General features: G+C 72.2%; 201 protein-coding genes and 1 riboswitch (2 of these 202 running past the window's edge). Of the genes, 112 read left to right on the top strand and 89 right to left on the bottom strand.

Annotated elements, in window-relative coordinates:
* A protein-coding gene (locus ACQPZP_RS38790; protein WP_433474629.1) for a TetR/AcrR family transcriptional regulator crosses the window boundary here: on the bottom strand, window positions 1-512 show its 5' portion. The gene continues 181 nt to the left of window position 1, outside the view; 512 of the gene's 693 nt are visible here — the first part of the coding sequence; it begins with the start codon at window positions 510-512; the stop codon falls past the left edge of the window.
* Between the two features lie 287 nt (window positions 513-799).
* Between ACQPZP_RS38790 and ACQPZP_RS38785 the strand changes: the two genes are divergently transcribed.
* From ACQPZP_RS38785 to ACQPZP_RS38775, 3 genes are read left to right on the top strand one after another with little or no spacing between them, the layout of a single operon-like run.
* Window positions 800-2,380 (top strand): succinic semialdehyde dehydrogenase, encoded by a 1,581-nt coding sequence (locus ACQPZP_RS38785; RefSeq protein WP_433474628.1) that lies wholly within the window; start codon window positions 800-802, stop codon window positions 2,378-2,380.
* A 9-nt stretch (window positions 2,381-2,389) separates the two neighbouring features.
* Window positions 2,390-4,141 (top strand): FAD-dependent oxidoreductase, encoded by a 1,752-nt coding sequence (locus ACQPZP_RS38780; RefSeq protein ID WP_433474627.1) that lies wholly within the window; start codon window positions 2,390-2,392, stop codon window positions 4,139-4,141.
* Window positions 4,142-4,157: 16 nt separating this feature from the next.
* Window positions 4,158-4,571, top strand: a complete 414-nt coding sequence (locus ACQPZP_RS38775; protein ID WP_433474626.1) for a hypothetical protein — start codon at window positions 4,158-4,160, stop codon at window positions 4,569-4,571.
* Between the two features lie 60 nt (window positions 4,572-4,631).
* Here ACQPZP_RS38775 and ACQPZP_RS38770 read toward each other — a convergent pair whose 3' ends face one another.
* Window positions 4,632-5,525 carry a zinc metalloprotease gene (locus ACQPZP_RS38770; RefSeq protein WP_433474625.1) on the bottom strand — a complete coding sequence of 298 codons (894 nt, stop codon included), beginning with the start codon at window positions 5,523-5,525 and terminating at the stop codon, window positions 4,632-4,634.
* A 170-nt stretch (window positions 5,526-5,695) separates the two neighbouring features.
* Here ACQPZP_RS38770 and ACQPZP_RS38765 point away from each other — a divergent pair, with 170 nt between their 5' ends.
* Complete coding sequence (locus tag ACQPZP_RS38765) at window positions 5,696-6,415, top strand: DNA alkylation repair protein (protein ID WP_433474624.1); 720 nt, start codon at window positions 5,696-5,698, stop codon at window positions 6,413-6,415.
* Here the strand turns inward: ACQPZP_RS38765 and ACQPZP_RS38760 are convergent.
* Window positions 6,412-7,350 carry a zinc metalloprotease gene (locus ACQPZP_RS38760; protein ID WP_433474623.1) on the bottom strand — a complete coding sequence of 313 codons (939 nt, stop codon included), beginning with the start codon at window positions 7,348-7,350 and terminating at the stop codon, window positions 6,412-6,414. The two genes, ACQPZP_RS38765 and ACQPZP_RS38760, sit on opposite strands and share 4 nt — an antisense overlap.
* Before the next feature lie 224 nt (window positions 7,351-7,574).
* Here ACQPZP_RS38760 and guaA point away from each other — a divergent pair, with 224 nt between their 5' ends.
* Complete coding sequence (gene guaA, locus ACQPZP_RS38755; protein ID WP_433474622.1) at window positions 7,575-9,167, top strand: glutamine-hydrolyzing GMP synthase; 1,593 nt, start codon at window positions 7,575-7,577, stop codon at window positions 9,165-9,167.
* A gap of 12 nt (window positions 9,168-9,179) precedes the next feature.
* Here guaA and ACQPZP_RS38750 read toward each other — a convergent pair whose 3' ends face one another.
* Window positions 9,180-10,340 carry an MFS transporter gene (locus tag ACQPZP_RS38750; protein WP_433474621.1) on the bottom strand — a complete coding sequence of 387 codons (1,161 nt, stop codon included), beginning with the start codon at window positions 10,338-10,340 and terminating at the stop codon, window positions 9,180-9,182.
* A 195-nt stretch (window positions 10,341-10,535) separates the two neighbouring features.
* Between ACQPZP_RS38750 and ACQPZP_RS38745 the strand changes: the two genes are divergently transcribed.
* Both ACQPZP_RS38745 and ACQPZP_RS38740 read left to right on the top strand, forming a co-directional pair.
* Entirely contained in the window at window positions 10,536-13,979 is a 3,444-nt protein-coding gene (locus ACQPZP_RS38745) for a bifunctional glycosyltransferase/CDP-glycerol:glycerophosphate glycerophosphotransferase (protein ID WP_433474620.1), read from the top strand.
* A gap of 28 nt (window positions 13,980-14,007) precedes the next feature.
* Window positions 14,008-17,526 carry a bifunctional glycosyltransferase/CDP-glycerol:glycerophosphate glycerophosphotransferase gene (locus ACQPZP_RS38740; RefSeq protein ID WP_433474619.1) on the top strand — a complete coding sequence of 1,173 codons (3,519 nt, stop codon included), beginning with the start codon at window positions 14,008-14,010 and terminating at the stop codon, window positions 17,524-17,526.
* 10 nt (window positions 17,527-17,536) lie between these two features.
* Here ACQPZP_RS38740 and ACQPZP_RS38735 read toward each other — a convergent pair whose 3' ends face one another.
* The 8 genes from ACQPZP_RS38735 to ACQPZP_RS38700 all read right to left on the bottom strand — a co-directional run bounded on the left by ACQPZP_RS38735 (window position 17,537) and on the right by ACQPZP_RS38700 (window position 25,899).
* The gene (locus tag ACQPZP_RS38735; protein WP_433474618.1) at window positions 17,537-18,238 is read right to left on the bottom strand and encodes a class I SAM-dependent methyltransferase; all 702 of its coding nucleotides are present in this window, start codon (window positions 18,236-18,238) and stop codon (window positions 17,537-17,539) included.
* Window positions 18,239-18,330: 92 nt separating this feature from the next.
* Complete coding sequence (locus ACQPZP_RS38730) at window positions 18,331-19,089, bottom strand: SRPBCC family protein (protein ID WP_433474617.1); 759 nt, start codon at window positions 19,087-19,089, stop codon at window positions 18,331-18,333.
* A 181-nt stretch (window positions 19,090-19,270) separates the two neighbouring features.
* Complete coding sequence (locus ACQPZP_RS38725; RefSeq protein WP_433474616.1) at window positions 19,271-20,125, bottom strand: FAD binding domain-containing protein; 855 nt, start codon at window positions 20,123-20,125, stop codon at window positions 19,271-19,273.
* Window positions 20,122-22,521, bottom strand: a complete 2,400-nt coding sequence (locus tag ACQPZP_RS38720; protein ID WP_433474615.1) for a xanthine dehydrogenase family protein molybdopterin-binding subunit — start codon at window positions 22,519-22,521, stop codon at window positions 20,122-20,124. Before ACQPZP_RS38720 ends, ACQPZP_RS38725 begins: the two co-directional genes overlap by 4 nt.
* Entirely contained in the window at window positions 22,518-23,009 is a 492-nt protein-coding gene (locus ACQPZP_RS38715; protein WP_433474614.1) for a (2Fe-2S)-binding protein, read from the bottom strand. Before ACQPZP_RS38715 ends, ACQPZP_RS38720 begins: the two co-directional genes overlap by 4 nt.
* A 185-nt stretch (window positions 23,010-23,194) precedes the next feature.
* Window positions 23,195-23,902, bottom strand: a complete 708-nt coding sequence (locus tag ACQPZP_RS38710) for a peptidoglycan-binding protein (RefSeq protein WP_433474613.1) — start codon at window positions 23,900-23,902, stop codon at window positions 23,195-23,197.
* A complete protein-coding gene (locus tag ACQPZP_RS38705; protein ID WP_433474612.1) occupies window positions 23,899-24,024 on the bottom strand; it encodes a hypothetical protein in 126 nt (41 codons plus the stop codon). Before ACQPZP_RS38705 ends, ACQPZP_RS38710 begins: the two co-directional genes overlap by 4 nt.
* A 348-nt stretch (window positions 24,025-24,372) precedes the next feature.
* Entirely contained in the window at window positions 24,373-25,899 is a 1,527-nt protein-coding gene (locus tag ACQPZP_RS38700) for an alkaline phosphatase D family protein (RefSeq protein WP_433474611.1), read from the bottom strand.
* 244 nt (window positions 25,900-26,143) lie between these two features.
* Between ACQPZP_RS38700 and ACQPZP_RS38695 the strand changes: the two genes are divergently transcribed.
* Window positions 26,144-26,578 carry a cysteine dioxygenase gene (locus ACQPZP_RS38695; RefSeq protein WP_433474610.1) on the top strand — a complete coding sequence of 145 codons (435 nt, stop codon included), beginning with the start codon at window positions 26,144-26,146 and terminating at the stop codon, window positions 26,576-26,578.
* On the opposite strand, the gene ACQPZP_RS38690 is transcribed toward ACQPZP_RS38695, so the two are convergent.
* From ACQPZP_RS38690 to ACQPZP_RS38670, 5 genes are all read right to left on the bottom strand, one after another.
* A complete protein-coding gene (locus ACQPZP_RS38690) occupies window positions 26,529-26,939 on the bottom strand; it encodes a hypothetical protein (RefSeq protein ID WP_433474609.1) in 411 nt (136 codons plus the stop codon). The two genes, ACQPZP_RS38695 and ACQPZP_RS38690, sit on opposite strands and share 50 nt — an antisense overlap.
* Before the next feature lie 66 nt (window positions 26,940-27,005).
* Window positions 27,006-28,883 carry a Vgb family protein gene (locus ACQPZP_RS38685; RefSeq protein WP_433474608.1) on the bottom strand — a complete coding sequence of 626 codons (1,878 nt, stop codon included), beginning with the start codon at window positions 28,881-28,883 and terminating at the stop codon, window positions 27,006-27,008.
* A gap of 187 nt (window positions 28,884-29,070) precedes the next feature.
* Window positions 29,071-29,775: a TetR/AcrR family transcriptional regulator gene (locus ACQPZP_RS38680; RefSeq protein WP_433474607.1), complete on the bottom strand. Its 705-nt coding sequence runs from the start codon at window positions 29,773-29,775 to the stop codon at window positions 29,071-29,073.
* Window positions 29,776-29,873: 98 nt separating this feature from the next.
* A complete protein-coding gene (locus ACQPZP_RS38675; RefSeq protein ID WP_433474606.1) occupies window positions 29,874-30,095 on the bottom strand; it encodes a hypothetical protein in 222 nt (73 codons plus the stop codon).
* Complete coding sequence (locus tag ACQPZP_RS38670) at window positions 30,088-31,353, bottom strand: PspC domain-containing protein (protein ID WP_433474605.1); 1,266 nt, start codon at window positions 31,351-31,353, stop codon at window positions 30,088-30,090. The genes ACQPZP_RS38675 and ACQPZP_RS38670 overlap by 8 nt, the downstream gene beginning before the upstream one ends.
* 150 nt (window positions 31,354-31,503) lie before the next feature.
* Here ACQPZP_RS38670 and ACQPZP_RS38665 point away from each other — a divergent pair, with 150 nt between their 5' ends.
* From ACQPZP_RS38665 to ACQPZP_RS38655, 3 genes are all read left to right on the top strand, one after another.
* A complete protein-coding gene (locus tag ACQPZP_RS38665) occupies window positions 31,504-32,697 on the top strand; it encodes an ATP-binding protein (RefSeq protein WP_433474604.1) in 1,194 nt (397 codons plus the stop codon).
* Between the two features lie 8 nt (window positions 32,698-32,705).
* Entirely contained in the window at window positions 32,706-33,347 is a 642-nt protein-coding gene (locus ACQPZP_RS38660) for a LuxR C-terminal-related transcriptional regulator (protein WP_433470144.1), read from the top strand.
* Between the two features lie 190 nt (window positions 33,348-33,537).
* On the top strand, window positions 33,538-34,224 hold the full coding sequence (locus ACQPZP_RS38655; RefSeq protein ID WP_433474603.1) for a DUF4190 domain-containing protein: 687 nt from the start codon (window positions 33,538-33,540) through the stop codon (window positions 34,222-34,224).
* 49 nt (window positions 34,225-34,273) lie between these two features.
* On the opposite strand, the gene ACQPZP_RS38650 is transcribed toward ACQPZP_RS38655, so the two are convergent.
* The 4 genes from ACQPZP_RS38650 to ACQPZP_RS38635 all read right to left on the bottom strand — a co-directional run bounded on the left by ACQPZP_RS38650 (window position 34,274) and on the right by ACQPZP_RS38635 (window position 37,498).
* The gene (locus ACQPZP_RS38650; protein ID WP_433474602.1) at window positions 34,274-35,176 is read right to left on the bottom strand and encodes a serine hydrolase; all 903 of its coding nucleotides are present in this window, start codon (window positions 35,174-35,176) and stop codon (window positions 34,274-34,276) included.
* Window positions 35,177-35,216: 40 nt separating this feature from the next.
* On the bottom strand, window positions 35,217-35,672 hold the full coding sequence (locus ACQPZP_RS38645; protein WP_433474601.1) for an SRPBCC family protein: 456 nt from the start codon (window positions 35,670-35,672) through the stop codon (window positions 35,217-35,219).
* Between the two features lie 102 nt (window positions 35,673-35,774).
* Window positions 35,775-36,518: a PIG-L deacetylase family protein gene (locus ACQPZP_RS38640; RefSeq protein ID WP_433474600.1), complete on the bottom strand. Its 744-nt coding sequence runs from the start codon at window positions 36,516-36,518 to the stop codon at window positions 35,775-35,777.
* A 14-nt stretch (window positions 36,519-36,532) separates the two neighbouring features.
* Window positions 36,533-37,498 (bottom strand): nucleoside hydrolase, encoded by a 966-nt coding sequence (locus ACQPZP_RS38635; protein ID WP_433474599.1) that lies wholly within the window; start codon window positions 37,496-37,498, stop codon window positions 36,533-36,535.
* Window positions 37,499-37,569: 71 nt separating this feature from the next.
* Between ACQPZP_RS38635 and dhaK the strand changes: the two genes are divergently transcribed.
* The 3 genes from dhaK to ACQPZP_RS38620 are packed head-to-tail and all read left to right on the top strand — an operon-like array spanning window position 37,570 to window position 39,570.
* Window positions 37,570-38,565, top strand: a complete 996-nt coding sequence (dhaK, locus tag ACQPZP_RS38630) for a dihydroxyacetone kinase subunit DhaK (RefSeq protein WP_433474598.1) — start codon at window positions 37,570-37,572, stop codon at window positions 38,563-38,565.
* A complete protein-coding gene (gene dhaL, locus ACQPZP_RS38625; protein ID WP_433474597.1) occupies window positions 38,562-39,185 on the top strand; it encodes a dihydroxyacetone kinase subunit DhaL in 624 nt (207 codons plus the stop codon). Before dhaK ends, dhaL begins: the two co-directional genes overlap by 4 nt.
* A gap of 1 nt (window position 39,186) precedes the next feature.
* Window positions 39,187-39,570: a PTS-dependent dihydroxyacetone kinase phosphotransferase subunit DhaM gene (locus tag ACQPZP_RS38620; protein WP_433474596.1), complete on the top strand. Its 384-nt coding sequence runs from the start codon at window positions 39,187-39,189 to the stop codon at window positions 39,568-39,570.
* Between the two features lie 75 nt (window positions 39,571-39,645).
* Here the strand turns inward: ACQPZP_RS38620 and ACQPZP_RS38615 are convergent, their stop codons facing one another.
* Together ACQPZP_RS38615 and ACQPZP_RS38610 are read right to left on the bottom strand one after the other, a co-directional pair.
* Entirely contained in the window at window positions 39,646-39,948 is a 303-nt protein-coding gene (locus ACQPZP_RS38615) for a protealysin inhibitor emfourin (RefSeq protein ID WP_433474595.1), read from the bottom strand.
* Between the two features lie 28 nt (window positions 39,949-39,976).
* Window positions 39,977-41,443: a hypothetical protein gene (locus tag ACQPZP_RS38610; protein ID WP_433474594.1), complete on the bottom strand. Its 1,467-nt coding sequence runs from the start codon at window positions 41,441-41,443 to the stop codon at window positions 39,977-39,979.
* Between the two features lie 348 nt (window positions 41,444-41,791).
* Here ACQPZP_RS38610 and pcrA point away from each other — a divergent pair, with 348 nt between their 5' ends.
* Window positions 41,792-44,071 (top strand): DNA helicase PcrA, encoded by a 2,280-nt coding sequence (gene pcrA, locus ACQPZP_RS38605; protein WP_433474593.1) that lies wholly within the window; start codon window positions 41,792-41,794, stop codon window positions 44,069-44,071.
* Between the two features lie 7 nt (window positions 44,072-44,078).
* On the opposite strand, the gene ACQPZP_RS38600 is transcribed toward pcrA, so the two are convergent.
* Window positions 44,079-45,056, bottom strand: coding sequence for an Lrp/AsnC family transcriptional regulator (locus ACQPZP_RS38600; RefSeq protein WP_433474592.1), 978 nt, complete (start codon window positions 45,054-45,056; stop codon window positions 44,079-44,081).
* A gap of 116 nt (window positions 45,057-45,172) precedes the next feature.
* Here ACQPZP_RS38600 and ACQPZP_RS38595 point away from each other — a divergent pair, with 116 nt between their 5' ends.
* Entirely contained in the window at window positions 45,173-46,567 is a 1,395-nt protein-coding gene (locus ACQPZP_RS38595; protein WP_433474591.1) for an MFS transporter, read from the top strand.
* Here ACQPZP_RS38595 and ACQPZP_RS38590 read toward each other — a convergent pair.
* Window positions 46,559-47,305, bottom strand: a complete 747-nt coding sequence (locus ACQPZP_RS38590) for an AraC family transcriptional regulator (protein WP_433474590.1) — start codon at window positions 47,303-47,305, stop codon at window positions 46,559-46,561. The genes ACQPZP_RS38595 and ACQPZP_RS38590 overlap by 9 nt on opposite strands.
* 55 nt (window positions 47,306-47,360) lie before the next feature.
* Between ACQPZP_RS38590 and ACQPZP_RS38585 the strand changes: the two genes are divergently transcribed.
* Complete coding sequence (locus ACQPZP_RS38585) at window positions 47,361-48,548, top strand: MFS transporter (protein ID WP_433474589.1); 1,188 nt, start codon at window positions 47,361-47,363, stop codon at window positions 48,546-48,548.
* A 6-nt stretch (window positions 48,549-48,554) separates the two neighbouring features.
* Here the strand turns inward: ACQPZP_RS38585 and ACQPZP_RS38580 are convergent, their stop codons facing one another.
* From ACQPZP_RS38580 to ACQPZP_RS38570, 3 genes are read right to left on the bottom strand one after another with little or no spacing between them, the layout of a single operon-like run.
* Window positions 48,555-49,049, bottom strand: coding sequence for a MaoC family dehydratase (locus ACQPZP_RS38580; RefSeq protein ID WP_433474588.1), 495 nt, complete (start codon window positions 49,047-49,049; stop codon window positions 48,555-48,557).
* 44 nt (window positions 49,050-49,093) lie between these two features.
* Complete coding sequence (locus ACQPZP_RS38575; protein WP_433474587.1) at window positions 49,094-49,576, bottom strand: PH domain-containing protein; 483 nt, start codon at window positions 49,574-49,576, stop codon at window positions 49,094-49,096.
* A 54-nt stretch (window positions 49,577-49,630) separates the two neighbouring features.
* Window positions 49,631-50,257, bottom strand: a complete 627-nt coding sequence (locus ACQPZP_RS38570; protein WP_433474586.1) for a TetR/AcrR family transcriptional regulator — start codon at window positions 50,255-50,257, stop codon at window positions 49,631-49,633.
* A gap of 51 nt (window positions 50,258-50,308) precedes the next feature.
* Here ACQPZP_RS38570 and ACQPZP_RS38565 point away from each other — a divergent pair, with 51 nt between their 5' ends.
* Together ACQPZP_RS38565 and ACQPZP_RS38560 are read left to right on the top strand one after the other, a co-directional pair.
* Window positions 50,309-50,854 carry a GNAT family N-acetyltransferase gene (locus ACQPZP_RS38565; protein WP_433474585.1) on the top strand — a complete coding sequence of 182 codons (546 nt, stop codon included), beginning with the start codon at window positions 50,309-50,311 and terminating at the stop codon, window positions 50,852-50,854.
* A gap of 83 nt (window positions 50,855-50,937) precedes the next feature.
* Complete coding sequence (locus tag ACQPZP_RS38560; protein ID WP_433479745.1) at window positions 50,938-51,684, top strand: sulfite exporter TauE/SafE family protein; 747 nt, start codon at window positions 50,938-50,940, stop codon at window positions 51,682-51,684.
* Here ACQPZP_RS38560 and ACQPZP_RS38555 read toward each other — a convergent pair.
* The gene (locus tag ACQPZP_RS38555) at window positions 51,681-53,171 is read right to left on the bottom strand and encodes a glycoside hydrolase family 15 protein (RefSeq protein ID WP_433474584.1); all 1,491 of its coding nucleotides are present in this window, start codon (window positions 53,169-53,171) and stop codon (window positions 51,681-51,683) included. The two genes, ACQPZP_RS38560 and ACQPZP_RS38555, sit on opposite strands and share 4 nt — an antisense overlap.
* Window positions 53,172-53,484: 313 nt before the next feature.
* Here ACQPZP_RS38555 and sucC point away from each other — a divergent pair, with 313 nt between their 5' ends.
* The 3 genes from sucC to ACQPZP_RS38540 all read left to right on the top strand — a co-directional run bounded on the left by sucC (window position 53,485) and on the right by ACQPZP_RS38540 (window position 57,475).
* Window positions 53,485-54,663 (top strand): ADP-forming succinate--CoA ligase subunit beta, encoded by a 1,179-nt coding sequence (gene sucC / locus ACQPZP_RS38550; protein WP_433474583.1) that lies wholly within the window; start codon window positions 53,485-53,487, stop codon window positions 54,661-54,663.
* Window positions 54,664-54,665: 2 nt separating this feature from the next.
* Window positions 54,666-55,553: a succinate--CoA ligase subunit alpha gene (gene sucD, locus ACQPZP_RS38545; protein WP_433474582.1), complete on the top strand. Its 888-nt coding sequence runs from the start codon at window positions 54,666-54,668 to the stop codon at window positions 55,551-55,553.
* Window positions 55,554-55,705: 152 nt separating this feature from the next.
* On the top strand, window positions 55,706-57,475 hold the full coding sequence (locus tag ACQPZP_RS38540) for a cell division protein PerM (protein ID WP_433474581.1): 1,770 nt from the start codon (window positions 55,706-55,708) through the stop codon (window positions 57,473-57,475).
* Between the two features lie 10 nt (window positions 57,476-57,485).
* Here ACQPZP_RS38540 and ACQPZP_RS38535 read toward each other — a convergent pair whose 3' ends face one another.
* Entirely contained in the window at window positions 57,486-57,956 is a 471-nt protein-coding gene (locus ACQPZP_RS38535; RefSeq protein ID WP_433474580.1) for a hypothetical protein, read from the bottom strand.
* A gap of 102 nt (window positions 57,957-58,058) precedes the next feature.
* Here ACQPZP_RS38535 and purN point away from each other — a divergent pair, with 102 nt between their 5' ends.
* From purN to ACQPZP_RS38520, 3 genes are all read left to right on the top strand, one after another.
* The gene (purN, locus tag ACQPZP_RS38530; protein ID WP_433474579.1) at window positions 58,059-58,730 is read left to right on the top strand and encodes a phosphoribosylglycinamide formyltransferase; all 672 of its coding nucleotides are present in this window, start codon (window positions 58,059-58,061) and stop codon (window positions 58,728-58,730) included.
* Window positions 58,711-60,276 (top strand): bifunctional phosphoribosylaminoimidazolecarboxamide formyltransferase/IMP cyclohydrolase, encoded by a 1,566-nt coding sequence (gene purH, locus ACQPZP_RS38525; RefSeq protein ID WP_433474578.1) that lies wholly within the window; start codon window positions 58,711-58,713, stop codon window positions 60,274-60,276. Before purN ends, purH begins: the two co-directional genes overlap by 20 nt.
* Window positions 60,277-60,422: 146 nt before the next feature.
* Entirely contained in the window at window positions 60,423-60,599 is a 177-nt protein-coding gene (locus tag ACQPZP_RS38520) for a hypothetical protein (RefSeq protein WP_433464592.1), read from the top strand.
* Window positions 60,600-60,604: 5 nt separating this feature from the next.
* On the opposite strand, the gene ACQPZP_RS38515 is transcribed toward ACQPZP_RS38520, so the two are convergent.
* Complete coding sequence (locus tag ACQPZP_RS38515) at window positions 60,605-61,198, bottom strand: GNAT family N-acetyltransferase (protein ID WP_433474577.1); 594 nt, start codon at window positions 61,196-61,198, stop codon at window positions 60,605-60,607.
* A 94-nt stretch (window positions 61,199-61,292) separates the two neighbouring features.
* A riboswitch (ZMP/ZTP riboswitch) is annotated at window positions 61,293-61,378 on the top strand.
* Between the two features lie 56 nt (window positions 61,379-61,434).
* On the opposite strand from ACQPZP_RS38515, the gene ACQPZP_RS38510 reads away from it, so the two are divergent.
* A complete protein-coding gene (locus ACQPZP_RS38510) occupies window positions 61,435-62,283 on the top strand; it encodes a bifunctional methylenetetrahydrofolate dehydrogenase/methenyltetrahydrofolate cyclohydrolase (protein ID WP_433474576.1) in 849 nt (282 codons plus the stop codon).
* A 149-nt stretch (window positions 62,284-62,432) separates the two neighbouring features.
* On the opposite strand, the gene ACQPZP_RS38505 is transcribed toward ACQPZP_RS38510, so the two are convergent.
* On the bottom strand, window positions 62,433-63,161 hold the full coding sequence (locus tag ACQPZP_RS38505; RefSeq protein WP_433464589.1) for an FHA domain-containing protein: 729 nt from the start codon (window positions 63,159-63,161) through the stop codon (window positions 62,433-62,435).
* 239 nt (window positions 63,162-63,400) lie between these two features.
* Between ACQPZP_RS38505 and ACQPZP_RS38500 the strand changes: the two genes are divergently transcribed.
* From ACQPZP_RS38500 to ACQPZP_RS38490, 3 genes are all read left to right on the top strand, one after another.
* Window positions 63,401-63,841 (top strand): DUF3017 domain-containing protein, encoded by a 441-nt coding sequence (locus ACQPZP_RS38500; protein ID WP_433474575.1) that lies wholly within the window; start codon window positions 63,401-63,403, stop codon window positions 63,839-63,841.
* Window positions 63,842-63,979: 138 nt separating this feature from the next.
* Window positions 63,980-65,197 (top strand): NADP-dependent isocitrate dehydrogenase, encoded by a 1,218-nt coding sequence (locus ACQPZP_RS38495; protein ID WP_433474574.1) that lies wholly within the window; start codon window positions 63,980-63,982, stop codon window positions 65,195-65,197.
* A 234-nt stretch (window positions 65,198-65,431) separates the two neighbouring features.
* Window positions 65,432-66,421 (top strand): malate dehydrogenase, encoded by a 990-nt coding sequence (locus ACQPZP_RS38490; protein ID WP_433474573.1) that lies wholly within the window; start codon window positions 65,432-65,434, stop codon window positions 66,419-66,421.
* A gap of 59 nt (window positions 66,422-66,480) precedes the next feature.
* On the opposite strand, the gene ACQPZP_RS38485 is transcribed toward ACQPZP_RS38490, so the two are convergent.
* A complete protein-coding gene (locus ACQPZP_RS38485) occupies window positions 66,481-67,545 on the bottom strand; it encodes a class I SAM-dependent methyltransferase (protein ID WP_433474572.1) in 1,065 nt (354 codons plus the stop codon).
* Window positions 67,546-67,816: 271 nt separating this feature from the next.
* On the opposite strand from ACQPZP_RS38485, the gene ACQPZP_RS38480 reads away from it, so the two are divergent.
* Entirely contained in the window at window positions 67,817-69,592 is a 1,776-nt protein-coding gene (locus ACQPZP_RS38480; RefSeq protein ID WP_433474571.1) for an HSP90 family protein, read from the top strand.
* Window positions 69,579-72,230 (top strand): hypothetical protein, encoded by a 2,652-nt coding sequence (locus tag ACQPZP_RS38475; RefSeq protein WP_433474570.1) that lies wholly within the window; start codon window positions 69,579-69,581, stop codon window positions 72,228-72,230. The genes ACQPZP_RS38480 and ACQPZP_RS38475 overlap by 14 nt, the downstream gene beginning before the upstream one ends.
* Here ACQPZP_RS38475 and galK read toward each other — a convergent pair.
* Entirely contained in the window at window positions 72,223-73,359 is a 1,137-nt protein-coding gene (gene galK / locus ACQPZP_RS38470) for a galactokinase (RefSeq protein WP_433479744.1), read from the bottom strand. The genes ACQPZP_RS38475 and galK overlap by 8 nt on opposite strands.
* Complete coding sequence (galE, locus tag ACQPZP_RS38465; protein WP_433474569.1) at window positions 73,356-74,309, bottom strand: UDP-glucose 4-epimerase GalE; 954 nt, start codon at window positions 74,307-74,309, stop codon at window positions 73,356-73,358. The genes galK and galE overlap by 4 nt, the downstream gene beginning before the upstream one ends.
* 81 nt (window positions 74,310-74,390) lie before the next feature.
* Here galE and ACQPZP_RS38460 point away from each other — a divergent pair, with 81 nt between their 5' ends.
* The 4 genes from ACQPZP_RS38460 to ACQPZP_RS38445 all read left to right on the top strand — a co-directional run bounded on the left by ACQPZP_RS38460 (window position 74,391) and on the right by ACQPZP_RS38445 (window position 78,258).
* Window positions 74,391-75,416, top strand: coding sequence for a hemolysin family protein (locus ACQPZP_RS38460; protein WP_433474568.1), 1,026 nt, complete (start codon window positions 74,391-74,393; stop codon window positions 75,414-75,416).
* Between the two features lie 18 nt (window positions 75,417-75,434).
* Entirely contained in the window at window positions 75,435-76,511 is a 1,077-nt protein-coding gene (gene trpS, locus ACQPZP_RS38455) for a tryptophan--tRNA ligase (protein ID WP_433479743.1), read from the top strand.
* A gap of 49 nt (window positions 76,512-76,560) precedes the next feature.
* On the top strand, window positions 76,561-77,133 hold the full coding sequence (locus ACQPZP_RS38450; protein WP_433474567.1) for a 2'-5' RNA ligase family protein: 573 nt from the start codon (window positions 76,561-76,563) through the stop codon (window positions 77,131-77,133).
* Window positions 77,134-77,202: 69 nt separating this feature from the next.
* The gene (locus ACQPZP_RS38445; protein ID WP_433474566.1) at window positions 77,203-78,258 is read left to right on the top strand and encodes a YihY/virulence factor BrkB family protein; all 1,056 of its coding nucleotides are present in this window, start codon (window positions 77,203-77,205) and stop codon (window positions 78,256-78,258) included.
* Here the strand turns inward: ACQPZP_RS38445 and ACQPZP_RS38440 are convergent.
* On the bottom strand, window positions 78,228-78,656 hold the full coding sequence (locus ACQPZP_RS38440; RefSeq protein WP_433474565.1) for a nuclear transport factor 2 family protein: 429 nt from the start codon (window positions 78,654-78,656) through the stop codon (window positions 78,228-78,230). The two genes, ACQPZP_RS38445 and ACQPZP_RS38440, sit on opposite strands and share 31 nt — an antisense overlap.
* Window positions 78,657-78,812: 156 nt before the next feature.
* Complete coding sequence (locus ACQPZP_RS38435; protein WP_433474564.1) at window positions 78,813-80,036, bottom strand: D-alanyl-D-alanine carboxypeptidase family protein; 1,224 nt, start codon at window positions 80,034-80,036, stop codon at window positions 78,813-78,815.
* 483 nt (window positions 80,037-80,519) lie between these two features.
* On the opposite strand from ACQPZP_RS38435, the gene ACQPZP_RS38430 reads away from it, so the two are divergent.
* The 9 genes from ACQPZP_RS38430 (at window position 80,520) to ACQPZP_RS38390 (ending at window position 91,562) form a co-directional block, all read left to right on the top strand.
* Complete coding sequence (locus ACQPZP_RS38430; RefSeq protein WP_433474563.1) at window positions 80,520-81,686, top strand: glutamate--cysteine ligase; 1,167 nt, start codon at window positions 80,520-80,522, stop codon at window positions 81,684-81,686.
* A gap of 454 nt (window positions 81,687-82,140) precedes the next feature.
* Window positions 82,141-83,385, top strand: a complete 1,245-nt coding sequence (locus ACQPZP_RS38425) for a M20 family metallopeptidase (RefSeq protein ID WP_433470140.1) — start codon at window positions 82,141-82,143, stop codon at window positions 83,383-83,385.
* 313 nt (window positions 83,386-83,698) lie between these two features.
* Complete coding sequence (locus ACQPZP_RS38420; RefSeq protein WP_433474562.1) at window positions 83,699-84,757, top strand: BMP family lipoprotein; 1,059 nt, start codon at window positions 83,699-83,701, stop codon at window positions 84,755-84,757.
* A 152-nt stretch (window positions 84,758-84,909) separates the two neighbouring features.
* Window positions 84,910-86,493, top strand: a complete 1,584-nt coding sequence (locus ACQPZP_RS38415; RefSeq protein WP_433474561.1) for an ABC transporter ATP-binding protein — start codon at window positions 84,910-84,912, stop codon at window positions 86,491-86,493.
* A complete protein-coding gene (locus ACQPZP_RS38410) occupies window positions 86,490-87,833 on the top strand; it encodes an ABC transporter permease (protein ID WP_433474560.1) in 1,344 nt (447 codons plus the stop codon). Before ACQPZP_RS38415 ends, ACQPZP_RS38410 begins: the two co-directional genes overlap by 4 nt.
* Window positions 87,830-89,188, top strand: a complete 1,359-nt coding sequence (locus tag ACQPZP_RS38405) for an ABC transporter permease (RefSeq protein WP_433474559.1) — start codon at window positions 87,830-87,832, stop codon at window positions 89,186-89,188. The genes ACQPZP_RS38410 and ACQPZP_RS38405 overlap by 4 nt, the downstream gene beginning before the upstream one ends.
* 5 nt (window positions 89,189-89,193) lie before the next feature.
* Window positions 89,194-89,598 (top strand): cytidine deaminase, encoded by a 405-nt coding sequence (locus tag ACQPZP_RS38400; RefSeq protein WP_433474558.1) that lies wholly within the window; start codon window positions 89,194-89,196, stop codon window positions 89,596-89,598.
* 2 nt (window positions 89,599-89,600) lie between these two features.
* The gene (locus ACQPZP_RS38395) at window positions 89,601-90,875 is read left to right on the top strand and encodes a thymidine phosphorylase (RefSeq protein WP_433474557.1); all 1,275 of its coding nucleotides are present in this window, start codon (window positions 89,601-89,603) and stop codon (window positions 90,873-90,875) included.
* Window positions 90,876-91,151: 276 nt separating this feature from the next.
* A complete protein-coding gene (locus ACQPZP_RS38390; protein ID WP_433474556.1) occupies window positions 91,152-91,562 on the top strand; it encodes a hypothetical protein in 411 nt (136 codons plus the stop codon).
* Between the two features lie 519 nt (window positions 91,563-92,081).
* Here the strand turns inward: ACQPZP_RS38390 and ACQPZP_RS38385 are convergent.
* On the bottom strand, window positions 92,082-92,519 hold the full coding sequence (locus ACQPZP_RS38385) for a VOC family protein (RefSeq protein ID WP_433474555.1): 438 nt from the start codon (window positions 92,517-92,519) through the stop codon (window positions 92,082-92,084).
* 62 nt (window positions 92,520-92,581) lie between these two features.
* Here ACQPZP_RS38385 and ACQPZP_RS38380 point away from each other — a divergent pair, with 62 nt between their 5' ends.
* Window positions 92,582-93,541 (top strand): helix-turn-helix transcriptional regulator, encoded by a 960-nt coding sequence (locus ACQPZP_RS38380; RefSeq protein ID WP_433474554.1) that lies wholly within the window; start codon window positions 92,582-92,584, stop codon window positions 93,539-93,541.
* Window positions 93,542-93,802: 261 nt separating this feature from the next.
* Here ACQPZP_RS38380 and ACQPZP_RS38375 read toward each other — a convergent pair whose 3' ends face one another.
* Genes ACQPZP_RS38375 through ACQPZP_RS38365 form a run of 3 tightly spaced genes read right to left on the bottom strand, consistent with a single transcriptional unit; the run spans window position 93,803 to window position 95,977 of the window.
* Complete coding sequence (locus ACQPZP_RS38375; RefSeq protein WP_433474553.1) at window positions 93,803-94,156, bottom strand: DUF742 domain-containing protein; 354 nt, start codon at window positions 94,154-94,156, stop codon at window positions 93,803-93,805.
* Between the two features lie 8 nt (window positions 94,157-94,164).
* Window positions 94,165-94,599 carry a roadblock/LC7 domain-containing protein gene (locus ACQPZP_RS38370; RefSeq protein WP_433474552.1) on the bottom strand — a complete coding sequence of 145 codons (435 nt, stop codon included), beginning with the start codon at window positions 94,597-94,599 and terminating at the stop codon, window positions 94,165-94,167.
* A gap of 10 nt (window positions 94,600-94,609) precedes the next feature.
* Window positions 94,610-95,977, bottom strand: a complete 1,368-nt coding sequence (locus ACQPZP_RS38365; RefSeq protein WP_433474551.1) for a sensor histidine kinase — start codon at window positions 95,975-95,977, stop codon at window positions 94,610-94,612.
* Between the two features lie 414 nt (window positions 95,978-96,391).
* Here ACQPZP_RS38365 and ACQPZP_RS38360 point away from each other — a divergent pair, with 414 nt between their 5' ends.
* Window positions 96,392-97,414, top strand: coding sequence for a metallophosphoesterase family protein (locus ACQPZP_RS38360; RefSeq protein WP_433474550.1), 1,023 nt, complete (start codon window positions 96,392-96,394; stop codon window positions 97,412-97,414).
* Between the two features lie 77 nt (window positions 97,415-97,491).
* Complete coding sequence (locus ACQPZP_RS38355; protein ID WP_433464560.1) at window positions 97,492-97,854, top strand: cupin domain-containing protein; 363 nt, start codon at window positions 97,492-97,494, stop codon at window positions 97,852-97,854.
* An 84-nt stretch (window positions 97,855-97,938) separates the two neighbouring features.
* Here the strand turns inward: ACQPZP_RS38355 and ACQPZP_RS38350 are convergent, their stop codons facing one another.
* Window positions 97,939-98,505, bottom strand: coding sequence for a CGNR zinc finger domain-containing protein (locus tag ACQPZP_RS38350; RefSeq protein WP_433474549.1), 567 nt, complete (start codon window positions 98,503-98,505; stop codon window positions 97,939-97,941).
* 84 nt (window positions 98,506-98,589) lie between these two features.
* Between ACQPZP_RS38350 and ACQPZP_RS38345 the strand changes: the two genes are divergently transcribed.
* The 3 genes from ACQPZP_RS38345 to ACQPZP_RS38335 are packed head-to-tail and all read left to right on the top strand — an operon-like array spanning window position 98,590 to window position 101,214.
* On the top strand, window positions 98,590-99,480 hold the full coding sequence (locus ACQPZP_RS38345; RefSeq protein WP_433474548.1) for an alpha/beta fold hydrolase: 891 nt from the start codon (window positions 98,590-98,592) through the stop codon (window positions 99,478-99,480).
* Entirely contained in the window at window positions 99,477-100,568 is a 1,092-nt protein-coding gene (locus ACQPZP_RS38340; protein WP_433474547.1) for an adenosine deaminase, read from the top strand. The genes ACQPZP_RS38345 and ACQPZP_RS38340 overlap by 4 nt, the downstream gene beginning before the upstream one ends.
* A 7-nt stretch (window positions 100,569-100,575) precedes the next feature.
* Window positions 100,576-101,214 carry a PH domain-containing protein gene (locus ACQPZP_RS38335; RefSeq protein WP_433474546.1) on the top strand — a complete coding sequence of 213 codons (639 nt, stop codon included), beginning with the start codon at window positions 100,576-100,578 and terminating at the stop codon, window positions 101,212-101,214.
* Here ACQPZP_RS38335 and ACQPZP_RS38330 read toward each other — a convergent pair.
* Genes ACQPZP_RS38330 through ACQPZP_RS38320 form a run of 3 tightly spaced genes read right to left on the bottom strand, consistent with a single transcriptional unit; the run spans window position 101,207 to window position 104,137 of the window.
* Entirely contained in the window at window positions 101,207-102,835 is a 1,629-nt protein-coding gene (locus ACQPZP_RS38330) for a phospho-sugar mutase (RefSeq protein ID WP_433474545.1), read from the bottom strand. The two genes, ACQPZP_RS38335 and ACQPZP_RS38330, sit on opposite strands and share 8 nt — an antisense overlap.
* On the bottom strand, window positions 102,832-103,632 hold the full coding sequence (locus tag ACQPZP_RS38325) for a purine-nucleoside phosphorylase (protein ID WP_433464553.1): 801 nt from the start codon (window positions 103,630-103,632) through the stop codon (window positions 102,832-102,834). Before ACQPZP_RS38325 ends, ACQPZP_RS38330 begins: the two co-directional genes overlap by 4 nt.
* Before the next feature lie 52 nt (window positions 103,633-103,684).
* Entirely contained in the window at window positions 103,685-104,137 is a 453-nt protein-coding gene (locus ACQPZP_RS38320) for a gamma-glutamylcyclotransferase (protein ID WP_433474544.1), read from the bottom strand.
* Between the two features lie 236 nt (window positions 104,138-104,373).
* On the opposite strand from ACQPZP_RS38320, the gene ACQPZP_RS38315 reads away from it, so the two are divergent.
* The 3 genes from ACQPZP_RS38315 to ACQPZP_RS38305 all read left to right on the top strand — a co-directional run bounded on the left by ACQPZP_RS38315 (window position 104,374) and on the right by ACQPZP_RS38305 (window position 107,938).
* The gene (locus tag ACQPZP_RS38315; RefSeq protein WP_433474543.1) at window positions 104,374-105,585 is read left to right on the top strand and encodes an RNA-guided endonuclease InsQ/TnpB family protein; all 1,212 of its coding nucleotides are present in this window, start codon (window positions 104,374-104,376) and stop codon (window positions 105,583-105,585) included.
* Between the two features lie 92 nt (window positions 105,586-105,677).
* Window positions 105,678-107,063 (top strand): NAD(P)H-quinone dehydrogenase, encoded by a 1,386-nt coding sequence (locus tag ACQPZP_RS38310; RefSeq protein ID WP_433464550.1) that lies wholly within the window; start codon window positions 105,678-105,680, stop codon window positions 107,061-107,063.
* Window positions 107,064-107,425: 362 nt separating this feature from the next.
* Complete coding sequence (locus tag ACQPZP_RS38305) at window positions 107,426-107,938, top strand: hypothetical protein (RefSeq protein WP_433474542.1); 513 nt, start codon at window positions 107,426-107,428, stop codon at window positions 107,936-107,938.
* A 180-nt stretch (window positions 107,939-108,118) separates the two neighbouring features.
* Here ACQPZP_RS38305 and ACQPZP_RS38300 read toward each other — a convergent pair whose 3' ends face one another.
* The 3 genes from ACQPZP_RS38300 to ACQPZP_RS38290 all read right to left on the bottom strand — a co-directional run bounded on the left by ACQPZP_RS38300 (window position 108,119) and on the right by ACQPZP_RS38290 (window position 111,757).
* Complete coding sequence (locus tag ACQPZP_RS38300) at window positions 108,119-108,436, bottom strand: DUF5313 family protein (protein ID WP_433474541.1); 318 nt, start codon at window positions 108,434-108,436, stop codon at window positions 108,119-108,121.
* Window positions 108,437-108,447: 11 nt separating this feature from the next.
* Window positions 108,448-109,833 carry a hypothetical protein gene (locus tag ACQPZP_RS38295; protein WP_433474540.1) on the bottom strand — a complete coding sequence of 462 codons (1,386 nt, stop codon included), beginning with the start codon at window positions 109,831-109,833 and terminating at the stop codon, window positions 108,448-108,450.
* Window positions 109,834-109,975: 142 nt separating this feature from the next.
* Window positions 109,976-111,757 (bottom strand): acetyl/propionyl/methylcrotonyl-CoA carboxylase subunit alpha, encoded by a 1,782-nt coding sequence (locus ACQPZP_RS38290; protein ID WP_433474539.1) that lies wholly within the window; start codon window positions 111,755-111,757, stop codon window positions 109,976-109,978.
* 206 nt (window positions 111,758-111,963) lie between these two features.
* Here ACQPZP_RS38290 and ACQPZP_RS38285 point away from each other — a divergent pair, with 206 nt between their 5' ends.
* The gene (locus ACQPZP_RS38285) at window positions 111,964-112,506 is read left to right on the top strand and encodes a hypothetical protein (protein ID WP_433474538.1); all 543 of its coding nucleotides are present in this window, start codon (window positions 111,964-111,966) and stop codon (window positions 112,504-112,506) included.
* Between the two features lie 382 nt (window positions 112,507-112,888).
* Here ACQPZP_RS38285 and ACQPZP_RS38280 read toward each other — a convergent pair whose 3' ends face one another.
* Window positions 112,889-117,193: an FtsK/SpoIIIE domain-containing protein gene (locus ACQPZP_RS38280; RefSeq protein ID WP_433474537.1), complete on the bottom strand. Its 4,305-nt coding sequence runs from the start codon at window positions 117,191-117,193 to the stop codon at window positions 112,889-112,891.
* A gap of 9 nt (window positions 117,194-117,202) precedes the next feature.
* Window positions 117,203-118,144 (bottom strand): NAD-dependent epimerase/dehydratase family protein, encoded by a 942-nt coding sequence (locus ACQPZP_RS38275; RefSeq protein WP_433474536.1) that lies wholly within the window; start codon window positions 118,142-118,144, stop codon window positions 117,203-117,205.
* Between the two features lie 127 nt (window positions 118,145-118,271).
* On the opposite strand from ACQPZP_RS38275, the gene ACQPZP_RS38270 reads away from it, so the two are divergent.
* The 11 genes from ACQPZP_RS38270 (at window position 118,272) to ACQPZP_RS38220 (ending at window position 129,062) form a co-directional block, all read left to right on the top strand.
* Window positions 118,272-118,967: a TetR/AcrR family transcriptional regulator gene (locus tag ACQPZP_RS38270; RefSeq protein WP_433474535.1), complete on the top strand. Its 696-nt coding sequence runs from the start codon at window positions 118,272-118,274 to the stop codon at window positions 118,965-118,967.
* Between the two features lie 233 nt (window positions 118,968-119,200).
* Window positions 119,201-120,079, top strand: a complete 879-nt coding sequence (locus tag ACQPZP_RS38265) for a hypothetical protein (protein ID WP_433474534.1) — start codon at window positions 119,201-119,203, stop codon at window positions 120,077-120,079.
* A 2-nt stretch (window positions 120,080-120,081) separates the two neighbouring features.
* A complete protein-coding gene (locus ACQPZP_RS38260; protein ID WP_433474533.1) occupies window positions 120,082-121,041 on the top strand; it encodes a hypothetical protein in 960 nt (319 codons plus the stop codon).
* Window positions 121,042-122,343, top strand: coding sequence for a CpaF family protein (locus ACQPZP_RS38255; protein WP_433474532.1), 1,302 nt, complete (start codon window positions 121,042-121,044; stop codon window positions 122,341-122,343).
* 13 nt (window positions 122,344-122,356) lie between these two features.
* Window positions 122,357-123,358 (top strand): type II secretion system F family protein, encoded by a 1,002-nt coding sequence (locus tag ACQPZP_RS38250; RefSeq protein ID WP_433474531.1) that lies wholly within the window; start codon window positions 122,357-122,359, stop codon window positions 123,356-123,358.
* The gene (locus tag ACQPZP_RS38245; protein ID WP_433464538.1) at window positions 123,355-124,272 is read left to right on the top strand and encodes a type II secretion system F family protein; all 918 of its coding nucleotides are present in this window, start codon (window positions 123,355-123,357) and stop codon (window positions 124,270-124,272) included. The genes ACQPZP_RS38250 and ACQPZP_RS38245 overlap by 4 nt, the downstream gene beginning before the upstream one ends.
* Before the next feature lie 40 nt (window positions 124,273-124,312).
* Window positions 124,313-124,534 (top strand): Flp family type IVb pilin, encoded by a 222-nt coding sequence (locus ACQPZP_RS38240; RefSeq protein ID WP_433464537.1) that lies wholly within the window; start codon window positions 124,313-124,315, stop codon window positions 124,532-124,534.
* Window positions 124,535-124,539: 5 nt separating this feature from the next.
* A complete protein-coding gene (locus ACQPZP_RS38235; RefSeq protein ID WP_433474530.1) occupies window positions 124,540-125,001 on the top strand; it encodes a TadE/TadG family type IV pilus assembly protein in 462 nt (153 codons plus the stop codon).
* Window positions 124,998-125,453 carry a TadE family protein gene (locus ACQPZP_RS38230; RefSeq protein WP_433474529.1) on the top strand — a complete coding sequence of 152 codons (456 nt, stop codon included), beginning with the start codon at window positions 124,998-125,000 and terminating at the stop codon, window positions 125,451-125,453. The genes ACQPZP_RS38235 and ACQPZP_RS38230 overlap by 4 nt, the downstream gene beginning before the upstream one ends.
* Window positions 125,450-125,905: a pilus assembly protein TadG-related protein gene (locus ACQPZP_RS38225; protein ID WP_433474528.1), complete on the top strand. Its 456-nt coding sequence runs from the start codon at window positions 125,450-125,452 to the stop codon at window positions 125,903-125,905. The genes ACQPZP_RS38230 and ACQPZP_RS38225 overlap by 4 nt, the downstream gene beginning before the upstream one ends.
* A 64-nt stretch (window positions 125,906-125,969) precedes the next feature.
* Window positions 125,970-129,062, top strand: a complete 3,093-nt coding sequence (locus tag ACQPZP_RS38220; protein WP_433474527.1) for a hypothetical protein — start codon at window positions 125,970-125,972, stop codon at window positions 129,060-129,062.
* Window positions 129,063-129,077: 15 nt separating this feature from the next.
* Here the strand turns inward: ACQPZP_RS38220 and ACQPZP_RS38215 are convergent, their stop codons facing one another.
* The 4 genes from ACQPZP_RS38215 to ACQPZP_RS38200 all read right to left on the bottom strand — a co-directional run bounded on the left by ACQPZP_RS38215 (window position 129,078) and on the right by ACQPZP_RS38200 (window position 133,501).
* Entirely contained in the window at window positions 129,078-130,310 is a 1,233-nt protein-coding gene (locus ACQPZP_RS38215; protein ID WP_433474526.1) for a YncE family protein, read from the bottom strand.
* 92 nt (window positions 130,311-130,402) lie between these two features.
* Window positions 130,403-131,449 carry an NYN domain-containing protein gene (locus ACQPZP_RS38210; protein ID WP_433464531.1) on the bottom strand — a complete coding sequence of 349 codons (1,047 nt, stop codon included), beginning with the start codon at window positions 131,447-131,449 and terminating at the stop codon, window positions 130,403-130,405.
* Between the two features lie 188 nt (window positions 131,450-131,637).
* Window positions 131,638-131,889, bottom strand: coding sequence for an acyl-CoA carboxylase subunit epsilon (locus tag ACQPZP_RS38205; protein ID WP_433474525.1), 252 nt, complete (start codon window positions 131,887-131,889; stop codon window positions 131,638-131,640).
* Window positions 131,890-131,908: 19 nt separating this feature from the next.
* Complete coding sequence (locus ACQPZP_RS38200) at window positions 131,909-133,501, bottom strand: acyl-CoA carboxylase subunit beta (RefSeq protein WP_433474524.1); 1,593 nt, start codon at window positions 133,499-133,501, stop codon at window positions 131,909-131,911.
* Window positions 133,502-133,633: 132 nt separating this feature from the next.
* On the opposite strand from ACQPZP_RS38200, the gene ACQPZP_RS38195 reads away from it, so the two are divergent.
* The 5 genes from ACQPZP_RS38195 (at window position 133,634) to ACQPZP_RS38175 (ending at window position 139,099) form a co-directional block, all read left to right on the top strand.
* Window positions 133,634-136,222, top strand: a complete 2,589-nt coding sequence (locus ACQPZP_RS38195) for a phosphoenolpyruvate carboxylase (protein WP_433479742.1) — start codon at window positions 133,634-133,636, stop codon at window positions 136,220-136,222.
* A gap of 2 nt (window positions 136,223-136,224) precedes the next feature.
* The gene (locus tag ACQPZP_RS38190; protein ID WP_433474523.1) at window positions 136,225-136,662 is read left to right on the top strand and encodes a GNAT family N-acetyltransferase; all 438 of its coding nucleotides are present in this window, start codon (window positions 136,225-136,227) and stop codon (window positions 136,660-136,662) included.
* A 42-nt stretch (window positions 136,663-136,704) separates the two neighbouring features.
* The gene (locus ACQPZP_RS38185) at window positions 136,705-137,040 is read left to right on the top strand and encodes a YciI family protein (protein ID WP_433474522.1); all 336 of its coding nucleotides are present in this window, start codon (window positions 136,705-136,707) and stop codon (window positions 137,038-137,040) included.
* Complete coding sequence (locus tag ACQPZP_RS38180; protein WP_433474521.1) at window positions 137,037-138,251, top strand: RNA polymerase sigma factor; 1,215 nt, start codon at window positions 137,037-137,039, stop codon at window positions 138,249-138,251. Before ACQPZP_RS38185 ends, ACQPZP_RS38180 begins: the two co-directional genes overlap by 4 nt.
* Window positions 138,252-138,358: 107 nt before the next feature.
* On the top strand, window positions 138,359-139,099 hold the full coding sequence (locus ACQPZP_RS38175) for a DUF899 family protein (protein ID WP_433474520.1): 741 nt from the start codon (window positions 138,359-138,361) through the stop codon (window positions 139,097-139,099).
* Between the two features lie 20 nt (window positions 139,100-139,119).
* Here the strand turns inward: ACQPZP_RS38175 and ACQPZP_RS38170 are convergent, their stop codons facing one another.
* Window positions 139,120-140,109 (bottom strand): LacI family DNA-binding transcriptional regulator, encoded by a 990-nt coding sequence (locus ACQPZP_RS38170; protein ID WP_433474519.1) that lies wholly within the window; start codon window positions 140,107-140,109, stop codon window positions 139,120-139,122.
* A gap of 184 nt (window positions 140,110-140,293) precedes the next feature.
* Between ACQPZP_RS38170 and ACQPZP_RS38165 the strand changes: the two genes are divergently transcribed.
* From ACQPZP_RS38165 to ACQPZP_RS38110, 12 genes are all read left to right on the top strand, one after another.
* On the top strand, window positions 140,294-142,219 hold the full coding sequence (locus ACQPZP_RS38165) for a primary-amine oxidase (protein WP_433474518.1): 1,926 nt from the start codon (window positions 140,294-140,296) through the stop codon (window positions 142,217-142,219).
* A gap of 28 nt (window positions 142,220-142,247) precedes the next feature.
* Window positions 142,248-143,867 (top strand): ABC transporter substrate-binding protein, encoded by a 1,620-nt coding sequence (locus tag ACQPZP_RS38160; protein WP_433474517.1) that lies wholly within the window; start codon window positions 142,248-142,250, stop codon window positions 143,865-143,867.
* Between the two features lie 4 nt (window positions 143,868-143,871).
* The gene (locus tag ACQPZP_RS38155; protein ID WP_433474516.1) at window positions 143,872-144,837 is read left to right on the top strand and encodes an ABC transporter permease; all 966 of its coding nucleotides are present in this window, start codon (window positions 143,872-143,874) and stop codon (window positions 144,835-144,837) included.
* On the top strand, window positions 144,834-145,661 hold the full coding sequence (locus ACQPZP_RS38150; RefSeq protein WP_433474515.1) for an ABC transporter permease: 828 nt from the start codon (window positions 144,834-144,836) through the stop codon (window positions 145,659-145,661). The genes ACQPZP_RS38155 and ACQPZP_RS38150 overlap by 4 nt, the downstream gene beginning before the upstream one ends.
* The gene (locus ACQPZP_RS38145; protein WP_433474514.1) at window positions 145,658-146,662 is read left to right on the top strand and encodes an ABC transporter ATP-binding protein; all 1,005 of its coding nucleotides are present in this window, start codon (window positions 145,658-145,660) and stop codon (window positions 146,660-146,662) included. Before ACQPZP_RS38150 ends, ACQPZP_RS38145 begins: the two co-directional genes overlap by 4 nt.
* Window positions 146,659-147,435, top strand: coding sequence for an ABC transporter ATP-binding protein (locus ACQPZP_RS38140; RefSeq protein WP_433474513.1), 777 nt, complete (start codon window positions 146,659-146,661; stop codon window positions 147,433-147,435). Before ACQPZP_RS38145 ends, ACQPZP_RS38140 begins: the two co-directional genes overlap by 4 nt.
* On the top strand, window positions 147,432-148,421 hold the full coding sequence (locus ACQPZP_RS38135; RefSeq protein ID WP_433474512.1) for a P1 family peptidase: 990 nt from the start codon (window positions 147,432-147,434) through the stop codon (window positions 148,419-148,421). Before ACQPZP_RS38140 ends, ACQPZP_RS38135 begins: the two co-directional genes overlap by 4 nt.
* Before the next feature lie 2 nt (window positions 148,422-148,423).
* Window positions 148,424-149,068: an FMN-binding negative transcriptional regulator gene (locus ACQPZP_RS38130; RefSeq protein ID WP_433474511.1), complete on the top strand. Its 645-nt coding sequence runs from the start codon at window positions 148,424-148,426 to the stop codon at window positions 149,066-149,068.
* Complete coding sequence (locus tag ACQPZP_RS38125) at window positions 149,065-150,141, top strand: C45 family autoproteolytic acyltransferase/hydolase (protein ID WP_433474510.1); 1,077 nt, start codon at window positions 149,065-149,067, stop codon at window positions 150,139-150,141. Before ACQPZP_RS38130 ends, ACQPZP_RS38125 begins: the two co-directional genes overlap by 4 nt.
* A gap of 93 nt (window positions 150,142-150,234) precedes the next feature.
* Entirely contained in the window at window positions 150,235-151,677 is a 1,443-nt protein-coding gene (locus ACQPZP_RS38120; protein WP_433474509.1) for an aldehyde dehydrogenase family protein, read from the top strand.
* Window positions 151,674-152,813, top strand: coding sequence for a CaiB/BaiF CoA transferase family protein (locus tag ACQPZP_RS38115; protein ID WP_433474508.1), 1,140 nt, complete (start codon window positions 151,674-151,676; stop codon window positions 152,811-152,813). Before ACQPZP_RS38120 ends, ACQPZP_RS38115 begins: the two co-directional genes overlap by 4 nt.
* The gene (locus tag ACQPZP_RS38110) at window positions 152,810-153,466 is read left to right on the top strand and encodes a GntR family transcriptional regulator (protein WP_433474507.1); all 657 of its coding nucleotides are present in this window, start codon (window positions 152,810-152,812) and stop codon (window positions 153,464-153,466) included. Before ACQPZP_RS38115 ends, ACQPZP_RS38110 begins: the two co-directional genes overlap by 4 nt.
* On the opposite strand, the gene ACQPZP_RS38105 is transcribed toward ACQPZP_RS38110, so the two are convergent.
* On the bottom strand, window positions 153,463-154,236 hold the full coding sequence (locus tag ACQPZP_RS38105) for an enoyl-CoA hydratase/isomerase family protein (protein ID WP_433474506.1): 774 nt from the start codon (window positions 154,234-154,236) through the stop codon (window positions 153,463-153,465). The two genes, ACQPZP_RS38110 and ACQPZP_RS38105, sit on opposite strands and share 4 nt — an antisense overlap.
* Before the next feature lie 80 nt (window positions 154,237-154,316).
* On the opposite strand from ACQPZP_RS38105, the gene ACQPZP_RS38100 reads away from it, so the two are divergent.
* Both ACQPZP_RS38100 and ACQPZP_RS38095 read left to right on the top strand, forming a co-directional pair.
* The gene (locus tag ACQPZP_RS38100; protein WP_433474505.1) at window positions 154,317-155,177 is read left to right on the top strand and encodes a biotin--[acetyl-CoA-carboxylase] ligase; all 861 of its coding nucleotides are present in this window, start codon (window positions 154,317-154,319) and stop codon (window positions 155,175-155,177) included.
* Window positions 155,178-155,300: 123 nt separating this feature from the next.
* A complete protein-coding gene (locus ACQPZP_RS38095; protein WP_433474504.1) occupies window positions 155,301-156,308 on the top strand; it encodes an adenylate/guanylate cyclase domain-containing protein in 1,008 nt (335 codons plus the stop codon).
* Window positions 156,309-156,310: 2 nt separating this feature from the next.
* On the opposite strand, the gene bfr is transcribed toward ACQPZP_RS38095, so the two are convergent.
* A complete protein-coding gene (bfr, locus tag ACQPZP_RS38090) occupies window positions 156,311-156,808 on the bottom strand; it encodes a bacterioferritin (protein ID WP_433464508.1) in 498 nt (165 codons plus the stop codon).
* An 83-nt stretch (window positions 156,809-156,891) separates the two neighbouring features.
* On the bottom strand, window positions 156,892-157,185 hold the full coding sequence (locus tag ACQPZP_RS38085; protein ID WP_433474503.1) for a (2Fe-2S)-binding protein: 294 nt from the start codon (window positions 157,183-157,185) through the stop codon (window positions 156,892-156,894).
* A gap of 232 nt (window positions 157,186-157,417) precedes the next feature.
* On the opposite strand from ACQPZP_RS38085, the gene glgX reads away from it, so the two are divergent.
* From glgX to ACQPZP_RS38060, 5 genes are all read left to right on the top strand, one after another.
* A complete protein-coding gene (glgX, locus tag ACQPZP_RS38080; protein ID WP_433474502.1) occupies window positions 157,418-159,580 on the top strand; it encodes a glycogen debranching protein GlgX in 2,163 nt (720 codons plus the stop codon).
* An 18-nt stretch (window positions 159,581-159,598) separates the two neighbouring features.
* Window positions 159,599-161,977 (top strand): malto-oligosyltrehalose synthase, encoded by a 2,379-nt coding sequence (gene treY / locus ACQPZP_RS38075; protein ID WP_433474501.1) that lies wholly within the window; start codon window positions 159,599-159,601, stop codon window positions 161,975-161,977.
* On the top strand, window positions 161,974-163,776 hold the full coding sequence (gene treZ / locus ACQPZP_RS38070; protein ID WP_433474500.1) for a malto-oligosyltrehalose trehalohydrolase: 1,803 nt from the start codon (window positions 161,974-161,976) through the stop codon (window positions 163,774-163,776). The genes treY and treZ overlap by 4 nt, the downstream gene beginning before the upstream one ends.
* Window positions 163,777-163,899: 123 nt before the next feature.
* A complete protein-coding gene (locus tag ACQPZP_RS38065; RefSeq protein ID WP_026402549.1) occupies window positions 163,900-164,571 on the top strand; it encodes a response regulator transcription factor in 672 nt (223 codons plus the stop codon).
* 100 nt (window positions 164,572-164,671) lie between these two features.
* On the top strand, window positions 164,672-165,943 hold the full coding sequence (locus ACQPZP_RS38060; protein WP_433474499.1) for an ATP-binding protein: 1,272 nt from the start codon (window positions 164,672-164,674) through the stop codon (window positions 165,941-165,943).
* Window positions 165,944-165,978: 35 nt separating this feature from the next.
* Here the strand turns inward: ACQPZP_RS38060 and ACQPZP_RS38055 are convergent, their stop codons facing one another.
* Window positions 165,979-166,581, bottom strand: a complete 603-nt coding sequence (locus ACQPZP_RS38055) for a GtrA family protein (protein ID WP_433474498.1) — start codon at window positions 166,579-166,581, stop codon at window positions 165,979-165,981.
* Between the two features lie 288 nt (window positions 166,582-166,869).
* Between ACQPZP_RS38055 and ACQPZP_RS38050 the strand changes: the two genes are divergently transcribed.
* Window positions 166,870-168,033, top strand: coding sequence for a 5-(carboxyamino)imidazole ribonucleotide synthase (locus tag ACQPZP_RS38050; protein WP_433474497.1), 1,164 nt, complete (start codon window positions 166,870-166,872; stop codon window positions 168,031-168,033).
* A 23-nt stretch (window positions 168,034-168,056) separates the two neighbouring features.
* Entirely contained in the window at window positions 168,057-168,524 is a 468-nt protein-coding gene (gene purE / locus ACQPZP_RS38045) for a 5-(carboxyamino)imidazole ribonucleotide mutase (protein WP_433470136.1), read from the top strand.
* 7 nt (window positions 168,525-168,531) lie between these two features.
* Here the strand turns inward: purE and ACQPZP_RS38040 are convergent, their stop codons facing one another.
* Together ACQPZP_RS38040 and ACQPZP_RS38035 are read right to left on the bottom strand one after the other, a co-directional pair.
* Window positions 168,532-168,951, bottom strand: a complete 420-nt coding sequence (locus tag ACQPZP_RS38040; protein WP_433474496.1) for a CoA-binding protein — start codon at window positions 168,949-168,951, stop codon at window positions 168,532-168,534.
* 39 nt (window positions 168,952-168,990) lie between these two features.
* Window positions 168,991-170,325, bottom strand: a complete 1,335-nt coding sequence (locus ACQPZP_RS38035) for a UDP-glucose dehydrogenase family protein (protein WP_433474495.1) — start codon at window positions 170,323-170,325, stop codon at window positions 168,991-168,993.
* Window positions 170,326-170,439: 114 nt separating this feature from the next.
* Between ACQPZP_RS38035 and ACQPZP_RS38030 the strand changes: the two genes are divergently transcribed.
* Window positions 170,440-171,609 (top strand): acyl-CoA dehydrogenase, encoded by a 1,170-nt coding sequence (locus ACQPZP_RS38030; RefSeq protein WP_433474494.1) that lies wholly within the window; start codon window positions 170,440-170,442, stop codon window positions 171,607-171,609.
* A 124-nt stretch (window positions 171,610-171,733) separates the two neighbouring features.
* On the opposite strand, the gene ACQPZP_RS38025 is transcribed toward ACQPZP_RS38030, so the two are convergent.
* From ACQPZP_RS38025 to ACQPZP_RS38015, 3 genes are all read right to left on the bottom strand, one after another.
* Window positions 171,734-172,378, bottom strand: coding sequence for a hypothetical protein (locus tag ACQPZP_RS38025; protein WP_433474493.1), 645 nt, complete (start codon window positions 172,376-172,378; stop codon window positions 171,734-171,736).
* Window positions 172,379-172,478: 100 nt separating this feature from the next.
* Window positions 172,479-173,285: a thioesterase family protein gene (locus tag ACQPZP_RS38020; protein ID WP_433474492.1), complete on the bottom strand. Its 807-nt coding sequence runs from the start codon at window positions 173,283-173,285 to the stop codon at window positions 172,479-172,481.
* A gap of 26 nt (window positions 173,286-173,311) precedes the next feature.
* Entirely contained in the window at window positions 173,312-174,967 is a 1,656-nt protein-coding gene (locus ACQPZP_RS38015; protein WP_433474491.1) for an LCP family protein, read from the bottom strand.
* A gap of 268 nt (window positions 174,968-175,235) precedes the next feature.
* On the opposite strand from ACQPZP_RS38015, the gene ACQPZP_RS38010 reads away from it, so the two are divergent.
* Together ACQPZP_RS38010 and ACQPZP_RS38005 are read left to right on the top strand one after the other, a co-directional pair.
* Window positions 175,236-176,288, top strand: coding sequence for a glycosyltransferase family 2 protein (locus ACQPZP_RS38010; protein ID WP_433474490.1), 1,053 nt, complete (start codon window positions 175,236-175,238; stop codon window positions 176,286-176,288).
* 99 nt (window positions 176,289-176,387) lie between these two features.
* Window positions 176,388-177,107, top strand: a complete 720-nt coding sequence (locus ACQPZP_RS38005) for a hypothetical protein (RefSeq protein ID WP_433474489.1) — start codon at window positions 176,388-176,390, stop codon at window positions 177,105-177,107.
* Here the strand turns inward: ACQPZP_RS38005 and ACQPZP_RS38000 are convergent.
* Window positions 177,104-177,853: a glycerophosphodiester phosphodiesterase gene (locus ACQPZP_RS38000; protein ID WP_433474488.1), complete on the bottom strand. Its 750-nt coding sequence runs from the start codon at window positions 177,851-177,853 to the stop codon at window positions 177,104-177,106. The two genes, ACQPZP_RS38005 and ACQPZP_RS38000, sit on opposite strands and share 4 nt — an antisense overlap.
* A complete protein-coding gene (gene ispD, locus ACQPZP_RS37995) occupies window positions 177,850-178,551 on the bottom strand; it encodes a 2-C-methyl-D-erythritol 4-phosphate cytidylyltransferase (protein WP_433474487.1) in 702 nt (233 codons plus the stop codon). Before ispD ends, ACQPZP_RS38000 begins: the two co-directional genes overlap by 4 nt.
* A gap of 85 nt (window positions 178,552-178,636) precedes the next feature.
* Between ispD and ACQPZP_RS37990 the strand changes: the two genes are divergently transcribed.
* Genes ACQPZP_RS37990 through ACQPZP_RS37965 form a run of 6 tightly spaced genes read left to right on the top strand, consistent with a single transcriptional unit; the run spans window position 178,637 to window position 183,608 of the window.
* On the top strand, window positions 178,637-179,440 hold the full coding sequence (locus ACQPZP_RS37990; protein WP_433474486.1) for a hypothetical protein: 804 nt from the start codon (window positions 178,637-178,639) through the stop codon (window positions 179,438-179,440).
* Window positions 179,437-180,045 carry a DUF5941 domain-containing protein gene (locus tag ACQPZP_RS37985; RefSeq protein ID WP_433474485.1) on the top strand — a complete coding sequence of 203 codons (609 nt, stop codon included), beginning with the start codon at window positions 179,437-179,439 and terminating at the stop codon, window positions 180,043-180,045. The genes ACQPZP_RS37990 and ACQPZP_RS37985 overlap by 4 nt, the downstream gene beginning before the upstream one ends.
* A complete protein-coding gene (locus ACQPZP_RS37980) occupies window positions 180,042-180,773 on the top strand; it encodes a sugar phosphate nucleotidyltransferase (protein ID WP_433474484.1) in 732 nt (243 codons plus the stop codon). The genes ACQPZP_RS37985 and ACQPZP_RS37980 overlap by 4 nt, the downstream gene beginning before the upstream one ends.
* 30 nt (window positions 180,774-180,803) lie before the next feature.
* Window positions 180,804-181,877 carry an iron-containing alcohol dehydrogenase family protein gene (locus tag ACQPZP_RS37975; protein WP_433474483.1) on the top strand — a complete coding sequence of 358 codons (1,074 nt, stop codon included), beginning with the start codon at window positions 180,804-180,806 and terminating at the stop codon, window positions 181,875-181,877.
* On the top strand, window positions 181,867-182,730 hold the full coding sequence (locus ACQPZP_RS37970; RefSeq protein ID WP_433464487.1) for a CDP-alcohol phosphatidyltransferase family protein: 864 nt from the start codon (window positions 181,867-181,869) through the stop codon (window positions 182,728-182,730). Before ACQPZP_RS37975 ends, ACQPZP_RS37970 begins: the two co-directional genes overlap by 11 nt.
* Window positions 182,727-183,608, top strand: a complete 882-nt coding sequence (locus tag ACQPZP_RS37965; RefSeq protein ID WP_433474482.1) for a glycosyltransferase family 2 protein — start codon at window positions 182,727-182,729, stop codon at window positions 183,606-183,608. The genes ACQPZP_RS37970 and ACQPZP_RS37965 overlap by 4 nt, the downstream gene beginning before the upstream one ends.
* A gap of 77 nt (window positions 183,609-183,685) precedes the next feature.
* Here the strand turns inward: ACQPZP_RS37965 and ACQPZP_RS37960 are convergent, their stop codons facing one another.
* The 6 genes from ACQPZP_RS37960 to ACQPZP_RS37935 form a co-directional block, all read right to left on the bottom strand.
* Window positions 183,686-184,324, bottom strand: coding sequence for a TetR/AcrR family transcriptional regulator (locus ACQPZP_RS37960; RefSeq protein ID WP_433474481.1), 639 nt, complete (start codon window positions 184,322-184,324; stop codon window positions 183,686-183,688).
* Between the two features lie 68 nt (window positions 184,325-184,392).
* Window positions 184,393-186,882 (bottom strand): HelD family protein, encoded by a 2,490-nt coding sequence (locus ACQPZP_RS37955; RefSeq protein ID WP_433474480.1) that lies wholly within the window; start codon window positions 186,880-186,882, stop codon window positions 184,393-184,395.
* A 90-nt stretch (window positions 186,883-186,972) separates the two neighbouring features.
* On the bottom strand, window positions 186,973-187,599 hold the full coding sequence (locus ACQPZP_RS37950) for an SDR family NAD(P)-dependent oxidoreductase (RefSeq protein ID WP_433474479.1): 627 nt from the start codon (window positions 187,597-187,599) through the stop codon (window positions 186,973-186,975).
* Complete coding sequence (locus ACQPZP_RS37945; RefSeq protein WP_433474478.1) at window positions 187,596-188,333, bottom strand: acetoacetate decarboxylase family protein; 738 nt, start codon at window positions 188,331-188,333, stop codon at window positions 187,596-187,598. The genes ACQPZP_RS37950 and ACQPZP_RS37945 overlap by 4 nt, the downstream gene beginning before the upstream one ends.
* Window positions 188,334-188,406: 73 nt before the next feature.
* Window positions 188,407-188,904, bottom strand: a complete 498-nt coding sequence (locus ACQPZP_RS37940) for an SRPBCC family protein (RefSeq protein ID WP_433474477.1) — start codon at window positions 188,902-188,904, stop codon at window positions 188,407-188,409.
* Window positions 188,905-188,935: 31 nt separating this feature from the next.
* Window positions 188,936-189,532, bottom strand: a complete 597-nt coding sequence (locus tag ACQPZP_RS37935) for an HD domain-containing protein (protein WP_433474476.1) — start codon at window positions 189,530-189,532, stop codon at window positions 188,936-188,938.
* A gap of 105 nt (window positions 189,533-189,637) precedes the next feature.
* On the opposite strand from ACQPZP_RS37935, the gene ACQPZP_RS37930 reads away from it, so the two are divergent.
* A complete protein-coding gene (locus ACQPZP_RS37930; protein ID WP_433474475.1) occupies window positions 189,638-191,575 on the top strand; it encodes a PQQ-binding-like beta-propeller repeat protein in 1,938 nt (645 codons plus the stop codon).
* Window positions 191,576-191,579: 4 nt separating this feature from the next.
* Here ACQPZP_RS37930 and ACQPZP_RS37925 read toward each other — a convergent pair whose 3' ends face one another.
* The 3 genes from ACQPZP_RS37925 to ACQPZP_RS37915 form a co-directional block, all read right to left on the bottom strand.
* Window positions 191,580-192,713: a glycosyltransferase family 4 protein gene (locus ACQPZP_RS37925; protein ID WP_433474474.1), complete on the bottom strand. Its 1,134-nt coding sequence runs from the start codon at window positions 192,711-192,713 to the stop codon at window positions 191,580-191,582.
* Between the two features lie 121 nt (window positions 192,714-192,834).
* Window positions 192,835-194,097 carry a nucleotide sugar dehydrogenase gene (locus tag ACQPZP_RS37920; RefSeq protein ID WP_433474473.1) on the bottom strand — a complete coding sequence of 421 codons (1,263 nt, stop codon included), beginning with the start codon at window positions 194,095-194,097 and terminating at the stop codon, window positions 192,835-192,837.
* A 19-nt stretch (window positions 194,098-194,116) separates the two neighbouring features.
* On the bottom strand, window positions 194,117-195,574 hold the full coding sequence (locus ACQPZP_RS37915) for a glycosyltransferase family 4 protein (protein ID WP_433474472.1): 1,458 nt from the start codon (window positions 195,572-195,574) through the stop codon (window positions 194,117-194,119).
* Between the two features lie 24 nt (window positions 195,575-195,598).
* Here ACQPZP_RS37915 and wecB point away from each other — a divergent pair, with 24 nt between their 5' ends.
* From wecB to ACQPZP_RS37900, 3 genes are read left to right on the top strand one after another with little or no spacing between them, the layout of a single operon-like run.
* Window positions 195,599-196,699: a non-hydrolyzing UDP-N-acetylglucosamine 2-epimerase gene (gene wecB / locus ACQPZP_RS37910; RefSeq protein ID WP_433464475.1), complete on the top strand. Its 1,101-nt coding sequence runs from the start codon at window positions 195,599-195,601 to the stop codon at window positions 196,697-196,699.
* Window positions 196,692-197,372: a hypothetical protein gene (locus ACQPZP_RS37905; RefSeq protein WP_433474471.1), complete on the top strand. Its 681-nt coding sequence runs from the start codon at window positions 196,692-196,694 to the stop codon at window positions 197,370-197,372. The genes wecB and ACQPZP_RS37905 overlap by 8 nt, the downstream gene beginning before the upstream one ends.
* A gap of 53 nt (window positions 197,373-197,425) precedes the next feature.
* A complete protein-coding gene (locus ACQPZP_RS37900; protein WP_433479741.1) occupies window positions 197,426-199,543 on the top strand; it encodes a glycosyltransferase family 1 protein in 2,118 nt (705 codons plus the stop codon).
* 44 nt (window positions 199,544-199,587) lie between these two features.
* Here the strand turns inward: ACQPZP_RS37900 and ACQPZP_RS37895 are convergent, their stop codons facing one another.
* Complete coding sequence (locus ACQPZP_RS37895; RefSeq protein ID WP_433464473.1) at window positions 199,588-200,595, bottom strand: CDP-alcohol phosphatidyltransferase family protein; 1,008 nt, start codon at window positions 200,593-200,595, stop codon at window positions 199,588-199,590.
* A 177-nt stretch (window positions 200,596-200,772) separates the two neighbouring features.
* Here ACQPZP_RS37895 and ACQPZP_RS37890 point away from each other — a divergent pair, with 177 nt between their 5' ends.
* Window positions 200,773-202,206, top strand: coding sequence for a hypothetical protein (locus ACQPZP_RS37890; RefSeq protein ID WP_433474470.1), 1,434 nt, complete (start codon window positions 200,773-200,775; stop codon window positions 202,204-202,206).
* Here ACQPZP_RS37890 and ACQPZP_RS37885 read toward each other — a convergent pair.
* From ACQPZP_RS37885 to ACQPZP_RS37850, 8 genes are all read right to left on the bottom strand, one after another.
* On the bottom strand, window positions 202,203-203,384 hold the full coding sequence (locus ACQPZP_RS37885) for a glycosyltransferase family 4 protein (RefSeq protein WP_433474469.1): 1,182 nt from the start codon (window positions 203,382-203,384) through the stop codon (window positions 202,203-202,205). The two genes, ACQPZP_RS37890 and ACQPZP_RS37885, sit on opposite strands and share 4 nt — an antisense overlap.
* Window positions 203,381-204,148, bottom strand: coding sequence for a hypothetical protein (locus ACQPZP_RS37880; RefSeq protein ID WP_433474468.1), 768 nt, complete (start codon window positions 204,146-204,148; stop codon window positions 203,381-203,383). The genes ACQPZP_RS37885 and ACQPZP_RS37880 overlap by 4 nt, the downstream gene beginning before the upstream one ends.
* An 87-nt stretch (window positions 204,149-204,235) precedes the next feature.
* Window positions 204,236-207,631, bottom strand: a complete 3,396-nt coding sequence (locus ACQPZP_RS37875; protein ID WP_433474467.1) for a CDP-glycerol glycerophosphotransferase family protein — start codon at window positions 207,629-207,631, stop codon at window positions 204,236-204,238.
* 132 nt (window positions 207,632-207,763) lie between these two features.
* Entirely contained in the window at window positions 207,764-209,941 is a 2,178-nt protein-coding gene (locus tag ACQPZP_RS37870) for a bifunctional glycosyltransferase/CDP-glycerol:glycerophosphate glycerophosphotransferase (protein WP_433479740.1), read from the bottom strand.
* 95 nt (window positions 209,942-210,036) lie between these two features.
* Window positions 210,037-211,206, bottom strand: coding sequence for an acyltransferase family protein (locus ACQPZP_RS37865; protein ID WP_433474466.1), 1,170 nt, complete (start codon window positions 211,204-211,206; stop codon window positions 210,037-210,039).
* A gap of 19 nt (window positions 211,207-211,225) precedes the next feature.
* Entirely contained in the window at window positions 211,226-212,341 is a 1,116-nt protein-coding gene (locus tag ACQPZP_RS37860) for an acyltransferase family protein (protein WP_433474465.1), read from the bottom strand.
* Between the two features lie 90 nt (window positions 212,342-212,431).
* Window positions 212,432-213,853 carry an LCP family protein gene (locus ACQPZP_RS37855; protein ID WP_433474464.1) on the bottom strand — a complete coding sequence of 474 codons (1,422 nt, stop codon included), beginning with the start codon at window positions 213,851-213,853 and terminating at the stop codon, window positions 212,432-212,434.
* A gap of 111 nt (window positions 213,854-213,964) precedes the next feature.
* On the bottom strand, window positions 213,965-214,816 hold the full coding sequence (locus ACQPZP_RS37850) for a TIGR03089 family protein (RefSeq protein ID WP_433474463.1): 852 nt from the start codon (window positions 214,814-214,816) through the stop codon (window positions 213,965-213,967).
* Window positions 214,817-214,942: 126 nt separating this feature from the next.
* Between ACQPZP_RS37850 and ACQPZP_RS37845 the strand changes: the two genes are divergently transcribed.
* The 3 genes from ACQPZP_RS37845 (at window position 214,943) to ACQPZP_RS37835 (ending at window position 219,114) form a co-directional block, all read left to right on the top strand.
* A complete protein-coding gene (locus tag ACQPZP_RS37845) occupies window positions 214,943-217,003 on the top strand; it encodes a hypothetical protein (RefSeq protein ID WP_433474462.1) in 2,061 nt (686 codons plus the stop codon).
* 85 nt (window positions 217,004-217,088) lie between these two features.
* On the top strand, window positions 217,089-218,006 hold the full coding sequence (locus ACQPZP_RS37840) for a glycosyltransferase family 2 protein (protein WP_433479739.1): 918 nt from the start codon (window positions 217,089-217,091) through the stop codon (window positions 218,004-218,006).
* Window positions 218,007-218,010: 4 nt separating this feature from the next.
* Entirely contained in the window at window positions 218,011-219,114 is a 1,104-nt protein-coding gene (locus ACQPZP_RS37835) for a glycosyltransferase family 4 protein (RefSeq protein ID WP_433474461.1), read from the top strand.
* Here the strand turns inward: ACQPZP_RS37835 and trxA are convergent.
* Window positions 219,089-219,412, bottom strand: a complete 324-nt coding sequence (gene trxA, locus ACQPZP_RS37830; RefSeq protein WP_433464462.1) for a thioredoxin — start codon at window positions 219,410-219,412, stop codon at window positions 219,089-219,091. The two genes, ACQPZP_RS37835 and trxA, sit on opposite strands and share 26 nt — an antisense overlap.
* Window positions 219,409-220,377, bottom strand: a complete 969-nt coding sequence (locus tag ACQPZP_RS37825) for a lysylphosphatidylglycerol synthase transmembrane domain-containing protein (protein ID WP_433479738.1) — start codon at window positions 220,375-220,377, stop codon at window positions 219,409-219,411. The genes trxA and ACQPZP_RS37825 overlap by 4 nt, the downstream gene beginning before the upstream one ends.
* A 66-nt stretch (window positions 220,378-220,443) precedes the next feature.
* On the opposite strand from ACQPZP_RS37825, the gene ACQPZP_RS37820 reads away from it, so the two are divergent.
* The 4 genes from ACQPZP_RS37820 (at window position 220,444) to ACQPZP_RS37805 (ending at window position 224,569) form a co-directional block, all read left to right on the top strand.
* Window positions 220,444-221,148, top strand: coding sequence for a class I SAM-dependent methyltransferase (locus ACQPZP_RS37820; protein ID WP_433474460.1), 705 nt, complete (start codon window positions 220,444-220,446; stop codon window positions 221,146-221,148).
* Between the two features lie 125 nt (window positions 221,149-221,273).
* A complete protein-coding gene (locus tag ACQPZP_RS37815) occupies window positions 221,274-222,422 on the top strand; it encodes a glycosyltransferase family 4 protein (protein ID WP_433474459.1) in 1,149 nt (382 codons plus the stop codon).
* Between the two features lie 183 nt (window positions 222,423-222,605).
* Window positions 222,606-223,334 (top strand): DNA-3-methyladenine glycosylase family protein, encoded by a 729-nt coding sequence (locus tag ACQPZP_RS37810; protein ID WP_433474458.1) that lies wholly within the window; start codon window positions 222,606-222,608, stop codon window positions 223,332-223,334.
* 290 nt (window positions 223,335-223,624) lie between these two features.
* Window positions 223,625-224,569, top strand: a complete 945-nt coding sequence (locus ACQPZP_RS37805) for a LysR family transcriptional regulator (RefSeq protein ID WP_433474457.1) — start codon at window positions 223,625-223,627, stop codon at window positions 224,567-224,569.
* Here ACQPZP_RS37805 and ACQPZP_RS37800 read toward each other — a convergent pair whose 3' ends face one another.
* The 3 genes from ACQPZP_RS37800 to cofD all read right to left on the bottom strand — a co-directional run.
* Complete coding sequence (locus ACQPZP_RS37800) at window positions 224,570-227,131, bottom strand: bifunctional FO biosynthesis protein CofGH (RefSeq protein ID WP_433474456.1); 2,562 nt, start codon at window positions 227,129-227,131, stop codon at window positions 224,570-224,572. It abuts the gene before it with no gap.
* Between the two features lie 140 nt (window positions 227,132-227,271).
* On the bottom strand, window positions 227,272-228,558 hold the full coding sequence (locus ACQPZP_RS37795; protein WP_433474455.1) for a coenzyme F420-0:L-glutamate ligase: 1,287 nt from the start codon (window positions 228,556-228,558) through the stop codon (window positions 227,272-227,274).
* Window positions 228,555-228,777, bottom strand: the final stretch of a protein-coding gene (gene cofD, locus ACQPZP_RS37790; RefSeq protein WP_433474454.1) for a 2-phospho-L-lactate transferase. 731 nt of this gene lie beyond the right edge of the window; the window shows 223 of its 954 coding nt (coding positions 732-954); its start codon lies beyond the right edge, outside the window; its stop codon occupies window positions 228,555-228,557. Before cofD ends, ACQPZP_RS37795 begins: the two co-directional genes overlap by 4 nt.

The following is a 228,777-nucleotide window of genomic DNA, read 5'->3' as shown; positions in this document are numbered from 1 at the left end:
GGTTCGAGTTCGCCGGCGAGCTGGGCGCGGCGCTCGGCGTACCAGTCGGCGATGCGCCAGCCCGCGGCGTAGTCGCGCATGCCGTAGAGCCAGAACTCGACGAGGAGGAGGGTGAGCCGGCGGGGGCCGTCGTCGGCGTCGTGGCGTGCGGACGAGCGGCCGGCCGGATCGGCGTCCTGCGCGGCGGCGTGGAGTTCCTCGCAGACGTCGGTCCGGGTGAGGTCGCCGGTGATGCGTTCCATCAGGGCGAGCAGCAGATCGGTTTTGCCGGCGAAGTTGGAGTAGACCGCGCCCTTGGTGAGGCCGGCGGCCGCGGCGATGTCGTCGAGTGAGGCGCCGTGGATGCCGCGGTCGGCCCAGAGGCGCGCGGCGGCGGTGAGCAGGGCGGTGCGGGTCTGCTCGCGCCTGTCCCGGCGCGGCCGGGGGCTGCCGTCTGGCGGCCGCGGGGGACGAAGGCCGCTCGTCCCGTCCGGGCCGCCCTCGGTCCGCTCGCCGCCGTGGGCGTCCGTCATGTGGTGTTCCCCTCCGTGTGCGGCGGCGCGCGGCCCCGGCTCCGGGCGCGCGGCAGCGGACGCCCGGGCGGCGGTCGCGCGCCGAGATTCTCTCTCTGCTCTTCGGGATACACCGCCCGGACATGGTCATTCCGCGAGTTGCGCAACTCCGCCTGGCTTGGAACGGTCCCTTCGGGATGCGTCGTCAATGCGGGCCGGAGATTACGGATCCAGGTGGGGCATATCACTGCAAGTAGCGCGTTACTTGCGGGTAGCCAAGGGTGGGCGGGTGGTCATACCCTGCCTGCATGGCATCCCCGACCGTCCCTGCCAAAGGCGCGGCAGAGCAGAAGCTCCCCCAGACCCTGATCGACCGGCTGGTCTCCCATGTCGCCTCGGACGGCGCCGAGACCGCGACGATCCCCGGCCCGTTCACCGGTGAGCCCCTCGCGACCGTCCCGCTCGCCGGCGCGGACGATGTCCGCGCCGCCTACGAGCGTGCCCGGAGGGCGCAGCGGGCCTGGGCGGCGCTGCCCGCGGGCGAGCGGGTCAAGCCGTTCCTGCGGCTGCCGGACGCCCTGGTCGACCGGCGCGAGGAGATCCTCGACATCATCCAGCTGGAGACGGGCAAGGCGCGCCGCCACGCGATGGAGGAGTTCCTCGACGTGGCGCTGTGCTCGCTCCACTACGCGCGGCGGGCCCCGAAGCTGCTGAAGCCGCGGCGCCGCCAGGGGATGATGCCGGGCCTGACACGCGTCCAGGAGCTGCGGCACCCGAAGGGCGTCGTCGCGCTGATCGCACCGTGGAACTATCCGTTCGCGCTCGGCGCCAGCGACATCGCGCCGGCGCTGATGGCGGGCAACGCGGTGATCCACAAGCCGGACACCCAGACGTGCCTGTCCAGCCTGTGGATCCTGGATCTGCTGATCTCTCTCGGGCTGCCGCGCGACCTGTGGCAGATCGTCGTCGGCGAGCCGTCCGAGATCGGCGACCCGCTGGTCGATGACGCCGACTACGTCTCGTTCACCGGGTCGACGCGCGGCGGGCGGGCCATCGCCGAGAGGGTCGCGCCGCGGCTGGTCGCCTACTCGCTGGAGCTGGGCGGCAAGAACCCGATGATCGTCATGCCGGACGCCGACGTCGAGCGCACCGCGCGCGGCGCCGTCCGCGCGTGCTTCACCAATGCCGGGCAGCTGTGCATCTCGATCGAGCGGCTGTACGTGCACGAGGACATCTACGACAGGTTCGTCCCGCGGTTCGCCGAGCTGGTCGAGGGCATGAAGCTCGGCGCCGGCCTCGACTTCGGCGCCGACATGGGCTCGCTGACCTTCGAACGCCAGCTGGACGCGGTGACACGGCACGTCGACCAGGCGGTCGAGAAGGGCGCGACCGTCCTCGCCGGAGGCAAGGCCCGTCCCGACATCGGCCCGCTGTTCTACGAGCCGACCATCCTCGCCGACGTCAACGGTGACATGGACCTGTGCGCGAACGAGACGTTCGGCCCCGTCGTCGCGGTCTACAAGTACCGGGACGAGGACGAGGTCGTCGCCCGCGCCAACGACACGTCCTACGGGCTGAACGCGTCGGTGTGGACGAAGAACCCCGCGCGGGGCCGCCGTCTCGCCGCCCGCATCCAGGCGGGGACGGTGAACGTCAACGACGGGTACGGCGCGGCGTACGCCTCGTACGACGCCCCGATGGGCGGGATGAAGCAGTCCGGTGTGGGACGCCGTCACGGGTCCGAGGGCCTGCTGAAGTTCACCGAGGCGCAGACGGTCGCGAGTCAGCACTTCATGGACCTGGAGCCCCCGGGTGCCATCGGCTACGACAAGTTCGCCGACTACATGGCGACCGGCGTGAAGCTCATGAAGAAGCTGCGGATCAAGTAGGGAACGCCTGTGAAGCATGACTTCGACGTGCTCGTCGTCGGGTCGGGGTTCGGCGGCAGCGTCTCGGCGCTCCGGCTGACCGAGAAGGGGTACAGGGTCGGGGTGATCGAGGCGGGCCGCCGCTTCGACACGAACCCGTCCGGTGCGCCGGGGTCTCGGTATCCGGAGCTGCCGAAGACGAACTGGCGCATCGCGCGCTACCTCTGGGCGCCGGCACTGGGTCTGACCGGCATCCAGCGGATGCATCTCATCCGCGGCGCGAAGTCGAGCCGTGTGATGGTGCTGGCGGGCGCGGGGGTCGGCGGCGGTTCGCTCAACTACGCCAACACCCTGTACGTCCCGCCGGAGCCGTTCTTCAAGGACCGGCAGTGGGCGCACATCACCGACTGGCAGGACGAGCTGGCGCCCCACTACGAGCAGGCGAAACGCATGCTGGGCGTCGTGCGGAACCCCACGACGACCGCGGCCGACGAGGTCATGAAGAAGGTCGCCGGCCGGATGGGCAAGGGCGACACGTACGTCCGGACACCCGTCGGCGTCTACTTCGGGCGCGGCGCCGGGATAGAGAGCGCCGACCCCTACTTCGGCGGGGCGGGCCCCCGCCGGCGCGGCTGCCTGGAGTGCGGCGAGTGCATGGTGGGCTGCCGCCACGGCGCGAAGAACATGCTCACGGAGAACTACCTGTACCTGGCCGAGAAGGCGGGCGCCCGGGTGATGCCGCTCAGCCGTGTCACCTCGGTGCGGCCCCTGCCCGGCGGCGGGTACGAGGTCGCGATCGTGCGGACCGGCTCGTTCGGCCGGAACCGCAGGACGTTCACGGCCGGGCAGGTGGTCTTCGCCGCCGGCACCTACGGCACGCAGAAGCTCCTGCACAAGCTCAGGTCGACCGGCCTGCTGCCGCGGCTGTCCGACCGGCTCGGCGCCCTGACCCGCACCAACTCCGAGGCGATCCTCGGCGGCGGCCGGCGAGGCGGCAGGCCGGGGCCGGACTTCTCCGCGGGCGTCGCGATCACCTCCTCGTTCCATCCGGCGCCGGACACGCACGTCGAACCCGTCCGGTACGGCCGGGGCTCGAACCTGCTCGCCGGCCTGCAGACCCTCCTGGTGGACGGCGACCGCCCCGGCGAGCCGCACACGCCCCGCATCCTGAAGTTCGCCCGCGCGGCGGTGCGCCGCCCGCGCGATCTCCTTCAGCTCCTCGATGTCCGGCACTGGTCGGAGCGGACGGTCATCGCGCTGGTCATGCAGACCCGCGACAACTCGATCACGCTGCGCCCGAAGCGGGGCCCGTTCGGCTGGGACGTCCGCGCGTCCGCCGGGCACGGCGAGCCGAACCCGACCTGGATCCCCGAGGGGCACGAGGCGACGCGGCTGATCGCCGAGGAGATCGGCGGCATTCCCGGCGGCGCCTGGGGCGACCTGTTCGACGTCCCGATGACCGCGCACTTCCTCGGCGGCTGCGCCATCGGCGACTCCGCCGAGTCGGGGGTGATCGACGCCTACCACCGCGTCTACGGGCACCCCGGCCTGCACATCGTGGACGGCTCGGCGGTCTCCGCCAACCTCGGCGTCAACCCGTCCCTCACCATCACCGCCCAGGCGGAACGCGCGATGTCGTTCTGGCCGAACCGCGCGGAGGACGACCCGCGCCCCGCTCTGGGCGATCCCTACCGCCGCCTCGCGCCCGTCCCGCCGAAGAACCCGATCGTCCCGGCCGACGCGCCCGCCGCCCTGCGTTTGCCCATCGTCGACATCACGTAACGCTTAGTGTTCGTCCATGCGCAAACCGATCCCCCTGATCGTGGCGTTGAGCGTGCCTCTGGCCCTCGCGCTGCCCGCACAGTCCGCAAAGGCCGACGAGCGTCCGCAGGTGCTTCCGATGAGTGCGAAGCTGCGAGACCGGCTGGCCCGGCTCTACGAGCGTGAACACAATCCCGGGCACTATCGGCGGCTCGTCGTGGAGGCGCGGGGCGCGCACTACGGACGGGTCGGACGGCACTACTACGCCGTGCTCGCCCTCTGGTACCGGGACAGCCCGGCCAAGAACACCGACGCCGGAACCGCGTTCACGAAGCACGCCCCCAAAGGCCGCTGGAAGGTCTCCATGGCGGACGGCGCGTACGACCCCTGCGCGCGTCCTGCGCCGAAGGCGCTGATGCGGGCCTGGCACATGAAGGTGGCCGACTGCTGATCCCCGTAGCGCCCGGCGCCGGGACGGTTCATTCCGCTCCGGCGCCGGGCGTGCGACTTGTCAGGCGCGGTAGGCGGCCCATTGGGACTGCATGCGCTGGGCCTGGCCCGGCGTGAACTCGTACATGCACGAGTCGTAGCTGTAGTCCATGAAGTTGTGGATCGGGTCGGCTCCCGGCGCGGAGCAGGTGTCACGGCCGGTCGGGCAGCCCGAGGCCGGGCTCTGCTCGGCCGGCGTGTCCGAGACCCTGTCGCCCTGGCCGCTGCAGCCGCCCTGGAAGGTGTGGTACAGGCCCATCCAGTGGCCCACTTCGTGGGTTCCGGTGTCGCCCTCGTTGTAGTTGCCGAGTGAGCCGCCCGGCAGGCTCTGGTAGTGGATGACGACGCCGTCCATCGCCGGCTGGGAGCGGTAGTCGCTCGGGAACGTGGCCCAGCCGAGGAGGCTGCTGCCGAGGTCGGCCGTGTAGAAGTTGAGGTCCTGCGCGTTCCCGGCGTGCAGGGCGGTCTTCATCTGGCGCTCGTTGCCCTCCGGGTCGGAGAACCATGCCGCGTTCTGTGTCCGCTTGATCTCAGCGAGCGTGAACGTGACGCCGCTGTCCGCGTAGGCGTCGTTGAGGACGTCGAGTTGCTTGTTCAAGGTCGCGTCGGACACGTTGCCCGCACTGCCGTAGACGACCTGGAAGTGCACGCGGACGGTCATGGCCGCCGCGGGCTTCACCTTCTTGAGCTTGCCCAGGCGGTCGTGGAAGTCCTTCTCCATCGCGGCGACCTTGGCCGCCCCGGGCTGGTTCCGTTCGGTGGCGTGGGCTCCGGCACGGACGCGGGCCTGCGCGGGCTGGTCGGCGCACTTGGTGGACGGGGCGGCGGGGGCGGCGAGGGTGGCGGGGGCGGCGGGCGCGTACGCCGTGAGGGCGGCGGCCAGGCCGAGCGCAGCGGCGATTCCGGCGCGTTTCATGGAACTCCTCGGGGGTGCGGCGCGAGCGGGGGAGCGCGCGCTGGGGGAGCGGAGTCATCGCTGGAACCAGGGTGGATGCGAACAAACGTCACGTCTTTGGCAAACCTGGACGAACAAGGGCATGCAACGCTGAATACGGCGCCGTAGCGCGACCGCGTAGCGTGTCCCGCATGGACGTGGAGGGTGAGGCCGCGCGGGTCCTGGCGGAGCTCCGGGCGCAGGCGGATCCGGTGCGCGCGGAGTACGAGAAGCGCTACCTGAAGAGCGATTTCGTCCACATTGGCGTGACCGTCCCAGCGTTGCGCAAGGTCGCGCTGTCGACGGTCAAGGCCAAACCCGCAAGGGACGAACTGCTCGCCCTCGCCGAGACGTTCTGGGGAGTGACCGACGAAGGCCGTCCCGTACACGAGGCTCGTATGGCGGCGATAGAGGTCCTCGCGAAGCGAGTCGCATTGCTGGAGCCGCGCGACATGGGGCTTGCCGAGCGATTCATACGCGACTCGGCAAGCTGGGTGTACGTCGACCATCTTGCGGAGAAGTCCGTCGGCGCACTGGTCGTCCGGTACCCGGACCTGGCGACGACCCTCGACGCATGGGTCGCCGACCCCTACATGTGGATACGGCGTGCGGCGGTTCTCGCGCTGCTGCCGGGCGTCCGGACGGGAAACCCGGATCTCGGCAGGATCGACCGTTACGGGGACGCGCTCATAGCCGAACGCGAGTTCTTCATCCGCAAGGCTCTCGGATGGGTCCTTCGTGAGCTGTCCAAGAAAGACCCCGCGTGGGTGGCCGCATGGGTCGAACCCCGTGTCGGCACCATCTCGGGCGTGACGCTACGCGAAGCCGTGCGTCACCTGCCGCCCGCCGAGGTGGCGCGGATCAGAGCCTAGGCTCGGTACGCCCTCCACACCGTGTGGATACGGGCGCCCTGCCCGGCGGTGAACGACGTCATGCATGTGTCGTAGCTGTAGTCCATGTAGTTGTGCACCGGGTCGTACCCAGGAGAGGTGCACGTGTCCTTGCCGGACGGGCACCCGTTCGTGGGGTCGCGCTCGGCCGGAGTGTCCGAGACCCGGTCGCCCTGGGCGCTGCAGCCGTCCTGGAACGTGTGGTACAGCCCGAGCCAGTGCCCAACCTCGTGCGTCGCGCTGAACCCCTTGTTGAAATGATCGATGGAACCGCCCGGCATGCTGGCGTAGTGGATGGTCACACCGTCCATCTTGGGGTCGGACCTGTACTTCCAGGGGAACGTCGACCAGCCGAGCAGATCCCCGCCGATGTAGGCGCTGTAGAGGTTCAGTGTGCCCTTCCCGCCCACGTGCAGCCTCGGCTTGAACGTCCCCTCGTAGCGTTCCGGGTCGCTGAACCAGGCCGCGTTGTTGGAACGGCTCACAGCCTTGAGCCTGAAGGAGACACCCGTGTTCGCCCCGCCGTTCCGGCCGCCATAGGACGCGTTCAACGTGCTGATCTGGCGCAGGACCTCCCCGGTGGACACGTTGCCCCTCGCGCCGTCGTGAATCACATGGAAGTAGACCGGAATGCTGATCTGAGTCGCCCTGCGCAGGCCGGCGCCGTTCTTCGAGCCGTCCGCCCTGTAGGTCGTGCCCAGGTCCAGACCGGCCAAGATTCGGTTGAGGCGCTGCTCCACGGAGGCGGCCTGCGCCGGGGTCAGATCGTTGCGTTCCCGGCCGTGAGCGCCCGTCCTCAACCGCGCCTCAGGGTGCGCGCAGTCGTCCAGGCGTCCATTCCGGGCGCCCAAGGACGGCCCGGACGGCGCGGCGGGAACGAGGGCGGCGAGCAGGGCGGCGGCGGCGAGCAGCTTCACGGCACTCCTAGGGAGGTCGCTTGCGGACGGGAAGCGGGCGAATACAGGGCGTCATCCACAGGTATCAGAGCGAAGACCTGCCGCGAGTGTGATCAAGGTAAATGGATGCCGACCGTTATAGGGCGATCGCGCCATGTGATGCGCATGGCCGGGGCCGCGCGTATCGGCGCAGGCAGCGGCCCTTAGACTGGGAGGCCCTTCCGGCCGTGCGAAAGGCGTAGTTGGTGGCCGCAGACCAGTCCTTTGACACCGTCCTCGTCGTCGACTTCGGCGCGCAGTACGCGCAGCTGATAGCGCGGCGGGTCCGCGAATGCCATGTGTTCAGCGAGATCGTGCCGTCCACCATGCCGGCGGCGGAGATGCTCGCCAGGCGGCCGAAGGCGATCATCCTGTCGGGCGGCCCCGCGTCGGTGTACGAGAAGGGCGCCCCCGCCGCGCCAGAGGGGCTGTTCGACATCGGCGTCCCCACCCTGGGGATCTGCTACGGCCACCAGGTGATGGCCCAGGCCCTCGGCGGGACGGTCGAGAACTCCGATGTCGCCGAGTACGGCGGCGCGACCGTGGCCGTCACGTCGCCAGGGATGCTGTTCGCGGGGCTCCCGCACGAGCAGGCCGTGTGGATGTCCCACCGCGACTTCGTCAGCAGCGCCCCTGCCGGGTTCACGGTGACGGCGAGCACGGACGTCACGCCGGTCGCCGGCATGGAGGACCTGGAGCGCGGCTTCTTCGGCGTCCAGTTCCACCCCGAGGTGCTGCACACCGAGAACGGCATGGAGATCCTGAGGCGGTTCCTGTACGAGGGTGCCGGCTGCCGTCCGAGCTGGACGATGGTGAACATCGCGGACGAGTCGATCGAGGCCGTCCGGCAGCAGGTGGGGGAGAAGCGGGCGATCTGCGCCCTCTCCGGCGGCGTGGACTCGGCGGTCGCCGCCGCGCTCGTCCAGCGGGCCATCGGGGACCAGCTGACCTGCGTGTTCGTCGACCACGGCCTGCTGCGCAAGGGCGAGCCCGAGCAGGTCGAGAAGGACTTCGTCGCCGTCACCGGCGTGAACCTGCACGTCGTGAACGCCCAGGAGCGCTTCCTCGCCGCCCTCGACGGCGTCACCGACCCCGAGGAGAAGCGCAAGATCATCGGCCGCGAGTTCATCCGGGTGTTCGAGGAGGCGGCCCGCGAGATCGTCAAGGGCGGAGCGCGCCAGGACGGCCGGGCGGACGCGGCGGAACCGGTCGAGTTCCTCGTCCAGGGAACGCTCTACCCGGACGTCGTCGAATCGGGCGGCGGTACCGGCGCGGCCAACATCAAGTCGCACCACAACGTCGGCGGCCTCCCCGAAGACCTCCAGTTCAAGCTGGTCGAGCCGCTGCGGACCCTGTTCAAGGACGAGGTCCGCGCGCTCGGCGAGCAGCTCGGCCTGCCACCCGAGATCGTCTGGCGCCAGCCCTTCCCGGGCCCGGGCCTCGGCATCCGCATCATCGGCGCCGTCACGCGCGACCGCCTGGACGTCCTCAGGGACGCCGACGCCATCGCCCGCGAGGAACTGACCCGCGCCGGCCTCGACCGCGACATCTGGCAGTTCCCGGTGGTGCTGCTCGCCGACGTCCGGTCCGTTGGCGTCCAGGGCGACAGCCGGACGTACGGGCACCCGATCGTCCTGCGCCCGGTGACCAGCGAGGACGCGATGACGGCCGACTGGGCGAAGCTCCCGTACGACGTCCTGCAGCGGATCTCCACCCGCATCACCAACGAGGTCCGCGAGATCAACCGGGTCACGGTCGACATCACGTCCAAGCCCCCGGGCACCATCGAGTGGGAGTGACCCCACGGGGGTTCAGGCGCGCCGGGCGGTGATGAGCGGCACGGTGAGGCACGCGGCGGCCAGGAGCATGGCGGACGCGATCGTGAGGGCGGCGGTGTAGCCGTGTACGGCGACCGCGGCGTCCGACGCCCGCGGATGGGACGCCAGATAGGTCGCGCCGGCCGCGAGGGTGTTGAGCAGCGCCGTGCCGAGGGCGGCGCCCAACTGCTGGGCGGCGTTGTAGGCGGCCGAGGCGGCCCCGATGTCGTGCCCGCGCATCCCCTCGGTGGCCGAGGCGGCGGTCGGCGGCATCACGCAGCCGAGACCGAGCCCGGTCAGCACCAGCGCGGGAAGCAGGTGGCGGACGAAGACGTCCGCGCCGTCGGCGGTGAGCCGGGTGAGGATCAGCATCCCGGCGGCCGCCGCCAGCAGCCCCGGCACGACCAGAACCACGGACGGGACGCGGCCATGCGCCTTCCCCGCGATGAGCATGGCCCCGCACAGCGCCGCCAGTGCGTTCACGATCAGGGCCAGGCCCGCCTGGACGGGCGAGTACCCCAGCACGGTCTGCAGGTAGTAGCTCATGAACAGGTAGAAGCCGAACATCGCCACGAACATCAGCGTGATGGCGAGGAACGCCCCCGCACGGACGCGATGCATCAGCACCCGCGCCGGCAGCAGCGGATCGGGCGCGCGGACCTCGACGACGGCGAACGCGGCCAGTAGCAGCACTCTGCCGGTCAGCAGCGCCGCCACTTCGGCCGAGCCCCACCCGAGCGGCTCGGCCCGATTGAACCCGTACACCAGGGCGGCGAATCCCGAGAGGCTGAGCAGCGCACCGGCGACGTCGAACCGTCCGCGGCGCCGCATGGGCCGGTCGCGAGGCACCGCCCCTGCGCCGAGAACGGCGAGCAGCGCGACGGGCACGTTGATGTAGAGGCACCATCGCCAGCCGGCGTACTCGGTCAGCAGGCCACCGGCGATCAGCCCGGCCGCCGAGCCCGCGGCGCAGACAGCCGCGAACACGCCGAACGCCCGGCCGCGTTCGCGGGGCTCCGTGAACGTGGTCGCCAGCAGCGACAGGCCGGCGGGGGCCAGCACGGCGGCGAACGCCCCCTGCACGGCCCGCGCCCCGAACAGCGTTTCCGCGTTGACCGCCGCCCCGCCCAGCGCGGACGAGGCGGCGAACCCCACCAGTCGTCCTGGACGAAGCAGCCGCTGCCCCTCAAACGGCGGTCGAACCCCGCAGCCGAGGGGGCGACCTTAACGTGCTGGTCAATGGCGGCCAGGTGAGGTCAAGTCTGCGTCAGGGCACGGCCTTGCAATCGCGATGCGTGTTCGTACGGTGGCGCAACGTCACCATGCTCTGTGGGGCGAGGAGGAGGCCCCATGTCCCCGAAGCTCAGCGTCGTCGTGCCGTTCCACAACACCGAGGAGTACTTCCGGGAGTGCCTGGAGTCGCTGGCCGATCAGACACTGCGCGACCTTGAGGTGATCCTGGTGGACGACGGGTCCACCGACAACGGTGCCGTCATCGCCAAGGACATGTGCGCCCGCGACCCCCGGTTCCGCCTGGTCACGCGTGAGAACGAGGGCCCAGGGCCCGCCCGCAACGCCGGTGTGCTGCAGGCGAAGGGCGAGTTCCTGGCGTTCGCGGACGCCGACGACGTGGTGGAGCGCGAAGCCTATGCGCGGATGGTCCGGTCCCTTGAACGGACCGGGTCCGACATCGCGTCCGGGAACGTGCAGCGGATGGACGAAGACCGGACCTGGCAGTCGCACCTGCACGACGGTGTCTTCACGGAGTCCTGTGCGAGGACGCATGTGTCGTCCAAACCGATGCTCATGCGCGACCGGACACCGTGGAACAAGGTGTACCGGCGTGAGTTCTGGGACCGGATCGGCCTGGAGTTCCCCGCGGGCTTCTACGAGGACCCTCCGGTCACGGCGCGCGCGCACGCGCTGGCCCGTTCCGTGGACGTCCTGAGTGAGACCGTCTACTTCTGGCGCAAGCGGCCGGGGTCCATCACAGAGGACCGCTACGACTGGGACAACATCCGCCAGCGGATGCGGTCGGCGCGGGTCGTCCGGGACGGCCTGGCCGACTACGGCCCGCAACTCCTCAACGCGTACGACGAGCACGTCCTCGTCCCGATCGAACTCCGTGTCCTGTTCGCGGCCCTCCCCAGGACGGAGGACGAGAACCGCGAGGAACTCGTCGCCATGGGCGCGGTACTGGCCCGGCACATCAGCCCGCGCGTCCTGAAGCGCCAGCCCGCGATGACGCGCCTGCAACTGCACCTGCTGTGCAGGCGGATGGTGCCGGAACTGCTGGAGGTGCTGCGGTTCGTCCAGCTCCGCAAGGTGGCCGACGCGCCGAGGGTGCGGCGCGGGCTGCGGCATCGCTGGTACGCGGAGTTCCCGTTCTTCGAGGACGAGGAGCGGGCCGTCCCGTCGCACGTGTACGACGTGACCGACGAACTGAAGCCGGTGGCGGCGATCGACCGGGCCGGCTGGGTGGACGGGCGGCTCCGCATCGAGGGCCACGCCTACATCCGGCATCTGGACTCCTCCACCGAGGACGGCTCCCGCATCCGGCTCTGGCTGGTCGCGGCGAACAAGCGGGGCCTCATGCGCGTCCCGGTCACGCGGGTCCGCAGGCCGGACGTGACCGCCCGGTCGCGGCAGTCGACGGTCTCCTATGACTGGTCGGGGTTCGTCGCGGAGATCGACCCGTCCACGCTGAGGATGTTCGGACGCTGGCGGGACGTCGACTGGGTCCCGTGCGTGGAGATCGTCAACCGGGGGCTGCGGCGGCGCTCGACGTTCGCGAACCCGCGGCTCACCGGGCGGCAGTGGCCGGACGACCGCGAGTGCGCCCCGGGCGTGCTCGTCCAGGGCGTCGCGGGCAAACACCGGTTCGTGGTGCAGGTGCGGCGCACGCCGGCGGCGGTCACCGGCTGTCACCTGGAGGGCGGCGAGCTGTGGCTGGACGGCTGGAGCCTCGCCCCGCTCGGGGACGAGCCGCGCGTCACCGCAACCCCGAAGGTGGGGCGGGCCACGGTGGTCGGCCCCGTCGAACTCACCGGCGGCGACGGCTTCAGGGCGCGGCTGCCGGTCGCCGGGCTGGCCAGGAGGCAGGGCGACTGGGAGATCAGCCTGCCGGGCGGGATCCGCCCGTACTTGGACGAGGACCCGGCGGGCACTGCCTTCCCGATACCGGGCGGGGAACTGGAACTCGCCAGGACACGGCGCAGCACGCTCCGGATCGTCGCCCGTGGCCGCGTTCTCGCCGTCGACGAGGTGTCGTGGTCGTCCGAAGGGGCCCTCCGCCTGGCAGGTACGTGCACCGACCGGGTCGGACGGCCGGATTCGCTGATGCTCAGGCGGCGGCGGTCGTCCGAGGAGCACATCGTCACGCTCCATTGGGAAGGTGAGCGCTTCACTGCGAAGTTCTCACCCGCGCGTATGCCGGTCCTCGGTCTGTCCCGTCCTCTTGTCGCCGGCCGTTGGGACGTCCTCGCCTCCGTTGGCGGACAGGAACAACCGGTCGTCATCAGGCGCCACACTCTCCGCGACATGCCCGAGCCATTCGAAGCGGGCTTGCACAGGATCACCGTCCGCGCGCACAAGACCGACCTGTTGCAGCTTCGGATAGAGACGGCCCTGGACGACGACGAGCGCGGGGCCTATGCGCAGAGCCGGATACGGTCCGGGCACTACCGGCGCCACCTCAACCTGCCCGTCCGCGAACTGGCGCTCTTCGACGCGTACCGGGGACGCCAGTACTCGTGCAACCCGCGCGGCATATACGACGAGCTTCGACGGCGCGAAACCGACCTGGAATGTGTGTGGGTCACCGAGAACGGCCAGTTCGGCAGGCCGGCGGGTGCGCGGACCGTCCTGTCCGGCACGCGGGAGCACTACGAGGCACTCGCCCGCGCGCGCTACATCTTCGGCAACTGGTCGCAGCAGGAATGGTTCTGCAAGCGCGAGGACCAGACCTACGTCCAGTGCTGGCACGGGACGCCGTTGAAGAAGCTCGGATACGACGTCAAGCAGATGCCCTTCAAGCGGACCGAGGGCGTGGACTGGATGCAGTACGACGTCCCCCAGTGGGACCTCCTGCTCGCCCAGAACACCTTCTCCGTCCCGCTGTTCCGGCGTGCGTTCGGCTACGCGGGGGACGTCCTGGAGAGCGGCTATCCCCGCAACGACGTTCTGAGCAGCCCGCACAGGGAGGAGATCGCCGGGGCCGTGCGGCGGCGGCTCGGCATACCGGACGGCAAGCGGGTCGTGCTGTACGCGCCGACGTGGCGGGACGATTTCCACCACGCGATCGGCAAGCGCGCGTTCCGCCTCGAATTCGAGCTGGACCGTTTCAGGGCGGCGCTGGGCCGCGACCACGTCCTGCTTCTGCGGACGCACTACCTCGTCACGGACCGGCCGCGGCTGCGCCCGGGCGACTGCGTCATGGACGTGTCCGTCTACCCCGACATCTCCGAACTGTTCCTCATCAGCGACGTGCTCGTCACGGACTACTCGTCGTCCATGTTCGACTTCGCAGTCACCGGCCGGCCGATGGTGTTCTTCACCTACGACCTGGAGCGCTACCGCGACCACGTGCGCGGTTTCTACTTCGACTTCGACGCGGAGGCCCCTGGGCCGCTGCTGGGCACCACGCAGGAGGTCGTCGAGGCCCTGCGCGAGCCGGACGCGCTGGACGCCGGGTTCCGGGACGCCCGCGCCGCCTTCGCCGCCCGGTACTGCCCGCACGACGACGGCCACGCCGCCTCCCGCGTGCTCGACCGGGTCCTCGACCAGGCCCGTTAACACCCCGAACCCCATCACGGAGCTGCTCGTGTCCCCGCTGATAAGCATCGTCGTCCCTTTCCGCAACACCGCCGGCCGGCTGCCGGAGTGCCTGGAGTCGCTCGCCGGGCAGACCCTGCGCGACATCGAAGTGCTCATGGTGGACGACGCGTCGGACGACGGCGGAACGGTCGTCGCCAAGGACTTCGCGGGGCGGGACGACCGCTTCACGCTCGTGCAACCCGGTCCCGGCGCGGCCGCCGCCGACGTGGGCGTCGAGCAGGCGGCGGGCCGCTATCTCGCCTTCGCCGACGGTGAGGACGCACTGCCGCCCTACGCCTGCGAACTGATGGTCGGCACGCTGGATTCGACGGGATCGGACCTCGCCGGCGGAAACGTCATGTGCCTGGACGGCGAACGGGTATGGCAGTCGCCGCTCCACAGCGACCCCTACGCGGAGACCATGAAGGCGACGCACGTGACCCGCCACCCGGCCCTCCTGCAAGACAGGACGGTGTGGAACAAGGTCTACCGGCGCTCGTTCTGGGACGCGCACCGCTTCGAGCTTGGGGTCGGCCAAGACGCGCTCATCGCCGTGCAGACCCAGATACTGGCCTCCGCCGTCGACGTGCTGGACGCGACCGTCTACTTCTGGCGGGACCGTCCGGGGACGGCCACGCGCACACGTCCCGAACCGGCCGACATCACCGAACGGTTCGCGACCCTGGCGAACGTGCGGGGCTTCATCCGTGAGCATGTGCCGGACCTCCTGGAGGTCTACGACATGCACGCGCTGGACCTCGACGTGCGCGAGCTCATGCTCGCCTTGCCCGGAGCCACCTGGGAGGAGCGTGAACGTCTGGTCGAACTCGGCGCGGAGGTCGCCGCCGACGCCGGACGTCCGGCCTTCGCCGGCCTTGAGGCGATCAGGCGGCTGGAAACGTACCTGCTCGGTGAGCGCATGCTCTCGGAACTGCTGGAGGTGCTCCGTTTCGAGGAGGACGGGCTGCAGGACGTCGCTCTCGTTCCCCGGGGCCGTCTCCGCCAGCGCTGGTACGCCCGCTACCCCTACTTCGACGACGCGGCCCGGGACATTCCCGAGGACATGTACGACGTCACCGACGAGCTCGCCCTGTGGGCGGACGTCGACAGTGTCCACTGGGACGTCGACACCCTCATCGTCGAAGGGCACGCCCACTTCGACCGGTTGGACGTGTCGTCGGCGACGGACTCGCGGATCCGGGTCTGGATGAGCGACGTGCGGACCGGCAAGGAGATCCGGCTGCCGGTGGAGCGGACGTGCGTTCCGGAGGTCACCGCCCGGTCCGGCCAGGCGAACGTCTCCTACGACTGGTCGGGTTTCACCGTCCGCGTGGAGCCCGAGTACCTGCTGGACGGCGACGAATGGCGGACGGCCACCTACGAGGTGTTCGCCGAGGTCACGACGGCCGGGCGCAAGGCGGTCCAGCGGTTGACCGCGATGTCTCCGGCCGTGCGGTGGACGGCGGCGCGGCAGGTGGACGAGCACGTGGCCGTCCAGCCGGCGGCCGGCGACGACGACGTCTTCGTCGTCCACGTCAAGCGGGCCAAGGCCGTCCTCACCAGGATCCGCCGTGACGGGGACACGCTGGTGCTGGACGGATGGACGCGACGCGCACTCGGGGCGGGGGCCGCCATGGTCGCGGCACGCCGGCATGGGGGAGTCGAGGTCAGGGGCGAGGTGACAGTGCGCCAGTCCGCCGTTCTGCGGATGGCGGAGGGCACCGGGTTCGACTTCACGGCGAAGCTGCCGCTGGAGTACCTCATCTCCGTCCCGGAGGGCGGAACCTACGGCACGCATCTGCGGGACGCCGTCGACTGGGACATCCGGCTCACGGGCGAGGGCGGCCCGCTGAGGCTCACGGTCGCGAGCAATGTGAAGGCCGCCCGGCACGCCCTCCCGACCACGGGCGGACGCGGCCGGGAGTTCGCCCTCACGCGCACCGCGTTCGGGAACCTGCGCGCCGTCGAGCGGGGTTTCCGCCCGGTCGTCACGGGCGCCGAGTGGGGCGCGAACGGGCTCCTGACGCTCAGCGGGGACTTCGCCGCGCCGGAAGACCGTCCCGACCGCTTCGTTCTACGGCGGCGCCGGTCGGGCGACGAGCACCACATCCCCGTCACCTGGGAGGAACACCGCTTCACCGCCACGTTCACGCCCGCGACGATGGCCGTCTTCGGGACGGACCTGCCGCTGAGCAGCGGAACCTGGGACCTGCTGGCGCGCGCGCGTGACGGAGAGGTGGCGGTCGTCGTTGAACGTGAGGCAGTCCCCAGCCTCCCCGGCCGGCAGCGTGTCGGAACGCACGAATTCGAGATCGGCGTTCACCAGATCGACGCGCTGACACTGCACAGCCGCCCCGCCCTGGAGGACGACGAGCGCGGTGGGCACGCACAGGTGCTTCTCCAACGGCGGGACTACCCCGTCTACCTGCGGAGCCCTCTCGCGGACATCGCCGTGTTCTCCAGCCACAACGGATCCCAGTACAGCTGCAGCCCCAGGGCGATCTACGAGGAACTCACCCGTCGCGGAACCGATCTGGAATGCGTCTGGGTGTCCCAGGACGGCCAGTTCGCGGTCGATGGGAAGGCTCAGACCGTCCTGGCCGGAAGCCGCGAACACTATCGCCACCTCGCGCGCGCCCGGTACGTCGTCACCAACCACGGGCTGCCGCCCTGGTACATCAAGCGGGAGGAGCAGACCTACGTCCAGACCTGGCACGGAACCCCGCTGAAGCGTCTCGGCCACGACCTGAGGGACATGCCGTACCGGCACACCGAGCGGCTCGACTGGATGGAACGGGAAGTGGCCCGATGGGACCTCCTGCTTTCCTCCAGCCCGTACGCCACGCAGGTCATGAAGCGGGCGTTCCGGTACGACGGTGAGGTCCTGGAGACGGGGTATCCGCGCAACGACGTCCTCAGCACGCCCGAGTGGGAGCGCATCGGGACCCGCATCCGCAAGGGCCTGGGAATCCCGCACGGCAAGAAGGTCGTCCTCTATGCGCCGACATGGCGGGACGACCGGCACCATGCTGAAGGCAGGCGCGGGTTCTCCCTGGAACTGGACATGGAGATCATGCGCCAGGCCCTAGGCGATGACCACGTCCTGCTACTGCGGACCCATCACCTCATCACCGATCGCGATCCTCTCGTCACGGACGGAGGCTTCGTCATCGACGTTTCCCGGTACCCGGACATCGCCGACCTCTACATGGCGTCCGACGTGCTCGTCACCGACTACTCGTCCGCCATGTTCGACTACGCGATCCTGGGTCGGCCCATCGTCCTCTACACCTATGACCTGGACTGGTACCGCGACCACCTGCGCGGCTTCTATTTCGACCTGGAGGCGGAAGCGCCCGGGCCGCTCGTGAAGACGTCCGCGGAGGTCGCCGACGCGGTCAAGGCCGCCCCAGGCAGCGAACAGGGTTTCGCCGACGCCTACGACCGGTTCTTCGTGAAGTACTGCCCGCATGACGACGGCCAGGCGGCGTCCAGGGTCGTCGACCGCGTCTTCGGCGAGGCGTGAGTCCCGCCGCTCAACCCGGGCGGCGGGCCCGTGCGAACAGCCACACGCCCGGCCACGAGCAGACCGGCAGGCGCCGCTCCAGCACGGCGGACAGCCGCAGGGCCTCGTTGACGAGCGGATGCAGCGGAGCCAGATCCTCGCGCCGCGCCGTCCGGTTCCTGAGAAGCCGCAAGAGCGGACGGTGCAGGACGCCCCGGCTCCACACGCGCTCCAGCACGAGCTCCGCGCCCTCCAGCAGATCGACCAGCGCACGGTGGGTATAGCGGCGGACCCGTCCGAGCGCCACATCGTGCGCCGACCACAGGGCCATGTCGCACGGCACGGACACCAGCGCCGTCCCACCCGGCCGCAGGACGCGCGCGATCTCGGCGACCGCCCGCGCGTCGTCCTCCACATGCGCCAGGACGTCCAGCGCCAGCGCCAGGTCGTACTCGCCGGGCGGAAGCGGCAGGTACCGCGCGTCACCCTCGTACGCCTCCACGCCGTGGGCGCGGGCCAGGGCCACGGCGGCCGGGCTCAGGTCGATCGCGGTGGCGCGCCAGCCGTGCTCGGCCAGCACGCGGCAGCCGGCACCCGACGCGGCGCCGATGTCGACGGCCGTCCCGGGCACGCTGAACCGCAGCAGCTCGGCGGACAGGATCTCGCGGCGTTCGCGGTACCACCAGTTGTCGTTCTCGATCCGGGCGATCCGCCGGAGCTCGATGGTGTCCACGGGACAAGCCGACGGCATCGGCGGTGGCGCGTTCCATCACCGCCGCCGCCCGCGCACGGATCGTTGACCCCGGTTTGACCCCGGGGCGGCCGTCAGCGCCTCTTGCGGCGGCGCACCAGGAAGCGGACGGCCATCAGGAGGGCGACCAGGCCGCCGACCGCGGGGACCGCGCGCTTGGCGATCGACGGCCCCGCGACCTCCAGCAGGTCGATCGCGTCGTCCTCCTTCGCCACGTGCAGCGGCGGCCGGGCCGGCTCCGCCTTCACCGGTCCGGGCTTGTCAGCGGGCTCCTCGGGCGTCGCCGCCGCCACCCCGGTCTCGGCCTCCCCTTCCGGCTTCGCGGCCTCAGCCGGGCTCTCAGGCGCCGCGGCGGGGGCCTGCGCGGGCGCGGCGGGCGCCGCCTCGCCGGGCGACTCCAGCTCGGCGGCCAGCGCCTTGGCGAACCTCTCGATGATCTTGGAGCCGACCTCGGACAGGATGTTGCGGCCGAACTGCGCCGGACGCCCCGTCACGTTCAGCTTGGTGTGGACGGTCACGCGCGTCGTGCCGTCCTCCGGGTGCAGCGTCGCCTGGACGGTGGCCGCCGCCGTCCCCGACCCGCGGGCCTCCTTGCCGGACGCCTCCATCGTCACGACGCGGGACGACTCGTCCGCCGAGACGATCCGCGCGGTGCCGCGATAGGTGATGGTCATCGCGCCGACCTTCACCTTCATCCGGCCGGAGTACTCCTCGCCCTCGACCCCGTCGAGCGTCGCGCCCGGCATGCACGCCGCGACGCGCTCCACGTCGAGCAGCACCGACCATGCCTGATCCACCGGTACGGGGACGGTGAAATCGTGGTCGAGTTCCATGATCAATGTCCTTATCGTCCGGAGACCTTGCCGCGACCCTACGGCGGCCGCACGCCGCGTCGCCAGTGGGACCCGACAGGCATCCAGGTACCCGGCGGCGCGGTGAACATGCCCCCTGGTGAACCTGCGGCGCGGCGGCCGGGCCCCGGGGTGCGGGGCGGGGCCCGGCCGCCTGGAGCCGTCAGCCCGCGGCGGCCGCCAGCGCGCGCGCCGTCAGCACCGTCGCCAGATGGGTCCGGTACTCCGACGACCCGTGCAGGTCGGTCGGCGGTTCGGTGCCGGCCGGCGCCTGTGCGGCCGCCGTCCGGAACGTCTCCTCCGACGCCGGCCGCCCCTGGACGGCGATCTCCACCGCGTTGGCCCTGACGGGAACCGGCCCCATGCAGGTCAGTGCGACCCGTGCCTCCTCGATGCCGTCACCGTTGCGGCGGACGGCACAGGCGATTCCGACGATCGCCCATGCCTGCGCCGTCCGATGGAACTTCTCGTAGTGCACGCCCCAGCCCGCATCCAGTTTCGGTACGCGCACGCCCACGAGCAGCTCGTCCGGCTCCATCGCCGACGTCATCCAGTCGACGAAGAACTCCGACGCGGGGATCTCCCTCTCACCGCGCACGGACCGGACAAGGCACACCGCGTCCAATGCCAGCGCGACCGCGGGAAGGTCCCCCGCCGGGTCGGCGTGGGCCAGCGACCCGCCGAACGTGCCGCGATGCCGGACGGCCGGGTCCGCGACCGTCTCCGTCGCCTGCGCGATCAGCGGGGCGTGCTCGCGCACCAGCGGATCATGGATCACCTGGTGATGCGTCGCCATGGCGCCGATGACCAGGGAGTCGCCCGCGTCCCGGATCTCCCGGAGCCCGTCGACCCGGTCGAGGTCGATCAGCGCGTCGGGGTAGGCGAGCCGGAGCCGCAGCAGCGGCATCAGGCTCTGCCCGCCGGCCAGCACCTTCGCGTCCTCGCCGGCGTCGGACAGCGCCCGGCAGGCGTCCTCCACCGAGGCGGGACGCGCGTAGTCGAACGTCGCGGGGATCACTGTGCACCTCCGGCCGAGCCGAGTCCGCCGCCCGGGCCGGGTTCGGCCGCGGCGGGTTTCTCCTCCGCGCGCAGGGCGCGCCACACGCGTTCGGGCGAGCACGGCATCGGCACGTCCGTGACGCCGTGCGGGCGCAGCGCGTCCACGATCGCGTTGACGACCGCGGGCGTCGACGCGATCGTCCCCGCCTCGCCGACCCCCTTCACGCCCATCGGGTTGGACGTCGCGGGCGTCTCGGTGCGGTCGGTCGTGAACGACGGCAGGTCCTTGGCGGACGGGACCAGGTAGTCGGCCATGGTGGTCGTCGTGAGGTTGCCGTCCGCGTCGTACACGGCCTCCTCATAGAGGGCCTGGGCGATGCCCTGCGCGAGGCCTCCGTGGACCTGCCCCTCCACGATGAGCGGGTTGACGACCTTGCCGATGTCGTCCACCGCCACGTACTTGCGGAGCTTCACCATCCCGGTCTCTGTGTCGACCTCGGCGGCGCACAGGTGCGTGCCGTGCGGGAAGGAGAAGTTGTCCGGGTCGAACGTGGCGTCGGAGTCCAGCGACGGCTCGATGCCGTCCGGCAGGTCGTGCGCGGCGAACGCGGCCAGCGCGACCTCCTGCAGCGTCTTGCCCTCCTCCTGGACACCTCGGACGCTGAATCGTCCGCCGGCGAACTCCAGGTCCTGTTCGGACGCCTCCAGCAGATGGGCGGCGACCTTGCGGGCCTTGTCGACCACCTTCTCGCAGGCCGAGAACAGCGCGACGCCGCCGACGGTCAGGGAACGCGAGCCGTAGGTGTCCATTCCCTTGGGAGAGATGGCCGTGTCACCGTGCAGGACCTTCACGTCCTCGAACGGGACGCCGAGCCGGTCCGCGGTGATCTGCGCCCAGGCCGTCTCGTGGCCCTGCCCATGCGCGGACGAACCGGTGACCACTTCGACCTTCCCAGACGGCAGGACGCGCACCGACGCGTGTTCCCAGCCGCCCGCGCCGTACGACAGCGACCCCAGCACGCGGGACGGGGCCAGGCCGCACATCTCCGTGAACGTGGACACCCCGATGCCCAGCTGCACCGGATCCTGGCGTTCACGCCTGTCCGACTGCTCCGCGCGCAGCTTGTCGTACTCGAACAGCTCCAGCGCCTTGTCCGTCGCCGCCTCGTAGTTACCGGAGTCGTACGTGAGGCCCGCGATCGTCTCGTACGGGAACTCCTCATGCTTGATCCAGTTGCGGCGCCGTACCTCGATGGGGTCGACGCCCAGTTCGGCGGCCAGCTCGTCCATGATGCGCTCGATGGCGTACGTGGCCTCCGGGCGGCCAGCGCCCCTGTAGGCGTCCGTGGGCGTCTTCGTCGTGAAGACACCCGTGCAGGTGAACGACAACGCGTCCATCTTGTAGATGCCGTTGTACATGAACGCGCCCAGCAGCGGGATGCCGGGAGTGACCAGCATGAGGTACGCCCCCATGTCGGCCAGCAGATCCACCTTCAGGCCGCGGATCCGTCCGTCCCGCTCCGCCGCGAGGGTGATCTTCTGTATCTGGTCGCGCCCGTGGTGGACGGTCATGTTGCCCTCGCTGCGCGTCTCCGTCCACTTCACGGGACGGCCGAGCCTGCGGGCCAGCAGCAGCGCGAGGACCTCCTCCCCGTACACCTGCAGCTTGGAGCCGAAGCCGCCGCCGACGTCCGGTGCGACGACCCGGATCCGGTGCTCGGGGATCCCGGTGACCGTGGCCAGCATCAGCCGCAGGATGTGCGGGATCTGCGTGGCCGAGTACAGCGTGAACTCGTCCCCCTCGGGGACGCACAGGACCGACCGCGGCTCCATCGCCGTCGGGATCAGCCTCTGCTGGACGTAGCGGCGCTCCAGGACGACCGGTGCGTCCCTCATCGCGGCGTCGAGATCCCCGTTCTCGAACACCCACGTGTAGGACTTGTTCGTCCCCAGGTCGTCGTGGACCAGATCGGCGCCGTCCGCTACGGCCGCCTCCATGTCCACCACCGCGGGCAGCGGCTCGTAGTCGACGTCGATCTCTTCCAGGGCGTCCACGGCCGCGGCCTTGTCGCGCGCCACGACGCACGCGACGGGCTCCCCGACGTAGCGGACCTCGTCCACCGCCATGGGCGCATGGTCCGGATGCTTCATGTCATCGGTCACGACCCAGGCGCACGGAAGCGAACCCTGTTCCGCGGCGAGATCCTGGCCGCTGAACACGCCGACCACTCCGGGACGCCCCTTCGCGGCCGCGGTGTCGACGCCGGTGATCCTGGCGTGCGCGTACGGGCTGCGCAGGAACGCCACGTGCAGCGTCCCCGCCGGCGTCATGTTGTCGGTCCACCGGGTCCGGCCGGTGATGAGCCGGGCGTCCTCCGACCGCTTGCGCGGGCTGCCGACCTCCTGGACGGTCACGGCGTCACCTCCTGCCGGCCGGGCTCACGCATCTCGCTCGCCGCGCGCCGGACCGCCTTGACGATGTTCTGGTAGCCGGTGCACCGGCACAGGTTGCCTTCGAGCCCCTCCCGGACCTCGTCCTCCGACGGGTCGGGGTTCTCCCGCAGCAGATCGAGCGACGCCATGATCATGCCGGGCGTGCAGTAGCCGCACTGGAGCGCGTGCTCCTCGTGGAAGGCCCGCTGCATGGGGTGCGTGGTGCCGTCGACGCCGAGGCCCTCGACGGTCGTCACGTCGCGGCCGTCGGCCTGGACGGCGAAGACGGAGCAGCTCTTCACGCTCAGCCCGTCCATCAGGACGGTGCAGGCTCCGCAGTTGCTGGTGTCGCACCCGACCGGGGTCCCGACCTTTCCCAGCCGTTCGCGCAGATAGTGGACGAGAAGGAGGCGCGGTTCGACGTCGTCTTCGTACGTCGCGCCGTCGACCTCCACACGGATACGTGGCATGCGTTTCTCCCAGGGACGTCTCGGGGTGGACTTCGAGAGAGACGCCCCTGGGCGGGGCACGCTGTTCCGGCCACGTCATCGGGGCCACCTCCGTGGAAGGCGACCCTCCGAAACTAATCCGCGGTTGAATGCCGTACTAGTCCCCTGCGTCGCTTATTTACCGACGTCTGGGGGACTGATGGCCGCTAGTGCACGCGGAGGAGAACCGGCCAGGTGTCGGAGCCGACGATCCCGTCGTCGTCGACGCCGCCCCACCGCTGCACGGCCTTGACGGCCTCCTCGGTCGCGTCGTCGAACGTCCCGGTCATGGACACCTCGGGGTGGCTGCGCGCCTGCAGCAGCCCCTGCACGCTCTCCACGTGCTCCCCGGTGTCGCCCTTGCTCAGTTCCGGGAGCTTCTTCACCATGTCCTCCGTCCAGTTTCCTCCGCCGTAGGCGGGGCGTCCATAACCGGCGATGACACCGGAGTCGCGCACGCGGCGCTTCACCGCGTCGCTCGTATTGGCCTCGATGGTCTGGAGCCGCCCACCGCCGAGGACCTTCTCGACCACGCCGACATGGTCGATCGCGCCCACGTTGTTGGTGGCGCCCCAGTCGAAGAACACGATGTCGCCGGGCTTGGCCTCGTTGACACTCGCGGTCGTCCCGCTGTGCCACCGTCCGGCCTTCTGGAAGTCCTGTGCGTGCCACACGGTGTAGGCGCGGTCCCCGCCCGGCAGGACGGCCGCGGCGTTCCCGCTGTGCCGTGCCCAGTAGGTGATGCCCATGTCGCACCATGAGGCCCTCAGGAACTCGTCCCCGTGCCTGGACGCGTACTCCCTGGTGATGGTGTTCGGCCGGCCCGACATTCCGAGCGACTTCCGGGCCTCGGCGATCATTGCCGCGGCGCTCATCCGGAACCCTCCCCGCGGAAGATCCCGTCGGTATCGGGCTCGCCGTACAGCGCTCCGAGGATCTGCTCCTCGTCCGGTTCGGTGGCCCGGTGGACGTCCGGATTCACGTCCACTTCATCCATATGGGCTGCTTCGTTCGCATCTGTGCTGTTTTGGGGGGTCATGTGCTCCTCCAGGAGCGTCGGCCTCCGCCGCGCCGTTCCGTGGGCGACTTTCGACCGACCGTAATGGGCCGACCCCATACTTCTCCGGTTTTCGCCCTAAAACTCACTCAACTGCCCGAGAAACGCTGCTACCAGGTAAGACACCCGGCAACACATCGGTGTGGCCGGCGTTTCGCGGGCGATATCGACCGGTTCCGGGGTAGGGGCCGCCTATGTTGTTCTTTTCGTCCCGGCTGGGATGCCTGGGGTCGGTGGTCGTGACCCTCGTGCTCACCTGGGTCGTGTTCCTCCTGCTCAGCCGGTGAGTCAGCGGCGGGGAGCGAGGGTTTCGGTGTGGAGCGGCCTCCCGTCCAGATCCCGTAGGTGGACGGTCAGGGTCTCGCTTCGTCCGTCGATCTGGACCTCACCGAAGAACTGGTAGCCCTCGGCCGGGGACGTGTTCGCGTGCGGCGGCGCCTGGACGAACTTGAGTTGCGGGCCGAACGTGCCGTCGAGTTTGTTGGGGCCGAAGGCGCCGGCATTGAGGGGGCCCGAGACGAATTCCCAGAAGGGGTCGAAATCGGTGAAGGCGGCCTTCGCGGGGTCGTAATAGTGCGCCGCCGTGTAGTGGACGTCGGCCGTGAGCCAGACCATGTTCCGGACGCGGTGCCGCCGCGCGTACGACAGCAGGTCGGCGATCTCGCGCTCGCGGCCCAGCGGGGCGCCGTCGTCGCCCTGGGCGGCGGACTCCTGCGCGGTGCCGTCGGGGACGATCAGCCCGAGGGGCAGGTCGGCCGCGATGACCTTCCAGGTGGCCTTGGAGTCGCGCAGTTCCCGCTTGAGCCACGCGGACTGCTCGGCGCCGAGGAGGCCGTCCCGCTGGGTCGGGGACGTGCCCGCGTCGTTCGGGGACTTGTACGTCCGCATGTCGAGCATGAAGACGTCCAGGAGCGGGCCGTAGGAGATCCGCCGGTAGAGGCGGCCCGAACGGGCGGTGCGGACCGGCGTGTACTCGAACATCGCCTGGCGGGAGCGTTGCGCCAGGACGTCCACGCGCTTCTCGGTGTATTGGGGGAGGTCGAGGATCTCACCCGGGTACCAGTTGTTCAGCGTCTCGTGGTCGTCCCACTGGTAGAGCATCGGGACCTGGGCGTTGAAGGCCCTGAAGTTCGCGTCCTGGAGGTTGTAGCGGAACTGGCCGCGGTATTCGGCGAGGGTTTGGGCGACGGCCGATTTCTCCGGAGTGACGATGTTGCGCCACGTGCGGCCGTCCGGGAGCGGCACCGTCGCGCTGAGGGGGCCGTCGGAGTAGACGAGGTCGCCGCTGCACAGGAAGAAGTCGGGGTCGGCGGCGCCCATCGCCTTGAAGATCCGGTAGCCGCCGAGGTCGGGGTCGATGCCCCAGCCCTGGCCGGCGAGGTCGCCCGACCAGACGAAGCGGATGTCCCGCCGGCCGCGGGGAGCGGTGCGCAGCCGCCCGGCCAGCGGCTCGGACGCCGGTCCCTGGTCCAGGCCGTCGAGCCGGACCCGGTAGTGCAGTTCCTCGCCGGGCGGCAGGCCGCGCAGGAGCGTCTTGCCGGTGAGGTCGGTGCCGGGCGTCAGTACGGGCCCGCGCACGGTCCGGGCGTTCCGGAAGTCGGGACGGCGGCTCACCTCGACGAGCATCCGGGCGGGACGGTCGGAGCGCGCCCACACCACGGCCTCGTGCGCGGTCACGTCGCCGCTCTGCACGCCGTGGGTCAGGCGCGGGCGGTCAATGCGCAGCAGCGCGGACGCGGGCCCGCCGCCGAGCAGGGTGAACGCCGCCCCGCCGGTGGTGACGAGGCCGCCGCGCAGCACGGTCCGACGGTCCATGGGTGCTCCGTTCCCTTGATCCATTCCCCGCGCATGCTCTCCACGCGGGGCGGATTCCGGGTGGACTCTCGGTGATCGGCTTGACAACCTTCGGTTACCGAGTGTCTCCTTGTACCCGTGACCAAGCGCCTGCCGACCGACAGCCCCGTGGCCCTGTGCCGCGTGGCCGGCGCGCTGTGTCCTTCGTGTTGTCGCTGACCTCTGTTCTCACCGGCCGACACACCTGCACGAAGGACTTTCTCCCGTGGACCTTTCCGTGGTTCCCGATCTCACCATGCACGGCCAGGACGACCCGCACGGCCGCGCGACCGCCGTCCGTCCGCCGACCGTCGGGCAGCTCGCCGCCCGCGTCCGCGAGCTCGCCGGACGCCCCGGCGAGTGGTGGCGGCTCGTCCGGTTCGACCTCGGCGAGCCGGTGCACGTCCCGCTCGACGACGAGACGTGGCTGATCACCTGGCCGCCGGGGTCCGGCGCGACGGTTCCGGGCCAGGTCAGCACCTTGATCGCCGGCGAGCTGGCGGAGCTGGCGATGACCGGGCGGGGCGTCACCGAGCGGCCGTTGCGGGCCAACCGCGTCCGCGTGCACGGCGGGGCGCAGACGATGACGAACCCGGGGCCGGCGTTCGCGGTCAGCCTGCACGCCGGTGCAGCACGTCCTTCGGACCGCCCGTCCAGCTGACGACGAGCTTCCCCGACCGCAGGACGGCCCGGCCGGCGACCCGGTCGCGGGAACCGTTCGCGCAGCTCAGCTTGATCCCGCCCGACGCGTCGACGGTGCCGGTGCAGAAACCCGGCGAGTTCAGGGCGGCGGCGCCGCGGTAGAGGTAGAGCGCCACGCGCCCCTTGCCCGAGCCCGCCGTCCAGTTGCCGTCCAGCGGCGACTTCTTCTCGGCGCCGGGCCGCACGCCGTTCAGCACCGGCGGGGTCGGACGGAACGTCGCCGCCGAGGGGGCGGGCCCGGCCGGCGGCGGTTCCGAACCGCTGCAGCCGGCCAGCGGGACGGTGAGCAGCAGGGAGAGCGCGAGCACGGCCGGCCGCATGAGGTCCTCCAGGGATGAGGCGCGCGGCGGGCCCGGGGGGAAGGGCCCGCCGCGCGTGCACGGGGGTCAGCGCGGGGTGACCCGGACGGTCTTCTTCTTCGGGGCGGCCGGGAGGACGCGGGGCTTCCGCACGGTGCGGGCGTCCTTCAGCAGCTTGGCGGCCTCGGCGGGCGCGGCCGCCTGCGGCGTGTTGCTCGGGTTGATCCCGGACGCGAGGCTGAGGACCCCGGTCAGGTTCATCGTGTTCTCGGACGCGGGGGACGGCAGGCCCATCATCTGGTTGATGACGCCGTCCAGGATCCCGAACGGGCCGCAGCCCTTCGCGGCCGGCACGGCGACCGGCGCGCTGATCGCGATCTGCCCGGACAGCCACGACAGCAGCGGGTCGAACGCGAGGTCACCGGTCCGGAACGCCGGGGCGAGGTTCGCCTCGATCGGCCCGATGACGCAGGTGGCGCCGAGCAGCTGGTTGTTGAGGTGGACGTTCAGGGACGCCTTGGCGCCGAGCCCGCCGCCCGAGAGCGACACGTGGATCGGCCCGGCGAGCGACTGCGTGACGGTGAGCCGGTTGACGTCCCACATGGCCGCGGGGGTCTTGCCGAGGATGGGCCCGATGAGCGGCAGCTGCCCGATCAGCCCGCCCGGCACCTCGACCGGCGTGGACACGAGCTGCCGCCCGGCGACCGGCGGCTTCAGCACGAGGTCACCGGTCTCGTCCGGCTCGCCCAGGTAGCCGGTGATGCGGATGGCGCCGGCGGGCAGCTCCTGCTGGAACGAGCCGATCTCGACCGAGCCGCCGGTGGTGACCTGCGTCTGGCAGAGCTGCTCGCGCGGGCACTGGTTCATGAACTGGGCGGCGCCGTTGGGGGCGGCGCCGGGCAGGAGGGCCGGGACGGCCGGGTGGCGGGTGCCGGCGGGCGGCGCGGCCGGGTCGAGGTGCCCGATCAGCCCGCGGCCCGGCTCGCTGAACCACAGGTGGCCGCCGGGGCCGTTGACGATGCGCTGCGGCGCGGACAGCGTCGCCGGCAGCGGGTACTCGCTGATCGCGCCGGACACCGGGTCGACGCTCGCGATGTTGCTGGCCGCGGTCTCGGTGATCCAGAGCTTGCGGTCCGGGCCGGTGACGATGCCGGTGGGCATCGAGTCGGGGACGGGGGTGGAGTACTCGTCGACCGCGTGCGTGGCCGGGTCGATCCGGCCGACCCTGCCGGCGCCGGGCTCGGTGAACCACAGCTTGCCGTCCGGGCCGATGACGATCCCGCCCATCGCGGGGGTCCCCTTGCCCGCGGACGGCGTCGGGAAGGTGGTGACCGCGCCGGTGGCGGGGTCGAGCCTGCCGAGGACGCCCTGGCCGGTGGTGAACCAGATCGCCTTGTCCGGGCCGGTCGTGAGCGCGTAGGGGAAGAGCCGGGTGGCGTAGGCGGTCACGGTGCCGGACGCGTCGATGCGGCCGATGGAGCCGGAGACGCCGCCGGTGAACCACAGGGCGCCGTCCGGCCCGGGGGTGATGTCGGAGACCTGAGCGTTCGCGAAGTTCACGGTGCCGGTGGTGGGCAGCTCGTACAGGGTGGACTTGCCGGTCGCCGGGTCCACGCGCCCGACCCGCGGGGCGGCCGTGGACACGTCGGTGAACCACAGCGAGCCGTCCGGCGCGGAGGTCATCGCGTCCGGGGCGCCGAGAAGCTTCTTGGAGTTCTCGGCGACCGGGTACTCGGTGACCTTGCCGGCGGCGTCCACGCGGCCGATGCCGCCCGCGTTGGCGGCGTACCAGACGGATCCGTCCGAGCCGGCGGCCAGGCCGAGCGGCAGGACGTCGGGGACGGGCAGGGCGATCTCGCGCACCGGGCTCGCGGCGGCCGCGGCGCCTGGGACGGCCGTCAGGGCGCCCGCTCCCAGCGCCAGCGCGGCGGCCAGCGAGAGCGCTCTGCTACGTCGATGGCGCATCGCCATCGCCTCCTTGGAAAGTGGGGATCCCCCGACCCGAGACAAGATCCACACCAATAGAAACCCGTAGGTTTTTCACGTCAACCCGGTCGTTGATCTCCGTCCGCTTCCGGTCAGCGGGTCAACCGGAGGGCCGCGAAAGGGGTCCCGAGCTGGCCGGAAAGCCGAACGTGCCAGTATTCGCCGGTCAGGTGGGGTCGCCGTTCAGATAGGGCGACGCGGCCTCGCGGCCGATGAGGGGGAGCAGCGCGAAGTAGGTCAGGGACGGCAGCAGCGACGGCAGTTCCTCCGCCTCGCCCGTCTCCATCTGGACGTGGATCGCGCTGTAGATACCGCCGACGATCGCGTCCACCACGGCGACCGGGACGGGCGCCAGCGACGGGTCGGTGAAGAACGCGCGGAAGCGGACGAGGTTGTCGATGCGCGCCTGCCGGACCTGCGGGCCCGCCGCGTTGACCTCCACCAGCGACGCCCGCGCGAACCGGGGCTCCCGGGCCAGGGCGGCGAGCAGCGTGCGGAGCCCCGCATGGATCCCGTCCGGCCAGGACGGCGCGGCCTCGTACGCCTCCCGCATGAGGCGGAGCAGGATGTCCATGCCGCGCTGGTAGGCGGCCAGAAAGCAGTCGTCCAGGTCGGTGAAGTGCGCGTAGAACGTCTTCTTCGTGACGCCCGCGCCCTCGGTCACGCGGCTGATCGTGGTGTGCGCGAACCCGCGTTCCGACACGACCTGGACGAACGCGTCGATCAGGCGCTCCCGCTGGATGCCGGCCACCGTCTCGGGGGACAGCCCGTGCCGGCCGGGCTTGATGGCGCGGCCCGGGTCCAGCGCCGACCGCGACCCGGGCAGCACGTCCGCGCACCCCGCCTCCGGCGTCCCCGCCTGCCCCGACATCGAACCTCGTTCCGTCACCAGCCGTTGGGATCAGGTTACTTCCCGTTCCCGGCGCTGGGGAAAGGCCCGGCGCGTGCGGCGCGGGTCACAGAAGGGTGTCAGCGCAGGTTGCGGCGGCGGGAGCGGGTCAGCACCCGGACCGTCCCGACGAGCCCGAGGCCGATCAGCACCACCGGGACCAGTACCGTCGCGGGAACACCATCGGTCTCCGACAGGCCGTCCGAGAGGAAGAGCCCGGCGAGGACGAGGAAGAACAGCCCGGTGACGGGCCCTGCCGGATCGAACCTGTACTTCTTCTTCGCACGCTCCCGGTCAGCCACGGTGCACGTCCACGTCTCCGACCTTCCCGCGGATCCGCAGGACGATCACCGGCGGCTCGCCGGCCGCTTCGACCTCGGGTTCGAGGGTCCGCACGACCTTGGCGTTCGGCCCGCTCGTCGTCCGGTGCTCGACGCGCAGGTCGCCGAGCGCGACCTTCGCGTCCACCATGACCCGGGCGCCCGGCGGCAGCGTGACCTCCAGCCCGCCGAGCGCGACCTCCGCGTTGATCTCGACGCGCTGCCCGGCCGCGACCGGCAGGGCGGTGAGGTCGAGGCCGCCCTGGCCGACGCCCACCTTGTAGACCTGGTTCGCCTGCCCGAGGTCGGTGGGGCGCCAGTCGATCTCCCCGTACTCGGCGTTGCGCGGGACGTCGCCCACGACCGAGGTGGTGAGCATCGCGAGGGTCAGCACGGTCCCGGCCGCGGCGAGACCGCGGGTCCGGTACCAGCCGCCGACGAACAGCCCGAGTCCCATGACGGCGAGCGCGGGCGCCATGACGATCAGCCAGGAGTCCGGGGCGGGATAGGACCGCGCGACCGGGATCATCGCCGCGCCCGCCGCCATGGCGGCCAGCAGCGTGATCGTGGCCGCCGGCGAGCTCACGCCGCCGCGGTCGCGCGGCGCCGGCGGCGCGTCCGCGACGGTCTCGGCCGCGCCCGTCCGCGTGGCCGAGTAGGCGGCGAGGTCGATCATGCCCTCGGGCAGGCCCCCGCCGCCGCCCGGTGCCCGGGACGGCACGTCCTTGCCGAGGGAGACGCCGCCGACGACGACGGACTCCGACCGCGTCCACTCGGCGGACGGCTCCGGCGGATGCCCGGTGAGCCGTTCGGGGACCGACCGCGCCATGGTCACGAGGTCCACGCCGCGCGAGTGCGCGACGAGCAGCACCAGCCCGAATACCACCAGCACCGCGATCGCGTCGGTCGGCGAGCCGCCGAACAGGCTGAACACGACGCCGACGCACAGCAGCGCGCCGAGGATCGACAGCACGGCCTGCCCGTCGAACCACCGCTTGAGGAGCTGCTCGGCGAGCGACGACTCGCCCGGGCTCGACGGCATCAGCAGCGCCGCCGCGATGTAGAGGAAGATCCCCTGCCCGTGCGCCAGGACCAGGATCGCGAATCCCACGCGGAACACGACGGGGTCGATTCCGGTGTAGCGGCCGAGCCCGGTGCACACGCCGGCCAGCACCCGCCGGTCGGCGTCGCGCGCCAGCCGCCGGTAGTTCGGTTCCTGGACCTGCTTCTCCTCGCCCATGCCAGCCATGGTCGCGTGTCCCGCCCCGCGCGCGGTATCGGGGAGGTCCCTGATTCCGACCCTGAGGCGGGCCCGGGGTAGGTCCCTGATGCGGTTCGCGTCCCGGCGTGTGACGATCGACGACGTGGGAGAACCTTCGGAGGGGCGGCGGTGAGCCGGGAGACGGCGGAGCGGCCCGGGGCGACGCCGGTCGCGCCGGACCGGCTGGAACGCGCCGCCGAGGGCCGGCTCGTCGCCGGGGTGTGCCGCGGCCTGGCCGTGCACCTCGGCGTGGACGTGTTCCTCGTCCGGGCCGCGTTCGTCCTGCTCACGATGGCGAGCGGGCTCGGCCTCGCCGCGTACGCGGCGTTCTGGATCCTCGTGCCCGCCGCCGAGAGGTCCGAGCGGCCGGCCGGCCGGCGGCGCGGCCGCGACTGGGGCCAGCTGCTCGCCTACGCGGCCGTCACCCTGGGCCTCGCGGCCCTGCCGTGGGGCGCGGCCGGGGTCGTCCAGTGGGCGCTGTGGCCGTTCGTCGTCGGCGGGGTCGGCGCCGCGATCCTCTGGCAGCAGGCCGACCGGGACCAGCGGCAGCGCTGGACGCTTCCGCTCCGCCAGCGGTGGCTGCGCAGCCTGCTCGGCCTGCTCCTCGTGGTCGGCGGCATCGGCGGGGTCGTCGCGCAGAACGTGGAGGCCGACCAGGCGCGCTCGGTCGTCATCGCCATGCTGATCATCCTCACGGGGGTCGCGGTGATCGTGACGCCGTGGGTGGTGCGGCTCTGGCAGGACCTGGACGCCGAGCGGCACGAGCGCATCCGGTCCCAGGAGCGCGCCGAACTGGCCGCGCACATCCACGACTCGGTGCTGCACACGCTGACCCTCATCCAGCGGAACGCGCACGACACCCGGGAGGTGCAGCGGCTCGCCCGGTCCCAGGAGCGGACGCTGCGGACGTGGCTCTACCAGCCGCGCGCCGATCCCGACCAGACGTTCGCCGCCGCGATCCGCGAGGCGGCCGGCGAGGTCGAGGACGACCACAACGTGCCGATCGAGGTCGTCTGCGTGGGGGACACGGCGCTTGACGAGCGCATCGGCGCGACGCTCCAGGCCGCGCGGGAGGCGATGGTGAACGCCGCCAAGTACGCCGAGGCGCCGTCGGTGTCCGTCTACGCCGAGGTGGAGGGCGCCGAGATCGCCATCTTCGTCCGCGACCGCGGCAAGGGTTTCGACCTCGACCAGGTCCCGGCGGACCGGATGGGCGTCCGGGGGTCCATCATCGGACGTATGGAACGCAACGGCGGCAAGGCCACCGTCCGCACCGCGCCGGGCGAGGGCACCGAGGTGCGTTTGGAGATCAGGAAATCGTGAGCGGAGCGATGGGCGAGGCGTTGAAGAGGGTCGTGCTGGTCGACGACCACCAGATGTTCCGGACCGGGGTGAAGGCCGAGCTCGGCGGCGGCGTCGAGATCGTCGGGGAGGCGGGCGACGTCGACGAGGCGGTCTCGGTGATCCGCGGGACGCAGCCGGACGTCGTGCTGCTGGACGTCCACCTGCCCGGCGGCGGGGGGATCGAGGTGCTGCGCCGGCTGCACGGCTCGGTCCCGTCCAAGTTCCTCGCGCTGTCGGTGTCGGACGCGGCGGAGGACGTGATCGGCGTCGTCCGGGGCGGGGCGCGCGGCTACGTCACCAAGACGATCTCCGGCCCCGAGCTGACGGACGCGATCGGCCGGGTCGCCGAGGGGGACGCCGTGTTCTCGCCCCGGCTCGCCGGGTTCGTCCTGGACGCGTTCGCGGCCACGGACGTCCCGGCCGTCGATCCCGAACTGGACCAGATCACCCAGCGGGAGCGGGACGTCCTGCGGCTGATCGCGCGCGGCTACGCCTACAAGGAGATCGCGAAGGAGCTGTTCATCTCCGTCAAGACGGTGGAGACGCACGTCAGCAGCGTCCTGCGGAAGCTGCAGCTGTCGAACCGGCATGAGCTGTCCCGCTGGGCCGCCGCCCGCCGCCTCGTCTGACGGCGCATGTTCCTGCCCTCTGGAGTCCCCGCAGTAAACGTTTTCCCCGCGACTGTGAGCAAATTGTAATATCCGATTTGCCGGACTCGTGATCATCGCATCGTCCGGTATGGGACAGTCGCTCTCCATGACCTATCCTCCTCCCGGGCCCGGGCAGCCGGGCTCCCAGCCGCCTTATCCGACCCCTCCCATGCCGTCGGATTCCGGTTACGGCCCCGGCCACGGCTCCAGATCCGACAAGACCAACGGCCTGGCGATCGCCGCCTTCGTCACCGGCCTGCTCGGCTGCCTCGGCATCCTCGGGGCGATCCTCGGCGCCATCGCCCTCAACCAGATCGGGAAGAAGGGCGGGAAGGGGCGGGGCCTCGCGATCGCCGGCATCGTGCTGTCGTGCCTGTGGATCGTCGTGGGCATCGCCGCCTTCGTGCTGCAGGGCGGCGACTCCTCGGACGACGGCGGAGCCACGCCCAAGGTGACGCAGACCAAGCCCGAGAAGGTCGACGCCCAGGAGATGAAGGTCGGCCACTGCATCAACGACAACTCGGGCGCCACGAGCAGCACCGCGACCGACGCGCCGGTCGAGGTCGAGAGCGTCAAGATCGTCCCGTGTACGCAACCGCACGACGGCGAGGTGATGGCCGTCTTCAAGCTGCGGCAGGCCGTCATGCCGCCCGAGGCGCAGCTCCAGCAGCTCGCGTCGACCGGATGCAAGGCGCGCACCCAGGCGAGGATCAACCGCGACCCCGCCGCCCGGGGCATCGCGAACTCCTACTACTACCCGACGGCCGACTCCTGGAAGTCCGGGGACCGGGTCGTCACCTGCGTGGCCGTGGCCGCCACCGAGGGCAAGAAGCTCAGCCGGCCGCTGCACCGCTGACGTCGCCGGTGTTCCGCTGGGCGGCCGGCCCGCCGCCCCGGAACCCGCTCTAGGCCCGCGCGGCCCGCAGGGCGTCCACGACCATGCCCGCGACGTGTTCGACCGTGGAGACACCGGTCTCCATCGTCGGGTTCTCGCCGGTGCACACCGCGACGAGGAAGTCGTGGCCGGGGCCGGTGATGCGGCCGACGCTGTTGATCGTCCAGCCGTGCCCCTGGTGGCGGACCGGCGTCCAGCCGTTCTTCAACGCCACCTCCTCACCCGGGCGCGCCGCCGCGCTGACCCCCCACGCCTGCTCGTCGAGCACGGAGCCCATCAGGCCGAGGATGTAACGGCGGCCGGACGCGTTCAGCGGGCTGCCGTCCGACGCCAGGTTCGTGAGCAGCCGCACCTGGTCGGCCGGGCTCGTCCAGGACGAACCCCATGAAGGGGAGAACGGCGTCGTGTTCTGCAAACCGAAGCTCTTGTTGGCCTTCCTGACACCGGCGCCGTAGCCGGCGTGGGAGTACAGGGCGTCCGCCGCCGAGTTGTCGCTCTCCCTGATCATCTGGCCGGCCAGTTCGCGCTCGCCGCCGGACAGCCACCGGCGGTCGCGCTGCCGCTGCAGGGCGAGGCTCGCCAGGATGTCGACCTTCATGATGCTGGCGCTGACGAACCGGCCCTTCTCGTTCTCGCCGAAGGTCAGGCCGGTCCGCAGGTCCGTCGCCATCACCCCCGCCCTGCCCGGACGCGCCCGGATGTAGGCGCGGACGGACTGGCGCAGCGCCGCCTGGTCCAACGGGGGAAGCGCCGAGTCCGCCGCGGCCACCTCCGCTCCGGCCTTGGGGGGCCCGGTGGCGTTCACGACGACACCGCTCTTGCGATGCGGCTTGTCCGCGATGAACCAGTGGGCGGTGACCCCCGCCCCCGTGGCGCCCGCCGCGAGAGCGAGCACGATGAGATGACGCCGCATCGATTCCCCCGAATGTCGTGCGACCCGTTGCCAGCCGTTGTCAGATGGCGCCCGGAAGGCGGGCCGGGCAGCCCGGCTCGCAGCGCTCGGAGTGCCATGCCACGCGGCGCGCGTACGCGCCGAGGCGGCGGCGCAGGGCCGCGCGGGCGACCGGTCCGATGCCCGGGAAGCCGTCGATCTCGCCGCGCCAGCGGATCAGCGTGCCCTTGACGTGCGGCTCCAGCGTGACGTCGGCGCGCAGGCGGCGCCGCGGCGGCCCGGCCTGCGCGATGTAGCCGTAGTGCCGCGGCGGATCCCAGGCCACGACCTCCGCACGCCAGGACCGGACGTGCCGGACGGCCCCGATCCCGTTCGGATGCTCCGCGCCGGCGGCCTCGCGCCGCGCGCGGGTCCAGAAGCCGCCCCATTCGCCCCACGCCTCCGGCACGCACAGATGCTTGAAGATCACATCCGCCGCGGCGGAGGAGGTGGCGGTGACCTCGATCCCGTATGGCATGACGACCCCCCGTGTTCTGTCACATGGGGTACATGCCCGATCAGGAGCCGATTACGGCTTGTAAGGGAATGTATTTATCGCGTGACCGATTCTCGGGCAGGCTCAGGCGGTGTCGATGACCTGGAACGACTCGGCGAGACGTCCCTCGGGAAGCCCTGCGGCGGTGGCGTTGTGGCCCAGCCAGCCACGCAGCATCTCCGGCAGCCCGTCGCCCATGTGCCCGGTCTGGCTGGCGTGCGCCCGCAGCGCGTTCACCTTCCGGTCGAACCGGTCGGTGATGTCGACGTAGTGGTTCACGACGGGCCCGCCGCTCATCCACACCTCCCGCACCGTCCACGCGTCCAGGCCCTCGCCGGCGAGCAGCTCCGGAAACGCGTACGGGTTGCGGGCGTCGGGGTAGACGGCGTCGAGCGCGGCCGAGCCGACCGCCCGGTGGTCCGGGTGGCTCGGATAGATCCGCTGGTAGTTGCGCTCGGGACTCGGCATCAGCACGCGGTCCGGCCGCACCTGCCGGATCACCCGGGCGATGTCGCGGCGAAGGTCCAGCGTGGCCTCGACCCGACCGTCCGGGTAGCCGAGGAACCGGACGTCGCTCACCCCGGCGCACTTGGCCGCCGCCCGCTGCTCCTCGCGGCGCAGGGCGGCCATCTCCTCACGGGTGACGCCGTCGTCGAAGCCGCCCGCGTCGCCGTCGGTGACCATGAGGTACACGACCTCGATGCCGCGGTCCGTCCAGCCCGCCACCGTCCCGGCCGCGCCGAAGTCGACGTCGTCGGGATGCGCCATCACGGCGAGGATGCACCGCAATTCACTGTCGTCCAGAACGTTGGTCACGGATTCAACCATAAGGTCGATTTTGATCAGAACGACATCAGGGACGCCAGGAGCCGTTCCTGGAACGCCTTCACGTCGCTGCCGACGGCGACCTTGACCGGGCGGCGGGCGTCCTCGGCGGGCAGCGAGCGGGCGTCCCACACGGTCGTGCCGCGCGTCAGCTCGCCCCGCAGCTCCACCCGCACCGGACGGGTCGCGTACTCGCCGAGCTCCGGCTCCACGACCAGCATCGCGGCGAGCGCGTCGTGGATGACGGCGCCCCGTCGCCTGAGCGTGGGCGTGTAGGCGTCGGCGTAGAACTCCAGGATGCTCGCGGCGAACCGCGCGACCGGGGTGTCGTGGGCGGCCAGCCGGTCGAGCCAGTCGTCGTGGACGGCCGTCGGGTGCGTCGCGTCCAGCGGCACCAGGACCACCGGCCAGTCCGCCGCGAACACGAGGTCGGCCGCCTCGGGGTCGTGCCAGATGTTCGCCTCGGCGTGCGTGGTGATGTTGCCGGGGTGGTCGAACGCCCCGCCCATGACGACCACCTCCTTGATCAGCGACGGCAGCTCGTCGTCCAGCAGCAGCGCCGCGCCGAGGTTCGTCAGCGGGCCGGTCGCCAGCAGCGTCAGCTCGCCCGGCGCCTCCCGCGCCAGCCGGACGATCTGCGCGGCGGCGGGCTCGGCCACCGGACGCCCCGCCGGCTCGGGAAGGCGGGTGTCGCCGAGGCCGTCCGTGCCGTGCCAGTCCAGCGCGTAGTGGACGTCCTGCGCCATCGGGCGGGGCGCGCCGACCGCGACCGGCACCCCCTGCTCGCCCGCCTTGATCTCCGCCGCCTCCAGCACGCGCAGCGTGTTCAGCGCGCCGGTCAGCGGGTCGGTGTTGCCGTGCACCGTCCCGACGCCCGCGAGCTCCGCCTTCCCCGCCCGGACCAGCGAGGCCAGGTAGAGGAGTGTCAACGCGTCGTCGATGCCGGTGTCGCAGTCGTACAGGATGGTGGGTGCTTTGGTCACGGATGCAACCTATATCGCATGATCGGCGATTGGGTCTGGGAGGCGGCGCCGCACCGGGGTAGAGCAGAGACATGCGCAAACTCATCAACGCCCCGGCGAACGTGGTCTCCGACGCGCTGCGCGGCCTGGCCGCCGCGCATCCGGAGCTGACGGTCGATCCGGGCAACGGAACCGTCATACGTGCGGACGCGCCGCGCACCGGGAAGGTCGCCCTGGTGTCGGGCGGCGGATCCGGGCACGAACCGCTGCACGCCGGGTTCGTCGGACACGGGATGCTGGACGCCGCGTGCTGCGGCGAGGTGTTCACCTCCCCGGTGCCCGACCAGATCATCGCCGCGACGATGGCCGTGAACGGCGGCGCCGGCGTGCTGCACCTCGTGAAGAACTACACCGGCGACGTCATGAACTTCCAGATGGCCGCGGAACTGGCCGAGGACGAGGACATCCAGGTCACGTCCGTCGTCGTCGACGACGACGTCGCCGTGGAGGACAGCACGTTCACCGCCGGGCGGCGCGGCACCGGCGCCACGCTGTTCGCCGAGAAGATCGCCGGCGCGCTCGCCGAGGAGGGCGCGCCGCTGGACGCCGTCGCCGCGGCGGCACGGGAGGTCAACGAGCGCAGCCGGTCGTTCGGCGTCGCGCTGTCCTCGTGCACGGTCCCGGCCGCCGGATCGCCCACGTTCGAGCTGGGCGAGGACGAGATGGAGCTCGGCATCGGCATCCACGGCGAGCCGGGCCGGGAACGCGCCAGGATCGGCAGTGCGGCGGAGATCGTGGACGCGTCGCTCAGCGCGATCGACGCGGACATGCCGCTGTCCGGGGCCGAGGTCCTCGTGCTGGTGAACGGGATGGGCGGCACCCCGCTGATCGAGCAGTACGTCGCCTACGCGGCCGCCGCCGAGTGGCTGGACGGGCACGGCGCCACCGTCGTCCGCCGCCTGGTCGGGTCGTACGTGACCAGCCTGGAGATGGCCGGCTGCATGATCAGCGTGTGCCGGGTGACGCCCGAGCTGACCCGCCTCTGGGACGCCCCCGTCGAGACCCCCGGGCTGCGGTGGGGCCGATGAACGCGGACGATCTCGCCTCCTGGATCCGGCACACGGCGGAACTGGTGTCCGCCGACGCCGACCGGCTGACCCGGCTGGACGCGGCCATCGGCGACGGAGACCACGGCCTCAACCTGGACCGCGGCTTCCGGGCCGCGGTGGAGGCGCTCCCCGCGGACGTCCCGCCGGGCAAGGTGCTGATCACGGCGGGACGGGCGATCGTGTCGAAGACCGGCGGCGCGTCCGGGCCCCTCTACGGGACGGCGCTGCGCCGCGCGGGCAAGGCGATGGGCGACGAAGGCGAGGTGGACGCCGCCGGGCTCGGCGCCGCGCTCCGGGCGGGGCTGGAGGGCGTCGTGGAGCTCGGCAAGGCCGCCGAGGGCGACAAGACGATGATCGACGCGCTCGCCCCCGCCGTCGCGGCCTACGAGGCGGCACTCGCCGAGGGCTCCGGCCTCGCCGGGTGCGTGCGCGCCGCCGCCGAGGCCGCCGCGAAGGGCGCGGACGGCACCGTCCCGATGCGGGCCCGCAAGGGCCGGGCCAGCTATCTGGGCGCGCGGAGCGAAGGACACATGGATCCCGGCGCGTCGTCCACCGCCCTGGTGCTCCAGGCCCTGGCGGACGTCGCAGGGGAGGGATGACATGGTCGGGATCGTCATCATCGCCCACAGCCGGACGCTCGCCGAAGGCACCGCCGAGGTGGCCCGCGCGATGGGCATCGGCAAGGCCGTCGTCGAACCCGCCGGCGGTGACGTCGACGGCGGGCTCGGGACCAGCATCGACCTCGTCGAGCACGCGGTCGCCGCGGCGGACCAGGGCGACGGCGTCGTGCTGCTCGCCGATCTCGGCAGCTCCGTGCTGACCGCCAAGACGCTCATCGAGGACGCCGGCGGCGATGTGCTGCTCGCGGACGCCCCGCTGGTCGAAGGCGCGGTCGCGGCGGCGTCCATGGCCGCGGCCGGGGCCGACCTTCCCACCGTCCTCGCCGCCGCCGAGTCCGCCCGCGACCACCGCAAGACCGGCTGAACACCGCCGGCCGAACACGGCAGGACCGGCTGAACCCGGCCGTGGCGGGCTCGCGTCGGCCCGCCACGGCCAGGCTCAGGCCCAGTCGGGGCCTTCCAGGAGCGTCCCGAGAGGGGACGCCCTGCCCGCCGTCGGGTCGCCCCGCACCTCGTACACGCGCGATTCGCCGCCGCCGTCCTCCCCGGAGACCGTGATCCGGTAGGCGGGGAGGTCGGCGCCGATCTCCCCGGCCTCGCCGCGGGCTTGCGCGGCCGCGAGGGCGTGCACCGCCTCCCGGATGCGCCCGGCGTCCCCGGCGGGGAGGTCGGCGGTGTCGTACGACGCGACGACGGTCTCCCGGCCGGTGAACCCGCCGGTGCTCTCGACCTTCACGCGCATGCCGCTGCTCCCTCCCCGCCGGATCGCCCTACTTGCTGAAGGCCCGGCGCAACTCGTCCAGTTCCTCGTGGAGGATGTCAGCGTCCTCCAGAGTGCCGCGCTTGGCCAGCTTGTCGGCCGCGACGACCTGGTACTCCGGCATCTGCATGGTGCCGCAGCAGCGCGACCGGTCCTGGCCGGCCCGCAGGCTCGCCGAGTGCTCGTCGTGCGCCTCGACCTTGGTGACGTCCTTCCCGTTCCCGGTGTACCCGGCCTCGGTCATCGCCATCTGCCCGCTCATCAGGTCACGCAGCGGGGTCGCCGCCGTCGTGATCTCCCGGACGGCGAACCGGTTGCGGATGAACGTCCGGTAGATCGCCGGGTCGCCGCGGCTCGCCGAGATCTGCAGCATCTTGTTCGCCACGTCCACGAACAGGGCCCCGGTCGCGGGGGACGCGACGATCGCGTCGAACACGAGCTTGCACAGCGCGGCCGCCGTCTCGATCAGCACGATCGCCGGGTCCTTGGTGCGCGCCTGCCGGCTCATCTCGAAGGTGTAGATGTCGGCGAGCACGTCGTAGATCGCGCCGGTGAACACCTGCGAGATCGCGTGCACCTCGTTGCCGACCTCGCTGAGCTTGAGGTCGTTGTCGGCGTTCCGCAGCCCGGACGGCATGCCGAGCGCCTTGCCGAACTCCTCGGCGAGCTCGGGCAGGAACGACTTGTCGTGCAGGTTCGCCTTCGTGAGCGCGACGAGCGCGTCGGCCTGGTCCGGCTCCGCCAGCGCCAGGAAGATCGCCGTGATGTCGCCGAACGACTCGTGCAGGCCGCCCGTCTGCGGCGGGTTGTCCGCCGACAGCCAGCCCGGCTTGAGCCCGTCCAGGATCGCGTGGCCCGTCTCGTGCGCGACGATGTCGAGCGACCGGCACGTGTTGACGACGGTGGACGGCGGCTGTCCCTCAGGCGTGAAGAACAGGAACTTCAGCGCCTTGGCCGTCCTGGAGTAGAACGCGTTGGCGCCCTCGCCGGCGTGCGGGAACACGGTGATGCGGTCGGTGTTGCCGCCGACGTTCCATGCGAACGGGATCGGATTGCCCCCGTTGTGCCGCTCGTACATCGCCATGGTCCGCCGGACGACGGCGAACGTGTGCGCGCAGTCGAACTGCGGGGTGCCCGGCGTGAACACGAAGTCGCCGTTGATGTTGCGCGCGACCGGGGTGACGCCCGGCAGCTCGGTCTGGACGCGGGCGTCCGCCGGGCCGATCAGCACCACGGTCGGGATGAACGCCAGCCGGGCGCCCAGCTCGGTGACCGACGGGTCCTGTTTGTACATGAGGAACCGGTGGCCGGGCTGCGCCGGCACCGGGATCGGCACGGGCCGCGGTACCGACCGCGGTACGGGCGGTGCCGCCCCCTGGACGATCTGCGAGGCCCGTCCGGGCCACTGCGCGGGAACCTCGACGTCTCTTGCCTCGGCGTCCCGCTGCGTCTGGAACTCCTGCTGGTGGATCTTCACGCAACCACCTCCCCTGACGGTGCGCGAGTCCCTGCTGACTCTGCGCTTCCATGGGCGGACATGCGGGGATGCCACACAGGCCTTGCACCCCCGGTGCGGGCCGGTCTCCTGTGGGGGACGATCCCCCACACCCCCGGGACGAGCCGACCGGGCCGGCGGGGTGTGTCCGCTCCGTACTGTGCCAACGTCCGTCGGTCAGGAGATCGAGTCAACCTGCGCAGTCCAAAAGGCATCCCATCTGTCCACATGCTGCCGCGGGCCTGTCCACATGCGGGCGCGGGCACGGGACGGCGGCGGGCTCGGCGGACGCGCCGAAAACGTCCGCCCGGCGCCGTAGACTCGCACCTGATGTCGAAGACCGAAGCTCACCCCTTGCTCGATGGCCTCAATCCGCAGCAGCGCGACGCCGTCGTGCACTCCGGCGGCCCCCTGCTGATCGTCGCGGGCGCCGGCTCGGGCAAGACCCGGGTGCTCACCCACCGCATCGCGCACCTGCTCGGCGAGCGGAACGTGCACCCCGGCCAGATCCTCGCGATCACCTTCACCAACAAGGCCGCCGCGGAGATGAAGGAGCGGGTGGACGCCCTGGTCGGGCCCCGGTCCCGCGCCATGTGGGTGATGACGTTCCACTCCGCGTGCGTCCGGATCCTGCGCCGCGAGGCCAAGCGCCTCGGCTTCCCCACGAGCTTCTCGATCTACGACCAGGCCGACGCGAACCGGCTGATGGCGCTCGTCTGCCGCGAGCTCGACCTCGACCCGAAGCGCTACCCCCCGAAGTCGTTCAGCGCGCAGGTGTCCAACCTGAAGAACGAGCTGATCGACTACGAGACGTTCAAAGCACGGGCGTCCACGCACATGGAGCAGACGCTCGGCGAGGCGTACGAGATGTACCAGGCGCGGCTCCAGCAGGCCGGCGCCATGGACTTCGACGACCTGATCATGATGACGGTCAACCTGCTGCAGGTGTTCCCGGAGGCCGCCGAGCACTACCGGCGCCGGTTCCGGCACGTCCTCGTGGACGAGTACCAGGACACGAACCACGCGCAGTACGAGCTCGTGCGGGAACTGACCGCCCCCATCGCGGTCGCCGGGGCAGAGGACCACGAGCAGCTCGGGGCGGCCGAGCTGTGCGTCGTCGGCGACGCCGACCAGTCGATCTACGCGTTCCGCGGCGCGACGATCCGCAACATCCTGGAGTTCGAGCGCGACTACCCGGACGCCACCACGATCCTGCTGGAGCAGAACTACCGCTCCACCCAGACGATCCTGTCGGCCGCGAACGCCGTCATCGAGCGCAACGCCGACCGCAAGCCGAAGAAGCTCTGGTCCGACCAGGGCGAGGGCCACAAGATCACCGGATATGTGGCCGACAACGAGCACGACGAGGCCGCGTTCGTCGCCCGCGAGGTCGACCGGCTCACCGACGAGGGCGACGCCCATCCCGGTGACGTCGCCGTCTTCTACCGCACCAACGCGCAGTCCCGTGTCTTCGAAGAGGTGTTCATCCGCGTCGGGCTGCCGTACAAGGTCGTCGGCGGGGTCAGGTTCTACGAGCGCAAGGAGATCCGGGACGCGCTCGCCTACCTGCGCTGCCTCGCCAACCCCGAGGACACCGTCTCCCTGCGCCGCATCCTGAACGTCCCGAAGCGGGGCATCGGCGACCGGGCCGAGGCGTGCGTCGAGGCGTACGCGTCCCGGGAGCGGGTCTCGTTCTGGCAGGCGCTGCGCGTGCCCGAGGACGTCCCCGGCATGGCGACCCGCTCGATCAACGCCGTCCGCGACTTCGTCGCCCTGCTGGACGAGCTGCGTGCCGCCGCCGAGTCGCTCGCCCCCGCCGACCTGGTCGCCGAGGTGCTGAAGGCCAGCGGCTATCTCGCCGAGCTGGAGGCGTCCAAGGACCCCCAGGACGAGACCCGCGTCGAGAACCTCCAGGAGCTGGAGGCCGTCGCCCGCGAGTTCGAAGAACGCCTGGACGGCGAATCCGCCGAAGGCCGCCTCCCCGAGTTCCTCGAACAGGTCGCGCTGGTCGCCGACGCCGACTCCATCCCCGGCGGCGCGAAGGGCGGGCCCGTCCCGCCGGGCGAGCAGCCGGAGGAGACCGAGCACGGCGTCGTCACCCTGATGACCCTGCACACCGCGAAGGGCCTCGAATTCCCCGTCGTCTTCCTCACCGGCATGGAGGACGGCGTGTTCCCGCACCTGCGCGCCATGAGCAACCCCAAGGAGCTCGAAGAGGAACGCCGCCTCGCCTACGTCGGCATCACCCGCGCCCGGCAGCGGCTCTACGTCTCCCGGGCCGCGATGCGCAGCTCGTGGGGGGCGCCGCAGGTCAACCCGCCCTCCCGGTTCCTCGGCGAGGTCCCGAGGACGCTCGTCGACTGGGAGCGCGAGGCGTCGTCCGCGTCCGGTTCGGCCATGTCCCGCATGGCCGGACGGCCCGGCACCCGCTCCCCGGGAAACCGCCCCGTCCCGTCCCTCTCCCCGGGCGACAAGGTCACGCACGACGCCTTCGGCCTCGGCACCGTGGTGTCCGTGTACGACAAGGGCGAGAAGGCCAGCGTCGACTTCGGCGGCGAATACGGCGTCCGGACGCTGGTGCTCCGCTACGCCACCATCGAGAAGCTCTGACGGCACCTCACCGGCGTGTGCGCGGCGCGCCGGTCGCGGGCCCGAGGGTGCCGAGGCGCTTCAAGGTCTCCAGGACCGGGGCCGTTTCGAGGGTCTGGACGCCTTCCAGGACGCCCAGCCGCTGCGTCAGGTAGCGGTGCAGATCGGCAGGACCGGTGCAGAGGGCCTGGGCGAGAAGGTTCGTCGGGCCGGTGGTGGCCGCGACCACGGCCATCTCGTGGTGACCGGCGATCGTCTCCGCGACATGGTCGAGGCGGCCGGGAGAGACGGACATCCAGAGCAGGGCCTGTGTCGTCGCCCCGAGGAGCGTCGAGTCGATCTCGATGTCGAAGAAGACCGTCCCGTGGGCGCGCAGGCTCGCGAGTCGCCGCGCCACGGTCGCCTGTGACCAGCCGGTCGCCGCGGCGAGGTCCGCGTAGCCGGCGCGGCCGTCCTGGCGCAGCGCGTTCAGCAGGGCATGGTCGGCGCCGGCCAGGGGGCGCGCGTCACCGGGTTCCGGGGCCGGCGGCCGAAGGCGGGCCCGCTGGCCGGGCGTGAGGGCCTGCGTGATGCCCCGCCACGCGGTCGGCCCGCCGAGGTAGGTGTGAAGCAGGCAGTGGGCGGACACCGCGGTGATGCCCGCCCGGCGGGGAGCGTCGTGCAGCAGCATCGGGTGCCCGCCGTCCGGGACGTCCACGATGGCGAAGATCTCCGTGCCGCCGGACGTGAGCTTGACCCAGGACGTGTCGGGGCGGCGGGCGAGCGAGCGGGCGAGACTCTGTGCGGCGGGCGGGGTGCAGGTCAGCCGCACCATCCACCGCGTCGCCTCGTGCATGTCGTGGGTCATGGCCCCGACGACGCGCAGCCCCGCCTCCGCGCGCAGCCGCCGGTACCGGCGGGTGACGGTCTGCGTGGACACGCCGAGGACGTCCGCGATCCGGCTGAACGGGGCGCGGCCGTCGACGTGCAGCGCGTGGATGACGGCGCGATCGAGATCGTCCAGCATCGAAATTCCTCACTCGGCCGCATGCAGCTGGAAGAAAACAGCGAAAAATCAGCTGTGGTTGGAAGCCTATGCGGCCTCCGGCCCAGGCTAAGGCACGAACCGAAAGGAGCGTGCCCATGGTGGTGCAGAGTGAAGTTCGGAACGTCGCCTACCGATGGCGGTGGGTCGCGCTGGCCGCGCTGCTCGTGGCCGAGGCGATGAACCTGCTGGACGCGACCATCGTGCAGGTCGCGGCACCGGCCGTCCACGCGGACCTGGGCGGCGCCACGGCGGGGATCCAGTGGTTCAGCGCCGCCTACACGCTGCCGTTCGCCGCGCTCCTGGTCGCGGGCGGGCGGCTGGGAGACCGGCTCGGGCGCAAGCGCGTCTTCACGGCGGGTGTGGCGTGCTTCGCCCTGGCCTCCCTGCTCTGCGCGGCGTCACCGGACGCCGGTGTGCTGATCGGCGCCCGGACCGTCCAGGGCGCCGCCGCCGCGCTGATCATCCCGCAGACCATCGGCCTGATCCGGGCGATGTTCGACGGTGCCGAGATGGCGAAGGCGCTCGGCTGGATCGGGCCGGTCATGGGCCTCTCGGCGATCTGCGGACCGGTGCTCGGCTCCGTCCTCACGCACGCCTGGACCTGGCGCGCGGCCTTCCTGGTGAACGTGCCCCTGGCCGCCGCCGTGCTCGGGATGGCGCCGGCGATGCGAGAGGACAGGGCGCCACGACCGCCGCGCCTCGACCTGCTCGGAACCGCACTGGCCGCAGCCGGATCCGCACTCGTGGTCTACCCGCTGATCGAGGGGGACGCGGCAGGACGGCCGCTCTGGACGTGGTCGGCCCTGGCGGCGGGTGCACTCCTGCTGGTGCTGTTCGGTTTCCACCAGCGGCGGACGGCGGACCCGCTCGTCGAGCCCACCCTGCTCCGCGGCCGCCGATTCCCGGCGGCGCTGGCCACGTCGACCCTCTTCTTCGCCGCCATGAACGGGCTGATGGTCGTGATCGTCCTCCAGGTCCAGCTGGGACTCGGAAAGGACGTGCTGACCGCCGGGCTCACCCTGTTGCCCTGGTCGTGCTCGCTGGCCGTCTCGTCGTGGCTCGCCGGAACGTACCTGGTACCGCGGGCCGGCACCCGGCTGCTCTTCTGCGGTCTGGCGTTGATGCTGACCGGCGTCCTCACGACCGTCGCCGTCTACCACGCCGCCGTGTCGTGGCCTCTTCTCGGTGCGCTGGCACTGGTGGGGACGGGCAATGGGCTGTTCACGGTCCCGTTCTTCACTGCGGCCCTGGCGCCCGTCCGCCCGCAGGAGACGGGATCGGCCGCCGGGCTCCTCAACGCCGTCCAGCAGTTCGGCGGGACGCTGGGCATCGCCGTCCTCGGCACCCTCTTTCTCCACGAAGCGCCGGGGACCGGCGGGACGGAGGCCCTCCGCCCCGCCTTGTGGGCGGCCGCCGCCCTCCTGACCGCCACCGCCGCCACGGCCGCCCTCATGTTCGGGAACCGGTCGCGCCCGGCGCGTTCACGCTGACTGGTAGGTGCCGGGTGTGTGGCCGAACGCGCGATGGAAGACATCGATGAAGGCGCTCGCGGACGACCAGCCGCACTGATGGGCCACGGCGGTCACCGGAGTGTTCTCGGCCAGGAGGACCAGGGCGTGGGAGAGGCGCAGCTGGGTGCGCCACTGCGGGAACGTCATCCCGAGATCGGTCCTGAAGAGCCGGGACAGGGTCCGGTCGCTCGCGCCCACCGCTCTGCCCAGCGCGGCCAGTGTGCGGGTGTCGGCGGGGTCGGCGTGCAGGAGTTCGCACACCGCCTTGAGGTGGGGGACGGTCGGAGCGGGCAGATGCAGAGGCCGCTGAGGTGAGGCGCGCAGCTGGTCGAGCAGAACCGCCCGCAGGCGAGCGCGTTCGGGGCTGTCGTCGTCCTGCGGGGTCCGCGTGTAGGCGAGGATCAGCTCCCGCAGCAGAGGGCTGACGCTGAGCACCGTCGGCTCGTCAAGGCCGAGGGGGTTGTCGGCCGCGGGCAGGCCGATCAGGTGCAGCCGGAGTTCGCCATGCGCCTGGTGGGCGTGGACGGACCCGGCCGGTATCCAGATGGCGCGGTTGGCGGGCGCCACCCATGAACCGGCGTCGGTGGTGACGGCCACCACGCCCCGTCCGGCGTAGGCGATCTGGTGGTCGTCGTGCCGGTGGGCGTCGATGGCCGTCCCCGGCGCCAGGCGGCGTGTCCGGGTCGGCGCGGTCGGCTGATGGCGGCTTTCCTGCATTGGATGGCAGATTATCGGAAGCCCGACACGCCGCTCCAGCGCGAGCATGAGGGACGTGTCAACGAGAAAGCCGGTCCTGCTCCTGTCGGCCGGGCACGCGTGCGTGGACGTCTACCAGGGGTCCGTGACCGCGCTCGTCCCCTTCTTCGTCGCCGAGCGCCACTACACCTACGCCGCCGCCTCGGGCATCGTGCTCGCCGCGTCCTTGCTGTCCTCGGTGGCGCAGCCGCTGTTCGGCGCGCTCACCGACAAGTGGGCGATGCCGTGGCTGCTGCCCCTGAGCACGCTCCTCGGCGGCGTGGGCATCGCCCTGAGCGGACTCAGCGGGAACTACGCGCTCACGCTGGCGTTCGTCGCCGTCTCCGGGGTCGGGGTCGCGGCCTACCATCCCGAGTCCGCCCGGGTCGCACGGAGGGCCAGCGGGGGGAGCCACACCGCGATGAGCTGGTTCTCGGTCGGCGGCAACGTCGGGTTCGCGCTGGCGCCGCTCCTGGTCGCCGCCGTGGTCGCCGGCAACGGGCTGCGGTACACGCCCTTTCTCGTGGTCCCGGCCCTCGCGGGCAGCGTGCTGTGCCTGCCCGTGCTGCGCGTCCTTGAGCGGACGGCGATCAGCGGGCCCGGCGGTGCCGCGAACACCGCCCCGGACGACACCGCCTCCTTCCTGAAGCTGTCACTTGCCGTGATCTGCCGGTCCGTCGTGTTCATGGGGATGAGCACGTTCATCTCCTTCTACGCCCGGCAGCGCACGGGAGGAGGCATGGCGGCGGGCACCGCGGCGCTGTTCGTGCTGTACCTCGGCGGCGCGGTGGGCACCGTGCTGGGCGGTTCACTGGCCGCCCGATGGGACCGGGTCACCGCGGCGCGCAGGTCGTACCTGATGGCCGTCGTCGCCGTCGCGGGCATCGTGTTCGTGCCCGGCCCGGCCATCTACCTGTTCGTGGCGCTGACCTCCGCCGGGCTCTACATCCCGTTCTCCCTGCAGGTCACCCTCGGCCAGGACTACCTGCCCTCGCGGGTCGGAACCGCAAGCGGCGTCACCCTCGGCCTGACCGTCAGCGTCGGCGGCCTCGCCAGCCCCGTTCTGGGCGGCATCGCGGACGCGACGTCCCTGCAGACGGCGTTGACCCCGCTGATCGCGATGCCCGCCCTGGCCTGGCTGGTGTTCCGGACGCTGCCCGAACCCGCCGTCCCGAAGCACGCCGCACCGGTTCCGCAGGTCGTCGACGACGTGGCGCCCGGTTGACGTGAGCTACGCCCCGCGGCGGCTCAGGAGGTTCATCGGAAGGGTGTGCAGCACGACCTGGTCGTCCTGGTTGAGCAGCTCGGCGCGGGTGCGGACGATGCCGCGGTCCGGCTTGGAACGGGACGGGCGGGCCTCCAGGATGGTCACGCGGAGCCGCAGCGAGTCGCCCGGACGGACGGGAGCGGGCCAGCGCAGCTCGTCCACGCCGGGGGAGGCGAGGCTGGCGGCACGCGAGAGGACGTGGTCGGCGAACAGCCGCATCATGATCGAGCCGGTGTGCCAGCCGCTCGCGATGATCCCCTTGAACGGCCCGGACGCCGCGAAGTCCGCGTCGACGTGGATCGGCTGCGGGTCGAACCGGCGGGCGAACTCCAGGATCTCGGCCTCGGACACGGTGACGTGGCCGTACTCGTAGGTCGCTCCTTCGGTGTAGTCCTCGAAGTAGCGGTCGTCGATGGGGGCTGTGAAATCGTCACCGAGGGCGCGGGTGCTGATCGTCATGGCACCAGGATGGCTCAGTGGCCGCTCGTCCATCGCGGCGGCCGCTATGCGGGGGCCGAGACCCGGCTCTGCCATTCCTCCCAGAGCTCGGCGTGCAGCTTGTAGAGGCCGTACGGGGTGTCGGCGGACGGCTCCTGAAGGTGGGTGCCCTGGTCCACCTTCATCGACGCCAGCCTGACGGGGAAGAAGACCGCCTGGTGCTCGCGGTCCTCGGACCGCACCTGGAGCAGGAAGTAGCTGTGGTAGGCGTCCGCGCTGATCTCGACGATCTCCGCCCAGTCGAAGTGGCTGCGGCGGTAGCCGGAGACGAGGGTGAGGCCCGCGTCGTCCATGATCATGCGTGTGCGCAGCTTGGGGAGGGCGGCGAGCGCGAGGAGGAACAGCACGATTCCAGCGGCGAGCGCCGGGGCGCCCGCGCCGTCGAGGGCCTTGTCGGTCGCCACCACGCCGAAGAGCGCGGCGATGGCGGCACCGGCGAGGATCAGGCCGAGGTGGCGGGGGCAACGCAGCGTGCGCGGCTTGGTCATCGCGGCATTATCGGGCAATCCATGCGCAGCCGTCGAGCAGCCCCAAATCGGCGGTCAGCCGGAGAGGACATCCCCGCCGGGCGCCGTATGGCCGGAACCCGTGGCGAGTGAGGCGAGGAAGGCGTCCAGCATCGCGGTCTGGCGGTCGGGCGGGTACGCGTCCGGATCGAACAGTGCGTGGACGACGAGGCCGTGCGCGAAGGCCGCCGCGGCGGCGACGACGTCGTCCATCTCGGACGCGGCGGGCAGCTCGCCCTGGGCGACGGCGGTCGCCACGTGGGGGCGCAGCCGGGCCCGCCAGTTCTCGTAGCGGCGCCGCTGGCGTTCGCCGAGGTCGGGGTCGGCGAGCGCGACGTCCCATGAGCCGACCCAGATCCGGTTCATGCCGGTCGCGGCCGGGGTCAGGGGCAGGACGTCCAGGAGCGCGGCGCGCAGGGCGGCGAGGCCGGGCGGAGCCTCCCGCAGCGGACGGTTCGCGGTGCGCTCGTCGGCGAGCTCCAAGGCGTGCGCGACGAGGGCCTTCTTGCTCGGGAAGTAGTGCGTGAGCAGGCCGGTGGACGCGCCCATCTCCGCGGCGACCGCGCGCAGCGTCAGGCCGCCGAAGCCCTGGGCGGCGAGGACGCGCCAGACGGCCTCGGACACGTCCCTGCGCCGGGCCTCGTGGTCACCTTTGGCGGGCATCCCCGTACGATACATAACAAACGTTGGGTACGTACCCCTCTGGAGGCCCCCATGTTCGCTCGCACGCTCGCCGACGGTGCCGAGCTCCGTCCGTTCGAGCCCTGGCAGGCGGCCGAGTTCGCCGCGCACGCGGACAGGGTCCGCGCGGACATCCGCGAGTACATTCCCTGGGCCGGGACGGTGGTGGACGAGAAGACGGCCCGCGAGCTGCTGCAGTCCTACGCCGACAGGCAGGCCAGGGACGAGGGCCGCATGTACGGCATCTGGGTGGACGGCGTCCTCCAGGGCGGGACGGTCTTCCGGACGTTCGACGCCGGGCAGGGCGTCTGCGAGGCGGGCGTCTGGCTGGCGGCGGAGGCGCGGGGGCGCGGCCTGGTCACCGAGGCCGTCCGCGTCATGATCGATTGGGCGATCGGAACGCGCGGCATGCACCGGGTCGAGTGGCTGTGCGACCCGCGCAACACCGCCAGCGCGGCGGTGGCCGAGCGGCTCGGGATGACCTGCGAGGGCGTCCTGCGGCAGGCGTTCGTGCTGAACGGCGAGCGGCGGGACGTCCAGGTCTGGGCGGTCCTCGCGGAGGAGTGGGCGGCGGCCTGACCCGCGGGGCCCGGTAGGGTAATCGGTGATCTAGTCTTACCCCTTACCCTCTGGGAGCCCCCGTGCATGCCGAGCAGGTGCTCATGCTGCTGGCCGCCGCCGTCGCGGCGGGCTGGGTCGACGCCGTGGTCGGCGGGGGCGGGCTGATCCAGCTGCCCGCGCTGCTGCTGCTCAACCCGGGGCAGCCGGTCGCGACCGCGCTCGCCACCAACAAGCTGGGCTCGATCGCGGGCACCGCCTCGGCCGCCGTCGCCTACGCGCGCAAGGCCAAGCCGGACGTCCGCGTCGCCGTCCCGGCGGGTGTCCTGGCGGTGTGCTGCGCCGCCGCCGGCGCCCTCTGCGCGTCGGCGATCTCCTCGGACGTGCTGAAGCCGGTCATCATGGTCGTGCTGCTGACCGTGGCCGCGATCGTGGTGCTCAAGCCGGATCTCGGCCGGGCCCCGCGGCTGGTGCTGCGGACCCGCCGCCGGGTCGCCGCCGCCGTCCTCGTCCCGGGTGTCGCGATCGCCTTCTACGACGGGCTCGTCGGGCCGGGCACCGGGACGTTCCTGGTCGTCGCGTTCACCGCGCTGCTCGGCCTGGACTTCGTCGACGCCTCCGCCACCTCGAAGATCATCAACGCGTGCACCAACCTCGGCGGGCTGATCGTGTTCGCGGCGCAGGGCCATGTCCTGTGGGCCGTCGGGCTGGCCATGGCACTCTGCAACGCCGGCGGCGCGCAACTCGGCGCCCGCATGGCGATCAGGCGCGGCGCCGGTTTCGTTCGGGTCGTACTGCTCTGCGTGGTCTCAGCGCTCGTGCTGAAGCTCGCCTACGAGCAGTTCGGCTAGGGGATCGGAAGGGGCCGCTCCAGCGCGGAGAGGCTGAGCAGGACGAGCGACGCCGTCCAGCCGAGCGGCGCCGGACCGGCGGGCATGCCGGTCGGGCCGACCTTCTCCGGCAGGACGCCCAGCGAGGTGCGGTGCGCCGAGAGCCAGCCCAGCCGGCTCATCGCCTCGTCCGTCCGGCCCGACGCCGCCGCGTTCAGCCCGAACAGCGCGGTCTCCGGCGTCCAGGCGACGTCCGGGGTGCCGGACCAGCGCTCGCCCGGCAGGACGCCGCCGTTCGGCAGCGCCTGATTGCGCTCGGCGTCCCCGATGGCGACCGTCACACCCGCGTCCGCGGGGGCGAACGGCGGCGCGAGGAAGGTCACCGACGTGTCCATCAGCCCGCCTCGCAGGGGCGACCGCGGGTAGCCGTAGGGCGCGAACTGCCTGGCCACCGCGTCCGACACGCGCTGCGCCGCGTGCCGCCACTCCGCCGCCTTGCCGCCTTCACCGCGCATTCGCGCGAGGTCGGCGGCCGAACGCAGCCCCGCCAGCACGGGCCCGACGACGCCGAGCGTCGGCCGCCGCGGGTCCTCCTCGCGCCGGTGGTCGCGTTCCCAGTAGTCGGACGAGGCGGGCGGCAGCCCCTCCGCGTCCAGCGAGCGCGCCAGGTGGTCGGCGGCGCGCTGCACCATCGGCCACAGCGCGGGCAGCTCCTCCGCCGCCCCCGCCCGGACGCGGTAGAACCACGCCGCCCACAGCACCCAGCCGAGCGAGTCGAGCTGCGGCGCCCGGCCGTCCGCGACCGCCGTCCCGTCCGGGTTGTAACGCGCGGCCCACATGCCGTTCTCGTTCTGGGCGCGGGCGAGGAAGCGCAGGACGCGGCGCGCCTCCGACGGATGCCCGGTCACGGTGAACGCGGCGACGGTGAACGCGGAGTCGCGCGGCCAGCAGTACCGCCATTTCGAGTACCAGGACGCCAGGGACGCCCCGTTCGGGCGGGTGAGCAGGCGCAGGTCGAGCAGCGCGCGCGCCGCCATGTCGCGATGGCCGCCGCTCGCCGGGACCGTGCCCTGGGCCAGCCACGTCCGGTCGGACCGGACCGCCCGGTCCACGCGCGGGTCGGACGCGTCGACGGTGATCGGCGTGTCGCCGCCGGACGGGACGAGCCGGATCCGCCCGTCCGCGAGCCTGACCACCGAGCTGTCCGGCAGGTAGGACGCCCCTTCGGCCTGGTCCGGGGCGAGCGGCACGCCCGCGAACGGCCATCCGCCGCCGCCGACGAGACCGGGGCTCGCCCAGCCCGAGTCGGGCGGCTCGGGGACGGTGGCGCCGCCGGTCGCGACGAGCGCGGCGACGAGGAGCAGGGCCGTGGTGCGCCGGACCTTGCTGACGCCCGACCGCCTGCGCGGCGCCGGTCGCCGGCGCCCCCGCGGCGGCGGGACGACCGGGGTGGGCGCGGCGGGGGCCGGGGCCGCGACGGACGTGTCCCGTTCCTCCGCCATCGCCATGCGTTCGCCCCCTATACCGCGCCCGGCCACCCGACCGTCAGGCCGAATTAAGTACATCAAACTACGTCAATTGGTTCATCCTCCTCACGAGCCACTCGTGCCCGCCCTTGAGGATGAGCACACCCGCCGTCCCGGAACACTCGCCCGCGGAGGGAACTCCCGGTGACATATGGCCCCGGCGGCATCACCACGAAGCAGGGTTGACTAGGCTGCATCGACGGAGCGGACCGCAGAGTGCCGGCCGCACGGACACCCGTGTAACCCCCACTCGTGTGGTCGCACATTCGGCTGTCGATCCGTAAAAGGACGCCTCGTGGACCTGTTCGAACATCAGGCGAAGGAACTCTTCGCCGAGTACGGGGTACCGGTGCCCACCGGCAAGGTCGCCCATACTCCCCAGGAAGCCCGGGCCATCGCGGCGGAGCTGTTCGCCGCGGGAAGCTCGAAGGTCGTCGTCAAGGCCCAGGTGAAGACCGGGGGCCGCGGCAAGGCCGGCGGCGTGAAGCTGGCCGACTCCGCCGACGAGGCCCAGGAGCTCGCCACCCAGATCCTCGGCATGGACATCAAGGGCCACACGGTCCACAAGGTCCTGGTCGAGGAGGGCAGCGCGATCGCGCAGGAGTACTACTTCTCGTTCCTGCTCGACCGCGCCAACCGCACCTTCCTGTCCATCTGCTCCGTCGAGGGCGGCGTGGAGATCGAGGAGGTGCCGCACGACCGGCTGGCGATGGTGCCGATCTCCCCGCTGCACGGCGTTGACCGGGCCATGGCCCGCGAGATCGCCGAGCAGGGCCGCCTCCCGCAGGAGGCCCTGGAGGGCGCCGCCGAGCTCATCGAGCGGCTGTGGGCCGTGTTCACCGACGAGGACGCCTCCCTCGTCGAGGTGAACCCGATGATCCTCACCGCCGACGGCCAGGTGAAGGCCCTCGACGGCAAGGTGTCCCTGGACGAGAACGCCGCGTTCCGCCAGGACCACGAGAAGCTTGAGGACAAGGCCGCGGCCGACCCGCTGGAGGCCGCCGCCAAGGCCAAGGACCTCAACTACGTCAAGCTGGACGGCAGCGTCGGCATCATCGGCAACGGCGCGGGCCTGGTCATGTCCACCCTGGACGTCGTTGCGTACGCGGGTGAGCAGTTCGGCGGGCAGAAGCCGGCGAACTTCCTCGACATCGGCGGCGGCGCGTCCGCCGAGGTGATGGCGAACGGGCTGGAGATCGTCCTGTCCGACACCGACGTGAAGTCCGTCTTCGTCAACGTCTTCGGCGGCATCACCGCGTGCGACGCCGTCGCCAACGGCATCGTCTCGGCCTACAAGCTGCTGGCCGACCGCGGCGAGGCCGTCAACCGCCCGCTCGTCGTCCGGCTGGACGGCAACAACGCCGAGCTCGGGCGCACGATCCTCAACGACGCGGCGCTGCCCGGCGTCCAGCAGGTCGACACCATGGACGAAGCGGCGGGGCGCGCCGCCGAACTCGCAGCGGCAGGTGCATGACAATGGCCATCTGGCTCACCGAGAACAGCAAGATCATCGTGCAGGGCATCACCGGCTCCGAGGGCACCAAGCACGGCCGCCGGATGCTCGCGTCCGGCGCCCAGGTCGTCGGCGGCGTCAACGCCCGCAAGGCCGGCCAGACCGTCGAGTTCGACGGCATCACCCTCCCGGTGTTCGGCACCGTCAAGGAGGCCATGGCCCAGACCGGCGCGGACGTCTCCGTCGTGTTCGTCCCGCCGAAGTTCACCAAGGACGCCGTCGTCGAGGCGATCGACGCCGAGATCCCGCTCTGCGTCGTCATCACCGAGGGCATCCCGGTGCACGACACCGCCTACTTCTGGGCGTACGCCGAGTCCAAGGGCGGCAAGACCCGCATCATCGGGCCGAACTGCCCCGGCATCGCGTCCCCCGGCAAGTCGAACGCGGGCATCATCCCGGCCGACATCACCACGCCCGGCCGCATCGGGCTCGTGTCCAAGTCGGGCACGCTGACCTACCAGATGATGTACGAGCTGCGCGACATCGGCTTCTCCACCTGCGTCGGCATCGGCGGCGACCCCGTCATCGGCACGACCCACATCGATGCCCTCCAGGCGTTCCAGGACGACCCGGACACCGACGCCATCGTCATGATCGGTGAGATCGGGGGCGACGCCGAGGAGCGCGCCGCCGCCTACATCGAGCAGCATGTGACCAAGCCGGTCGTCGGCTACGTCGCCGGGTTCACCGCCCCCGAGGGCAAGACCATGGGCCACGCCGGCGCCATCGTGTCCGGCTCCGCCGGCACCGCGCAGGCGAAGAAGGAGGCCCTGGAGAAGGTCGGCGTGCGGGTCGGCAAGACCCCGAGCGAGACCGCCGTCCTCATGCGGGAGATCATGAAGAACCGCTGATCCCCCGGATCACCGAAAGACGCCCGAGCGGCCCCGGTCTCCTGCGGGGCGGCCCGGGCGTCTTTCATTCCCGCCCGGACGGCCGGCGCACAAGGGCGACACGCCGGGCGGGCGGGGCGTCCTGGAGCCGGCGTGGTGCCAGCATGGACCGGGTGAGCGACAAGACCCCCGGGCAGCGTGCGAGGCGCGAGCCGGCGAAGGCCGGACAGCCGAAGAGCGGAGCGGGACGGGCCGCCGGGCCGCCGCGCGCGGACGCCGGGCGCGGACGTCCCGCGGCCGCCGCCGCGTCCAGGCCGCTGTACGTGACAGGGCTCGTGGCCGCGCTGTGGTGCATCGGCATCGGGCTCGCCGTGCTCACCACCATCACCCTGATCGGATGGATCGCGGCCCCCAAGAGCGCGTTCGGCCACGGCATGGCCGGCGTGTTCCGCACGGCCGTGAACTTCTGGCTCGTCTCCCACCACGCGGGCTTCTCCTACGGGCACGGACGGTTCGGGCTGCTGCCGCTGGGCGTGCTCGTCCTGCCCGGGGTGCTGCTGTACCGGGGCGGCGGCTGGATGATCCGGGTGGCCGGGCTGCCGCACCGGCAGCGGATCGCGGTCGTCCACGTGGCGGTCGCGCTGGCCGCGCCGTACGCGGGGCTGGCCGGGCTGCTCGCGCTCGCGGCGTCGTCCGCGGAGGTCCGGCCGTCGGCGTGGCAGGCGCTCGTCGGGTGCTTCCTCGTCGCCGTCATCGCGGGCGGGCTGGGCGCGGCACGCGCGGTCGTGGCGGCGGAGGCGCGCGGACGGCGGGTCCGGTCCGGGCTGGGCGCGCTGCTGCGGCTGCTGCCCGAGCGCCCGCGGTCGCTGGTGATCGGCGTGGCGGGGTCGCTGAGCGTGCTGCTCGCGTCGGGCGCACTGCTCGTGGCCGGGTCCCTCGCCATGCACATGGCGGACGCCGGCGACCTCTACGGCATGCTCGCCCCCGGCGTCGTCGGCGGCGTCCTGCTGCTGCTGGTCGAGCTCGCGTTCCTGCCGAACGCGGCGATCTGGGGGATGGCGTACGCGGTCGGGCCGGGGTTCTCGGTCGGCGCCGGGACGAGCGTCTCCCCGACCGGGGTGTTCCTGGACGCGGTCCCCGCGTTCCCGCCGCTCGCCGCCCTGCCCCAGCCGGGCCCGGCGCCCGCGATCTCGCTGCTCGCGCTGGCGGCCCCGTTCGTCGCGGGCGCGGTGGGCGGCGTCCTCACGATCCGGTCGCTGCCGAGCCCGGTGTCGGAGGGCGCGCCGCTGTGGGGTTTCGTGTCCGGCGCGCTGACCGGGGCGGTCGCCGCGCTGCTGAGCGCGCTGGCCGGCGGGCCGCTCGGCGGCGGGCGGATGGCGACCGTGGGCCCGTCCGCCTGGCAGGTCGGCCTGCTGGCCGCCCTCGAAGTCGGCATCTCGGCGGCGATCGCGGCGTGGGTGGCGAACTGGATGGTGCTGCGCCGTCCGGCAGATGAGAAGCCGAAGAAGCGGAAGTCCGGGAAATCCGCCGCGAAGAAGCCGGCGGCGAAGCCGAAGAAGCCCGTGCGCGCGGTGCCGGAGCCGGCCGTTCCGCTGTCGGCGCCCGTTCCCGGCGACTACGACCTCCGCCCGGAGAAGGCGGCCGAACCGGCGCCGAAGGCTCCGCACGCGCCCGATCCGCTGGAGTTCGAGGAGGCCGAGCCCGTGCTCGCGCCCCGGCGCCCCCGGCGCCGGTCCGACCCGGTGCCCGCCCCTCCGGAGGAACGCCCCGAACCGCCGCCGGGCGACGGCACGGTCGTCGTGGAGGGCCATCTCGTGGACGAACAGGCCGACGAGCCCGAGCCCGGGCGTCCCGTCCCGCCTCCGCGCGAGGATCCGGAACGCACCGAGAACCGCGGCGGCGCGATCTACGTCCTGCGCGAGGAGCCCGACCAGGAGGGCTAGGGCGGGACGGTTAGAGAAGGTCGCCGTACTTGTCCATGCTGCCGGCGGGCAGGTCGAGCTTCTTCTCGATCTTCGGGTAGAACTCCTCGCGGCACGCCTGCTTGTCGGTGGCCGTGTTGGACGCGCTGACGCAGTTCTGGTAGCCGCTCAGCTCCGCCCACAGGAACACCGTGAGCGACACCGACAGCAGCGAGAACACCAGCCCGATCGAGCCCAGCACGATGCCGGGGACGGCGCCGGGAGCGGCGTCGCGGGCGCGCCGCGCGTTCCGGCGGGCCCTGATGCCGACGACGAGCGCGGCGATGCCGAGCACGAGCCCGAGCGGGTAGAAGAAGAACGCGGTCAGCAGCGCGATGCCGCCGAGCCACAGGGCCCGCCAGCCGGTGCGCTGACCCTGCCCCGGTCGCGCGGGCGGCTCTCCCGCCGGCCGCCCGTCCGGGCGGTCTTCGGGCTGGGCCGGACGGCCCTGCTGCTCGCTCACGTTCTCTTCCTCCTGGCCCGTGTGATGGGTGGCTGGGGTTCAAGCGGCACCGAGCAGGCCCGATAGGCTTCGTGGTGTCCCAGCAACGTCCACCGGGGAGTCATGGTGTCCGCCCGGCTCGTCGTCCTCGTCTCCGGCGCGGGGACCAACCTACAAGCGCTGCTCGACGCGTGCGCGGATCCAGCCTACGGGGCGAAAGTGGTGGCCGTGGGGGCGGACCGCCCCGATATCGGGGGAACCGAGCGCGCGGAACGTGTGGGTTTGCCCACTTTTACGGTCCGAATTCCTGATTTTTCCTCCCGGGACGACTGGGACGCGGCGCTGACCGAGGCCGTCGCGAAGCACGAGCCCGACCTCGTCGTCTCCGCCGGCTTCATGAAGATCCTCGGCCCCCGGTTCCTGGCGCGGTTCGGCGGCCGGACGGTCAACACCCATCCGGCGCTGCTCCCGTCGTTCCCCGGCGCCCACGCCGTACGGGACGCCCTGGCGTACGGCGTGAAGGTCACGGGCTGTACGGTTCACTTCGTCGACGAAGGCGTGGACACCGGACCCGTCATCGCCCAGGAGACCGTCCCCGTGGGCTGGCATGACGACGAAGACTCCCTGCACGAGCGGATCAAGCGGGTGGAGCGCCGGCTCCTCGTCGACGTCGTCGGACGGCTGGCCCGCGACGGCTGGACCGCGCGCGGCAGGCGGGTCTCGATGAAGTGCAGGACCTGTGGTGATTCGTCCGATCAAGAGGGGAGCTCGGCCGGTGAGTCGGGTGGCGATTAAGCGCGCACTGATCAGCGTGTACGACAAGACCGGGCTGGAGGAGCTGGCCCGGGGCCTGCACGAGGCGGGGGTGGAGCTCGTCTCGACCGGATCGACGGCGGCGCGGATCTCCGCCGCCGGCGTCCCGGTGATGAAGGTGGAGAAGCTCACCGGCTTCCCCGAGTGCCTGGACGGGCGGGTCAAGACCCTGCACCCCCGGGTGCACGCGGGCCTGCTCGCCGACCGCCGCAAGGACGACCACCTCCAGCAGCTGGAGGACCTCGGCGTCGAGCCGTTCGACCTGGTGGTCGCCAACCTCTACCCGTTCGCCGACACCGTCGACTCGGGCGCGGGGCCGGACGAGTGCGTCGAGCAGATCGACATCGGCGGCCCCACGATGGTCCGCGCCGCCGCGAAGAACCACGCGAGCGTCTCCGTCGTCGTGGACCCGTCCGCCTACGCGACGGTCCTGGACGCCGTGCGGGCGGGCGGTTTCACCCTCGACGAGCGCCGCCGCCTCGCCGCGCGGGCGTTCGCGCACACCGCGTCCTACGACGTGGCCGTGGCCTCGTGGTTCGCGAGCGCCTACGCCCCCGACGAGACCGCGGCCGAGACGCAGTGGCCCGACTTCCTCGGCGCCACCTGGGAACGCTCGAACACCCTCCGGTACGGCGAGAACCCGCACCAGCGCGCCGCCCTGTACCGCTCGCCGGGCGAGAAGGGGCTCGCCGGGGCCGAGCAGCTGTACGGCAAGGAGATGTCGTACAACAACTACGTCGACACGGACGCCGCGCGCCGCGCCGCCTACGACTTCACCGAGCCGTGCGTCGCGATCATCAAGCACGCCAACCCGTGCGGGATCGCGGTCGCCGCGGACATCGCCGAGGCGCACCGCAAGGCGCACGCCTGCGACCCGGTGTCGGCCTACGGCGGCGTCATCGCGGCGAACCGCCCGGTCACCGCCGCCCTGGCCCGGCAGGTCACCGAGAGCTTCGCCGAGGTGCTGGTCGCACCGTCGTTCGAGGACGAGGCCGTCAACGTCCTCAAGGACCGGTTCAAGAACATCCGGCTGCTGGTCTGCCCGGACGCCCCGGCGGGCGCGGCCGAGTACCGGCGCATCGACGGCGGCGTCCTGCTCCAGGGCGTCGACCGCGTGGACGCGTCCGGCGACGACCCGGCCGCGTGGGAACTGAAGACCGGCCCGGCGGCGGACGAGGCCACCCTCCGCGACCTGGCGTTCGCGTGGCGGGCGATCCGCTCGGTGAAGTCCAACGCGATCCTGCTGGCCGCCGACGGCGCCACCGTCGGTGTCGGCATGGGCCAGGTCAACCGGGTCGACTCCGCCAAGCTCGCGGTGGCGCGGGCCGGCGAGGGGCGGGCCTCCTCCGCCGTGGGCGCGTCCGACGCGTTCTTCCCGTTCCCGGACGGCCTGGAGGTGCTGACCCGGGCGGGCGTCCGCGCGATCGTCGAGCCCGGCGGCTCCGTCAACGACGACAAGGTGATCGCCGCCGCGGAGAAGGCCGGCATCACCCTCTATTTCACGGGTGTCAGGCACTTCTTCCACTGACCGAGGGCGAGGCCCGGTGTGGCGAACAACACCGCCACACCGGGTTTGCCCCGTACCTTCCGCTTTCGGGGTGCGGGTAGCCTCGGGCTGCCGCGCCTCCCGACCCTCTCTGCCCCATGGCGTGGCCGTTCCGTGTTGGAGGCCCGATGGACGTGCTGATGTCCTTCATGCTCGGCGTCGTGTACCAGGCCGACTCCCTGCTCATGGAGTCCCGGCAGGTGATCGGGCTGGTCGCCGCGTTCCTGGCCGCGATGCTGGCCGCGCAGCTCGGCTGGCACGGCACCGACCGTGTGATCGCCTGGCGGCAGCGCTCCGAGGACTGACGGACCTAGCGCAGCCTCGCCCGGAGGGCCGCGGCGGCGGCCGGCCAGTCGTCGTCCGTCATCCCGTAGGTCGCGGTGTCGCGGATCGACCCGTCCGCCCGGACCCGGTGCTTGCGGTGGACGCCCTCGAACGACGCGCCGAGCCGCTCGATCGCCGCACGCGACCGCTCGTTCCGGACGTGCGTGTGCCAGCCCACCCGGATCGCGCCGAGATCGTCGAACGCGCGTCCCATCAGCAGCAGCTTCGCCTCGGTGTTGATCCCCGTCCGGTGCCAGCGCGCCCCGATCCAGGTGTGGCCGATGCACAGGCCCCGGTTGGCCGGTGAGATCTCGTAGTACGACGTCGTTCCCGCGACCTCGCCGGTCGCCGCGTCGATCTGGACCCACGGGAGGCGCAGGCGTCTCTCGCAGTCCGCCAGGGCCCTGTCCACGAGCGTTCCCATCTCCGCGGCGGTCGCGGGCTGCCGCTCGCTCATCCACGTCCAGACGCCCGGGTCCTTGGACGCCTCGAACAGGCCCCCGGCGTGGCCGGCGGACAGCGGCTCCAGCCGCACATACCGCCCGGTCAGGACGGGCCGCTCGAACCAGTCATCGTTCATGCGGATCACGCTAGGAGCCCCCGGGTGGCATCCGGCAGAGCCACTTGACGCCGATTTCCACATGCCACTTGGCCGGCGCCCCGCCGGTTAGCATGGGTGCCTACGCGACTGGCGCGGTCAAGGTGGATCACCACCGGGGAGCGAACGACAGTCCGGACACCGCGCGCCTGGGTGGACGGGACCCATCGCCGGCCGGGCCCGGCCCGGTCCCTGGTGAGATCCACGCGGAGGAACGCATGACGGCACAGATTCTGGACGGCAAGGCCACGGCCGCCGAGATCCGCTCGAACCTCAAGGTACGTGTCGAGGCGCTCCGCGACCGCGGCGTCTCCGTGGGGCTCGGCACGGTCCTGGCCGGCGACGACCCGGGCAGCCACTCCTACGTGAACATGAAGCACCGCGACTGCGCCGAGGTCGGCATCGAGAGCATCCGCCGCGACCTGCCCGCCACCGCCGCCCAGGACGACGTCGAACGCGCCGTCGCCGAACTGAACGCCGACCCGGCCTGCACCGGCTACATCGTCCAGCTGCCGCTGCCGAAGGGCCTGGACGAGCAGCGCGTGCTGGAGCGCATCGACCCGGCGAAGGACGCCGACGGCCTGCACCCCACGAACCTCGGACGCCTCGTCCTGATGCAGCCGGGCCCGCTGCCCTGCACGCCCAAGGGCATCATCGAGCTGCTCCGCCGCTTCGACGTCCCGATCAAGGGCGCCGAGGTCACCGTCGTCGGCCGCGGCATCACCGTCGGACGCTCTCTCGGCCTGCTCCTGACGCGGCGCACCGAGAACGCGACCGTGACCCTCTGCCACACCGCCACCCGCGACCTGGCCGCCCATACCCGTAGCGCCGACATCGTCGTGGCGGCCGCCGGGGTCCCCGGCCTGATCACCGCCGGCATGGTCAAGCCCGGCGCCGCCGTCCTGGACGTGGGCGTCTCCCGGGTGGACGGCAAGCTCGCCGGCGATGTCGCCGCCGACGTGCGCGACGTCGCCGGATGGGTCGCGCCCAACCCCGGGGGCGTCGGCCCGATGACCCGCGCGATGCTCCTCGCGAACGTCGTCGAGGCCGCCGAGAAGAACGCCTGACCGGCACACGAACGGGGCCGCCACCAGCACCGAGGTGGCGGCCCCGCTTCACGTTGCCCCAGGCCGCGCCGTCACATACGCGACCCGCGGGGGTTCAGCGATCGCCCTCGGGTTTGCGCTGCCGGGGAGGGCGACCGCAGGTCCTCACATCAGCTGGCCCTCCGTCCCGCCGTGCTGTGCGCCGGCCGCCCCGGGCCGTGCGCGTGCCCGGGCTGGCCCGGCCTGCGCGTCTCGGCCGTGTTCCGCACCCCGGAGACCCGCCCGTCCATCGGCGGACGGCCCTGCTGGGGCACGTGCACCGGCGGCAGCGGCCGGACGAGGCCCATGGCGATGACCTCGTTGGCGAGCCGCGTACGCCGGTTGGCGCCCTCGGGGATCCGGAACTTCTGGTAGAGGCGCAGCAGGTGCTGCTTGACGGCCGCCTCCGTGACGACCAGCTCGCCGGCGATGTCGCGCGCCGTGGCGGGGGCCACGAACGCCTCGTCCGACAGGGCGGGACGGCACAGCGAGGTCAGCACGTCGACCTCGCGGCGGGTGAGCTCGGGCGCGACGGCGCGCCGCAGTTCGACGTCCGGGTCGACCTCCTCACGGGGGATGCCCCCCAACCGGCAGCGCGCCGTGCCGAAGCTCACGACGTCACCGTCCTCCAGGACACGGCGGGCGATCGGCCGGCCGTTGACGCGCGTCCCGTTGCGGGACAGGCCCATGTCCACCACGTAGACGTACGGACCGCGCCGGACGATCTCTGCGTGCAACCGGGACACACTCGGGTCGTCGAGGCGGATGTCCACCCCTCTCCCTCTCCCGACCGTCGTAACGTCGGGGCGCAGCGGCATCACCAGCCCGCTGTCCTCGATCCGCATGAACGGCCCCTCCACGGCAGTCCTCCCAGCTAGTTAGCGACCCCTGTCTGCCGGGTTACCCGGGCGCCATGCCGTCACACCCTCCTACTGGCGAGTAGGTCCGATGCCGCAAGGGATTCCGGCCTCTCGGGGGGCACCCGGGCCCCACTCGTCCCACCTTGGTTCCCAGCTCCGGACGGCGAGCCGGACCGTTCCATCCCGCGTTCCGGCGGACGATGTCGTCCCGCGCCGCGATTGCCTATACCGTGAGGACCATGAGCACCCAGGTGCACCGGCGCAGGCGCAAGGCGCCGCGCCGCACGGGCGCCGCGCCGCACTGGCTCGCGCAGCTGCCGTACCTCCTCGTGCTCAGCGGCGTCGGCGCCGGGCTCACGCTGTGCGCCTTCAACTACTTCCGCAAGGGCTCCGGCCTGATGGCCGCCGCGCTCCTCGTCGGCGCGCTCGCCCGGCTGCTGCTGCCCGAGTCCCAGCTCGGGCCGCTCGCCGTCCGGAGCCGGTCCGTCGACTGCTGGACGCTCGTGATCCTCGGCGAGATGGTCGCGTTCGTGTCGCTGAGCGTCCCGCCGATGAACAAGACCGGGCTCGTCCTCGCCGGCGCGTTCGGCGTGGTGATCGCGCTCACGATGCTGGTGCGCGGTGTGAGACTTCTCATCGCCGGACGCGCCTCCGTGCCGGGGGACGGTCCGCCGGACTAGCGCGTCGTCGCAGCTGAAGGCGGATCCGGCGGGTCGCGGGCCGAGGGCAGGTCTAGACCTCATGACCGCCTCGGCTAGCCTAGCCAGTTGAGCCTTACAAGGACTGCTGGCCAGGTGTAGGAAAGGGACAGCAACAGCATGCCCAAGATCAAAGTAGCGGGCCCGGTCGTCGAACTCGACGGCGACGAAATGACGCGGATCATCTGGAAATTCATCAAGGACCAGCTGATCCTGCCCTACCTCGATGTTGACCTGAAGTACTACGACCTGGGAATCGAGCACCGTGACGCCACGGACGACCAGGTCACCGTCGACGCCGCCAACGCCATCAAGCAGTACGGCGTCGGCGTCAAGTGCGCGACCATCACCCCCGACGAGGCGCGCGTCGAGGAGTTCGGCCTGAAGAAGATGTGGCGGTCCCCGAACGGGACGATCCGCAACATCCTGGGCGGCGTCATCTTCCGCGAGCCGATCGTTGCGTCCAACATCCCCCGCCTGGTCCCCGGCTGGACGAAGCCGATCATCATCGGCCGCCACGCGCACGGCGACCAGTACAAGGCCACCGACTTCGTCGTGCCGGGCCCGGGCAAGGTGACGATCACCTACACCCCGCGGGACGGCTCCGAGCCGATGGAGCTGGAGATCGCCGACTTCCCCGGCGGCGGCGTCGCGATGGGCATGTACAACTACGACGACTCGATCCGCGACTTCGCCCGGACGAGCATGCGGTACGCGCTGAGCCGCGAGATGCCGCTGTACATGTCGACCAAGAACACGATCCTCAAGGCCTACGACGGCCGGTTCAAGGACCTCTTCCAGGAGATCTACGAGACCGAGTTCAAGGCCGACTTCGAGTCCAAGGGCCTCACCTACGAGCACCGCCTCATCGACGACATGGTCGCCGCGGCGCTCAAGTGGGAGGGCGGGTTCGTCTGGGCCGCCAAGAACTACGACGGCGACGTCCAGTCCGACACCCTCGCGCAGGGCTTCGGCTCGCTCGGCCTCATGACGTCCGTCCTCATGACCCCGGACGGCAAGACCGTCGAGGCCGAGGCCGCGCACGGCACGGTGACCCGGCACTACCGGCAGCACCAGCAGGGCAAGCCGACGTCGACCAACCCCATCGCGTCGATCTTCGCCTGGACCCGCGGCCTCGACCATCGCGGCAAGCTCGACGGCAACAAGGAGCTGATCGGCTTCGCCCGCGCCCTTGAGCAGGTCTGCGTCGAGACCGTCGAACACGGCCAGATGACCAAGGACCTGGCTCTGCTCGTCGGCCGCGAGACGCCCTGGCTGACCACGCAGGAATTCCTGGAGGCGCTCGACACCAACCTCCAGAAGAAGGTCAACGGCTGACCTGCGCCGCGCTTCGAGGGCCGTCCCGGACGTCGTCCGGGGCGGCCTTCCGCGTTCGCGGGGCGGGCGCCATGCCGGGCGGTGCACCTGGGGGGTGGCGGGGAGGGGGCGCGCGATAGCCTGAACTCCGGAACTATCTCGACGGCGAGAGAACCCGCGCGGGCGGACTCTCCGGCGGTCGGGTTCGAAGGATGGCCGCCTGAGCCCCGTCAGGTCACAGCAGGAGAAGGACGCATGACTCGCACCCCAGTCACCGTTACCGTTACCGGCGCGGCGGGCCAGATCGGCTACGCGCTGCTGTTCCGCATCGCGTCCGGGCACCTCCTCGGCGCGGACGTGCCCGTACGCCTCCGGCTGCTGGAGATTCCGCAGGCGGTGAAGGCCGCCGAGGGCACCGCGATGGAACTGGACGACTGCGCGTTCCCGCTGCTGTCCGGCACCGACATCTTCGACGACGCGGCGAAGGCGTTCGAGGGGACGAACGTGGCGCTGCTCGTCGGCGCCCGCCCGCGCACGAAGGGCATGGAGCGCGGCGACCTGCTGGAGGCCAACGGCGGCATCTTCAAGCCGCAGGGCGAGGCGATCAACGCCGGAGCGGCCGACGACGTCAAGGTCCTCGTCGTCGGGAACCCGGCGAACACGAACGCGCTGATCGCGCAGTCGCACGCGCCGGACGTCCCGGCCGACCGGTTCACCGCGATGACGCGCCTCGACCACAACCGCGCGCTGGCGCAGCTGTCGAAGAAGGCGGGCGTGTCCGTCGCCGACATCAGGAAGATGACGATCTGGGGCAACCACTCCGCCACCCAGTACCCGGACATCTTCCACGCCGAGATCGCCGGCAAGAACGCCGCCGAGACGGTGAACGACCAGACGTGGCTGGAGAACGACTTCATCCCGACCGTCGCCAAGCGCGGCGCCGCGATCATCGAGGCCCGGGGCGCGTCCTCGGCGGCGAGCGCCGCCTCGGCCGCGATCGACCACGTGCACACCTGGGTGAACGGCACCGCCGACGGCGACTGGACGTCCATGGCGGTCGTCTCGGACGGCTCCTACGGCGTCCCCGAGGGCCTGATCTCGTCCTTCCCGGTCACCACGAAGGGCGGCAAGTGGGAGATCGTCCAGGGTCTGGACATCAACGACTTCTCCCGCGCCCGCATCGACGCTTCGGTGAACGAGCTGTCCGAGGAGCGCGAGGCGGTCCGCAAGCTCGGCCTCATCTGAGCCACAGGCGGACGGGCCCCGGACCGCACAGGTCCGGGGCCCTCTCGCGTCCGGTCACATCAGGCGGGGCTGGTCGTCGCCACGTAGTAGACGTTCAGCGGGTCCCCTTCGACCGAGCGGACCTGGACGTCGGTGAAGCCGGCGTCCCCGAGCATCCGCTGGGCCGTCTGCTCCCCCCAGACCGTGCCGAGACCGGCGCCGCCGGTGCTCAGCGAGGTGGTCATGCAGTAGAAGACCGAGAAGCTGTAGAGCGCGGGCCCGAAGGGATGGTCGAGGTTCTCCTCCAGGTTGCTGGACGCGGCGATGTCGCCCATCAGGAAGATGCCGCCGTCGCGGAGGGACGCGGCGACGGCGTCCAGGGTCTCCTGCGGCCGGGCCAGGTCGTGGATGACGTCGAAGGCGGTGACCAGGTCGTACCGTCCGGTGATCTGCGTCGCGTCGCCGATCGTGTAGGAGACGTTGTCCAGGGACAGCCGGCCGGCCTCCCGGCGGCCGGCCGCGATGCCCTCCTCCGACTGGTCGAGGCCGTGGAAGCGGCTGCGTGGGAAGGCCTGGGCCAGGACGACGGGGGCGTGTCCCTGGCCGGTGCCCACGTCCAGGACGTCGATGCCGTCGCGCAGCCGTTCGGTGAGGCCAGGGACCAGCGGCACGATCGTGTCGACGAGAGCCGCGTCGTATACGCGGGCCGTCTCCTGCGCCTGGAGGGCCTGGAAGCGGGGGTACGCGGAGTAGGGGACGCCGCCGCCGTTGCGGAAGGACGCGACGACCTGCTGCTCGACCTCGCCCATCAGCGCGATGTAAGGCATGAACCCGGCGAGGTTGTCGGGCCCGGCGGCGGTGGTGAGCGAGGCGGCGTGTTCGGGGGGCAGCGTGTACGTCGCGCCGTCCGGCTCGTATTCCAGGATGCCGCCGACGACCATGCCGCCCAGCCACTCGCGCACGTAGCGCTCGTCGAGGTGCGCCGCCTTGGCGATGTCGCTGCTCGTGGAGGGCGGCAGCGTGCTCATGGTGTCGAACAGGCCGGTCTGGTGGCCGACGCTCATGAGGAGGGCCAGCGTCCCCTTGTTGAGCACGTCGACCATGAGGCCGGTGAACTCCTCCTGCCGCGTGGCGTCCGATGACACGGTCCCTCCTCGGATCAGAACGGCATCGTTCCCCTCTTCGTCCCTATCGTGGCCGGGACGGTGAGGGGGAGCCGGGCACCAAGTATTTGCCGGATCCGGGAGAAGCCATCACTCTTCATGGCCGAGGTCCGCGGCACCCGTTCCCGCCGCGCTCCACCACAGGTGGGAGGCCGAGGCCGATCGGACGGTGGCGGTCGCAAAAGATCTGAAGGCGTCGGTAGTGGTCGCTATGGTGTGATCCGCTCGCAATGTGATCGGGGGAGGCGCGCCGGTGGCGGAACAGGCATTTCAGGTGGATCTGCGCGGGGTGGTGGATCTGCTGAGCCGCCATCTCTACGCCAGCCCGCGGGTGTATCTGCGGGAGCTGCTGCAGAACGCGGTGGACGCGATCACGGCGCGGGGCGAGGGCGGCCGGGTCGAGATCGAGACCGGCGGCGGGACGCTGCGGGTCCACGACGACGGCGTGGGGCTGACCGAGGACGAGGTGCACACGCTGCTGGCGACGATCGGCCGGTCGTCCAAGCGGGACGAGCTGGGCTTCGCGCGGCACGACTTCCTCGGGCAGTTCGGGATCGGGTTGCTGTCCGCCTTCCTCGTCGCGGACGAGATCGAGGTCGTGACCCGGTCCGCCCGGGGTGGTGCCGCCGTCAGATGGACGGGCCGCTCCGAGGGCAGCTACCGGGTCGAGCCCGGCGAGCGCGACGAGCCGGGCACGACGGTGACGTTGCGGGCCCGGCCGGGGGCGGGCGAACTGCTGAGTCCGCCGGTCGTCGCCGAGCTTGCCCGCACGTACGGGTCGCTCCTCCCGGTCGAGCTGGTCGTGGACGGCACCGCCGCCACCGGGGACGGGCCGCCCTGGCGCGCGTCCCACCGCGACCCCGCCGCGCGCAGGCGGGCGCTGGAGCGGTACTGCGAGGAGCTGTACGGGTTCACGCCGTTCGACGTGGTGGATCTCGACGTGCCGGAGGCGGGGCTGACGGGGGTCGCGTTCGTTCTGCCGGAGCCGGTGTCGCCGTCCGCGCGCGCCGCCCATCGCGTCTACCTGAAGCGGATGCTCTTGGCGGAGAACGTGGAGGGTCTGCTGCCGGAGTGGGCGTTCTTCGCGCGGTGCGTCGTGGACGCGGGGGAGCTGCGGCCGACGGCGAGCCGTGAGGCGCTCTACGAGGACGAGCTGCTCGACTCGACGCGGCAGGGGCTCGGTGACGTCCTGCGGCAGTGGCTGGTGAAGCTCGCCGAGACCGACCCGGCGAAGCTGCGCTCGTTCCTGCGGCTGCACCAGCTCGGCGTGAAGGCGATGGCGCTGCACGACGACGACATGCTGCGGATCGTCGACCGGTGGCTGGAGTACGAGACGTCCGCCGGGCCGATGACGCTGCACGAGTTCCGCCGCCGGCACCCGGACGGCCGGTTCACCGCGAGCGTGGACGAGTTCCGGCGGCTGTCGGCGGTCGCGGGCGCGCAGGGGGTCGGGCTCGTCAACGGCGGCTACGTCCACGACACCGAGATCATCGAGCGGCTGCCCGACCTGGACCCCGACATCCGGCTCGCCCGGCTGGACGCGGCGGAGCTGACCACCACGTTCGGCGTCCTCGACCCCGCCACGGAGCTGGCGCTGCGGCCGTTCCTGGCGGCGGCGCAGCGGGCCGTGGAGCGGCTCGGGTGCGAGCTGGTCGTCCGCGACTTCGACCCCGCCTCCCTGCCCGCTCTCTACCTGACCAGCCGCGACGCGCAGTTCCGTCAGGAGCTCACGCGCGCGCAGGAGGAGGCCGACGAGCTGTGGGCGGACGTGCTCGGCGCGGTCAACGCCTCAGCGAGCGCCGACCGGCCCCAGCTGGTGCTGAACCATCGCAACCCGCTGGCGCGGCGCGTCACGTCCCTCGGCGATGACGGGCCGGTCGAACTGGCCGTCCAGGCCCTGTACGGGCAGGCGCTGCTGCTCGGCCACCATCCACTGCGGCCCGCCGACACGGCGGTCCTGAACCGTTCCTTCATCGGCCTGCTGGAGTGGGCCGTCCACTCGCCGGAGGCGCCGAATGAGCACGGATGACGTCTACGCGCTGATGGCGCGGTCGCAGGAGCTGCCCTACGGGGAGGCGCGCACCGTCCTGGTCGAGGACGCACTGCGCCGCGCGGAGGCGGCCGGCGACGAGGTGCTGGCGTTCCATGTGCGGGTCCGGCTGACGGACGCGTACCGGTACGGCGGCGAGCCCGCGAAGGCGTTCGCGACGTTCGGCCGGACGCTGGCCGAGCACGACCGCGACCCCGCCCGGTTCGACGAGACGCACAGCCTGCTGTGGCAGATGAAGGCGGCGGTCAGCTCCCTCACCCTCTTCCCGGAGATCCCGCTGGACCGGGCCTACGCCGTCCTGGAGGACATGGAGCGGCGCTACAAGGCGGCCGGGCACAGCCTCCAGGCGGTGTACCACTACCGCAACGTGGTGGCGCGGCACATCGGCGACGGGTCGGCGGACGAGTGGTACCTGAAGTGGCGCGCCGCCGAGCGGGACGACCTGTCCGACTGCGAGGGCTGCGACCCCACCGGCATGGCCCGCCACCTCGTCGAGGCCGGACGGTACGAGGAGGCGTTCGAGATCGCCGCGCCCGTGCTGAGCTCGCGGCTGTCCTGCAACGAGCAGCCGCAGTCCATCCAGACCGCGCTGCTGCCCGTCTACCTGCGCACCGGCCGCGGCGAGCAGGCCGCTGACGCGCACCGCCGCGCCTACCGGGTGCACCGGGCGCGTCTCGCCGACCTCAGCGACATCGCCGAGCACCTGGAGTTCTGCGCGGTCACCGGCAACGAGGCGCGCGGCCTGGAGATCCTGCAGCGGCATCTCGGCTGGCTCGACCGGGCCCCGAGCGCGCACGCCGACATGGAGTTCTCCGCCGCGGCGGCCCTCGTCCTGGACCGGGTGGCCGCGGCCGGGCACGGCGCGGCGGCGATCCGCCGCCCGGCCGCCGACGGGCGCGCGGCGGCCGATGTGCCGCTGCCGGAGCTCCACACGGAACTGGCGGAACGCGCCACGGCGCTGGCGGACCGGTTCGACGCCCGCAACGGCACGTCCCACCAGGGCGACCGGGTGCGTGCCACGCTGGCGGCCGAACCGGTCGCCGGCTTCGTCCCGCTGGCCGCCCACCACCGCCGTCCCGCGCCGGCGTCCGTACCGCCGCCCGTCCCGCAGAACGACCTGACCTCCGTGGACGACCTCGGCGAGCTCCTCGACCTCGTGGACCGGCGCCGCGCGGACAACGACCTGGACGGCATGCGGGCGGCGTGGCGGCGGTTCGACGCCGTCGCCGAGACCACCGAGCCGACGCCCCCGCAGAAGGCCCGCCGCCTGGACGGCCGGGGCGTCGAGCACGCCGTGGACGGCGACGGCCACGGCGCGGTCGCGTGCTGGGAGGAGGCGGCCCGGCTCTTCGCCGAGCTGGGCGACGAGACGCGCCGCCACCGCACGCTCGGCCGTCTCGGCGCGCTGCGCATCGACCTGGGCGACGACGGCGGGCTCGAGCAGGTGATCGCGTCGGCCGGCCACCTCGCCGCGCACCCGGGGGAGGACGGCGACGCCACGGCCGCGCTGCTCCGCCTGGCCACCGCCTATGTGCGGTTCGACCGTCCGGCGGACGCGCTCGCCGCGCTGGACGAGATCGTTCCGGACGACGCGCCCGACCGTGCCGGCGAACTGTGGTTCCTGCGGGGACAGGCGCTTCTTCAGCAGGGCGGCACCGACGAGGCCGCGGCGGCGCTGCGCCGTTCCATCGACGCGGCGCGCACGTCCGGCGAGCCGGAGACGGTCGCCTCGCCCGGCCTGCTGCTCGCCCGCATCCTGGCCAGACGGGAGGAGGGCCCGGACGAGGAGACGTTCGCCCTGCTCGACGAGGTGATCGCCGCGCTCCCCGGCCCGTCGCCGATGCGCGCCTCGGCGCACTCCGAGCGCGGCCTCGCGTTCCTCGCCGCCGACCGCCCCGCCGACGCCGTCGCCGACCTTGCGGAGGCCATCGCCGCCTGGACGGCGCAGGGCGCCCACGAGCAGGCCGTCCGGCTACGCGTGGACCTCGCAGCCGCCTACCTGTCCACGGGCCGCAATTTCGAGGCCGCCGAGGTCGCCGAGGAGGCGCTGCCGAACCTCGACGGCGACGCCGGGCAGCGCTGCCGCCTCATCCTCGCCCACGCGCAGAAGGGGATGGGTGAGGAGGACGCCGCCGCGACGTTCGCGTCCCTCGCCGAGGACGCCGCGCGGGACGGCCGCCACGACGCCGTCGCGCACTTCCTCGACGAGGCCGCCGGCGTCCTGACCGCCCTCGACAAGGACGCCCAGGCCGCCGAACGGTTCGCCGAGGCGGCCGAGTCCTACGAGAAGGCCGGCGACCCGTACGGCTTGGTCCGCACCCGTCGTCGCGCCGCGATGTGCCTGTTCTGGAGCGGCGACGCCGACAAGGCCCTCACCGCCATGGACACCGCCCGCGCGGCCCTGGCGGGCCTCCCTCCGGACAACGAGCCCGCCCGCATCTGGGAGACGGCCCTCGTCTCCTACGACCAGGCCCGCATCCTCGCCCAGGTCGGCCGCCTCCCCGAGGCCGCCTCCCACGCCTCCGCCGCGGCGGACGGCTTCACCACCCTCGACGAGACCGATGCCGCCGAAGAGGCCACCCGGCTCCACGCCGACATCAGGTCGGCCCTCAGCTGACGCGGTGGGCGCCCTGTGAGGGGGGCGCCTCCAGGAACTCGGGCGGCGTCCAGGAGCGCTTCTCGTACGCGGCCGTGATCGCGTCACGCACCTGCTGGGCGCGGGCCGTGGAGGTGAGGACGATGACGGAGCCGCCGAAGCCGCCGCCCACCATGCGCCCGCCCCGGGCGCCCGCGCGGAGGGCGGCGTCGACGGTCGCGTCGGCCTCGGGCCAGGAGATCTCGAACTGGTCGCGGAGGGAGAGGTGCGAGGCGTTCAGCATCGCGCCGAGCTCGGGCAGGGCACCGGCGCGCAGCAGGCCGACGGCGGCCTCGACGCGGTGGTTCTCGGTGACGACATGCTGGACGCGGCGGCGCAGCACGGGGTCGGGCAGCGCCCCGAGGGCGGCGGCGAGGTCCTTCACGTCGCGCAGCGCCGGGACGTCGAGCAGGGCCGCGGCCTCCTCGCACTCGGCGCGGCGGCGGCCGTAGTCGCCGCCGGTCAGGGTGTGCGAGGCGCGCGTGTTGATCACCAGGAGCGTCATGTCCGACGCGGCCGGGTCGAAGGGGACCTGCGCGGACAGTTCGCTGCGGCAGTCGAGCATCAGCGCGTGGCCGTGCGTGCAGAGCAGGGACGCCGACTGGTCCATCAGGCCGCAGGGCATGCCGACCTGCTCGTTCTCGGCCCGCTGCGCCAGCCGGGCCAGCGCCGGCCGGTCGATCTCCACGCCGTACAGGTCGCGGAGCGCGAGCGCGGTGGCGCATTCCAGGGCGGCCGACGAGGAGAGGCCCGCACCCTGGGGCAGGTCCGAGTCGACCAGGAGGGACGCGCCGCCGGTGCCGTGCTCGCGCAGGACGCGGGCGACCCCCACCGGGTACGCCGCCCACGCCCGGTCGGACGGCCAGTTCTCGGAGACGACCGTCCCGCCGTCCACCGGGGCGGTGACGGTGGCGGGGGCCTGCAGGGAGCGGACCTCCAGCACACCGTCGTCGCGACGGGCGGCGGCGACCGAGACGCCGCGGGACAGGGCGAACGGCAGGACGAAGCCGTCGTTGTAGTCGGTGTGCTCGCCGATCAGGTTGACCCGGCCCGGCGCGTGCCACACGCCTTCGGCGGGCCGCCCGAACGCCGCGCGGAACGCTTCGGTCATCGCGACCGCAGGAACGTCCACGCGTCGCCGACCATGGTGCGCAGGTCCCGCTCCGGCTTCCAGCCGAGCTCCGCCTGGATCTTCTCGGACGAGGCGACCAGCACGGCCGGGTCCCCGGCGCGGCGCGGCGCCACCTCGGCCGGGATGTCGCGGCCGGTGACCTCGCGGCAGACCTCGACGACCTCCCGGACCGAGTTGCCGGTGCCGCTGCCCAGGTTGAAGATCTGGTGCGTGCCCGGCGCGCAGGCGTCCAGCGCGAGGAGGTGGGCGCGGCCGAGGTCGGTCACGTGGATGTAGTCGCGGATGCAGGTGCCGTCCGGCGTCGGATAGTCGTCGCCGAACATGCGCACCGTGTCGCCGTCCCCCTGCGCGATCTTCAGCACGTTCGGGATCAGGTGCGTCTCGACGGTGTGCCGCTCGCCGTGCCGCCCGTGGGCGCCCGCCACGTTGAAGTACCGCAGCGAGACCCCGCCGATGCCGTGCAGGCGCGCGTACTCGGCCAGCGCCGTGTCGATCGCCAGCTTGGACGCGCCGTAGGGGTTGGTCGGGCGGGTCGGGTCGGTCTCCAGGATCGGCGTCGACTCCGGCTCGCCGTAGGTGGCGGCCGTGGAGGAGAACACGATCCGGGGGACGCCGGCGACGCGCATCGCGTCCAGCAGCGCCAGCGACTCGCCGAGGTTCTTGTCCCAGTACAGGCCGGGCTTCTCGACCGACTCGCCGACGAGGGACTTGGCCGCGAAGTGCAGCACGGCCTCGAACCCGGCGCCGCCGAGGAGCTCCGCCGCCTTGTCGCGCAGCGTGCCGCGCACCAGCTTGGCGCCCTCGGGCACCGCGTCCTCGTGCCCGGTGGACAGGTCGTCCAGGACGACGACCTCGTGCCCCGCCTCCAGGAGCAGAGCGGAGACGACACTGCCGATGTAGCCGGCGCCTCCGGTGACGAGCAGCTTCACTGACGGACCTCCACGGCGAGACTCTTTGGACGACGGGTGCGTCCAGGCTATCCGGAACGCCGAACGGGGAAGGCTGAACGCATGGACCGGAGGCCGCCGAGGCCCCCCGCGGGGCCCGCGCGCAGGCTGGCGCGCCCGCTGGTGTGGCTGCTGTCGAGCTCGACCGACCTCGTCGTGCGGCTGTCGGGCGGCGACCCGCACGCCCTGCGGGAGGAGATCACCGCGGAGCGGATGCGCGCCCTCGTGGCGGAGAACACGCAGCTCACCGCGGACGAACGGGCGTTGATCGGGGAGGTGTTCGCGGCCGGGGAGCGGCCGCTGCGGGAGGTCCTCGTCCCGCGCACCGAGGTGGTGTTCCTGGACGCGGCGCTCCCGCTGACGGCCGCCGCGAGGCTCGCCGCGAGCAGCCCGCACTCCCGGTTCCCCGTCTGCCTCGACTCCCACGACGAGGTGATCGGCTTCGTCCACATCCGCGACCTGCTGGCGCCCGGCGGCCCCGAGGGGGAGGGGCCGGTGGGAGGCCTGGTGCGGCCGGTGAAGTTCCTGCCGTCCTCGAAACGGGTGCTGCCGGCGCTGTCGGAGATGCGCCGCGAGGGCTGCCACCTGGCGATCGTCATGGACGAGTACGGCGGCGTCGCCGGGATCGTCACGCTGGAGGACCTCCTGGAGGAGCTCATCGGCGACATCCGCGACGAATATGATGTGCAGGACGCGCAGGCACGGCGCCTGCACGGCGGGGTGGTCGAGGTCGACGGCCTGCTCAACCTGGACGACTTCGCCGCCGAGACCGGCATCCGGCTGCCGGACGGCCCGTACGAGACGGTCGCCGGGCACATCATGGCGGTGCTGCGCCGCGTGCCCGCCGAGGGCGACTCGGTGGAGGCCGGCGGCCGCCGCCTCGCGGTGGCCCGGATGGACGGCCGGCGGGTCGCCCGCGTGCGCGTCATGCCGCGGGCGACGCCGCAGGCCGTACCGGTGCCGCCCGGCACGCCGTCCGCGACCCCGCGGGCGGCGACCGGCGACGCCGCCACCGGTCCCGGCGCCGGCCCCGGCAACGGGCCGGCCGTCCGGCAGGCCACCGGCGGCCGAGCCTCCGGTGACACCTGAGAGAATCGATCCGTGCAGATGCCCGAAGCGCCCAGCCCCGAAGCGTCCGACGCCGGAACCGCCGCGGCCCCGCCGCGCGTGCTGTCCGGCATCCAGCCCACCGCCGACTCGTTCCACCTCGGCAACTATCTGGGCGCGCTCCGGCAGTGGGTCTCGATGCAGGACACGCACGAAGCCTTCTACTGCGTTGTCGACCTGCACGCCATCACGATCGAGCACGACCCCGCGCTGCTGCGCCGCCGCACGAAGGTCGCCGTCGCGCAGCTCCTCGCGATGGGGCTGGACCCCGAGCGCGCCACCGTGTTCGTGCAGAGCCACGTCCCCGAGCACGCCGAGCTGGCGTGGGTGCTCAGCTGCCTCACCGGGTTCGGCGAGGCCGGGCGGATGACCCAGTTCAAGGACAAGTCGTCCAAGCACGGCACCGGCGGGACGAGCGTCGGCCTGTTCACCTACCCGATCCTGCAGGCCGCCGACATCCTGCTCTACTCGCCCGACCCCACCCGGGAGGAGCGGGCGCTGCGCGTCCCGGTCGGCGAGGACCAGCGGCAGCACCTGGAGCTGACCCGCACGCTCGCGCAGCGGTTCAACCACCGGTTCGGCGACACGTTCGTGCTGCCGGACGCGCACATCCCCGAGGGCGCCGCGAAGATCACCGACCTGCAGGAGCCGGGCGCGAAGATGAGCAAGTCGGCGTCCTCGCCGCAGGGGATCATCGACGTGCTGGAGGAGCCCGGCCCGATGCGCAAGAAGATCATGCGCGCGGTCACCGACACCGGCTCCGACGTCGTCTACGACGAGGAGAAGAAGGCGGGCGTCACCAACCTGCTGCGGATCTACTCCGCGCTGGAGGGCGCGTCCGTCGCCGACCTGGAGCGCCGCTACGAGGGCTCCGGCTACGGCCAGTTCAAGAAGGACCTCGCACAACTCGTCCTCGACACGTTCACGCCGATCAGGGAGCGCACGCTCAAGCTGCTGGACGACGAGGAGCAACTCGACCGGCTGCTCGCCGTGGGCGCCGAGCGCGCCTCCGAGGTCGCCGCCGGGACGATGGAGACGGTGCGCGAACGGGTGGGATTCGTGGGACGTGGTCGCTGACCGTCCCCCACACGACGACGCCGCGGAGGGCCCCGGCGAGGCGCCCTCCGTGAGCGGTGCCGCGTCTTCCGGCGACGGGATCCGCGCGATCGGCGTCGCCATCCCCATCCCGGACCCGCACGGAGCGTTCCTCCAGGCCAAGCGTGCCTCGTTCGGCGATCCCCTCGCCCATGCGATCCCGACGCACATCACGCTGCTGCCGCCCACCGAGGTGCGCGGGTCCGATCTGGACGCCGTCGAGGAGCATCTGCGCGGCGTCGCGGCCACCGAGCGGCCGTTCCCGATCAGGCTGCGCGGCAGCGGAACGTTCCGGCCGGTGTCCCCGGTCGTGTTCGTGGCGCTCGCCGAGGGGATCGGGGGCTGCGAGCGCGTCCAGGCGAAGGTCCTGTCGGGCCCGCTCGCCCGGCCGCTGCCGTTCCCGTACCACCCGCACGTCACCATCGCCCACCACCTGCCCGACGACGTCATGGACCAGGCGTTCAAGGAGCTCGCCGGCTACAGCGCCGACTTCGAGGCGTGGGGGTTCTCCCTTTACGAGCATGGGCTGGACGGCGTGTGGCGCCCGCAATGCGACTTCTTCTTCGGTGGCGGGGTCGTGCCCTCGCCGGGACGGGATGGGTGAAAAACGCTCTGTTGAACGGTTGATTACGGTCTGCGGCATCGAGTGGTCTCCGCTGGGTACGTTGCGTACATGCGGCAGGTGATCAACAGGGTGCAGCGGCAGAGCGAGTCTCTGTCCGGCAAAGGCAAGGACCTGCTGCGCCGCTCGCGGCGACGCTCGCGGTGGCTCGACCACCAGGCCCGCGCGTTCGAGCGGTACCGGGAGCGCCGCGGCGACCGGCTCGCCGCCGCCCTCACCTGCTACGCGTTCCTGTCCTTCTTCCCGCTGCTGGCGCTGGCGTACGCGCTGCTCGGCTACCTCGTCGGGCTCAGCGACGAGGCCCGCGACTACTTCGTCCGGGCGATCGGCTCGCAGCTGCCCGGGCTCGCCGGTCAGCTGGACGTCGAGCAGATCGCCCGGTCCAAGACGGCCGTCGGGGTCGTCGGGCTGGTCGCGCTGCTGGTCACCGGGCTCGGCTGGGTGCAGGTGCTGCGCGAGTCCCTGCGCGACATCTGGGGGAACGAGCCGGGAGGCGGCGGCAACTTCTTCCTGAAGCGGCTGTGGGACCTGGCCGTCCTGGCCTTCCTCGGCCTGATCCTGGTCTGCGGTATGGCGGTCACGACGGTCGCCACGTCCACCACCCACACCGTTCTGGGATGGCTCGGGATGCAGGACGTCCCCGGGGCCGGCACCGGGCTGCGGCTGCTGTCGCTGGCCTGCGCGATCTTCTTCGACACCGTGGTCTTCCTAGTGCTGTTCACGCGGCTGTCGGGGACGCGGGCGCCCTGGCGGCGGATCATCCGCGGCGCGGTGTTCGGCGCGGTCGGGTTCGAGGTCCTCAAGCAGATCGCGGCGATCCTGGTCGGCCGGACCACGCAGAACCCGGTCTACGGCACGTTCGCCGTGCTGGTCGGGCTGATGGTGTGGATCAACATCGCGACCCGGTTCGCGCTGTTCGTCGCCGCCTGGACGGCCACCCGCCGCGTCGTCCTCACCGCCGACGCCGCCGATCCGGAGAACGCCGCCGACCGTGCGGAGGCCGAGGCGCTCCAGGAACGCGCCGAAGAGGCCCAGGCGCCCCGGAAGAAGGCCGAGCCGTCCGGGACCGGCCCGGCTCAGGACCAGAAGGCGTCGTCGGCGTACTGATCCTCGGCCAGCGTCCGGATCTCGGTGATCTTCCCGTCCCGGAAGCGGAACAGGTCCACCCCGCGGCCGTCCAGGACCCGGCCCGGGCGTTCGGCGTAGGTCTGCACGAGGGCCGCGCCGTACTCGTCGTTGGCCATCACCGAGTACGGCTCGGCGCGGAACGTCCCGCCGGACAGCTCGAACAGCCGGACGTAGAAGCCGAGGACCTCCTCGGGTGTCCGGTACTCGCCGCAGATGGGCCCGCGCCCAGGGACGCGGTGGACGACGTCGTCGGCGAGGAGCTCGCGGATGAGGGCCATGTCGCCCTTGGCGAACGCCGTGTAGCCGTCCTTCAGCAGCGTGACGTTCGGGTGCTCAAGGACGGACCCACCGGGCACGGAGACGTACAAGTCGGACATGACGCCGTTCCTCCCGCGGCGCCGGCCCGCCGTCCCGCGGCAGCGGCGAGGTCACCGGCGCCACCGTGAGCGTAAGCCCGCCGGGCGCGCGCGTACCAGAGCCGTGGGCTCGGGGTGAGAGAAGCTTTACCGGCCGGCTTCACCGGCCGGTGCCGCCTACCGGCCGGCGCGGTTGCGGGCCGCCTCCAGGCGGCGCCGCCGCCGCAGCACCACGAACAGCACCGCGATCGCGAGCAGCGCCCCGGCCGTGCCGCCGCCGACGAGCAGCCACATGCGGGACGAGTCGTCCGAGGCGAGCGGGGCGTCCGGCAGCACGCCGGAGTCGCGCTTCTTGGTCTGCTGGGCGTCGCCGGGCGGGACCAGCGTGCCGACCGGCTGCACCTTGCCGCGGGCGGCGAAGCCCCAGTCGAGCAGCTTGGCCGCGTACGGGGACGGCGGCCGGTCCGCCCTCATCAGCGAGATCACGATCGTGTGCCCGCCGCGCCGCGCCTCGGCGACGAAGGTCTGCTGCGCGGCGAGCGTGAAGCCGTTCTTGCCGCCGAGCATCCCGGCGTACGCCTGGCCCTCGCCCGCCAGCATGTGGTTGTGCGTGTGGATCGGGTATCCGCCGACCTTCACGCCCTTCTTGCGCTGCTTCTTGGTGGGCGGCGCCGGGAACTTGAAGTCGATCGCCTGCATGTAGGCGCGGTACTCGGGGTTCTTCATGCCCTCGCGCAGGATGAGCGCGAGGTCGTAGGCGGAGGTGTGCTGCGTCCGGACGTTCAGCCCGAGGTCCTTGTCGAGCCCGTTCGGCGACGCGGCGAGGGTGTCGTGGGCGTTGATGCGCTTCGCCTCGGCGTTCATGTCGGCGAGCGTCTTCTTCACGCCCCCGTCGGCCTCGGCCAGCGTGAACGCCGCGTCGTTGGCGGACATCATCAGCATCGCGTGGAACAGGTCGTTGACCTTGTACTGCATCTTCGGCGTCAGCCCGACCTTGGTGCCCTCGACGTCGCACGCCTTCTGGGACGGCCGGACGAGCCGGTTCGGGTCCAGCTTCGGGACGAGCGTGAGCGCGGTCAGCGTCTTGATCGTGCTGGCCGGGAGGTAGTGGCCGTGCGGGTCCTTGGCGGCGAGGACCTGGCCGGTGTCGGCGTCCGCGATCATGTACGAGGAGGCCTTGATCTTCGGCGGCGCGGGAACCCCGGGGGCCTTGTTGACGACGATGCCCCGGCTCGCGAGCTGCGGGCCGCCGACCGTCTCGGCCGCCGGCGCGGCCGTGGACGCGGCTGTGGCGGGCGCTGCCACCAGGGCGGGGCCCGCCGCGAGCGAGGCGGCCGTGACCGGCACGGTGATCACCGTCAGGGCACGGCGGACGTCCGGCCCTCGTCGCTGTGGTCGCAAGCTCCCGACGCTCCTCACTCCCGTGGAAGCGCCATCGCTCCCGACGCGCATGCGCCCAACGCCCATGACTCCCCCGAAGACTAGGCGACGTATCCGACGAAGGGGTACCCGATCACGAATACGGCAAGCACGGGACGGACGCGACGCGGGGTGCACAGGTGATCTCACGGTACGTAAGGGACGCTCAGTATTGGTCACAGTCCGTCATGGACGGTATTTTGGGACCGGCTGACTAGTTCGATCTAGTGATGCCGAAGGCAAGATCGATGACCGAAAAGTAGGACCCCCGCGCGCCCACCGACGGCCCGCATGAGTCAATTGATCCGCAAAGGGCATGGACACCCGGCAGGGTGGCGCGCTCGGACGTCATCATGGAGCGAACACGTGACCTGGACCGGCGTTTGTCCAGGCTTAGGGACCCGCTGGCTGAATAGCGCCACGTGCCACGCAACGACCTGCAAGGATTGTGGACGGAGGTTGGCCGTGGCCATTGACTTCAACGCATCGAACGGGGCGACGCTCGGCGTCGAGTGGGAGATCCAGCTCGTCGATGCGGAGACCAGGCACCTGCGGCAGGACGCACGCGAGGTGCTCGCCGCCCTGCCTTCGCTCAGCGAGGACGGCGACAACCCGCCCGTCCGGCATGAGCTCATGGAGTCGACGGTCGAGGTCGTGACCGGCATCTGCGACACCGTCGGGGAGGCCAAGGCCGACCTCTCCGGGACGCTCGCCGCCCTGCGGATCGCCGCGGCCGACCGCGGTCTCGCGCTGGCCTGCACCGGCACCCACCCGATCAGCGACTGGCGGGACGCCGTGATGGCGCCCATGGGGCGCTACGCCCAGCTGGTCGAGGAGATGCAGTGGCTGGCCCGGCGCATCCAGACGTTCGGGGTTCACGTCCACGTCGGCGTCTCCGACGGCGCCAAGGTGATCCCGATCGTCAACGCTCTCTCGTCCTATCTTCCGCACTTCCTCGCGCTCACCGCCTCCAGCCCGTTCTGGAGCGGCAGCGACACCGGCCTCGCGTCGTGCCGTTCGGTCGTCTTCGGCCAGATGCCGACGGCCGGGCCGCCCCACTTGCTAGACGACTGGGCGGCCTTCGAGGATTACATGGACACCCTGATGCGTTCCGGAACCATAAGGAGCATCAAAGAGGTCTGGTGGGACATCCGCCCGCATCCCGACTTCGGCACGGTGGAGATCAGGATGTTCGACGGCATCCCGACCATGCGTGAGGTGGGCATGGCCGCCGCTCTGTGCCAGAGTCTGGTCACGCTCTTCGAGCAGCAGCTCGACCGCGGCTACACCCTGCCGCGGCCGGCCGCCTGGGTGGTGCGCGACAACAAGTGGCGCGCGACCAGGTACGGTCTCGACGCCATCATCATCACCGACGACACCGGGAACACCGCGCCGCTCCGCGACGATCTGTACGAGCTGATCAGGGAGCTGGAACCGGTGGCCGACCGGCTCGGCTGCGCCGAGGAGCTCAAGGTCGCCGGCGAGGTGCTGGAGCACGGAGCCCCGTACGAACGCCAGCGCGCGATCCGCGCCGAGGGCGGGACGCTGGAGAACATCGTCGACGCGGCGATCGCCGAGCTCGCGGAGGACAGGTTCGTCACACTGGGGGAGGTCGCACATGCCGGAGCGTGAGCAGCCGAGGCGCTCGACCGAGCCCGCGGACGCCGAGCCCGCGGACGCCGGACCCGCGAACGCCGACCCCGCAGCGCAGGGGGACGCCGGCCCGGCCGAACCGGCCGGGACGGACCCCGCGAACAGCAAGGCTCGTGAAACCGACCAGAAGACCACCGGGCGGAGCCCGTTCGGCTCCGCCCTCGCGCAGGGGGCGCACATGACTCATCCGGGACCCGGGGTGATGCCCGGCCTTGAACCACCCACCGCCCCGGGACCTGTGGGCTCCGAGGGCCTCGACACCGGCTCCGCGGCCGCCCGCGTGAACGGGACGACCGCGTCCGGCGAGCCCGCACGGCGACCCGCCCCACGGCACCCCGAGGCGCCGCGACCCGAGATACAGGGCGCGGTCTCCGAAGGTGCGGAGGAGGAGCAGGGCCGGCCGGGGCTGGCCGCCGTCGCGGGCTTCCCCGCCGTGCTCGGCGGCGCCGTGCTGCAGCCGCAGCTCGACGCGTTCCTCGCCGAGCACGAGGACGAGCTGATCGCGTTCCGGCGCGACCTGCACATGCACCCCGAGCTGGGCTACGCCGAGCACCGCACCACCCGCAGGATCGCCGAGCGGCTCCGCGCGGCGGGCCTGGACCCGGTGATCCTGCCGAAGGGCACCGGCCTGTTCTGCGACATCGGCCCCGCCGACGGCACGACGGTGGCGCTGCGGGCCGACATCGACGCGCTCCCCCTCCAGGACGAGAAGGAGGGCGTCGAGTACCGGTCGACGGTTCCGGGCGTCGCGCACGCGTGCGGCCACGACGTGCACACCACGATGGTGCTGGGCGCGGGCCTGTTCCTGGCGCAGCAGGCGGAGGCCGGGCTGCTGCCCGGCCGCGTCCGGCTCCTGTTCCAGCCCGCCGAGGAGACCCCCGGCGGCGCGCTGGACGTGATGGCGGCCGGCGGCATCGCCGGCGTGGACCGCGCGTTCGCGCTGCACTGCGACCCCCGCATCGAGGTCGGCCAGCTCGGGCTGCGCACCGGTCCGATCACCGCGGCGTGCGACAAGGTGTACGTGAAGGTCACCGGGCCCGGCGGGCACACCGCCCGGCCGCACCTGACCGCCGACCTGGTCTACGCGCTCGCCAAGATCGTCACCGAGCTGCCGTCCGCGCTGTCCCGGCGCGTCGACCCGCGCTCCAGCCTGTCGCTGGTGTGGGGACGGGTCTCGGCCGGGTCCGTCGCCAACGCCATCCCCGACGACGGGATCGCCGAGGGCACGGTCCGCTGCCTGGACGACGAGGCGTGGCACCGGGCTCCGGAGATGATGAAGGCGCTGTTGCAGTCGGTCGCCGCCGCCTACGACGTGGAGGCGTCGCTGGAGTACGTCCGGGGCGTCCCGCCGACCGTGAACGAGGCCGCCAGCGTCCAGATGTTCCGGGACGCCGCCGCGCAGGTGATGGACGAGGAGGGCGTCGTGCCCACCCCGCAGAGCCTCGGCGGCGAGGACTTCGGCTGGTACCTGGAGTCGATCCCGGGCGCGCTCGCCCGGCTCGGCGTCCGCACCCCCGGTTCTCCCGGCGAGTACGACCTGCACCGCGGCGACTTCGACGTGGACGAGCGGTGCATCGCGGTCGGCATGCGGGTGCTCAGCGCCACCGCGCTGACCGCGCTGTGGGAGGGCGGCCGTCCCGGCGACACCGAGCCGATCGAGGGCGCGGCCCTGGCCTGAACCCCTCCCCTGAGCCTCCCGCTCGAAGCTCCTGCCTGGTCCCCGGCTTGATCACCCGGTCCGATCACCGTGTGTAACCGTCCGACCAGGCCTCCCGGTCCCCCGGGCATCTCCTGACACGGTGGCCCCGCGCACCGGTCCACGGCGCCTACTGCCGCGCTGACCTGTGGCGATATGCGTACGCATTGGTAACGGACCTATTGCGAAACGGTGCAAGCGGGAAGTTTGCCCGCATTCGCGAGGTAGCGTCCGATCGATTTCGGTGACCGGACCGGTCGCCGGACCGTGGGTGGGGAACGGAAGGAGCGCTACCTTGCGCCGTGGACTCAAGATTTCGCTCGTCACCGTGACGGGTGCGGCGCTGACGCTCAGCGCTTCCGCGTGCGGTGGCAAGAAGGCGGACACCGGCGGCGGTGACGAGGGCGGCAAGAAGGCCCTCAAGATCGGTCTCGCCTTCGACATCGGCGGCCGCGGTGACCAGTCCTTCAACGACTCGGCCGCCGCGGGCCTCGACAAGGCCAAGAAGGACCTCGACGTCAAGACCGAGGAGATCTCGGCCAAGCCGGACGAGCCGGACTCCGACAAGGAGTCCCGCCTGCGGCTGCTGGCCAACAAGGGCTACAACCCGGTCATCGGCGTGGGCTTCGCCTACACCGCCTCGATCAACAAGGTCGCCAAGGACTTCCCGAACACCAAGTTCCTGGTCGTCGACGCCGACCAGTGCAAGGTCGAGGGCGCGAACGTCAGCGGCGCGTGCTTCGCCGAGGAGCAGGGCTCCTACCTGGTCGGCGCCGCCGCGGCGCTGAAGTCCAAGACCGGCACGATCGGATTCATCGGCGGCGTCAACGTGCCGCTGATCAACAAGTTCTTCGCCGGGTACCAGGCCGGCGCGAAGAAGGCCAAGCCGGGCGTCAAGGTGCTGCCGGCCAAGTACCTGACGCAGCCGCCGAACTTCAACGGCTTCAAGGACGCCGGCCTCGGCAACGAGGCGGCCAAGGGCCAGCTCGACCAGAACGCGGACGTGATCTACCACGCCGCCGGAGGCGCGGGCATCGGCGTCATCAAGACCGTCGGCGCGGCCAAGAAGTGGGCCATCGGCGTCGACTCCGACCAGTACAACCAGCCCGCGGTCGCCGGCGTGAAGGACTACATCCTGACGTCCATGGAGAAGCACGTGGACGTCGCGGTGTACGACTTCGTCGAGAGCGTCGCCAACGGCAGCTTCAAGGCCGGTACCAAGCAGTACAACCTGCAGAACAACGGCATCGGCTACGCCACGTCCGGCGGCCATGTGGACGACATCAAGGCCAAGCTGGACGAGCTGAAGGCCGACATCGTCAGCGGCAAGATCACGGTTCCGACCAAGGCCTGACGCCGCGGCCGGGGTGCGGGATCCCTCCCGCGCCGTGACCGGGCGGACCGGTTTCGTCCGGCCGTAACCGTGCACCGGGCGTCACCATCGCGGTGGCGCCCGGTGGCGGCGGTTCCAGACACAGCACGTTCGAGGCAGGAGGAGGGGCACTCGTGCCTGACCAGGTGCCGGCCGTGCGGCTGACATCGATCACCAAGCGGTTCCCCGGAGTGGTGGCCAACCGCGACATCGACCTCACCATCGAGCGCGGCGAGGTGCACGCGCTCTGCGGTGAGAACGGCGCCGGCAAGTCCACCCTGATGAAGATCCTCTACGGCATGCAGAAGCCGGACGAGGGCACCATCGAGGTCGACGGCGAGCAGGTCGCCTTCCGGACCCCGGCCGACGCGATCGCCCGCGGTATCGGCATGGTCCACCAGCACTTCAAGCTGGCCGACAACCTGACCGTCCTGGAGAACGTGGTCCTCGGCGCCGAGCCCCGCGCGAAGGGCTGGCGGCGCGGCCGCATCGACTTCGCCGCCGCGCGCGCGAAGATCAAGGAGATGTCGCAGGCGTACGGGCTGCGCATCGACCCGGACGTGCTCGTGGAGACGCTCGGCGTCGGCGAGCGGCAGCGCGTGGAGATCCTCAAGGTGCTGTACCGGGGCGCCCGCGTGCTGATCCTGGACGAGCCGACCGCCGTGCTCGTCCCGCAGGAGGTCGACGAGCTGTTCGGCAACCTGCGGGAGCTGCGCGCCGAGGGCCTCACCGTGCTGTTCATCTCGCACAAGCTGGACGAGGTGCTGGCCGTCGCCGACACCATCTCGGTGATCCGGCGCGGCACCACGGTCGCCAAATGCCTCGACCCGGCCGAGGTCACCTCCCGGCAGCTGGCCGAGCTGATGGTCGGGTCCGAGCTGCCCACCCCCGAGCTGCGCGAGTCGACCGTCACCGAGGACGTCCAGCTGGACGTCGCCGGGCTGACCGTGCTCACCCCCGAGGGCCGTCCCGCGGTGGACGACGTGTCGCTGCGCATCCGCCGCGGCGAGATCGTCGGGCTGGCCGGCGTGGAGGGCAACGGGCAGACCGAGCTCATCGAGGCGATCATGGGCATCCGGCACGCGGACGCCGGAACCATCCGGTTCCTTACGGGGGGTGTGGGGGGTCGTCCCCCCACAATGAAACGCGACGGCGGCGACGACATCACCCAGTGGCCGACCCGGCGGCGCCGGGAGGCCGGCATCGCCTACATCCCCGAGGACCGGCACCGGCACGGGCTCGTCCTGGAGGGGACGCTCTGGGAGAACCGCATGCTGGGCCACCAGACCCAGCGGCCGAACGTGCGCGGCCCGTGGATCGACCGGCGCGGCGCCCGCCGCGACACCACCCGGATCGTCCAGGCGTACGACGTGCGGACGCCGGGGATCGACGTGCCCGCGGCCGCGCTGTCGGGCGGCAACCAGCAGAAGCTCATCGTCGGGCGGGAGATGTCCGGCGACCCGCACCTGCTGATCGCCGCGCATCCGACCCGCGGCATCGACGTCGGCGCCCAGGCCGCCATCTGGGAGTACCTGCGGCAGGCCCGCGCGGACGGGCTGGCCGTGCTGCTGATCAGCGCCGATCTTGAGGAACTCATCGGTATGTCCGACACCCTGCACGTGATCCTGCGGGGACGGCTGGTCGCGGAGGTCGATCCGCGGACCGTCACCCCGGAGGAGCTCGGCTCCGCCATGACCGGTGCGGGAGCCCCCTCATGAGCGACGACGCGAAGGACCCGAAGCCGCCGGGCGACGACGTCCCGGACGGCGCGTCCGCCTCGGGCGGCGAGTCAGGGGACCCGACGCCGGAGGAGGGCGCGACGCCGGAGAGCGGGACGTCCCTGCGCAAGGAGCCCGCGGCCGGTGACGCGCCGTCGGGGCCGGCGGTCCCGGAGACGGTGCCGTCGTGGAAGGCGATGCTGCGGGCGCTGGGCCCGCGCGGGCTCGGGCTGAAGATCGGCGCGCCGGTGCTGGCGCTGCTGATCTCCCTCGGCATCACCATGATCCTGCTGCGGATCACCGGCGCCGACCCGGTCAGCTCGATCAAGAGCATGATCGACTACGGCACCACCGAGAACTCGATCGTCGACATCCTCAACCGCGCCACCCGCTACTACCTGTCGGCGGTCGCGGTCGCGATCGGGTTCCGGATGGCGCTGCTGAACATCGGCGTGGACGGCCAGTACCGGCTGGCCGCGTTCCTCGCCGCCGCGCTCGGCGGGGCCGTCACCCTGCCCGCCCCGCTCGGCCAGATGCTGGTGATCGTCGCGGCGATGGTGGTCGGCGGGCTGTGGGCCGCGATCGCGGGCGTGCTGAAGGTCACCCGCGGGGTGTCGGAGGTGCTGTCCACGATCATGCTGAACGCGATCGCGACCGGCCTGATCGCCTACCTGCTGAACGACAAGCGGCTCGCCGACGTCCGGCCGGGGAGCAACAACGTCGCGACGCCGCAGATCCCCGAGTCGGGACGGGTCGGGGGCCTGAACGGCTTCCTGTCCTCGATCGGCATCGACCTGCCCGGCGACGTGTACGGGCTGCTGCCGCTCGCGGTCGTCGTCGGGATCGTGTTCTGGGTCGTCATCAACCACACCAGGTTCGGGTTCGACCTGAAGGTGTCGGGGCTGTCGTCGTCCGCCGCGCAGGCGAGCGGCGTCAACGCCCGCCGCATGATCGTCTACACGATGGTGGCGTCCGGCGTGGTGGCGGGCCTGATCGGCATGCCGGAGCTGCTCGGCGCGTCCTACGAGTACTCGCTGAACTTCCCCGCCGGGCTCGGTTTCACCGGCATCACGGTCGCGCTGCTCGGCCGCAACCATCCGGCGGGCATCGCGCTCGCCGCGCTGCTGTTCGCGTTCCTCGACCAGACCTCCGACGTGCTCCAGGAGGTCGACGTGCCGAAGGAGATCGTGGGGGTCATGCAGGGCGTGGTCGTGCTGACCGTCGTCATCGTGTACGAGCTCGTCCGGCGCTGGGAGATCCGGCTGCAGCAGCGGGCCGTCGCCGCCGAGCTGGCCACCGGCCACGACCTGGCCCGCGAGGCCGCTGGGAGTGCCTCATGAGCGCCGTGACCGAGACGGTGTCCGTCAAGAAGGCCGCGAACGGCGCGCGCCGGCTGCGCTGGCCGCACTATCTGCTGATCGCGTCCGGGATGCTGGTGCTGCTGTCGCTGGTCCGGGTGCTCGACGACGCCGACCCGGTGACGTCCAGCGGGACGGTCAGCGCGTCGCTGCGCCTCGCGGTGCCGATCTTCCTGGCCGGGATGGGCGGGCTGTGGTCCGAGCGGTCCGGCGTGATCAACATCGGTCTCGAGGGCATGATGATCCTCGGGACCTGGACGGGCGCGTGGGCCGGCTACCAGTGGGGCCCGTGGATCGGCGTCCTCGCCGGGATCGCCGGCGGCGCGCTCGGCGGCCTCCTGCACGCCATCGCGACCGTGTCGTTCGGCGTCGACCACATCGTGTCCGGTGTCGCGATCAACATCCTCGGGCTGGGCCTCACCCAGTTCCTGGCCGGGCTGATCTTCGACAAGGGCGAGGCGAAGGCCCTCGGCGGCGGCCCCCGGCAGTCGCCCCCGGTCGACCCGATCCAGACGCTGACGCTGCCGGTGCTGTCCGGCGGCAAGATCGGCGGCTGGCAGAGCCCCGACTGGCTCGGCACGCTGGAGAAGCACCACTGGTTCCTGGTCTCCGACATCGCGGGCATACTGCGCGGGCTGACCAGCGACATGTCGCTGCTGACGCTGGTGGCGCTGCTGCTCATCCCGGCCAGCTTCCTGGTGCTGTGGCGGACGGCGTTCGGGCTGCGGATCCGGTCCTGCGGCGAGGACCCCTACGCCGCCGAGTCGCTCGGCGTGCAGGTCTACCGGATGAAGTACGCGGCCGTGATGATCTCGGGCGGGTTCGCCGGGCTGGCGGGCGCGTTCCTCGTCACCGTCGCGGCCCCGTTCTACCAGGACGGCCAGACCAACGGCCGCGGCTTCATCGGCCTCGCCGCCATGATCTTCGGCAACTGGCGTCCCGGGGGCCTCGCCGCGGGTTCGCTGCTGTTCGGCTACACCGACGCGATGAACGTGCGCGGCGGCGGCCAGTCCGTGCACGCGCTCCTGCTGTTCGTGGCGATCCTGCTGATCGGCATCGCGGTCTGGCAGACCGTCCGGGCGAACCGGCTGCGCCCGCAGGCGGCGACCGACGTGGCGCAGCGCCGGGACATGCGCAACGCCTACTTCGGCGCCGTGCTGTCGCTGGTCGCCGCCGTCGCGCTGCTCGCCTGGTTCCTGCTGAGCGACATCGTCCCGGGCGAGCTGGTCTCGTTCACGCCGCACCTGACGACGCTGCTCGTCCTGGCCCTGGCCAGCCAGCGCCTCCGCATGCCCGCCGCCAACGGCCTCCGCTACCGGCGAGGCGAGGCAAGATAACCCTCATGGAGATCGACTGGTCTGGCCTGCGCGATGCCGCGCGGGAGGCGATGACGCGTGCGTACTGCCCGTACTCCGGGTTCCCGGTCGGGGCCGCGGCGCTGGTGGACGACGGCCGGGTCATCACGGGATGCAACGTCGAGAACGCCTCGTACGGCGTCGGCCTGTGCGCGGAGTGCGCCGTGGTGTCGGCGCTGCACGGGCCCGGCAAGTCGGAGCGGCCGCGGCTGGTCGCGATGGCGGTCGTCGACCGGCACGGGAACCCGCTGATGCCGTGCGGGCGCTGCCGCCAGCTGCTGTGGGAGCACGGCGGCGCCCCGATGCTGCTGGAGACGACGCGCGGCATCCTGCCCATGTCGGACGTCCTGCCGGACGCGTTCGGCCCGGACGACCTTGTCGAGAGAGGCTGATCGTGGACGCCATCGATGTCATCCGCGCCAAGCGGGACGGCGGGACGCTGACCCCCGGGCAGATCGACTGGGCGGTGGACGCCTACACGCGGGGCGCGATCGCCGAGGAGCAGATGTCGGCGCTGGCGATGGCGATCCTGCTGAACGGCATGTCCCGGCCCGAGGTGGCGCGGTGGACGGAGGCGATGATCCGCTCCGGAGAGCGGATGGACTGGTCGGCGCTGGACCGTCCGACCACCGACAAGCACTCCACCGGCGGCGTCGGCGACAAGATCACCCTGCCGCTCGCGCCGCTGGTGGCGGCGTGCGGCGCGGCCGTCCCGCAGCTGTCGGGCCGCGGCCTCGGCCACACCGGCGGGACCCTGGACAAGCTGGAGTCGATCCCGGGGTGGCGGGCGTCGCTGTCGAACGCGGAGATGCTGGACGTCCTGCGCTCGGCGGGTGCGGTGATCTGCGCGGCGGGCGGCGGCCTGGCGCCCGCGGACCGCAAGCTCTACGCGCTCCGCGACGTGACGGGGACGGTGGAGTCGATCCCGCTGATCGCGTCGTCGATCATGTCCAAGAAGATCGCCGAGGGTACGGGCGCGCTGGTGCTGGACGTGAAGGTCGGCTCCGGCGCCTTCATGAAGACGGTGGAGAACGCCCGCGAGCTGGCCGAGACGATGGTCGCGATCGGCACCGACCACGGCCTGCGCACCGTCGCCCTGCTGACGGCCATGGACCGTCCGCTGGGCAACGCGGTCGGCAACGCGGTCGAGGTCGCCGAGTCGGTCGAGGTGCTGGCCGGGGGAGGCCCGTCCGACGTGGTCGAGCTGACCCTGACGCTGGCCCGGGAGATGCTCGCCGCCGCCGGGCTGTCCGGCCGGGACCCGGCCGACGCGCTGAAGGACGGCTCCGCCATGGACGTCTGGCGTCGCATGATCATCGCCCAGGGCGGCGACCCGGACGCGCCGCTGCCGGCCGCCCGTGAGACCCATGTGGTGACCGCCCCGTCCTCCGGGGTCCTGACCAGGCTGGACGCCTACGGGGTGGGTGTCGCGGCCTGGCGTCTCGGCGCCGGCCGGGCCCGCAAGGAGGACCCCGTGTCGTTCGGCGCGGGCGTGATCTGCCACGCGAAGCCGGGGGACACCGTCAGGGAGGGGCAGCCGCTGCTGACCCTGCACGCCGACGAGGAGTCCAGATTCGGCCGCGCGCTCGAATCCCTCGACGGGGCGTACGAGATCGCCGAGGCGGGGGCGCCGCCCCGGACCCCGTTGATCATCGACCGGATCGCGTGAGCCGGGCGCTCACCGGTCCGCGCCCACTACGGTCGGCGCCCTTTTCGTATCGGTGAGTGAGCCCCGGGTCAAGCCTTGAATCCCCGTGCCCGCATCGCCGGAACGGCGTCCCGCGCTCACGTGTTTTGCCCGTTATCTCCGCGGTGCCGCGGACGGAGATCCTCCTTGCCGAAGGGCGGGGGAGATGCGGGGTCCCCGCACGCGCCCCCGTCATTGACCGGCGAATGGGCCGGTGTTCGACTGGATTCAGTGATCGCATTCGGGGGGAGGACGACGATGGCATTGGGAGAGCAACTGGGCCAGGACTCGGGGCAGATCACGGGGACCCGCGTACTGCCGCCGTCCGAGCAGGGCGAGGCACGGGTCGAGGTCTCCTTCGAGGCCCGCGGCCGCCTTCTCGACGAGGACATGGTGGACATGGGGACGTACGTGTCGGTCCTCGGCGCGGACGGCGTCCTGCGCGGTACCGGCCAGGGCTGCACGATGTCCGGCAGCGGAGAGACCCTCACCTGGGAGGGCACCGGGGTCGGCAGGCTCCTGAAGGACGGAGCGACCTCGTTCCGGGGCGCGATCTTCTACCGGACGACGTCCGGGAAGTTCTCGCGCCTGAACACCGTGGCCGCCGTGTTCGAGTACGAGGCGGACGCGAGCGGTAAGACGGAGTCCAGAGTCTACGAGTGGAAGTAGCGACCCTGGCTTAGCAAACCCCCCCGCCCGGCGGCCCGGCTCGACCGGCGACCGCCGGGTGGGGCGATATTCGGTGTCCCTCTTATGCGCGTCCGTCGAGGATCTCGAACCCGCCGAGCACGGTGGCCCGATCGAGTTCGGCGACCGGTCCCTGGCCTTCCGGCATCCGCTCGTCCGGTGACCGTCGGGCATGGCACCTGGCGGCAGGCGCCGTCGACGCCGATGAGGAACTCGCCGCCCTGCTGACAAGGCCGCGGCCAAGGCCGAAGGCCGGGAGATCGGTTTGGCCGAGCCCTGGGGCACGCGCTCGTCCACCCCGGCGACGCCCGCCTCTGGCTGCGTTCCGCGGTGGAGACCTTCGAGACGATCCGCGCTGCACCCTGGGCGGCCCGCGCGCGGACGGAGTTGAGCGCCGCGGGCGAGCGCTTCCGCCCGCGCGACGCCGAACCCGGCGGCCTGATCACACACCCCGGCGATGGCGGACTGCCGCCGGGTGAAGGACGGACTTGGAACGCCCGGTCAGTCGAGGCAGAACTCGTTGTCCTCGGGGTCGGTCATCAGGATGTGGCCGGCGCCGAGCGGGGGAGCGGGCTCGTAGCGCTTGAGGCGGGTGGCGCCATGGGCGACGAGCCGCTCGGCCTCCGCCTCCAGGGCCGCCATGCGCGCGTCGCCCTGGAGGCCGGGCGCGGCTCGCACATCGAGGTGCAGGCGGTTCTTGACCTGCTTGCCCTCCGGCACCCGCTGGAAGAACAGCCGCGGGCCGGAGCCTTCGGGGTCGACCACAGCCGAGGCGTCATTGCGCTTCTCGGGCGGAACGCCCATCGCCTCCAGCGCCTGGTCCCACGACTCGAAGCCTCCGGGCGGGTCCTGCAGCCGGTAGCCGAGGGCCTCGGCCCAGAACGCGGCCAGGGCGGCCGGGTCGGCGCAGTCGAAGGTGATCTGAATCTCGCGTGTCATGGTTCCGAGTTTCCCGCCTATAGCGGACAGAACCGTTCCGTGATCTGTAGGACGATGGGCCGGTGACTGTCGAGGGGACGACCGAGCGGGTGCTGCGGTTGCTGGGACTGCTGCAACGAGGGCGGTCCTGGACGTCCGCCGAACTCGCCGCCGAGCTGGGGGTCACCGACCGCTCGGTGCGCCGCGACGTGGAGCGGCTGCGCACGCTCGGCTACCCGGTGCACGCGGTGGCGGGAGTCGGCGGCGGGTACCGGCTCGGCGCGGGCACCCGGCTGCCGCCGCTGCTCCTCGACGACGAGGAGGCGATCGCCACGGCGGTGTCCCTGCGGCTGGCGTCGGGGGGCACGGTCGCCGGGGCGGGCGAGGCGGCGCTACGGGCGCTCGCCAAGCTCGACCAGGTGATGCCGCCCCGGCTGCGCGCCGAGGTACGGGCGGTGCACGGCGCCACCGCGACCCTGGTCGGCCCCGGAGTCGAGATCGACGCGGAGGTGCTGGTGACGCTCGCGCGGGCCTGCCGCGACGCCGTCCGGGTGCGGTTCGGCTACGCCGGCCGGGACGGCGAGGAGCGCGAGCGCACGGTCGAGCCCGTGCGGATGGTCACCACCGGCCGCCGCTGGTATCTGATGGCCTGGGACGTCGACCGCGACGACTGGCGCACCTTCCGGCTGGACCGGATGCGCGCGGTGGCCGCGACGACCTGGCGGTTCCGGCCGCGGGAGCATCCCGACCCGGTCGCCTACGTGCAGCGGTCCGTGACCGAGGCGCCGTACCGGTACGTCGCCCGCATCCGGGTGCACGCCGAGCCCGACCGGGTGCGGGAGCTGATGCCGCCCCAGGTGGGACGCGTCGAGGACGGCCGCGACGGCTGGTGCGTGCTCGTCGTCGGCGCGGAGGACCTGGACCTGCTCGCCGTGCACGTCGTCCGGCTGGGTTTCGAGACGGAGGTGCTGGAGCCGCCGGAACTGCGGGCGGCCGCCGCCCGCCTCGCCCGCCGCCTCACCGCCATGGCCGGCACCGACTGACCTCAGCCCGCGGTGACGGGGACGAGGCGGGGGGACGCCAGCCGGACGTAGTCGTCGGTGGCCAGGGCGATCGAGCGGTCCAGGCGGGCGGCGTTGAAGAACGGTTCGGGTCGTCACCACTCACCGCTGACCACCTTGCCGGCGATGGCGGGTGTCGTGGATGCGGGCGGCTCGATCTCGCTCGCCGCGCTGACGAACGTCGTCTTCCCCACGCCGATGCCGCCCGCGATGAGGATCTCGACCTGAGTGGGGAACGCCTGATCAGGCTCGTTGCAGGCCGTCGAGCAGCTTCTCCAGGAGATCCCGGTCGGTGTGGTCCGCCGCGATGCGCGGCGCTCGTGTCGTCATCGCCCCGCAGTGCACCAGGTCGGCGAGGAGCACCTTGGCGACCACCACGGGTAGCCGCAGATGCGCCGCGACCTCGGCGACGGAGGTCGGGCCGCGGCACAGGTCGGCGGCCCTGGCGTGCTCCGGGTCCAGGCCCGCCGGACGGTGCCCGGTCGCGGTGACCAGGGACAGCAGGGTCAGCTCGACGGCCGGGCGGGTGCGGCCGTCGATCACCGCGTACGGGCGCACCAGCGGCCCGGCGGCGTCGTCGAGCCAGAACTCGCCCATGCCGGCCGTCATGCCGGCCGATACGGCCGGCCGGTGGTGACGGCCGGCCGCACCGCGGTGTCCAGGAAGGGCCGGACGGCCTTGATCAGCCGGGCCATCTCGAAACCGACCACGGCAGGGTCGGCCTCCGCCCGCGCCAGCACCGCCAGCAGGGAATTGAATCCGGCCCACGAGAGGAACAGCTGGCTGCCCTTGAGTTCCGCCACCACCTGCCGGACCTCGTTGCTGCCGTCGAACTTCGTTCCGGCGCTGCGCGCTATGGAGAAGAGACCTGACGCGAGCGCCGCGAAGTGCTCCGCGTCGGCGCGGTCGAAGCCGTCGGCGGCCTTCATCATGCCGTCGGAGGACAGCAGCACGCTGCCGCGAATGACCGGAACCTCTTCGCCCAGGCCCCGCAACAGCCAAGCGAGATCCTGAGCCTGGTTCGGGGGGACAGCGCTCAACGGACGCTCCTTATCGCTCGTGGGGTTTCGTCGGGGGACTCGTGAGCGCGGGCGCGGCGGAGGCGAGGGCCGGCGCGTTGTCCGCGGCCGCCGGGACGGCCTCGGCCCGCGCAGGCCGGGCCTGGACCTCGGCGCCCTCCGCGTCGTCACCGATCTGCCCGCTCGGGATGACGACGACGGCCTGCGTACCTCCGTAGAGATTCCCCTGGAGCCGGACGCGGACATTGTGGCGGCGCGCGAGCGCGGAGACCACGAGGAGCCCGATGCGCCCCTCCTGCAGCAGCTCGCCGGTCTGGACGTCGTCGGCGCCGGCGAGCAGGTCGTTCAGCCGCCGCCTGTTCTCCGGCGGGATGCCGAGGCCGCGGTCCTCGACCTCGATGGCCAGGCCCGCGGCGACGTCCTCGACGCGGATGAGCACCTGCGTGGGCGGCGCGGCGAACCTGGTGGCGTTCTCGACGAGTTCCGCGAGGAGGTGGACGACGTCCGCGACCGCGCTGCCCTGCAGAGTCCCGTCGACGGGTGGCACGACCTTGACCCGGTCGTAGTGCTCGACCTCGGCGATGGCGGACCGCAGCACCTCGTACACGGTCACCGGCCGGCTCCACTGGCGGCGGGACGCGGCGCCGCCGATCACGGCGAGGCTCTCGGCCTGGCGGCGCATGCGGGTGCTGAGGTGGTCGACCTTGAACAGGCCCTTGAGGAGATCAGGGTCCTCGACCTGGTTCTCCAGCTCGTCCAGGCCCTGGATGGTCCGGTGGGCCAGTGACTGCATCCGGCGGGCGAGGTTGACGACGACGTCGACCCGCTGGTCCCCGCCCCCGGCGGAGGCGTGGTTCGCGGCGTCGAGCACGGCGTTCCACGCCTCGCCCTGCGCCTTCCGCAGTTCACCCGCGAGCCGCAGGAACGGGTCGCCGGGGTCGGTGGCCGGGGAGTCGTCCGCGGCCGGCAGGACGGCTTCGCCGGCGCTGAGCCGCGCCGTCAGTTCCTGCAGGCCATGCCGGCCGCGGGTGATCAGGAGCCACAGCTCGCCGAGCCGGCGATGCACCTCCTCCTGGTCGCGGACGGACAGCCGCGCGTGCTGCCGGTGGACGCGGCGGGTCGCGAGGTCCGCCGACAACGCGGCGGCGCCCATGATGATCAGGGTTCCCGCGCCGGCCACGACCAGGACCGGCAGCGTCGTCGGGGTCACGGCGTCGCCGGTGTAGAGCACCGCCGCGACGGCGACCCCGAGGAGCGCCATCGCCGTCGCGGGAAGGACGAAGATGCCCGGGTGGAAGCCGCGCACGCCGATCGGGCTCGGCGCGCCATGGGCGGGCGACCCGCCGTATCGCCGGCCACCCCGGCGCTCGGCGGCAGAAGATTCGGGGAAGTGAGGCATCGGCGTCCTCGGTGCGTTCGACGACAGGACACATTGCTCGGTAATGCGCACTTGACGCGTACAGTCCGTATCTAGGCTGACACAGTGCTCGATCGAGGAAGTGTGGATTGCCGAAGTTTCGGAGATACCGGAGTGCAATCAAGTGCCCTGTCCCGAAATGCCCACTTCTTCCGAAACTTGCGAACCGCAGGTCCATATTAAGAATATGGAGATGCCGAAGATCGACAATCAAAGATCGAATCTTCCGGAAACGAAGATCATATTCCCTGGACCTTCGTATATGTGAACGCCGGCCGCCCGCTCCGTGTCCCGGGCGCGAGGTCCTGGCGCGCCTCGGTGCCGCGCGGTCACGCGGGCGGTCGCCGCGGCATAAATTCTTTGCGCGGTGGGCCGCCGCCCGCCTAGGTTCGTCCCGTGGGACGCACGGTCATCGTCGGCGACATCCACGGTTGCTTCGACGAGCTGCTCGAACTGCTCGAAAAGATCGGTCTCCGCCCGGACGATCTCCTGGTCAGCGTGGGTGACCTGGTCGATCGCGGGCCCTCGCCCGGGGAGGTGACCCGGCTTTTCCGCGAGCGTCCGAACTCGGTCGCGGTCATGGGCAACCACGAGCGCAAGCACGTGCGCGGGATCTTCTCCTATGCGCAGGAGATCACGCGATTGCAGTTGGGCGACCGGTACGCCGAGACCGTCGAGTGGATGCGGACGCTGCCGTACTACTTCGAGGACGAGCATGTCCGCGTGGTCCACGCCGCGATGCTGTCCGGAATCCCGTTGGCCGAGCAGAAAGAGGAGATCCTCTCCGGCACGACCAGCGGCCAGCGGGAGCTCACCGCGCTTTTCCCGGACGGCCACTGGCACGACCACTACACCGATGCCAAGCCGGTCGTGTTCGGTCATCACGTGACCGGACATGAGCCGCTGATCCGCGATGCGCGGATCTTCGGCCTGGACACGGGCGCCTGCCATGGCTGGAACCTGACCGCGCTCTGCGTGCCCGGATTCACCGTTCACTCGGTGAAGGCGCGTGCCGATCATTGGTCGAACGTCAGGCGGCAATGGCAGTTGCCCGTCCTGAAGTCCAGGTCCTGGCACGACTTCACCTGGCCGGAACTCGCCGCGGAGCTGGCCGTGGCGAACGCCAAATTCTCGTCGACGGCCGACGCCGGAGCGCGCGGCTGGCTGGACGCGGTCGAACAATGGGCGGCGGATCTGCGGTCGTCGTTCCCCGCATTGGTCGCGGCGGCGCGTCAAGCCGCCGACGGGTGCACCAACGACGAGCTGCGGCGGCATCGCGCGGCGCGGTTCCTTTTCCAGGCCCGTGACGGCCGGCTCGACGAGGCCGCTTTGGCCAGGCAGTGCTCGACGCCCGGCAAGACGGCCGACCTGGCAGCCGCGCTCGGCCTGGCGGTGCCCGAGTCTCCGGCGTCCCGGTGACCCGCCGGCCTCCGGCGCCTTGACGCAGGTTAGTGCCGGTGCGAGCGTGAGAATTGATGGTGAAAGGGGGACCCATCATGACGGAAGTCAAGAGCATCGAGAAGCCGGACGAGCGGCGCGACTTCCCCAGGGGGCATCTGGAAGTCGTCAACCTGACGGGGCTGGTCTTCGGCAAGGCGACGTTCGAGCCCGGATGGCGCTGGACGGAGTCGGTCAAGGACATCGCCGGCACCGACCTCTGCGAGGTACACCACAACGGTTATGTCGTGCAGGGCCGGATGCGCATCCAGTCCAAGGAGGGCGCCGACCAGGAGGTCGGACCGGGCGACGTGTTCGTCGTCCCGCCCGGACATGACGCCTGGGTACTCGGGGACGAGGCTTGCGTGGTGTTCGATTTCGCCGGCGGCATCGGCGAGTACGCGAAGGCCGCGGGCTCCTAGGCGCCGACGGCGCGAACAAGGGTCCGCCGCGGAGCCGGGCCGCCTCATCGCGGCCCGGCTCCGCGGCCGTAGGGGAGCGCCGGGTCAGGGAAGCCTGTGGCGCTGGTAGTGGCGGGCGACGCGCACGCGGTTGCCGCAGCGGGCGGCCGAGCACCAGCGGCGGCGGGGATGGGCGGGCAGGAACAGCATCACGCACTCGGCGGCCTCGCACTGGCGGACCTTGCGGACCGCCGGGTCGGCCAGCAGCCCGGCGGCGGCCTCGGCCAGCCAGGCGGCGACCCGCGCCCCGGGTGAGCCGGTGCGGCGGCGGGTGGCGGTGACCGCCTCGCCGCCCCAGGCCAGTTCGACGATGGCGGGCGCGGCGCGCTGCGCCTGGTTGAGGGCGTCCAGATCGTCCGCCGCGGGCGGCCGACCATGGCGGACTCGGTCGAGTGCGCGGGCGGTGTGCTCCCGGACGTCCCGGACGGCGGCCAGATCGGCACCCGTCAGATCGGCGTCGGCGAGTTCCCGCGCCTCCTCGAACCGGCCGGCCTCCAGGCCCAGCCAGGACCGCAGGTCACCGGGGGTGGACAGCAGGTCGGCGGCCGCCGGACGGGTGTTGACCAGGTCCAGGGCCGGCGGCTCCCCGATCAGCGGGATCAGATCGCTCATGGCACTAACGGTACATCCATGCGTTGACACATTAGGCTCGCGGTCGTATATCTAATGCATCATCTTCGATGAGAGGTGTTAGGGATGTTTGCGATCGCTCGTACCGTGCACCGATACATCGACGTCGACGGCGTCCGTGTCTTCTACCGCGAGTCCGTGCCGGAGCGGGACGGCGCGCCCGTGCTGCTGCTGTTGCACGGCTTCCCGTCGGCCTCACACCAGTTCCGCCGGCTCATCGACGCCCTCGGTGCCCGCTACCGGCTGATCGCTCCGGACTATCCCGGCTTCGGTCACACGCACGCGCCGGACGGGTTCACCTACTCCTTCGACCGGCTCGCCGACATCACCGAAGGCTTCGTCCAGCGGCTCGGGCCGTCCCGCTTCGTCATGTACGTGTTCGACTTCGGGGCCCCGGTCGGCTTCCGGCTGGCCGAGCGGCATCCCGAGTGGATCGCGGGCCTGGTCGTCCAGAACGGCAACGCCTACGCCGATGGCCTGTCGGACGCCGCCCGCGACTTCATCGCGCTGCGCCCCGGGACGCCCGGGGCGGAGGAGACCGTCCGCGGCCTGCTGACGCCGTCCGGCACCAGAAGCCAGTACGAGACCGGCGTCGCGGCCCCCGAGTCGCTCGCCCCGGACGGCTGGACGCTCGACCAGCATTTCCTCGACCTGCCGGGCCGCAAGGAGGCGCAGGTGGCGCTGGCCTTCGACTACCACTCCAACGTCGAGCGCTACGACCGCTGGCAGGCGTGGCTGCGCGAGCACACCCCGCCCACTCTGATCGTCTGGGGCGCCGGCGATCCGTTCTTCCCCGAGCCCGGGGCCCGCGCCTACTCGCGGGACGTCCCCGACGCCGAACTCCACCTCTTCGACACGGGGCACTTCGCCCTGGAGACCCACCTTCCCGAGATCGCCCCGCTCATCGCCACCTTCATGGACCGCACCTGGAGGGGGCCCGGTAGGTTCGAGGGATGAACGTTCGGCCGACTCTTGAGGACATTCGGCGTGCGCCGAAGGTGTTGCTGCACGACCACCTGGACGGCGGGGTGCGCCCCGCGACCATCGTGGATCTGGCGCGTGAAACCGGGTACGGGGATCTGCCGACCACCGACGCCGGCAACCTGCGGGCATGGTTCGAGGAGGCGTCCAACTCCGGATCGCTCGAACGGTACCTGGAGACGTTCTCCCACACCGTCGGGGTGATGCAGTCCGTCGAGGCGCTCACGCGGGTGGCGTACGAGTGCGCCGAGGACCTGGCGAAGGACGGCATCGTCTACGCGGAGGTCAGGTACGCGCCCGAGCAGCATCTCCGGGACGGGCTGTCGCTGGAGCAGGTCGTCGAGGCCGTCCTGGACGGGTTCGCCCGGGGCCGCGAGGACTTCGGGATCCGGGTCGGGACGCTGGTCACGGCGATGCGGCACCAGGCGCGGTCCATGGAGATCGCGGAACTGGCCGTCCGGTACCGCGACGCGGGCGTCGTCGGGTTCGACATCGCGGGCGCCGAGGCCGGGTATCCGCCCACCCGGCACCTCGACGCGTTCGAGTACCTGCAGCGGGAGAACGCGCACTTCACCATCCACGCGGGCGAGGGGTTCGGGCTGCCGTCGATCTGGCAGGCGATCCAGTGGTGCGGTGCCGACCGGCTCGGGCACGGCGTCCGGATCATCGACGACATCGAGGTGGACGGCGACGAGGCGCGGCTCGGCCGGCTCGCCGACTACGTGCGGGACAAGCGGATCCCGCTGGAGATGTGCCCGACGTCCAACATCCAGACGGGCGCGGCGAAGTCGATCGCCGCGCACCCGATCGGGCTGCTGCGGCGGCTGAGCTTCCGTGTCACGGTGAACACCGACAACCGGCTGATGAGCGGCACGACGCTGTCGGAGGAGTTCGCCAAGCTCGCCGACGCGTTCGGGTACGGATGGGACGACCTGCAGTGGTTCACGGTGAACGCGATGAAGTCGGCGTTCGCGCCGTTCAACGAGCGGCTCGAACTCATCAACGGCGTGATCAAGCCCGGTTTCGCGCAGCTCAAGTGGAGCGGCGCCCGGCCACTGGCATGATCGGGCCATGACCATCCGTTCCACTGGCGGGCGTGTCGCCGCTTACGCGTGGCTCGCGTTCGCCGTGCTCAACTTCGTGGACCTGTTCGTCGGCATCACCGGTGACCCCGACTACTCGCTGACGACGTTCGCGATCACGTTCCTGCTGCTGTTCGGCTGCGGGATCGCGTACACGGTCGGCCTGCGGCCGATGATCGCCGGCGACGACGAGGGGGTCACCGTCCGCAACCCGCTGCGGGAGGTCCGGGCGCCGTGGGGCGCCGTGCGCAAGATCGAGGGCAAGAACGCGGTGACGGTGTCCTTCGCCGGCCCGGACGGGGCGGACCTGGAGACGCGCGCCTGGGTCCTGCAGACCTCGCCCCGGGCGCAGGCCAAGGCGGAGGCGCGCGCGCAAAAGGAGGCCCGCAAGGGCGAGAGCCTCGATCTGCGTGGGCGGACTCCGACCATGTACGCCGCGCAGCAGCTCAACGAGCTCCGCGACCGGCACCGCCCGAAGGCGAGATCAGGTGCGCCGGACAAGGCCGCCGCGGCCAAGGCGGAGGAGCCGGCCACGGGCACGGTCAGATGGTCCATTCCGGCCGTGGCGGCGGTGACCGTCCCCCTGGTGGTGCTGATCGTCCTCGTGGTCGTGGGCGTCGTCAGCTGAGGGCCGCGGAAAGGTCCGCGCGCAGGGCTTCCAGGTCGGAGGCGGCGCGCGCGCGGGTCGCGGTGATGTCGTCGCCGACCGGGAGGACGACCTCCAGGTAGCACTTCAGCTTCGGCTCCGTGCCCGACGGGCGGATGACCACGCGGGAGCCCCCGGACAGCCGGAAGCGCAGACCGTCGGTGGGAGGCAGGCCCCCTTCGGGGCGGGCGAGGTCGTCCACCGACTCGACCCGGTGTCCGCCCAATGCCCGTGGGGGAGCGGCGCGCAGCCGGGTCATCGCGGCGGTGATCAGGGACAGATCGTCCACTCTGATCGAGAGCTGGGACGTGGCATGCAGCCCGTACTTGCGGGCCTGGGCGTCCAGCAGGTCGAGCAGCGTACGGCCGTCGCGTTTCGCGTCGGCGGCGAGGGCGGCGACGGCGAGGGCGGCGCCGATGCCGTCCTTGTCGTTGACGAGGACGCCGCGGTCGTCGCCGACGCTGTAGCCGAGCGCCTCTTCGTAGCCGAACACCAGCCGGTGCCCCGGGTCGCCCGCCTTCATGATCCACTTGAAGCCGGTCAGCGACTCGGCGAACCGGACCCGGTGCGCGGCGGCGATCGAGCGCAGCAGGGACGACGACACGATCGTGGTGACGACCAGGCGGTCGTCGCCTGTGGTGTGCCGCAGGACGTGCTCGGCGAGCAGGCCGCCGACCTCGTCCCCGGTCAGTGCCCGCCAGCCGTCCGGCGACGGGACGGCGACCGCGCAGCGGTCCGCGTCCGGATCGTTGGCGATCACCAGGTCGGCGTTCCGGGTCTCGGCGAGGCTCAGGGCCAGGTCGAGCGCGCCCGGTTCCTCCGGGTTCGGGAACGCGACGGTCGGGAAGTCGGGGTCGGGCTCGGCCTGCTCGGGCACGACGACCGGCGCGGGGAACCCGGCACGGCCGAACGCCGCCAGCAGGACGTCCCGTCCCACGCCGTGCATGGGCGTGTAGACGATCGAGATGCCGCGGTCGCCGCCGAGGTGCAGGGACGACACGGCGTCCAGATAGAGGCCGGCGTCGCGATGGACGGGCCAGCCCTCGCCGAGCGGCAGCCCGTCCACGCGGCCGACGGCGTCGATCGCGGCGGAGATCTCCGCGTCCGTCGGCGGGACGATCTGCGCGCCGTCCGCCCAGTACACCTTGTAGCCGTTGTCGCGCGGCGGATTGTGGCTGGCCGTGACCATGACGCCCGCCACGATGTCGTCGAACGTCCGGGTGAAGTGGGCGAGGACGGGGGTCGGGACGGGATCGGCGAACACCTCGGGACGCAGGCCCGCCCCGCTGAGCACGGCCGCCGTGTCGTCGGCGAACCGCCGCGAGCCGTGCCGCGCGTCGAACCCGATGACCACCCGGCCGCCGGCGGGCAGGCAGGCGGCGAGTCCTGCCGCGGCGCGCATGACCGTGACCCGGTTCATCCGGTTCGGGCCGGCGCCCAGCTCACCGCGCAGCCCGGCCGTGCCGAACTCCAGCCGCGTGCCGAACCGGTCGGCCAGGGCGGCGTCGTCGCCCTCGTCCAGGATCACCCGGAGTTCGGCGCGGGTGTCCGGGTCCGGGTCCTGCGCCAGCCACTCCTCGGCCCGGGCGCGCAGATCGCTCACAGCTTCGCCAGCACGGTGCCGAGCAGGGTGCCCATGCGGCCGGCGGACGCGCGCCCCGCCGCGAGGACCTCCTCGTGGTCGAGCGGCGCGTCCGACAGCCCGGCCGCGATGTTGGTGACCAGGGAGATCCCGAGCACATCGGCACCGCCCCGCCGGGCCGCGATCGTCTCCAGCACGGTCGACATGCCGATCATGTCGGCGCCTAGCGTGCGCAGCATCCGGATCTCGGCGGGCGTCTCGTAGGTCGGGCCGCGGAACGCCGCGTACACGCCCTCGGACAGCGTCGGGTCGATCTCCCGGGCCAGTGCGCGCAGCCGTCCCGAGTACGCCTCGGTCAGGTCCAGGAACGTCGCGCCGGTCAGCGGGTTCGCGCCTGACAGGTTCAGATGGTCGGAGATCAGCACCGGGTCGCCCACGCGCTGGTGCTCGGGCCGCAGCCCGCCCGCCGCGTTGGTGAGCACCATCGTCGTCACGCCGGCCGCCAGGGCCGTCCGGACGGGATGCACGACCGCGTCGACACCGCGCCCCTCGTACAGGTGCGTCCGGCCGAGGAACACCAGCGCGCGGCGCCCGCCCACCTCGACGACCCGGATCCGCCCGGCGTGGCCCTCCACGGCCGGGGGCGCGAACCCGGGCAGGTCGGTGACCGTCAGCTCGGCGACGGGCTCCCCCAGCTTGTCGGCCGCCGGAACCCAGCCGGATCCCATCACGAGGGCGACGTCGAAGGAGTCGATGGACGTGCGGGCGCGCAGCTCCGCGGCCGCGTCCTGCGCGAGTGCAAAAGCGTCGTTGCTCACATCGCCGACACTACAACCGGGTTCCCCGCGCCTCGCCGGGGCATCCGAGGCGTCAGTCGCCGAGCGACTTGCAGGGGCGGGTGCGCAGGTCCTTGACGTAGTCGTCGGGCGCGCCGGCCTTCTCGGCCGCGTCGGCGAGGATGCCGAGGTAGCGCGCGGACGGCAGCCCGCCCTCGTAGTCGTCCAGGACGTACAGCCAGCACAGCGCGTCGCCGTCGAGCGTCTGCACCCGGACCCTGATCTTGCGGTAGACGTCGAGCGCGGCGCCCTCCCAGGCGTCGAGCTCCTTCTCGTCCCACGCGGGCACGTCGTACATGACGACGAAGACCTGCTCCGAGTCGTCCTCGACGACCGTCGCGAGGGCTCCGTCCCAGCCCTTGTCCTGCCCGCCGAAGGTCAGCCGCCAGCCGGCCAGCCAGCCGGTGCCGCGCATCGGGGAATGCGGAGCCCGGCCGGCCATCTGCTCGGGATCCATGTTGGAGGCGTACGCCGCGTACAGTGCCACGTTGGCCAAGGCTACGCCACCCATGCTCAGGGGTGTGGGGGTCGTCCCCCAAAGGGGACGCGCCACGCTTGCTCAGGGGTGTGGCGGTTGCCCCCCACGGGGAACGCGCCACGCTTGTTTCGGGGTGCGGGGTTGCCTATATGCCTGGTCAGTTCCGGTAGGCGAACGCCCGTTCACCAGGCGATTTCGGTGTGTTCTCGCTCTCCTGTTCGAGGTTCGGCGGTAGGGTTCTTGATATGTCGGGGACGGGGCGGGAGAGGCGGCTGGGTGAGGCCCGGAACGCCCGGTACACCTACCGGCTTCGGTTGTCGGCCCGGGCCGAGCGCGCGTTGCTGGCCGAATGGGATCGGTGCCGGTGGGTGTGGAACCAGTGCGTCGCCGAATCCCGTGCCGCTCACAAGGTGGGGGGAAGGATCGGCCCAGCGAAGCTGGACAAGATGTTGACCGGCTGGCGCGCCGACCACGCCTGGTTGGGTAAGGGTTCGAGCGTGCCGCAGCAGCAGGCCATCCGTGACTTCGGCCGCTCCAGAGCCAAAGCGATCAAGGACATCAAGGCGCGGTTGCCGGAGCGGCAGCGCGCCGGGATGCCGCGCTTGAAGAGAAAGGACGCGGCGGACCCGACGTTGAACTACACGCGTCGCGGGTTCCGGCTTACCGGTGGCCGTCTGAACCTGGCGGGCGGCGTCGGCGTGACGGTGGTGTGGTCGCGTGACCTTCCGACCGCTCCCTCGTCAGTGCGGGTGTACCGGGACGGCCTCGGCCATTGGTATTGCTCGTTCGTCGTGGCGGCTCAGGTTGAATCGCTGCCCGCGACTGGAAAGGCGATCGGTGTGGACTGGGGCGTGAAGGAACTCGCCACCACCACCAGCGACGCGCACGATCTTCCCCATCCCGGGCACGGCCGCACGGCCGCCGACCGCCTGGCCAGGTACCAGCGGCAGATGGCGCGCCGCCGTGCCCCGAAGGGCGCGCCGGGATCCAAGGGGTACAAACGCGCCGCTCGCCGTACGGCCAAGCTGCACAAGAAGGTCCAGCGGCAACGCCGGGACACGGCCCGCAAATGGGCCAAGCGGATCATGCGCGACCATGATCGGGTCGCGGTGGAGGATTTCCGGCCCAAGTTCCTGGCCCACTCGACGATGGCACGCAAAGCCGCCGACGCGGCCATCGGGGCCGCCAAGCACGAACTGATCAACATGGGGCGGAAGCATGGACGCCAGGTCGCGCTGGTCGACCCCAGGCACACCACCACCGACTGCGCGGGCTGCGGAGCGAGAACCAAGCACGCACTGCCGTTGTCGGAGCGTACTTATACCTGCCTCGCGTGCGGGCATGCGTCTCCTCGAGACAAGAACTCCGCGCAGGTGATGCTGGTCCGGGCCGGTTTCGTCCCGGCCGGTGTTGAGGGCGCAAGACCTGGGAGTCCGCCGGGCTCCCAGGCTGCCTGAGCCGGAAATCCCCGCGAACCCCGTGAGGGGAGGAACCTCCTCCCTGCAGGGTGGGGAGGGATCAATGCCGTGAGTAGGAAAGAATGGATGATGTGACCCGAATCGTGATCATCGGAGGAGGCCCGGGCGGGTACGAGGCCGCGCTCGTCGCGGCGCAGCTCGGCGCCGACGTGACCGTCGTGGAACGGGACGGTCCGGGCGGCGCCTGCGTGCTCACCGACTGCGTGCCCTCCAAGACGCTCATCGCCACCTCGACCCGGATGGCGGTCATGTCGGAGTCGTCCGGGCTCGGGCTCCGCTTCAACGGGGGTCCGGACGGGATCGTCGGCGCCCTTGAGGCGGACATGGCCGAAGTCAACAAGCGGGTGAAGGACCTCGCACGGGCCCAGTCGTTCGACGTCGCCGAACGGCTCGCCTACGAGGAAGTCAAGATCGTCCGCGGTGAGGCGCGGCTGGTGGAGCCGCATGTCGTCGCGGTCGGCGACCGGCGCATCCGCGCCGACGTCGTGCTCATCGCCACCGGCGCGACGCCGCGGGTGCTGCCCGGCGCGGAGCCGGACGGCGAGCGCATCCTGAACTGGCGCCAGCTGTACGACCTGCCCGAGCTTCCCGAGGACCTGATCGTGGTCGGGTCCGGTGTGACGGGCGCCGAGCTCGCAGGGGCCTACCTGTCGCTCGGTTCGAACGTGACGCTGGTGTCGTCGCGGGACCGGATCCTGCCGACGGAGGACGCCGACGCCGCGGCCGTCCTCCAGGAGGTGTTCCTGCGGCGCGGGATGAAGGTCATGTCTCGGTCCAGGGCCGCGGGGGTGGAGCGGTCCGGGAACGGCGTGATCGTCACGCTGGAGGACGGGACGAAGGTCGAGGGCTCGCACTGCCTCATGACCGTCGGGATGGTGCCGAACACCACCGGCATCGGCTTGGAGGACGTCGGCGTGCGGTGCGACGCGCGCGGCTTCGTGGAGGTCGACAAGGTGTCGCGGACGTCGGTCCCGCACATCTACGCCTCCGGCGACTGCACGGGTGTGCTCATGCTCGCGTCCGTCGCCGGCATGCAGGGGCGCATCGCGATGTGGCACGCGCTCGGCGAGGCCGTCCAGCCGCTCAAGCTGGGCTGGGTCGCGTCCAACATCTTCACCGATCCCGAGGTCGCGTCCGTCGGCGTGACGCAGCACATGGTCGACTCCGGGGACGTCAACGCCCGTACGGTCATGCTGCCGCTGTTCACCAACGCGCGCGCGAAGATGCAGGGCTTCGAGGACGGCTTCGTGAAGCTGTTCTGCCGCCCCTCCACGGGGATCGTGCTCGGCGGCGTCATCGTGGCGCCGAGGGCGAGCGAGCTGATCCTGGGCGTGTCGATCGCCGTCCAGCAGCACCTCACCGTCGACCAGCTGGCGCACACCTTCGCGGTCTACCCGTCGCTGTCGGGCAGCATCACCGAGGCGTCCCGCAGGCTGATGGCCGAGCACGCCTACTAAGAAGTCCTCACGACGCAGACCACGCGGCAGACCTCGCCCAGGGAGACCCGAGGTAGACGCGTCCGCCTGCCCCGACGCTGATCCGCCGAGCGCAGACGCAAAGGCGCTCACCTCCAGGGCCTGCACCTGGGCGGGCAGCGCTGCTACCCAGCCGACCAGCGCGCAGCAGCTCGGCATGCGCGGGCGCCCTCGACCAGAACTTTGGTTACACAATGAAGTTTCTTCGCTTCATAGTGTGACTGATAGTGAGGAGGGGCAGAACCGCAACAGGAGGTCGGCGCATGACGAAAGACCAAAGAACCACGCTGGAGGGTGGCAGCCTCCTTGGGCGCGCCATCACCTCTGGTGGCGTAGGCCGAGGAGTGACCGCTCGCAAGCCGGTCATTGCGGCCATCGCGCTCGCCGCGACGGCGGCGACGCTGCTGACCGGCGCGGCGCGGGCGTCCGCCGAGCCCGCCACGGTCGGGCACACGCCGGGCTCGGCAGCGGGCAACCCGCAGATCGATTGCCGGGGCTGGCTCAGACCCCATCCGCACATCGTGACGGACGCCAAGCCGATCTACCAGCTGGCCGGTGGCTCATGGACCGGCGAAGTCCACGTCACCCTGTGGCGGGGCCTGACCAGCACCGGGCCGCACTACTGGGCCACCCTGACCGGCAAGACCCGGCCAGGTGACGCGGTGTGGATGGACGTGAACGTCAAGAACGGTGGTGGCTGGCACCAGTGCGGCCCCTTCGGGGTCGGCTCGCACGACCAGACAATCTCCTCCCCCATGGGACACGACCTGCACTTCCACGCTTTCCGCGCTTGCGGCCGCCACAACAACGACAGCGGCTGCACCAGCGACTACTACCCCGGCATCAGCAGACGCTAGGCCGACGCCGCACGGCTGGAACGTGAAGGTCCCGGGATCCCACCGTCAAGAGCGATCCCGGGACCTCCCTTTTCGTCGCGGCCCACCAGCGATGGGGCAGCCCGTCATTCCTCACTGGCGGTCTTCCATGCGGCCACGGCCACGCCGTAACAGACAGCGCCTGCTGCCGCGGGCCCACGCCTACCGCTCGGGCGGGCGCAGGCCGTGCCGGTGCAGGCGGGAGCGGCGCAGGTCGTCCGAGCTGATCGCGACGGTGAGGGTGCTGGCGGCCAGCGCCAGCAGCGGCACCGCCGCCCGCACCCACGCGGGGCCGGGCAGCAGGGCCAGCAGCAGGCAGATCGGCACCATCACGTACAGGTGGCGCAGCAGGATCCGGCCCCGCCAGCCGGCGTCGGTCAGGTCGTGCCGCACCCAGTCGAGGTTGCCGGGCGGCAGCCGGAACCCGAGCGCGTACCGGATCCGCCCGAACGGGCCTGGATCGCCTGGGAGCCGGGTCATGAGGACGCTCCTCAGAAGCCGCCGAAGTCGCCGCCCCCGCCGCCGCCCCCGAAGTCGCCGCCGCCGAAGTCCCAGCCGCCGCCGATGTCGCCGTCGCCGCCGCCGAACCCGTCGCCGTAGCCCGCGCCGCCCCAGCCGAAGCCGCCGCCCAGCGACGAACCGAGCAGAGTGCCGATCATCAGGCCGCTGAGCAGGTCCACCCCGCCGTAGCCGTAGTAGTAGCCGCCGGCGTAGGGCGCGTACGCGGGACCGGCGTTCCAGTACGGCTGCCGCCCGCCGCCGTACGGGACCATCCGGATGTCGGGGTCGCCCCCGTGCAGGACGGCCTCCGCGTCGGCCGCGCAGGCCGGGACCGAGCGGGCGACGCCGCCGGGCGGCGCCCAGGTGACGTCCTGGACGGACGGCCCGTGCTGCGGGTTGAAGAAGCAGGGCGCGCGCCGCTCGGGCACGGGCTCGCCGGCCAGCCGGGCCCGCGTCGCGGTCATGTAGTAGCGGCCGTCCTCCAGCGCGGTCGTGACCTCCTGCATGTCCTGCGGCCGGGTGGCGCGGTCGGTCGCCTCCTTGGCCTTGTCGTAGGAGTTCATGGCGCGTTCGTAGTCGCCGCGGGTGTCGGGATCGAGGTCCTTGTCCATGACGTTCAGGTCGAGGCGGGCGATGTCCTCGCCGAGGGCGGTCACGTCCTCTTCCACGCCTTCCTTGAGGTCGGCCATCTGCTGGGCCTCACGTTCCCGGCGCCGCTTCCGGACGTTGACGAGGACGACCGCGACCCCCGCGACCACCAGCACGGCCAGGCCGAGCACGACGTATCCGACCGTCGCGTTGGACTTGGAGTCGGCGTCGACCTTGTTCTCGGCGAGGTTCCCGAACTTGATCAGGCGGTTCTTCAGGGAGTCGCCCTCGGTGCGGGTGACGAACTGGTTGATCTCCGCGCGGTCCAGCTTCTTGGAGATCGCGCCCATCCTGCTGCCGTCGGCGGTGATGGCGACGTAGGTCTGGCCCTTGCCGACGCGCTCCGCTACGGCCGGCAGGAGTTGCTGGACCTCACCGCTCGTCACGTTGTCCCGCACGACGACGGCGCGGATGTCGGCGTCGTTGTCGCCGCCCAGGGACGTCTCGATCTCGTTCCGGTCGGCCTGGGACAGCACGTTGCCCGCCCCGCTCGTCACGTACAGGCGCGAGTCGATGAGGCCCTTGGCGATCTGCCCGACGGTGTCGTCGGCAGCCGCCCGCGGACCGACCGCCTGCGCCATCGTGACCTGTGCCGTGGCGGCCGTGGCCTGCACCGGTGCGGCGTTCGCGGGGGAGGCGAGGGCGAACGCCGGCAGGGCGACGGCGGCGACGACCGCCGACACGGCGCCCCGGCGTGCCGCCCGGACGGCCCGGTTCTCGGTGCTCACGCCTGTTGCCTGTGGGGGGACCGCCCCCGATGGCCCCCGCTTCGCTCCGCTCATGCCTCCAGTCTGCCCACGTGAACGGGGCGATGCGTCGTCCGCGCGGCGAATTCGCCCCGAAGCGGGATTCCCCGGAAGAGCGGACCGGTCAGGAGTCCTTGATCTCGCAGATGACGGCGCCCGCCGAGACGGTCTGGCCGACCTCGGCGGCCAGGCCGGTGAGCGTCCCGGCCTTGTGCGCGGTGAGCGGCTGCTCCATCTTCATGGCCTCCAGGACGACGATGGTGTCGCCGGCCGCCACGGTCGCGCCGTCCTCGACCACGATCTTGACGATCGTGCCCTGCATCGGGCTGACCAGGGAGTCGCCGGACGCCTGCGCGCCGCCGCCCTTCTTGCCGCCGCGCCGCCTGCCCGGCACGGCCCTGCCCGCGGCCTGGCCGCCGGCACCGGCCGACGCGGCGCCGAGCCCGGCGGGCAGGACGACCTCGATGCGCCGGCCGCCCACCTCCACGGTGACGCGCTCGCGCTCGGCGGTCTCCTCCTCGTCGCCGGCCGCGGGCGTCTCGTACGGCCCGATCCGGTTGTCGAACTCCGTCTCGATCCACCGGGTGTGGACGCCGAACGGCGTCTCGTCGTCCGCCGGGACGAACGCGGGATCGTCCAGCACCGCCCGGTGGAACGGCAGGACGGTCGGCATGCCCTCGATGACGAACTCGGCGAGGGCGCGCCGGGACCGCTCGACGGCCTGCCGCCGCGTCGCACCCGTCACGATCAGCTTGGCGATGAGCGAGTCGAACGCCTGCGGGACGGTCTGCCCGGCGCCGTAGCCCGCGTCCAGCCGGACGCCGGGGCCGGTCGGGGGCTCCCATGCGGTCAGCGTGCCGACGGCGGGCAGGAACCCGCGCCCGGCGTCCTCGGCGTTCAGCCGGAACTCGATCGAGTGGCCGCGCAGCTCCGGGTCGCCGTAGCCGAGCTCCTCGCCGTCGGCGATGCGGAACATCTCCCGGACGAGGTCGACCCCGGCGACCTCCTCGGTGACCGGGTGCTCGACCTGGAGCCGCGTGTTCACCTCAAGGAAGGAGATCGTGCCGTCCTGGCCGACGAGGAACTCGCACGTCCCGGCGCCGGTGTAGCCGGCCTCCTTCAGGATGGCCTTGGACGACCTGTACAGCAGTTCGAGCTGCTCGTCCGACAGGTACGGCGCCGGCGCCTCCTCGACGAGCTTCTGGTGCCGCCGCTGGAGGGAGCAGTCGCGGGTGGACACCACGACCACGTTGCCGTGCTTGTCGGCGAGGCACTGGGTCTCGACGTGCCGGGGCTTGTCGAGGTACCGCTCGACGAAGCACTCGCCGCGCCCGAACGCGCCCACGGCCTCGCGGACGGCGGACTCGTACAGCTCGGCGACCTCGTCCAGCGCGCGGGCGACCTTCAGGCCGCGCCCGCCGCCGCCGAACGCCGCCTTGATCGCGATGGGCAGGCCGTGCTCCTCGGCGAACGCGACGACCTCGTCCGCGCCGGAGACCGGGTCCTTGGTGCCGGCGACCAGGGGTGCGCCGACCTTCTGCGCGATGTGCCGGGCCTGCACCTTGTCGCCGAGCGCGGTGATCGCGGCGGGCGGCGGGCCGATCCAGGTCAGCCCGGCGTTCTGCACGGCCGCGGCGAAGTCGGCGTTCTCCGCGAGGAACCCGTATCCGGGGTGGACGGCGTCCGCGCCGGACTCGGCGGCGATCTTCAGCAGCTTCTCGATGTCCAGGTAGCTCTCCGCGGCCGTCCGCCCGCCCAGGGCGAACGCCTCGTCGGCGACCCGAACGTGCAGCGCCTCCAGATCGGGCTCGGCGTACACCGCCACACTGGCCAGTCCCGCGTCGCGGCAGGCACGGGCGATACGGACCGCGATCTCGCCGCGGTTGGCGATCAGGACTTTGCGCACGTGGGTCTCCTCCTCGAACCTCGCAGGCAGTCTAGATAACCGCCCTCGCAGGGTTTCGTAAGGGCCTCCTTATAGGGGGATCCGGTCCCGGGCAGCGGGACGTGTCCCGGGGCCGCGGGCCATCGCGCGGAAGCGGGTCCGCGGACACTCCGACAGGTGTACTCTCGGCTCGGATCTTGCTCGCCCACGATCAGCGGGAGCGGCCGATGGTTCGCCCGTGGCCCCGGGTCGGCCTGGCGGTCGTCCTGGCCGCCTGCCTGCTGGCGCCCTCGTCCACCGTGCGGCGGGACGACCCCGTCGTGGAGGACTACGTCACCGAGCAGCTCACCGTTGCCGCGAACACGTACCTGCAGCGCCGCTCCCAGGCTCTCGTGCAGAAGCACGACCGCGACCCGAGGGCCACCCCCACGGAGGTCCAGGGCGTGCGGATCTCACCGAGGCTCGTGCGGTCCCAGGAACGGGCCGTCCGCGAACTGGAGACCCGCAACCGCGCTCCGGTGGCGGGCGGCCCCGCCTACACCGGCGCCCGCACCCGCCTGGACGACGGGCACGCCGTCCGGAGCGGGGACCGCATCATGCTGGAGGCGGTGGAGCACACCGAGATGCGCTACGGCAGCGGCAAGGTCACCCAGTCGGTGCGGCGCCGGTTCGACTTCCGGGCGCGGGGCGAACAGCTGATCATGGTCGGCGAGCGCGTCCTGGACCCCGGCGCGCACCCGGTGAACGACCCGGTCGACGACGGCCGCTGACCGCCCGCGCTTTCCTTCGCATTGGCGGGCCGAGCCCGCTCTGATAATTCTTTGACGGCCAGTAATTATGTTGGTCACAATCCGTGCGCCACCGCCCGGATGGCCACATCCGGACAGGCCGGGATGGTCGGAATGTGGCCGTTTCGGGGGCCGGTTCGTGGTGTGCCGCTGGCCCGATGTGATCGGTAAGGCGTAAGCTGACGCCATTCCCGCGGTGGTATCCGAAAACGTCCCAGCGGGCAGCGACGAAAGGGCCGGAGCGATGGGCGGAAAGCGCGGCGCCGGCATCGAGGACGCCATCCGCTGACACCGCCCCCACGAGCCGCGGGTCCCGGCCCATCCCCCCGAGGCCGGGACCCGCATCCATGTCCGGCGGGCCCGGTCAGTCCGCGGACGCCGGCGGAAGGGCCACCTGGATCCGGGTGGTGACGCCGCCGGCGACGAAGAGGCCGCGGCCGGTGGGGCCGCCCAGCGGCGCGTCGCCGGGCAGGCGGAGGCCGAACAGCTCACCGTCGTCCGGGGAGTCGACCGACAGCAGGACGCCGGAGCGGGAGCGGCGGACGCCGGAGAGGAAACCCCGTCCACCGCGCCCCAGATCGCCGGTCGTGCCGCCGACGACGACCGCGTGCTCGCCTTCACGGGCGGTGCGGAGAACATCGAGGAGCGCGTCGTCCAGGCCGGTCCCGTCGAGGAGCTCGGCGTCGTCCACCACGACGGCGTAGCGGTGCTCGTCGCCGACGGCCCGTTCGAGGTCGCCCGCGTCGGAACCGGACGTGAGCACACCGAGGACACCCGGCCGGCCCGACAGCAGGCGCAGCGGCGAGCGGCGCGGCGTGACCAGCACGACCGGCACCAGGCCGCCGCCCACCGCCGGATCGAGCAGCGAGTGGACGATCGTCCGCAGCGTCGTGGAACGCCCGGACCGGGGCGGGCCGGCGACGGCGAACCCCGGACCCTCGTTCAGCAGGTCGACGCCGACCGGGGCGAGCATGTCCCCGCCGACGCCGACGAGGGCCCACAGGGCCGACGGGGCGAGGAAGTCGGGATCGAGCGACATCGCCTCCCGGTAGGTGACCCGGACCGGCAGCTCGTCCACCCGCAGCGGGCGCCGGCGGCGCGGCAGCCGGCCGTAGCGGGACACGCACGTCCGGGCGATCTCCTGCAGGACGGCGACCTGGGAGCCGGCGGACGGATCGTCTCCCAGCAGGGCGATCTGCGACTCGCGCGGCGGCGCGCCGGGCGCGGTGGATTCGAGCGCCCGCCCGGGCGGCATCGCGGCGGGGATCTGCGTGTCGTGGAGGCCGCCGTGGCCGTGGTCGTCCGGGCCGCCCATGCGGAGGACGAGGCGCCGGTCGAAGACGGTGGAGATCTGCCCGCCGAGGCCGGAGCGGTCGCCGGTGAACACCGCGCGGAGGCCGGCGGCGGCGCCCTGGCGCAGCAGCCGGACGGCCTGGTCGACGAGCCGGCCGTGGTCGTGGTGCTCGAACGCGCCGAGGAAGCCGTCCCAGCCGTCGAGGAGGAGCACCATCCAGGGGAGGCGGTCGGTGGCGGCGACGGCGGCGCGCTGCTCGGCGAGGGACGCGAACCCGGCCTCGGCGAGCAGCCGCCGCCGGCGTGCGACCTCGGCGGTGAGGGCGGTGAGGAGCCGCTCGCAGCGGTCGGCCTGGTCGCGGGTCACCACGGCGCCGCAGTGCGGCAGGGAGATCAGCGGGACCAGCGCGTTCGCGCCGCAGTCGATCGCGTACAGGTGCGCGTCGTAGGGGGAGCAGGCGCCCGCGAGGGACCCGGCGATGGTGCGCAGCGCGGTGGAGCGGCCCGACCGGGCGGACCCGGCGAGATACAGGTGCCCGCCGGACGCGAGGTCGAGCGTCAGCTCCTCGCGGCCCTGGACGGCGGGCAGATCGGTGACGCCGAACGGGATCGGCGGGACGTCGACGACGGAGCCCCCCGCGGCGGTACGGGGTGCCAGCGCGAGCCGCTCCGGCAGCGGGTTCAGCCAGGGCGACGGCTGCCGGGCGACGCCGGCGCGGCGGGCTGCCTCGTCGATCGCCTGGACCAGGACGCCCAGGTCGGTGGCCGGCGCCTCGTCGTCGGCGGGCTCGCGGGGGCCGGGCAGCGGGTGGCCGAGCCCCTGCCAGGGCATGGGGTGGACGGTCGGCCCGCCGGAGGCGGCGCCGGTCCCGGGCCGGCGGCCGGCGACGCGCGCGGTCTGGACGGCATGCGGTGACGACGTGCCGGAGCGGATGTGGCAGCGTCCAGGCGTCGCCTTGGAGATCCGGGCGGCCTCGGGAGAGTCCAGGACGACGGTGGATTCGTCCGGGTCGGCGACGCGCAGCGCGACGCGCAGGTCGCTGCCGGCGCGGACGCCGGCGGTCAGGTCCTCGGCGGGTCGCCGCGTGGCGAGGATCAGGTGGACGCCGAGGGACCGGCCCCGGCGGCCGATGTCGATCAGCCCCGCGACGAAGCCTGGCAGTTCGGTGACCATGGCGGCGAACTCGTCGATGACCAGCACGAGACGCGGGACGGGCGGCAACCCCGGCTCGGTGGGACGCAGGCCGTTGTAAGCGTCGATGTCCTTGGCGCCCGCGTCGAGGAGAACCTCCTCGCGGCGGCGGAGTTCGGCGGCGAGCGACTCCAAGGCGCGTTCGGTCGCGTGACCGTCCAGGTGGGTCACCATGCCGACCGTGTGGGGGATGTGCGCACACTCCTTGAACGCGGTGCCGCCCTTGTGGTCGATGAGGAGGAACGTCATCTCGTCCGGCCGGTTCGCCACGGCGAGGGACGCGATGAGCGTCCGCAGAAGCTCCGACTTGCCCGCGCCCGCGGCACCCGCGACGAGAGCGTGGGGCCCGTCCGTGCGCAGGTCGATCTCGTAGAGGCCGCCCGAATCCAGCCCGATGGGCACACGGGTGGCACGCCCGCCCGTCCGGCTCCACGACCGGAGGACGTGCTCGGCGGTGGGCTCCGGCATGTCGAGGAGGTCGAGAAGCCGCACCTCGGCGGGAATCGGGTCTGCGGCGTCCTCGCGGGACACGTCCCGGACGGGGGCCAGCGCCCGCGCCACCCGGTCGGACCAGGTCACGGACACCTGGTCGGCCAGCACAGGACCGATGGCGTCCAGCCCCTGGCCTTGAAGCCGGATCATCGAAGGTTTCCGCGCGTCCCATGTGGCGACCGCGGCGCACTCTTCGGGGAGCAGGTGCTCCTCGTCTTCGATGCAAATGGCGTAGAGGCCGTATTCGGCGCCTCGCGAAAGGAGCATCGGCATCCCCGGGATGCGACGCAATGCGCGCGCGCCGTCCAGCACGATGAGGACGTTGTAAGGGACGGACTCGGCGCTTTCCGCCGCGCGCCGCCGCTCCGTCACGCGGATCGCCAGTTCGGTGACGCGGTGCGCCGCCGATTCGGGGTCGGTGCCGACGAGCGCCACGCAGTCCTCGCCCTCGCGCGGCGCGCAGTGCGGCAGCCAGCGCACCCAGTTCCACTCGTCCCCGGCGTGCCGGTCGGCGGACAGGACGACGATGGCCAGATCGCGCGGGCTGTGCAGGGCGGCGGCCTGCGCGACCATCCAGCGGGCCAGTGCCCGGGACGCGTGCCGCGGCCCGGCCAGCCCGACGACGCCCGGCTCCGCCAGCGGCAGCGCCACCGGAACCCGCCGCGCCACCGGGACCTCGATCGGGGTGTCGCCCATCAGCTCGATTCGGGCGGGCAGGTCGGCGAGGCCGAGCCGCAGGTGCAGGACGTCCGGGTCGTCGCGGCGACGTTCCCACAGGCGGCGCCGCGGGCCGGTCGCGGTCAGCAGCACCTCGGCGGGGTCGGGATGCAGGGCGCGGCGCTCGGCCTCGTCCTCGCGCTGGAGCCGCTCCAGCTCGCCGCCGAACTCGCCGGCCTCCCGGTGGTACTCCTTCAGCGCCTTCTTGTACGACGTGCGGCCGTGCGCGCCGAACAGGCGGAGCCGCGGATTCGGTTCCGGACGTTCCGGGATGGTCAGCGTCCGCCGGCGCTCCGCCGGTCTCGGCCGGGGCGGACGGTCGAACGCCAGCCCGCCCTCCGGCAGCGGCTCGAGGTGGGTGTCGGGGGCCGAGCTCTGTGCGAGGGTCAGCACACTGGATCCGACCGAGAGCATCGCGCCCATCGGCCATGTGGTCTTCGCGCCGAGCGGTGTCCCGTCCAGTGCCGCGGCGCCCTGCATCGTCATCGCGGACGCCTCGACCTGGACGGCGTCGCGCCCGACCGTGATCCGCAGCGACCGGGCCGGGACGGATGGATCGTCCAGCACCACGTCCACGTCGCCGCCGGACCCGATCGTGCTGACGCCGAGGCCGAGCCGGTGCACCGATCCGGCCGCCGGACCCCCGGCGACGCGCACCTCGACCAGCCCGGTCGGCTCGGCGAGCACGGTGGCGGCGGCGCCGCTCCGCTCGACGGCCACGACGGCGCCGTCCCGCAGTTCCTTCACGGCGAGGGCCTGCGGGTCCAGCATCCGGCCGTCCACCCAGAGGGCCCTGTGCGCGCCGCCCCGGGAGCGCAGGGCGCTGCCGGAGTAGCGCGGCGCCGGGAGGAGGGGGCGGCCGTCCAGGATGGCGGCGAGCGACCGGGCGACCCCGTCCACGGTGACCTCGGAGTCGGCGTTCAGCACGACGTCGCGGGGACCTTCGCCGGTCAGCGCCGTGAACGAGATCCGCATCCGCTCAGCTTAGTTACCCGCGCCCTGCGCCACCCGGGATGCCGCGACGACGGTCTGGAGAGCGTCGTCCATCGGCGTCGGAGCCATCCCGAAGGTGGACTGGAAGGCGGAGGAGTCCAGGACGTACGGGCTGTCGAACTGGTACCTGGTCTCGCGCAGCGCCTTGGCCATCGGAGAGAACAGCCCCGCCGCGGTGAAGACGGCGCGGGGCACCTCGAAGATGCGCGGCGCCGGCGCCCCGGCGATCCGGCACAGCCGCTCGCCGACCTCCCGCGTGGACACGGCCGGCCCGGTCGGGACGTGCCAGGGCCGCCCCCACGCGCGCTCGTCCGTCCCGGCGATGGCGAGGGCCTCCGCGGCGTCCGGCAGGTACGTCCAGGAGTGCGGGATGGACGGGTCGCTGAAGTACGGGACGCGCTTGCCCGCCAGCAGCGGCCGCACGAACCGCGTCTCCCCGACGTACGCCTGGTCGGTGCTCCCGGGGCCGTAGTAGTCGGAGCCCCGCAGCTCGGTGGTCCTGATGCGCCCCGCCTTGTGCGCGGCGAGGGCGTCCTCCCACATCTTCGCCCGGACGCGTCCCTTGACGCCGGTCGCGGCGAGCGGCAGGTCCTCGGTCATCGGCCCGTCGACGGGACCGTACCCGTAGAGGTTGCCCAGGATCACCAGCACCGCGCCGGTCTCCTCGGCGGCGCCCAGGAAGGACGCCGCCATCGGCGGCCAGTCCTGCACCCAGCGGTGGTAGCGCGGGTTCACGCAGTTGTAGAGGGCGTCGGCGCCCTTGGTGATCTGCGTGATCCGCGCCTGGTCGGTGACGTCGGCCGCGATGCGCTCGGCGCCCTCCGGCCCCGACCCCGACCGGGTCACGACGACGACCTCGTGCCCCTGCGCGGTCAGCCGCTCGGCGAGATGCGCCCCGACCTGGCCGGCTCCGACGATCACGTGCTTGCCCATGTTTCTCTCCTCGGTCGCGATTCTCGTTGCCTCAGTGCTCTGTTTCGAGAGCAATGCTCTCCTTTGAGAGCGTCAATGTCAAGAGCAGTGCTCTCGATTCAGTGCGTCGCTCTGCTAGAATCCGGGCATGAGCGCTGGTCGTACGGCACGGGAGCGGGTCCGGGCGGAACTGACCCGGGAGATCACCGAGATCGCGAGGCGGCAGCTGGCCACCGAGGGCGCGGCGGGACTGTCGCTGCGCGCGGTCGCCCGCGAGATGGGCATGGTCTCGTCGGCGATCTACCGCTACTTCCCCAGCCGCGACGACCTCCTCACCGCGCTGATCATCGACGGCTACAACGCGGTCGGCGAAGCGGTCGAGCGCGCCGACGCCAAGGCAGGGAACGACGACCACGCCGGGAGATGGCTCGCCGTGTGCGGCGCCGTCCGCGCCTGGGCGCTCGCGCATCCGCACGAGTACGCCCTGCTGTACGGGACGCCCGTCCCCGGCTACGAGGCGCCGCAGGACACCGTCCCCGCCGCCTTGCGCGACAGGATCGTCCTCGCGCGGATCGTCGCCGAGGCGCACGCGGCCGGGGCGCTCGACCCGGCGGGACCGTGCCCGCCGACGCCGCCCTCGATCGCCGGCGACATGGCCCGCGCCCGCGCCCTGCTCCCCATGGACGCCCCGGACGACGTCATAGCGAGGGCCTTCACCGCCTGGGCCGCTTTGTACGGGACGGTCAGCTTCGAATTGTTCGGGCAATTCGACAACGTGATCGAGGAGCGGGACGCTTACTTCGACCACACCATGATCCTCCTCGGCCGCCTCGTCGGCCTGTAGCCCCGCCCGGGCGGCGTCCGGAACCGTCCACGATAGGGTCAGTGACGCATGTGACTGGTGGTAAGTAGTCATGTGGCCGATGAATTCGCAGGTCATCGTGGTGTGCCGGGATATGGGGCGGCTTCACTCCACCGAATCCATTGACGTGGCCTCACCGCCCCCGCAAGCATGGATCGCTCGGTGACGTGGAAGATCCCGCGCGGCGGGGTCCGCGGGAGGGCGGGAAGGAGCGCGTGGGCAGCGCGATGAAGTCCAACCAGTCGACCATCCCGGGGGGTGGCGCGGCGGGCTCGTCCGGCGGGACGGCGGGGCTCGGCCGGTCCGGGCTCGGCACCTCCGGGGGGCAGCGGCTCCCGGCGTCCCCCCGCGAGCGGAAGCCGGCGCTCGCCGCCCTGGCGGTGCTGCTGATCCTCGGCGGCGCCCTCGCCAGCGCCTATCTCGTGATGGCGAGCGGCGAACGGGTGTCGGCGATCCGGATCGCGCAGCCGGTCGCGGCCGGGCAGCGGATCCCGCCGGGCGCCCTCGAAGAGGTCCAGGTCGGCGACACCGGGATCCAGTACCTCAGCTGGTCGGAGCGGGAGAAGGTGACCCGGCACTTCGCGGCCGTCCCGCTGGTGAAGGGCGCGCTGCTGACCAACGGCATGATCAGCCCGCTGGACACCCCCGCGAAGGGGCGCCTCGTCGTCGGGCTGGCGCTCAAACCGGGCCAGCTGCCGGCCGGCGGGCTCAGCGGCGGCAAGCACGTCACGCTGTTCGCGGTCGGCGGCACGACGGACGGCGGGCCGCGCGCCGGAACCGTCCTCGCGCAGGACGCGATCGTGCTGAACGTCGGCACCGGGGACGCCGGCGGCCCGACCAGGCTCCGGTCCGAGCTGACCAACGTGGACGTCGCCGTCCTCCCGGCGGACGCGGCGCAGGTGACCCAGGCGGCCTCCGCCGGAACGGTCGCGCTCGCGCTCATCCCGGACGGGACGAAGGTCTCCGTGCCGGCCGCGACCCCGCAGAAGCCGGCCAAGCAGAACGGCGGCACCGGCGGCGTCGAGCCCGTCCCGAGCAGCGGCCAGGGCACGGGCGGCACCGGCACACCGGGCCCAGGTACGGGCGGTAACTGACGGTGGCACTCATCGCGCTCGCGGCCGACAAGGGGGCGCCGGGCGTCACGACCGCGGCGGTCGCGCTCGGCGCCGTGTGGCCGCGCCCCGTGCTGGTCGCGGAGTGCGACCAGGGGGGCGGCGACCTCGTGTACCGGCTGCCCGCCGCGGCCCCCGCGGACGGCGACGCGGACGGCGGGATGCTCAACCCGTCCCGCGGGCTGCTCAGCCTCGCCGCGACCGCCCGCCGCGGGCTGCGCCCCGACCAGATCGCCGAGCACTGCCAGCGGCTCGTCGGCGGCCTCGACGTGCTCGTCGGCCTCACCAACGCCGAGCAGGCGCAGGCGATGACGTGGCTGTGGGGGCCGCTCGGCCGGGCGTTCGCCGGCCTCGCCCCCGTGGACGTGATCGCCGACTGCGGGCGGCTCGGCGCGGGCAGCCCGCTGATCGAGCTGATGCGCGAGGCCGACATGGTCGTGCTGCTCACCCGCGCCACCCTGGAACAGGTCGCCCACCTGCGTGAACGCGTCGCCGCGCTGACGTCGGAGCTGCGCGGCGGCCCGCCCGTCGGGGTGCTCGTGCTCGCCGACCCGCGCGACTACCGCGGCTCGATCGCCGAGGTCGACCGGATCCTCGCGGGCGTGCGCAACCGGGCCCTGGACACCGCGCAGGGGCCCCCGCCGCCGGACGTGACCGTCCTCGGCGGGCTGGCCCTCGACCCGAAGGGCGCCGACCTGCTGTCCGGAAGCTGGGGCGGGCGGCTGGACCGCTCGCTGCTCATCCGGTCGGCGCGGGAGGTCGCGGGCGAGCTCGCCGGACGCCTTCCCGGGGTGCCCGCCGGGCAGCGGGACGTCCCGCCGCCGGCACCGCCCGCCGAGGCGCCCCCGCCGTCCGCGCCGCCGTCCACAACGGCGTCCGCACCGCCCGGTGCCCGGCCGCCGCACGTCCCGGCCGGCGGCGGAACCGAGGAGGGGAGGCGCTAGATGGACCACGGCCTCGTCAAACGCCTCCGCCAGGAGGTCGGCGACCGGCTGGCGCAGCAGCGCCGGCTCGACGCCGCGAACGGGCTGGCGCAGATGTCCGGTGAGGACGAGCGGCAGTTCGCCCGCGCGCTCATCGGCCAGGTGCTGGAGGAGTTCGCGCGCGGCGAGATCACCTCCGGGCGCCGTCCGCCGAACGCCGAAGAGGAGGAGGCGCTCGCCGCCGGGGTGCACGCGGCGCTGTTCGGCGTCGGCCGGCTCCAGCCGCTGCTCGAAGACCCCGAGATCGAGAACATCGACATCAACGGCTGCGACCGCGTGTTCATCGGCTACGCCGACGGCCGCGAGGTGATGGGCGAGCCGGTCGCCGAGAGCGACGAGGAACTGGTCGAGCTGATCCAGATCCTCGCCGCCTACAGCGGGCTGTCGTCGCGGCCGTTCGACACCGCGAACCCGCAGCTCGACCTGCGGCTCCCGGACGGCTCGCGGCTGTCGGCCGTGATGGACGTGACCGTCCGGCCCGCCCTGTCGATCCGGCGCGCCCGCCTCGGCAAGGTGTTCCTCGCCGACCTGGTCGGCAACGGCACCTTCACGCAGGAGATCGGCCACTTCTTCCGCGCCGCCGTGCTCGCCCGCAAGAACATCATGCTCGCGGGCGCGACGAACGCGGGGAAGACGACGCTGCTGCGCGCGGTCGCGAACGAGATCCCGCCGCACGAGCGGCTCATCACCGTCGAGCGGGCCCTCGAACTCGGCCTGGACGCCTTCCCCGAGCTGCACCCGAACTGCGTCGCGTTCGAGCAGCGGCTGCCGAACTCCGAGGGGCAGGGCGCGATCTCGATGGCGGAACTGGTCCGCCGGTCGCTGCGCATGAACCCGTCCCGCGTGATCGTCGGCGAGGTCCTCGGCGACGAGATCGTCACGATGCTGAACGCGATGACGCAGGGCAACGACGGCTCGCTGTCCACGATCCACGCGAACTCGTCGGTGGAGGTGTTCAACCGCGTCGCGACCTACGCGATCCAGTCGGAGGAGCGGCTGCCCGTCGAGGCGACCCACATGCTCATCGCGGGCGCGATCGACTTCGTCGTGTTCATCGAGAAGCGCAACGACTACGCCTCCGGAGGGCGGCTGCGCCGCTTCGTGTCCAGCGTCCGGGAGGTCACCGGCGTGGACGGCCGGGTCCTGTCGTCGGAGGTGTTCGCGCTCGGGCACGCCGGCTACGCGGTGCCCTCGGCGCCGATCGCGTGCGTCGCCGACCTCGCGGAGCACGGTTACGACCCGTCCGCCGGAGGTGCCTGGTGACCGGAGGGAGGGGATGATGTACACGCCGGACATGCTCCTCGCGGTCCTCATGGGCGCGGTCACGGGCGGCGGGTTCCTGCTGCTGGCCGTCGCACTGCGCGGGCTGCCGCCGCGCGCGAAGCCCGCCCGGGGCCGCAGCCGCGAGGACCTGGTCCGCACCCTCACCACCCGCACCGCCGTGGCCGTCATCGTCGGTGTTCTCGTGCTGATCGTGACGCGCTGGCCGATCGCCGCCGCCGGGACGGGCGCGCTCGTCCTCGCCTGGAACGGGCTCGCCGGCGGCGCCGCCGAGGAACGCCGGGGCATGGCGCGCCTGGAGGCCCTCGCCGGCTGGACGGAGTCGCTGCGCGACACCATCGCCGGCGCCGTCGGCCTCGAACAGGCCATCCCCGCCTCGCAGCGCGCCGCCGCGCCCGCGCTGCAGCAGCCACTGCGGGGCCTCGTCGACCGGCTGCACACCCGCGTCCCGATGCCGGAGGCGCTGCGCCGGTTCGCCGACGACATCGACGACCCGTCCGCCGACCTGGTGATCGCCGCGCTGATCCTCAACGCCAAGCTCCGCGGCCCCGGCCTGCGCGACATGCTCGGCGCGCTCGCGAACTCCGCCCGCGCCGAACTGGACATGCGGCGCCGCGTGGAGGCCGACCGGCGCGCCACCCGGCGCAGCGTCCGGATCGTCGTCGCCGTCTCCGTCGGGACGGCCCTGGCCCTCGCCGTGTTCAACCACTCCTACGTCGAGCCGTACGACGACGTCCTCGGGCAGCTCGTCCTGTGCGTCGTCGTGGCGCTCTACGGGGCCGCGTTCCTGTGGCTGCGCCGGCTCTCGCGGTACGAGCTGCCGGGACGGTTCCTCAGCGAGCCGCGCAAGGCCGTCCAGCCCGGCGTGCCCGGCGAGGTGCCGAGCACGGTCGCCGGCTGGCAGGGCAAGGGCGCCGCCGACCAGGGCAAGGGCACGCAGGAACTGCCGCTGCGCGGCCGCCGCACCATGGACGCGGGAGGGGGGAGCACGCCGTGAACGGTGCGATGATCGCGGGCGCGGTCGTCGGCCTCGGCCTGTACGTGCTCGTCCGGGCGCTGTTCCCGCCGCGTCCCGGTCTCGCCGCGCGGATGGCCGCGCTCGACGCCGCCCGCCGCCGCGACCTGGAGGAACAGCAGGCCGGGCGGATGTCCCCGACGCTGGAGCGGGTCGGCGGGATGCGCGCCCGGGTCGGGCGGGAGCTGGCGCGGTTCTACGAGTCGCGCGGCTGGCGGCTGCGGTCGGTCCGCGCCGACCTCGCGATCACCGAGCGGTCGCTGGAGGCGTTCCTCGCGACGAAGTTCCTGCTGCCCGCCGCCGCGCTGCTGTTCATCCCGCTGATCGTCGCTTACTTCACGCTGCTCGGGCTCGGCTCGTCCGTCGCCGTCCCGGCGTGGATCTGCGTGCTGTTCGCCGCGCTGTTCTTCTTCTTCCCCGACATGCAGCTCCGGCAGGAGGCGCAGTCCCGGCGGCAGGACTTCCGGCACGTCGTCGGCGCGTTCCTCGACCTCGTCTCGATGAACCTCGCCGGCGGACGCGGCGTCCCCGAGGCGCTCATGACCGCCTCGAACGTCGGCGAGGGGTGGGCCATGCACCGCATCCAGGACGCCCTGGCCAACGCGCGCATCACCGGGCAGACGCCCTGGCAGGCCCTCGGCCGGCTCGGCGAGGAGCTCGACATCGCCGAGCTGCGCGACCTCGCCGGGGCGCTCGCGCTCGTCTCCGACGACGGCGCGCAGATCCGCAAGTCGCTCGCCGCCCGCGCCGCGTCGATGCGCAGCCGCGAGCTGTCGGAGCTGGAGGGCAAGGCCGGTGAGCGCTCCCAGTCGATGCTCATCGCGCAGCTGTTCCTGTGCGCCGGCTTCCTGATCTTCCTCGCCTACCCGGCGCTCATGCGGGTGCTCGCCTCATGACGTCCCGTACCCGCCCGTTCGCCCCCCTGGAGGTCTCACGATGAATCCGCTCAATCCCCTGAACGACCCGGCGATCGTCTACCTGCGCGCCATGGTCGGCGCCCGGCTGGCACGGCTGCGGTCCGACGAGGAGCGCAGCCGGGGCGCGTCCGCGATCGAGTGGGCGATCATCACCGCGATCCTCGCGCTGATCGCGATCACGATCGGCGCGGTGATCCAGAAGAAGATCCAGGACAAGGCCAACAGCATCAACACGGGCTGACCGCCATGCGGTCCAGCGAACCCGGCATCCGGTGGGGTCGCCGGGAGGAACGCGCCGATGCCGGAGCCTCGTCGATGGAGTGGGCGCTGCTCACCCCGGTCCTCATCCTGGTGATGCTCGTCGTCGTGCAGTTCGCCATGGTGTTCCACGCCCGGCACGTCGCGCTCGCCGCGGCGCAGTCGGGCGCCCGCGTCGCGCGCACCTCCCCGGTCGGCGGCGGCTGGCAGGGCGCAGCGACCGCGAAGGCGGCCGGGAGCGTCCGCGAGATCGGGCCGGACCTGCTGAGCGGGCTCCAGGTCACGGCGGGGGAGGACGACGACGAACGCTGGGTCGAGGTCAGTGGGGAGGCGGTCCAGGTCGTCCCGTTCATGACGTTCCACGTGTCGCAGCGCTCGCAGGGGCCGATCGAGTGCTTCCGCCCCGACGTGGGGGCGGGAACGTCCTGCCAGCGGGGGGCCGGCCAATGAAGGTCCGTGGCGTCGTGCCCGTCGCCGAGCGCGGTTCGATGTCCCTGGAGATGGTGCTCGTCACGCCGATCTTCATCGCGTTCCTGCTGTTCCTCGCCGGCGCGGGACGGATGGTGGACGCCAAGAGCCAGGTGGACGGTGCCGCGCGGGACGCCGCACGGGCCGCGTCCATCGCGCGCAGCGCCGGCTCCGCGCAGAGCCTCGCCGCCGACACCGCCTCCGCCGGCCTGCGGGGGACCGACTGGTGCTCGGGCGGCCCCAGCGTGCAGACCGACGTGTCCGACTGGGGGCCGGGCGGACGCGTCGGTGTGACCATCACCTGCGACGTCGACCTCGGTGACCTCGCGTTCATCGGGCTGCCGGGCAGCAAACGGCTCCAGGGCCACGCGATCGCCCCCGTCGACACCTTCAGCTACCGCGGGACCGACGACGTGCCGGGAGACGAGCCATGACGGCCGGACGGGACCGCGCCACGGCGGGCGAGCGGGACCGCGGCACGATCGCGATGTACACGGTGCTGTTCACGCCGGTCGTCCTCCTGCTCGCCGGGCTGCTCGTGGACGGCGGCCTCGCCATCCACGCGCGGCAGCGCGCCGCGGACATGGCCGAGCAGGCGGCCCGGGCGGGGGCCGACCAGATCGACACCGACGAACTGCGCGAGACGGGCCGGCCCGTCATCGATCCGGGCCGGGCCCGTGCGGCGGCGTGCGACCTGCTCGCGTCCTACGGCGACCAGGTCACCTCGTCCCAGTGCGACGCCGACGAGCAGGAGGTCGCCGTCACCGTGCAGATCAGCGTGCGGCCGCAGCTTCTCGGGATCATCCCCGGCTTCGGCGAGTTCCATCTGACCTCCAGCGCGACCGCCCGTCCCGTCACGGGAGGCCCGGGGGGAGACAACCCGTGAGGTTCCGCGAGAACGGATCTACGATGAGGACGACGTCCGGGGACCGGCGAACGGCAGGGGCGCGATGGTGACGCGGCAGGGGCAGAGGTCGCCCGTCCGGGTGAACGGGCATCGCAGTGCGGGCGACGTGCTGGCGGGGATCGGCGCGCTCATCGCGCTCGCCGCGCTGATGGCCGGCGTCCCGTTCGCGCTGCTCACGATCTTCGGTTCACCGCTGCCGGACCATCTGCCCTCGGCGTCCGACCTCACCCACCGGGTGGGGCCCGGCTCGCTGATCGCGATCCTCGTCGCGCTGGTGTGGCTCGCCTGGCTCCAGCTCGCCGTGTGCGTGGTCGTCGAGGTGTACGCGGGGATCCGCGGCGTCGGCGTGCCCGCGCGGGTGCCGCTCGCGGGCGGGACGCAGTCGCTCGTGCACCGGCTCGTCGTGGCGGCGATGCTGCTGTTCACCGCGACCACCGCGATCATGCCGGCGTTCTCCGGCGGCGGGCTGTCGCAGCGCCCGGCGGCCGTGCAGCTGCAGCCGCAGTCGCAGGAGTTCCAGCGGCTCCCGGACGCGCCGGAGGGTCCCGCCGCCGAGCCGGTCGCCGTGGAGCTCAGCGCGAACACGGTCGAGAAGGCGGCCACCACCAAGATCTACCGGGTGCATCCGCCGGAGGGCCGGCACCACGAGAGCCTGTGGGAGATCGCCGAGAAGTGCCTGGGCGAGGGGCGCCGCTACAAGGAGATCTACTCCCTCAACAAGGGGCACATCCAGCCGGACGGGACGCGGCTCACGATCGCGAGCCTGATCCGTCCCGGCTGGATCCTGGAGATGCCGGCGGACGCCAAGGGCGCGCAGGTCGTCCCCGTGAAGGACCTCGACGAATACTTCCGGTACGGGCACGCCGTCCCGGAGAAGCCCGCCAAGCCGGAGAAGCCGCAGCGGCCCGCCCCGCCGGAGGCCCAGCCGCCCGCGTCGCAGCCCCCTGCGTCACAGGCCCCGCCCGCCACCCCCAAGCCGTCCGCGTCGCAGCCGCCTGCCTCCCAGCCGCCTGCCTCCCAGCCGCCCGCATCACAGCCTCCGGCATCGCGGCCTCCGGCGTCTCAGGCTCCGCCCGCGGCGTCCCCGGCGCCCGCACCGCGGCAGAGCGAGCCGCAGAAGTCCGAGCCGCAGAAGTCCGAGCCGCAGAAGTCCGAGCCCGCGCACCCGCCGGCGCACGGCGGGCCGTCCGGCGAGATGGGCGGCGACGCCGGCAGCGGCGGCGCCGAGGTCCCCGGCAAGGGCGCGCAGCACGAGGAGACCGGCGGCACGCTGGACATCGGCTGGCCGCACGGCCTCGCGGCCGCGTCGCTGCTCGCCGCCGGGCTGCTCGGCGTGCTCGGCCGGCGGCGCCGCGCCCAGATGTGGCGGCGCGCGTTCGGCAACATGATCGTCCGGCCGCGGGGGGAGGCCGCCGAGGCGGAGCGGGCGCTGCGGGTCGGCGCCGACGATGACGCGGTGAAGCTGCTCGACCTCGGGCTGCGGCACATGTCGAAGTCCATGGCGGCGGGCGGCCGGGCCATGCCGACCGTCTACGGTGTGCACCTCGGACGCGGCTCCCTCGACCTGTGGATCGCGCCCGCCGACCGGAACCCGCCCGCCCCCTGGCAGGCGTTCGACGACGGCCAGGTGTGGCGGCTGCACGGCGACGCGCTCCCCGGCCTGGAGGCGTCCGACCTCGGGGACGTCCTCGCCCCCTACCCGGGCCTCGTGTCGATCGGCACCAACGACAACGGCCGCATCCTCGTCGACCTGGAGGCGGCGCACGGACTGATCGAGCTGCGCGGACCCGAGGACACCCGCCGGGCCGTGCTGTCCGCGGTCGCGCTGGAGCTGGCCACCAACCGCTGGTCGGACCACATGCGGATCACGCTCGTCGGGTTCGACGGGGAGCTGGGCGAGGGCCTCGCGGAGATCGCCCCGGACCGCGTCCGGTCCGTCCCGACGCTCGCCGACGCGCTGCCCGAGCTGGAGGGACGCAGCGAGGAGGTGCGGCAGGCGCTCGCCGCGTCCGGCGTCGACTCCGTGCTCACCGGACGCTGCCGCGGCGTGTTCGGCGAGGCGTGGATGCCGCACTACCTGATCATGGCGGACCGGCCCGCCGAGGCGGAGGCGGACCGGCTCGTCGCGCTCGCCCGCACCGGCACCCGGATGGCCGCCGGCTACCTCGTCCCCGGCGACGTGCAGGGCGCCACCTGGACGTGGGACGTCGACGACGCCGCGCGCCTCCAGGCCGGGGTGCTCGGCTTCGACGTCGACGCGCAGCTCGTCCAAGACGACGACTATCGGGGCGTGTTCGAGCTGTTCCGGACGGCCGGCCGGGTCGAGTCCGTCGAACTCCCCGGCCTCACCGGCGGCGCGGAACCGCCCGGCGCGGAGGAGTCGTCGGTGGACGTCCGGCTGCTCGGCCCGATCGAGGTCGACGCGCCCGGGCCGATGGACGAGAGCCGCCGGGAACTGTGCACCGAGGTGCTGGTGTACCTCGCCGCGCATCCGGAGGGCGTCCACCCGACGGTGCTGTCCGGCGCGATCTGGCCGCGCGGGGTGAGCGCCGGGGTCCGCGACGCGTGCGTGGCCCGCGTGTCGGACTGGCTCGGCCGGGACGCGCGGGGCCGTCCCAACCTGTACTACGACGATCGCGGCCGGATCCGGCTCGGCTCCGAGGTGCGCGTCGACCTGAACGTGTTCCGCTGGCTGGTGTGGCGGTCGGCGGCCGAGCCCGGGTCCGAGACCGCCTATATGGCGTACGCGCTGGACCTCGTCCGCGGCCCGCTCCTCGCCGACCGGCCGCGCGGCCGGTACGCCTGGCTCGCCGACCACGACCTGGAGTACGAGGCGCCCGCGCGGGTCATCGACGTCGCGCACCGCCTCGTCGTGCTGCGGCTGGAGGAGGCCGACGCCCGCGGCGCGGTGAGCGCGGCCCGCGCCGGGCTGCGGCTCGCGGCCGAGGACGAGGGCCTCTGGCGCGACCTGCTCCGCGCGACCCACGCGTCCGGCGACGTCGCGCAGGTACAGGTGGTCGTGGACGAGTTGCGCGCCCGCGTCGGACGGGACCCGCTGTTCGACCGCCTCCAGCCCGAGACCGAGGCGCTGGTCGAGGAACTGCTCCCCGACTGGCACCGCGTCGGCTCGCACTAGCGGTCATCGCCGGCGTCAGCGGTACAGGCCGGTGCCGCCCAGCGAGTAGCGGCCCGGCTGCGGGTGGACGCACAGGTCCACCGGACGGCCGCCGACGTCGACCTTGTGCAGGACGCGGCCCGTGCGCGTGGAGACGGCGTAGACGAGCCCGGCGGGGTCGGCGAGCCACAGCGCCGTCCCGTCCGACGACACCCCGCCCGGCACCGGTGAGCCGCGCCCGGGCAGCGGCCAGCGGGACGCGACCCGCCGCGAGCGGAACCCGAGAGCGGTGACGGTGCCGTCGCCGACGACGAACAGCCGGTGCGCGTCCCGGCTGATGGCGAGGCCGCGGGCGCCCGGCGCGGTCGCGACGAACCCCAGCAGCGCGAACCGCCGGGCGTCCACGAACCACACCCCGCCCTTACGCGCGTCCGCCACGTAGAAGGCGCTGCCGTCGGGCGACAGCCGCAGGTCGCCGGGCCGCGCCCCCTCCGGCAGCCGGATCGTCCCGGTGACGCGGCGGTTCGCCAGGTCGACGCGGGCGAGCACACCGGCCGCGGTGCACGTCGCCACCAGCGTCGCCCCGTCGAGGGAGAAGTCCGCGTGGCCGGCCGGGCACGGCATCGGAATCGACGCCCTCGCCGCCATCGTGCGCGGGTCGCGGACGCCGATCCGGGACGGCCGTCGCGCGAGGACCAGCGCGTCCTGCCCGTCAGGCGTGAAGTACAGCCCGGCGGGCGCGGTGACCCGGACGGGGCGCCCGCGCCTCCCGCCGTGCGGGCCGACCGGGACGAGCGTCCCGTGCGCGGGGTCGGTCACCCACAGCCGCCGCAGATCCCAGGACGGCACGATCCGGGCCGCCGCCGCGCCCGGGTGGAACCGGCCGGTGACCCGGAGGGTGCCGGGGTCGACGACGTCGATGGTCCGGCCGTTCGCGACGTAGAGGCGGGCCGGCATGCCGCGCGCGTTCGGCGCGATCATGCCCGGCCCGGTGGCGGCGTAGACGGGGCCGCCCGCGGGCGCGAGGGGCACCCCGCCGCCGGGCGGCCCGGCCTCCGGGGCGGCGTCGCCGGCGGCCGTCCCGTCCGGGCGGGCCCGCAGGTAGGGCGCGGGGCCGCCGAGCCCGACCACCGGGTCGTCCGGGGAGCCTTCCCCGGGCCGGTAGAACGGGACGGGCGACTCGCACCCGGCCAGCACGCCGCCGGTCAGCGCGAGGGCCGCGGCGAGCGGAAGCGCGGCGGCCCGTGATCGTCCTCCATGAGGTCCCATGCACGGCCTCCCCCATCACGGCGGGGACGTTACCGAGTGACGACGCGCAGTGTCCGGCTAATTGCGAAACGTATTCACTGCGGCCCGCCGAATCAGTCGGATTTGCCGATGCCGATGCCGAACTCGCGGTAGACGCGCTCCCAGAAGCCGTCCCGCAGCCAGGTGCGGGCCTCCTGGTAGGGGCGCAGGGAGCCGCCGAGCTCCTTCTCCGCCTCGATCAGCAGTTCCTTGTCGATGACGGGCGGCAGGATCGGGCCGGGCAGCAGGTCGCGGATGTTGTCCCGGCCCCGCTCGAAGATCCACTTCTGGGCCACGTGCTCGCCGATCTCCAGCATGTGGTCGCGGTCGGGCCCGAGCTTGCCGTCGGACGGCGACGCGGTGGAGTTCATCGACGCGGCCACCGTGGCGGGCGTCACGGCGCCGGGCACCGGGACGGCCGTGCGGGCGGCGGCGGGCGCCGGCTTGACCGGGGGCCGCCCCGCGAAGACCTGGGACGGGGACGGGACGGGGCTCGTCCGGTGCGCGGCGGCCGCGGCGTCCCGTACCGCGGCGGCGGCGCCCGGCACCGGCAGCACCTTGGCCTTGGTGAAGTACGGGCGCAGGAACTCGGCGGGCAGCACCTCGACCGTGTCGGACTCCCACACCAGCCATTCGGCCTGGTTGGAGCCGTGCGTCGGCTCGACGCCCCACAGGTGCACGCGGACGCCGTAGCGCTGCGCGGCCTCCACGGCGGGCAGCATGTCCTCGTCGCCGGCCAGCAGCACCGCGTCGGTGATCGCGCGATGCCGGGCCAGGGCCTCCAGGTCGGCGCGGAGCTGGGCGTCCACGCCCTTCTGCTGGCCCTGCGCGTTCAGGTTCCCGAGGCGCAGCTTGACCAGCGGAAGGTTGGCGATGACGCGCTGGTCGACGGTCGGCTGCCGCTTCGGCGCCGCGTCGAACCAGTACACCCGGAGCAGCTCGCCGCGCCGCTGCTCGTCGGCGTGGTCGGTCAGCGCCTTGATCAGCTTCTCCGCGGCGACCCGGTACTCCCGGCGGGAGCCGCAGCCGAGCAGCAGGGCCCCGGAGGCCGCGTAGAGGTACCCCGCGTCGACGAAGATCGCGTATCGCGCGGGCTGTGGGACGTACTCCGAGGTGGCCATGGCCTTCCACCTTATTCGTGCGGAGCCCTCCGCTGGGCGCGAACCACGGTTACATGTCGCTTCGAGCGGCCCGGCCGACCTCGCACGACAGGGTCAGCGCGCCGAGTCAGCGCCCATCTGGGGGGCGACCCCCCAACCCCCCGGCAAGAGCCGCTGAGCCGCTCCTTCGCTGGCGCTCAGTCGTCGGGTCAGCGGGGCAGGCCGCTGGCGCGCCATGCGCCCGGGCCGCGCGGCGCGATCTCGCCCGCGAACGTGCCGCGGACGAGCCGGGACCGGTCGGCCCAGCGGGACGGCCTCGCCGGGCCGCCGCGGCCCGCGCCGTCCCGGGCCGCGGCGGCCGCGCGGGCGCGGGCGGTCAGCACGGCGACGAGCGCCGCGATCTCCTCCGGGCCCGGTTCGCCGCGGACGACCTGGAGGAACGGCGTGCTGTCGGCGGTCACGAAGCCTCCCGGAAGGCGGTCACAGCGGGATGTTCCCGTGCTTCTTCGGCGGCAGCGTCTTGCGCTTGTCCCGGAGCGCCCGGAGCGCCCGCACGACCTGCCCGCGCGTCTCGGACGGTTTGATCACGTTGTCGATGTAGCCGCGCTCCGCCGCGATGTAGGGGTTGGCGAGCGTGTCCTCGTACTCGGTGATCAGCTCGGCGCGGCGGGCGTCCGGGTCGCCGGCGGCGGCCAGCTCGCGCCGGTACAGGATGTTGACCGCGCCCTGCGCGCCCATCACCGCGATCTGCGCGGTCGGCCACGCCAGGTTGATGTCGGCGCCGAGGTGCTTGGACCCCATGACGTCGTACGCGCCGCCGTAGGCCTTCCGGGTGATGACCGTGACGAGCGGGACGGTCGCCTCGGCGTAGGCGTACAGCAGCTTCGCGCCGCGCCGGATGATCCCGTTCCACTCCTGGTCGGTGCCGGGGAGGAAGCCGGGGACGTCCACGAACGTCAGCACCGGGACGTTGAACGCGTCGCACGTCCGGACGAAGCGGGCGGCCTTCTCGGACGCGTCGATGTCGAGCGTGCCGGCGAACTGCATCGGCTGGTTCGCGACGATGCCGACCGAGTGCCCCTCGACCCGGCCGAAGCCGACGATGATGTTCGGCGCGAACTGCGCCTGGACCTCCAGGAACTCGCCGTCGTCCAGCACGTGCTCGATGGCGGTGTGCATGTCGTACGGCTGGTTCGGCGAGTCGGGGATGAGGGTGTCGAGCTCTTCGTCCGCCTCGGTCACGTCCACGGGGACGTCGAACGCGGGCGCGTCGGAGAGGTTGTTCGACGGCAGGTACGACAGCAGCGCCTTGACGTACTCGATCGCGTCGTCCTCGTCCGACCCCTGGTAGTGCGCGACGCCCGACCTGGAGTTGTGCGAGTGCGCCCCGCCCAGCTCCTCCATCGTCACCTCTTCGCCGGTGACCGTCTTGATCACGTCCGGCCCGGTGATGAACATGTGGGACGTCTGGTCGACCATGACGATGAAGTCGGTGATCGCCGGGGAGTACACGGCGCCGCCCGCGCAGGGCCCCATGACCAGCGAGATCTGCGGGATCACGCCGGAGGCGTGCACGTTCCGCTTGAAGATCTCCGCGTACAGGCCGAGCGCGACCACGCCCTCCTGGATCCGCGCGCCGCCGGAGTCGTTGATCCCGATCACCGGGCAGCCGGTCTTGACCGCGTGGTCCATGACCTTGCAGATCTTCTCGCCGAAGACCTCGCCGAGGGAGCCGCCGGAGACGGTGAAGTCCTGGCTGAAGACCGCGACCGGGCGGCCGTCCACCGTGCCGTACCCGGTGACGACGCCGTCGCCGTAGGGGCGGTTCCTCTCCATCCCGAAGTTGGTGGAGCGGTGCCGCGCCATCTCGTCGAACTCGACGAACGAGCCGGGGTCGAGCAGCGCGTCGATCCGCTCCCGGGCCGTCATCTTGCCCTTGGCGTGCTGCTTCTCCACGGCGCGCGCCGAACCGGCGTGCACCGCCTCGTACCGGCGCCGCTCCAGGTCCGCGATCTTCCCGGCCGTGGTGTGGACGTCGTAGCCGGCGGGGGGTTCAGGGGCTTCCATCGCCATGCGGGCCAGGGTAACCGGACGCTGATCCGGCGGGTGCGCGCGGGGCCCGCTGACCGGGATGAACGGCGCGAAATCCGGCTCGTTAGGCTTGTGCGGGTGGCTACGAAGACGCGTGACTCCTTTCGGCAGGACATGCCCGAACCGCTGCGCCGCGACGTGCGGCTGCTGGGCGCGATGCTCGGAGACTCCCTCGTGGAGTACGGCGGGAAAGGGCTGCTGGACGACGTCGAACGGCTCCGCCACGCGGTGATCGCGGCGCGCCGCGGCGAGGCCGGCATCGAGGAGGTCGCCGCCCTCGCCGACGGCTGGACGCTGGAACGTGCCGGCCAGGTCGCCCGCGCGTTCACCGTGTACTTCCACCTGACGAACCTCGCGGAGGAGCACCACCGCATCCGGACGCTGCGGGAACGCGACACCGGCGGCGCCGTCGCCGGGTCGGTCGCGGCGGCCGTCGAGGAGATCCGCGCGGTCGGCGACGGCAGGCTGGACGGGGTCATCGACGGCCTGGAGTTCCGGCCCGTCTTCACCGCGCACCCGACCGAGGCCCGGCGCCGCGCGGTCGTCACCGCGATCCAGCGGATCAGCGACCTGCTGACCCGGCTGAACGAGGGCCCGGGCGGGAGCGAGCGGGAGGAGATCGAGCGCAGCCTGCGCGAGGAGATCGACCTGCTGTGGCGGACGGCGCTGCGCCGGGGCACCCAGATGGACCCGCTGGACGAGGTCCGCACCGCGATGGCCGCCTTCGACGAGACGATCTTCCGGGTCGTCCCGCACATCTACCGGGCCCTGGACCGCGCCCTCGACGGCGACGGCACCGGTACCCGCCCGCCGAAGGCCCGCCCCTACCTGCGTTTCGGCAGCTGGATCGGCGGCGACCGCGACGGCAACCCCTACGTCACCGCGCAGGTCACGCGGGACGCCGTCATGATCCAGGCCGACCACGTCCTGCGTGCCCTGGAGAACGCGTGCGCCCGGATCGGCCGGGAGCTGACCGTCCACGAGTCGACCACGCCCGCGTCGAAGGACCTGCTGAACGCGCTCGCCGCCGCGCGCACCGCGCATCCGCCCCGGCTCGCCGAGATGACCAAGCGGTCACCCGGTGAGACGCACCGGCAGTTCCTGCTGTACGCGGCGCTCCGCATCGCCGCGACCCGGGAACGCGACGCCGACCTCGCCTACGCCTCCCCGGACGAACTGCTCGCCGACCTGCGCGCCGTCCAGGACTCCCTCGCCGGAGCGGGCGCCGCCCGGCAGGCGTACGGACGCGTCCAGCAGCTCGTCTGGCAGGTCGAGACGTTCGGCTTCCACCTTGCGGAGCTGGAGATCCGCCAGCACTCCGAACTGCACGAGAAGGCCCTGGCGGAGGTCGAGGCGGGCGGCCCGCTGTCGGAGATGACAGAGGAGATCCTCGAAACCCTCCGGGTCGTCGCGTGGATCCAGCGGCGGTTCGGCGTCCGGGCCTGCCACCGCTACATCGTGTCGTTCACCCGCTCCGCCGGCGACATCGCCAACGTGCACGCGCTCGCCGCGTCCCTCGGCGACGGCGCGCCGGTCCTGGACGTGATCCCGCTGTTCGAGACCGGCGAGGACCTGGAGCGCGCCCCGGCGGTGCTCGACGGGATGCTGGAGATCCCGGCCGTCCGGCGCCGGCTGGACGACACCGGCCGCCGCCTGGAGGTCATGCTCGGCTACTCCGACTCCGCCAAGCAGCTCGGCCCGGCCAGCGCGACCCTCCGCCTCTACGACACGCAGGAGGTGCTGGCCGCGTGGGCGGCCCGGCACGACATCAGGCTGACCCTGTTCCACGGCCGCGGCGGCTCCCTCGGCCGCGGCGGCGGTCCCGCCAACCGGGCGATCCTGGCCCAGGCGCCGGGTTCGGTCGCGGGCCGCTTCAAGGTCACCGAGCAGGGCGAGGTCATCTTCGCCCGCTACGGGCACACCGAGATCGCCAAGCGGCACGTCGAGCAGGTGACCAGCGCCGTCCTGCTGGCCTCGACGGACGCCGTCCAGGACCGCGCCCGCGAGGCCGCCGCCCGCTTCCGTCCCCTCGCGGACAAGATCAGCGAAGCGGCCAAGGCGGCCTTCCGGAGCCTCATCGAGACCGAGGACTTCGCGGTCTGGTTCGCCCGCGTCAGCCCGCTGGAGGAGATCTCCCAGCTGCGCATCGGCTCCCGCCCGGCCCGCCGCAAGGCCGCGCGCGGCCTGGAGGACCTGCGCGCCATCCCGTGGGTGTTCGCCTGGACGCAGACCCGCGTCAACCTCCCCGGGTGGTACGGCCTCGGCAGCGGCCTGGCCGCCGTCTCCGACGACGGCCGGGACGTCTCCGAACTCCGCGAGGCCTACGAGGCGTGGCCGCTGTTCAACACCCTCCTGGACAACGCCGAGATGAGCCTCGCCAAGTCCGACCGCGCGATCGCCGAGCGCTACCTGGCCCTCGGCGAGCGCCCCGACCTCTCCGAAACCGTTCTGGCCGAGTACGACCGCACCCGCCGCCTCGTCCTCACGGTCACCGGCCACGAGCGCCTCCTGGAGAACCGCCGCGTCCTCTCCCGGGCCGTCGAACTCCGCAACCCCTACGTCGACGCCCTCTCCCACCTCCAGCTCCGCGCCCTGAAGGCCCTGCGCGCGGGCGTGGAGAGCGAGGAGGAACGAGCCCACCTGGAGTCCCTGCTCCTCCTGTCCGTCAACGGCGTCGCCGCCGGCCTCCAGAACACGGGCTGACGATGATCAGACCCGCCACGCAAGCCGATCGTCCGCGCATCGAGACGATCGTGGAGGCTGCCTACACCCCGTGGGCCGAGCTCATCGGCGCCCGCCCCATCCCCATGGATGCCGACTACGGGGCCCAGATCGGCGCCGGTCAGGTCTTCGTGACCGGCGACGGTCCGGACGGCCTGATCGTCCTCATCCCCGAGGACGGCACGCTCCTGATCGAAAACGTGGCCGTCGCCCCCGACCGCCATGGCCAGGGCATCGGCCGCGCCCTCCTGTCCTTCGCCGAGCAACACGCCCGCACGCTCACTTTGCCCCGCATGCGCCTCTACACGAACGAGCTGATGACCACGAACATCGCCCTCTACGAGCGCCTCGGCTACCGGGAGACGTCCCGCGAGGACATAGGCGGCCGCTACGTCGTCCACATGGCGAAGGACCTCGCGTAGGACGGAGGTCTGCGAGGGATCCGGTCGGGCAGAATCGGGTGCGTGAAGTATGCGCTGCTGATCTGCGATGACGAGTCGGTTTCGCCGTCCAATGAGGAGCTCGCGGCCGATCCGGTGCATCAGGCCTGGGTGGAGGGTCTGGAGCGCCGGGGCGCCAAGCTGTTCGGCGCGCGGTTGCGGCCGGTGGTGGACGCGACCACGGTCCGGGTCCGGGACGGCGAGACCCTCGTCTCGGACGGGCCGTTCGCCGAGACGAAGGACGTCGTCGGCGGCTTCGTGATCGTCGAGTGCGGGAACCTGGACGAGGCGATCCAGATCGCCGCGGGTCACCCCTACGCGCGCTGGGGCGGCGTCGAGGTCCGTCCCCTCTGGGAATGACCGGGCCCGACGACCGCGTGCGGGCGGCGGCCGACGCGGCGTACCGGGACGAGTGGGGCCAGGTGGTCGCGACCCTGATCGGAATGACGGGGGACTGGGACCTGGCCGAGGACTGCGCTCAGGACGCGTTCACCGCCGCCCTCACGACCTGGCCGCGCGACGGTGTTCCGCGCCGTCCGGGCGCCTGGCTCACCGCGGCGGCCCGCAACCGCGCGATCGACCGGCTGCGCCGCGACGCCGCGGGCGCGGCCAAGCTGCGCCGGCTCGCCGTGCCGGACCGCGACGAGCCGCCCGAGGAGGACATCCCGGACGAGCGGCTGCGGCTGATCTTCACCTGCTGCCATCCGGCGCTGCCGTTCCCGGCCCGGGTCGCGCTCACCCTGCGCACGCTGGCCGGTCTGAGCACGGCCGAGATCGCCAGGGCCTTCCTGACCGCCGAGCCCGCCATGGCGCAGCGCCTGGTCCGGGCGAAGCGCAAGATCCAGGAGGCCGGCATCCCGTACCGGGTCCCGCCCGCCGAACTGCTCCCGTCGCGGCTCGCGGCCGTTCTCGCGGTGCTCTACCTGGTCTTCAACCAGGGCTACGACGAGGAGGACCCGGACCGGGCGCTGACGGCCGAGGCCATCCGCCTGGCCCGCGTCCTCGTCCGGCTGATGCCGGCCGAGCCCGAGCCGCGCGGACTGCTCGCGCTGATGCTCCTGCACGAGGCCCGGCGCGCCACCCGCACGGAAGGCGGTGTGCTGGTCACGCTGGAGAACCAGGACCGCTCGCGATGGGACCGGGCCCTGATCGCCGAGGGCGTGGCGGCGCTCGACCGGGCACTGGCCGCGCGGAGCGCCGGGCCCTACCAGGTGCAGGCCGCCATCGCCGCCTGCCATGCCACCGCGCCCGACGCCGCGAGCACGGACTGGCCGCAGATCGCGATCCTGTACGCCGAGCTGGGGCGGCTGGCGCCGTCCCCGGTCGTGGACCTCAACCGGGCCGTGGCGGTCGCGATGGCGGACGGAGTTCCGGCCGGCCTGGCCCTGGTCGACGAGATCGCGGCGTCCGGGCGGCTCGCCGGGTATCACCTCCTGCCCGCGACCCGGGCCGACCTGCTCCGCCGGGACGGCCGGGCCGCCGAGGCCAAGGCGGCGTACGAGGAGGCGCTGAAACTGGCGCCGACCGAGGCCGAGCGCCGATACCTGGCCGGCCGCCTCCGCGAACTCTGATCCTCCCGCGGATCGCCCGGCGCCGAAGTTTTGCCCGGCGATGTCGATCCCGGACGGATGCCCTTCGTCGGTGGGGTGAAGGTCCACCGAGAGGAAGGGAAGGTCCCATGAGCACCGATACGAAACTCCCGATGCCCGAAGTGGTCGACCGGGCCGCCTGGCAGGCCGAGCTGGACGCGCTTCGGGTGCGGGAGAAGGCGCACACCCGCGCGGGCGACGCGATCGCGGCGGCCCGCCGGCGGCTGCCGATGGTGGAGGTGGACGCCACGACGCCGCTGACCGGCCCGAACGGGCCGGTCACGCTGCTGGACGCGTTCGAGGGCCGCCGGCAGCTGATCGCCTACTACATGATGTGGTTCGACGGCCGCCCCGCCGCCGAGCAGTGCGAAGGCTGCACGTACTACAACGGGCAGGTCCGGGAGCTGTCCTACCTGCACGCCGCCGGAATCACCTACGCGACGTTCTGCCAGGGCCCGTACGAGGAGAGCGTCCGCTACCGCGACTTCATGGGCTGGGACGTCCCCTGGTACTCCGTCCAGGACTCCGCTGAAGCGCTGCTTGCCGGGCGCCGGGTCGGCATGTTCCACCTGGTGTGCTACCTGCGGGACGGCGACCGGGTGTTCGAGACCTACTGGACGAACGGCCGCGGCGTCGAGGCCATGGACATCAGCTACGCGCTGATGGACATGACCGTGTACGGACGGCAGGAGACCTGGGAGGACTCGCCGGCCGGCTGGCCGCGGGACGGGTCGGTCAACGCCGGGTTCTTCCGCACCGGCGGGCGCCCCACCTCGCAACTGTCCCGCCTGGAGGCCGGCCGTTCCGACGACCTCGGCACCGGCGGCTGAACCCCGACCGGGGCCGGGGTTCAGCCCCCGGCCCTGGCCGGCCTCGTCGAGGCGCGCAGGTTCAGCTCTATCGGGTGGATGCGCTCGGTGCCCGGGGCGGCCCGGCCGTCCAGCAGGTCGAACAGGAGGTCCGCGCACGTCGCGCCCGCCTCGCGGGGGCGCAGGTCGATCGCCGTGATGGGCGGGTCGGCCAGGCTCATCGCCGGGCTGTCGACGCAGGAGGCCAGCAGGAGCGGGGAGCCCGTACGGCGCAGGGCGGGCTGGAGTCGTGCGGCGGCGCCCGCCGGGGCGCAGACGAGGGCGTCCAGGTGCGGTTCGGCGGACAGGAGGTCCTCCACGGCAGCATGGACGTCCTCGGCCGCGGCCTCGAACGGCACCGTGCGGACCGCGGGCGGGACGCCCACGCCGACGCACCACTCCCGGTAGCCGCGCTGGAGGCTGGCGGCCCACTCGCTCTCGCTGCCGGCGGCGACCAGGGCCGGATGGGCGGCGCCGGAGGCGCGGAGGTGGCCGAGCATCTCGGTGAGCTTGTCGGAGTGCCGTGACCACACCACGCCGTCGGCGGCGGCGTCGCCCGGGAAGTGCTCGCAGGTGACGGTCGGCAGTCCGCTCGTCATGAGCTTCTCCACGACGGCGTCGCCGGCGAGCGGGTCGCCGAGGATCAGGCCGTCCACCCGGGGGACGCGGGACGGGCTGCCCGAGGTGATCAGCGTGATGTCGTAGTCACGGGCCGCCGCGTTCTCCACCACGCCGAACACGAACGGCATGTAGTACGTCGAGCGGGTGAGAACGTCCGGCACGTGCAGCCCGATCGTGCCCGTGCTGGCCCGTCGCAGGTGCCGCGCGGTCCCGTTGGGGACGTAACCCAGAGTGTCCGCCACCCGGGTGACCATCGCGCGGGTCTCGGCGGAGACCCGCCCCGATCCGCGCAGGGCGTCGGACGCCGTCGTCTTCGACACACCCGCCGCTCTGGCGACCGTCAGCAGGGTGACCGGCTCGTCCTTGCGCACGCCAGGGATCCTATCCCTCGCCCCGGAATGGGGCGGCCGGGTGTGACGGAGCGTATTGGACGGTCCGAAGGGGTTGTCGTGGCGTCCGTCACACGCTTATGGTTCGGCCAGATGCCGGAACGTTCCGGCATCATGAGTGCCGGAACGTTCCGGCGTCGGAGAGTAACGACGGCGAAGAGGACGCATGAGCGCGCAAACGTCCGGCAGGGCACTCGGGCCCGGGGAACGGCCGCATCCGCTCGACCCACTGGGCGCCGACGAGATCCGCGCGGTCGGGCGGATCCTCGCCGAGGACGGCCTCGCCGGGGCCAGGGTCGCCTACCTGGGGCTGGAGGAACCGCCCAAGCGGACGGTCCTGGAGTTCGCGCCTGGCGAGCCGGTCCACCGGCGGGCCAGGGTGCTGCTGCTCGACCCGGCCTCCGGCGAGTCCTGGACCGCCGTCGTCTCGATCACCGCGGAGCGGGTCGAGTCACGCGTCGCGATCGATCCGGTCGAGGATGGGCAGGTCCCGCTGCTGGACGGGGACCATGCGCTCGTCCGGCGCGTCCTCGCGGACGATCCGGAATGGGCGCGGGCGCTCAAGGCCCGGGGGATCGACGACATATCGACCGTCTACATGGCGGCGCTGACCGCGGGTCACTACGGCCTCGACGGCGAGCACGGGCGCCGTGTCGCCCGTGTCCTCGCGCACCTGCGGCCCACGCCCGACAGCCTGCCGTGGGCCCACCCGATCGACGGGCTGGTCGCCTACGTGGACCTGATCGACGAGTCCGTGATCGAGATCGTCGACACCGGGGCACAGCCGGTTCCCGCCGAGCCCGGCGACTACCACCTGATCACCGAGCACCGCACGACGCAGCGGCCGATCGAGATCACCCAGCCGGAAGGGCCGGGCTTCGGGCTCGACGGCCCGCTCGTCACCTGGGAGAACTGGAGCCTGCGTCTCGGCTACGACATGCGCGAGGGTCTCGTCCTGCACCAGATCGGCTTCGCCGACGGCGACCGGGTCAGGCCGATCGTGTACCGGGCGTCGGTCGCGGAGATGCTGGTCGCCTACGGCGATCCGAGCCCGGTCCGGTTCTGGCAGAACTACTTCGACACGGGCGAGTACCAGCTCGGGAAGCTCGCCAACGCGCTGGAACTCGGCTGCGACTGCCTCGGCGAGATCACCTACCTGGACGCCACCGTGGCCGGGGACGACGGGTCGCCGGTCGTGCTGCGCAACGCGATCTGCATGCACGAGGAGGACTTCGGCGTGCTGTGGAAGCACACCGATCCGGCCAACGGCTCCAAGGAGACGCGGCGGCAGCGCCGGCTCGTCATCTCCTTCTTCGTCACCGTCGGCAACTACGACTACGGCTTCTACTGGTACCTGTACCTGGACGGCACCATCGAGCTGGAGGTCAAGGCCACCGGAATCGTGTTCACCGGTGTCTACGACGAGCGGGCGGAGCCGCACGCGTCCGAGGTCGCCCCTGGCCTGGCAGCCCCCTACCACCAGCACCTGTTCGGCGCGCGCCTGGACATGATGGTGGACGGCCTGGAGAACGCCGTCGAAGAGGTGGACGTCCGGCCCCGCCCGATGGGGGAGGGGAACCCGCACGGCAACGCGTTCGGGCGGTCCGCCACGCGGCTGCGCAGGGAGAGCGACGGGCAGCGCGACGCCGACCGCGGCCTCGGCCGCACCTGGCACGTCGTCAACCCGTCCAGCCGCAACCGTCTCGGACGGCCGGTCGCCTACGCGCTGTACCCCGAGGGGGAGCCGACCCTGCTCGCCGCCCCGGGATCGTCGATCCGGCGCCGGGCGGCGTTCGCCACCCGGCACCTGTGGGTCACCAGATACGACCAGGCGGAGCGCTATCCTGCCGGCCCCCTGGTCAACCAGCATCCGGGCGGGGACGGTCTGCCGCGCTACACGGCGCACGACCGCGACATCGACGGCCAGGACATCGTGCTCTGGCACACCTTCGGGCTGACCCATTTCCCGCGGACCGAGGACTGGCCGGTCATGCCCGTCGACACCTGCGGTTTCACCCTCAAGCCCGTCGGGTTCTTCGATCGCAACCCGACCCTGGACGTTCCGCCGGGCACCGCGGGGCACTGCCACTGAACCCCGAGCTTCGGAGAGAGATGAACCCATGCGCCACACACGTCCGGCCTGCAGTGCCGCCATCGCCGCCGCCCTCCTGATCACATCGGCGTGCTCGTCGGTCGACACGAAGTCCGGCGACCCCTCCGCCAGGCCCGGTTATCTCGGTGTCGCCGACGCGTCGCTGCCCGCGGGCGGCACCCTCAAGCTCGGGACGCACGTCGACATCGGCGGGCCCACCGGCCTCGACCCGCAGATGGCCGACGTCGCCTCGACCTGGACGCTCATGTCGCCGGTCTACGAGACGCTCACGACGATCGGCCCCGACTACTCCGTCCAGCCGCTGCTGGCCGAGAGCTGGGACACCCCGTCCGACACGACGTACGTGTTCCACCTGCGCGAAGGCGTCACGTTCTCCAACGGGCGGACCATGACCGCCGACGACGTGGTCGGCAGCCTCAAGCGGCTGCTCGGCTCCGAGTCGGTGTGGCGCGGGCAGCTCGGTCCGGTCGAGTCGGTGGCGAAGCAGGACGCGCGGACCGTCAAGATCACGCTGAGCGCCCCCTACTCGCCGTTCCTCGCCGCGCTCGCCAACATCCCGGCCGCCGTCCTGCCGATGAAGGAGATCAAGGACGGTTCGCTGGATCCGGTCAAGACGATGCTCGGCACCGGCCCGTTCACCGTCGTGAACCATCGGCAGGACGTGTCGTGGACGTTCAGGCGCAACGACCGGTACTGGCAGAAGGGCAAGCCGGCGGTCGACGGCCTGGAGGTCGCGATCGTGCCCGAGGAGGCCGCCCGGGTCGCCGCGCTGCAGAACGGAAGCGAGTCCATGGCGATCCTGGGCAACGTCGACTCGCGCACCACACTGGCCGGCGCGTCCAATGTCAACGTCGCGACGCAGGCCACCACCGACTTCTACTACCTGATGCTGAACACCAGGAAGGCCGCGTCGCCGTTCGCCGACCCGCGCGTCCGCACCGCGATCAACATCGCCATGGACCGCGGGAAGATCGCGAACGCGGCGATGGGCGGGCAGGGCAAGCCGACCGCCGTCACACCGGCCGGGCTGCCGGGCGCCTGCGACCCGGCGTCCCTGCCGTCCGCCAAGGCCGGCCTGGACAAGGCCAAGAGCCTGCTCGCCGAGGCGGGCGCGCGGAACCTCTCCTTCACGCTCAGCATCTACTCCACCCAGCCCGCGCCGGTCGTGGCACAGGTGATCCAGCAGAACCTCCAGCGCATCGGCGTCGAGGTGAACATCGAGCAGATGGACGAGGCGAGCTGGTCCGGCAAGGTCTACGGGGAGGCGCCGAAACCGGCGAAGTTCGACGCGGCCCTGTCGTGGTTCGCCGGGTACGCCGATCCCGCGATGGTGATGCGGTGGTGGAACCCGGAGCAAGCGGGCTTCAACGTCGGGTTCATGAAACCCGACCCCGCGCTGAACAAGGTCATCCGGGCCGCCGGTGAGGCGCCCGCCGGCTCGGAGCGGAAGACGGCGATGAGCGGGGTCTGCGCCAAGGTCGACCAGGACGCCCAGATGATCCCGCTGGTCACCCGTCCGGCGACCGTCGCCTACCGCACCGATCTGCTCAGCCCGAGCCTGTACGCGAGCGAGGGCTACGGCAACGTGCTGCGGCTCGCCGCCGACGCGCGCGTGAAGTCGAAGTAGCCCGATGCGCGTGCTGCTTTGGTGGTCCGGCCGCCTGCTGAGCGGGGCCGCGACCCTGGCCGGCGTCTCTGTGCTGATCTTCGTGGCGGTCCGGCTGATGCCGGGCTCGTTCGCCGAGACGATCCTCGGGCCGTTCGCGACGTCCGGGCAGAAGGACGCGCTCGCCGCCCGGTACGGGCTGGACGAGCCGGTGTTCCTGCAGTACTGGCACTGGCTCACCGCCGTCGGGCAGGGCGACTTCGGATTCTCGATGATCAGCCGGCAGCCGGTGTCGGCGGAACTACGGGCACGGCTGCCGGTGACCGCGGAGATCTCCGGGCTCGCCGTCGTCGTCGCCGTGCCGGCGGGCGTGCCGCTCGGCGTGCTGACCGCCGTCCGCGCACGTCCGGGCGGCGGCGGGGCGGCCGGGCGGCTGCTCAGCGGGCTCGGCGTGAGCGTCCCGGAGTTCGTGCTGGGCAGCCTGGTCGTGTTCCTGTTCTCCCGGTACTCGCTGGGGCTGAAGACCGGCGGGTACGTACCGTTCGGGGAGGACCCGGCCGGCAACGTCCGCTCGCTGGTGCTGCCCGCGCTGGTGCTGTCGGTGTTCGCCGTCTCCGCCGTCGCCCGGACGACCAGGGACGCCGCCCTCGGCGTGCTGATCGAGCCCTACGTCACCGCCGCGGTGGCGCGCGGGGCGTCGCCGTGGTCGATCGTCCGGCACCACGTCCTGCGGAACGCCGCCCCGCCGGTCGTGACGCTGACCGCGACGATCGCCGCGTACCTGCTCGGCGGCGCGCTGATCGTCGAGTACGTGTTCAACCTGCCCGGGATCGGCTCCTACACCGTCCAGGCCATCGGCCGCCGCGACTACGCGGTCGTGCAGGCGTGCGTGCTGCTCACGGCGGCGGTGTTCATCGTCATGAACGTGCTGGTCGACCTGGCCGTCCGGCTGATCGACCCGAGGCTCGGCGGGGAGGTCGCCGCGAGATGACCATGATCAAACGGCTGGACCCGCTGTCCAGAGCCGGCCTGGCCGTCCTGCTGGTGCTCGTCCTCGCGGCGCTCGGCTCGGTGGTGCACCTCGGCGGCGACCCGGACGAGATCGTCGGGCCGCGGCTGCAGGCCCCCGGCCCGCAGTGGTGGCTCGGCACCGATAACCTCGGCCGTTCGATGCTGCCGCGCGTCCTGGAGGGCATCGCCACCACGCTGCTGCTGTCGTCCGCCGCCGTGCTGGTGACGGCCGCGGTCAGCACCGGGTTCGGCATCGTCGCCGGATACGCCGGGGGCTACGTCAACGGCCTGGTGATGCGGCTCGTCGAGGTGCTGTACGCCTTCCCGGCCATCATCCTGGCGGTGCTGGTCGCGGCGGTCCTCGGCCCGGGGCAGCTCGCCGCGCTCGCCGCCATCGTCCTCGTCACGATCCCGCTGATGACCCGGCTCGTGCGGGGCGCCGCGGCGGCCGTGGCGCAGCGCGACTACGTCACCGCGGCCATAATCGGCGGCGCGCGGATGCCGCGGGTGCTCGGCACGCACGTCCTGCCGAACGTCGCCGGGACGGTCGCGGTGCAGGGCACCTACGCGCTGTCGGTCGGCATCTCGGTGGAGGGCGGTCTCGGCTTCCTCGGGCTGGGCGTCCAGCCGCCGCAGGCGTCGCTGGGGATGCTGATCAACCAGGGCGCCGTCTACCTGGTCGCCGCGCCCTGGCTGGTCGTCGGCCCCGGTGTCGTGCTGGTCCTCGCCATCCTTTCGATCAACGTGTTCGGCGACGGCCTGCGCGATCGTCTCGAACCGAGAGAAACGAGGTCCCTCACATGACCGTCGTCGACGAGACCGGCGGGACGGGACTGCTGCGGATCGACGGGCTCGTGCTCGACTACGCGACGCGCGGGCCCGGGACGTCCTCGCGCGTCCGGGCGCTGGACGGCGCCGATCTGGCGGTCGCCGCGGGCGAGACGGTCGGCATCGTCGGGGAGAGCGGATCGGGCAAGTCCACGCTCGGATCGGCGGTCGGGCGGCTGCTGCCGCGCGCGGCCGTGCCGGTCGCCGGGACGGTCCGGATCGCGGGCGAGTCCGTGTTCGACCTGGCGCCCGGCGCGCTGCGCCGGCTCCGCCGCGAGCGGCTCGGCTTCGTCTTCCAGGACCCGGCCGGGTCGCTCGACCCCACCATGCGGATCGGCGCCCAGCTCCGGCTCGCGCTCGGCGACCGCAAGGCGGACGTGACGCCGCACTTGGAGCGGGTGCGGCTGGCGGACGTGCGGCGGGTGGCGCGGTCGTACCCGCACGAGCTGTCCGGCGGGATGGCGCAGCGGGTGGCGATCGCGATGGCGATGGCGGGCGGGCCGCGCCTGCTGGTCGCCGACGAGCCCACCGCCGCGCTGGACGCCCAGGTGCGCGCGGAGGTGTCCGACATGGTGTTCGCGCTCGCCGCCGAGACCGGGACGGGCATCCTGTGGCTGAGCCACGATCTGCCCGCCGTCGGGCGGCTGTGCGGGCGGATCGCCGTGATGTACGGCGGCCGCGTCGTCGAGGACGGCCCCGCCGGCGAGGTCCTCGGCCGTCCCGCCCACCCCTACACGGCGGCGCTGGCGGGGGCGGCGCCCGCCAGGGCAGCGTTCGGGACGAGGCTCGAACCGATCCCCGGGCGGCCGCCGCTGCTCACGGGGGCGTCCACCGGCTGCGCCTTCGCTCCACGCTGCCCGTTCAGCGTGGAGCGGTGCACGACCGAACGTCCCGAGCCCCGCGACGTGGAAGGCCGCAGCGTCCTCTGCCACCGCGCCGGGGAACTCGCCGCCACCGGCCTGGAGGCACGCGCATGAGCATGACCGAGACTCCGGCTGGGACGCCGCCGGTACTGGAACTGGAGAGGGTGACCGTCGTCTTCAAGACCGGGACGCCGCTGAACCGGGTCCCGCTGCACGCCATGCGGGAGGTGTCGCTGCGGGTCGCGCCGGGCGAGACGCTGGGGCTGGTCGGCGAGTCGGGGTCGGGCAAGACCACGACCGGCCGGGTCGCGCTCGGGCTGCGCCGGCCCGCGTCCGGGACGGTCAGGTTCGAGGGCGGGCCGTTCCCGCGCCGCCGGCGTGCGCTCGCCGGGCGGATGCAGGCCGTCCTGCAGCATCCGCAGTGGTCGCTCGACCCGCGGATGCGGGTCGGGCGGAGCGTCGCCGAGCCGCTGGTCGTGATCGGCGAGGCGGCCGGCGCGGACGAGCGCGTTCACGCGATGCTCGGCCGGGTGGGCCTGGAACCGGAGCTGGCCGGCCGCTACCCGCACGAGCTGTCGGGCGGCCAGCGCCAGCGCGTCTCCATCGCCCGCGCCCTGATCACCCGGCCCGCGTTCATCGTCTTCGACGAGCCCGTCAGTGCCCTGGACGTGTCGGTCCAGGTGCAGATCCTCAACCTGATCAAGGACCTGCGGGACGAGTACGGGTTCGGCGCCCTGTTCATCTCCCACGACCTCGGCGCCGTCCGGTACGCGGCGGACCGCATCGCCGTCATGCGGGCCGGCGAGGTGGTCGAGACCGCCGCCACCGAGGTCTTCCACACGAGCCCGTCGCACGAGTACTCGAAGCAACTGCTGGAGACGCTATGACCGAGCCGCGGCCCGCGACGCCGTCCGCGTACGCGCCGGACGTCCCGGGGAACCCCGACCTTCCGCTGACGCCGCGGCCGAGCCCGGGGAGCGGCACCGTCCCGTTCGACCTGCCCGGAGTGTTCGTCGGGACCGCGGAGTACGAGGAAGGGCCGACCGGATGCACAGTCGTCCACGTCCCGGCGGGCGCGCGGACGGCGGTGGACGCGCGCGGCGGCGCGGTCGGCCTCAGCGGCGGATACGAGTTCAACCACGCCGTCTGCCTCGCCGGCGGCTCGGTGTACGGCCTCGGCGCGGTCGCCGGAGTCAGTGCGGAACTGCTGGCCCGCAACCGCAACCTCACCAAGTGGGACCAGTTGCAGCTGGTGTCCGGCGCGGTGATCTACGACTTCTCGGTGCGCGACAACGCCGTGCACCCTGACGCGGCGCTCGGCGCCGCCGCGCTGCGCGCCGCCCGCGAGGGCGGGTTCCCGGTCGGGCGCTGCGGCGCGGGCCGCGCCGCGAGCACGGGCAAGGCCGACTTCGCGCGCGCCGAGTTCGCCGGGCAGGGCGCCGCCTTCGGGACGTTCGGAGAGGCGAAGGTGCTCGTCGCCACCGTCGTCAACGCGGTCGGCGCCGTCGTCGACCGGGACGGGACGGTCGTCCGCGGCAACTACCACGCCGCCGAAGGCGGGCGCCGTCACCCGGCCGTGGACTACGCGGAGCAGGTCGGACGCGACGAGCCCGCCGATGCGGTCCGGGGCAACACGACGTTGACCGTGATGGTGACCAACGTCCGGCTGACCGACCGGGAGCTCGACCAGGTGGCCCGGCAGGTGCACAGCTCGATGCACCGCGGCATCCAGCCGTTCCACACGCTGACCGACGGCGACGTGATGTTCGCGCTGACCACCGACGAGGTCGACCTGCCCGGCGTCCCGCCCACCGGGTTCGGTGCGCTGGCCTCCGAGGTCGCCTGGGACGCGATCCTGAAGGGCGTGGAGTAGCGATGTTCGAGTTCCCCCGCTTCGCCGTGCACGACCCGCGGCATGCGAACGAGCTCGTCCGGAGCAACCCGTTCGCGCTGGTGGTCAGCGGCCGGGACGGGGTCCCGGCCGCCACCCACGCGCCCGTCCTGCCGGAGGGGCACGTCGAGGGCTCGTTCGCCGGCACGACCCTGCTCGGGCACATGGCCCGCGTGAACCCGCACTGGCGGCAGTGGGAGGGCGACGCGACCAACGTGCTCGTTGTGTTCTCCGGGCCGCACGGCTACGTCTCGCCGAGCATGCACGGCGCGGCGGAACCGTCCGTCCCGACCTGGAACTACGGTGCCGTGCACCTGACCGGGCGGCTGGAGCTGATCCTCGGCGAGGAGGAGGTGCTCGACGTGGTCGAACGCACCGTCCAGGCGATGGAGACGCCGCGCACGCCGAAGTGGGAACCGGGCGCCGCGTCCAGGGACGTGTTCCGGAAGATCGTCGGCGGCGTGGTCGCGTTCCGGGTGCACGTCCGGGACGAGGCGAAGCTGTTCAAGGTGAGCCAGGACGCCGGCGACCGGACCCGCGGCCGCATCCGGGACGCGTTCGCCGGCCCGGAGGGCAACGCCGGGCTGGCGCGCCTCATGGACGAGGTCGACCCGAGGGGAGAGTCGTGACCGTCCCCGCATTCGTCTCGGCGCAGGCCGACGCCGTGGAGCGCGGCCGGGCGTTCGGCCTGCGCTGGGGCACCGAGATCGGTGCCGCCCACACCGGCTACGCCAGGCTGTTCGAGGTCCTCGGCGGCGACACGACGAGGGTGCGCGCGCTGAGCGAGGACGCGCTGGCCGAGACCACCGCGTGGGCGCCCGGTCTGGGCGCCGAGATCGCCGCGATCGCCACCGGCGCGGGCCTTGAGCCCTGGCAGGTGGCCGCCGTCAACGCCCGCACCGAGATCCTCGCGGCGCTGGGCGCCACCGGCGAGGGCGAGTGCTCCACCGCCGTGGTCCTGCCGGACGGTGCGCCTCCGCGCACGGTCCAGACCTGGGACTGGCACGACGTGATGCGCGACATGCCCCTGGTGTGGACCTACGAGCCGCGCCCAGGCCACCGCGTGCGGACCTTCACCGAGTTCGGCGCGCTCGGCAAGATCGGGGTGAACGGCGCCGGGCTCGGCGTGCACTTCAACATCCTGCGGCACGCCTCCGACGGGGGCTCGGTCGGCGTCCCGGTGCACATGGTCGCCCGCCGCATACTGGACGAGGCGGCGACGCTGGAGGACGCCGAGCGGATCGCCCGCTCGGCCCGCACCTCGGCGTCCACCGCGATCACCGTCGTGACCTACGACGGGCGACGCGGCCGGGCCGCCGCCCTGGAGATCTGCCCGGAAGGGGTCGGTGTCGTCCCGGCGGGCCCGGACGGGCTGCTCCTGCATACCAACCACTTCATGGACCCGGAACTCGCGGCGGGGGAGGCGCTCGGAAACGAGCGTCCCGGCACCTACGACCGCTTCGAGCACCTGAAGGCCCACGCGGACGGCCTGACCGCCGCGGCTCCGGCGGACCGCGCCAGGGCACTGCTGGGTCATGCTCCCGAAGACGCCCCGGTCTGCGCGCACCCCGTGCCCGCCGATCCTTTCCAAGACCGCTGGGAGACGCTGGCGACCATCAGCCTGGACATCGCCGCCGGACGCCTCGCCGTCCACCAGGGCGGGCCCTGCGGGTCCACCCCGTCCACGTGGCGGACCTACTGACATGCCGAGACGCCGGTGAGGGAGCCCGCCTCCTTCATCCCGCCAAGGTGATCCCTATATATTGGATCCAATATCCATACCTGGGAGGGGTGCATGGACGTCCTGAACCTGATCGGCGGCCGGTGGGCCGAAGGGGCGGGCGCGGAGTTCGCCGACGCCAACCCGGCCCGCCCGGACGAGATCGTCGCGCGCGGGCGGTTCGCCTCCGCCGCGCAGGTCGAGACCGCGGTCGAGGCGGCCCGGACGGCCGCGCCGGAATGGGCGTCCACGCCGTACCACGCCCGCGCCGAAGTGCTCGCCGGAGCGGCCGCGATCCTCGACCGCAACGCCGAGGAGTGGGGGGAGGAGCTGACCCGCGAGGAGGGCAAGACCCTCGCCGAAGGCGTCGGCGAGGTCCGGGGCGCCGCGCGGATCCTGCGGTACTACGCCTCCGAGGCCGACCGTGAGAACGGCGAGATCTTCCCCTCGCCCCGTTCCGGGGAGAACGTCCTCGTCGTCCGCCGGCCGGTGGGCACCGCCGGGATCATCACCCCGTTCAACTTCCCGATCGCGATCCCGGCCTGGAAGATCGCGCCCGCGCTGATCTACGGGAACACGGTCGTGTGGAAGCCGTCCTCGCTGGTGCCGCTGCTCGCCCAGCGCCTCGCGCGGGCGCTCGCCGACGCGGGCCTGCCCGCCGGGACGCTGAACCTCGTCTACGGCGAAGGCGAGGTGGGCGGCGCGATCGTCGGCCATCCGGGGGTCACCGCGGTGTCCTTCACCGGCTCCACCGCCGTCGGCCGGGCGATCATCGCCCGGTGCGGCGAGCTGGGCAAGCCGGTGCAGACGGAGCTGGGCGGCAAGAACGCCTCCGTGGTGCTCGCCGACGCCGACCTCGGCCACGCCGCCGAGCAGGTGTGCGCGGGCGCGTTCCGCTCGACCGGGCAGAAGTGCACCGCCACGTCCCGCCTGATCGTGGAGGAGGCGGTCGCGGACGAGCTGCTGGCACGTGTGGCCCGCCTCGCGGGCGACATCACCGTGGGCGACCCGCTCCGCCCGGACGTCCGGATGGGGCCGCTCATCAGCGAGGCCGCCCGCGAGCGGGTGACCGCCGGGGTGCGCCGCGCCGTCGAGGAAGGCGCGACCCCGCTCACGGACGCCGCCCCTTACACGGGCGACCTCGCGGCCGGCTGGTTCGTTCCGCCGACCCTGATGGAGCTGCCGGCCACCGGCGTGGAGTTCTGGCGGCGGGAGCTGTTCGGCCCGGTCGTCGGCGCGATCCGGGCGTCCGGCCCGCGGGAGGCCCTCCGGCTCGCCGACCAGAGCGACCACGGACTCTCCGCGGCGATCTTCACCCGGGACCTGGGCGTCGCGCTCTCGGCGGTCGACCATGTGCGGGTCGGCGTCCTCCACGTCAACTCCGAGTCGGCCGGGACGTTCCCGCACGTGCCGTTCGGCGGCGTCAAGCAGAGCGGATTCGGCCCGAAGGAACAGGGCCGCGCCGCGCGCGACTTCTACACCCACACCGTCACCGTCTACCTGGGAGCGCCCGCGTGACAGGGGCACTCGACGGGCTGTTCGTCGCCGACTTCAGCAGGGTCCTCGCCGGGCCCTACGCGACGATGCTGATGGCCGACCTCGGCGCCGACGTCGTCAAGGTGGAGCGACCTGGCACGGGCGACGACACCCGCTCCTGGGGCCCGCCGTACTCGGCTGACGGCGACGCGACGTACTACCTGTCCGTCAACCGGAACAAGCGGTCGATCGCCCTCGACCTGCGTGAGGACGCCGACGTGGCACGGGCCCTGATCGCCCGCGCCGACGTCGTGGTCGAGAACTTCCGCCCCGGCACCATGGACCGGCTCGGCCTCGGCTACGGGCGGGCGCGGGAACTCAATCCCGCCGTCGTCTACTGCTCGATCACCGGCTTCGGCGCGGGCGAGGGCGCCGGCCTGCCCGGATACGACCTCATCGCGCAGGCGGTGGGCGGCCTGATGAGCGTCACCGGTGAGCCCGGCCAGGGCACCAAGACGGGCGTGGCCCTCGTCGACGTCATCACCGGCCTGCACGCCTGCGTGGGCGTGCTCGCCGCGTTGCGCCACCGCGACCGGACGGGCGAGGGGCAGCGTGTGGAGGTATCGCTGCTGTCCTCGCTGCTGTCGGCCCTGACCAACCACGCGTCCGCCTACGTGGCCGCCGGAGAGGTGCCCGCCGCGATGGGCAACCGGCACCCGAGCATCGTCCCGTACGAGGTGTTCCCCACCGCCGACCGGCCGATCGTGATCGCGGCCGGCAACGACCGCCAGTTCGCGGCCCTCTGCGCCGTCCTGGACCGCGACGACCTGGCGGCCGACCCCCGCCACGCGGCCAACGCCGGGCGCGTCGAGCATCGGGAGTCCCTCGTCGCCGCCCTGTCCGCGACCCTGCGCACCCGGAGCGCCGACGACTGGTTCACCGCGCTCTCCGCCGCCGGCGTCCCGTGCGGGCCGATCAACGACCTGGCCGAGGCGTTCGACCTCGGCGCCCGCCTGGGCCTGGCCCCCGCCGTCGGGCTGGAGGACCCGCGCCGGGACCGTCCGGTGGACCAGGTGGCGAACCCGCTGCGGCTCGGCGCCACGCCGCCCGCCTACCGGCTCGCGCCCCCGCGGCTCGGCGAGGACGACGAGTGGGTCCGTGAGATATTGGGCCGATGACCCCGCAGCGGCCGCCGACGGCCCAGCAGTTCGTCCTGGACGAACTGCGCCGCGCGATCACCACGGGCCGGATCCGCCCGGGCGATCCGATCCGCCAGGACGTCCTGGCACGTGAACTCGGCGTCAGCCGCGTCCCGCTCCGCGAGGCCCTCAAGACCCTCCAGGGCGAAGGGCTGGTGAGCTACCGGGCGCACCGCGGTTACGCCGTGGAGGAACTGTCCCTGGACGATCTCCGCGAGGTCTACCGCATCCGCGAGATCCTGGAGGAGGAGGCCGTCCGCCGCGCCGCCGCCCGCCTGACCGCGGACGACCTGAAGGCGCTCGAACGGGCCGAGGACGAGGTCGAGCGCGCCGCCGGCGCCGGGGACGTCCTGCTGATGGCCGCCGCGAACCGGGCCTTCCACATGGCCCTCTACGAGTTCGCGGGCATGCCGCGGCTCGTCCGCATGATCCGTACGCTGTGGGACTCCACGGACGCCTACCGTTCGATCTACTACGGCGAGCCCGCCAACCGCGACCGCGTCATCGACGAGCACCGCGCCGCTCTGGAAGCACTCCGCGAAGAAGCGGTCGACGAGGCGGTCCGGATCCTGAGCACGCACCGCGCCCACGCCGTGGCGGCGCTGGAACGCCTCATCGCCACCTCCGCCTAGGAGGGCCAGACGGGCTTGCGCTTCTCGTTGAAGGCGGCGATGCCTTCGCGGCGGTCGGCGGAGAAGGCGACGGTGCGCCAGGCGTTCTCCTCCAGGTCGAGGCCCGCGTCCAGGCCGACGCCGCCGCCGAGGCGCATGGCGCGCTTGGCGGCGCGGACGGCGGCCGGGGAGTTGCGCGCGATGGCGGCGGCGACGCCGAGGGCCTCCTCGCGGGCCGTCCCCGCCGGGACCCGGCGGTCGGCGAGACCGTATTCGAGGGCCTCATCGATGCCGAGGCGGCGGCCGGTGAAGACCAGGTCGGCGGCCTTGCCGGGGCCGAGACGGCGCAGCGCGAGCTGGGTTCCGCCGCCGCCGGGGACGAGGCCGACGCTCACCTCGGGGAGGCCGAACACGGCCGTCTCGTCCGCGACGATCAGGTCGGCGGACAGCGCGAACTCGCAGCCGCCGCCGAGCGCGTAGCCGTGCACGGCCGCGACGACCGGCTGCGGCAGGTTCAGGACGCCGCCGAACGCGGCGCGGAAGACCGGACGCTGCGCGAGGATCTCCTCGTCGGTCATCGAGTTGCGTTCCTTGAGGTCGGCGCCCACGCAGAACGCCTTCTCACCGGCCGCGCCCAGCACCACCGCGCGCACCGACGCGTCCGCCGAGACCTCGGCGCAGACGTCCGCGAGCCGCCGCGCCATCGCCGTCGACAGGGCGTTGAGGGCCTCCGGCCGGTCCAGCACGATCTCCGCGACGTGCCCGTCGCGCCGCAGCGTCACACCATCCATGGGGGCACCCTAACGACCGGGGTCCGCGCGGCCGGACGCCGGTCCCAAGATCGAACTGGCCATGGGGTTGGATTGGTCGTGTGAGCGACTCACCTTATGGGGATCTCGACCGGCCGCCGTTGCACGAGGCGGCGCTCCAGCGGGCGCTCGTCCGCGAGGGCGGGCTGTGGCGGGAGGTCCGCGTGGTGGAGGAGACGGGGTCCACCAACGCCGATCTCGCCGCCCGGACGCGGGAGGGGGCGCCGGAGGGGACCGTGCTGGTCACCGAGGCGCAGACGGCGGGCCGCGGGCGGCTCGGACGGACCTGGACGGCGCCGCCGCGGTCCGGGCTGACCTTCTCGATGCTGCTGCGGCCGCAGGTGCCGGTCTCGCTGCTCGGCTGGGCGTCGCTGCTGACCGGCGTCGCCGTGGCCACCGCCGTCCGGCGGATGACCGCCTGGTCGCAGGCGGCGGAGGGGTTCCTCGGCGAGAGCGGCGACGTGGCCGTGGACGCGCGGCTGAAGTGGCCGAACGACGTGCTGGCCGGGGACCGGAAACTGGCCGGGATCCTCGTCGAGAAGGTCGACGACGGGCTCGTGGTCGGCGTCGGCCTCAACGTCGGGCTGCGCGAGGACGAGCTGCCCGTGCCGACCGCGACGTCCCTCGCGATCGAGGGCGCGCCGCTGAGCGACCGGGCGCCGATACTGCGCGCGGTCCTCCGCGAGTTCGCGACCTGGTACCGGGAGTGGACGGCGCTCGGCGGTGATCCGGAGAGCAGCGGGCTGCGTACCGCGTACAAGGACCTGTGCACGACCCTCGGCCGCCGGGTCAGGGTGGAGCTCCCCGCCGGCGAACGGCTGGACGGGACGGCACGGGACGTGGACGGCGCGGGGCGGCTGGTGGTCGCCGGGACGGGCGGGGACAGCGCGGTCAGTGCCGGCGACGTGGTGCACGTCCGGTGAACGGGGAACGGCGATCCGCGGTCCGGATGTTGACCCGGTTGCTGATCTGCGACGATATGGGCGGGTATCGATCCACGACGCCACCGCCACGGCCCACGGCGGCGGCGCACTGAGGGGCGGAAGATGGCGGCCGGATTGCCGGATCCGAAGGAGATCGAGGAGCTCCTCCTCGGCGGCGAGCTGCGGTACAACCGCGTCGACGCCGTCCGGCTGGCCGGGGTGTCCCGCGAGTTCGCCGGCCGGATCTGGCGGGCGTTCGGCTACCCGTCGATGCCCGACGAGACGATCGCCTACACCGAGGGCGACGTCTCCGCGCTGGACCGCCTCCGCAGGCTCGTCGACGACGGGATCCTGGACGAGGAGGGCGTGGTCCGGCTGGTCCGGGCGTTCGGCCAGACCATGACCCGGCTCGCCGAATGGCAGGTCAACCTGCTGCGGAGCATGCTGACCCACGACCTGGCCGAGACGCCGTCCGCGGAGGCCGTGGACACGGTCGTGGACATCGCCGAGAAGCACATCGGCGAGTTCGAGCCGCTGGTCGTGCACGCCTGGCGGCGGCAGCTCGCCGCCGCCGGGACCCGGGCGCTCGCGGCGGCCGCGACCCGGGACAACGGCGACCCGTCGGGCCGCCCGATGACCACCGTCGGTTTCGCGGACATGGTCTCCTTCACCCAGGTCAGCCGGGAGCTGGAGGAGATCGAGCTGGCGCGCGTGGTGGAGTGGTTCGAGGAGACCGCGGCCGACATCATCGCCACCTGCGGCGGCCGGCTGGTGAAGACGCTCGGCGACGAGGTGCTGTTCAGCGCGGCGACGCCCGAGATCGGCGCGGAGATCGCGCTGACGGTGGCCGCGGCGATCCAGGACGAGACGGAGGTCCCGGACGTGCGGGTCGGCGTCGCGTACGGGCCCGTCCTGCCGCTGATGGGCGACATGTTCGGGACGACCGTCAACCTCGCGGCCCGGCTCACCTCCCTGGCCCGGCCGGGCGCGGTCGTCATCGACGGCGAGCTGGCGGCGCGGCTGGAGGGGGCGCCGGGCTACGACGTCACCCGGATCGTGAAGCGCCCCGTCCGCGGCCTCGGCATCATCCAGCCGTACGTGCTCCGCAGAACGGACCCGCCGGCGCCGTGACGTCAGGCGGGGCTGGGCCCGCCCTCGCCGGGGGAGTCGGTGAGGCGCTGCAGGTAGTTCTGCTCGCCGAGTGCCTGGACGAGGCTGAGCTCGGTCTCCAGGTAGTCGATGTGCTGTTCCTCGTCGGCGAGGATGTCCTCGAAGATCCGGGCGGACGTGACATCGCCGCGCGAGCGCATCAGCTCGATGCCGGGCCGCAGCCGCGCCACGGCCTCCATCTCGATCGCGAGGTCGGCCTCCAGCTGCTCGACGATGTTCTGCCCGATCCGCAGGGTGCCGAGCTTCTGGTAGTTCGGCAGCCCCTCCAGGAACAGGATCCGGTCGGTGAGCCGCTCCGCGTGCCGCATCTCGTCGATGGACTCGTCGCGGGTGTGCCGGGCGATGCGGGTGAAGCCCCAGTTCTCCTGCATCTTGGAGTGCAGGAAGTACTGGTTGATCGCCGTGAGCTCCGCGGTGAGCTGGTCGTTCAGCAGCGCGATGATGTCCTTGTCGCCTTCCATGCGGCCCATGCTTCCATGCGGCCGGGGTTCAGGACAGCACTAACCCCCCGCGGACGCGTGTCCGCCGGGGCCCCGGGCGGCGTTCAGGCGGCGGTGGGCGGGGCGGCCTCGCCGCCGGCGATCTCCGGCAGGGCCGGCGCGGGGACCGCGGGCATCTCGGGAACGGGCGACAGCGACGCCGGGCCGCCGGTCAGGGCGTCCGCCAGTTCGGCGGCCGTCCGGTACTGACTGACCATGGTGTGGATGCGCTTGGTGCAGGAACCGCAGCCCGGCTTGAAGCCGCAGGCCTCCTTGACGGCCTTGGCGGTCGTGCAGCCGTTCGCCATGCAGCCGTGAACGTCGTCCTCGGTGACGGCGTTGCAGATGCAGACGTACATTCCGGTGGAAGACCTTCCGTGCGGCTCATGCTGGTCCGACGCGCCCGACCTGGGCCTGTAAGGACACCCTCATTAAGGTAAGGCTCCCCTAAGGTAGCCGACGAATGTCCGTTCTGGCCAGTGGGGTCCCGATCGGTGTGATCCACCCCTCACGGGGAAGGGCTTCCGGCGTGCGGCCCGGGCCGGTGCGTCGCCCGGCGCCCGGCGCCGCATCGGACGGGAGGGCGGGACAGTGGCTCAGGTTTGGCCGGGCGACGCCTACCCCCTCGGAGCCCGGTTCGACGGCGCGGGGACGAACTTCGCCGTCTTCTCCGAGGTGGCCGACCGTGTGGAGCTGTGCCTGTTCGACGGGCCGGTGGGCAGCGGCGAGGAGACGCGGCTCCCGCTCCCCGAGGTGGACGCCTTCGTGTGGCACGGCTACCTCCCGGGCGTCATGCCGGGGCAGCGGTACGGCTACCGCGTGCACGGCCCTCATGACCCGCGCCGCGGCAGGCGCTGCAACCCGGCGAAGCTGCTCCTCGACCCGTACGCGCAGGCCGTCGAGGGCGAGGTCGACTGGGACGAGTCGTGCTTCGGGTACGACTTCGGCGATCCGTGGTCGCGGAACGACGCCGACTCGGCCGGTCACACGATGCGGTCGGTCGTCGTCAGCCCCTACTTCGACTGGGGGGACGACCGCCCGCCCCGCACCCCGTACCACGAGACGGTGATCTACGAGGCGCACGTCAAGGGCCTCCCCGCCCGGCATCCGGACGTCCCGCCGGCGCTGCGCGGCACGTACGCGGGGCTCGGCCATCCGGTGATCACCGAGCATCTGCGCTCGATCGGGGTGACGGCGGTGGAGCTGATGCCCGTCCACCAGTTCGTCCACGACGACGCGCTGACGAGCCGCGGCCTGCGCAACTACTGGGGCTACAACACGATCGGGTTCTTCGCGCCGCACGCCGAGTACTCCTCGTCCGGGCAGCGGGGCGAGCAGGTGCAGGAGTTCAAGGCGATGGTGAAGGCGCTGCACGGGGCGGGGATCGAGGTGATCCTCGACGTCGTCTACAACCACACCGCCGAGGGCGACCACCTCGGGCCGACGCTGTCGTTCCGCGGCATCGACAACGCCTCGTACTACCGGCTCGCCGACGACGACCCCCGCTACTACACGGACACGACGGGCACCGGCAACAGCCTGCTGATGCGCAGCCCGCACGTGCTGCAACTGATCATGGATTCGCTGCGGTACTGGGTGACCGAGATGCACGTGGACGGGTTCCGGTTCGACCTCGCCGCGACGCTCGCCCGCGAACTGCACGCGGTGGACCGGCTGTCGGCGTTCTTCGACCTCGTCCAGCAGGACCCGGTCGTGTCCCAGGTGAAACTGATCGCCGAGCCGTGGGACATCGGGGAGGGCGGCTACCAGGTCGGCAACTTCCCGCCCCTCTGGACCGAGTGGAACGGCAAGTATCGCGACACCGCGCGCGACTACTGGCGCGGGCAGCCGGGCGCGATGCCCGACTTCGCGTCCAGGCTGACGGGCTCGTCCGACCTGTACGCCGACGACGGCCGCCGTCCCATCGCCTCGATCAACTTCGTGACCTGCCACGACGGGTTCACGTTGCACGACCTCGTGTCCTACGACGCCAAGCACAACGAGGCCAACGGGGAGGGCAACCGGGACGGCAGCAACGACAACCGGTCGTGGAACTGCGGTCACGAGGGCCCGACGGACGACCTGGACGTCGTGTCGCTGCGCGAACGGCAGAAACGCAACTTCCTCACCACGCTGTTCCTGTCGCAGGGCGTCCCGATGCTTCTGCACGGCGACGAGATAGGCCGGACGCAGCGCGGCAACAACAACGCCTACTGCCAGGACAACGAGCTTTCCTGGGTCGACTGGACGGGCCTGCGCGACGACACCTTCTTCGACGAGCGCGGCCCGCTGCTCGACTTCGTCCGGCGTCTGTCCGATCTGCGGACCGGGCATCCGGTGTTCCGCCGCAGGCGGTTCTTCCGCGGCGATCAGCGGACCAGGCGCGCCCGCGCCGGCACGAGCCCCGAGGACCTGCCGGACCTCGTCTGGTTCACGCCCGGCGGGACGGAGATGGCCGACAAGGACTGGTCGGCCGGCTTCAACAAGTCGCTGTACGTGTTCCTGAACGGCGAAGCGATCGGGGAGCCCGACCGGCACGGCCGGCAGGTCAGGGACGACTCCTTCCTGCTGCTGTTCAACGCGCACGACGGGGACCTGCCGTTCACGCTTCCGCCCGCGCCGTACGGGCAGATGTGGATGAAGCTGCTGGACACCGCGGATCCGCTGCTCGCCGAGGAGGAGTCGCCCGTCGTGAAGGCCGGCGAGAACGTGCCGGCCGGCGCCCGCTCCGTCCAGGTCCTGCGCCGGGTCTGAGGGCGTGGAGACGAGCAGATGAACGACGACACGAACGCCGAACCCGTTCCAGAGGAACCGCTTCCCGCCGCCGAACCCCCCGAGGAAACCGTGTCCGAGGACCACAGAGCAGAACAGGCAGACAGAGCCGCCCAAGAAGGCGGAGCCGAACGAGCAGACAGGGCCGTTCCGGAGGAGGACACGCTCGCCGTACCGCCGACCGGCACCTACCGCCTCCAGCTCCGCGGCACCCCCGAGGATCACTTCGGATTCGCCGAGGCCGCCGCGCTGGCTCCCTACCTGGCGTCCCTCGGCGTGTCGCACGTCTACCTGTCGCCGATCCTGCAGGCGGCGCCCGGGTCCACGCACGGCTACGACGTCGTCGACCACTCCCGGCTGTCGGACGAGCTGGGCGGGGCCGAGGCGTTCGGCGCCATGGCGGCCCGGTTCCGCGCGCACGGGCTGCGGGTTCTGGTCGACGTCGTCCCGAACCACATGGCGATCCCGGACCGCCGCGACCTGAACCTGCCGCTCGCGGCGGTCCTGGCGGACGGGCGGGACTCGCCGTTCGCCAAGTGGTTCGACATCGACTGGGACGCGGGCGGGGGCCGGGTCGTCCTGCCCGGCGAGGGCGAGCCCAACTACCGCCGGTTCTTCGACATCTCCGGGCTGATCGGGCTGCGGCAGGAGGACCCCGAGGTCTTCGAGCGCACGCACGCGCTGCTGCTGAGCCTGGTCGAGCAGGGCCAGGTGGACGGCCTGCGCGTCGACCACCCGGACGGTCTCGCCGACCCGCGCGGCTACCTGCGGCGGCTGGCGGAGGCGGCCCCGGACCGCCGGCTGCTCGTCGAGAAGATCACCGAGGGGGAGGAGCGGCTGCCGCCGGACTGGCCGTGCGCCGGCACCACCGGCTACGACGCGCTCGGCATGATCGGCGGGCTGTTCGTCGACCCGGCAGGGGAGAAGCCGCTCACCGACTACTACGTGTCGCTCACGGGCAACCCGGCCGACTTCGCGGAGGTCGAGCACGACGCCCGCCTGTACGCCGCCACACACGGCCTGAAGCCCGAGATCGACCGGCTCTTGCGCGTCCTCCACCGGGTCGTGGGCGAGCGTCGTCCGGGCTTGGAGCAGGCGTTGGTCGAACTGCTGGTAGGCATGCCCGTGTACCGCGCGTACGTAGTGCCAGGAGAGGACGCGCCGCAACAGGCCGTGGACATCCTGAACGAGGCCGCTCACCGTGCACGAGCGCATCTGCCAGAGGACCTGCACGACGACCTTGAGGCTGTCGTGGATCTGGCCCTCGGGCGTGGTGAACGCACCGACGCCGAGTTCATCGTGCGTTTCCAGCAGACGTCGGCTCCGCTCGCCGCCAAGGGCGTGGAAGACACGGCGTTCTACCGGTGGAACCGGATGGCCGCGCTGAACGAGGTGGGTGGCGCCCCTGGGCGGTTCACCGTCAGCCCGGAGGACTTCCACGCGTACTGCATACGGCTCGCACGCGACTGGCCGCTCACGATGACGACGCTGTCCACGCACGACACCAAGCGTGAGGAGGACGTGCGGGCATGGTTGTCCGTGCTGTCGGAACTCCCAGACGAGTGGGCCGAAGCGGTGGAGCGGTGGCGGAACTGGGGTCCGGATGAATCGCCTCTGGAACCGGACCTCGAATACCTGCTCTGGCAGACGCTCGTCGGGGCCTGGCCGCTCACCATCGGCAGGTTGGAAGAGTTCCTCATCAAGGCGATGCGCGAAGCCAAGACGCGCACCTCTTGGATCGACCAGGACCTGGGCTACGAGGAGGCCGTCCTCGCGTATGCGCGCGGCATCCTGGCCGACCCGGACCTGGTCACGGACATGACCGCGTTCGTCGCCAAGCTGGCCCCTTACGCGCGCGTGAACACGCTCGGGCAGAAGTTCGTGCAGCTGGCGATGCCGGGCGTCCCGGACGTCTACCAGGGCTGCGAGCTCACCGGCCTGGCGCTCGTCGATCCCGACAACCGGCGGCCGGTCGACTACGGGCGCCGCCGCGAACATCTGTTCCGGCTCGACACCGGCCGGCAGCCGAAGGAAGTGGACGACGAGAAGCTCCTGGTCACGTCGCGGACTCTGCGGCTCCGGAGGGCGCATCCGGAGTGGTTCGGGCCTGGGGCCCGTCACGAGCCCGTCAGCGCGCGGGGAATCGCGGCCGAGCACGTCGTCGGGTTCGCCCGGGGGGAGGCGGTCGCGCTCGCGACCCGGCTGCCCGTGGGGCTGGAGCGCCGCGGCGGCTGGGGCGGCACGCGGGTGGACGTCCGCCGCCAGGGCTGGCGGGACGTCCTGACCGGCTGCACGCACATGGGCCCGATCCTGGACGCGTCGCGCCTCTTCGAGCACCTGCCCGTCGCGTTGCTCGTCCCCCGGGAGATCGATCGGTGAGCGCCCGGTTCGAGGTGTGGGCGCCGGCCGCCGGACACGTCGAAGTCGTGGCCGGCGGCGCGCGGCATCCCATGGCGGCGCTGCCGTCAGGATGGTGGGAGGCCGAAGTCCCGGCCGCCGAACATGGGACGGACTACGGGTTCGTCTTGGACGGCGCTGCGGAAGTTCTGCCCGACCCGCGCTCGCCGTGGCAGCCCGGCGGCGTCCACGGCCAGAGCCGCGTCTACGACCACGAACGGTTCGCCTGGACCGACCAGCACTGGCATGGCCGTCCGCTCCCCGGGAGCGTCTTGTACGAGATGCACGTGGGCACGTTCACGTCCGAAGGGACGTTCGACGCGGCGACCGAGCGTCTCGACCATCTGGTGGCGCTCGGAATCGACGCCGTCGAACTCCTGCCGGTCGCGTCGTTTCCCGGCCACCACGGATGGGGTTACGACGGCGTTCACCTATGGGCGCCGCACGAGCCGTACGGCGGCCCGGACGGTTTGAAGCGTTTCGTGGACGCCGCCCATGCGCGCGGCCTGGCCGTCGTCCTGGACGTCGTCTACAACCACCTGGGCCCGGACGGGAATCGCCTAGGCGAATACGGGCCGTACTTCACGAGCGCCCATGCCACCCCCTGGGGCGACGCGGTGAACTTCGACCAGGAGGGCTCGGACGAGGTCCGCGCGTTCGTCGTCCAGAACGCGTTGATGTGGCTGCGCGACTATCACTTCGACGGCTTGCGCATCGACGCTGTCCACGCCATCACCGACCACAGCGCGATGCACATCCTGGAAGAGATGGGACGCGCTGTGGCCGCCCAATCGGCGCACCTGGGACGGGCCCTTTTCCTCATCGCGGAATCGGACCTGAACGACCCGCGCCTGGTCGCCGCCAGAGAAGCGGGCGGGTACGGCCTCGACGCCCAGTGGAGCGACGATTTCCACCACTCTCTGCACGCGGCGCTCACCGGTGAAAGGCAGGGCTATTACTGCGATTTCGGTTCGCTGGAAACGCTGAAGAAGGCCCTCACCAGGGTCTTCGTCCACGACGGGACCATGTCCACGTACCGGGGACGGCGTCACGGGCGTCCGGTGAACGTCCAGCAGACCCCTGCGCATCGCTTCCTTGGTTTTCTGCAGAACCACGACCAGGTGGGCAACCGCGCGGCAGGAGACCGTCTGGGAGCCCTTCTGCCCTCTCCCGGCCTGCTCAAGGTGGGCGCGGCGCTTCTCTTGCTCGCCCCGTTCACGCCCATGCTGTTCATGGGCGAGGAATGGGGCGCGTCCACCCCCTGGTGCTACTTCACCGACCACCAGGACCCTGGGCTCGCCCGTGCCGTCAGCGAGGGACGCCGGCGTGAGTTCTCCCGGCACGGCTGGACCGGCGAGGTTCCCGATCCACAGGCTGTGGATACTTTCCGGCGGTCGGTCCTGGACTGGTCCGAGCCGGACCGGCCGGCCAATCGCGACCTGCTGGAATGGCATCGCTCCCTGATCGCGCTGCGCCGGTCCAGGCCCGAGCTGAACGATCCCCGCCTGACCGCGACGAGCGTCGAGGCGGACGACAACGCGGCGCGCTGGCTCATGATGTGGCGCGGCGCCGTCTGCGTGGCCGCGAACCTCGGCGGCCTCCCCGTGCTCCTCCCCGCGTCCCCTCCCGGCGGGGCGCCTCCCCGGCTGCTGCTCGCATCGAACCCGGCAATTCACCTGGACGCCGACGGCATCGGCGATTCCGGAACGGCCGCGGTGGAGCTGCCGGCCGCCTCGGTCGCGGTCCTCGCCTCCTCCGGCGCGGCGGCGGCCGGGGCGTGATGCGGTCTACACCCGGATTCGGCCTGATAAGTGGTGTTCGAGGATGTACTACGAGTGGCAAACCGCAGGTCAAGAGCGCGGCGGCAGCCGGGCAATGTTCAAGAATGGTCATACGATCGGTTCATGACCTCAGTACTGCTCGCCGAGGACGACACGTCCATCTCCGAGCCTCTCGCCCGCGCGCTGCGGCGCGAGGGGTACACCGTCGAAGTCAGCCCGGACGGCCCGCAGGCGCTGGAGCGGGCGCTCGGGGGCGGTGTGGACCTGATCGTCCTTGATCTCGGCCTTCCGGAACTGGACGGCCTTGAGGTGGCCCGGAGGGTACGGGCCGAGGGGCATGGCGTGCCCATCCTGATCCTGACCGCCCGGGCCGACGAGGTCGACACCGTCGTCGGGCTGGACGCGGGCGCCGACGACTACGTGACCAAGCCGTTCCGGCTGGCCGAGCTGCTCGCCCGGGTGCGGGCGCTGCTGCGCCGCGGCAGCACCGAGACCCCGATCGTCCAGGGGGTGCGGATCGACGCCGAGTCGCGCCGCGCCTGGATGGGCGAGCAGGAGCTCCAGCTGACCACCAAGGAGTTCGACCTGCTCCGCGTCCTCGTCCGCGACGCCGGCAAGGTCGTGACCCGCGAACAGATCATGCGCGAGGTGTGGGACACCAACTGGTGGGGTTCCACGAAGACCCTCGACATGCACATTTCCTGGCTGCGCCGCAAGCTCGGCGACGACGCCGGCAGCCCCCGCTACATCACCACGGTGCGGGGCGTCGGCTTCCGGTTCGAGCGCGGCGACTAGCACCGGCCGCCGCGGTCGTGCGGGACGCCGGGGGCCTTCCCGAGAGGCCCCCGGGAACGCGTGCCGCACGGTCCGTGGCCCCACCCTCGAAGGAGCCCTGATGAGGCGCCGACTCCTTCTGTCGACGCTCGCGGTGGCGGTGGTCGCGCTCCTCTTGCTCGGCATACCCCTCGCCTACGCCGCCCAGAAGCTCGTCTACGAGGAGGCCGGCCGGTCGCTCGACCGGGAGGCGTCCTCCATCGCCGGCGGTGTCGGCTTCAGCCTGGAGTCGCACCGGCCCGTCACCGGCGCCGTCATCGCGCGGGAGTACCCGGGCCGGCACATCTCGATCACGATGCCGGACGGCCGGACGGTCACCGCCGGGCCGCCGCGGCGCGGCCGCGTCCTGTCCGCGACCGCGGCGCACGGCGCCGTCCGGGTCCGTGTGTCGCGCCCGGAGGCGCAGGTCCAGGGCGCCGCGCTGCGGCTGATCCTGCTGGTCGGGAGCCTGGCCCTGCTCGGCGTCGCCGTCACCGTCGGGCTGGCGATGATGCAGGCCCGCAAGCTGATCCTGCCGCTGGTCGACCTCGCCGAGACCGCCGACCGGCTGGGCAGCGGCAACGCCCGCCCGCGTCCCCGCCGCTACGGCATCCCGGAGGTCGACCGGGTCGCCGAGCAGCTGGACCGCAGCGCCGTCCGCATCACCCAGCTGCTCATCGCCAGCCGCGGCTTCGCGGCCGACGCCAGCCACCAGCTGCGCACCCCGCTGACCGCGCTGTCGATGCGGCTGGAGGAGATGATCGAGGCGGCCGACTATCCGGACGTCGTCCGGGAGGAGGGCGCCGCGGCGGTCGCGCAGGCCGAACGGCTCGTCGCGGTCGTCGAGCAGCTGCTCGCCCGCGCCCGGCACGACCGGGCCGGCGGTGTCGTCCCGGCCCCGATCGACGAGATCATCGCCCAGCAGGTCGAGGAGTGGCGGCCGAGCTTCCGCAAGGCGGGCCGGAACGTCCGGATCATCGGGGAGCAGGGCCTCGTCGGCATGACCAACCCCGAGGGCCTCTCCCAGATCGTCGCCACCCTCCTGGAGAACGCGCTGACGCACGGCGCCGGGATGGTGACCATCCACACCAAACCGGGCGCGAACTCGGTGGTGGTCGAGGTCGGGGACGAGGGCGACGGGATCCCGTCCGAGCTGGCGCCCCGCATCTTCGAACGCAGCATCAGCGGCGGCCGCGGCACCGGGCTCGGCCTCTACCTGGCCCAGTCCCTGGCGGTGATGGACGGCGGACGCCTGGAGCTGAAGCAGACCCGGCCCGCGGTGTTCAGCGTCTTCCTCCGCCAGCCGGCCGAGGCCCTCCTGGCCTCCCAGCCCGTGGTGATGGGCCCCACCTGACGGACGGGCGGCGCCGCCGTTCGCGGGGGCGCCGTTCAGATCTCGGCGTAGTCCTCGGCGGCGCGGGCGTCTAGGGGGTGGCCGATGTGGTGTGACGGGTGCCGTCCGTTGACCGCGCGGGTCGCGCCCGGGCCGTCGAAGACGGACTCCGCGGCGGGCGCCGAGGGCGCCTCGGGGAGGCCGGACGCGGGGTCGACCGGCTGGGCGGTCGCCGGCAGGAACACCCACTTCTTGTACGACCAGAAGCGGAACAGCGTCGCCACGCCGGTGCCGATGACCAGCGCGATGTTGAAGAACACGTTTCCGTGCAGCCCGAGGACGTAGCGGGTGAAGCCGATGAACAGCTCGGTGATCACCAGGCCGACGCCGTTCAGCGCGAAGAACAGCACGTACTCGCGGCCGAGGCCGGTGCGGTCGCGGTGCCGGAACGTCCAGTAGCGGTTCGCCAGGTAGGCGAACGTCGTCGCGGTCACCGTGGCGACGGCGAAGGACGTCAGCGGGCCCACCCCGAGGCCGCCGTGCAAGCCGTTGCTGACCGCGACCGTGATGACGAACGCGATGGCGCCGACGCTCCCGAACTGGGCGACTTCCCGCCTGAGATGCGCGAACTGCCGGTTGAGATTGGCGACCAGGCTCACGAAGGAGAACCGTCCTTCCGGACTTCGTCTGTACGCAACGGGCTGCGCGGCGGGTACTGCGGAGGCACCACGAGGATAGACGCCCGTGGCCTGTGAGACGTCGGAACATGAACGTTCCACGCTCTCCAGGCGTTCCCTGCCCATTGCCGAGATCCCCACACACGTTCGACGCCGCGGCCGCCTGATCCGTTCGCTCCGCCCGGCCGATAGCCTTTCGACGTGAAGGTTCAGCGTTCCACGAGGGGGGGCGACCCCCCACGCCCCCCGGCCCGGCTCCGCCGGGAGGATATGCCCGTCGTCGGTATGGCGGGCGGGGGCCAGCTGGCCCGGATGACCCAGCAGGCCGCGATCGCGCTCGGCGTGTCGCTGCGCGTGCTCGCCGGAGCACCGGACGACTCGGCCGCCAAGGTCGTCTCCGACACGCGGATCGGGAACGACCGGTCGCTCGACGACCTGGCGGCCTTCGCCAAGGGCTGTGACGTCGTGACGTTCGATCACGAGCACGTTCCAGGGCCGCACATCGAGGAGCTGGAGAAGTCCGGCGTCCCGTGCCGTCCCGGATCGGCGGCCCTGGCGCACGCGCAGGACAAGCTCGTCATGCGCGAGAGGCTCGCCGGCCTCGGCGTTCCGTGCCCCGCCTACGCGCACGTGCCGCCGTCCGCGCCGCTGGCGTTCCTGGAGGCGTTCGCCCGGGAGCACGGCTGGCCGCTGGTCCTCAAGGCGACGCGCGGCGGCTACGACGGCAAGGGCGTCTGGCTGGTCGAGAACCTCGACCGCGAGGCGTACGAGCTCGTCCAGCGGCTGCTGTCCGGGGGCGTCGACCTGATGGTGGAGCAGCACGTCCCGTTCGAGCGGGAGCTGGCCGCGCTCGTCGCGCGCTCCCCGTACGGGCAGGGCGCCGCGTATCCGGTCGTCGAGACCGTCCAGGAGGGCGGGATCTGCGTCGAGGTGATCTCGCCGGCGCCCGGTCTGCCCAGGGAGCTGGCCGCCGAGGCGCAGAGCCTCGCCCTCCGCGTCGCGGACGAGCTGGACGTCGTCGGCCTTCTCGCGGTCGAGCTCTTCCAGACCGGGGACGGGCTGCTGGTGAACGAGCTGGCCATGCGCCCGCACAACTCCGGCCACTGGACGATCGAGGGCGCGCGGACCTCCCAGTTCGAGCAGCACCTCCGGGCCGTCCTCGACCTGCCGCTCGGCTCCACCGAGCCGACCGCCCCGTTCACGGTCATGGCCAACGTGCTCGGCGGCGACGACCCGGACGTGTACTCCCGCTACATCCACGTGATGGCGCACGACCCGGCGGTCAAGGTGCACATGTACGGCAAGGAGTCCCGCCCGGGACGCAAGATCGGCCATGTGACGGCCCTCGGCGACGATCTCGCCGAGGTCCGCGAGCGGGCCCGGCACGCCGCCGGCTACCTGCGTTGGGGAACCGAGATCAAGGAGCACATGTGAGCGATCCGGTCGTCGGTGTGGTGATGGGCAGCGACTCGGACTGGCCCGTGATGGAGGGCGCCGCGCAGGCGCTCACCGAGTTCGGCGTCCCCTACGAGGCGGACGTCGTGTCCGCGCACCGCATGCCGCACGACATGATCGCCTACGGGGAGGACGCGGCGGCCCGCGGCCTGCGCGTGATCATCGCGGGCGCGGGCGGCGCCGCGCACCTGCCCGGCATGCTCGCGTCGGTGACGCCGCTGCCGGTGATCGGCGTGCCCGTGCCGCTGAAGTACCTGGACGGGATGGACTCGCTGCTGTCGATCGTCCAGATGCCCGCCGGGGTCCCGGTCGCGACGGTCGCGGTCGGCGCGGCGCGCAACGCCGGGCTGCTGGCCGTCCGGATCCTGGCCGCGGCCGACGAGGACCTGCAGGCCAAGATGAAGGTGTTCCAGCAGGACCTCTACGGCCAGGCCAAGGCGAAGGGCGCGCGGCTCCGCGAGCGGCGCTGAGCCGCGCTCAGCGCCGCAGCGCCCACTCGACGGCGGGGCAGCGGTCCATCACGACGTCGAGCCCGGCGTCCCGGGCACGCCGGGCCGCCGCCTCGTCGATCACCTGGAGCGGCAGCCACACCGCCTTCGCGCCCGCGGCGATCGCCTCGTCCACCGCCTGCCCGGCGTGCTCGGCGCGGCGGTACACGCCCACCACGTCCACCTCGGCGGGGTCCGGGACGTCGGCGAGGGAGGCGTACCCCTGCTCGCCGAGCACCTCCGGCGCCGCCGGATGGACGGGAATGATCCGCTTCCCGCGTTGCTGCATGAGCCGGGCCTGGTTGTAGACCTCGCGTGCGGGATTGTCGCCGAGCCCGACGAACGCCCACGTCCTGGACTCGTTCAGCAGCCGGCGGATCACGGCCTGGTCGGCGAAGTCAGCGCTCATGCCCGGCACAACACCGCCCGCCGCCCCTTGGTTCCCGGCTCACGGGCGCCCGAGGGCCCGGTAGTTCCAGCCGGCCGCGCGCCACCGCTCGGGGTCGAGCGCGTTGCGCCCGTCCACGATGTTGCGTTCCGCGACGACCTCGGCGACCTCGTACGGGTCCATGCCCCGGAACTCCGCCCACTCGGTCAGCAGCAGGACCGCATGGGCGTCCTGGACGGCATGCAGGGCCGAGTCGCCGTAGTCCAGGGTCGGGTGGGCGCGGCGCGCGTTCCGCATGGCCTGCGGGTCGTACACCGTCACCTTGGCGCCCTGGGCGCGTATCGACGCGGCCACGTCCAGCGCGGGGGAGTCGCGCACGTCGTCGGAGTTGGGCTTGAACGCGGCGCCGAGGACGCCGACCGTCCGGCCGACGAAGGAGCCGCCCAGCAGCTGCCGGGCGAGGTCCACCATGCGGATCCGCCGCCGGATGTTGATCTCGTCGACCTCGCGGAGGAAGGTGAGCGCCTGGTCGGCGCCGAGCTCGCCCGCCCGGGCCATGAACGCGCGGATGTCCTTGGGCAGGCAGCCGCCGCCGAACCCGAGCCCGGGGCCGAGGAACTTGCCGCCGATCCGGTCGTCGTACGACAGCGCCTCCGAGAGCTTCGTCACATCGGCGTGCGCCGCCTCGCAGACCTCCGCCATCGCGTTGATGAAGGAGATCTTGGTCGCGAGGAACGCGTTCGCCGACACCTTGACCAGCTCGGCCGTGGGGAAGTCCGCGGTGATGAACGGCGTGCCCTCGGAGATCATCGTCCGGTAGACCTCGCGGAGGACCTTCTCGGCGTGCTCGGCGGCGCCCTGCTCGGCGGGCAGCCCGGCCACGATCCGGTCGGGGTGCAGGGTGTCCTGGACGGCGAACCCCTCGCGCAGGAACTCCGGATTCCACGCCAGCACGGCGTCGCCGCCCGCCGGCGCCGTCCGGGCGAGCACCTCGGCCAGCCGCGCGGCCGTCCCCACCGGCACGGTCGACTTCCCGACGACCAGACAGGGCCGCTGCAGCAGGGGCGCGAGCGTCGCGACGGCGTCGTCCACGTACCTGAGGTCGGCCGCGTACTCCCCGGCCTTCTGCGGGGTGCCGACGCACAGGAAGTGGACGTCGCCGAACTCGGCGATCTCCTCGTAGGACGTGGTGAACCGCAGCCGCCCGGTCTCCAGCCCCCTGCGCAGCACGGGTTCGAGGCCGGGTTCGTAGACGGGCAGGTCACCGGCCGAGAGCCGCGCGATCTTCTCCGCGTCCACGTCGAGACCGAGCACCTCGAAGCCCAGATCGGCCATGCACGCCGCATGGGTGGCGCCGAGGTAACCGGTTCCGATGACCGTCAGCCGGTGGGACAAGACCTGCTCCTCTCGATTCGCCGCCGCCGACAAGCGGCCTTACTGCACACGTGCCCACTGCGCGCGGACACCTGCGTCGCCCGCACATACCTACTGGCGGGTAGCATCTGCGGCATGAGTTCTGACTTTCCCGCGTACGCGCCGTCGGAGGAGCATGAGCTGTTGCGGCGGACGGTGCGTGAGCTGGCCGATGCCAAGATCGCTCCTTTCGCGGCGGAGGTGGACGAGGAGTCCCGGTTCCCGCGTGAGGCCTTGGACGCTCTGGTCGCCAATGGTCTGCACGCGGTGCACGTGCCCGAATCGTACGGGGGTGCGGGGGCTGATGCGCTCGCGACGGTGATCGTGATCGAGGAGGTCGCGCGGGCGTGTGCGTCCTCGTCGTTGATTCCGGCGGTGAACAAGCTGGGCACGGTGCCGGTGCTGCTGGCGGGTTCGGAGGAGCTCAAGAAGAGGTTCCTGGCGCCGGTGGCGCGGGGGGAGGCGATGTTCTCCTATGCGTTGTCGGAGGCGGATGCGGGGTCGGATGCGGCGGGGATGAAGACCCGTGCGGTGCGTGATGGTGGGCATTGGGTGTTGAACGGCACCAAGATGTGGATCACCAATGCGGGGGTGTCGCAGTTCTACACGGTGATGGCGGTGACCGATCCGTCGGCGGGGGCGCGGGGGATTTCGGCGTTCGTGGTGGAGGCGGCCGATGCGGGGGTGTCGTTCGGGCCGAAGGAGCGCAAGCTGGGGATCAAGGGGTCGCCGACCCGGCAGGTGATCTTGGAGGATGTGCGGGTTCCGGCGGATCGGATCATCGGGGAGCCGGGGACGGGGTTCAAGACGGCGCTGGCGACGTTGGACCACACCCGGATCACGATCGCGGCGCAGGCGCTGGGGATCGCGCAGGGTGCGTTGGATTTCGCGGTGGGGTATGTGCAGGAGCGCCGTCAGTTCGGCCGGCCGGTCGCCGATTTCCAGGGTGTGCAGTTCATGCTGGCCGACATGGCGATGCGCCTGGAGGGTGCCCGGCAGTTGACCTACCACGCGGCGGTCAAGTCCGAGCGGGCGATGCGGGGGGAGCGGGTGGCGGATCTGACGTTGGTGTCCTCGGCGTGCAAGGCGCTGGCCTCGGATGTGGCGATGGATGTGACCACGGATGCGGTGCAGTTGCTGGGCGGGTATGGGTACACGCGCGAGTTCCCGGTGGAGCGGATGATGCGCGACGCCAAGATCACCCAGATCTACGAGGGCACCAACCAGATCCAGCGCATGGTCATCGCCCGCCAACTCCTCAAATAACCGGCAGCCGCACTTCTCCGTCGCGTAGGGCGTGGTGCGGGACGCAGCGCGTCGAGCTCGCCGCCGACCCTGGACCCGTCACCGACCCGGGGGACGGGTGTGGTGCCCGTCCCCCGTTCGCGGGTCAGTCGTGGGAGATGTTGAGGATCATGCTGCCGTCCTTGGCCCGGTGCGGACGGAGCGAGATGCCGTTGTAGACGGCGGTGGAGTTGGGCCAGGCCGCGTCGACCGAGGTGGTCATGTTCGAGCCGCGGCCGCGGATCACGAAGATGACCTGGCTGCCGCGCAGCTTGACGTGGATCGGGTCCAGCCCGTACTTGCGGTCGAGCGTGATCTTCTCGCCGCCCTTGATCTGGACCTGGCAGTCCGCGTCCCGGCAGGCCGAGAGGTCGGTGCCGTCCTTGGCGACCGGCTTGGCCTTGGGCGCCGCCGCCTTGGGCGCCGCCGGGTCCTGCTGCGCGGCGTTCGGGTCGGGTGCGGCGTCCTGGTCGAGCGCTCCGCTCAGGTCGGGCAGTGCGTTCGCGTCCGGCGCCGCCTTCGGGTCCGGCGCGGCGTTCGGGTCGGGCGCCGCCATCGGGTCGGGCGCCGTCTTCGAGTCGGGCGCCGTCTTCGGGTCCGGCACGGGCTTCGCGTCGGACGCGGAGTTCTCGTGCGGCGGGGACGGCGGCGGCGCCGTGAACGAGGCGTTCGCCGCGGCGGCGACGCCGCCGGTGAGCGCGGCCGAGATGGCGGCGGCCGTGGTGAGCAGGCCGAGCATCCTTGTCGACATCCTGTGACTCCTGAGAAGTGGCTTCTCTCTGTCGCGGTATTGCTACCCAGAGTAGTCGATCAAGAACGTACAGTTATGATCAAGGTTCTTGGTGGCGTGTTCAGGCGGACGCCCGCTCGTCCACCAGGAGGGTCTGCATGACCCGGCCGATCTCGCCGGAACGGTCTGCGAGGGTTGCCTGGCAGAGCGCGCTCCCGCCCGGGGCGGCGTCCAGCGACGCGGCCATGCACAGCCACTCGCCGACGGGGTCGCGGTGCAGGGCGACGGTCACGTCCGTGTTGATGATCAGCCACTTGGACAGGTCGAGCTGGCTGCCGATGCCGGACGCGCTGTCGGCGAGGGTGAGGGCGCGGACTAGGGGCGTGTCGGACTCGCCGGCGACCAGCGGGATGCGGGAGCGCGCCCAGGTGGTGCCGGGGCCGGGTTCGGCGAAGCCGCCGTCGAGAAGCCGCCATTCCATCGCGGCGAGGTAGCCGCCCGTATGGAGATCGCTCCAGTCTCCGAACGGGCGCGTCGCGTCGGGGAGGGGCGGCGGCATCGGGCCGTGGGCGACGGCTTCCAGATGGGCGGGGGCGGCCATGATCCGCCAGGCGGTGGCGTGGACGACCGGCCGGCCATCGTGGGTGATCCGGCCTTCGAGGAACGCGATCCGCCTGCCCGGGCGGACGACGCGGACGTCGACGTCGAGCTCCGCCACCGGCACCGGGCTGAGGATCTCGACCGTCACCCGCGCCACCCGGGTGCCGGGGACGGGGTCGTGCCGTTCGAAGGCACGTCCGATCAGCGCCGACACCGGGCCGCCGTGCTGGAGGCCTGGCGACCAAGGCCCTGCGGTGGCGGGGGTGCTGGCGAATCGCCCGTCCCCGAGCGGCTCGTAGAACGACTCGGCGGGCACGTCCTCGGTCATGCCTAGAATCTTATTCTAGGAGGGCGTCAGCCGCACAATTTCGAGGTGGCCGTGCCGGTCTCGATCGACGAGCCCCCGGACGGCGACGCGCTCGGGGACGCCTTCACCTCGACCTCCTTCACGCCGTCCCAGTTGGCGCCGACCATGACCTGCATGTTCGAGCCGAGCGAGGAGACCTCCTTCAGCTTGGCGTCCGGGATCGCGGCGGCGAGGGTCTTCGCCGAGTCCTCCCGCTCGGGCCCGTAGAGGATCTGCGTCGTCTGGAGCCCGCGCCGCGCGACGCCCGGCGCGACGGTCACCTTGAAGCCGAGCTTGCGAAGCTGGCCGCCCGCCTTCGTCGCGAGGCCCGGGGTGCCGATCGCGTTGAGGACGCGCACGGAGATGTCGTCCGGCGGCACCGTCAGCTCGTTCTCGGGCTTCTTGCTCGGGGAGGCGCTCGGCTTCGCGCTCTGCGTGGCGATCGGCCGGTCGCGCCGGAGGTCGGTGAACAGGTCCTGCGCCTTGCCGCGGTCCCACTGGACGGTCGACTGCGGCGACGGCGAGTTCCACAGGACGGCGTTGTAGCCCTGGTTCGACAGCGGCACCTTCGCGAACGTGAGGTCGTCGGTCGACAAGTTCTTCATCTGGTCGGCGAGCTTCGGCAGGTCGTCGGCCAGCTTCTCGTCGACGCGCAGGGATTTCAGCGACGCGTTCAGGAACTTCGTCGACTTGACCGGGTCGCCGAGCGTCTTCGTCGACAGCGCCTGCTTCAGCATCGACGCCATGAACTGCTGCTGCCGGTCGATGCGGCCGAGGTCGCTGCCGCCCGTCAGCGAGTAGCGGGCGCGGGCGAACGCGAGCGCCCTCAGGCCGTCCAGGTGCGACTTGCCGCGCGGGAGCTTCAGCCCGCTCTTCTTGTCGTCGACGGCCTGCTCGGTGCACACGTCGACACCGCCGAGCGCGTCCACCATGTGCACGAACCCGTAGAAGTTCACCTCGACGTAGTGGTCGATGGACACGCCCGTGGCCTGCTTGATGGTGCTGACGGTGAGGTCGGGGCCCCCGAACTGGTAGGCCCAGGTGAGCTTGCCCGGACGGGCCGGGACCCTCGCCCCCTTCGCGCCCTCCGAGCCGTTCGACTTGTGCGCCGGGATCGTCACGTAGGAGTCGCGGGGCAGGCTCACCACAGAGACGCTGTCATGGTCGCGGGACACGTGCACCAGCAGCATCGTGTCGGAGCGCTCGCCCTCGAAATGCCCGAGCTTGGCGGCCTTCTGCTGCTCCTTCGTCAGCCCCTCGCGGCGGTCAACGCCCGCCACCAGGATCGTCATCGCGCCCTTCGGCGTGTCCTTGCCCTTGCCGAGCCCGCCGACCGAGACCTTGTCGATCATGCCGGTGACGTAGTTCTGGAACGCCCACGCGCCGCCCGAGGTCAGCAGGACGAACGCCGACGCCGTCCCGGTGAGGGTCAGGAAGCGCTTCTGCCGCCGCGCGCTGATCGCGGCCCGCGGGCTCAGCCCGCGGCCCGGGCGGCGCGGCCCGCGCGGGCCCTCCACGGGGACGCGCGGCGCGGGCATCCCGTCGATGGTCACGCCCTCGATGTCGCCGTCGTCGTCGCCCGCCGCGTGGGCGCCCGGACGCGGCCGGAAGTAGCGCTCCAAGGGGTCGGCGTCGCCGCGACCCGAGTCGTGCCCGTCTGCCATGCCGGCCGCCGCCTCCCGAAGATCCCGTGCTGACGCGAGTCCCCACCACTCTAAAGTGGGGGACACCCGTCCGTTCGCTACCTGGACCTCGTGTCCTTGCAGTAACGTGGCGCCGTCTTGACCACACCCCGGCGGCCCGCACGCGAACCTGGGTGGCGTGGGCTGCGTCAGACAGCGAGCTAGAGAGAGGAAGGGGCGTCTCCTCCGGCCTGCCGGAAGGGTGCGCCCGCGAGCCCACATGAATTCGTCTCCCCATGCCCAGCGCGTCATGAACCAGGAAACCCAGCACGCCGTGAAGCCCCGTCCCGACTCCGGTGAACGCACCTGGCCCGCCGTCTCGGTGGTGATGCCGGTCCTCAACGAGCAGCGCCATCTGACCGACGCCGTACGCGGCATCCTGAGCCAGGACTACCCGGGCGAGCTGGAGCTCGTGCTCGCGATCGGGCCGTCCCGCGACCGCACCGAGGAGATCGCCCGCAAGCTCGCCGCCGAGGACCCGCGCGTCCTCGTCGTCGCGAACCCGACCGGGCGCACCCCGCAGGGCCTCAACATCGCGATCAAGGCGTCGCAGTACTCGATCATCGTCCGGGTGGACGGGCACTCGCTGCTGCCCGCCGACTACGTCCGCGCCGCGGTCGAGACGATGGAGGAGACCGGCGCCGACAACGTCGGCGGGATCATGGCGGCCGAGGGCGTCACCCCGTTCGAGAAGGCCGTGGCGCGCGCGATGACGTCCAAGCTCGGCGTCGGCAACGCCCGCTTTCATACCGGCGGCGAGGCGGGCGAGGTCGAGACCGTCTACCTCGGGACGTTCCGCCGCAGCGCGCTGGAGCGGGTCGGCGGCTACGACGAGACGTTCGTCCGCGCGCAGGACTGGGAGATGAACCACCGCATCCGGGAGACCGGCGGCCGGATCTTCTTCACCCCCCGGATGCGCGTCACCTACCGCCCCCGCCCCAACCTGCGGGCGCTCGCCAAGCAGTACTTCCACACCGGCCGCTGGCGGCGCGTCGTCGGGCGCGAGCACCAGGGCACGCTCAACCTGCGCTACCTCGCGCCGCCGATCGCCGTGGTCGCGATGACGGCGGGCGCGGTCGCCGGGGCGTTCGGGTTCTGGCCCGGCTGGATCCTGCCCGGCGGGTACGCGGCCGCGATGGTCGCGGGCGCCGCCGTGGAGGGACGGGGGCTGCCGTTCTCCGCCTGGCTGCGGCTGCCGCTCGTGTTCGCCACCATGCACGTGACCTGGGGCGTCGGGTTCCTCACCAGCCCGCCGCGGCTCGGCCAGCCGACTCCGATCAAACCCGGCGAATCCGTCCAGTAGCGGGCAAAAACCCATATCCACCTGCGAACCCTTGTGGCCTTCCGCCCGTCTGACCGTTAGGTTTGGCGGGATCTCGCCCGCCTGCGTTCGGAGGTGGCCATGTCCAACGGAGCACGCCACGGCCTCGGCGTGGTGATCGGTCTCGTCGTGACGCCGGTCATCGCGCTGTGCCTGACGTACGGTGCCGGCAGACTGAGCCAGGTCATAAGCCTTGGCATCGCGAGATTCGAGACCTATCACGGGAAGGAGCTGTGGATCGGCGCGGGCCTCTTCCTCGTGGCGGCCGCGGCGCTCGGCCTCGTCATGGGCAGCCGGCTGTCGCCGGTCGCCTCGCTCGTTCCCGGCGCCGCCTACACGATCACCGGCCTGGTCTGGTTCGCGTCGCCCCGCTGGGCGATCACCCATCCCCGCACGAACGACCTGCCGAGGGAACTCGACCTCGGCTATACGACGCTCGCCTCGTTGGGGATCTTCTTCCTGCTCGGAGTGATGCTCGTCACGGCATCACTGGCGCCGTCGCGGTGGAAGGCTCGTACGAATGCCGCGCCGCGTTTCGGCGGGCCGCCGCCCGCGCCGGCGGGCCCGCCGCCCATGCACGGTTCTCCGGCGCCCATGGGGGCGCACCAGCCGCCGCCCGCGCCCGGGCAGAGCCCGGCATGGCAGGGGGCGCCGCAGTACGGGCAGCCGCCCGCTCAGCCCGCCGCCTCGAACCCGCCGCCGCTGCCCCCCGCCGAGGAGAAGCCCAAGCCGTCCGGCAAGAGCGGGCCGGACGAGGACAACCCCGGCGAGTGGACGCAGATGTACGGCGGCAACCGCTAGACGGCCGCGAGCACGCCGGGGACGTCGTTGACCACCATCGCGTCGAACCCGGCGGCCGCGTAGGTCGGCGCCGCGTCGGCCGACGGGCACCATGCGATCGTCTCCAGGCCCGCCTTGTGCGCGATGTCCACGCAGTGCTCCAGCGGACGCAGCCGCGTGTCGGGATGGTCGATGCCGCACGACCCGGTGTGCACCGCGACGACGTCCATGCCGAGCCCCGCCGCGGCCGGGACGGCGTGCCACAGCGGGAACCGCAGCCACGTCAGGAGCCCCAGCGGGACGCCCGGCAGCTCCTCCCGCAGGAACATCAGCAGCGACGGGTCGAACGAGGTGACCAGCAGGCGGCGCCGCTTCGCCTCGCGCTTCAGAACCGGCAGCAGCAGCGCCCCGGTCCGGCGGGACGGCTCGTGCAGCGCGTCCTCCAGGACGGTCTTCACGTCCACGTCCACGGCGACGTCCGCCGGCAGCGCGTCGAAGACGTCGGCGAGCCGGGGCAGGCCGCTCGCCGTGGCGGGCAGGTCGACCAGGTGGTCGCCGTCCGCGGTCGTCGGGTCGTGCCGCAGGACGAGGGTGTCGTCCGCGGTCCTGGTCACGTCGATCTCGATCCAGGAAAGGCCGGCGTCCACGGCGGCGAGCATCGAGGGCAGGGTGTTCTCGGAGACGGTCGTCTCGGACCCGGCCGGGGTGAGGTCGCCCGACCCGTAACCGCGATGTCCGATGACCGTGGGGGTGTTCTCGAAGATCAAGAGGGTTCCTCGCTGGCGAGATGTTCGGCGATGACGGCGTCGAGCGGCTGGGTGACCTTGAGGTTGCGCTCGCTGCCCTCGACGACCCGGATCGGGACGCCGGGCAGATAGCGGTGCACGATCCCGCAGTCGTCGGTGGCGCGCAGCCCGGGGTCGGCCAGCGCCAGCTCGTACGCCTTGCGGATGGTGCCGAGCCGGAAGCCCTGCGGGGTCTGGAACCGGCTCATCGTCTCGCGCGGCGGCATCGAGGCGACCACGCCGTCCTCGACCACGACGATCGTGTCGGACGACGGCACGCCCACCGCGACGGCCTCGTGGGCGTCCAGGGCGTCCAGCACGCGGTCGATGACCGGGCGGTCGACGAACGGGCGGGCCGCGTCGTGGAACAGGACGCGGACGTCGTCGGGGCGCCCGTCCAGGGTCCGCAGCGCCGCGACCGTGGACGCGGTCCGGGTCGTGCCGCCCTCGATCACCGCCGCCGTCTTGCGGAACGGCGCGGCGATCGCGGCGGCCGCGCGCAGATGCCCGGCCGCCATCACGACCACGACCTCGCCGATCCCCGGATGGGCGTCGAACGCGGCGACCGCGTGCGCCAGGATCGGCCGCCCGCCGACCTCCATGAGCTGCTTCGGGCGCCCGGCGCCCATGCGCTCGCCGACCCCGCCGGCGAGCACCACCGCAACCGCTCGCGTCGCCATCTCTCCTCGGTTCCCACGACACCCGGTCATCGGGCCACTACGCTGTGCACCTGCCCATGCTTTTCCGACCGGCCCGGAGGCACCGATGGATCAGGCGCCCGCGCGTGAGCGGCCGGTCACGCTCAACGTACCGGACCGACCCGCGATCACCCGCCCGGACCGAGAGGCCGCCGAAGCCGTGGACGACGACCGGGCGCGACCGCGCCGGCGGCCCGAGGGGGCCGAGGGCCTCGTCGCCGCGTACCTGGCCGGCCCCTGCACCCCGCCCATCGCCCGGTGGGCGGCCGGCCGCGGGCTCACCGCCGGTGCCGTGTCGATGACCTCGCTGGCCTTCGCGGTGCTGGCGGCGGTGTGGTTCTCGGGCGGCGCCCGCGGCGGCCTCGTCACCGGGGCGCTGCTGCTGTACGCCTCGCTCGTCCTCGGCAAGGTGGGCGCCGGGCTCGCCCGCCGGGCGAACCCGTTCACCTCCGGGCCTGCCTCTTGTGGGGGGCGACCCCCCACACCCCCCGGGAAGTACCATCCGGCGGTCCTCGACCGGGTCAAGGAGTTCGCCGTCTACGCGGGGCTCGCGGCGGGGGCCACGGCCTCCGGCGGGAACCCGTGGTGGCCGGCGACGGGGGCGGTGGCGCTGCTGTCCGTCCGGCACACGGTCGCGGCCTCGTACGCGGCGAGCCGGACCGCCCGGAGGCCGCCGCCGTCCCGCCGCGGACTGGTCGTGCGGCGGGCCGCGAAGAGTCTCCGGCTGCCGCTCGGCGAGCGGTTCGCGCTGATCTCGCTCACCGCCGCCTTCGCCGACGCCCGGCTGACGTTCGCCGTCCTCCTCGCCTGGGGGTCGGCCGCCACCGCCTGCGCCCTGGCCGGACGGGTGACGAGGTCGATCTCACCGTGACCACCGTACGGCTGCACCGCGACGACGGCCCGGTGTCCCGCGTGCTCGGCGGGATGGCGGCGGGGCGGCTCCCGCCGCTGCCCGCCACCGTCCTCGCGGCGGCGGCCACGGGCGTCCTGCTGGCCGCCGGACCGGGCGCCCGGCCGCCCGGAGGGCCGGCGCCCGCGCTGCTCTGCGTCCCGCTCGTCGTCCTGCTGCTGGCCGGGCCCTCGTCCCGGCACCCGCACTCCGGGCGGCTGGACTGGCTCGTCCCGCCCATACTGCGCGGGATCGAGTATGGTTACCTCGCCGTGTTGGGGGACGCGCAGGGAGTGTCGGCGCCGCTCGTCTACGTGCTGATCACGGTCCTCGCGCTCCACCACTACGACACCGCCTACCGCACCCGCCAGGGGCATCGGCCGCGGGCGTGGGTCCGCCTCGCCGGGCTCGGCTGGGAGGGCCGCATGCTGTTCACGGCCCTCGCGGGCCTGTCCGGGGCCCTCCCGTTCGCGTACCCGGCGCTGGCCGCCTACCTTGGCGTGTTGTCCGGCGGCGAAAGCGCCGCCACGTGGGCGCGGAAAGGTCGCGGCAGCGGCGTTATGGTCGACTTGGAGGAGAGAGCATGATCGGCATGGTGCTGGCGGCGGGTGCGGGCCGGAGGCTTCGGCCGTACACCGACACCCTCCCCAAGGCCCTGGTCCCCGTGGACGGTGAGACCACCATCCTCGACATCGCCCTCCGCAACCTCGCCGAAGTCGGGCTGACCGACGTCGTCATCGTCGTCGGCTACTGCGCGGGCGCCGTCGAGGAGCGCAAGGCCGCCCTTGAGGAGCGGTACGGCGTGAAGATCACGCTGGTTCACAACGACAAGGCCGAGGAGTGGAACAACGCCTACTCCATGTGGCTGGCTCGGGAGCACTTCTCCAAGGGCGTCCTCATGGTCAACGGCGACACGGTCCATCCGGTGAGCGTCGAGAAGACACTATTGGCGAACCGCGGGCCGGACATCCTCCTCGCGGTGGACGACGTGAAAACTCTGGCCGACGAGGAGATGAAGGTCATCCTCGACGGCGAGGGGCACCTGAAGACCATCACCAAGCTGATGGATCCCGCCACGGCCGGCGGCGAGTACATCGGCGCCACCCTGATCGAGCCGGCCGCCGCCGAGCCGCTCGCCGACGCCCTGAAGGCCACGTGGGAGGGCGACCCCGACCTCTACTACGAGGACGGCTACCAGGAGCTCGTGAACCGGGGCGGCCGCATCGGGGTCGCGCCGATCGGCGACGTCGACTGGGTCGAGGTCGACAACCACGACGACCTGGAGAAGGCCCGCCGGATCGCCAAGGGCTACTGACCGCACGCACGGCACGACGCGAGGAGCCCCATGCCCCTGCTGACGCGGATGCTGAACGCGCCGCTCTCCATCGACGTGCGGCGCGGCGCCGTCGCCGGCCTCGGCGAACTGCTCGCCGACAAGCGGATCGCCACCGAGGGACGCGTCGCGATCGCGGTCGGCCCCGGCCAGGGCGACCAGATCGCCGAGCACGTCCGGCCGTCGCTGGCGGCCTGCGAGGTGTTCCAGGTCGCCGGCGGCACCGTGGACGCGGCCGTCAGCCTCGGCTCCAGCCTGCGCGCCGGATCCTACGAGGCCGTCGTCGGCATCGGCGGCGGCCGGACGATCGACGCCACCAAGTACGCGGCGACCCTGTCGGGCATCCCGATGGTGTCGGTCGCCACCAACCTGTCCCACGACGGGATCTGCTCGCCGGTCGCCTCCCTCGTCCACGACAAGGGCAAGGGCTCGTTCGGCGTCGTCATGCCGCTGGCGATGGTCGTCGACCTCGACTACGTGCGCGCCGCGCCCGACCGGCTCGTCCGCGCCGGGATCGGCGACGTGGTGAGCAACTTCTCCGCCGTGGAGGACTGGCTGCTCGCGGCCGAGGAGGTCGGCGAGCGGGTCGACCGGATGGCGCTCACCGTGGCCCGCACCGCCGCCGAGGCGCTGCTGCACCAGCCCGGCTCCATCGACTCGGACCGGTTCCTGACCGTCCTCGCGGAGGGCCTCGTGCTGTCCGGGATGGCGATGTCGTTCGCGGGCGACTCCCGGCCGGCGAGCGGCGGCGACCACGAGATCCTGCACGCCATCGACCACCTCTTCCCGGACACCGCCAACCACGGCGAGCTGGCCGGCATCGGCGCCGCGTTCTGCTACCACCTGCGCGCCACCCGGCTCGGCGCCGGCGCGGACCGGCTGGAGGAGATCCTCGCCTGCCTCGGCCGGCACGGCCTGCCCCGCTTCCCCGGCGACATCGGGCTGACGGTCGAGCAGTTCGCGGAGGCCGTGCGATACGCCCCGCACACCCGGCCGGGCCGCTATACGATCTTGGAATACCTCAGCCTCGACGAGGGCGAGACCCGCAAGGCGGTGGAAGAGTATGTCCAGGCCCATGGAGGCTGAGCTCCCCGGGCACGAGCACTCCCCGGAGCCCCCCGGCACCCCCGGCGACGACCACCGGCCGCACCGCAAGGGCGCCGGCGTCGCCGACATCCGCCGGTACGGCCAGCCGCCCGGCCTGAAGGACCGGCGCAACGAGGAGCACTGGGCCGGCCGCCTCTACATGCGCGACCTGTCCCCGTACTTCGCATGGATCGCGCTGCGCCTCGGGTTCAGCCCCAACCAGCTCACGTACCTGATGATGGCGAGCGGCGTCGCCGCCGGCGTCGCGGTGTCGCTGCCGGTGAACCCGCTGTGGACGGCGCTCGGCGGCGCCTTCCTCATCCAGGTCTACCTGCTGCTCGACTGCGTGGACGGCGAGGTCGCCCGCTACCTGCGGCAGACGTCGGTCGCCGGGGTGTTCCTCGACCGGATCGGGCACTACCTGTCCGAGGTGTCGCTGCTGATCGGGCTCGGGTTCATGGCGCAGGGCGGCTGGGCGAACGGCGGCTGGGCCGAGCTCGGCCTCGTCGCCGCCCTCGGCGCCGCGCTGATCAAGGCGGAGACCGACAACGTGGTCGTCGCCCGCGCCAAGTCGGGGCTGCCCGCCGACCCGTCCGGCGGCGACCGCGCGCTGCGGCCCCGCTCCACCGGCATCGCGCTGGCCCGGCAGGCGGCGTCCATGCTGCGCTTCCACCGGATCATCGGCGCGGTCGAGCTGTCGCTGCTGATCCTCGCCGCCGCCGTGATCGACACGCTCACCGGGACGGACGACCCGGTCGCGGTGCGCGTCCTGATGGTCGCGGTGGCCGCCGTCGCCGTCGTGCAGACCCTGCTGCACCTGGTCAGCATCCTGGCCTCCCGGAGGCTGAAGTGAAACTGTCCGTGGTCGTCCTCACGATGGGGAACCGGCCCGAGGAGCTGGCCCACGCCGTCCGCAGCGCCCTGGAGCAGGAGCACGTGGACGTCGAGGTCGTGCTGGTCGGCAACGGCGTCGACCCCGTCGGCGACCGCGCGGGCGCGGCGCCGTTCGACGACGAGCGCGTCAAGACCCTCAGCCTCCCGAAGAACCTCGGCATCCCGGGCGGGCGCAACCGGGGCGTGGAGGCGTCCTGCGGCGACGTGATCCTCTTCCTGGACGACGACGGCTGGTACCGCTCCACCCGCCTCGGCACCTACCTGCGCGACCGGTTCTCCGCCGAACCCGACCTCGGCGTCGTCTCGTTCCGCGTCCGCGACCCCGAGGGCGGGCGCGGCGAACGCCGGCACGTCCCCCGGCTGCGCGCCGGCGACCCGGAACGCTCGTCCGCCGTCACCACCTTCCTCGGCGGCGCCTGCGCGATCCGCCGCGCCGCGTTCGACGCCGGCGGCGGCCTCCCCGAGGACTTCTTCTACGCCCACGAGGAGACCGACCTCGCCTGGCAGATCCTCAACGCCGGGTACCGCATCGTCTACGACGCGGCCGCGGTGATGTTCCACCCGGCCGTGCTGCCGACGCGGCACGACATGTTCTACCGGTACAACGCCCGCAACCGCGTCTGGCTGGCCCGGCGCAACCTCCCGTGGCCGCTGGCCCTCACCTACCTCGCGGTGTGGATCGGCATGACCGTCCTCCGCGAGCGCAAGCCGAGCGCCCTCAAACCGTGGTTCAAGGGCTTCCTGGAAGGCTGGCGCAAGCCCGCGGGCCCCCGCCGCCCCATCTCCTACCGCACCGCCTGGCGCATGACCCGCACCGGCCGCCCCCCGATCGTGTAGCCCAGGGGGGCGCCCCCCTGGAACCCCCGTTGCGAGCCGGTCGATCCTCACGCCTGCCCGTGCCCGGCGGCCGAGCTCTAGGGGTGTGTGAAAGCCGCGATTATCAGGTGGGTGAGTTCGGCGGTGATGTCGTCCAGGGGGACGTCCTGGTCGCGGGCGGACCAGTGGTGGACGAGGTTGTTCACCGCGCCGATGATGGCGATCATCGTGAGGCGGTAGTCGCGGTCGACGGCCTCGCCGCGGTCGACCGCCTCCCGGGCCATCGCGAGCATCGTGTCCTCCCAGCGGCCCCGCCAGCCGAAGCGGTGCTGCTCCAGGCCGGCGCTGACGCCGATGACCTCGACGAACGCGATGCGGGCGCGGCGCGGGTCGCTCGCGGTGACGGTGACGAACGCGCGGACGGCACTCCGCACCCGGGTCGCGAGGTCGGCGCCGGCCGCGTCGGCGTAGGCGGCGGACACGGCCTCGGCGGCGCGTTCGTTGATGCCGCGGTGCAGCGTGGTGAGCAGCTCCTCGCGGCCGGAGAACTCCTCGTAGAAGTTGCGGGTCGACACGCTCGCCGTCGCGCACAGCCGCTCGATGGACGTCGCCGCGTAGCCGCGGGTCCCGAACAGTTCGAGCCCGGCGGCGAGCAGGCGTTCCCGCCGCTCGGCGCGGCGCTCCTCGGCCGAGCGGCCTCCGTAGCTGCGCCTCGGTGCGGGATTGCGGCCGCTCATCGATCTCCGTCCACCCGTCCGAATGGGTCGGCGTCAGCCTAACCCCGGCGCGCGGACGCCTGCCGCCGTCAGTCGTCGAGCAGCGTGCTCTTCCATTCGGGGTCGGCGGTGAGAACGGTCAGCCGCTGCGTCGCGCGCGAGACCGCCACGTACAGGACGCGCAGCCCGCGCGGCGACTGGGCGGCGACGGTCTCCGGCGCCACGATCACCGCCGCGTCGAACTCCAGCCCCTTGGCCTCCAGCACGTCCAGCACCTGGACCCGCTCCGGCAGCCCGTCCGCCAGCCGCTCAAGGTCCTCCTCCGCCCACGCGCCCCCCTGACCGGGTGGGGCTGCCGGGCCCGGCAGGGCGTCGAAGAGGGAAGGCTGGGCGCCGGACGGCGCCGGGGCGGCCGAGTCGGCCAGCGGGAGCGGGACGATGACGCCGATCGTGCCCTCGACCTGGCCGAGCAGTTCTTCGGCCGCCTCCCGGGCGGCCGAGCCGAGGTCGCGTTCCGCGACGACGCGGACGACCGGGTCGATGCCGGATGTGCGGACGGCGCGGGCCGGGGTGGCGTCCGGGAGCGCGCGGGCGAGGACGCGCGCCGACACGGCGGCGATCTCGGTGGAGTTGCGGTAGTTCGTGGTGAGCTCGTACTCATGCCGGGCGCGCGGCGTCGCCTTGCGGGCGCGGCGGCGGCCCCGGGAGGAGGGCCGCTCGCCGCCGAGCGCGGTCTCCATCGCCCGGCGGGCGGCGTCCAGGTCCTCCCAGGCGCTCTGGGCCGGGTCCTCGACGATCGTCCAGCTGGCCTGGCGGCCGCGGCGGCCGAGCATCCGCCACTGCATGGGGGAGAGGTCCTGCGCCTCGTCCACGACGATGTGGGCGTACTCGGGGCGTTCCTCGACCACGCCGTCGTCGACGCGGCGGGACCGCTCCAGCCGTTCGATGGACGTGGTCAGCTCCTGCATGTCCGGCTCCCAGGTGTCGTCCACGACCTCCTCGCCGGTGAGGATGTTGACGCCGTCGACCACGAACGGGTCGTCCTCGGACGGTGCCTTGCGGCGGCGGGACGGACGGGGCGGCGAGCCGAGCAGCGCGTCGATCTCGTCGAGCAGCGCGACGTCCTGGTAGCTGAGCGGCGCGTCCTCGCCGGCCCAGGACGCGGCGAGCGGCTCGATGTCGGCGCGGTCGACGTCGCGGCCGGCGGCACGGCGCAGCCGGGCCGGGTCGCCGAGCGAGCGCAGCAGGTCCAGCGGCCGGCGGATCGGCCACCAGGCGACGAGGAAGTCGGTGAACGCGCGCTGCTCGCGGACCCGCGCGTCGAACTGGGCGCGCTTGGGGTCGCCGTTGCCGCCCTGGCTCCCGCGCGTCGGCTCCTCGTCGAGGGACGCGAGGCCGTCGGCGGCCAGGATCGCGTTCCACAGCCCCGCCTCGGCGCCCTCCTCGGCCTCGGCCGCCTCCGGCCCGCCGACGTCGTTGAAACGGCCCCAGAGGGCGTCCAGGAGCATCTCGGCGGCCCTGCCGCGGGCCGCGTTCACGCTGCCGCGGCTGCGCCGGTGCACATCGTTCCTGATCCGGTCGAGACGGTTGCGGTCGAGCGTGACGACGACGCCCTTGAACACGACGCGGAGCTCGCCCGGGGCGCCGGGCGCGTGGTCGGCCACGGCGCGCCGGAGGACCGTCACCATCGCGTCCGCGCCCTTGACGCGGGCGAGGCGCGGCGGGTCGTGGACGGTCGCCGTGGCGCCGTCCACGAGGTCGCCGAGGGAGCGCAGCGTCGCCGAGCCCTCGCCGAGGGACGGCAGCACCCGTTCGATGTAGGCGGTGAAGCGGCGGTTCGGGCCGATCACCAGCACCCCGCGCGAGCCGAACCGGCGGCGGTGCCGGAACAGCAGGTAGGCGACGCGGTGCAGGGCGACGGCCGTCTTGCCGGTGCCGGGGGCGCCGCGCACGAGGACCGTCCCGTCGGCGGGCGCGCGGATCACCTCGTCCTGCTCGCGCTGGATCGTCGCGACGATGTCGCGCATCGCGCCCTCGCGGGTGCGGGCGAGCGAGGCGAGGAACGCGCCGTCGCCGACGACCGTCATCCCGTCGGACGCCTCCGGGTCGAGCAGGTCGTCCTCCAGGTCGACGACCGCGTGCCCGCGCGAGTGCAGGACGCGCCGGCGGACGACGCCGCGCGGGTCCTCGGGGGTGGCGCGGTAGAAGTCCTCGGCGGCGGGCGCCCGCCAGTCGATCACCAGGGAGTCGTGCTCGCTGGTCCGGACGCCGATGCGGCCGATGTAGCGGATCTCGCGGGAGGCCAGGTCGAGGCGGCCGAAGACGAGACCGTCGTCGGCGATGTCCAGGGCCTGGGCGCGAAGGGCCGCCTGGTGGACCATCGCGTCCCGGTCGACGAGCGAGCTCTTGGTGCCGGCGAGCGACTGGCGGTAGCCCTCGCGGATCATGGCCTGGGCGGCCTCGCGCATCTCCTCCAGGCGCGCGTAGGCGACGTCGACATAGCGCTGCTCGGCGGCGATCTCCTGATCCTTCACCGTGCCGCCGGGACCGGTCGGACGACCGTTGACCTGGGACGACATGCAGGCTGCTCCTCGCACGTTGACGCGCCGGGGACGTCCCCCGGCACCCCGAAGGGGCGAAAGAGACAGCTTATGCCGTCCCGCGGGCGTTCAGCGCGCGGCGGAGATCAGGGCAGGCGGCCGGCGGGTCGGCCGGACGCGCACGTGGACGTCCGCGGCGGGGCGGGCGAGCGAGCGGTCCATCGCGTCGAGGACGAGCCGGTGCGATGCGCCGGCGCCCGCGTGGACGCAGCGCAGCGTCACGCCCCGCCCGCCGTGCTCGGCCCAGAGCGCGTCGGTGTACGCCGCCACGGCAGCCGCGGCGGCGCTCGCCGGGGGGCCCGGGGCGTCCGGGCAGAGGAACACTTCGCCGGCGCCGCGCTCCAGCATCCCCGGCAGCGTCGCCCGTACGACGTGGACCATGCCGAGGACGTTGGTTCGGAGAACGTGTTCTATCTCGCTGGGCGGGAGCGTCAGCACGGGCGCGTCCGACGAGGCCGCCGCGGCGTGGACGACACGGTGCACCGGGCCTGACATCGCCAGCACCTCCAGCACGGCGTCGGGATCGGTGACGTCGCACACCCGCACGTGCATGTTCGGGGAGCGCAGGGCCGTCTTGGCCAGGCCGACCTCGTCCACGTCCACCGCGACGACGTCCCAGGCCGCCGCCGCGAGACGCCTCGCCGCCGGCGCGCCCAGGCCGCGCGCCGCACCGGTGACCAGAGCCGTCCGCCTCACGTGCGCACCTCCTCGGCGCCCTGGAAGACCATCCGCAGATGCCCGACCGTGCTGGTGGTCAGCGCTCGCGCGCGGTCGAGCCCCAGCCCGCGCAGTTCCTCCGCCACCGGGTGATCGCCGAGGACGACCTTCGCCCCGCCCGGGCGGGTCCGCACCTCCGACGGCGTGAGCGTCCACGGCGTCCGGCGCGTCACGCCGTCCAGGCAGGAGTAGGCGTCGACGCTCGGTGCCGCCGCGCCGCCCGGCATCGGCACGCCCGGCCTGACCGCCACCTCGATCGCCGTCCGGCCGCCGAACCGCACCGCGCACCGCTTGACGCGTCCGGCGAGGTCCATGGGGATGTCGGCGATCTCCTTGGGGAAGCCCCAGATCGTCCGGCCGGCCTCCAGCGTGAACTCCTGGTTGACCGGCAGCCAGTGGATGAACGCCCCGACTCCGCGCAGCCGCCCGAGCACGCCCGGGGACGGCGCCTCGCCGGGCGGGCGCACCAGGAACGCCACGGCGAACTCGTGATAGGGCCCGAGGTCGCCGTCGGCGTACCGGACGAACGCCAGTGAGCAGACGGCCTTGCCGGGCAGAGGCTCGGCGACCTCCAGCCCGGAGTAGGCGATGACGGCCTGGGCGGCGCCCGCGGGCACGGCGAACATCGCCGATCCCACGGCGGCGTCGCGGATCCGTACCGGAAGGGTGACCCGCTGCCCCTGGATCGCATGCGCTTGCACGGTGCTCGTCACACGCTTAGTAGAACAGGTTCTTGTTTTGCTGCCAAGACCGCGCCGTGCCCGGCCCGCGGGCGGGGCCGTGTCGCTAACCGCGCTCGGCGGCCGTCCGGATCCGATCGAGGGTGGCGCGCATGCCCTTGCGGTTGACCTCGGCCCGGCCTTCCGCCGGGACGCCGGTGAAGACCTTGCCGAGCAGCGAGACGAACGCGGCGCCGCGGTTGTCGCGGCGCAGGTCCTCCCAATACTCGGTGAGCCGGGTCCGGGGCTCGGCCGGGTCCTCGGCGACGTCCTCGATGCGGTATCCCCACAGCGCCACGGGAATCCCGAAGCTCGAAACGCGGAACGCGAACGCCCGCCCCGGTACGGCCGACGTCACCTGGCACGTGGTGAACCACACGCGCCACCCGATCCGGTTGAACCCGACGAACTTCGTCCCCGACGCGATCGCCCGCCCGCGCACCCACGTCGCGAACACCTCCGGGCTCCACTCGCCCATCCGCCGCAGGTCCGCGACCGCCGCGTAGACGTCCCGCGCGCCCGCCGCGACGACCACGCTCTCCTCGACGACCCACTCTCGCTCCATGACCTGATCCTCCCACTTAATGACCGTGTGGTCACTGGAGGTGGGCGAAATGGGTGCTCCAGGAGGCGTACCACGTGCGGAACCACGGTTCGCGCTCGGCCAGGGGGACGATGTAGGTGATCGTTTCGGCGTAGTAGCGGCGCTGGAAGTCCGGGGGCATCCGGTCGAGGGTCTGGACGTTGCTCACACGGTCGGCGAGCTTGACCAGGACCGCCTCACGGGGGGCGTCGCGCAGGCGGCGGAGATAGGCGGCCTTCCCGGCGCGCTTGGCCTGGCGGCCGGCCCCGGCGGTGGGCGGCTTGGTGACCCAGTCGACAAGCTCCGTGACCTCCGGCCCGAACTCCGCCTCCACGTCCGCCAAGGTGGCCGGCGTGTCCTCGACGACGTCGTGCAGGACCGCGGCGGACAGGACGGCGGGTGCTGTCACCTCCGCCCCGCGCACCAGCACTTCGAGCGCCTCGAGCAGATGCTCGACATAGGGGGCGCCGGTCGGGCGGCGCTGGTCGCCGTGCCATCGCTCGGCGGCGGCGACGGCCGGGGCCAGGCCGTCCAGGTCGATGTGCGCGCCGGACGAGGCGATGTCGGAGCGGGCCGTTTCCCATGTGCGCCAGCGGGTGAAGACCTCCATGGTCACTCCGTTCTTCGCGGCCGTGTCGCGGCGGACGCCCCGCACAGGGCATGGTGGGGTGTCGTCCTTGGAGAGCACAGTATTCGGAGGGGAGGCGGCGCGGTCGTGGTCGGGAGCCGGCAGCGCCGTCCGGAGTCCGTGGGGAAGGTCCGCGTCGCGCTCGGCCTGGTGTCCGGTGTGGTCGCCGTGGCGCTCTGCGTCGTGCTCGTCGACAAGTACGTCCTGCGCGCCGAATGGTGGCAGGTCCGCCACACCGTGACCGGAGAGCCCGTCGCGCCGCAGAGCGAGGTGGGGCCGCCTCCGGGCCCGCTCACGGTGAGCTGGGAGCACACGACGCGCACGCACCACGGGTCCGTCGCCGGCTATGACGGCGTCGCCTACCAGGTCGCCCAGGGGCAGGTCGCGACGGTGTCCGGGCGCGGGATCGAGGTGCGGGACGCGCGGACCGGCGACGGCCGCTGGAGCTACCGCCGCTCCGGCTGGACGCTGCTCGGCTGGACCTCCACCGGGTCCCGGCTGGTCGCCTACTTCGAGCGGGACGGCGACCGCGGGGACCGGGTGCTCGTCGCGTTCGACGCGCTGTCCGGCGGGCTGCTGTGGCGGCGCGCGGGCGAGCGTCCCGCCGCGGTCTCCCGGACGACGCTCCGCTGGCCCGCGGGGTCGGACGTCCTGCTCACCACCGACGAGGAGCGCCGGACGCTGTTCGGCGTCTCGGCCGTGACGGGCAACCGGGTGTGGCGGCTGGCGCTGCCGCGCGGCTGCCGGCTGTTCGAGGGCGGCGCGCATCCGTCCGACGGCCGGGAGACGCTCGCCGCGCTGGGCCTGCACTGCGCGGGACCCGGCAGCGAGAAGGGGCACCGCAGCCTGCTGCTGGCCGTCGATCCCGCGAAGGGCGCCGTCCGCTGGAGCCGGCGGCTCGGGTCGAAGGAGTCCCCGGAGGTGTCGATGCTGGACGGGGTGACGCTCGTCTCCGACGGGACGGCCCTGCGCGCGTTCGACGACGGCGGCCGCCAGTTCGGGGTCTGGGACGGCGACGGGGCGTGCGGCGACCTGATGTGCCCGGGCGTGCTGACGTCCGGCCGGCTCGTGGTCGTCTACCACCCGGACGGGTCCGGGCCGGACGACGCCCGCATGGAGGCGGTGGACGTGCCGTCCGGGCGGGTCGAGTGGCGCCGCGACGTGCCCGCGTACACGGCGCTCGCGCAGGCCGGCGGGCAGGTGTTCGCGCTGCGTCCCCGGCTGTCCGAGCGGCTGCTGCCCGCGGGCGTCGACATCGTCGAACCCGGCGACGGGCGAGTCGCGACCGCGCCCGCGCCGTTCTCGATGGACCCTGATCTGCCGGGCGTCCGGCCGTGGCTGGCGGCGGCGGGCGGCCTGCTGTACGTGGCCGTCCCGCAGGCCGCGCCCCGCCCGGACGGCGCGGCGCGGCTGGTCGCGCTGCGCGGCGGGCCCACCGGCACCGGCCCGGCGGAGCTCGGCGGCGTGCCGGAGGCCGACTGGCCGGACGCCTGCACCCTGCTCAAGAAGCCGGACCTGACGGCGGCGCGCATGCCGGACTACGTCACCGAGCCGCGCGGCGCGTCCGCCGGGAGCGTGCGGCTTCCCCGCCCGGTGTCCTGCACCTACGAGCCGCGCGGCGGGAAGGCGCGGCGGGAGCGCGGCGACCGGAAGGCGCCCGGGCCGGAGCCGAGCGCGGCGGGTTCCGCCGCGGCCGATCCATCGGCGAGCCCGGAGCTACCGGAGAAGCCGGCCAAGGGCGGCGAGCCGGACATGACGGTGCGCGGCCTCACGGTGAGCGTGCGGTGGGTGGCCGAGACCGACCAGGCGGCCTCCCGGATGCTGGACGCGCTGCAGGCCACCCAGGCGCAGGCCCGGCGGCGGCACGACATCGGCGCGGACGAGGCGTACGAGATCGGCCCGACGGCCGGGATGATCGCGCTGCGGGTGGGCCGGTGCGTCGTGGTGGTCGAGGCGAACCGCCCGCCGGGCGCCGCCGCCCGCCTCGCCCGGTCGGTCGCCTTCCGCCTGCGCCACCCGTCCTGAACGCTCAGAACTCGGGTACGGGCTCGGCCTCCGGCTCCGGGGCGCTGGTGGCGGAGCGGCCCGCCCACGCCTCCAGCTGGGCGACGAAGCGTTCGGCGTGGACGGGCCAGTGGAATCGCGCGCGGGCGGTCTCGTAGCCGCGTTTGCCGAGGTCGACGCGGAGCTCCGGGTCGTCCCGCAGCCGCAGGACGGCCTTGGCGGCGGCCTCCGGGGCGCCGAACGGGACGATCAGCCCGCATCCGGCGGGTTCGACGATGTCCACGGCCGGCGGGTTCGGCGTGCTGATCACCGGGACGCCGCGGGCCATGTACTCGACGACCTTCGTCGGCATCGAGTGCCGGTAGTTCGGCTCGTCGTGCAGCAGCGCCAGCCCGGCCATCGCGCCCTCGGCGATGCGCAGCGCCCGGTCGTTCGGGACGAACCCGTACCAGCGCACGACGCCCTCGCGCTGTGCCGCCCGCAGCTCGGCCCTGACGTCGGGGTCGGCCGCGCCGATCAGCTCCACCAGCACGCCCGCGGCGGTCAGCGTCCGGGCCATCTCGATCATGTCGAGGGCGCCGCGGGCCCGCGACAGCTGCCCGACGTAGACGGCGCGGCGGCCGTCCGGCGGGCCGGGCGGCAGGTCGGACACGTAGGTGGTGTTCGGCACGACCGGGTGGTCCGCGCGGAACCGGGACCGGTAGCCGTCCTCGGCGAGCAGCAGCCGGTGCCGCCGCTCGGTCCGCCGCTCCAGCCGGTGCACGGCCGGGCGCAGCACGGGCCGGGCGGGGCCGGGCAGCCAGCCCTTGGCGGACAGAGCGGCGGCGGTGTCCTCGTGGACGTCCCAGACGACCGTCCGCTGCCGGACCTCGCGGGGGAGGGACACCAGCAGTTCCGGGTCGTGCAGGAGGATCACGTCGGCGTAGGCAGCGTGCTCGGCGAGCGCGCGGTGGGCGGCGCGCAGGGCCCGGAACCGCCGCCGCCCCGTGGCGCGCGGGACGTCCACCGGGCTGATCTGCCGCCACGGGGTCGCATTGCATGCCCGAAACGGGGCAATATATGTGACTTCATGACCGGCGTCGAGCAGTGCGCGTATCTGCCGGTGCAGAATGCGCGCATCCTCGGGATGATGCACGACCGTGCAAACACAGACCCGCATTATCCTCACTCCGCAACGTGCCGAATCGTCTTTACCGCCGAGTCTCGGACGCCGATGGAAATTGCCGATGAATTCCCGTTGGCCATGGCATGGACGCTGCCGGGCGACTCGTGGCGGTCTGCTAGAGAAGCTCGACGGTGTCCAGTTGCGCGTTCCGTGTGCGGCCGCGGGTGTCGAAGAGCAGCCGCGCGTGCCGGGTCAGCGTCGCCGCGTCGTAGGCGGCGTGGCCGGCCAGCACGATCGCCAGGTCGGACGCCTCCAGCGCGGCGGCCAGATCGCCGCCGGCGGGCGGGACCGGCGTGCCGTCGACGTCCCACGACGTGACGAACGGGTCGTGGAACGACAGGTCGGCGCCGAGGCGGGCCAGCCGCCGGGCCACCGGACGGGCCGGCGATTCGCGCTGGTCGGCGATGTCGGCCTTGTAGGTGACGCCGAGGAGCAGGACCTTGGCGCCCTTCAGCGCGCGTCCCTCCCGGTTGAGCAGCTGCTGCGCCCGTTCCGCCACATACCGGGGCATACGGTCGTTGATCTCCTGGGCCAGCTCCACGAACCGGAACGGGTAGCCCAGCGAGCGGACCTTGTACGACAGGTAGTTCGGGTCGATCGGGATGCAGTGCCCGCCGACCCCCGGCCCCGGCCGGAACGCCTGGAAACCGAACGGCTTGGTCGCCGCGCAGTCGATGGCGTCCCACAGGTCGATGCCCAGCTCGTTGCAGAACACCGCCATCTCGTTGACCAGCGCGATGTTGACGTGCCGGTAGGTGTTCTCCAGCAGCTTGGCCATCTCGGCCTCGCGCGTCCCCTTGGCCTCCACGACCCGTTCGACGAACTTGCCGTAGAACGCCGCCGCCGCCGACGCGCACGCCGGGCTCAGCCCGCCGACGATCTTCGGGGTGTTGCGGACGCCGTACACCGGGTTGCCGGGGTCGATCCGCTCCGGCGAGAACGCCAGGTGGAACTCCTCCCCGGCGACCAGGCCGGACGTCTCCAGGATCGGCCGGACGACCTCCTCGGTCGTGCCCGGATAGGTCGTCGACTCCAGCACCACCAGCGTGCCGGGCTCCAGGTGCCGGGCGACCGTCTCGGCCGCGCCGCGCACCGCGGTCAGGTCCGGGCCGCCTTCCGGCGACAGCGGCGTCGGCACGCAGATGACCACGGTGCGGGCGCCGTCCAGGACGTCCTCGTGCAGGCTCGGAGTGAACCCGGCCTCCAGCATGCGCTCGACCTCGTCCGGTGACACGTCGTCGATGTGCGACAGCCCGGCCTTGAGTCCTGCGACGACGCGCGCGTCCCGGTCGAGCCCGCCGACCCGCAGGCCGGCCTGGCTCGCCTCGCGCACGAGCGGAAGTCCCACGTAGCCGAGTCCGATGACCACAAGATCCACGCGGCCGGCTCCCTTCGATCTATGTGCTCTGCTGCATTGAGCGGCGATAGGCGGCCCGGTATCCGGCCGTCACGGCGCGCCAGGTGCGTTCCGCCGCGACCCATTCGCGAGCCGATCGCCCGATTTTCTGTCTCCTTTCGGGACTGTAAGCCACGTCTTCCAGGCAATTCGCCCATGCTTCCGGGTCTTCCGGAACTGTTAACGCGCCGGTCACGCCCGGTTCCACGATTTCGCGAAGAGCCTTGACATCACTGGCTATAACGGGGATTCCCCCCGCCATCGCCTCGATCGGTTTCAGGGGCGTCACCAACTGGCAGACCCGGTCCGCCCGGCGCGGTACCGCGAACACATCGAGGAGAGCGTGATAGCGGCGAACGGACTTCATCGGCACCCGGCCGGTGAACACGGCATGAACGCCGTGCCCGGCCGCGCGCCGTTCGAGCGCGCCGCGGTCCGGGCCGTCGCCGACCAGCAGCAGCGTGACGGGCGTCCCGCGGTCGCGCAGCAGGGCGGCTGCGTCGATGAGCGTGTCGATGCCCTCGTAGCCGTAGAAGGACGACGTGAGCCCGACGACGGTGGCCGCGGCCTCGATGCCCAGCCCTTCGCGCAGCCCGGAGGCGTCCGGGAGCGGCTCCAGGAACGCCTCGTCCACCCCGTTCGGCACCGTGAAGATCTTCTCCTCCGGGATGCCCCGGGACGCGATCTCCGCCCGCATCGCCTCGCCGAGCGTGACGACGGCGTCCGCCTCGGCCATGCGGCGGGTCTCCAGCTCCCGGGTCAGCCGGTAGAAGTCGTCGGTCTCGCTGTGCGCGGGGTCGCGGGAGAGCCAGGAGTCCTCCAGGAAGCCGCGCACCTCGTAGACGACCGGCAACCCGTGGCGCCGTCCCAGCTCCACCGCCACGGCCGCGTTGAGGTGGTTGCTGACCGCGTGCAGGACGGACGGCCTCAGCTCCTCGACCAGCCGTCCGGCCAGATCGGCGCTCTTCGCGATCGCGTGCAGTGGATCGGCCTGGGGGAGCCAGGGCAGCAGCCGGTGGTACGGTACGCCGTCGACGTCCACACGGGTCCGCGCGTCGCCTATGCCCTGGCTGAGCGGGTACCCGAGGCGCGTGACGATGTGCGTGTCGAACCCCATCTCGCGCTGGGCGAGGGCGATCCGGTGCGTCCGGACGGTATAGCCCGCGTTCGTTCGCGGCAAAGCGTTCGTCACGAGCTGCAGAACGGTCGTGCCCTGGACGGCTCGGCCCGCGCGCGGAGGCGATGTGGGCCGCGCCAGCAGGCGACGCAGATCCCGTGTTTCGCGCTGGACGTCCCTGGGCCTCGGGACGACGAGCGGGGAACGCCTCAGCCGGGCCCCGAACGGGGTCCGCGCGGCCAGCCGCACGGCCAGCCTGGACGCCCGTCCGGGATCGTCCAGAAGTTGCCGCCAGGCGAGTCCGGCCAGGTAGACGGATTTCTTCACGGGTTTGTCGGCCACGGGGCCGGACGTTAGGCAACCCCGATGAACAGAAGGGAAATTGTGTTGGCACCCATCGTGCACGTCCTCGGGGCGCGGCCGAACTTCGTCAAGGCCGCGCCGGTGATCTCCGCGCTGCGCGCCGCCGGCGCGGAACAGGCGGTGATCCACACCGGCCAGCACTACGACGCGCGGATGTCGGAGATCTTCTTCGACGAGCTGGGCCTGCCGGAGCCCGACGTCAACCTCGGCGTCGGCTCGGGCGGGCACGCCGAGCAGACCGCCGCGCTCATGATCGGGCTGGAGAAGGAGTTCACGGGCCGTTCACCGGCGCTCGTCATCGTGTACGGCGACGTGAACTCGACGATCGCCGCCGCCCTCGTCGCGGCCAAGCTGCACATCCCGGTCGCCCATGTGGAGGCCGGGCTGCGCAGCTTCGACATGACCATGCCCGAGGAGGTGAACCGCCGGCTCACCGACCAGCTGTCCGCGCTGTGCCTGGTCACGAGCCCGGAGGGGATCGGGCACCTGGCCGCCGAGGGCGTCCCGGTGGAGCGGGCGCACCTGGTCGGCAACCCGATGATCGACACGCTGCTGGCGAACCTCGGGAAGTTCGACACCGCGGCCGTCCGGGAGGCGCACGGGCTGCCGGAGCGGTACGTCCTGGCGACCATGCACCGTCCGGCGAACGTGGACGCGCCGGAGACGGCGGCGGCCCTCGTCCGGCACCTGCACGGCGTCGCCGACCTCGCCGACCTGGTCATCCCCGTGCACCCGCGCGGCCGGGCGAACCTGCTGGCCGCGGGCCTGGACGACCACTCCGCCGTGCACATTCTGGATCCGCTGGGGTACATCGACTTCATCGCGGCCGTCCGGGGCGCGGCGGCGGTCGTCACGGACTCGGGGGGCCTCCAGGAGGAGACGACGATCCTCGGCGTGCCGTGCCTGACCGTCCGTCCGAACACCGAACGGCCGATCACCATCACGCACGGGACGAACCGGCTCGTCACGTTCGAGGAACTCGTACCGGGGGTGCGCAAGGTCCTGGAGTCGGGCGCGCAGGCGGGCGACCGCACGCCGCCGCTCTGGGACGGCCACGCCGGCCCCCGCATCGCCGAAGTGATCATGGAGTACGTGGGTGAGTGAAGAGGCCAGGAACGCCAAGGCGTACCAGCAGCTCGGGCGGCTGAAGTCCACGCTGCGCGAGCGCGAGGCGCGCCTCGACGAGCTGGAGAAGCGGCTCGCCGCGCTGGAGACCTCCACGGCCGTCCAGTTCGGGCGGCTGGTCGCGGGCACCGCGCGCAACCCCAGGCGCGGCAAGCGGCTGCCCCGCGAGCTGTACCGGCTCTGGCGCAAGCGGAACGCTCCGGTGTCGGCGTCCGGGGCGGGCGCCGGCGGCGGCGTCCAGCCGGACCGCGTCGACCGTCCGGAGAACCGCCTGCTCGTCGCCGGGCCCTGGGACGGCCTGATCATCGCCGGCGTGCTCGGCCCCGCCGCGGCGACCTCGCTCGCCGGGCACGCCAAGGTCGTCCCGCTGTACCCGCACGACGCCGGGATCGTCCTCGACTCCGCCGACGTGGACATGGTCGTGGTGGACGCCGCCGCCGGCGAACCCGGCGGTCCATGGGCATATCTGGGCGTTCCCGGCATGTACGACCGTGATCTCGCGCTGCACGAGATCCGGCAGATCGCCGCCGCCCGCTCGCTCCCGCTGGTCCTGTGGGGCGAGGCGCCGCCCGCCACCCTGGCGTCCCTGAGCTGGGACGCGACCGCCACCGCGCCCGCCCGGCTCACCGAGCTCCTGACGCCGGCCCGTTGAAAGGAACCACCGTGCGACCACGTGCCCTCGTCTACGGCGACGTCGACCTCAACATGATCGACGGATCGGCGATCTGGGCCCAGGGCATGGTGCAGGCCCTGGTCCGCGCCGGCTGCGAGGTGACCCTGGTCCTCAAGGCTCCCGTGCGGACCGGCCGGCTCGTGGACCCGCTGCGGGTCCTGCCCGGCGTCACCGTCCGCAGCCCGCACGCGGAGGGCCTGTTCGACGCCCCCATGTCGCCGCGGCACGCGGCCGCGATCCTCGCCCGGATCGACGAGGAGAACCCGCACGACCTCGTCGTCGTCCGCGGCCGCCGCCTCGTGGGCAAGCTCGCGATGGGCCCCCTGGCCGGACGGCTCTGGACGTACCTCACCGACGTGCCGCAGTCGGCTGCGGAGTTCACCGCCTCGGCCAAGGGCGAGCTGCGCCGGATCGCGGACGCCTCCCGCGTCCTGCTCTGCCAGACCGAGGAACTGCGCGGGTTCCTGGAGAGCGCCGTACCGGCCACGGCCGGGAAGAGCGTCCTGTTCCCGCCGGTGGTGGTGCTCCCCGACGGCCTGTCGGCGCGCCCGCCCGGCCCGCCGGACGGCCCGATGCGCCTCGTCTACACGGGCAAGTTCGCGCCGCGCTGGAACACCTACGAGATGACGTCGCTCCCGCGCCTGCTCGCCATGCGCGGCGTGGACGCCGAACTGCACATGGTCGGCGACAAGATCCACGACGACCCGTCCGACCCTTCGTTCTCGACGCGGATGCGGACCGCGCTGGAGACGGGCGAGGGCGTCGTCTGGCACGGCGGCCACCCGCGAGCCGAGGCGATGCGCCTCACCGCCGCTAGCGACGTGGGCCTGTCATGGCGCCACCCGTCCATGGACACGAGCCTCGAACTCTCCACGAAGGTCCTGGAGTGCGGGACGCTCGGCGTCCCGGTCGTCCTCAGCCGCACACCCATGCACGAGCGGCTCCTCGGCGCCGACTACCCGCTGTTCGCCGCCACCGAGGACGACGTCCTGGACTGCCTGACCCTCATCGGCAAGAACCCGGACGTCTTCACCCTCGCCGTGGACCGCTGCCGCTCGGCCGCCGCCGGATTCACGCTGGACGCCGCCGCCGAGCGCCTCCGCGGGTACCTCTCCCAGACCTTCCCGGAACCCTCCGAGAAGGTCCTGTCCGTCAAGGAACGCCGCCTCCGGGTGGGCGTCGCGGGCCACGACCTGAAGTTCTTCACCCGCCTGCTCGACTACCTGCGCTCCCGCCCCGACATGGAGGTCCGGGTGGACCACTGGGCCGCGCTGAAGGCCCACGACGAGAAACGCAGCCAGGACCTCGTCGATTGGGCGGACGTCGTCATCTGCGAATGGTGCGGACCGAACGCCCTCTGGTTCGCCCAGCGCAAGCGCCCGGACCAGCGCCTGGTGGTCCGCCTCCACCGTTTCGAGCTGTACGCGGGCTGGCCGAAGCAGCTGGACATCGAGGCCGTGGACCGGGTCGTCTGCGTCAGCCCGCACTACAACGAGCTGACCCGCGAGATCACGGGCTGGCCCGCGGAGAAGGTCGTCACGATCCCGAACTGGGTGGACGACGCCCAGCTGGACCGGGCCAAGCTTGCGGGCGCCGAACACCATCTCGGGATGATCGGCATCGCCCCGTCCCGCAAACGCCTGGACCTGGCCCTCGACGTGGTCGAGGAGCTGCGCCGCGACGACCCGCGCTTCACGCTCTTCGTCAAGTCCAAGCTCCCCTGGGAGTACTGGTGGATCTGGCAGAAGGACGAGGAGCGCGCCCACTACGAACAGGTGTTCCGCCGCATCCGCCGCTCCCGCCTGCTCTCGGGCGGTGTCGTCTTCGACTCCTACGGCCGCGACGTGGCGTCCTGGCTACGCCGCATCGGCTTCGTCCTGTCCACGAGCGACGACGAGAGCTTCCACCTGGCCCCCGCCGAGGGCATGGCGTCCGGCGCGATCCCGGCCCTGCTGCCATGGCCCGGCGCCGACACCATCTACGACCGCCGCTGGATCCACGAGGACACCTCCGCCATGGCCGCCTCCATCGCCAGAACGGTCGCGCTCGACCGCTGGAAGGAGGACACCGACATCGCCCGCACCCAGGTGAAGACCGCCTACGGCTTGGACGAGGTCTGCCATCAGTGGACGGACCTCCTCACCGAGTAGACCGACCCACGCGGGACGCGCCCCGGCGGCCCCGGCCGCCGGGGTCAGCCGGAGCTGGTCCCCACGGCCACCTCGGTGTACTCGGCCGGAAGTTCGGCCCGGTGGCTCTCGATCTTGGCGTTGAGCTTGGCGAGGCTGCGGCTGTAGTCGCGGCTGGAGAGCCAGAACTTGTAGATGATGAAGAGCTCGAAGGCCAGCAGGCCGGCGCCGCTGACGATCACGACGGGGATGATGGCGCCGGGGACGGCGGCGGCGACGATCGGGGCGACGATGAAGACGCCCATCTGGAACTCGATGCCGCTGATCAGGTGGGGGCGGATACGGCCCGCCATCAGGACGTTGCGGATGCGGGCGTACCAGGGGAAGCGCTGGTTGAAGCCCGCCTGGAGGGCCGCGGTGGCCGGGTCGTCGGCGACGACGCGGTTCTCCAGGTCGGCCTCGGGGTCCTCGGTCAGCGCCTCGGCGGAGCGGAGGTCCTCGTCGGCGTCGGCGAGCTCGCCGTTGGCGCGGCGGGCGGCGAGTTCGAGGGAGCGGGCCTCCTCGCGGGCCGCGTTCAGCGTCGTCCGCATCTGGGAGCGGACCTTGTAGATCTCCAGCGCGTCCATGTAGCGGAGCATGTCGAGGAAGACGACGCCGAGGGCCGTCCAGACGTAGGCGACGTTGCCGGTGGCCGCGTACTGTCCGGCCATCAGGGCGATCGCGCAGGCGAGGACGCGGACGCGGTCGAAGATGTAGTCCAGCCAGGCGCCGAAGACCGAGCCGGTGCCCTTCAGCCGGGCGATCTTGCCGTCCATGCAGTCGAGCGTGAACGACAGGTGGTACAGGAGCGCGCCGGCCAGCAGCCACGGCCAGGACGCGACGGCGAAGCAGGCGCCCGCGCCGAGGCCGAGGATCAGTGCCCCGACGGTGAGCTGGTTCGGCGTCACGCGCGTCCGGTTGGCCGTGAACCTGACCAGCCGGGCCGCGAGAGGGTCGACCAGCAGGACGGTCCACCAGGCGTCACGCGCCTTGTACGTCCGTTGCCGAACGTCGTCGAGCGTGAAGTTCGCCATGGGGTTCCTTTCATTTCACGGGGCGGTGTAGATGGTATCGGCTGTCCGGTTCCGGTCCTGGCCAATGTCGCCGATCCGTGATCGCACGCTCACATGTCGATCAATACTGTGGGTACCCTGGACCGAGTGCGTGCCCGATCCGTCCTGACTCATCTGCCTTTCGGTGGGGTTCTCGCGGTGGCCCTCTGGATCAGGATCGTCGCGATCCTGGGCTACCCGGCGCCATTGTGGTTCGGCGACTCACCCAGCTACCTGAAGGACGCCATCGAGCTGCGGCCCGGCGAGACGCGGCCCAGCGGATACTCGCTGCTGCTGTGGCTGATCAAACCTTTGCGCAGCTTCACCGCGATGGTGTCGGTCCAGCACGCCATCGGGATCCTCACAGGTGTACTGGTGTACGTCCTCGTGTGGCGTGCCGGACGGGCGGCGTGGCCCCCCGGGGAAGGGGGACGGTGGCGCGAGTGGCTGCCCGGCCTGGCCGCGGCGCTGCTGACCGTCCCGGTGCTGATCCCCGTGCACCAGGTCGCCCTTGAGCACATGCTCATGTCGGACTCGCTGTTCGAGTTCCTGCTCCTCGCGGCGGTGGCGGCGGTGCTTTGGCGGCGCCGGACGACGTGGTGGCTCGGCGCCCTGGCCGGGATGTTCGCCGCCTTCGCGTCGCTCACCAGGACGGCGGGACTGCCGCTGATCGGCCTGATCCTCGCCGCGATGCTGATCAGGAAGGCCGGGTGGAAGGCCTGCGCCGCGGCCGCGGTGACGTTCGCGCTCCCCATTGCCGGCTACCTGTTCTGGTTCCACGCCGAATACGGCCAGTACAGGTTCGCCAAGGCCGACCAGGTCTTTCTCTACGGGCGCACCGCCGCGTTCGCCGACTGCAAGATCATCAAGCCTCGGCCGGAGCTGGCGATCATGTGCCCCCGGCAGAGCGATCCGCGGATCTCCCGGACGTTCTCCGTGATGTGGACGCCCGACTCCCCGTTCCGCGACATTCCGGGCTGGGTCTACGGCGAGGAGGGCAACCGGCTCGCGGGCGAGTTCGCGTGGGCCGCGATCAAGGCGCAGCCCGCCGCCTACGCGCAGATCATCGTCCGGGACACGCTCAAGTCCTTCACGTGGCACCGCAGCCCCTACCCGACACCGTGGACCTGGCTGCAGTACGACTTCCCCCAGGGGGAGGCGTGGAGCGACGACCAGGCGCTCCTCGCCGAGCAGTACGGCGACGACGGCGAGACCAGGGTCGTCCGGCCGTGGGCCGGGCAGGTCCTCGCCTACCAGGACCATGTCGTCATGCCGGGCACGATCCTCGGCGTCCTGCTGCTCGGCGGCCTCGCCGGGGCCGCGCTGCACGTGCGGAACCGGGGGCGGTGGCGGCCGCTGCGTCCCGTCCGGCACTTCGCGACAGGTGCGCTCCTGCCGTGGGGGACGAGCCTCGCGCTGCTGGTGATCCCCGCCGCGACCGCCGACTTCGACTACCGGTACGTCCTGCCCGCGGTGCCGTTCGCGTGCGTGGCGCTCGGGCTGGCGCTGCTGCCCCCGCCCCGCCCGCCGCGGCCGTCGCCCGCGCCGCGCGACGACGACCGGCCGGCGGCCCGGGAGCCGGCCGGTGTCTAGCGCCGCCCGCTGTCGCGGCGGGGCGCGGTGCGCAGCCCGTCCAGCATCGTCTCCCACTTCGCGGCGACCGCGGAGATGCCGAAGCGCTCCGCTGACGCGACGGCGTTCGCCGACATCGCGCGCCGGAGCTCCTCGTCGTCGATCAGCCGGATCAGCGTCTCGGCGAGCGCGCCGGCGTCCCCGGGCGGGACGAGCAGCCCGTCCACCCCGTCGGTGACGATCTCGCGGGGCCCGCGCGGGCAGTCGAAGGCGACCACAGGCAGTCCGCACGCGAACGCCTCGATGATCGTCATGCCGAACGACTCCGCGCGCGACGACAGGGCGAGGATGGACGCCTTGGCGAGCTCGCCCTCCATGTCGTCGGTCGGCTCCAGCATCAGCACGTTGTTGTAGAGCCCGAGCCGGGTGGCCTTGCGCCGCAGCTCGGTGCGCCGCGGGCCCTCCCCGTGGATCCGCAGGCTCCACTCCGGATGCTTCTCCACGACCTTCGCGAACGCGCTGATCAGCAGGTCGTAGCCCTTGATCCAGACGACCCGGCCGCCCGCGACGACGACCTTGTTCTCCTGCCGGGAGCGCGGATACACCCGCGCCGGCAGCCCGTTGCCGATCGTGTGCACCGGACACGACCCGTCCGGGAGCAGGCGCCGGTAGTCGTCGGCGTCGGCGGACGTCAGGCAGGTGAGCGCGTCCAGCCGCGGATACGCCTCCTCGATCTCGGCGAGGATCCCGGAGTCGTTGGTGCCGAGCTGGAGGTGCTCCTGACCCACCACGACGACCTTGCGGGGCGCCAGCCGCGCCGCCATCAGGTTCAGGCCCGCCCGGGTGGTGACGAGCACGTCCGTGCGGGGGCGCCGCAGGAAACGGGTGAGCCTCTCGTCGGTCCAGGCGGAGTACTTGTTGAAGCTGCGCTCCTCGGGATGGACGATCCCGGTCGGCTCGGCCATGAGCCGCTCGGCGCGCGCGGTGTTCGGCCACGGGACCTTGGCGCCCGGCCGGACGTCGACCAGGGACTCTAATCGGACCCGGTCCGAGAGCGGGAACACCGGCCGGTCGGCCGTCCGCCGCACGGTGACGATCTCGACGTCGTGGCGGCGGGACAGCTCGTCCGCGAGCGTGAGGGTGCTGCGGACGGTGCCGTCGATCGAGAACGCCTCCAGGAGCAGGAAGGTGATCTTCACGTGCCGTTGTCCTCCGCGAGAAGGTGGCAGGCGATCGACAGTTCGTCCTTGAGCGTGTAGTAGGGGCGCACGGTCATCTCCCGGTCGCCGGAGGCGGTGACCTGCCGCGGGTAGGACAGCGTCCCGCGCTTGCCCGGCGCGTCGTCGAGGAAGGTGGCGAGGCGGGCGTGGACGTCCCCGGCGTCGAGCCAGAGATCCCAGAGCGCGGGTTCCCACGCGGCGAGCGCGGAAACGTCGAGACCGGCGTGGAACTTGGTTCCGTCGAGCCGGGCGTCCCGTGTCACGGTGCCCTCGCTCTGGCGGGCCGCCGCGACCAGCCGGGCGCCCCCGCCGGGACGCGGCCCGGCGTACGCGAGCCGTCCGCTGATCTTGATCTCGCCGTCGCGCGGGTGCACCGCCTCGACCTCGGCGTGCGGGGCGACCTTCCGGACGTTCAGCACGGCCTGCCCGTCCGGCCGGCGGACCACGCGGACGGCCAGGTCGCGCGGCCGGCCGGCGTAGGCGCGCAGCCCGTCGAGGGAGAACCCGGGGTCGTCGGTCAGCAGCGGACGGTCCGCGTCGAGGAGCACGTCCCACGCGCCCGCTGCCAGCCCGCCCACCGGCAGGGTGACCGACCGGCGGTCGCCGGTGAGGGCCTCCGTCCTGACCGCACCGGACGAGCCGTGCCGCAGGACGATCCGCTCACCGTCCGGTAAGGGGACGGGCCAGCGGATGAGCAGGTTGTCATCCGCGTCGACCCTGCAATGATCAGCCACCGGGTTCACGGCCCGTTCGCCTTCCGTCGCCGGCTCAGCGCGCGCAGCCTACCAACGGCCCCGCGACGCCCGTGGGGCGAACCGGCCCCGCTGGCCTCAACCGGCCGTGCCGAAGACGCGGTCGACGGTGCGGGCCGCCGCGTGCCCGTCATCGAGGGGGCAGAAGCGGTCGACGAAGGCCGTGTAGCGCTCCTTGTGCCCGGCGGTGGCGGACTCCACGTCCCGGATCGCCTCGATCAGGTCGTCGGACGTCTCCACCAGCGGCCCCGGCGACTCGGCCTCGAAATCGAAGTAGAAGCCGCGCAGCCGGTCCCTGTAGTCGGCCAGGTCGTAGGTGAAGAACAGCATGGGCCGGCCGGTGTTGGCGTAGTCGAACATCACCGACGAGTAGTCGCTGATCATCATGTCGGAGACCAGGTACAGCTCGGTGATGTCGGGGTACAGGGACACGTCCCGGACGAAGCCGTGCTCGTCCTCGGTGATGCCGTCCACGACGTTCGTGTGCAGCCGGACGAGCAGGACGTGGTCGTCGCCGAGCGCGGCGCGGGCCCGCTCCAGGTCGATCCGCATGTCGAACTTGTACCGGCCGCGGCTGTAGTACTGGTCGTCGCGCCACGTCGGCGCGTACAGCACGACCCGCTTGCCCTCGGGGATGCCGAGCCGGGCCCGCACCTGCTTGGCGACCGTCTCCGCCTCGGGGCTGTGCAGCAGGTCGTTGCGCGGGTAGCCGACCTCCAGCATCTCGCCCTTGAACGCGAACGCGCGGCGGAAGATCTCCGTGCTGAACGGGTTGGGCGACAGCAGGTGGCTCCACTCCGGGACCGACGGCCCGGCGGACTTCGACTGCAGCGCCTTCTTCATGCCGGGCGCGTACGCGAAGTGCACCTCCTTGATGTCGCCGCCGATCTTCTTCAGCGGGGTGCCGTGCCAGGTCTGCAGGACGACCTGGTCCGGGTGCCGCCGGAACGCGTCGCCCAGCCGGTGGTTGGTCACGATGTACCGGGAGGTGGCGAGCGCCTCGTTCCACTCGCTGCCGTTCAGCCGGACGGCCCGCAGCGTGCTCGGCAGCTCCACCTGCGCGTCGTTCACGACCCACAGCTGTTCGAGGTCCATGTCGCGGCGCAGCAGCTCCTGGTGGACGGCCTTGGGGCTGTCGGAGTACTGCCGGCCGCTGAAGCACGAGAACAGGACGGCGTCGCGCAGGCCCTCGCGGTCGACGCGGCGGCGGGCCTCCTCCCGCTGCCTCGCGCCGGCGCTCTTCTCCTCGGGGGAGACGTCGCCGGTCACCGCCACGGCGAGCCGCCCGTCGTGCGCCTCCAGCGCGTAGTCGCGCCGCGCCACCTCCAGCGGTTCGGGCAGGTCCCGCTGCGCGTGCTGCGACAGCCGGATCGTCAGCGCCCGCCCGCCGGGGGCCCGGAACAGCACGTCCCAGCGGCCCGGGCGAAGCGGCAGGACGCCCGCGACGCCCGGCACGGCCGCGACCGGGACCTCCGCGCGCAGCACGCCGGACGCGGGGTCGGCGACGAGGTCGAACGCGTGCTCCTTGCGGCGGCCGCGGCCGCGCAGCACGATCTGCCCGCCGTCGTGGGCGGTGTGCGTCGCGGTCAGGGCGAGCGTCCCGTCCGGCCGCCAGGTGCAGTCGTCGACGGTGAGCCGGGCCGTGGTGCGCCGGACGCGCAGGTAGCCGCTCGGGCCGCGGCCCGCGGTCACCTCCAGCGCGCCGAACGCCCGCTCGACGTCGTCGACGCCCTCGGCGAGCACCAGCGGCCGGTCCGCGACGGAGACCGTCCAGTCGAGGGTGTCGTCGATCTGCTCCGGCGGCATCGGGGACCCTTCGAGGGCCTCCGGATCGACGCGGGCGGTGAACCCGGCGCCGGCCGCGGTGACCGGGACGCGGACGACGTCGTCGCCGAGCGTCAGCGTCAGCTCGCCGGGCGCCTCCCCGGTCCCCTCGATGACCAGCGCGTTGTCCTCCCAGCGCAGCGCGCGGGCCATCGTCCGGACCTTCTCGACCCGGATGACGAGATGGCCGTCCTCGATCCGCGGGACGACGCGCACGTCGTCGGCGACGTAGTGGTACGGCGGGTGGGCCCCGGTGCCGGAGCCGCCGCCGCGCAGCGGCCCGCGCCGGAACACGCCCGCGTTCAGCACGGACGCGTCGACGGTCCAGACGCCCTCCGTCCACGCCCCGTGGTCGCGGAGCCGGCCCACGTCGAAGCTGAACTCGAACCCGGACCAGCCGGACCTCTTGCCGGGCTTCGGCGTCTGCCGGGCCCGCGCGACGATCTTCCGGTCGCCGGACCGCAGCGTCATCGTCTTCACCGACGTCCAGCGGCGCCGCATGCTGACCGAGTTGATGTACGCCTCACCGGTGACGACGAGGGTGTCGCCCTGCCAGCTCACCGCGTGGACGCGGCCCCGCAGCCGGACCTCGCCGCGGGCCCGGTAGATCTCGCGGGGGATGTCGAGCTTGGCGTCCTTCCAGTACGGGTAGACGACGTACCGGCGCAGCGGGTCGCGGACGATCGACGGCGAGGACTTCCCGCGCTCGTACCGGACGACCTTCACCAGCTCGGTGGTGTGCCCGGTGGTGGTGAGATGCCACTTCAGCCGGGTCAGCGCGGGCGCGTCCGCGAGCACCTTCGCCGGGATCCCGGCCGCGTACGCGGCGGCCTGCGCGACGACCTGGTCGCGTTCCTCGGCCGGCACGTCCGGAAGCGCGTCCAGGAAGGCCAGCAGCTCGCCGTCGGCGGCCAGGAGCTGGAGCCGCCGCCGCGACCGGGCGTGGCCGTGCTCGCCGAGCCAGGTGGTGGCGAGCGTGACCGCGCCGAACCCGTCCGCGATCTCCTGCGCCTCCGTGGTCGCCGGGAACGGCGTGCTCCGCCGGTGCAGGACGACGCCGGGCAGCACGTCGACGCCCGCCGCGAGGTGCATCGCCCGGATCGTCGTGGGCAGGTCGTCGTACCGGCCGATGTCGGGGAACTCCAGCCTGTTCGCCGTCCAGAAGGACCGCCGGACCAGCTTCCCGGAGATCCCGCGTTCGCAGACGAGGTCCGGGGTGTGCCGCACGTCCGTGCCGGTGACCGGGTCGAGGGACTCCTTGACCGGCCGCCATGCCGCCACCTGGCCCGTCCACCTGCGGACGGCCGCGCGGCCGAGCGCGATGTCCGACCCCGACGACTCCAGTGCCGCGACCAGTTCGGCGGCGGCGTCCACCGGCAGCTCGTCGCCGCCGTCGAGGAACAGCAGGTACTCGCCGTCGCTCTCCGCGACGCCCAGGTTCCGGGCCGCGCCCCGGCTGAGGGCGCCCCGCCGGACGGCCCGGAACCGGTCGTCGGGCAGGACGGTCTCGGCGGTCGCGCCGGCGCCGTCGTCCATCAGCAGAACGTCCAGGTCCCGGTGCGACTGGGCCGCGAGCGACGCGAGGGTGTCGTCCAGCGACTCCCCGGCTCCGTGTGCGAGCACGACGACGCTGATCCTGCTGACGGACAAGCGACCCACTCCTTCGATCACTTTGCCGGCCCGGCGAGGCCGGGCCGGCATGGCGGTTCACGCTGCGGGCGACCGCCTGGGAGCGTGACGGATGTGCGCCGGATGTTACTGCGCTACGGCACTCGCCGTAGGCTACAGCGGCGGATTCGCGACCTTCTCCCCGAGGAACATCCGGCGGACGGCCCGCTCGGCCGCCTGACCGTCGTCCCACGGGCAGAACCGCGCCCGGAAGTTCGCCAGGTTCTTGGCGGCCGCGTCGCTCCACGCCGCCCGCGACACGAACGCGTCGACCAGTTCCGCCTCCGTCTCGGCGACGACGCCGGGCGGGGTGGCGGTCAGGTCGAAGTTGACGCCGCGGGTGAGCCGGTAGGTCTCCCAGTCGTTGGCGTAGATCACGATCGGCCGGTCGAGGTTGGCGTAGTCGAACATGACCGACGAGTAGTCGGTGAGCAGCGCGTCCGAGGCGATCATGAGGTCCTCGACGGACGGGTGCTTGGACACGTCGATGACCCGGCCCTCCGGCCAGCCCATGTCCGCCGCCATGTTCCTGATCTTGTAGTAGTAGTGCGCCCGCAGCAGCAGCACGTGCCCCTCGCCGAGCCGGTCCATGATCCGCCCGATGTCGAACATCGGGCTGTAGCGGCGCTGGTAGTCGCGGTGCGTCGGCGCGTACAGGATCGCGTTCGCGTTCCCGGGGACGCCGAGCTCGGCGCGCAGCCGGACGCGGTCCTCGTCGGTGGCCGTCACGAGCCGGTCGTTGCGCGGGTAGCCGATCTCCAGCATCTCGTAGTCGCACGGGAACCCGCGCTCCCACGCCTCCGTCGACAGCGGGTTGGACGAGACGAGGTAGTCCCAGCGGTCCGACCGGGTGATGAGGGCCTTGAAGTCCATGTCGTTGGCGCCGACCGGGTACTCCATCTGGTCGAGGCCCATCTTCTTCAGCGGCGTGCCGTGCTGCGTCATCATGTGCACCTGCCCCGGCCGCTTCACGTAGTTGTCGGGGAAGTTGACGTTGTTGACGAAGTACTTCGCGCGGGCCAGCGCCCGGTAGTAGTCGGCAGACCCGGCGACGACGTAGTCCATGCCCTCCGGCATCGTCTTGCGCGCCCCGGGCTTGACGATCCACACCGGGTTGATGTGCGGGGCGAGCTCCCGGACCTTCTCGTAGATGGCCGCCGGGTTGCAGGCGTACCCGCGGTACCAGTAGGCGCCGAACAGGGCGAGGTTCTCGTCGATCGCGAGCCGCCGCTGCATCTGGTAGTAGCGCTCTTTGGCGAGCTCCTTGCCGAGCCGCACGCCGCGCCTGCGGATGCGGACGGCCTTGGAGGCCCTGCGCCGCGCCTTGTCCTTGGCCTCGGCGGCGCGGACCCGCTCGAAGCCCCGGTAGTCGTTCGCCTTGATCATCCGGTGCTTGTCGGCCAGGAACGGCTTGTCGTCCGGGGGGACGTGGCCGGCCGGCTCGTACCGGTTGTACGTCTTCGACATCTCGCCGAAGAACCGGGCGTTCTCCGACGCGTGGACGCGGTCGCCGCGCTCGATGATGACGAGCAGGTGCCAGATCGTCCGGTTGAACATCAGCGGGCGGAACTGGTCGGCCGCCGGCCCCATCCCGTCCATGAACTCGAAGATGCGGTCGTACTGCGCGAACGCGTCGAAGTGCTTGGCGCCGGTGGTCTTGGTGATCGCGCCGCGGCGGCGCTGCCGGTAGATGTAGCAGACCCGGTCCAGCAGGCTGAGCCGCTCGGCCGCCATCAGGATCGGGTACGTGACGTTGACGTCCTCGTAGTAGCCGCCGCTGAACCGCAGCCCGAGGTCGAGCAGGAACTCCCGGCGGATCGCCTTGTTCCACGCCGTCATCATCATCTCGAGGACGCTCTGCCGCTCGGCGAGCGTGAACACGTCCGGCGCGGGCGGCTCGCGGAACAGGTCGTTGATGATGCTGCGCTTGACCTTGCCGTTCCAGTAGGACCGGGCGTAGTCGAAGACCAGCACGTCGGGGCGGGTCTCGGCGAGCCGGTCGCAGATCGCCCGGACGGCGCCCTCGGTCGCGTAGTCGTCGCTGTCGAAGAACCAGACGTAGTCGCCGGTCGCCATGTCGAGGCCGACGTTGCGGGCGTGCCCGAGCCCGACGTTCTCGGCGAGGTGCCGCACCTTGACGCGTGAGTCGCGCTCGGCGAACTCGTCGAGAATCTCACCGCAGCCGTCCGGCGAGTGGTCGTCGACCGCGATGACCTCAAGGTTGGGGAGATCGGGATCGAGGATCGAATCCAGGCATTGCCGGATGTACCCCTGCACTTTGTGCACGGGCACGATGATGCTCAAGGAGATGTCGTGATCAGGGCTCACGCGTAGACCAATCAACTACTCGGTGAATCTGGACTATACCCGGCGATCGGTGTTGAACCTTATGTCCTACCGTGCGCGGGCCTGAGAAGCCATCGGGCGCTGGGCTCCACCGCCCAGTGGGTGAGGCGCCGCACGGGCGCGGTGGCGAGCGCGACGCCGAGCACGGCCGCGGCCAGGGTGACCCCGATGATGCCGAGCGGCCCGTGCAGGACGGGCTCGTCGAGCACGCCCGTGTAGTCGAACGTCTTCATGATGAGCCCGTGCAGCAGGTACACGTACATCGTCCGGGTGCCCATCTCGGTGTACCAGGCCCGCTTCCGCGGGATGGACGCCAGGAAGGCCGAGCCGAGAAGCAGGGCGAATCCCAGCGCCACGAGGCGCCAGGCCATCCCCTCCGCGGTCCCGTACCCCATGTCGGAGTAGCCCTCGTTCCAGTACAGGAACCCGCTGTTGATCTTGGGAACGACGGTGCCGAGCTCCCAGACGTAGGCGGCGGGCAGGGCGGCGGCCAGCAGGGCGAGCCCGGCCCAGCGCGTCCACGAGGCGCGCAGCCGCTGCACGTGCTTCGGGTCGATCGTCAGCCCGAGGACGAAGAGCGGCAGCAGCCCGGCGGTCCGGCTGAGCGTGGAGTCGGCGGTGAAGGCCCAGCTGCCGCCGACGAGGCTGAGCGCCACCGCGATCGCCACCGGATGGCGGAGGTGCCCCCAGATCGGGGCGCTCAGCCGCCAGAGGACGAGTGCCACCAGGAACCACATCAGGAAATGCGGCCGGAGTATCTCGCTCAACCGGAAGTCGACGTCATTGATGAAGATCAATTGCGCCCGGTAGAGCAGAATGAAAATGACGTACGGGACGATAAGCGTGGGGAAGACGCTCCGGAACTTGTCCGTCGAGCGCATGAATCCACGGGAGAAGAAGCCGGAGATGAAGACGAAGACCGGCATATGGAAGGCGTACAGGACCACATAGGCGGCGTGTACGGCATGGCTGTCGCCGTACACGGACCAGAAGTGGCCGAGAACGACCAGGACCGCCGTGAAGAATTTGGCGTTGTCGAAGTACGCGTCGCGCGAGCCGGGCTTGGACGAGGAGGCGGACGTGGATGTGGGGCTTCCCCCGCGGGGCGCCGGGACGGTGGTCGTCGGCGCACCGGCCGTCGGCTGCGCACCGCCCGTGGTGGGAAGCGCACTGCCAGTGGCGGGTGGCGGGGTGGGGAGGATGTCGGTCATTTCTCCGGGAGGTTGTGCCCTAGCGGGAGCGGGCTGGGCGTCGCAGGGGGGTGAACACCCAGGTCATCTTGGGCTCCAGCGCCCAGCTCATCGTCCGGACGACGGGCTTGGAGCACAGGAACGTTCCGACCACCAGGGCGCCGCCGATCACGATGAACACCCCGGGCAGGGTGTGCATCCAGTCGGCGCCCCACCAGCCGGTGAAGTTGAGCAGGCGGGTGACGAATCCGTGGAGCAGGTAGGCGTACAGGGTGTAGGCGCCGAGCTGGGTGTACCAGTGACGGCGGCGCGGAATCAGGCTGAGGAACGCGGCGACGAGCACGATCGCAGAGGCGAACATGGCGAGCCGCATCACCGTGCCGGCGAAGTTGCCCACGCCGAGCTGGAAGTTCGCGTGCTTCCAGTAGATCCAGTTCCGCGACATGTGGTTCATGACGAGGTAGGACGCGCCGAGACCGGCGGCGAGCACCACGGCGCCGATCGGCCGCGCTATCGGCTTCTTCAGCAGCTCGAAGTGCGCCGGCTTCAGCGTGAGGCCGAGGACGTAGAACGGGAGGAGCCCGATCACCCGGTGGATGTCGAACGTCCCGCCGAGGTTGCTCATGTACGACAGCAGCGAGAACACCAGCGCCACTGCGAGCGGCCAGCGGATCTGCTGCCAGACGGGGGTCGACAGCCGCCACATGAACAGCGCGGCCAGGAACCACGTCAGGTAGTACGGGTTCAGCAGGCTGACCTCGAGTTCGTTGCGGCCGGCGAGCCAGTCGTACAGCGAATAGGCGGCCTCGAACACCACGTACGGGACGCCGACATTGGTGATGACCTTGCGCGCCTTGCCGCCGGAGAACGTCCAGTTCCGGGAGAAGTAGCCGGTGATCACGATGAACAGCGGCATGTGGAACATGTAGATGAAGATGTACAGGCCCTTGGCCAGCGGGACGTTCAGCAGATTGGCCAGGGAGTGCCCCACCACCACCAGCAGGATCGCGAAGTACTTCGCGTTGTCGAAGAAGGGGTCGCGCTGCCTGGGCGGCCGCTTCCCCTGCTCGGCGCCGCCGGTGGCGGTGGTGCCGGAGCCAGTGGTGCCGGAGACGGTGGTGCCCACGGCGTCCGGCGCCCCCGGTTCGGGGGGCACCGCCGGATCCGTGGACGGTAGGTGTTCGGTGCGCTGTGCCGTTGCGGCCTCGGAGGGCCTGGTGGTGTACGTCATACGCGGGCTGCCCGGTCAGCTCTCCTTGCAGATGTCGTCGCTGGCACGGATTTCACCCTGCTGCTTCGGGATGCCACTGCCCGCGCTCTTCAGGTTCGTCCAGTTCCGGCCGACGATCAGGTCCACGACGCCCGGCGTGCCGCCCGTGGTGCGCGCCGCGGGCTGCGGCGCGCTCGGGATGAGCGCGGTCAGGGTCTGGGCCTGTTGGTCGGCACCGGAACCGTACATCACCTTCGTGGTGGATGTGGCGGAAGGGGCGTTTCCGCCCACAGTGACCTGGAAGCCCTGCGACTCCAGGTCGTCGGCGACACGGCTCGCCTGACCGTCGATCCCGCTGCCGTTGTACACCCGCACCCGCACCTGGCTCGGCGGGATCTTCGACGTGCCGGGCTTGGGCTCCTTCGGCACGGTCTTGTCGTTGCGGACGGCGGCGAAGAACGGCTGCGCGGCGTCGTTGAGCGCCACCCGGTTCGGGTCGAGGGGGTCGGGCCCGGACGGGACGGTCACGAACCGGAGCTTGCCGGAGGTCATGCCCTGCATCTCCTGGGCGATGTCCATCATGACCTGCGGCGTCAGCTCCTTGTCGGTGGTGAGCGACTTGGTGGCCGCGTTCATCAGCGAGTAGAGCTTCTTGGGGTTGCTGAGCACCCCGGCGCTCATCGCCTTGCTGGCGAGGGCGCCCATGAACTTCTGCTGGCGCTTGATGCGGTCGGTGTCGGAGCCGTCGCCGAGGCCGTGCCGGACGCGCACGTACGCCAGCGCCGTCTCGCCGTCGATCTTGTGCTTGCCCTTGGTCAGGTGGAGCCCGGACTTGGGGTCGTTCACGTCCTTCGGCAGGCACACCGGGACGCCGCCGACCGCCTTCGTGATGCTCTTGAACCCGTTGAAGTCGACCTGCATGAAATGGTCGATGCGGACGTTGGAGAGGCTCTCGATCGTCTTGATGACGCAGGCCGCGCCGCCGTTGGTGAACGACGAGTTGATCTGCGCGCGGGTCTGCGCCGGGACCACCCCGCCCTTGTGGTTCTTGCAGGACGGCATCCGGACCATCAGGTCGCGGGGGAAGCTGATGCCCATCGCCTGGCCGCCGCCCGGCGACAGGTGCAGCAGGATCATCGTGTCGGAGCGGGGGGCCTCGTTCTTCAGCTGCCGGCCGTACTTGGCGTTGGAGCCCGCACGGGTGTCGGAACCGAGCAGCAGGATGTTCATCGCGTTGTTCAGCTTCTTCGGCCGGTTCGGGCCCAGCTGCGCGTTGACGTCCTCGTGGGAGATGTTCCCGAACGCCTGCCGGTAGAGGCCGTAGGCGGTCAGGGAGCCGACCACCATCACCGCCGACAGCCCGATGCACACCCAGCCGAGGATGCGCCAGCCGCGTCGCGGCGCCGGCTGCGGGTCGGCGTCGTCGACGTACTCCATGTACATCGGGTTGCTGTTCATGGGCTCCGAGATCCGGTATGGGCGGTTCCGGGGGTCGAGGGTCGCCCCCACAAGGGGAACGGCCCGCTACCAGGGGTCGGGGAACGGGACGAGGGCAAGGGGAAGCGTAGGTCAGGGGAGCCGGTACGGGGACCCGGATTCGTCATTCGGTCCGGGTGGGCCGGCCACCACCGTCACATGCTCCAGGGTCAGACGACGATCTAGGGTGGCTTTGTCGAAGTTTCGTTGGATTATGACGGAAGCACCCGAGGCTAGTGGTGCGATAAGGCCGGTCAGTACTCCGTCGAGTGTGGCGAACGACATGTCAACCAGAATCCGGTCGCGCGCGTCCAGCTCCCATTTCTCGGCGGCCGCGCGGGCGGCGCCCACCAGTTCCGCTCCGGTGAATGTGGCCTTTGTCACAGTCATCACAGGCGTCCCGGGAGTCACCTCCGGCCCCGGGACGAACCGGTCGCCGTACGCGCGGACCTCCGCGGCGTAGTCGGTCACGCCGGGCGGGCAGTCGGTGAGCGGTCCGCCCAGCGCGTGCAGCGACAGTCCGACGATCTCCTCGGCTCCGCCTGCGAGCGTCTCGTCCGCGACCACGTCGTCCAGCACCTCCTGCGCCGCCGCCACAAAGTACGGATCGGAGACATGGATCGGTTCGGCGCCGCCCTGTTTCAGCGTCTCCGGGTCGACGACCTCCGTGACGAGCCCCGCGGACCAGCAGGCCATCAGCCACACCGCGGTCTGCCAATGCGGCGGCAGGACGAGGACGACGCGCGTCCCCGGTTCGGCGGCGAGACCGTCCACCAGGAAGTTGGCCGTCTTGGCCACCCAGTTCTCGAACGTCCGCGCGGACAGCTCGACGCGTTCGCCGCTCGCGTCGTCGTAGAAGGTGACCAGCGGACGGGACGGGTCGTCCGCCACCCGCCGCCGCAGCAGCTCCGCGGGCGTGACCGCTTCCCCGGCATGTGCGCTCATGGGTCCGAGCGTATGCGCGCATGATCGCCCGTGAGCCATCACCCGGCCGGTGCCGCTACGCTCCGCACGGGTGAACGACGGAACACACGCGAGCGAGCTCTCTTCGAGCAAGTACGGGGCGGATGAATGAACGCGGGTCGGCTGCTCGTCCGGGCCACCGTGGCTCCGGCGCTGCTCATCGTGGCGTGGCTCGCGGTGTCGCTGCCGCTGCTGATGGCGGGCGTGTTCCGTCCGGCCCCGGCGATCGCGCTGTTCGTGCCGGTCGCGGCCCTGGTGCTGTGGCTCGGCCTGCGGTCGGGGCCGCGGGACACCGCGGGCGAGCGCCCCGGGAGCCTGAACGCCCCCGGCGGTCTGGACGCGGTGCAGCGGTGGCCGGTGTGGGCGGTCCTCGCGATCACGCTGGCGTTCCTGGTGCTCCAGGTCGTCATGTGCTCGGAGCAGATCATCGTCCGCCGGGACCCGGCGTCCTACGTCCAGTTCGCGACCTGGCTGACGAAGCACGGGTCGCTGCCGATCCCGCTGATGGAACGGGCGTTCGGCGGTCCGGACGCCGTCCTGCGCTTCGCGAGCCCCGCCTTCTACCAGCACGACGGCGCTGTCGTGCCGCAGTTCATGGCGGGGTGGCCGCTGGTGCTGGCGCCGGCCGGATGGATCGGCGGCACCCACGGGATCCTGCTGACGGCACCGCTGCTCGGCGCGTGCTGCGTGCTGTCGTTCGCCGGGCTGGTCGCGCGCCTCGTCGGCCCGCGCTGGGCGCCCGCCGGGGCGCTGCTGCTCGCGCTGACGCTGCCGATGCTCTACGCCTCCCGCAGCACCTTCAGCGAGCTTCCCGCGATCGTCCTGCTGCTGGGCGGCCTGTCGCTGATGTACGACGTCCGGCGGGAGGAGGGACGCGTCGCCGATCTGAAGGCGTTCCTCGCCGGGGCCGCGCTCGGGCTGATCGTGCTCGTCCGCATCGACGGGCTGCGGGACGTCCTGCCCGTCCTGGCGTTCGCGGGGCTCTTCATCGCGCGCCGGCGGGGGATCGGGTACTGGATGGCCGGCGGACTGCTGCTCGGCGTGGGCGCCGGGGTGGCCGAGGGCTTCGCGATGTCCCTGCCCTACCTGGAGTACCTCAAGACGTCCCTCGTGCCGCTGGCGGCCATCACGGCCGCGGTGGTCGTCGCGACGGCGCTCATGGTCCTCCTGCTGCGCCGGGACCGGACGGGGACGTGGCTGCGCCGCGCGGGCGCGTCCGTCGCGCGCGGCCGGGTTCCGGGCGCCGCCGCGGTCCTCACCGTGCTCGTGATGGCGGGTTTCGCGATCCGGCCGCTGGTGCAGACCGTCCGCCGCGCTCCGGCGACGAGCGACGACGAGATGAACGTCCGGTTCATCGAGATGGTGCAGCGGATCCAGCACGTCCCGGTGGACGGCACGCGGCAGTACTCCGAGCTGTCCCTCTACTGGGTCGTCTGGTACATCGGCGTCCCCGCGCTGCTGTTCGCGACGCTCGGCGCGGCGCTGCTGGCGCGGAGGCTGCTGCGCGGGCGGTCCCCGGAGTGGCTGCTGCCCTACGCGATGATCGTCTGGACGACCACGCAGGTGCTGGTGCGGCCCGGGATCACGCCCGACCACCCGTGGGCGTCCCGGCGGCTGATCGGGCTCGTCGTCCCCGGCCTGCTGCTGTTCACGGTGTTCGCGTCGGCCTGGGCGGTGAAGCGCGTCCGGCGGCTCGGATACGGGCCGAAGGTGGTGCGGACGGGCGCGGTCGCCGGAGTCGCGCTGATGCTGGTGCCGATCGTCCTGACGTCCGGCGGCTACCTGGTGACCCGGACGGAGCAGCACGAGGTCGCCGCCGTGGACGGCATGTGCGACGAGCTGAGGCCGGGCGCCTCGGTCGTCATGGTCGAGCAGTCCACCGCCGACCGGTTCCTCCAGGTCGTCCGCGGGATGTGCGGGCTGCCCGCGGCGCGCACGGCCGGCGGGGCCGCGACCGGGGACGTCAGGCGCGTCGCCGGCAGGGTGTTCGCGGCCGGACGGCACCCGGTGATCATGGCGGCGAAGCGGGAGCAGGTCGCCCCCTACGGGACGCCGCGACGCGTCCTCCACCTGGAGACCCGGCAGGACGGACGCACCCTCACCGGGCCGCCCGGCGGGACCTGGGGGCTGGCCGCGGACGTCTGGATCGCCGAGCCGCCGAGGCCATAGACGACGCCTCCCCGCGCCGGTGCGAGTATCCTCGCGCTGCGTGAGCACCCAGTCTGCCGAGCCGACGCCCCAGCCGCCCGCCGATGTGGAGCCCGCGTCCGAGCCCCTGTCCGAGCACGTCCACGTCACCATCGTCCTGCCCTGCTACAACGAGCAGGACCATGTGATCGACGAGGTCGAGCGCATCTGCAAGGCGATGGACAACAGCGGCAAGTCCTACGAGCTGCTGGCCGTCGACGACTGCTCGACGGACGCGACGCTCGCCCGGCTGGAGGAGGCGGCGCCCCGATTCCCGAACATGCGGATCATGGCGTTCCAGCACAACAGCGGTTCCGGCACCGTGCGGCGCATCGGCTCGCAACAGGCCCGCGGCGACATCGTCGTGTGGACCGACGCCGACATGTCCTACCCGAACGAGCGGATCCCCGAGCTGGTCGAGGTCCTCGACTCCGACCCGGCCGTGGACCAGGTCGTCGGGGCGCGCACGACCGAGGAGGGGACGCACAAGGCGCTCCGGGTGCCCGCCAAGTGGTTCATCCGCAAGGTCGCCGAGCGGCTCACCAATTCGAAGATCCCGGACCTGAACTCGGGGCTGCGCGCGTTCCGCCGCGAGGTGTCGCTGCCGTACCTGCGGCTGCTGCCGCCCGGGTTCTCCTGCGTCACGACGATCACGATCGCGTTCCTGTCGAACCAGCATCCGGTCCGGTACGTGCCGATCGACTACGCCAAGCGGGCCGGGAAGTCGAAGTTCCACTTCACCAAGGACGCCTACCGCTACATCCTGCAGGTGCTGCGGATGGTCATGTACTTCAACCCGCTCAAGGTGCTGATGCCGCCCGCGCTGTGGCTGATCCTGATCGGGCTGCTCAAGGGCGTGTTCGACATGGTGGTGCACTTCGGCTACTTCGCCAACAACACCATCATGATCTTCGTGACGGGGTTGATCATCGCGTCGCTGGCGCTGCTCGCCGACCTGATCGTCCGATCGCGCGGCGACGTCTAGCGGCATGCGGATCGCGATCGTGGGGCCGGCCTTCCCGTACAAGGGCGGCGGAGCCCGGCACACCACCGAACTGGCGCACCGGCTCGCGGCGGCGGGCCACGACGTCGTCATCGAGTCGTGGCGGGCCCAGTACCCGTCGTTCCTGTATCCGGGGCAGCAGACGATCTCCGAGCCGGAGGGCGAGCCGTTCCCGGACACCCGGCACCGGCTCGACTGGCGCCGCCCGGACGGCTGGTGGCGCACCGGCCGCGACCTGCGCTCCTGCGACCTGGTCGTCCTGGTGGTGCTGAGCACCGTCCAGGTGCCGTCCTATCTGGGCATACTCTCCGGTCTCCGGGGCGGGGCGCGGGTGGTGGCGCTGTGCCACAACGTGCTGCCGCACGAGCGGAAGGCGTACGACGAGCCGCTGATGAAGCGCCTGCTGCGGAAGGTGGACGGCGTCCTCGTCCACACCGACGCCCAGGCCGGCCTCGCCCGGACGCTCACCGGCCGTCCGGTGCGGGTCGCGGAGATGGCCGCCCATCTTCCGGCGGCCGCCGCGGTCACGCCCGGCGACGGGAAGGTGCGCCGGCGGCTGCTGTTCTTCGGGATCGTCCGCCCGTACAAGGGGCTGGACGTGCTGCTGCGCGCTCTCGCCGAGGGCCCGGACGACGTCGCGCTGACCGTTGCGGGCGAGTTCTGGGGCGGTCTGGAGGAGACCCGCGAGCTGATCGGGTCGCTGGACCTGGAGTCGCGGGTCGAGTTGCGGCCCGGGTACGTCCCGGCCGCCGACATCCCGGGCCTGTTCGCCGCGGCCGACGCGCTCGTGATGCCGTACCGTTCGGCGACCTCGTCGCAGAACGTGTGGATGGCCCACGAGTACGGCCTGCCGGTGATCGCCACCGACGTGGGCGGGTTCGCGGACCAGATCCGGGACGGCGTGGACGGGCTGATCTGCACGCCGGACGACGTCGGCTCGCTCGCCGGCGCCGTCCGCCGCCTCTACGCGCCGGGGGAGGCGGAGCGGCTGCGCTCCGGCGTCCGCCCGGTCGACCACGGCCCGGTGTGGGCCGCCTACCTGGACGCGCTCACCGGGGACGCGCTCACAGGTGCGGTTCGAGAACCTTGAGCAGGGCGCGCTTCGGCTTGGCGCCGACGATCTGCTCGACGACCTCGCCGTTCTTGTAGAGCAGCAGGGTCGGCAGGCCCATCACGCCGTACTTGTTCGGCGTCTCCGGGTTGGCGTCGTAGTCGATCTTGGCGATCTTGATCTTGCCGTCCTGCTCGGCCGCGATCTGCTCCAGCACGGGAGCGATCATGCGGCACGGCCCGCACCAGTCGGCCCAGAAGTCGACCAGCACCGGGGTGTCACTGCTCAGGACCTCGTCCGCGAACGTCGCGTCGGTCACGGTGATCGGGGCCGTCACGGTCCCTCCTTCGTTGGCTGCGTACCCGTCACAAGCTCTTTGGACGGCGGTTCATTCCCCGCGTCCGGCGCCGTCCGCCCGAGCAGGAACGCGACGCCGGCGTTGATGAGGTCGGCGGCGGTCAGCAGCACCCGGGACGCGATCGCGACGACGACCGGCGCGCCCGCCGGGAGCACCGGCGTCAGGACGACCGTCAGGGCGGCCTCCCGCGCCCCGATGCCGCCCGGGGCGATGAAGACGAGGAAGCCGGCGACGAACGCGAGCGCGTAGGCGCCGGTCGCGACGAACGGCAGTCCCTTGCCGTCACCGCCCACGGCCGCGCACAGCAGCCAGGTGTGCACGCCGAACAGGACCCAGCCGAGGACCGTCCAGCCGATGGCCCGCAGGGTGACGCCGAGGCTCACCGGGTGCTCCAGCGGCGGCCGGCGGACGAGCCGGAGCATCACGCCGAGCGCCCAGCTCACGATCTTCGGGTGCAGCATCGCCAGCAGCACGGGGGCCAGCAGGAACAGCCACCAGTACTCTCTGCGGGCCGCCGCGGAGGTGAGCGGCAGTGTCACGGCCGCGACCGCGAGCCCGCAGGACATGGACGTCGCCACCGCCAGCATCGTCGACCCGAAGCTCCGCTCGGGCGGCACCTTGTGCTCGCGCGTCATCTCGATCTGGGTCACCAGCGCCCACACCTTGCCCGGCACGTACTTGCCGAGCTGGGAGACGCCGGAGATCCGGAAGATCGCCCGGACCGGGAGCGGCGACCCGAGACCGCCGAGGAACTCGCGCCACCCCAGCATCCAGGCGAAGAGCCCCGCCAGGCCCACGGCCAGCGCGCCGGCGAGCACGGCCCACGACATCTGCCGGAACGCGTCCACCGTGGCGTCCCACTGGGACGCGACGCTGTAACCGCAGAACGCGAGCGCGAGCAGTACCAGGAGCACGCGCAGGCCCCGGACGGCGACGACCTTCATCTTCACGCGCCCAGCGTAGGCGAACGTGACCTCGCAGCCGCCCGCGCGGCCTAGAGTTGGGAGGCGATGAAGATTTCGGATGTGGTCGCCTTCATGGGACACCAGGTGCACGTGTGCCGGTACCGCGAGGCGGGGACGCTGCTCGGCTGGATGGGACGCGACCTGCGCGGCAAGCGGGTCCTCGACGTCGCGGGCGGCGACGGTTACTGGGCCGGCCGGGCGCGCAGGCGGGGCGCCGACGCCGTCTCGATCGACCTCGCCCGCGGCAAGATGGTCTACGGGCGGACGCTCGCGCACGCGCCCGCGCTGGTCGAGTGCGACGCGCTCCGGCTCCCGTTCGGGGACGGCTCGTTCGACGCGATCCTGTCCGTCTGCGCGATCGAGCACTTCGACGACGGCGGCAGGTCGCTGGACGAGATGGCGCGGGTGCTCAAGCCCGGCGGCGAGATCTTCATGTCCGCCGACGTGCTGAGCCGCGCGGACGCCTGGCCGAAGCTGCGCGACGCGCACAAGGCCAAGTACCACGTCCAGCACACCTACACGCACGACAGCCTGCGCAAGCTGATGGACGAGCGGGGCCTCGACCTGGTCCAGCACAGCTACCAGTTCCGCACGGCGGCCACCGAGCGCCTCTACCTGTCGCTGTCCACGTACGGTGGCAAGGTCGGCTTCAACGCGGCGGCGCCCCTCACCCCGCTGGTCGCCCTCGCCGATCGCAAGGCTCCGAACGAGCGCGGCAGCATCGTGCTGGTCCGGGCGCGTAAGAGGTGACCATCTGGGGGAGGGCTCCCACGATGAATCGCGTGGAATGAGATCCGGCGAGCGCGCGCCCGCCGGGCGTACGCTCGAAGAGTAAAAAGTGATCTACGCCACCGCGCTGGATGGGGGAGTGGACCGTGGCGCCTCGGATTCTGCTCGACGCCACCGCCGTGCCGGCCGACCGCGGCGGGCTCGGCCGGTACGTCGATGGGCTGCTGAGCGCCCTGCACCGGCAGGGCGCCGACCTCGCCGTCGCCTGCCAGCGCGTGGACGCGAAACGCTATGAGGAACTCGTCCCCGGAGCGCAGGTCGTCGCGGGCCCGGCGACGCTGTCGCACCGCGCGACCCGGCTCGCCTGGGAGCAGTCGGGCCTGCCGCACGTGGCCGAACGCGTCGGCGCCGGCGTCATCCATCTGCCGACCTACACGATGCCGGTGAGCGCGGTCCTGCCGACCGTGGTGACGATCCACGACGTCACGCTGTTCGCCGAGCCGGAGATGCACGACCCGGTCCGGACGTCCTACATCAAGTCGGCGACCCGCAGTGCCGCCCGCCGCGCGACCCGGCTGATCGCCCCGTCCCGCGCCACCCGTGACGAGCTGGTCCGCATCCTGGGTGCCGACCCGGCGCACATCGACGTGGCCTACCACGGCGTCGACCACGAGGTGTTCCACCGGCCGTCCGAAGCGGAGGTCAAGCACGTCTCCGACCGCCTCGGCCTGCACGGCCGCCCCTATGTCGCCTACCTCGGGGCGCTGGAGCCGCGGAAGAACGTCCCGAACCTGATCCGCGGCTGGGTCAACGCCTGCGCGGGCCGTCCGGACGCGCCGGCGCTCGTCCTGGCGGGCGGCGGCGGCTGGGACGACGAGGTCGACGCGGCCCTCGCCACCGTCCCGCTGGACCTCCGCGTCCTTCGGCCCGGCTACCTGCCGTGGCCGTCGCTGCCCGGCTTCTTCGGCGGCGCCCTGGTCGTGGCCCTGCCGAGCCGCGGCGAGGGCTTCGGCCTGCCCGTCCTGGAGGCCATGTCCTGCGGCGCGCCCGTCCTCACCACCCACCGCGGTCCACTCCCCGAGGTCGGCGGTGACGCGGTCGCCTACACCGAACCCGACCCGTCCGGCATAGCGGGCGCGCTCGCGGCCCTGATCGACGACCCGACCCGGCGCGCCGAGCTGGCCGAGGCCGCCCACGTCCGGTCCCGGCAGTTCTCCTGGTCGGCGTCCGCCGAGGCGCACATGGCCTCCTACCAGCGCGCCGTGGACCAGTACACGGCGACCCACACCCACTAGGAACCCTGGCGCGTCTTCGTAATGGGCTCGGCGATGTGGAAACGGGAGTGGCGGCCCCCATGGACGCTGGATCTCGGTGATGCGCTGGCGCCGCATCAGCGCGGGCGTCGTGATCCTGCGTTCCGGGTGGAGCGGGACGGATCCATATGGCGGACGTCCTATACCCCTCACGGGCCCGGGACCGTGCGGGTCGAGCTGGTCGGTGGCGTCGTCGAGGCGACCGCGTGGGGGCCCGGCGCCGAATGGCTGCTGGACGGGGTGCCCGACCTACTGGGGGCCGCCGACGACCCCGACGGCTTCGTCGCGCGGCACGACGTCGTCCGGGAGCAGGTGCTCATGCGGCCCGGGCTGCGGATCGGACGGACGCGGCGGGTGTTCGAGGCGCTCGTGCCCGCCGTGATGGAGCAGAAGGTGCTCGGGCAGGAGGCGTGGCGGGCCTGGGGCTACCTGCTGCGGAAGTTCGGGGAGCCCGCGCCGGGGGCGCCGCACATGCGGGTTCCGCCGCCGCCGGAGGTGTGGGTCCGGATTCCCTCGTGGGAGTGGCACCGGTCCGGGCTGGAGGCCGTCCGGGCCAGGACGATCATCGGTGCGGCGCGGGTCGCGAGGCGGCTGGAGGAGGAGCCGAGCGAGGCGCGGCTGCGGTCGCTGCCCGGCGTCGGGATCTGGACGGCCGCCGAGATCCGGCAGCGGGCGGCCGGCGACCCCGACGCCGTCTCCGTCGGCGACTACCACCTGCCCGGCCTGGTGGGCTGGGCGCTGGCGGGCCGCAAGGTCGACGACGCCGGGATGCTCGAACTGCTGGAGCCCTATGCCGGTCATCGGTACCGCGTCACCCGGCTGCTGGAATCGTCCGGGATGCACCCGCCGAGGCGTGGCCCCCGTTTGCCCGTCCGGGACTATCGGTCTTTCTGACCGGGTCGTCGGCCGAGCGGCGGCGCAGCCAGAAGTTGTCCGGGGTCCAGTCGAGGCCGTCCCGGCTGTCGGCGCCGAAGAGGGGGCCGAGGACGGCGAGGGCGATGATGAAGCCGAGCACGTACAGCATGACGTTCTTCCTTTGGGATCGCGGTCGGTAGGCGTTCCCGCGCGGGGCGATCGGGGGAGCCGGGGTCTCCGCCTCTTTCCGTCGCACCAACAGTTTGACTCCGTCCAACGTTCAGGTCCAGCGACAGTTGCTGCAGGGATTGTGTAAGAATCGCTTCACTATGTTGGATCTCGGGCGGTTGCGGGTGCTCCGCGAACTCAAGCTGCGCGGGACGCTCGCCGCCGTGGCCGACGCGCTCGGCTACACGCCGTCCGCGGTGTCGCAGCAGCTCGCCCAGTTGCAGCGCGAGGTCGGTGTCCCGGTGGTCGAGCGGGCCGGGCGGCGGCTGCGGCTGACGGAGGCGGGCGAGGTGCTCGCCGAGCACGCCGAGACGCTGCTGGCGCGGGCGAAACGCGCCGAGGAGGACGCGCTCGCCGCGAGCGGGCGCGTGGCCGACATGGTGCGGCTCGTCGGATTCCAGACGGCGCTGCTGCACGTGCTGGCGCCCGCCCTGCCCCGGCTGGCCGAGGCGTATCCCGATCTCGTGGTGGACGTCCTGGACGAGGAGTTCCACCGGGTGCTCCAGGCCCTGGCGCTCCAGGAGATCGACGTGGTGCTGACGGACGAGTACTCGCACCTGCCGCGTCCGCGCAGGCCGGAGCTGACGTCCGAGGTCCTGATCACCGAGATGATGCGGGTCGCGCTGCCCGCGGACCATCCGCTCGCGGGCGCGGACGGGCCGGTCCGCATCGCCGACCTCGCCGGCAGCCCGTGGGTGACCGGTCATGTCGGGACGAACCACGCCGACCTGCTCGAACGGACGTGCGTCGAGCTGGGCGGCTTCCGGCCCGACGTGCGCTACCGGTCCAACGATCTGCTGATCATCTTCGCGATGGTCGCCCAGGGCGGCGCCGTCTGCCTCGTGCCCGACCTCGCGCTCGCCGAGCGCGAGGAGGGCATCGTCGTCCGCGACGTGGCCGACGCCCCCGTGGATCGCCGGATGGTCCTGTGGACGCGCGTCGGCGCGGAGGTGCGGCCGTCGGTCGAGGCCGTCCTCGATGAGCTGCGCCGCTCCGCGGACCTGCTGGTCGAGCGCCGTCCCAGTTGTGTTCGCGGAGCGCCCTGATCAGGGACGGGACACCGGGGTCAGGGTGAGGGCCGCCCGTCCGAAATCGCCGATGCCGTCCGTGCGGCGGGCCGCTTTCATACGCTCGGCGGGCACCTCGCCGTAAAGGGTGGTGCGCTGCCTGGCTGGACGGCCCGCGCGCGCCGCGATCGTCTCCAGTTCGCTGATGGGCTTGAACGAGCCGTTCTCCGATCCGGCCATGCGGCTGATGGTCTCTTCCATCAGCGTGCCGCCCAGGTCGTTCACGCCTCCTTGCAGGACGCGCGTACACATTTCGTCCCCCATTTTCACCCAGGACGTCTGGATGTTGGAGATCGCGCCGTGCAAGAGGATGCGTGCCAAAGCGTGGACGGCGACGTTCTCCCGGACGGTCGGTCCAGGACGTGCCAGCCCGGCGAGATAGATGGGCGAGTTGTGGTGCACGAACGGCAGCAGCACGAATTCGCTGAACCCGCCCGTCCGTTCCTGGATGGACCGCAGCAGCTTGATGTGCGCTACCCAATGCGCGGGCGTGTCCACATGCCCGTACATCATCGTGGAGGTCGTCGGAATGCCGATCTCGTGCGCGGTGGTGACGACTTCGATCCACTGGTCGGTGGGCAGTTTCCCCTTGGTCAGGACCCAGCGGACGTCGTCGTCCAGGATTTCGGCCGCCGTTCCCGGCAGCGAGTCGACACCGGCCTCCTTCGCCGCCTCCAGCCATTCCCGGATCGACAGGTCCGTGCGGGACGCCCCGTTCACGACCTCCATCGGGCTGTAGGAATGCAGGTGGATGTCCGGTGCGCGCCGCTTCACCTCGCGCGCCAGGTCGAAATAGGCGGTGCCGGGCAGGTCGGGATGGATGCCGCCCTGCATGCAGATCTCGGTGGCCCCCGCCTCCCACGCCTGGTCCACGCGTTCGCCGACCTGGCTCAGTGACAGCGTGTAGGCGTCGGCGTCCGTGCGGCGCTGCGCGAACGCGCAGAAGCGGCACCCGGTGTAGCAGACGTTCGTGAAGTTGACGTTCCGCGTGACGACGTAGGTGACGTCGTCGCCGACCGCTTCGCGGCGCAGCCCGTCGGCCAGTGACGCGAGCGCGTCCAGTTCCGGGCCGTCGACGTGCAGGAGGGCGAGCGCCTCGTCGTCCGAGAGTTCCGCAGGGTCCTGCTCCGCGCGCCTGAGAGCCGCCTTGACGTCGGCGTCGAAACGCTGGGGGGCGGACATGCGGTCGCGCAGCGCGTCCCAGTCGCCGTAGACCTCGTCGAAGTCGTCCCGGCGGTCCTTCGTCCGTCCCGTCGTGTCGATCTCGGTGTGCAGGTCTGTCCGCCCGGACGCCGCGAACCCGCCGTCGGGCTCCTGCCAGGGACGTCCCTCAAGGACGGCGTCCTCCCGCGCCAGCCCGGTCGCCGGGTCGGCCAGGGCGGCGACGTGCCCGGAGAGCCGCGGGTCCAGCCACGGCTCACCGCGCCGCACGTACTCGGGGTAGATCGTCAGCCGCTCGCGCAGCTCGAACCCCGACGCCGCCGTCCGCGCCGCCAGCTCGTCGATCTGCGGCCACGGACGCTCCGGGTTCACGTGGTCGGGCGTCAGCGGCGACACCCCGCCCCAGTCGTCGATGCCGGCGCGCAGCATCAGCGCGAACTGGTCGGCGACCAGGTTCGGCGGCGCCTGCACGCGCGCCTTCGGGCCGAGGACGAGCCGGGTCACCGCGATCGTCGCGGCCAGTTCCTCCAGCTCCGCGTCCGGGGTGTCGCGCATCTTGGTGTCGGGCTTCGCGCGGAAGTTCTGGACGATCACCTCCTGGATCGCGCCGTACTCCCGCATCGTCCGCCGGATCTCGAAGATCGCGTCCGCGCGCTCCTCCACCGTCTCGCCGATGCCGATGAGGATGCCGGTCGTGAACGGAACGTTCGTGCGTCCCGCGTCCTCCAGCACCCGCAGCCGGACGGCCGGGTCCTTGTCCGGCGAACCGAAGTGCGGGCCGCCGCGCTCGCTGAACAGCCGCGTCGCCGTCGTCTCCAGCATCATCCCCATGGACGGCGCGACCGGCTTGAGGCGCTGGAAGTCGCGCCAGGTCAGCACGCCGGGGTTCAGGTGCGGGAGCAGCCCGGTCTCCTCCAGCACCCTGATCGCCATCGCGCGCACGTAGGAGAGGGTGTCGTCGTAGCCGTGCGCGTCCAGCCACTCGCGGGCCTGCTTCCACCGGTCCTCGGGGCGGTCCCCGAGCGTGAACAGGGCCTCCTTGCAGCCCATCTCGGCGCCCTGCCGCGCGATCTCCAGCACCTCGTCCGGGCTGAGGTACGGCGAGTCCAGCCGGTGCGGGACGGTCGCGAACGTGCAGTAGCCGCAGCGGTCCCGGCACAGGCGGGTCAGCGGGATGAAGACCTTGCGGCTGTAGGTGATGACGCCGGGGCGGCCGGCGGCTTCAAGACCGGCGTCCCGGGTACGGGCGGCGTGGGCCAGCAGGTCGTCGAGCCGCGCCCCGCGAGCCTGCAGCAGTGTCGTGGCCTCGGATCGGTCCAGTGTCTTGCCGTCGCGCGCGCGGGCCAGGGCCCGGCGAAGAGCGGAGCTCGTGGCGTCCATGCGGGCACTCTATGCCAATCGTCATAATTTGCGCCGCGCCGGGGCCCCGCAATTGCGAAAAGGACAGCCAAGGATGTTCCGGAACTATTCCCGCTCGCTCCGGTCACCGCGGTCCTCGCGCCGCCGGCGCATCGCCGCGGTCACCTGACCTCGATGAACGCCTCCGGGCTCCGGGGCGGGCGCTCGCGCGGGGGCGCGGCGGCGCGGCCGACGCCGACGGCGCCCATCGGGTCCCACTCGTCCGGCAGGTCGAGGACGTCGCGGACGACGTCCCGGCAGAACATCGTGCTCGACACCCAGCACGAGCCGAGCCCCTCCACGGCCAGCGCGACCAGCAGGTTCTCCACGGCGGCGCCCGCCGCGACCACGAACATCTCCCGCTCGGCGCGGGACCGCCGCTCGTCCGGGTAGTCGTGGGAGCCGTCCATGACCAGGCACGGGACGACGAGGTACGGCGCCCGGCGCAGCACCTCGCCGCGCCGCAGCCGCTTGGCGACCGACTCGTCGGAGAAGCCGTCGCGGCGAAGGTCCGCCTCCCAGGCGTCGCGCATCGCGTCCAGCAGACGGGTCCGCGACTCCGCCGACTCCAGCAGGACGAACCGCCATGGCGTCGTGTGATGCGGCGCCGGCGCGGTGATCGCCGCGGCGACCGCGCGCCGGACGGCCGCCGGGTCCACCTGGTCGGCGGTGAACTCCCGGATCGTGCGCCGCGCGTGCAGCACCTCCGACGGGCCGAACCGGAACATGTCCTCGTCGGGCGGGCGCACCAGTACCCGCGCGCCGGGGCCGTCCTCCCGCGTGACCAGGCCGGACAGCCCGCGCACCACGGCGATCGGGACCCCGTCGAGCTTGCCCTTGACCAGCTCGCCCGCCGCCGCGATCTCGTCGGCGACGGCCGTGATCGTGGCTTCGAGGCGGTTGCCGTGCGCGTCGTCCCGCCCCCGCAGGTCGCTGAGCGGCTCCAGCCCGGCGGCGCCGATCGCCGCGTCCGTCAGCCCGTTCCGCCAGGGCCGCCCGAGCGTGTCGGACACGATGACGGCGACCTCGGCCCCGGTCCGCTCCCGCACACCCGCGCGGATGCGGCGGGCGGAGGCGTCCGGGTCCTCCGGCAGCAGCAGCACGGTGCCCGGCCTGGTGTTGGACGCGTCCACGCCCGCCGCGGCGAGCACGAGCCCCTGCCGCGTCTCCACGATCCTGGTCTCGCCGCGCGCGTGCGTCCGCCGCGCCACCACCCGGACGGTCTCGGCGTCGATGGCCTTCTCCCGGTCGGCGGCGACCAGGACCCGCCCCTCCGCCTTACTGACGATCTTGGAGGTGACGACCAGCACGTCGCCGTCCTCGACCGTCCCGGCCGGGATCAGCGCGGCGATGTCGTCGCCCTCGGCGACCTCCGGCAGACCCGCGACACCGAACACGTGCAAGCTCACAGCGCCTCCTCCGCCCGCTTCAGCTCCAGCGCGAGATCGAGCGCCGCCCGGGCGATCGCCCCGGTCGCCTCGGCGTCGCTCATCAGCAGCGGGCGGGACCGGACCTCGATGCCCTCCACCCGCACGTCCGCGTCGGCCTCGTCGACGAGCCACCCGTCCAGCAGCCCGAGGCCGTAGTGCTCGGCGACCGCGCGCGCCGACGTCTCGACCCCGATCGCG

This window comes from Spirillospora sp. CA-142024 (assembly GCF_050942325.1).
In the GTDB taxonomy this organism is placed as follows: domain Bacteria; phylum Actinomycetota; class Actinomycetes; order Streptosporangiales; family Streptosporangiaceae; genus Spirillospora.
This window is presented reverse-complemented; position numbering and strand designations above follow the sequence as displayed.

Excerpts from the sequence above, each read along its gene's own strand:
- ACQPZP_RS38785 (WP_433474628.1), top strand. The coding sequence starts at position 800 with ATGGCATCCCCGACCGTCCCTGCCAAAGGCGCGGCAGAGCAGAAGCTC.
- ACQPZP_RS38775 (WP_433474626.1), top strand. The coding sequence starts at position 4,158 with ATGCGCAAACCGATCCCCCTGATCGTGGCGTTGAGCGTGCCTCTGGCC.
- ACQPZP_RS38770 (WP_433474625.1), bottom strand. The coding sequence starts at position 5,525 with ATGAAACGCGCCGGAATCGCCGCTGCGCTCGGCCTGGCCGCCGCCCTC.
- ACQPZP_RS38765 (WP_433474624.1), top strand. The coding sequence starts at position 5,696 with ATGGACGTGGAGGGTGAGGCCGCGCGGGTCCTGGCGGAGCTCCGGGCG.
- ACQPZP_RS38745 (WP_433474620.1), top strand. The coding sequence starts at position 10,536 with ATGTCCCCGAAGCTCAGCGTCGTCGTGCCGTTCCACAACACCGAGGAG.
- ACQPZP_RS38730 (WP_433474617.1), bottom strand. The coding sequence starts at position 19,089 with ATGGAACTCGACCACGATTTCACCGTCCCCGTACCGGTGGATCAGGCA.
- ACQPZP_RS38715 (WP_433474614.1), bottom strand. The coding sequence starts at position 23,009 with ATGCCACGTATCCGTGTGGAGGTCGACGGCGCGACGTACGAAGACGAC.
- ACQPZP_RS38710 (WP_433474613.1), bottom strand. The coding sequence starts at position 23,902 with ATGAGCGCCGCGGCAATGATCGCCGAGGCCCGGAAGTCGCTCGGAATG.
- ACQPZP_RS38705 (WP_433474612.1), bottom strand. The coding sequence starts at position 24,024 with ATGGATGAAGTGGACGTGAATCCGGACGTCCACCGGGCCACCGAACCG.
- ACQPZP_RS38700 (WP_433474611.1), bottom strand. The coding sequence starts at position 25,899 with ATGGACCGTCGGACCGTGCTGCGCGGCGGCCTCGTCACCACCGGCGGG.
- ACQPZP_RS38690 (WP_433474609.1), bottom strand. The coding sequence starts at position 26,939 with ATGCGGCCGGCCGTGCTCGCGCTCTCCCTGCTGCTCACCGTCCCGCTG.
- ACQPZP_RS38685 (WP_433474608.1), bottom strand. The coding sequence starts at position 28,883 with ATGCGCCATCGACGTAGCAGAGCGCTCTCGCTGGCCGCCGCGCTGGCG.
- ACQPZP_RS38680 (WP_433474607.1), bottom strand. The coding sequence starts at position 29,775 with ATGTCGGGGCAGGCGGGGACGCCGGAGGCGGGGTGCGCGGACGTGCTG.
- ACQPZP_RS38670 (WP_433474605.1), bottom strand. The coding sequence starts at position 31,353 with ATGGGCGAGGAGAAGCAGGTCCAGGAACCGAACTACCGGCGGCTGGCG.
- ACQPZP_RS38660 (WP_433470144.1), top strand. The coding sequence starts at position 32,706 with ATGGGCGAGGCGTTGAAGAGGGTCGTGCTGGTCGACGACCACCAGATG.
- ACQPZP_RS38655 (WP_433474603.1), top strand. The coding sequence starts at position 33,538 with ATGCCGTCGGATTCCGGTTACGGCCCCGGCCACGGCTCCAGATCCGAC.
- ACQPZP_RS38650 (WP_433474602.1), bottom strand. The coding sequence starts at position 35,176 with ATGCGGCGTCATCTCATCGTGCTCGCTCTCGCGGCGGGCGCCACGGGG.
- ACQPZP_RS38645 (WP_433474601.1), bottom strand. The coding sequence starts at position 35,672 with ATGCCATACGGGATCGAGGTCACCGCCACCTCCTCCGCCGCGGCGGAT.
- ACQPZP_RS38640 (WP_433474600.1), bottom strand. The coding sequence starts at position 36,518 with ATGGTTGAATCCGTGACCAACGTTCTGGACGACAGTGAATTGCGGTGC.
- dhaK (WP_433474598.1), top strand. The coding sequence starts at position 37,570 with ATGCGCAAACTCATCAACGCCCCGGCGAACGTGGTCTCCGACGCGCTG.
- dhaL (WP_433474597.1), top strand. The coding sequence starts at position 38,562 with ATGAACGCGGACGATCTCGCCTCCTGGATCCGGCACACGGCGGAACTG.
- ACQPZP_RS38620 (WP_433474596.1), top strand. The coding sequence starts at position 39,187 with ATGGTCGGGATCGTCATCATCGCCCACAGCCGGACGCTCGCCGAAGGC.
- ACQPZP_RS38615 (WP_433474595.1), bottom strand. The coding sequence starts at position 39,948 with ATGCGCGTGAAGGTCGAGAGCACCGGCGGGTTCACCGGCCGGGAGACC.
- pcrA (WP_433474593.1), top strand. The coding sequence starts at position 41,792 with ATGTCGAAGACCGAAGCTCACCCCTTGCTCGATGGCCTCAATCCGCAG.
- ACQPZP_RS38600 (WP_433474592.1), bottom strand. The coding sequence starts at position 45,056 with ATGCTGGACGATCTCGATCGCGCCGTCATCCACGCGCTGCACGTCGAC.
- ACQPZP_RS38595 (WP_433474591.1), top strand. The coding sequence starts at position 45,173 with ATGGTGGTGCAGAGTGAAGTTCGGAACGTCGCCTACCGATGGCGGTGG.
- ACQPZP_RS38590 (WP_433474590.1), bottom strand. The coding sequence starts at position 47,305 with ATGCAGGAAAGCCGCCATCAGCCGACCGCGCCGACCCGGACACGCCGC.
- ACQPZP_RS38580 (WP_433474588.1), bottom strand. The coding sequence starts at position 49,049 with ATGACGATCAGCACCCGCGCCCTCGGTGACGATTTCACAGCCCCCATC.
- ACQPZP_RS38575 (WP_433474587.1), bottom strand. The coding sequence starts at position 49,576 with ATGACCAAGCCGCGCACGCTGCGTTGCCCCCGCCACCTCGGCCTGATC.
- ACQPZP_RS38570 (WP_433474586.1), bottom strand. The coding sequence starts at position 50,257 with ATGCCCGCCAAAGGTGACCACGAGGCCCGGCGCAGGGACGTGTCCGAG.
- ACQPZP_RS38565 (WP_433474585.1), top strand. The coding sequence starts at position 50,309 with ATGTTCGCTCGCACGCTCGCCGACGGTGCCGAGCTCCGTCCGTTCGAG.
- ACQPZP_RS38560 (WP_433479745.1), top strand. The coding sequence starts at position 50,938 with ATGCTGCTGGCCGCCGCCGTCGCGGCGGGCTGGGTCGACGCCGTGGTC.
- ACQPZP_RS38555 (WP_433474584.1), bottom strand. The coding sequence starts at position 53,171 with ATGGCGATGGCGGAGGAACGGGACACGTCCGTCGCGGCCCCGGCCCCC.
- sucD (WP_433474582.1), top strand. The coding sequence starts at position 54,666 with ATGGCCATCTGGCTCACCGAGAACAGCAAGATCATCGTGCAGGGCATC.
- purN (WP_433474579.1), top strand. The coding sequence starts at position 58,059 with ATGGTGTCCGCCCGGCTCGTCGTCCTCGTCTCCGGCGCGGGGACCAAC.
- ACQPZP_RS38520 (WP_433464592.1), top strand. The coding sequence starts at position 60,423 with ATGGACGTGCTGATGTCCTTCATGCTCGGCGTCGTGTACCAGGCCGAC.
- ACQPZP_RS38515 (WP_433474577.1), bottom strand. The coding sequence starts at position 61,198 with ATGAACGATGACTGGTTCGAGCGGCCCGTCCTGACCGGGCGGTATGTG.
- ACQPZP_RS38510 (WP_433474576.1), top strand. The coding sequence starts at position 61,435 with ATGACGGCACAGATTCTGGACGGCAAGGCCACGGCCGCCGAGATCCGC.
- ACQPZP_RS38500 (WP_433474575.1), top strand. The coding sequence starts at position 63,401 with ATGAGCACCCAGGTGCACCGGCGCAGGCGCAAGGCGCCGCGCCGCACG.
- ACQPZP_RS38495 (WP_433474574.1), top strand. The coding sequence starts at position 63,980 with ATGCCCAAGATCAAAGTAGCGGGCCCGGTCGTCGAACTCGACGGCGAC.
- ACQPZP_RS38490 (WP_433474573.1), top strand. The coding sequence starts at position 65,432 with ATGACTCGCACCCCAGTCACCGTTACCGTTACCGGCGCGGCGGGCCAG.
- ACQPZP_RS38475 (WP_433474570.1), top strand. The coding sequence starts at position 69,579 with ATGAGCACGGATGACGTCTACGCGCTGATGGCGCGGTCGCAGGAGCTG.
- galK (WP_433479744.1), bottom strand. The coding sequence starts at position 73,359 with ATGACCGAAGCGTTCCGCGCGGCGTTCGGGCGGCCCGCCGAAGGCGTG.
- ACQPZP_RS38460 (WP_433474568.1), top strand. The coding sequence starts at position 74,391 with ATGGACCGGAGGCCGCCGAGGCCCCCCGCGGGGCCCGCGCGCAGGCTG.
- trpS (WP_433479743.1), top strand. The coding sequence starts at position 75,435 with ATGCCCGAAGCGCCCAGCCCCGAAGCGTCCGACGCCGGAACCGCCGCG.
- ACQPZP_RS38445 (WP_433474566.1), top strand. The coding sequence starts at position 77,203 with ATGCGGCAGGTGATCAACAGGGTGCAGCGGCAGAGCGAGTCTCTGTCC.
- ACQPZP_RS38440 (WP_433474565.1), bottom strand. The coding sequence starts at position 78,656 with ATGTCCGACTTGTACGTCTCCGTGCCCGGTGGGTCCGTCCTTGAGCAC.
- ACQPZP_RS38410 (WP_433474560.1), top strand. The coding sequence starts at position 86,490 with ATGAGCGACGACGCGAAGGACCCGAAGCCGCCGGGCGACGACGTCCCG.
- ACQPZP_RS38405 (WP_433474559.1), top strand. The coding sequence starts at position 87,830 with ATGAGCGCCGTGACCGAGACGGTGTCCGTCAAGAAGGCCGCGAACGGC.
- ACQPZP_RS38400 (WP_433474558.1), top strand. The coding sequence starts at position 89,194 with ATGGAGATCGACTGGTCTGGCCTGCGCGATGCCGCGCGGGAGGCGATG.
- ACQPZP_RS38390 (WP_433474556.1), top strand. The coding sequence starts at position 91,152 with ATGGCATTGGGAGAGCAACTGGGCCAGGACTCGGGGCAGATCACGGGG.
- ACQPZP_RS38385 (WP_433474555.1), bottom strand. The coding sequence starts at position 92,519 with ATGACACGCGAGATTCAGATCACCTTCGACTGCGCCGACCCGGCCGCC.
- ACQPZP_RS38375 (WP_433474553.1), bottom strand. The coding sequence starts at position 94,156 with ATGGGCGAGTTCTGGCTCGACGACGCCGCCGGGCCGCTGGTGCGCCCG.
- ACQPZP_RS38365 (WP_433474551.1), bottom strand. The coding sequence starts at position 95,977 with ATGCCTCACTTCCCCGAATCTTCTGCCGCCGAGCGCCGGGGTGGCCGG.
- ACQPZP_RS38355 (WP_433464560.1), top strand. The coding sequence starts at position 97,492 with ATGACGGAAGTCAAGAGCATCGAGAAGCCGGACGAGCGGCGCGACTTC.
- ACQPZP_RS38350 (WP_433474549.1), bottom strand. The coding sequence starts at position 98,505 with ATGAGCGATCTGATCCCGCTGATCGGGGAGCCGCCGGCCCTGGACCTG.
- ACQPZP_RS38345 (WP_433474548.1), top strand. The coding sequence starts at position 98,590 with ATGTTTGCGATCGCTCGTACCGTGCACCGATACATCGACGTCGACGGC.
- ACQPZP_RS38340 (WP_433474547.1), top strand. The coding sequence starts at position 99,477 with ATGAACGTTCGGCCGACTCTTGAGGACATTCGGCGTGCGCCGAAGGTG.
- ACQPZP_RS38335 (WP_433474546.1), top strand. The coding sequence starts at position 100,576 with ATGACCATCCGTTCCACTGGCGGGCGTGTCGCCGCTTACGCGTGGCTC.
- ACQPZP_RS38315 (WP_433474543.1), top strand. The coding sequence starts at position 104,374 with ATGTCGGGGACGGGGCGGGAGAGGCGGCTGGGTGAGGCCCGGAACGCC.
- ACQPZP_RS38300 (WP_433474541.1), bottom strand. The coding sequence starts at position 108,436 with ATGACCCGGCTCCCAGGCGATCCAGGCCCGTTCGGGCGGATCCGGTAC.
- ACQPZP_RS38285 (WP_433474538.1), top strand. The coding sequence starts at position 111,964 with ATGGTTCGCCCGTGGCCCCGGGTCGGCCTGGCGGTCGTCCTGGCCGCC.
- ACQPZP_RS38280 (WP_433474537.1), bottom strand. The coding sequence starts at position 117,193 with ATGCGGATCTCGTTCACGGCGCTGACCGGCGAAGGTCCCCGCGACGTC.
- ACQPZP_RS38275 (WP_433474536.1), bottom strand. The coding sequence starts at position 118,144 with ATGGGCAAGCACGTGATCGTCGGAGCCGGCCAGGTCGGGGCGCATCTC.
- ACQPZP_RS38270 (WP_433474535.1), top strand. The coding sequence starts at position 118,272 with ATGAGCGCTGGTCGTACGGCACGGGAGCGGGTCCGGGCGGAACTGACC.
- ACQPZP_RS38255 (WP_433474532.1), top strand. The coding sequence starts at position 121,042 with ATGGACCACGGCCTCGTCAAACGCCTCCGCCAGGAGGTCGGCGACCGG.
- ACQPZP_RS38250 (WP_433474531.1), top strand. The coding sequence starts at position 122,357 with ATGATGTACACGCCGGACATGCTCCTCGCGGTCCTCATGGGCGCGGTC.
- ACQPZP_RS38240 (WP_433464537.1), top strand. The coding sequence starts at position 124,313 with ATGAATCCGCTCAATCCCCTGAACGACCCGGCGATCGTCTACCTGCGC.
- ACQPZP_RS38235 (WP_433474530.1), top strand. The coding sequence starts at position 124,540 with ATGCGGTCCAGCGAACCCGGCATCCGGTGGGGTCGCCGGGAGGAACGC.
- ACQPZP_RS38230 (WP_433474529.1), top strand. The coding sequence starts at position 124,998 with ATGAAGGTCCGTGGCGTCGTGCCCGTCGCCGAGCGCGGTTCGATGTCC.
- ACQPZP_RS38225 (WP_433474528.1), top strand. The coding sequence starts at position 125,450 with ATGACGGCCGGACGGGACCGCGCCACGGCGGGCGAGCGGGACCGCGGC.
- ACQPZP_RS38220 (WP_433474527.1), top strand. The coding sequence starts at position 125,970 with ATGGTGACGCGGCAGGGGCAGAGGTCGCCCGTCCGGGTGAACGGGCAT.
- ACQPZP_RS38215 (WP_433474526.1), bottom strand. The coding sequence starts at position 130,310 with ATGGGACCTCATGGAGGACGATCACGGGCCGCCGCGCTTCCGCTCGCC.
- ACQPZP_RS38210 (WP_433464531.1), bottom strand. The coding sequence starts at position 131,449 with ATGGCCACCTCGGAGTACGTCCCACAGCCCGCGCGATACGCGATCTTC.
- ACQPZP_RS38200 (WP_433474524.1), bottom strand. The coding sequence starts at position 133,501 with ATGGCGATGGAAGCCCCTGAACCCCCCGCCGGCTACGACGTCCACACC.
- ACQPZP_RS38195 (WP_433479742.1), top strand. The coding sequence starts at position 133,634 with ATGCCCGAACCGCTGCGCCGCGACGTGCGGCTGCTGGGCGCGATGCTC.
- ACQPZP_RS38190 (WP_433474523.1), top strand. The coding sequence starts at position 136,225 with ATGATCAGACCCGCCACGCAAGCCGATCGTCCGCGCATCGAGACGATC.
- ACQPZP_RS38180 (WP_433474521.1), top strand. The coding sequence starts at position 137,037 with ATGACCGGGCCCGACGACCGCGTGCGGGCGGCGGCCGACGCGGCGTAC.
- ACQPZP_RS38175 (WP_433474520.1), top strand. The coding sequence starts at position 138,359 with ATGAGCACCGATACGAAACTCCCGATGCCCGAAGTGGTCGACCGGGCC.
- ACQPZP_RS38165 (WP_433474518.1), top strand. The coding sequence starts at position 140,294 with ATGAGCGCGCAAACGTCCGGCAGGGCACTCGGGCCCGGGGAACGGCCG.
- ACQPZP_RS38160 (WP_433474517.1), top strand. The coding sequence starts at position 142,248 with ATGCGCCACACACGTCCGGCCTGCAGTGCCGCCATCGCCGCCGCCCTC.
- ACQPZP_RS38155 (WP_433474516.1), top strand. The coding sequence starts at position 143,872 with ATGCGCGTGCTGCTTTGGTGGTCCGGCCGCCTGCTGAGCGGGGCCGCG.
- ACQPZP_RS38150 (WP_433474515.1), top strand. The coding sequence starts at position 144,834 with ATGACCATGATCAAACGGCTGGACCCGCTGTCCAGAGCCGGCCTGGCC.
- ACQPZP_RS38145 (WP_433474514.1), top strand. The coding sequence starts at position 145,658 with ATGACCGTCGTCGACGAGACCGGCGGGACGGGACTGCTGCGGATCGAC.
- ACQPZP_RS38140 (WP_433474513.1), top strand. The coding sequence starts at position 146,659 with ATGAGCATGACCGAGACTCCGGCTGGGACGCCGCCGGTACTGGAACTG.
- ACQPZP_RS38135 (WP_433474512.1), top strand. The coding sequence starts at position 147,432 with ATGACCGAGCCGCGGCCCGCGACGCCGTCCGCGTACGCGCCGGACGTC.
- ACQPZP_RS38130 (WP_433474511.1), top strand. The coding sequence starts at position 148,424 with ATGTTCGAGTTCCCCCGCTTCGCCGTGCACGACCCGCGGCATGCGAAC.
- ACQPZP_RS38120 (WP_433474509.1), top strand. The coding sequence starts at position 150,235 with ATGGACGTCCTGAACCTGATCGGCGGCCGGTGGGCCGAAGGGGCGGGC.
- ACQPZP_RS38110 (WP_433474507.1), top strand. The coding sequence starts at position 152,810 with ATGACCCCGCAGCGGCCGCCGACGGCCCAGCAGTTCGTCCTGGACGAA.
- ACQPZP_RS38105 (WP_433474506.1), bottom strand. The coding sequence starts at position 154,236 with ATGGATGGTGTGACGCTGCGGCGCGACGGGCACGTCGCGGAGATCGTG.
- ACQPZP_RS38095 (WP_433474504.1), top strand. The coding sequence starts at position 155,301 with ATGGCGGCCGGATTGCCGGATCCGAAGGAGATCGAGGAGCTCCTCCTC.
- bfr (WP_433464508.1), bottom strand. The coding sequence starts at position 156,808 with ATGGAAGGCGACAAGGACATCATCGCGCTGCTGAACGACCAGCTCACC.
- ACQPZP_RS38085 (WP_433474503.1), bottom strand. The coding sequence starts at position 157,185 with ATGTACGTCTGCATCTGCAACGCCGTCACCGAGGACGACGTTCACGGC.
- treY (WP_433474501.1), top strand. The coding sequence starts at position 159,599 with ATGAACGACGACACGAACGCCGAACCCGTTCCAGAGGAACCGCTTCCC.
- ACQPZP_RS38065 (WP_026402549.1), top strand. The coding sequence starts at position 163,900 with ATGACCTCAGTACTGCTCGCCGAGGACGACACGTCCATCTCCGAGCCT.
- ACQPZP_RS38060 (WP_433474499.1), top strand. The coding sequence starts at position 164,672 with ATGAGGCGCCGACTCCTTCTGTCGACGCTCGCGGTGGCGGTGGTCGCG.
- ACQPZP_RS38050 (WP_433474497.1), top strand. The coding sequence starts at position 166,870 with ATGCCCGTCGTCGGTATGGCGGGCGGGGGCCAGCTGGCCCGGATGACC.
- purE (WP_433470136.1), top strand. The coding sequence starts at position 168,057 with ATGGGCAGCGACTCGGACTGGCCCGTGATGGAGGGCGCCGCGCAGGCG.
- ACQPZP_RS38040 (WP_433474496.1), bottom strand. The coding sequence starts at position 168,951 with ATGAGCGCTGACTTCGCCGACCAGGCCGTGATCCGCCGGCTGCTGAAC.
- ACQPZP_RS38030 (WP_433474494.1), top strand. The coding sequence starts at position 170,440 with ATGAGTTCTGACTTTCCCGCGTACGCGCCGTCGGAGGAGCATGAGCTG.
- ACQPZP_RS38025 (WP_433474493.1), bottom strand. The coding sequence starts at position 172,378 with ATGTCGACAAGGATGCTCGGCCTGCTCACCACGGCCGCCGCCATCTCG.
- ACQPZP_RS38020 (WP_433474492.1), bottom strand. The coding sequence starts at position 173,285 with ATGACCGAGGACGTGCCCGCCGAGTCGTTCTACGAGCCGCTCGGGGAC.
- ACQPZP_RS38015 (WP_433474491.1), bottom strand. The coding sequence starts at position 174,967 with ATGGCAGACGGGCACGACTCGGGTCGCGGCGACGCCGACCCCTTGGAG.
- ACQPZP_RS38010 (WP_433474490.1), top strand. The coding sequence starts at position 175,236 with ATGAACCAGGAAACCCAGCACGCCGTGAAGCCCCGTCCCGACTCCGGT.
- ACQPZP_RS38005 (WP_433474489.1), top strand. The coding sequence starts at position 176,388 with ATGTCCAACGGAGCACGCCACGGCCTCGGCGTGGTGATCGGTCTCGTC.
- ispD (WP_433474487.1), bottom strand. The coding sequence starts at position 178,551 with ATGGCGACGCGAGCGGTTGCGGTGGTGCTCGCCGGCGGGGTCGGCGAG.
- ACQPZP_RS37990 (WP_433474486.1), top strand. The coding sequence starts at position 178,637 with ATGGATCAGGCGCCCGCGCGTGAGCGGCCGGTCACGCTCAACGTACCG.
- ACQPZP_RS37980 (WP_433474484.1), top strand. The coding sequence starts at position 180,042 with ATGATCGGCATGGTGCTGGCGGCGGGTGCGGGCCGGAGGCTTCGGCCG.
- ACQPZP_RS37975 (WP_433474483.1), top strand. The coding sequence starts at position 180,804 with ATGCCCCTGCTGACGCGGATGCTGAACGCGCCGCTCTCCATCGACGTG.
- ACQPZP_RS37970 (WP_433464487.1), top strand. The coding sequence starts at position 181,867 with ATGGAGGCTGAGCTCCCCGGGCACGAGCACTCCCCGGAGCCCCCCGGC.
- ACQPZP_RS37960 (WP_433474481.1), bottom strand. The coding sequence starts at position 184,324 with ATGAGCGGCCGCAATCCCGCACCGAGGCGCAGCTACGGAGGCCGCTCG.
- ACQPZP_RS37955 (WP_433474480.1), bottom strand. The coding sequence starts at position 186,882 with ATGTCGTCCCAGGTCAACGGTCGTCCGACCGGTCCCGGCGGCACGGTG.
- ACQPZP_RS37940 (WP_433474477.1), bottom strand. The coding sequence starts at position 188,904 with ATGGAGCGAGAGTGGGTCGTCGAGGAGAGCGTGGTCGTCGCGGCGGGC.
- ACQPZP_RS37935 (WP_433474476.1), bottom strand. The coding sequence starts at position 189,532 with ATGGAGGTCTTCACCCGCTGGCGCACATGGGAAACGGCCCGCTCCGAC.
- ACQPZP_RS37925 (WP_433474474.1), bottom strand. The coding sequence starts at position 192,713 with ATGCGGGTCTGTGTTTGCACGGTCGTGCATCATCCCGAGGATGCGCGC.
- wecB (WP_433464475.1), top strand. The coding sequence starts at position 195,599 with ATGAACAGAAGGGAAATTGTGTTGGCACCCATCGTGCACGTCCTCGGG.
- ACQPZP_RS37900 (WP_433479741.1), top strand. The coding sequence starts at position 197,426 with ATGATCGACGGATCGGCGATCTGGGCCCAGGGCATGGTGCAGGCCCTG.
- ACQPZP_RS37895 (WP_433464473.1), bottom strand. The coding sequence starts at position 200,595 with ATGGCGAACTTCACGCTCGACGACGTTCGGCAACGGACGTACAAGGCG.
- ACQPZP_RS37865 (WP_433474466.1), bottom strand. The coding sequence starts at position 211,206 with ATGACCGACATCCTCCCCACCCCGCCACCCGCCACTGGCAGTGCGCTT.
- ACQPZP_RS37855 (WP_433474464.1), bottom strand. The coding sequence starts at position 213,853 with ATGAACAGCAACCCGATGTACATGGAGTACGTCGACGACGCCGACCCG.
- ACQPZP_RS37850 (WP_433474463.1), bottom strand. The coding sequence starts at position 214,816 with ATGAGCGCACATGCCGGGGAAGCGGTCACGCCCGCGGAGCTGCTGCGG.
- ACQPZP_RS37845 (WP_433474462.1), top strand. The coding sequence starts at position 214,943 with ATGAACGCGGGTCGGCTGCTCGTCCGGGCCACCGTGGCTCCGGCGCTG.
- ACQPZP_RS37835 (WP_433474461.1), top strand. The coding sequence starts at position 218,011 with ATGCGGATCGCGATCGTGGGGCCGGCCTTCCCGTACAAGGGCGGCGGA.
- ACQPZP_RS37825 (WP_433479738.1), bottom strand. The coding sequence starts at position 220,377 with ATGAAGGTCGTCGCCGTCCGGGGCCTGCGCGTGCTCCTGGTACTGCTC.
- ACQPZP_RS37820 (WP_433474460.1), top strand. The coding sequence starts at position 220,444 with ATGAAGATTTCGGATGTGGTCGCCTTCATGGGACACCAGGTGCACGTG.
- ACQPZP_RS37805 (WP_433474457.1), top strand. The coding sequence starts at position 223,625 with ATGTTGGATCTCGGGCGGTTGCGGGTGCTCCGCGAACTCAAGCTGCGC.
- ACQPZP_RS37800 (WP_433474456.1), bottom strand. The coding sequence starts at position 227,131 with ATGGACGCCACGAGCTCCGCTCTTCGCCGGGCCCTGGCCCGCGCGCGC.